This window comes from Klebsiella sp. 141203, assembly GCF_032601985.1.
Lineage (GTDB): Bacteria > Pseudomonadota > Gammaproteobacteria > Enterobacterales > Enterobacteriaceae > Klebsiella > Klebsiella aerogenes.
In genome coordinates this window covers 1,258,623-1,489,308 of the sequence record NZ_JAQIRL010000001.1, presented here as the reverse complement: position 1 = coordinate 1,489,308, position 230,686 = coordinate 1,258,623, and the positions used below count along the sequence as shown (strand labels likewise).

At 56.0% G+C, this 230,686-nt stretch carries 205 protein-coding genes, 8 tRNA genes, 1 other RNA gene and 4 pseudogenes (2 of these 218 only partly in view); 125 read left to right on the top strand and 93 right to left on the bottom strand.

The window, feature by feature from the left end; translation table 11 throughout:
• The 3 genes and pseudogenes from aegA to PGR29_RS07130 all read left to right on the top strand — a co-directional run.
• Positions 1–2 carry a 2-nt sliver of a formate-dependent uric acid utilization protein AegA gene (gene aegA / locus PGR29_RS07140; RefSeq protein ID WP_316424302.1) on the top strand. Its footprint begins 1,969 nt before the window's first position, so only 2 of the gene's 1,971 nt are visible here; its start codon lies beyond the left edge, outside the window; only part of the stop codon is in view: it crosses the left edge, with 2 bases visible at positions 1–2.
• 58 nt (positions 3–60) lie between these two features.
• Positions 61–658, top strand: a pseudogene (nudK, locus tag PGR29_RS07135) (GDP-mannose pyrophosphatase NudK).
• Positions 659–735: 77 nt separating this feature from the next.
• The gene (locus PGR29_RS07130; protein WP_087858432.1) at positions 736–1,782 is read left to right on the top strand and encodes a DUF1176 domain-containing protein; all 1,047 of its coding nucleotides are present in this window, start codon (positions 736–738) and stop codon (positions 1,780–1,782) included.
• Here PGR29_RS07130 and tkt read toward each other — a convergent pair.
• Both tkt and tal read right to left on the bottom strand, forming a co-directional pair.
• Positions 1,772–3,766, bottom strand: coding sequence for a transketolase (gene tkt / locus PGR29_RS07125; RefSeq protein ID WP_113374472.1), 1,995 nt, complete (start codon positions 3,764–3,766; stop codon positions 1,772–1,774). The two genes, PGR29_RS07130 and tkt, sit on opposite strands and share 11 nt — an antisense overlap.
• Positions 3,767–3,772: 6 nt before the next feature.
• The gene (gene tal, locus PGR29_RS07120) at positions 3,773–4,741 is read right to left on the bottom strand and encodes a transaldolase (protein ID WP_047038282.1); all 969 of its coding nucleotides are present in this window, start codon (positions 4,739–4,741) and stop codon (positions 3,773–3,775) included.
• A 293-nt stretch (positions 4,742–5,034) separates the two neighbouring features.
• On the opposite strand from tal, the gene maeB reads away from it, so the two are divergent.
• Positions 5,035–7,314: an NADP-dependent oxaloacetate-decarboxylating malate dehydrogenase gene (gene maeB / locus PGR29_RS07115; RefSeq protein WP_015365481.1), complete on the top strand. Its 2,280-nt coding sequence runs from the start codon at positions 5,035–5,037 to the stop codon at positions 7,312–7,314.
• Between the two features lie 58 nt (positions 7,315–7,372).
• Here maeB and hemF read toward each other — a convergent pair whose 3' ends face one another.
• Together hemF and amiA are read right to left on the bottom strand one after the other, a co-directional pair.
• Positions 7,373–8,272 carry an oxygen-dependent coproporphyrinogen oxidase gene (gene hemF, locus PGR29_RS07110; protein ID WP_316424301.1) on the bottom strand — a complete coding sequence of 300 codons (900 nt, stop codon included), beginning with the start codon at positions 8,270–8,272 and terminating at the stop codon, positions 7,373–7,375.
• Positions 8,272–9,144: an N-acetylmuramoyl-L-alanine amidase AmiA gene (gene amiA, locus PGR29_RS07105; RefSeq protein WP_087858435.1), complete on the bottom strand. Its 873-nt coding sequence runs from the start codon at positions 9,142–9,144 to the stop codon at positions 8,272–8,274. The genes hemF and amiA overlap by 1 nt, the downstream gene beginning before the upstream one ends.
• A gap of 211 nt (positions 9,145–9,355) precedes the next feature.
• Here amiA and PGR29_RS07100 point away from each other — a divergent pair, with 211 nt between their 5' ends.
• From PGR29_RS07100 to cysM, 9 genes are all read left to right on the top strand, one after another.
• A complete protein-coding gene (locus PGR29_RS07100) occupies positions 9,356–9,781 on the top strand; it encodes a GNAT family acetyltransferase (RefSeq protein WP_045392622.1) in 426 nt (141 codons plus the stop codon).
• Positions 9,768–10,217 carry a DUF2919 domain-containing protein gene (locus tag PGR29_RS07095; RefSeq protein ID WP_087858436.1) on the top strand — a complete coding sequence of 150 codons (450 nt, stop codon included), beginning with the start codon at positions 9,768–9,770 and terminating at the stop codon, positions 10,215–10,217. Before PGR29_RS07100 ends, PGR29_RS07095 begins: the two co-directional genes overlap by 14 nt.
• Before the next feature lie 61 nt (positions 10,218–10,278).
• The gene (locus PGR29_RS07090; RefSeq protein WP_047043503.1) at positions 10,279–10,854 is read left to right on the top strand and encodes an RpoE-regulated lipoprotein; all 576 of its coding nucleotides are present in this window, start codon (positions 10,279–10,281) and stop codon (positions 10,852–10,854) included.
• 94 nt (positions 10,855–10,948) lie between these two features.
• The gene (locus PGR29_RS07085; RefSeq protein WP_015365487.1) at positions 10,949–11,848 is read left to right on the top strand and encodes a Dyp-type peroxidase; all 900 of its coding nucleotides are present in this window, start codon (positions 10,949–10,951) and stop codon (positions 11,846–11,848) included.
• A gap of 215 nt (positions 11,849–12,063) precedes the next feature.
• Positions 12,064–13,080: a sulfate ABC transporter substrate-binding protein gene (locus tag PGR29_RS07080; protein WP_316424300.1), complete on the top strand. Its 1,017-nt coding sequence runs from the start codon at positions 12,064–12,066 to the stop codon at positions 13,078–13,080.
• Complete coding sequence (gene cysT / locus PGR29_RS07075) at positions 13,080–13,913, top strand: sulfate/thiosulfate ABC transporter permease CysT (protein ID WP_015365489.1); 834 nt, start codon at positions 13,080–13,082, stop codon at positions 13,911–13,913. The genes PGR29_RS07080 and cysT overlap by 1 nt, the downstream gene beginning before the upstream one ends.
• A complete protein-coding gene (gene cysW / locus PGR29_RS07070; protein WP_015365490.1) occupies positions 13,913–14,788 on the top strand; it encodes a sulfate/thiosulfate ABC transporter permease CysW in 876 nt (291 codons plus the stop codon). Before cysT ends, cysW begins: the two co-directional genes overlap by 1 nt.
• Positions 14,778–15,872, top strand: a complete 1,095-nt coding sequence (gene cysA / locus PGR29_RS07065; protein WP_015365491.1) for a sulfate/thiosulfate ABC transporter ATP-binding protein CysA — start codon at positions 14,778–14,780, stop codon at positions 15,870–15,872. Before cysW ends, cysA begins: the two co-directional genes overlap by 11 nt.
• A gap of 98 nt (positions 15,873–15,970) precedes the next feature.
• Entirely contained in the window at positions 15,971–16,882 is a 912-nt protein-coding gene (gene cysM, locus PGR29_RS07060) for a cysteine synthase CysM (protein WP_015365492.1), read from the top strand.
• Between the two features lie 43 nt (positions 16,883–16,925).
• Here the strand turns inward: cysM and PGR29_RS07055 are convergent, their stop codons facing one another.
• Complete coding sequence (locus PGR29_RS07055) at positions 16,926–17,642, bottom strand: type 1 glutamine amidotransferase (protein WP_087858437.1); 717 nt, start codon at positions 17,640–17,642, stop codon at positions 16,926–16,928.
• A 14-nt stretch (positions 17,643–17,656) separates the two neighbouring features.
• On the bottom strand, positions 17,657–18,952 hold the full coding sequence (gene ptsJ / locus PGR29_RS07050; RefSeq protein WP_316424299.1) for a transcriptional regulator PtsJ: 1,296 nt from the start codon (positions 18,950–18,952) through the stop codon (positions 17,657–17,659).
• 82 nt (positions 18,953–19,034) lie between these two features.
• On the opposite strand from ptsJ, the gene pdxK reads away from it, so the two are divergent.
• Positions 19,035–19,898 carry a pyridoxine/pyridoxal/pyridoxamine kinase gene (gene pdxK, locus PGR29_RS07045; protein ID WP_087858439.1) on the top strand — a complete coding sequence of 288 codons (864 nt, stop codon included), beginning with the start codon at positions 19,035–19,037 and terminating at the stop codon, positions 19,896–19,898.
• Between the two features lie 2 nt (positions 19,899–19,900).
• A complete protein-coding gene (locus PGR29_RS07040) occupies positions 19,901–20,128 on the top strand; it encodes a cytoplasmic protein (protein ID WP_087858440.1) in 228 nt (75 codons plus the stop codon).
• Between the two features lie 42 nt (positions 20,129–20,170).
• Here the strand turns inward: PGR29_RS07040 and crr are convergent, their stop codons facing one another.
• The 5 genes from crr to cysZ all read right to left on the bottom strand — a co-directional run bounded on the left by crr (position 20,171) and on the right by cysZ (position 25,042).
• Positions 20,171–20,680, bottom strand: a complete 510-nt coding sequence (gene crr, locus PGR29_RS07035; RefSeq protein ID WP_015365497.1) for a PTS glucose transporter subunit IIA — start codon at positions 20,678–20,680, stop codon at positions 20,171–20,173.
• A gap of 42 nt (positions 20,681–20,722) precedes the next feature.
• Entirely contained in the window at positions 20,723–22,450 is a 1,728-nt protein-coding gene (gene ptsI / locus PGR29_RS07030) for a phosphoenolpyruvate-protein phosphotransferase PtsI (protein WP_015365498.1), read from the bottom strand.
• A gap of 44 nt (positions 22,451–22,494) precedes the next feature.
• Positions 22,495–22,752 carry a phosphocarrier protein Hpr gene (gene ptsH, locus PGR29_RS07025; protein ID WP_000487600.1) on the bottom strand — a complete coding sequence of 86 codons (258 nt, stop codon included), beginning with the start codon at positions 22,750–22,752 and terminating at the stop codon, positions 22,495–22,497.
• Positions 22,753–23,131: 379 nt separating this feature from the next.
• Positions 23,132–24,103 carry a cysteine synthase A gene (gene cysK, locus PGR29_RS07020; protein WP_045362238.1) on the bottom strand — a complete coding sequence of 324 codons (972 nt, stop codon included), beginning with the start codon at positions 24,101–24,103 and terminating at the stop codon, positions 23,132–23,134.
• Positions 24,104–24,280: 177 nt separating this feature from the next.
• Positions 24,281–25,042 (bottom strand): sulfate transporter CysZ, encoded by a 762-nt coding sequence (gene cysZ / locus PGR29_RS07015; RefSeq protein WP_013878167.1) that lies wholly within the window; start codon positions 25,040–25,042, stop codon positions 24,281–24,283.
• 230 nt (positions 25,043–25,272) lie between these two features.
• Here cysZ and zipA point away from each other — a divergent pair, with 230 nt between their 5' ends.
• The 3 genes from zipA to PGR29_RS07000 all read left to right on the top strand — a co-directional run bounded on the left by zipA (position 25,273) and on the right by PGR29_RS07000 (position 28,667).
• On the top strand, positions 25,273–26,355 hold the full coding sequence (zipA, locus tag PGR29_RS07010; protein ID WP_183269006.1) for a cell division protein ZipA: 1,083 nt from the start codon (positions 25,273–25,275) through the stop codon (positions 26,353–26,355).
• Between the two features lie 76 nt (positions 26,356–26,431).
• A complete protein-coding gene (gene ligA, locus PGR29_RS07005) occupies positions 26,432–28,447 on the top strand; it encodes an NAD-dependent DNA ligase LigA (protein WP_316424298.1) in 2,016 nt (671 codons plus the stop codon).
• A gap of 1 nt (position 28,448) precedes the next feature.
• On the top strand, positions 28,449–28,667 hold the full coding sequence (locus tag PGR29_RS07000; protein ID WP_013878164.1) for a DUF3820 family protein: 219 nt from the start codon (positions 28,449–28,451) through the stop codon (positions 28,665–28,667).
• Here the strand turns inward: PGR29_RS07000 and PGR29_RS06995 are convergent.
• The gene (locus tag PGR29_RS06995) at positions 28,664–29,662 is read right to left on the bottom strand and encodes a bile acid:sodium symporter family protein (RefSeq protein ID WP_013878163.1); all 999 of its coding nucleotides are present in this window, start codon (positions 29,660–29,662) and stop codon (positions 28,664–28,666) included. The two genes, PGR29_RS07000 and PGR29_RS06995, sit on opposite strands and share 4 nt — an antisense overlap.
• 89 nt (positions 29,663–29,751) lie before the next feature.
• Between PGR29_RS06995 and PGR29_RS06990 the strand changes: the two genes are divergently transcribed.
• Positions 29,752–30,678 (top strand): LysR family transcriptional regulator, encoded by a 927-nt coding sequence (locus PGR29_RS06990; RefSeq protein ID WP_047037069.1) that lies wholly within the window; start codon positions 29,752–29,754, stop codon positions 30,676–30,678.
• An 84-nt stretch (positions 30,679–30,762) separates the two neighbouring features.
• Here the strand turns inward: PGR29_RS06990 and PGR29_RS06985 are convergent.
• The 5 genes from PGR29_RS06985 to PGR29_RS06965 all read right to left on the bottom strand — a co-directional run bounded on the left by PGR29_RS06985 (position 30,763) and on the right by PGR29_RS06965 (position 31,320).
• A non-coding RNA gene (locus PGR29_RS06985) (RtT sRNA) lies at positions 30,763–30,898 on the bottom strand.
• A 22-nt stretch (positions 30,899–30,920) separates the two neighbouring features.
• Positions 30,921–30,996 (bottom strand) — tRNA-Lys (locus PGR29_RS06980).
• A gap of 4 nt (positions 30,997–31,000) precedes the next feature.
• A tRNA-Val gene (locus tag PGR29_RS06975) sits at positions 31,001–31,076 on the bottom strand.
• A 46-nt stretch (positions 31,077–31,122) separates the two neighbouring features.
• Positions 31,123–31,198: transfer RNA gene (locus PGR29_RS06970), tRNA-Val, on the bottom strand.
• A 46-nt stretch (positions 31,199–31,244) separates the two neighbouring features.
• Positions 31,245–31,320 (bottom strand) — tRNA-Val (locus PGR29_RS06965).
• A 258-nt stretch (positions 31,321–31,578) separates the two neighbouring features.
• Here PGR29_RS06965 and gltX point away from each other — a divergent pair.
• The gene (gltX, locus tag PGR29_RS06960) at positions 31,579–32,997 is read left to right on the top strand and encodes a glutamate--tRNA ligase (protein WP_020078209.1); all 1,419 of its coding nucleotides are present in this window, start codon (positions 31,579–31,581) and stop codon (positions 32,995–32,997) included.
• A gap of 55 nt (positions 32,998–33,052) precedes the next feature.
• On the opposite strand, the gene PGR29_RS06955 is transcribed toward gltX, so the two are convergent.
• The gene (locus PGR29_RS06955) at positions 33,053–33,448 is read right to left on the bottom strand and encodes a YfeC-like transcriptional regulator (protein WP_087860071.1); all 396 of its coding nucleotides are present in this window, start codon (positions 33,446–33,448) and stop codon (positions 33,053–33,055) included.
• Positions 33,449–33,455: 7 nt separating this feature from the next.
• Positions 33,456–33,809 (bottom strand): YfeC-like transcriptional regulator, encoded by a 354-nt coding sequence (locus PGR29_RS06950; protein ID WP_013878158.1) that lies wholly within the window; start codon positions 33,807–33,809, stop codon positions 33,456–33,458.
• 219 nt (positions 33,810–34,028) lie between these two features.
• Here PGR29_RS06950 and PGR29_RS06945 point away from each other — a divergent pair.
• The 3 genes from PGR29_RS06945 (at position 34,029) to PGR29_RS06935 (ending at position 36,615) form a co-directional block, all read left to right on the top strand.
• Positions 34,029–34,104: transfer RNA gene (locus PGR29_RS06945), tRNA-Ala, on the top strand.
• A 41-nt stretch (positions 34,105–34,145) separates the two neighbouring features.
• Positions 34,146–34,221, top strand: a tRNA-Ala gene (locus tag PGR29_RS06940).
• A gap of 210 nt (positions 34,222–34,431) precedes the next feature.
• Positions 34,432–36,615 carry an EAL domain-containing protein gene (locus PGR29_RS06935; RefSeq protein WP_213794322.1) on the top strand — a complete coding sequence of 728 codons (2,184 nt, stop codon included), beginning with the start codon at positions 34,432–34,434 and terminating at the stop codon, positions 36,613–36,615.
• Positions 36,616–36,670: 55 nt separating this feature from the next.
• Here the strand turns inward: PGR29_RS06935 and nupC are convergent, their stop codons facing one another.
• Positions 36,671–37,873, bottom strand: coding sequence for a nucleoside permease NupC (gene nupC, locus PGR29_RS06930; RefSeq protein ID WP_316424297.1), 1,203 nt, complete (start codon positions 37,871–37,873; stop codon positions 36,671–36,673).
• A 345-nt stretch (positions 37,874–38,218) separates the two neighbouring features.
• Between nupC and PGR29_RS06925 the strand changes: the two genes are divergently transcribed.
• Positions 38,219–39,454, top strand: a complete 1,236-nt coding sequence (locus PGR29_RS06925) for an Nramp family divalent metal transporter (protein WP_087860073.1) — start codon at positions 38,219–38,221, stop codon at positions 39,452–39,454.
• Between the two features lie 40 nt (positions 39,455–39,494).
• Here the strand turns inward: PGR29_RS06925 and PGR29_RS06920 are convergent, their stop codons facing one another.
• Complete coding sequence (locus PGR29_RS06920) at positions 39,495–39,860, bottom strand: DUF2502 domain-containing protein (protein WP_087860074.1); 366 nt, start codon at positions 39,858–39,860, stop codon at positions 39,495–39,497.
• A gap of 127 nt (positions 39,861–39,987) precedes the next feature.
• On the bottom strand, positions 39,988–40,980 hold the full coding sequence (gene mgrA, locus PGR29_RS06915; protein WP_113374460.1) for an L-glyceraldehyde 3-phosphate reductase: 993 nt from the start codon (positions 40,978–40,980) through the stop codon (positions 39,988–39,990).
• 176 nt (positions 40,981–41,156) lie between these two features.
• Here mgrA and PGR29_RS06910 point away from each other — a divergent pair, with 176 nt between their 5' ends.
• On the top strand, positions 41,157–42,818 hold the full coding sequence (locus PGR29_RS06910; RefSeq protein WP_316424295.1) for an alpha-keto acid decarboxylase family protein: 1,662 nt from the start codon (positions 41,157–41,159) through the stop codon (positions 42,816–42,818).
• Here the strand turns inward: PGR29_RS06910 and PGR29_RS06905 are convergent.
• Positions 42,815–44,050, bottom strand: coding sequence for an ion channel protein (locus tag PGR29_RS06905; protein ID WP_213317961.1), 1,236 nt, complete (start codon positions 44,048–44,050; stop codon positions 42,815–42,817). The genes PGR29_RS06910 and PGR29_RS06905 overlap by 4 nt on opposite strands.
• A gap of 264 nt (positions 44,051–44,314) precedes the next feature.
• On the opposite strand from PGR29_RS06905, the gene glk reads away from it, so the two are divergent.
• Positions 44,315–45,280 (top strand): glucokinase, encoded by a 966-nt coding sequence (gene glk / locus PGR29_RS06900; RefSeq protein ID WP_113374457.1) that lies wholly within the window; start codon positions 44,315–44,317, stop codon positions 45,278–45,280.
• Between the two features lie 40 nt (positions 45,281–45,320).
• Here the strand turns inward: glk and PGR29_RS06895 are convergent, their stop codons facing one another.
• Both PGR29_RS06895 and PGR29_RS06890 read right to left on the bottom strand, forming a co-directional pair.
• Positions 45,321–46,064 carry a LytR/AlgR family response regulator transcription factor gene (locus PGR29_RS06895; RefSeq protein WP_013878149.1) on the bottom strand — a complete coding sequence of 248 codons (744 nt, stop codon included), beginning with the start codon at positions 46,062–46,064 and terminating at the stop codon, positions 45,321–45,323.
• 11 nt (positions 46,065–46,075) lie between these two features.
• The gene (locus tag PGR29_RS06890) at positions 46,076–47,773 is read right to left on the bottom strand and encodes a sensor histidine kinase (protein ID WP_045391561.1); all 1,698 of its coding nucleotides are present in this window, start codon (positions 47,771–47,773) and stop codon (positions 46,076–46,078) included.
• 381 nt (positions 47,774–48,154) lie between these two features.
• On the opposite strand from PGR29_RS06890, the gene alaC reads away from it, so the two are divergent.
• Positions 48,155–49,393, top strand: coding sequence for an alanine transaminase (gene alaC / locus PGR29_RS06885; protein WP_087860080.1), 1,239 nt, complete (start codon positions 48,155–48,157; stop codon positions 49,391–49,393).
• 44 nt (positions 49,394–49,437) lie between these two features.
• Here the strand turns inward: alaC and ypdK are convergent, their stop codons facing one another.
• From ypdK to PGR29_RS06845, 8 genes are all read right to left on the bottom strand, one after another.
• A complete protein-coding gene (gene ypdK, locus PGR29_RS06880) occupies positions 49,438–49,509 on the bottom strand; it encodes a membrane protein YpdK (protein ID WP_077777854.1) in 72 nt (23 codons plus the stop codon).
• Between the two features lie 365 nt (positions 49,510–49,874).
• Positions 49,875–51,068, bottom strand: coding sequence for a cyanate transporter (locus PGR29_RS06875; RefSeq protein WP_113374456.1), 1,194 nt, complete (start codon positions 51,066–51,068; stop codon positions 49,875–49,877).
• Entirely contained in the window at positions 51,068–51,523 is a 456-nt protein-coding gene (locus PGR29_RS06870) for a nucleoside deaminase (RefSeq protein WP_113374455.1), read from the bottom strand. The genes PGR29_RS06875 and PGR29_RS06870 overlap by 1 nt, the downstream gene beginning before the upstream one ends.
• Before the next feature lie 157 nt (positions 51,524–51,680).
• A complete protein-coding gene (locus PGR29_RS06865; RefSeq protein WP_228302520.1) occupies positions 51,681–52,484 on the bottom strand; it encodes a MipA/OmpV family protein in 804 nt (267 codons plus the stop codon).
• 206 nt (positions 52,485–52,690) lie between these two features.
• Positions 52,691–53,554, bottom strand: coding sequence for a hypothetical protein (locus PGR29_RS06860; RefSeq protein ID WP_183269103.1), 864 nt, complete (start codon positions 53,552–53,554; stop codon positions 52,691–52,693).
• A gap of 346 nt (positions 53,555–53,900) precedes the next feature.
• On the bottom strand, positions 53,901–54,392 hold the full coding sequence (locus tag PGR29_RS06855; protein WP_213794328.1) for a WbuC family cupin fold metalloprotein: 492 nt from the start codon (positions 54,390–54,392) through the stop codon (positions 53,901–53,903).
• Between the two features lie 499 nt (positions 54,393–54,891).
• A tRNA-Arg gene (locus PGR29_RS06850) sits at positions 54,892–54,963 on the bottom strand.
• 74 nt (positions 54,964–55,037) lie between these two features.
• A complete protein-coding gene (locus PGR29_RS06845) occupies positions 55,038–55,949 on the bottom strand; it encodes a formate/nitrite transporter family protein (RefSeq protein ID WP_087860086.1) in 912 nt (303 codons plus the stop codon).
• A gap of 247 nt (positions 55,950–56,196) precedes the next feature.
• Between PGR29_RS06845 and mlaA the strand changes: the two genes are divergently transcribed.
• Positions 56,197–56,958, top strand: coding sequence for a phospholipid-binding lipoprotein MlaA (gene mlaA / locus PGR29_RS06840; RefSeq protein ID WP_045376992.1), 762 nt, complete (start codon positions 56,197–56,199; stop codon positions 56,956–56,958).
• A 65-nt stretch (positions 56,959–57,023) separates the two neighbouring features.
• On the opposite strand, the gene fadL is transcribed toward mlaA, so the two are convergent.
• Positions 57,024–58,346: a long-chain fatty acid transporter FadL gene (gene fadL / locus PGR29_RS06835; protein ID WP_045376989.1), complete on the bottom strand. Its 1,323-nt coding sequence runs from the start codon at positions 58,344–58,346 to the stop codon at positions 57,024–57,026.
• Between the two features lie 371 nt (positions 58,347–58,717).
• On the opposite strand from fadL, the gene PGR29_RS06830 reads away from it, so the two are divergent.
• From PGR29_RS06830 to sixA, 4 genes are all read left to right on the top strand, one after another.
• On the top strand, positions 58,718–59,002 hold the full coding sequence (locus PGR29_RS06830) for a YfcZ/YiiS family protein (RefSeq protein WP_015706185.1): 285 nt from the start codon (positions 58,718–58,720) through the stop codon (positions 59,000–59,002).
• Positions 59,003–59,161: 159 nt separating this feature from the next.
• The gene (gene fadI / locus PGR29_RS06825) at positions 59,162–60,472 is read left to right on the top strand and encodes an acetyl-CoA C-acyltransferase FadI (protein ID WP_316424293.1); all 1,311 of its coding nucleotides are present in this window, start codon (positions 59,162–59,164) and stop codon (positions 60,470–60,472) included.
• Positions 60,472–62,616 (top strand): fatty acid oxidation complex subunit alpha FadJ, encoded by a 2,145-nt coding sequence (gene fadJ / locus PGR29_RS06820; RefSeq protein WP_308958813.1) that lies wholly within the window; start codon positions 60,472–60,474, stop codon positions 62,614–62,616. Before fadI ends, fadJ begins: the two co-directional genes overlap by 1 nt.
• A gap of 210 nt (positions 62,617–62,826) precedes the next feature.
• Entirely contained in the window at positions 62,827–63,312 is a 486-nt protein-coding gene (gene sixA, locus PGR29_RS06815) for a phosphohistidine phosphatase SixA (protein WP_045391518.1), read from the top strand.
• A gap of 25 nt (positions 63,313–63,337) precedes the next feature.
• Here sixA and smrB read toward each other — a convergent pair whose 3' ends face one another.
• Positions 63,338–63,889, bottom strand: coding sequence for an endonuclease SmrB (smrB, locus tag PGR29_RS06810; RefSeq protein WP_101705203.1), 552 nt, complete (start codon positions 63,887–63,889; stop codon positions 63,338–63,340).
• Positions 63,890–64,055: 166 nt separating this feature from the next.
• On the opposite strand from smrB, the gene prmB reads away from it, so the two are divergent.
• Genes prmB through PGR29_RS06780 form a run of 6 tightly spaced genes read left to right on the top strand, consistent with a single transcriptional unit; the run spans position 64,056 to position 68,613 of the window.
• On the top strand, positions 64,056–64,988 hold the full coding sequence (gene prmB, locus PGR29_RS06805) for a 50S ribosomal protein L3 N(5)-glutamine methyltransferase (protein WP_026612250.1): 933 nt from the start codon (positions 64,056–64,058) through the stop codon (positions 64,986–64,988).
• Between the two features lie 40 nt (positions 64,989–65,028).
• Positions 65,029–66,114 (top strand): chorismate synthase, encoded by a 1,086-nt coding sequence (gene aroC, locus PGR29_RS06800; protein WP_087860091.1) that lies wholly within the window; start codon positions 65,029–65,031, stop codon positions 66,112–66,114.
• A 3-nt stretch (positions 66,115–66,117) separates the two neighbouring features.
• Positions 66,118–66,942: a penicillin-insensitive murein endopeptidase gene (gene mepA / locus PGR29_RS06795; protein ID WP_015706180.1), complete on the top strand. Its 825-nt coding sequence runs from the start codon at positions 66,118–66,120 to the stop codon at positions 66,940–66,942.
• Entirely contained in the window at positions 66,942–67,751 is an 810-nt protein-coding gene (locus tag PGR29_RS06790; RefSeq protein ID WP_087860092.1) for a sulfite exporter TauE/SafE family protein, read from the top strand. Before mepA ends, PGR29_RS06790 begins: the two co-directional genes overlap by 1 nt.
• On the top strand, positions 67,751–68,299 hold the full coding sequence (locus PGR29_RS06785) for an elongation factor P hydroxylase (protein ID WP_063422045.1): 549 nt from the start codon (positions 67,751–67,753) through the stop codon (positions 68,297–68,299). The genes PGR29_RS06790 and PGR29_RS06785 overlap by 1 nt, the downstream gene beginning before the upstream one ends.
• A gap of 32 nt (positions 68,300–68,331) precedes the next feature.
• Positions 68,332–68,613 (top strand): YfcL family protein, encoded by a 282-nt coding sequence (locus PGR29_RS06780; protein WP_045391507.1) that lies wholly within the window; start codon positions 68,332–68,334, stop codon positions 68,611–68,613.
• A gap of 368 nt (positions 68,614–68,981) precedes the next feature.
• On the opposite strand, the gene mnmC is transcribed toward PGR29_RS06780, so the two are convergent.
• On the bottom strand, positions 68,982–70,970 hold the full coding sequence (gene mnmC, locus PGR29_RS06775; RefSeq protein ID WP_316424292.1) for a bifunctional tRNA (5-methylaminomethyl-2-thiouridine)(34)-methyltransferase MnmD/FAD-dependent 5-carboxymethylaminomethyl-2-thiouridine(34) oxidoreductase MnmC: 1,989 nt from the start codon (positions 70,968–70,970) through the stop codon (positions 68,982–68,984).
• Between the two features lie 158 nt (positions 70,971–71,128).
• Here mnmC and fabB point away from each other — a divergent pair, with 158 nt between their 5' ends.
• Entirely contained in the window at positions 71,129–72,349 is a 1,221-nt protein-coding gene (gene fabB, locus PGR29_RS06770) for a beta-ketoacyl-ACP synthase I (protein ID WP_015706178.1), read from the top strand.
• A gap of 138 nt (positions 72,350–72,487) precedes the next feature.
• Positions 72,488–73,663 carry an MFS transporter gene (locus PGR29_RS06765; RefSeq protein ID WP_113374314.1) on the top strand — a complete coding sequence of 392 codons (1,176 nt, stop codon included), beginning with the start codon at positions 72,488–72,490 and terminating at the stop codon, positions 73,661–73,663.
• A 42-nt stretch (positions 73,664–73,705) separates the two neighbouring features.
• Here PGR29_RS06765 and flk read toward each other — a convergent pair whose 3' ends face one another.
• Positions 73,706–74,689 (bottom strand): flagella biosynthesis regulator Flk, encoded by a 984-nt coding sequence (flk, locus tag PGR29_RS06760; RefSeq protein WP_316424291.1) that lies wholly within the window; start codon positions 74,687–74,689, stop codon positions 73,706–73,708.
• A gap of 109 nt (positions 74,690–74,798) precedes the next feature.
• Between flk and pdxB the strand changes: the two genes are divergently transcribed.
• The 10 genes from pdxB (at position 74,799) to PGR29_RS06710 (ending at position 84,626) form a co-directional block, all read left to right on the top strand.
• Positions 74,799–75,935 carry a 4-phosphoerythronate dehydrogenase PdxB gene (gene pdxB / locus PGR29_RS06755; RefSeq protein WP_087860097.1) on the top strand — a complete coding sequence of 379 codons (1,137 nt, stop codon included), beginning with the start codon at positions 74,799–74,801 and terminating at the stop codon, positions 75,933–75,935.
• Positions 75,936–75,997: 62 nt separating this feature from the next.
• Entirely contained in the window at positions 75,998–77,011 is a 1,014-nt protein-coding gene (locus tag PGR29_RS06750) for an aspartate-semialdehyde dehydrogenase (RefSeq protein WP_045364476.1), read from the top strand.
• Entirely contained in the window at positions 77,011–77,823 is an 813-nt protein-coding gene (truA, locus tag PGR29_RS06745; RefSeq protein ID WP_015365552.1) for a tRNA pseudouridine(38-40) synthase TruA, read from the top strand. The genes PGR29_RS06750 and truA overlap by 1 nt, the downstream gene beginning before the upstream one ends.
• Before the next feature lie 51 nt (positions 77,824–77,874).
• On the top strand, positions 77,875–78,534 hold the full coding sequence (locus PGR29_RS06740; RefSeq protein WP_015365553.1) for a DedA family protein: 660 nt from the start codon (positions 77,875–77,877) through the stop codon (positions 78,532–78,534).
• A 199-nt stretch (positions 78,535–78,733) separates the two neighbouring features.
• Positions 78,734–79,648 (top strand): acetyl-CoA carboxylase, carboxyltransferase subunit beta, encoded by a 915-nt coding sequence (gene accD, locus PGR29_RS06735; protein ID WP_015365554.1) that lies wholly within the window; start codon positions 78,734–78,736, stop codon positions 79,646–79,648.
• A 63-nt stretch (positions 79,649–79,711) separates the two neighbouring features.
• Positions 79,712–80,980 (top strand): bifunctional tetrahydrofolate synthase/dihydrofolate synthase, encoded by a 1,269-nt coding sequence (folC, locus tag PGR29_RS06730; protein WP_316424290.1) that lies wholly within the window; start codon positions 79,712–79,714, stop codon positions 80,978–80,980.
• A complete protein-coding gene (gene dedD / locus PGR29_RS06725; RefSeq protein ID WP_045391498.1) occupies positions 80,970–81,668 on the top strand; it encodes a cell division protein DedD in 699 nt (232 codons plus the stop codon). The genes folC and dedD overlap by 11 nt, the downstream gene beginning before the upstream one ends.
• Positions 81,669–81,888: 220 nt before the next feature.
• Entirely contained in the window at positions 81,889–82,377 is a 489-nt protein-coding gene (gene cvpA, locus PGR29_RS06720; protein WP_015706172.1) for a colicin V production protein, read from the top strand.
• A gap of 33 nt (positions 82,378–82,410) precedes the next feature.
• Positions 82,411–83,928: an amidophosphoribosyltransferase gene (purF, locus tag PGR29_RS06715; RefSeq protein WP_047043320.1), complete on the top strand. Its 1,518-nt coding sequence runs from the start codon at positions 82,411–82,413 to the stop codon at positions 83,926–83,928.
• 125 nt (positions 83,929–84,053) lie between these two features.
• On the top strand, positions 84,054–84,626 hold the full coding sequence (locus PGR29_RS06710) for a UbiX family flavin prenyltransferase (protein ID WP_087860198.1): 573 nt from the start codon (positions 84,054–84,056) through the stop codon (positions 84,624–84,626).
• 110 nt (positions 84,627–84,736) lie between these two features.
• Here the strand turns inward: PGR29_RS06710 and PGR29_RS06705 are convergent, their stop codons facing one another.
• Complete coding sequence (locus tag PGR29_RS06705; protein WP_161798742.1) at positions 84,737–84,865, bottom strand: hypothetical protein; 129 nt, start codon at positions 84,863–84,865, stop codon at positions 84,737–84,739.
• Positions 84,866–84,914: 49 nt separating this feature from the next.
• Here PGR29_RS06705 and argT point away from each other — a divergent pair, with 49 nt between their 5' ends.
• The 5 genes from argT to hisP all read left to right on the top strand — a co-directional run bounded on the left by argT (position 84,915) and on the right by hisP (position 88,994).
• Entirely contained in the window at positions 84,915–85,697 is a 783-nt protein-coding gene (argT, locus tag PGR29_RS06700) for a lysine/arginine/ornithine ABC transporter substrate-binding protein ArgT (RefSeq protein WP_015365561.1), read from the top strand.
• 267 nt (positions 85,698–85,964) lie between these two features.
• Positions 85,965–86,747: a histidine ABC transporter substrate-binding protein HisJ gene (gene hisJ, locus PGR29_RS06695; protein WP_015365563.1), complete on the top strand. Its 783-nt coding sequence runs from the start codon at positions 85,965–85,967 to the stop codon at positions 86,745–86,747.
• Between the two features lie 66 nt (positions 86,748–86,813).
• Positions 86,814–87,500: a histidine ABC transporter permease HisQ gene (locus PGR29_RS06690; RefSeq protein ID WP_015365564.1), complete on the top strand. Its 687-nt coding sequence runs from the start codon at positions 86,814–86,816 to the stop codon at positions 87,498–87,500.
• Entirely contained in the window at positions 87,497–88,213 is a 717-nt protein-coding gene (locus tag PGR29_RS06685) for an ABC transporter permease (RefSeq protein ID WP_015365565.1), read from the top strand. The genes PGR29_RS06690 and PGR29_RS06685 overlap by 4 nt, the downstream gene beginning before the upstream one ends.
• 7 nt (positions 88,214–88,220) lie before the next feature.
• Positions 88,221–88,994 carry a histidine ABC transporter ATP-binding protein HisP gene (gene hisP / locus PGR29_RS06680; RefSeq protein WP_015365566.1) on the top strand — a complete coding sequence of 258 codons (774 nt, stop codon included), beginning with the start codon at positions 88,221–88,223 and terminating at the stop codon, positions 88,992–88,994.
• On the opposite strand, the pseudogene PGR29_RS06675 reads toward hisP, so the two are convergent.
• The 6 genes and pseudogenes from PGR29_RS06675 to yfcG all read right to left on the bottom strand — a co-directional run bounded on the left by PGR29_RS06675 (position 88,983) and on the right by yfcG (position 92,602).
• Positions 88,983–89,529 (bottom strand): annotated as a pseudogene (locus PGR29_RS06675) (GNAT family N-acetyltransferase). The gene hisP and the pseudogene PGR29_RS06675 sit on opposite strands and share 12 nt — an antisense overlap.
• A gap of 75 nt (positions 89,530–89,604) precedes the next feature.
• Positions 89,605–90,159, bottom strand: coding sequence for a DNA-binding protein (locus PGR29_RS06670; RefSeq protein WP_316424288.1), 555 nt, complete (start codon positions 90,157–90,159; stop codon positions 89,605–89,607).
• A 3-nt stretch (positions 90,160–90,162) separates the two neighbouring features.
• Positions 90,163–90,417, bottom strand: a complete 255-nt coding sequence (locus PGR29_RS06665; protein ID WP_316424287.1) for a hypothetical protein — start codon at positions 90,415–90,417, stop codon at positions 90,163–90,165.
• 212 nt (positions 90,418–90,629) lie between these two features.
• Positions 90,630–91,523, bottom strand: coding sequence for a TIGR01777 family oxidoreductase (locus tag PGR29_RS06660; RefSeq protein WP_316424286.1), 894 nt, complete (start codon positions 91,521–91,523; stop codon positions 90,630–90,632).
• Between the two features lie 21 nt (positions 91,524–91,544).
• A complete protein-coding gene (folX, locus tag PGR29_RS06655) occupies positions 91,545–91,907 on the bottom strand; it encodes a dihydroneopterin triphosphate 2'-epimerase (protein WP_015365570.1) in 363 nt (120 codons plus the stop codon).
• 65 nt (positions 91,908–91,972) lie between these two features.
• Positions 91,973–92,602, bottom strand: coding sequence for a GSH-dependent disulfide bond oxidoreductase (yfcG, locus tag PGR29_RS06650; RefSeq protein ID WP_316424285.1), 630 nt, complete (start codon positions 92,600–92,602; stop codon positions 91,973–91,975).
• 161 nt (positions 92,603–92,763) lie between these two features.
• On the opposite strand from yfcG, the gene yfcF reads away from it, so the two are divergent.
• The 3 genes from yfcF to yfcD are packed head-to-tail and all read left to right on the top strand — an operon-like array spanning position 92,764 to position 94,631.
• The gene (gene yfcF, locus PGR29_RS06645; RefSeq protein WP_015365572.1) at positions 92,764–93,408 is read left to right on the top strand and encodes a glutathione transferase; all 645 of its coding nucleotides are present in this window, start codon (positions 92,764–92,766) and stop codon (positions 93,406–93,408) included.
• 57 nt (positions 93,409–93,465) lie between these two features.
• Positions 93,466–94,017, top strand: a complete 552-nt coding sequence (gene yfcE / locus PGR29_RS06640; protein ID WP_047043293.1) for a phosphodiesterase — start codon at positions 93,466–93,468, stop codon at positions 94,015–94,017.
• Positions 94,018–94,073: 56 nt separating this feature from the next.
• The gene (gene yfcD, locus PGR29_RS06635; protein ID WP_087860105.1) at positions 94,074–94,631 is read left to right on the top strand and encodes an NUDIX hydrolase YfcD; all 558 of its coding nucleotides are present in this window, start codon (positions 94,074–94,076) and stop codon (positions 94,629–94,631) included.
• A gap of 67 nt (positions 94,632–94,698) precedes the next feature.
• On the opposite strand, the gene pta is transcribed toward yfcD, so the two are convergent.
• A complete protein-coding gene (pta, locus tag PGR29_RS06630; protein ID WP_015706164.1) occupies positions 94,699–96,846 on the bottom strand; it encodes a phosphate acetyltransferase in 2,148 nt (715 codons plus the stop codon).
• A 118-nt stretch (positions 96,847–96,964) separates the two neighbouring features.
• A complete protein-coding gene (gene ackA, locus PGR29_RS06625) occupies positions 96,965–98,167 on the bottom strand; it encodes an acetate kinase (protein WP_015365576.1) in 1,203 nt (400 codons plus the stop codon).
• Positions 98,168–98,505: 338 nt separating this feature from the next.
• Between ackA and yfbV the strand changes: the two genes are divergently transcribed.
• From yfbV to PGR29_RS06605, 4 genes are all read left to right on the top strand, one after another.
• On the top strand, positions 98,506–98,961 hold the full coding sequence (yfbV, locus tag PGR29_RS06620; protein ID WP_316424284.1) for a terminus macrodomain insulation protein YfbV: 456 nt from the start codon (positions 98,506–98,508) through the stop codon (positions 98,959–98,961).
• Positions 98,962–99,046: 85 nt separating this feature from the next.
• Positions 99,047–99,541 (top strand): YfbU family protein, encoded by a 495-nt coding sequence (locus tag PGR29_RS06615; protein ID WP_045391472.1) that lies wholly within the window; start codon positions 99,047–99,049, stop codon positions 99,539–99,541.
• Between the two features lie 11 nt (positions 99,542–99,552).
• Positions 99,553–100,212 (top strand): sugar phosphatase, encoded by a 660-nt coding sequence (locus tag PGR29_RS06610; RefSeq protein ID WP_087860199.1) that lies wholly within the window; start codon positions 99,553–99,555, stop codon positions 100,210–100,212.
• Positions 100,213–100,288: 76 nt separating this feature from the next.
• Positions 100,289–102,121: an SLC13 family permease gene (locus PGR29_RS06605; RefSeq protein ID WP_087860106.1), complete on the top strand. Its 1,833-nt coding sequence runs from the start codon at positions 100,289–100,291 to the stop codon at positions 102,119–102,121.
• Between the two features lie 37 nt (positions 102,122–102,158).
• Here the strand turns inward: PGR29_RS06605 and yfbR are convergent, their stop codons facing one another.
• Together yfbR and alaA are read right to left on the bottom strand one after the other, a co-directional pair.
• Positions 102,159–102,758, bottom strand: coding sequence for a 5'-deoxynucleotidase (gene yfbR, locus PGR29_RS06600; RefSeq protein WP_032712094.1), 600 nt, complete (start codon positions 102,756–102,758; stop codon positions 102,159–102,161).
• An 81-nt stretch (positions 102,759–102,839) separates the two neighbouring features.
• Entirely contained in the window at positions 102,840–104,057 is a 1,218-nt protein-coding gene (alaA, locus tag PGR29_RS06595) for an alanine transaminase AlaA (RefSeq protein ID WP_015365583.1), read from the bottom strand.
• Positions 104,058–104,942: 885 nt separating this feature from the next.
• Between alaA and PGR29_RS06590 the strand changes: the two genes are divergently transcribed.
• From PGR29_RS06590 to nuoN, 14 genes are all read left to right on the top strand, one after another.
• Positions 104,943–105,869: a LysR family transcriptional regulator gene (locus tag PGR29_RS06590; RefSeq protein ID WP_213794342.1), complete on the top strand. Its 927-nt coding sequence runs from the start codon at positions 104,943–104,945 to the stop codon at positions 105,867–105,869.
• Positions 105,870–106,521: 652 nt separating this feature from the next.
• Entirely contained in the window at positions 106,522–106,968 is a 447-nt protein-coding gene (gene nuoA, locus PGR29_RS06585; protein WP_002913181.1) for an NADH-quinone oxidoreductase subunit NuoA, read from the top strand.
• 15 nt (positions 106,969–106,983) lie between these two features.
• Complete coding sequence (gene nuoB, locus PGR29_RS06580) at positions 106,984–107,658, top strand: NADH-quinone oxidoreductase subunit NuoB (RefSeq protein ID WP_002913178.1); 675 nt, start codon at positions 106,984–106,986, stop codon at positions 107,656–107,658.
• A gap of 88 nt (positions 107,659–107,746) precedes the next feature.
• Positions 107,747–109,555 (top strand): NADH-quinone oxidoreductase subunit C/D, encoded by a 1,809-nt coding sequence (gene nuoC / locus PGR29_RS06575; RefSeq protein WP_015365585.1) that lies wholly within the window; start codon positions 107,747–107,749, stop codon positions 109,553–109,555.
• A 2-nt stretch (positions 109,556–109,557) separates the two neighbouring features.
• A complete protein-coding gene (gene nuoE / locus PGR29_RS06570; RefSeq protein ID WP_015365586.1) occupies positions 109,558–110,058 on the top strand; it encodes an NADH-quinone oxidoreductase subunit NuoE in 501 nt (166 codons plus the stop codon).
• On the top strand, positions 110,055–111,392 hold the full coding sequence (nuoF, locus tag PGR29_RS06565; RefSeq protein ID WP_015365587.1) for an NADH-quinone oxidoreductase subunit NuoF: 1,338 nt from the start codon (positions 110,055–110,057) through the stop codon (positions 111,390–111,392). The genes nuoE and nuoF overlap by 4 nt, the downstream gene beginning before the upstream one ends.
• 32 nt (positions 111,393–111,424) lie before the next feature.
• Positions 111,425–114,151 carry an NADH-quinone oxidoreductase subunit NuoG gene (gene nuoG, locus PGR29_RS06560; RefSeq protein WP_213316937.1) on the top strand — a complete coding sequence of 909 codons (2,727 nt, stop codon included), beginning with the start codon at positions 111,425–111,427 and terminating at the stop codon, positions 114,149–114,151.
• Entirely contained in the window at positions 114,148–115,125 is a 978-nt protein-coding gene (nuoH, locus tag PGR29_RS06555) for an NADH-quinone oxidoreductase subunit NuoH (RefSeq protein ID WP_015365589.1), read from the top strand. Before nuoG ends, nuoH begins: the two co-directional genes overlap by 4 nt.
• 14 nt (positions 115,126–115,139) lie before the next feature.
• Positions 115,140–115,682, top strand: a complete 543-nt coding sequence (gene nuoI / locus PGR29_RS06550) for an NADH-quinone oxidoreductase subunit NuoI (protein ID WP_015365590.1) — start codon at positions 115,140–115,142, stop codon at positions 115,680–115,682.
• A gap of 11 nt (positions 115,683–115,693) precedes the next feature.
• Positions 115,694–116,248 (top strand): NADH-quinone oxidoreductase subunit J, encoded by a 555-nt coding sequence (nuoJ, locus tag PGR29_RS06545; RefSeq protein ID WP_015365591.1) that lies wholly within the window; start codon positions 115,694–115,696, stop codon positions 116,246–116,248.
• Positions 116,245–116,547, top strand: a complete 303-nt coding sequence (gene nuoK, locus PGR29_RS06540) for an NADH-quinone oxidoreductase subunit NuoK (RefSeq protein ID WP_004865088.1) — start codon at positions 116,245–116,247, stop codon at positions 116,545–116,547. Before nuoJ ends, nuoK begins: the two co-directional genes overlap by 4 nt.
• Complete coding sequence (gene nuoL, locus PGR29_RS06535; RefSeq protein WP_015706160.1) at positions 116,544–118,385, top strand: NADH-quinone oxidoreductase subunit L; 1,842 nt, start codon at positions 116,544–116,546, stop codon at positions 118,383–118,385. The genes nuoK and nuoL overlap by 4 nt, the downstream gene beginning before the upstream one ends.
• A 169-nt stretch (positions 118,386–118,554) precedes the next feature.
• A complete protein-coding gene (gene nuoM / locus PGR29_RS06530) occupies positions 118,555–120,084 on the top strand; it encodes an NADH-quinone oxidoreductase subunit M (protein WP_015365593.1) in 1,530 nt (509 codons plus the stop codon).
• A 6-nt stretch (positions 120,085–120,090) separates the two neighbouring features.
• Positions 120,091–121,548: an NADH-quinone oxidoreductase subunit NuoN gene (nuoN, locus tag PGR29_RS06525; protein WP_015365594.1), complete on the top strand. Its 1,458-nt coding sequence runs from the start codon at positions 120,091–120,093 to the stop codon at positions 121,546–121,548.
• Between the two features lie 57 nt (positions 121,549–121,605).
• Here nuoN and rnz read toward each other — a convergent pair whose 3' ends face one another.
• Positions 121,606–122,526, bottom strand: a complete 921-nt coding sequence (rnz, locus tag PGR29_RS06520; protein WP_116326507.1) for a ribonuclease Z — start codon at positions 122,524–122,526, stop codon at positions 121,606–121,608.
• A 56-nt stretch (positions 122,527–122,582) separates the two neighbouring features.
• On the opposite strand from rnz, the gene PGR29_RS06515 reads away from it, so the two are divergent.
• The 7 genes from PGR29_RS06515 (at position 122,583) to menE (ending at position 130,210) form a co-directional block, all read left to right on the top strand.
• Positions 122,583–123,044, top strand: coding sequence for a GNAT family N-acetyltransferase (locus PGR29_RS06515; protein WP_015365596.1), 462 nt, complete (start codon positions 122,583–122,585; stop codon positions 123,042–123,044).
• A 173-nt stretch (positions 123,045–123,217) separates the two neighbouring features.
• On the top strand, positions 123,218–124,513 hold the full coding sequence (gene menF / locus PGR29_RS06510) for an isochorismate synthase MenF (protein WP_316424280.1): 1,296 nt from the start codon (positions 123,218–123,220) through the stop codon (positions 124,511–124,513).
• Between the two features lie 76 nt (positions 124,514–124,589).
• The gene (menD, locus tag PGR29_RS06505; RefSeq protein ID WP_316424279.1) at positions 124,590–126,260 is read left to right on the top strand and encodes a 2-succinyl-5-enolpyruvyl-6-hydroxy-3-cyclohexene-1-carboxylic-acid synthase; all 1,671 of its coding nucleotides are present in this window, start codon (positions 124,590–124,592) and stop codon (positions 126,258–126,260) included.
• Positions 126,257–127,015 carry a 2-succinyl-6-hydroxy-2,4-cyclohexadiene-1-carboxylate synthase gene (gene menH, locus PGR29_RS06500; RefSeq protein ID WP_316424278.1) on the top strand — a complete coding sequence of 253 codons (759 nt, stop codon included), beginning with the start codon at positions 126,257–126,259 and terminating at the stop codon, positions 127,013–127,015. The genes menD and menH overlap by 4 nt, the downstream gene beginning before the upstream one ends.
• A gap of 14 nt (positions 127,016–127,029) precedes the next feature.
• Positions 127,030–127,887 (top strand): 1,4-dihydroxy-2-naphthoyl-CoA synthase, encoded by an 858-nt coding sequence (gene menB / locus PGR29_RS06495; protein ID WP_015365600.1) that lies wholly within the window; start codon positions 127,030–127,032, stop codon positions 127,885–127,887.
• Positions 127,887–128,852 (top strand): o-succinylbenzoate synthase, encoded by a 966-nt coding sequence (gene menC / locus PGR29_RS06490; protein WP_316424277.1) that lies wholly within the window; start codon positions 127,887–127,889, stop codon positions 128,850–128,852. The genes menB and menC overlap by 1 nt, the downstream gene beginning before the upstream one ends.
• Positions 128,849–130,210 (top strand): o-succinylbenzoate--CoA ligase, encoded by a 1,362-nt coding sequence (menE, locus tag PGR29_RS06485; protein ID WP_316424276.1) that lies wholly within the window; start codon positions 128,849–128,851, stop codon positions 130,208–130,210. Before menC ends, menE begins: the two co-directional genes overlap by 4 nt.
• Here the strand turns inward: menE and PGR29_RS06480 are convergent.
• From PGR29_RS06480 to PGR29_RS06470, 3 genes are read right to left on the bottom strand one after another with little or no spacing between them, the layout of a single operon-like run.
• Positions 130,207–131,724 (bottom strand): tripartite tricarboxylate transporter permease, encoded by a 1,518-nt coding sequence (locus PGR29_RS06480; RefSeq protein ID WP_015365603.1) that lies wholly within the window; start codon positions 131,722–131,724, stop codon positions 130,207–130,209. The two genes, menE and PGR29_RS06480, sit on opposite strands and share 4 nt — an antisense overlap.
• Before the next feature lie 11 nt (positions 131,725–131,735).
• Positions 131,736–132,167, bottom strand: coding sequence for a tripartite tricarboxylate transporter TctB family protein (locus PGR29_RS06475; protein ID WP_015365604.1), 432 nt, complete (start codon positions 132,165–132,167; stop codon positions 131,736–131,738).
• 15 nt (positions 132,168–132,182) lie between these two features.
• Complete coding sequence (locus PGR29_RS06470) at positions 132,183–133,163, bottom strand: Bug family tripartite tricarboxylate transporter substrate binding protein (RefSeq protein WP_087860116.1); 981 nt, start codon at positions 133,161–133,163, stop codon at positions 132,183–132,185.
• Between the two features lie 133 nt (positions 133,164–133,296).
• Between PGR29_RS06470 and tctD the strand changes: the two genes are divergently transcribed.
• Complete coding sequence (gene tctD, locus PGR29_RS06465) at positions 133,297–133,974, top strand: transcriptional regulator TctD (RefSeq protein ID WP_316424275.1); 678 nt, start codon at positions 133,297–133,299, stop codon at positions 133,972–133,974.
• Positions 133,961–135,370 (top strand): sensor histidine kinase, encoded by a 1,410-nt coding sequence (locus tag PGR29_RS06460; RefSeq protein WP_271031724.1) that lies wholly within the window; start codon positions 133,961–133,963, stop codon positions 135,368–135,370. Before tctD ends, PGR29_RS06460 begins: the two co-directional genes overlap by 14 nt.
• Here PGR29_RS06460 and nudI read toward each other — a convergent pair.
• Positions 135,367–135,792, bottom strand: coding sequence for a nucleoside triphosphatase NudI (gene nudI, locus PGR29_RS06455; protein ID WP_316424274.1), 426 nt, complete (start codon positions 135,790–135,792; stop codon positions 135,367–135,369). The two genes, PGR29_RS06460 and nudI, sit on opposite strands and share 4 nt — an antisense overlap.
• Before the next feature lie 116 nt (positions 135,793–135,908).
• Between nudI and PGR29_RS06450 the strand changes: the two are divergent.
• From PGR29_RS06450 to PGR29_RS06440, 3 genes and pseudogenes are all read left to right on the top strand, one after another.
• Positions 135,909–136,331, top strand: a pseudogene (locus PGR29_RS06450) (ISNCY family transposase); the annotation flags it as partial.
• Between the two features lie 283 nt (positions 136,332–136,614).
• Positions 136,615–137,157: a YfaZ family outer membrane protein gene (locus PGR29_RS06445; protein WP_087860120.1), complete on the top strand. Its 543-nt coding sequence runs from the start codon at positions 136,615–136,617 to the stop codon at positions 137,155–137,157.
• A gap of 94 nt (positions 137,158–137,251) precedes the next feature.
• The gene (locus PGR29_RS06440) at positions 137,252–138,451 is read left to right on the top strand and encodes a nicotinamide mononucleotide deamidase-related protein YfaY (protein ID WP_316424273.1); all 1,200 of its coding nucleotides are present in this window, start codon (positions 137,252–137,254) and stop codon (positions 138,449–138,451) included.
• Between the two features lies 1 nt (position 138,452).
• Here PGR29_RS06440 and glpC read toward each other — a convergent pair whose 3' ends face one another.
• From glpC to glpA, 3 genes are read right to left on the bottom strand one after another with little or no spacing between them, the layout of a single operon-like run.
• Positions 138,453–139,640, bottom strand: a complete 1,188-nt coding sequence (gene glpC / locus PGR29_RS06435) for an anaerobic glycerol-3-phosphate dehydrogenase subunit GlpC (RefSeq protein ID WP_316424272.1) — start codon at positions 139,638–139,640, stop codon at positions 138,453–138,455.
• A complete protein-coding gene (glpB, locus tag PGR29_RS06430; RefSeq protein WP_316424271.1) occupies positions 139,637–140,896 on the bottom strand; it encodes a glycerol-3-phosphate dehydrogenase subunit GlpB in 1,260 nt (419 codons plus the stop codon). Before glpB ends, glpC begins: the two co-directional genes overlap by 4 nt.
• Positions 140,886–142,508 carry an anaerobic glycerol-3-phosphate dehydrogenase subunit A gene (gene glpA / locus PGR29_RS06425; protein WP_308958263.1) on the bottom strand — a complete coding sequence of 541 codons (1,623 nt, stop codon included), beginning with the start codon at positions 142,506–142,508 and terminating at the stop codon, positions 140,886–140,888. Before glpA ends, glpB begins: the two co-directional genes overlap by 11 nt.
• 270 nt (positions 142,509–142,778) lie before the next feature.
• Here glpA and glpT point away from each other — a divergent pair, with 270 nt between their 5' ends.
• Together glpT and glpQ are read left to right on the top strand one after the other, a co-directional pair.
• Entirely contained in the window at positions 142,779–144,125 is a 1,347-nt protein-coding gene (glpT, locus tag PGR29_RS06420; protein ID WP_316424270.1) for a glycerol-3-phosphate transporter, read from the top strand.
• 9 nt (positions 144,126–144,134) lie between these two features.
• On the top strand, positions 144,135–145,205 hold the full coding sequence (gene glpQ, locus PGR29_RS06415) for a glycerophosphodiester phosphodiesterase (protein ID WP_316424268.1): 1,071 nt from the start codon (positions 144,135–144,137) through the stop codon (positions 145,203–145,205).
• 462 nt (positions 145,206–145,667) lie between these two features.
• Here the strand turns inward: glpQ and yfaE are convergent, their stop codons facing one another.
• From yfaE to ubiG, 4 genes are all read right to left on the bottom strand, one after another.
• Positions 145,668–145,922 carry a class I ribonucleotide reductase maintenance protein YfaE gene (gene yfaE, locus PGR29_RS06410; RefSeq protein WP_015365617.1) on the bottom strand — a complete coding sequence of 85 codons (255 nt, stop codon included), beginning with the start codon at positions 145,920–145,922 and terminating at the stop codon, positions 145,668–145,670.
• Positions 145,922–147,052 carry a class Ia ribonucleoside-diphosphate reductase subunit beta gene (gene nrdB / locus PGR29_RS06405; protein ID WP_015365618.1) on the bottom strand — a complete coding sequence of 377 codons (1,131 nt, stop codon included), beginning with the start codon at positions 147,050–147,052 and terminating at the stop codon, positions 145,922–145,924. Before nrdB ends, yfaE begins: the two co-directional genes overlap by 1 nt.
• 100 nt (positions 147,053–147,152) lie before the next feature.
• Positions 147,153–149,438, bottom strand: coding sequence for a class 1a ribonucleoside-diphosphate reductase subunit alpha (nrdA, locus tag PGR29_RS06400; protein ID WP_015365619.1), 2,286 nt, complete (start codon positions 149,436–149,438; stop codon positions 147,153–147,155).
• A 346-nt stretch (positions 149,439–149,784) separates the two neighbouring features.
• Positions 149,785–150,513, bottom strand: a complete 729-nt coding sequence (gene ubiG, locus PGR29_RS06395; RefSeq protein ID WP_045391407.1) for a bifunctional 2-polyprenyl-6-hydroxyphenol methylase/3-demethylubiquinol 3-O-methyltransferase UbiG — start codon at positions 150,511–150,513, stop codon at positions 149,785–149,787.
• Positions 150,514–150,659: 146 nt separating this feature from the next.
• Between ubiG and gyrA the strand changes: the two genes are divergently transcribed.
• Positions 150,660–153,293, top strand: a complete 2,634-nt coding sequence (gene gyrA / locus PGR29_RS06390) for a DNA topoisomerase (ATP-hydrolyzing) subunit A (RefSeq protein WP_045391405.1) — start codon at positions 150,660–150,662, stop codon at positions 153,291–153,293.
• A gap of 131 nt (positions 153,294–153,424) precedes the next feature.
• Positions 153,425–156,277 carry a two-component system sensor histidine kinase RcsC gene (gene rcsC, locus PGR29_RS06385; RefSeq protein WP_213794358.1) on the top strand — a complete coding sequence of 951 codons (2,853 nt, stop codon included), beginning with the start codon at positions 153,425–153,427 and terminating at the stop codon, positions 156,275–156,277.
• Positions 156,278–156,391: 114 nt separating this feature from the next.
• Here rcsC and rcsB read toward each other — a convergent pair whose 3' ends face one another.
• Positions 156,392–157,042 carry a response regulator transcription factor RcsB gene (gene rcsB / locus PGR29_RS06380; protein ID WP_015365624.1) on the bottom strand — a complete coding sequence of 217 codons (651 nt, stop codon included), beginning with the start codon at positions 157,040–157,042 and terminating at the stop codon, positions 156,392–156,394.
• 16 nt (positions 157,043–157,058) lie between these two features.
• A complete protein-coding gene (gene rcsD, locus PGR29_RS06375) occupies positions 157,059–159,719 on the bottom strand; it encodes a phosphotransferase RcsD (RefSeq protein ID WP_087860128.1) in 2,661 nt (886 codons plus the stop codon).
• 771 nt (positions 159,720–160,490) lie between these two features.
• On the opposite strand from rcsD, the pseudogene PGR29_RS06370 reads away from it, so the two are divergent.
• The 6 genes and pseudogenes from PGR29_RS06370 (at position 160,491) to mgtE (ending at position 167,854) form a co-directional block, all read left to right on the top strand.
• Positions 160,491–161,582: pseudogene (locus PGR29_RS06370) on the top strand (porin OmpC).
• Between the two features lie 103 nt (positions 161,583–161,685).
• A complete protein-coding gene (apbE, locus tag PGR29_RS06365; protein WP_316424267.1) occupies positions 161,686–162,738 on the top strand; it encodes an FAD:protein FMN transferase ApbE in 1,053 nt (350 codons plus the stop codon).
• A 72-nt stretch (positions 162,739–162,810) separates the two neighbouring features.
• Positions 162,811–163,881: a bifunctional DNA-binding transcriptional regulator/O6-methylguanine-DNA methyltransferase Ada gene (gene ada / locus PGR29_RS06360; protein WP_316424266.1), complete on the top strand. Its 1,071-nt coding sequence runs from the start codon at positions 162,811–162,813 to the stop codon at positions 163,879–163,881.
• Entirely contained in the window at positions 163,881–164,540 is a 660-nt protein-coding gene (alkB, locus tag PGR29_RS06355; RefSeq protein ID WP_087860133.1) for a DNA oxidative demethylase AlkB, read from the top strand. Before ada ends, alkB begins: the two co-directional genes overlap by 1 nt.
• A gap of 68 nt (positions 164,541–164,608) precedes the next feature.
• Positions 164,609–166,252 (top strand): multidrug ABC transporter permease/ATP-binding protein, encoded by a 1,644-nt coding sequence (locus tag PGR29_RS06350; RefSeq protein WP_087860134.1) that lies wholly within the window; start codon positions 164,609–164,611, stop codon positions 166,250–166,252.
• 165 nt (positions 166,253–166,417) lie between these two features.
• Positions 166,418–167,854, top strand: a complete 1,437-nt coding sequence (gene mgtE / locus PGR29_RS06345) for a magnesium transporter (RefSeq protein WP_015706137.1) — start codon at positions 166,418–166,420, stop codon at positions 167,852–167,854.
• On the opposite strand, the gene PGR29_RS06340 is transcribed toward mgtE, so the two are convergent.
• Positions 167,817–169,025: a SulP family inorganic anion transporter gene (locus tag PGR29_RS06340; RefSeq protein WP_316424264.1), complete on the bottom strand. Its 1,209-nt coding sequence runs from the start codon at positions 169,023–169,025 to the stop codon at positions 167,817–167,819. The two genes, mgtE and PGR29_RS06340, sit on opposite strands and share 38 nt — an antisense overlap.
• A gap of 278 nt (positions 169,026–169,303) precedes the next feature.
• On the opposite strand from PGR29_RS06340, the gene mqo reads away from it, so the two are divergent.
• Positions 169,304–170,938, top strand: a complete 1,635-nt coding sequence (gene mqo, locus PGR29_RS06335) for a malate dehydrogenase (quinone) (protein ID WP_047043232.1) — start codon at positions 169,304–169,306, stop codon at positions 170,936–170,938.
• A gap of 46 nt (positions 170,939–170,984) precedes the next feature.
• On the opposite strand, the gene eco is transcribed toward mqo, so the two are convergent.
• The 5 genes from eco to PGR29_RS06310 all read right to left on the bottom strand — a co-directional run bounded on the left by eco (position 170,985) and on the right by PGR29_RS06310 (position 175,058).
• Entirely contained in the window at positions 170,985–171,476 is a 492-nt protein-coding gene (gene eco / locus PGR29_RS06330; protein ID WP_087860136.1) for a serine protease inhibitor ecotin, read from the bottom strand.
• A gap of 129 nt (positions 171,477–171,605) precedes the next feature.
• Positions 171,606–172,715, bottom strand: a complete 1,110-nt coding sequence (locus PGR29_RS06325) for an AI-2E family transporter (protein ID WP_316424263.1) — start codon at positions 172,713–172,715, stop codon at positions 171,606–171,608.
• A 182-nt stretch (positions 172,716–172,897) separates the two neighbouring features.
• Positions 172,898–172,974, bottom strand: a tRNA-Pro gene (locus tag PGR29_RS06320).
• A 76-nt stretch (positions 172,975–173,050) separates the two neighbouring features.
• Complete coding sequence (gene yejM, locus PGR29_RS06315) at positions 173,051–174,811, bottom strand: LPS biosynthesis-modulating metalloenzyme YejM (RefSeq protein ID WP_316424262.1); 1,761 nt, start codon at positions 174,809–174,811, stop codon at positions 173,051–173,053.
• A 19-nt stretch (positions 174,812–174,830) separates the two neighbouring features.
• The gene (locus PGR29_RS06310; RefSeq protein WP_045377048.1) at positions 174,831–175,058 is read right to left on the bottom strand and encodes a YejL family protein; all 228 of its coding nucleotides are present in this window, start codon (positions 175,056–175,058) and stop codon (positions 174,831–174,833) included.
• A gap of 188 nt (positions 175,059–175,246) precedes the next feature.
• Between PGR29_RS06310 and yejK the strand changes: the two genes are divergently transcribed.
• Entirely contained in the window at positions 175,247–176,254 is a 1,008-nt protein-coding gene (gene yejK / locus PGR29_RS06305; protein WP_015365669.1) for a nucleoid-associated protein YejK, read from the top strand.
• A 39-nt stretch (positions 176,255–176,293) separates the two neighbouring features.
• Here yejK and PGR29_RS06300 read toward each other — a convergent pair whose 3' ends face one another.
• On the bottom strand, positions 176,294–177,055 hold the full coding sequence (locus PGR29_RS06300) for a DeoR/GlpR family DNA-binding transcription regulator (RefSeq protein WP_316424344.1): 762 nt from the start codon (positions 177,053–177,055) through the stop codon (positions 176,294–176,296).
• Positions 177,056–177,137: 82 nt separating this feature from the next.
• On the opposite strand from PGR29_RS06300, the gene PGR29_RS06295 reads away from it, so the two are divergent.
• The gene (locus PGR29_RS06295; protein WP_316424261.1) at positions 177,138–177,734 is read left to right on the top strand and encodes an NUDIX domain-containing protein; all 597 of its coding nucleotides are present in this window, start codon (positions 177,138–177,140) and stop codon (positions 177,732–177,734) included.
• Between the two features lie 20 nt (positions 177,735–177,754).
• Here PGR29_RS06295 and PGR29_RS06290 read toward each other — a convergent pair whose 3' ends face one another.
• Positions 177,755–179,041, bottom strand: coding sequence for a serine hydrolase domain-containing protein (locus tag PGR29_RS06290; protein WP_316424260.1), 1,287 nt, complete (start codon positions 179,039–179,041; stop codon positions 177,755–177,757).
• A gap of 103 nt (positions 179,042–179,144) precedes the next feature.
• On the opposite strand from PGR29_RS06290, the gene PGR29_RS06285 reads away from it, so the two are divergent.
• Positions 179,145–180,032 (top strand): LysR family transcriptional regulator, encoded by an 888-nt coding sequence (locus PGR29_RS06285; protein WP_316424259.1) that lies wholly within the window; start codon positions 179,145–179,147, stop codon positions 180,030–180,032.
• A 58-nt stretch (positions 180,033–180,090) separates the two neighbouring features.
• Here the strand turns inward: PGR29_RS06285 and rplY are convergent, their stop codons facing one another.
• Together rplY and PGR29_RS06275 are read right to left on the bottom strand one after the other, a co-directional pair.
• The gene (rplY, locus tag PGR29_RS06280) at positions 180,091–180,375 is read right to left on the bottom strand and encodes a 50S ribosomal protein L25 (RefSeq protein ID WP_015365674.1); all 285 of its coding nucleotides are present in this window, start codon (positions 180,373–180,375) and stop codon (positions 180,091–180,093) included.
• A gap of 136 nt (positions 180,376–180,511) precedes the next feature.
• A complete protein-coding gene (locus PGR29_RS06275) occupies positions 180,512–182,269 on the bottom strand; it encodes a DEAD/DEAH box helicase (protein ID WP_316424258.1) in 1,758 nt (585 codons plus the stop codon).
• Between the two features lie 148 nt (positions 182,270–182,417).
• On the opposite strand from PGR29_RS06275, the gene rsuA reads away from it, so the two are divergent.
• The 3 genes from rsuA to PGR29_RS06260 all read left to right on the top strand — a co-directional run bounded on the left by rsuA (position 182,418) and on the right by PGR29_RS06260 (position 185,006).
• Complete coding sequence (gene rsuA, locus PGR29_RS06270) at positions 182,418–183,137, top strand: 16S rRNA pseudouridine(516) synthase RsuA (protein ID WP_047043216.1); 720 nt, start codon at positions 182,418–182,420, stop codon at positions 183,135–183,137.
• Complete coding sequence (locus PGR29_RS06265) at positions 183,134–184,330, top strand: Bcr/CflA family multidrug efflux MFS transporter (RefSeq protein ID WP_087860143.1); 1,197 nt, start codon at positions 183,134–183,136, stop codon at positions 184,328–184,330. The genes rsuA and PGR29_RS06265 overlap by 4 nt, the downstream gene beginning before the upstream one ends.
• Positions 184,331–184,661: 331 nt before the next feature.
• A complete protein-coding gene (locus tag PGR29_RS06260; RefSeq protein WP_015365678.1) occupies positions 184,662–185,006 on the top strand; it encodes a YejG family protein in 345 nt (114 codons plus the stop codon).
• 3 nt (positions 185,007–185,009) lie between these two features.
• Here PGR29_RS06260 and yejF read toward each other — a convergent pair whose 3' ends face one another.
• From yejF to PGR29_RS06215, 9 genes are all read right to left on the bottom strand, one after another.
• Entirely contained in the window at positions 185,010–186,599 is a 1,590-nt protein-coding gene (gene yejF / locus PGR29_RS06255) for a microcin C ABC transporter ATP-binding protein YejF (RefSeq protein WP_316424257.1), read from the bottom strand.
• Between the two features lies 1 nt (position 186,600).
• Positions 186,601–187,626: a microcin C ABC transporter permease gene (locus PGR29_RS06250; protein WP_047043209.1), complete on the bottom strand. Its 1,026-nt coding sequence runs from the start codon at positions 187,624–187,626 to the stop codon at positions 186,601–186,603.
• Complete coding sequence (locus PGR29_RS06245) at positions 187,626–188,720, bottom strand: microcin C ABC transporter permease YejB (protein ID WP_316424256.1); 1,095 nt, start codon at positions 188,718–188,720, stop codon at positions 187,626–187,628. The genes PGR29_RS06250 and PGR29_RS06245 overlap by 1 nt, the downstream gene beginning before the upstream one ends.
• A 9-nt stretch (positions 188,721–188,729) precedes the next feature.
• Entirely contained in the window at positions 188,730–190,535 is a 1,806-nt protein-coding gene (locus PGR29_RS06240; protein WP_316424255.1) for an extracellular solute-binding protein, read from the bottom strand.
• Between the two features lie 57 nt (positions 190,536–190,592).
• A complete protein-coding gene (locus tag PGR29_RS06235) occupies positions 190,593–192,155 on the bottom strand; it encodes a cyclic di-GMP phosphodiesterase (RefSeq protein ID WP_316424253.1) in 1,563 nt (520 codons plus the stop codon).
• A gap of 203 nt (positions 192,156–192,358) precedes the next feature.
• A complete protein-coding gene (gene mepS / locus PGR29_RS06230; RefSeq protein ID WP_047043201.1) occupies positions 192,359–192,928 on the bottom strand; it encodes a bifunctional murein DD-endopeptidase/murein LD-carboxypeptidase in 570 nt (189 codons plus the stop codon).
• Between the two features lie 426 nt (positions 192,929–193,354).
• A complete protein-coding gene (locus PGR29_RS06225; protein ID WP_213316962.1) occupies positions 193,355–194,062 on the bottom strand; it encodes a phosphatase PAP2 family protein in 708 nt (235 codons plus the stop codon).
• Between the two features lie 42 nt (positions 194,063–194,104).
• Positions 194,105–195,082, bottom strand: a complete 978-nt coding sequence (locus PGR29_RS06220; RefSeq protein WP_316424252.1) for a CobW family GTP-binding protein — start codon at positions 195,080–195,082, stop codon at positions 194,105–194,107.
• A 121-nt stretch (positions 195,083–195,203) separates the two neighbouring features.
• The gene (locus tag PGR29_RS06215) at positions 195,204–196,670 is read right to left on the bottom strand and encodes a mannitol dehydrogenase family protein (protein WP_316424251.1); all 1,467 of its coding nucleotides are present in this window, start codon (positions 196,668–196,670) and stop codon (positions 195,204–195,206) included.
• Between the two features lie 206 nt (positions 196,671–196,876).
• Here PGR29_RS06215 and uxuA point away from each other — a divergent pair, with 206 nt between their 5' ends.
• Positions 196,877–198,067, top strand: a complete 1,191-nt coding sequence (gene uxuA / locus PGR29_RS06210; protein WP_213794373.1) for a mannonate dehydratase — start codon at positions 196,877–196,879, stop codon at positions 198,065–198,067.
• Positions 198,068–198,319: 252 nt separating this feature from the next.
• Here uxuA and yeiP read toward each other — a convergent pair whose 3' ends face one another.
• Positions 198,320–198,892, bottom strand: coding sequence for an elongation factor P-like protein YeiP (gene yeiP, locus PGR29_RS06205; protein ID WP_015365690.1), 573 nt, complete (start codon positions 198,890–198,892; stop codon positions 198,320–198,322).
• 205 nt (positions 198,893–199,097) lie between these two features.
• Between yeiP and PGR29_RS06200 the strand changes: the two genes are divergently transcribed.
• Positions 199,098–199,352: a YkgJ family cysteine cluster protein gene (locus tag PGR29_RS06200; protein ID WP_015365691.1), complete on the top strand. Its 255-nt coding sequence runs from the start codon at positions 199,098–199,100 to the stop codon at positions 199,350–199,352.
• Here the strand turns inward: PGR29_RS06200 and setB are convergent.
• Positions 199,349–200,530, bottom strand: coding sequence for a sugar efflux transporter SetB (gene setB / locus PGR29_RS06195; RefSeq protein ID WP_087860152.1), 1,182 nt, complete (start codon positions 200,528–200,530; stop codon positions 199,349–199,351). The two genes, PGR29_RS06200 and setB, sit on opposite strands and share 4 nt — an antisense overlap.
• A 330-nt stretch (positions 200,531–200,860) precedes the next feature.
• On the opposite strand from setB, the gene fruB reads away from it, so the two are divergent.
• Genes fruB through fruA form a run of 3 tightly spaced genes read left to right on the top strand, consistent with a single transcriptional unit; the run spans position 200,861 to position 204,641 of the window.
• Positions 200,861–201,991 (top strand): fused PTS fructose transporter subunit IIA/HPr protein, encoded by a 1,131-nt coding sequence (fruB, locus tag PGR29_RS06190; RefSeq protein ID WP_316424250.1) that lies wholly within the window; start codon positions 200,861–200,863, stop codon positions 201,989–201,991.
• Positions 201,992–202,930, top strand: coding sequence for a 1-phosphofructokinase (fruK, locus tag PGR29_RS06185; protein WP_015365695.1), 939 nt, complete (start codon positions 201,992–201,994; stop codon positions 202,928–202,930).
• 16 nt (positions 202,931–202,946) lie between these two features.
• On the top strand, positions 202,947–204,641 hold the full coding sequence (fruA, locus tag PGR29_RS06180; RefSeq protein ID WP_045391316.1) for a PTS fructose transporter subunit IIBC: 1,695 nt from the start codon (positions 202,947–202,949) through the stop codon (positions 204,639–204,641).
• Between the two features lie 53 nt (positions 204,642–204,694).
• Here fruA and nfo read toward each other — a convergent pair whose 3' ends face one another.
• Both nfo and PGR29_RS06170 read right to left on the bottom strand, forming a co-directional pair.
• Positions 204,695–205,549 (bottom strand): deoxyribonuclease IV, encoded by an 855-nt coding sequence (gene nfo, locus PGR29_RS06175; protein ID WP_020078284.1) that lies wholly within the window; start codon positions 205,547–205,549, stop codon positions 204,695–204,697.
• Positions 205,550–205,646: 97 nt separating this feature from the next.
• Positions 205,647–206,696, bottom strand: a complete 1,050-nt coding sequence (locus PGR29_RS06170; protein ID WP_045376791.1) for a YeiH family protein — start codon at positions 206,694–206,696, stop codon at positions 205,647–205,649.
• Between the two features lie 374 nt (positions 206,697–207,070).
• Here PGR29_RS06170 and yieE point away from each other — a divergent pair, with 374 nt between their 5' ends.
• Positions 207,071–207,937: a DNA-binding transcriptional regulator YeiE gene (yieE, locus tag PGR29_RS06165; protein WP_087860155.1), complete on the top strand. Its 867-nt coding sequence runs from the start codon at positions 207,071–207,073 to the stop codon at positions 207,935–207,937.
• Here the strand turns inward: yieE and PGR29_RS06160 are convergent.
• Together PGR29_RS06160 and PGR29_RS06155 are read right to left on the bottom strand one after the other, a co-directional pair.
• Positions 207,915–208,421, bottom strand: a complete 507-nt coding sequence (locus PGR29_RS06160; RefSeq protein WP_113374361.1) for a hypothetical protein — start codon at positions 208,419–208,421, stop codon at positions 207,915–207,917. The genes yieE and PGR29_RS06160 overlap by 23 nt on opposite strands.
• 2 nt (positions 208,422–208,423) lie before the next feature.
• Positions 208,424–208,885 carry a hypothetical protein gene (locus PGR29_RS06155; RefSeq protein WP_316424249.1) on the bottom strand — a complete coding sequence of 154 codons (462 nt, stop codon included), beginning with the start codon at positions 208,883–208,885 and terminating at the stop codon, positions 208,424–208,426.
• A gap of 215 nt (positions 208,886–209,100) precedes the next feature.
• Here PGR29_RS06155 and PGR29_RS06150 point away from each other — a divergent pair, with 215 nt between their 5' ends.
• Entirely contained in the window at positions 209,101–210,570 is a 1,470-nt protein-coding gene (locus PGR29_RS06150) for an amino acid permease (RefSeq protein WP_045376788.1), read from the top strand.
• Positions 210,571–210,873: 303 nt separating this feature from the next.
• A complete protein-coding gene (gene cirA / locus PGR29_RS06145; protein ID WP_045391307.1) occupies positions 210,874–212,847 on the top strand; it encodes a catecholate siderophore receptor CirA in 1,974 nt (657 codons plus the stop codon).
• Positions 212,848–212,897: 50 nt separating this feature from the next.
• Here the strand turns inward: cirA and fghA are convergent, their stop codons facing one another.
• Positions 212,898–213,734, bottom strand: coding sequence for an S-formylglutathione hydrolase (fghA, locus tag PGR29_RS06140; protein ID WP_316424248.1), 837 nt, complete (start codon positions 213,732–213,734; stop codon positions 212,898–212,900).
• A 343-nt stretch (positions 213,735–214,077) separates the two neighbouring features.
• Between fghA and folE the strand changes: the two genes are divergently transcribed.
• From folE to mglC, 6 genes are all read left to right on the top strand, one after another.
• Positions 214,078–214,746, top strand: coding sequence for a GTP cyclohydrolase I FolE (gene folE / locus PGR29_RS06135; protein ID WP_015365708.1), 669 nt, complete (start codon positions 214,078–214,080; stop codon positions 214,744–214,746).
• A gap of 15 nt (positions 214,747–214,761) precedes the next feature.
• Positions 214,762–215,919 (top strand): DUF418 domain-containing protein YeiB, encoded by a 1,158-nt coding sequence (gene yeiB / locus PGR29_RS06130; protein WP_316424247.1) that lies wholly within the window; start codon positions 214,762–214,764, stop codon positions 215,917–215,919.
• Between the two features lie 155 nt (positions 215,920–216,074).
• Complete coding sequence (gene galS, locus PGR29_RS06125) at positions 216,075–217,097, top strand: HTH-type transcriptional regulator GalS (RefSeq protein ID WP_015365710.1); 1,023 nt, start codon at positions 216,075–216,077, stop codon at positions 217,095–217,097.
• A gap of 298 nt (positions 217,098–217,395) precedes the next feature.
• The gene (gene mglB, locus PGR29_RS06120; RefSeq protein WP_045391288.1) at positions 217,396–218,394 is read left to right on the top strand and encodes a galactose/glucose ABC transporter substrate-binding protein MglB; all 999 of its coding nucleotides are present in this window, start codon (positions 217,396–217,398) and stop codon (positions 218,392–218,394) included.
• Between the two features lie 116 nt (positions 218,395–218,510).
• Positions 218,511–220,031, top strand: a complete 1,521-nt coding sequence (gene mglA, locus PGR29_RS06115) for a galactose/methyl galactoside ABC transporter ATP-binding protein MglA (RefSeq protein ID WP_316424246.1) — start codon at positions 218,511–218,513, stop codon at positions 220,029–220,031.
• A gap of 15 nt (positions 220,032–220,046) precedes the next feature.
• Positions 220,047–221,057, top strand: a complete 1,011-nt coding sequence (gene mglC / locus PGR29_RS06110) for a galactose/methyl galactoside ABC transporter permease MglC (protein WP_015365713.1) — start codon at positions 220,047–220,049, stop codon at positions 221,055–221,057.
• A gap of 70 nt (positions 221,058–221,127) precedes the next feature.
• Here mglC and sanA read toward each other — a convergent pair whose 3' ends face one another.
• The 5 genes from sanA to PGR29_RS06085 form a co-directional block, all read right to left on the bottom strand.
• Complete coding sequence (gene sanA / locus PGR29_RS06105; RefSeq protein WP_015365714.1) at positions 221,128–221,844, bottom strand: outer membrane permeability protein SanA; 717 nt, start codon at positions 221,842–221,844, stop codon at positions 221,128–221,130.
• Positions 221,845–222,013: 169 nt separating this feature from the next.
• Positions 222,014–222,898 (bottom strand): cytidine deaminase, encoded by an 885-nt coding sequence (cdd, locus tag PGR29_RS06100; protein ID WP_015365716.1) that lies wholly within the window; start codon positions 222,896–222,898, stop codon positions 222,014–222,016.
• Positions 222,899–223,025: 127 nt separating this feature from the next.
• Entirely contained in the window at positions 223,026–223,721 is a 696-nt protein-coding gene (locus tag PGR29_RS06095) for a CidB/LrgB family autolysis modulator (RefSeq protein WP_015365717.1), read from the bottom strand.
• Positions 223,718–224,116, bottom strand: a complete 399-nt coding sequence (locus PGR29_RS06090; RefSeq protein WP_020078292.1) for a CidA/LrgA family protein — start codon at positions 224,114–224,116, stop codon at positions 223,718–223,720. The genes PGR29_RS06095 and PGR29_RS06090 overlap by 4 nt, the downstream gene beginning before the upstream one ends.
• Before the next feature lie 112 nt (positions 224,117–224,228).
• Positions 224,229–225,134 (bottom strand): LysR family transcriptional regulator, encoded by a 906-nt coding sequence (locus PGR29_RS06085; protein WP_316424245.1) that lies wholly within the window; start codon positions 225,132–225,134, stop codon positions 224,229–224,231.
• Positions 225,135–225,261: 127 nt separating this feature from the next.
• Here PGR29_RS06085 and mhbT point away from each other — a divergent pair, with 127 nt between their 5' ends.
• From mhbT to dusC, 6 genes are all read left to right on the top strand, one after another.
• Complete coding sequence (mhbT, locus tag PGR29_RS06080; RefSeq protein ID WP_316424244.1) at positions 225,262–226,620, top strand: 3-hydroxybenzoate transporter MhbT; 1,359 nt, start codon at positions 225,262–225,264, stop codon at positions 226,618–226,620.
• 11 nt (positions 226,621–226,631) lie between these two features.
• Positions 226,632–227,669 carry a gentisate 1,2-dioxygenase gene (gtdA, locus tag PGR29_RS06075; protein WP_316424242.1) on the top strand — a complete coding sequence of 346 codons (1,038 nt, stop codon included), beginning with the start codon at positions 226,632–226,634 and terminating at the stop codon, positions 227,667–227,669.
• Between the two features lie 17 nt (positions 227,670–227,686).
• Positions 227,687–228,388 (top strand): fumarylacetoacetate hydrolase family protein, encoded by a 702-nt coding sequence (locus PGR29_RS06070; RefSeq protein WP_316424343.1) that lies wholly within the window; start codon positions 227,687–227,689, stop codon positions 228,386–228,388.
• Between the two features lie 8 nt (positions 228,389–228,396).
• Entirely contained in the window at positions 228,397–229,041 is a 645-nt protein-coding gene (gene maiA / locus PGR29_RS06065; protein ID WP_113374367.1) for a maleylacetoacetate isomerase, read from the top strand.
• A gap of 12 nt (positions 229,042–229,053) precedes the next feature.
• Complete coding sequence (locus PGR29_RS06060; RefSeq protein ID WP_047066113.1) at positions 229,054–230,247, top strand: 3-hydroxybenzoate 6-monooxygenase; 1,194 nt, start codon at positions 229,054–229,056, stop codon at positions 230,245–230,247.
• 74 nt (positions 230,248–230,321) lie between these two features.
• Positions 230,322–230,686 carry the start of a tRNA dihydrouridine(16) synthase DusC gene (gene dusC, locus PGR29_RS06055; protein ID WP_316424241.1) on the top strand. It continues 568 nt past the right edge of the window, so 365 of the gene's 933 nt are visible here — the first part of the coding sequence; it begins with the start codon at positions 230,322–230,324; the stop codon falls past the right edge of the window.

Here is a 230,686-nt window from a genome sequence, read left to right as displayed (position 1 = left end):
AACGACAAAGCAGGCTCCGCGGCGTAGTATGACCGGGTTATTTCACGCTGCGGAGTTTGCATGTCACTTAATATCCACGTCATTAAAGATAAAATTCTCTCCGAAAACTATTTTCTGCTGCGCAACATGACCTATGAGTTGACGCGCCGCGACGGCAGCGTCGTGCGTCACAAACGCGAAGTGTACGATCGCGGCAACGGTGCCACGGTTCTGCTTTACAACCCCAGCAAGCAAAGCGTGGTACTGGTGCGCCAGTTCCGCGTCGCCACCTGGGTTAACGGCAACCCGGATGGCATGCTGATTGAAACCTGCGCCGGACTGCTGGATAACGACGCGCCAGAGGTATGTATCCGCAAGGAGGCGATCGAGGAGACCGGCTATCAGGTCGGCGAGGCGCGCAAGGTCTTCGAACTTTATATGTCGCCCGGCGGCGTGACCGAGCTGATTCATTTTTTTATTGCCGAATACAGCGAAGCGCAGCGCGCTAACCGGGGCGGCGGCGTGGATGATGAAGATATTGAGGTACTGGAACTGCCGTTCGTCCGGGCGCTGGAGATGGTCGCCAGCGGTGAAATCCAGGATGGCAAAGCGGTGATCCTGCTGCAATACCTACAAAATTCCGGCCTGATGTCGCGGGATCTCTGATAAATCTGATTGAGCAAAACCCCGCCAGTGCTGATGATAATGATGAATTAGAAATCACTCTGTCAGTCATACTTCGGGATTGTGCCGCTCATGCTTTATCGGGTTTTAATACTGCTTTTTTTCGGTTTTCTGCCGACATCGTTGGCGTGGGCGGCGCCAGCCCAGCAGCTGTTTGGAGACTGGCTTGTCACCTGCAACAATCAAAATTATTGCGTCACGCGTAATGTCGGGCTGCATCATGGATTGGTGATGACGCTAAGCCGCAGCGCGGGAGCGGCCACTGATGCCGCTTTGCGCATTGAACTTGGCGGCGTTGGTAATCCGGTTGCCGCGCTGGCGGCCATCGGCCCGCGGCTGCAGCTAGATGAAAAACCGCTGCATTTTGACGGTAAACATTGGCAGATTGCCGATAAGCTAATTAAAACCAGCGATAGCGTCAGCATCGACGCTTTCCTGCAGCAGGCCCAGGAGGGGAAAGAAATTACCCTGCAAAACGGTCTGCAAAGTATTTCATTAAAGGGCCTCAAGGCCGCGCTGCTATTTATTGATAATCGGCAAAAGCGGGTCGGCAGCGAAACCGCGTGGGTCGGCAAAGGTGAAGAACCACCGCTCAGCGTACCGCCAGCGCCGGCATTGCGAACCGTCGGCCAGGCGGAAGTGGCGCAATCGCCGCTTAGCCGCGACGAACTTAATGAGCTGATCGACTACGGCAATGAGCGGATGAACGCCAGCCCCTGTTCGCTGGATCCTTTCCGCCGGGAAATCCGCGTCACCGCGCTGACCGATGAGAAAGTTCTGCTGATGACCAGTTGCGAAGCGGGCGCCTACAACACCGTCTGGCTGGCGTGGCTGGTGTCGCGCAAAACGCCGCATCTCTCCCGCCAGGTGCGCCTGGCGCTGCCTTTCCAGCCTCCGGGCAATGCGCCGCGGGATATAGAGCTGATTAACGCCAGCTTCGATGAGCAGCGTCATGAACTGGTGACCTTCGATAAAGGCCGCGCGCCGGGCGATTGCGGAATCCAAACCCGCTGGCGTTATGACGGCCAGCGGTTTAATTTGACCCGCTACGCTCAGCAACCGCAGTGCGATAACTGGCAGGGGCCAGATGCCTGGCCCACACTATGGATCACCCGTTAAGCACTTTGCGGCTGACTTCGACAATATGTTCAGCGGTAAAGCCGAAGAACGGGAACAGCTTGTCGGCAGGCGCCGATTCCCCGTAGCGGGTCATACCAACAATTGCGCCTTTCAGGCCGACATATTTATACCAGTAGTCGGCAATACCGGCTTCGATAGCGACGCGGGCGCTAACATCGGAAGGCAGCACCGACTCGCGCCAGGCCTCATCCTGAGCATCGAAAACGTCGGTGGAAGGCAGCGACACCACCCGCACGTTTACGCCGCTGGCCAGCAGCGTCTCCGCCGCCTGAACGGTAATCTCGACTTCCGAACCGGTGGCGATAAGGATGAGATCCGGCTTGCCGCCCGCGTCCTTCAGAACGTAACCGCCGCGCGCAATTTCCTGCACCTGTTCCGGCGTACGGGCCATTTGCGCCAGATTCTGTCGCGAAAGGATTAACGCGGTAGGGCCGTCATTGCGCTCGATGGCCGCCTGCCAGGCGACGGCGGTTTCCACCTGATCGCACGGCCGCCAGGTACTAAAATTGGGCGTCAGGCGCAGGCTTGCCAGTTGCTCCACCGCCTGATGCGTTGGGCCGTCTTCGCCAAGGCCGATTGAATCATGGGTGTAGACCATAATCTGGTGCGCTTTCATCAGCGCCGCCATGCGCGCGGCGTTGCGCGCGTATTCGACGAACATCAGGAAAGTCGAGGTATAGGGAATAAAACCGCCGTGCAGGGCGATGCCGTTAGCTACCGCGGTCATACCGAATTCGCGTACGCCGTAGTGGATATAATTACCCGCCTGATCCTCTTTGATCGACTTAGAGCCGGACCAGATCGTCAGGTTACTGGGCGCCAGGTCGGCGGAACCACCGAGCAGCTCAGGCAAATCCGGGCCGTAGGCATTAAGCGCATTTTGCGAAGCCTTACGGCTGGCGATTTTCGCCGGTTCCGACTGTAGCTTCGCCACATAATCGTGGGCCGTTTTTTGCCAGTCAGCCGGGAGCTCACCTTCCATGCGGCGTTTCAGTTCAGCCGCCAGTTCTGGATACTGCTGCTGGTAAGCGGCGAATTTTTCATTCCACGCATGTTCTGCTTTCTCGCCGCGCGGTCGCGCATCCCAGCCCTGATAAATTTCTTTCGGGATTTCAAACGGCGGATATTTCCAGCCCAGCTGTTCGCGGGCCAGCGCGACCTCTTTTTCCCCCAATGCCGCGCCGTGCGACTCTTCGGAACCGGCTTTATTCGGTGAACCAAAGCCAATTATGGTGCGGCAAATAATCAGCGAGGGTTTGTCTGTTACCGCCTGCGCTTGCTGGATTGCCTGCTTCACCGCCTGCGGATCGTGACCGTCTATATCGCCAATCACGTGCCAGTGGTAGGCGCGAAATCGCTCGGCGGTATCGTCGGTGAACCAGCCTTCAACGTGGCCGTCAATAGAGATACCGTTGTGATCGTAGAACCCGATCAGCTTGCCTAACCCCAGGGTGCCCGCCAGCGAACTGGCCTCATGTGAAATCCCCTCCATCAGACAGCCATCGCCCATAAACACCCAAGTGTAGTGATCGACGATGTCGTGGCCGGGACGGTTAAACTGCGCCGCCAGCGTGCGTTCGGCGATAGCCATCCCGACGGCGTTAGCCAGCCCCTGGCCGAGCGGCCCGGTGGTGGTTTCCACGCCGGGGGTATAGCCATGTTCCGGGTGGCCCGGCGTTTTCGAATGCAGCTGGCGGAAGTTTTTCAGCTCATTCATCGGCAGATCGTAGCCGGTCAAATGCAGCAGGCTATACAGCAGCATCGAAGCATGGCCGTTAGACAAAATGAAACGATCGCGATCGTACCAGTGCGGATTTACCGGGTTGTGTTTGAGAAAATCGTTCCACAGCACTTCGGCGATATCCGCCATCCCCATCGGAGCGCCGGGGTGACCGGAATTGGCTTTCTGGACGGCGTCCATACTCAGGGCGCGAATGGCGTTAGCAAGCTCTCTTCGGGACATAGTCGTTTACTCCGTGACAAAGGATGACAGTTTTGCTGCTAGCAGATCTTCCAGTTTGCGTTGATCGACGGCGAACTGGCGAATACCTTCCGCCAGTTTTTCTACCGCCATCGGATCCTGGTTATGCTCCCAGCGGAATTCCGCTTCGCTCATCGGAACCGGGCGCGGCAGTATCTGATGAGCGGGGATGAGTTTGCGTACTACCGGCGCGTCGCTGGCCTGCAGCTCTTGTAACAAGGCCGGGGATATGGTGAGGCGGTCGCAGCCGACCAGCGCGAGGATTTGTTCGGTACGGCGGAAGCTGGCGCCCATCACGATGGTGTTGTACTTATGGAGTTTGAAATAGTCGTAGATATTGCGCACCGATTTCACCCCCGGGTCTTCATCAACCACGTAAGGATCTAACGGCTGACGCGCCTGATACCAATCGTAAATACGCCCGACGAAGGGCGAAATCAGAAACACGCCGGCTTCAGCGCAGGCGCGAGCCTGGGCGAAAGAGAACAGCAGCGTCAGGTTGCAGTGAATCCCTTCTTTTTCCAACACCTCCGCGGCGCGGATCCCTTCCCAGGTGGAGGCTAGTTTGATCAGGATCCGCGACTTATCGATCCCCATTTCCTGATAGAGAGCGACCAGATGGCGCGCTTTCTCGATACTTTTTTCACGATTGAAGGAGAGACGGGCATCGACTTCGGTGGAGACGCGCCCTGGGATGCTTTTGAGTATTTCCGCACCAAAATTGACCGCCAGTTTATCGCAGGCATTGGCGACCTGCGTCTCGCGGTTGCCGCCCTGTTTTGCAGCCCAGGCGAGGGCATCATCGATAAGCCCGGCGTAGTTTTCCAGTCCGGCAGCCTTTAAGAGCAGCGAAGGATTGGTGGTGGCATCTTCCGGCTGATAGTGGCGGATAGATTCAATGTCGCCGCTGTCGGCGACCACGGTGGTGAACTGTTTGATACTGTCTAGCTGATTCATTAAAAAGTACTCCTGGAACAATAAGTTGCATGAGTTCTTGTCGTTATGCGGTAGAGATGGTGATGAGGTACATAACTAAAAAGCATAGCAGACGGGGCTATCATTGACCGTGAAACTAGGTTACATAAATATTATAAATTGATAACAACCAGACCTTTGTGATGGCAAGAGTATGGCGGCCTTCAAAGTTTAAACCGCCGTCAGGCGCGATACTAAGCATCGCCTTAAGGCGGGCCGACGGCTCGCCATCACGCTTCACCCCCTACGATTCGATACGTGAAAGGAACCATAAAATGGATGAGCAGTTGAAACAAAGCGCCCTCGATTTCCACGAGTTCCCGGTACCCGGGAAAATTCAGGTGTCGCCGACTAAACCTCTGGCGACCCAACGCGATCTGGCGCTGGCATATTCGCCGGGCGTTGCCGCGCCGTGCCTGGAAATTGAGAAGGATCCTTTGGCCGCTTACAAATATACCGCTCGCGGCAACCTCGTGGCGGTGGTCTCTAACGGTACCGCCGTCCTCGGTTTAGGCAATATCGGCGCGCTGGCCGGAAAACCGGTAATGGAAGGAAAGGGCGTTCTGTTTAAGAAATTCGCCGGCATTGATGTGTTTGATATTGAAGTCGATGAGCTGGATCCTGACAAATTCATTAATGTCGTTGCCGCCCTGGAGCCGACATTTGGCGGCATCAACCTCGAAGATATTAAAGCGCCGGAATGTTTCTATATTGAACAGAAACTGCGTGAACGCATGAATATTCCGGTGTTCCACGACGATCAGCACGGTACGGCGATTATCAGTACCGCGGCAATTCTCAACGGTCTGCGGGTGGTGGAGAAGAATCTCTCCGATGTGCGGATGGTGGTCTCCGGCGCGGGAGCGGCGGCTATCGCCTGTATGAACCTGCTGGTGGCGCTGGGAATGCAGAAACACAATATCGTGGTCTGCGACTCGAAAGGCGTTATCTATAAAGACCGCGAAGCCAACATGGCGGAAACCAAAGCGGCCTACGCGGTGGAAGACGACGGGAAACGTACCCTCGACGATGTCATCGATGGCGCGGACATTTTCCTCGGCTGCTCCGGGCCGAAAGTTCTGACTCCGGAGATGGTCAAGAAGATGGCGCGCTCGCCGCTGATCCTCGCGCTGGCGAACCCGGAGCCGGAAATCCTGCCGCCGCTGGCGAAGGAAGTGCGCGACGACGTGATTATTTGTACCGGCCGTTCCGACTATCCAAACCAGGTCAACAACGTGCTGTGCTTCCCGTTCATCTTCCGCGGCGCGCTGGATGTCGGCGCGACGGCGATAAACGAAGAGATGAAGCTGGCGGCGGTTCATGCTATCGCCGAGCTGGCGCATGCCGAACAGAGCGAAGTCGTGGCTTCCGCCTATGGCGACCAGGACCTCAGCTTTGGCCCGGAGTACATTATTCCGAAACCGTTCGATCCGCGTCTGATCGTCAAGATCGCCCCAGCGGTCGCTAAAGCGGCGATGGAATCCGGCGTGGCGACGCGGCCGATTGCCGACTTCGATGCCTACATCGAGAAGCTGAGCGAGTTCGTTTATAAAACCAACCTGTTTATGAAGCCGATCTTCTCCCAGGCGCGCAAAGAGCCGAAGCGCGTGGTGCTGGCGGAAGGTGAGGAGACCCGCGTGCTGCACGCTACGCAGGAGCTGGTATCTCTGGGGCTGGCGAAGCCAATCCTCATCGGTCGTCCGAGCGTGATTGAAATGCGCATCCAGAAACTGGGTCTGCAGATCAAACCGGGCGTGGACTTTGAAATCGTCAATAATGAATCCGATCCGCGCTTTAAAGAGTACTGGAGCGAGTACTATCAGCTGATGAAGCGCCGCGGCATTACCCAGGAGCAGGCGCAGCGGGCGGTCATTAGCAACACTTCGGTCATTGGCGCGATTATGGTTCATCGCGGTGAGGCGGATGCGATGATCTGCGGAACCATCGGCGATTATCATGAGCACTATCGCGTGGTTCAGCCGCTGTTTGGCTTCCGCGACGGCGTCAGCACCGCCGGGGCGATGAATGCGCTGCTGCTGCCAAGCGGCAACACCTTTATCGCCGACACCTACGTCAATCACGATCCATCGCCGGAAGAGCTGGCGGAGATCACCCTGATGGCGGCGGAAAGCGTGCGTCGTTTTGGTATCGAACCGCGCGTGGCGCTGCTGTCGCACTCTAACTTCGGTTCAGCTGATTGCCCGTCCGCCAGCAAAATGCGCAAAACGCTGGAATTGGTGAAAGCGAGCGCGCCGGATCTGATGATTGACGGCGAAATGCACGGCGACGCCGCACTGGTCGAAAGCATCCGTAATGACCGTATGCCGGATAGCCCGCTGAAAGGGGCGGCTAATATTCTGGTGATGCCGAATATGGAAGCCGCGCGTATCAGCTACAACCTGCTGCGCGTCTCCAGTTCGGAAGGGGTCACCGTCGGGCCGGTACTGATGGGTATCGCTAAGCCGGTGCATATTCTGACGCCTATTGCCTCCGTGCGCCGTATCGTCAATATGGTGGCGCTGGCGGTCGTGGAAGCGCAGACCCAGCCGCTATAAGCACAATAAAAAAGTAAGCCCCGGTATGCCGGGGCTTTTTTGTCTCAGAAGACCTAAATTAGATCCACTCTTTGACTTTAATAAACTCGCTCAATGCGGCTTCCGGGCTGCCTTCTTGCGGGTGGTAGTCATACTCCCAGCGCACCAGCGGCGGCATCGACATCAGAATAGACTCCGTACGCCCGCCGGTCTGCAGGCCGAACAGCGTGCCGCGATCCCACACCAGATTGAATTCCACATAACGCCCGCGGCGATAAAGCTGGAAATCGCGTTCGCGTTCGCCATAAGGCGTGGTTTTTCGGCGCTCAACGATCGGCAGGTAAGCGTCGGTAAAGCCGTTGCCCACCGCCTGCATAAAGGCGAAGCAGTGGTCGAAATCCGGCGTATTTAAATCATCAAAGAACAGGCCGCCAATGCCGCGCTGCTCATTGCGGTGCTTAAGGAAGAAGTAATCATCGCACCACTTTTTATAGCGCGGATAGACCTCGTCGCCGAACGGCAGGCACAAATCGCGGGCGGTACGATGCCAGTGGATGGCGTCTTCTTCAAATCCGTAATAAGGCGTTAAATCAAAACCGCCGCCGAACCACCACACCGGATCGGCGCCGGGCTTCTCGGCAATAAAAAAGCGAACGTTAGCGTGGCTGGTCGGCACATAGGGGTTGCGCGGATGCACCACCAGCGAAACCCCCATTGCTTCAAAGCTGCGCCCGGCCAGTTCCGGGCGGTGGGCGGTGGCAGAGGCGGGCATCGCATCGCCGTGGACGTGAGAAAAATTAACTCCGGCCTGCTCAAAGATGCCGCCGTCACGTAAAACCCGGCTGCGTCCGCCGCCGCCGCCTTCACGCTGCCAGCTATCTTCAACAAAATCCTTGCCGTCAACGGCGGAGAGTTTGGCGCAAATGGCATCCTGCAGCTGAAGAAGGAAGGCTTTGACCTGCTGTACATCGGGTTTCATTAACGTCTCTTCGAATGCGCTTTCTGGTTATCGAACCAGTGGAAATAACTAATAATGCCGGAAGCAATAGCGTTAGCAATCTTCTGGCGAAACGCGGTTGTGCCGAGTAGCTTCTCTTCATTTGGGTTGGTAATGAACGACGTTTCGACTAGCACCGAGGGAATAGAAGGGGACTTCAGCACCACAAAGGCCGCCTGCTCTGTATTGCGGCTGTGCAGCTTATGCACCGGCTTAATCTTTTTCAGAATATGCGAGCCAAGCGTCAGGCTGTTCTTAATGGTGTCGGTTTGCACCAAATCGAACAATACCTGCTGCAGCAGATGGTCCTTATCCGTCGCTTTTTTACCGGCGACCTCATCGGCGCGGTTTTCGCGCTCGGAGAGATATTTCGCCATGGCGCTACTGGCGCCGCGGTTGGAGAGCGCAAAGACGGAGGCGCCGGCCGCACTCGGGTTGGTAAAGCCGTCGGCGTGAATCGACATAAACAGATCGGCGCCGTGTTGGTGGGCAATCTCAACGCGATCGTACAGCGGAATAAAGGTATCGCCGCTACGCGTCAGACGGGCATCGATGCCGTTGCTGCGTAAAATGCTGCGCACATTTTTGGCAATGGCCAGCACGACGTGTTTTTCTTTCGAACCGTTGTGGCCAATTGCCCCCGTATCGATGCCGCCATGACCGGGGTCAAGCATCACCAGGCGCTTGCTGCCTGCTTTCTTTGCGACGGGTTTGCTGTGTCCATTGGAAGTTTTTAGCGGCTGTTCTTTGGCTTTGGCTTGGGAAGCAACGCCGGTTAGCGTCATCGCAGCCAGTCCTGCCTTCAGCACCTGACGGCGCGAAGCAAGTATTTTTAATGGTTTAAAAGTGCTCATTCGGCCTGAATTGTAAACAAGTGATGTCCAATGTTATATCGTATCGCGTTTCCCGTTACGACCACTCAAAATAAGAATTGTTTTACTTTTCATTTCAATACATGACAAAGCCATATTATGCCATTTTTTGCCGATGATTTCGCCTGATATTGGCTATCAGTCATATTCGCGCCATAATCACTGTTTTTAACCGTAAATGGTGGGGAATACCATGGAGATTCGCGTTTTTCGCCAGCAGGATTTCGAAGAAGTAATCACCCTTTGGGAGCGCTGCGATCTTCTGCGCCCATGGAACGATCCGGAAATGGATATCGAGCGTAAGCTCAACCACGACGTGAGCTTGTTTCTGGTCGCTGAAGTGAACGGTGAAGTGGTAGGGACGGTAATGGGCGGTTACGACGGACACCGCGGTTCCGCTTACTATCTTGGCGTACATCCGGAATACCGCGGCCGCGGTATCGCTAATGCGCTGCTCAATCGGTTGGAAAAGAAGCTGATCGCCCGCGGCTGCCCGAAAATTTCAATTATGGTGCGTGACGATAACGAAGTGGTGCAGGGGATGTATGAGCGTCTCGGTTACGAGCACTCGGATGTACTCACCCTCGGTAAACGCCTGATTGAAGATGAAGAATACTGAATTTATTCCTGCCGATTATGATACCCAGGGCCGTTTACGGCTGCCGCTGTTGTTTTGGGGCGTGCTGTTGCTGCAGGCGCGCACCTGGGTACTGTTCGTTATGGCCGGCGCCTCCCGCCAGCAGGGAGATGCGCTACTGAGCCTGTTCTATCCCGATCACGATAACTTCTGGCTGGGGTTACTGCCCGGCGTACCGGCGGTAGCGGCATTTTTGTTGAGCGGTCAGCGTCAGCGTTTCCCGCGGCTCTGGCCGCTGATGCGTTGGCTGCTGATTGCCTCGCAGGCGCTATTGCTGGCCTGGCAGCCGTGGCTGTGGCTAACCGGCGAGGCGCCTTCCGCGCTGACCATCGCCCTGCTGGCGGCCGATATTTATGCGCTATGGTGGCTGATAACCAGCCGCAGGTTGCATGCCTGTTTTCGCCTTGAAGCGCTTTAATGGCACTTTTTGCCGATCGCGTACTCCAACATGCGTTGAATTAATCAGAAAGGATTGAGTTATGAAATCGCTACGTCTAATGCTCTGCGCGCTTCCGCTGGCGCTAACCGGCTGCTCAACGATGAGCGCGGTGAACTGGTCGGCTGCCTATCCGTGGAACTGGTTTGGTTCCTCTAACGAGGTCACCGAGCAGGGCGTGGGTAAACTGACGGCGTCGACGCCGTTGAATGAACAGGCGATTAGCGACGCCCTCGGCGGCAGCTACCGTCTGCGCAGCGGAATGAAAACCACGGATGGCAAAATCGTTCACTATTTTGAAGCGCTAAAGGATGACAAGCTGGCGCTGACCATCAACGGCGATGGCGGTACGGTGAGCCGCATTGACGTGCGCGATAGCGCAATTCCCGCCGCCAGCGGCGTGAAAATCGGTACCCCGTTTAGCGAACTGTACAGCAAAGCGTTTGGCAACTGCGAGAAAGGCGCTCCTGATAACGGCGCGGTGGTGGAATGTAAAGCCGCAGGGAGCCAGCACATCAGCTATGCCTTTACCGGCCACTGGAGCGGCCCGGATGAACTGATGCCGTCCGACGATACCCTGAAGAACTGGAAAGTCAGCAAAATTATCTGGCGTCGCTAATTTGATCTGAAGAGACACGTGGGCGGATAAAAACGGTTACAATGGCGCGTTAGCAACGCGATAGCGTTGTGGTTGCATCATTTCAGGAGGAGCGATGTCTCAGGTTCAGAGCGGCATTTTGCCGGAACATTGCCGCGCGGCGATTTGGATTGAAGCCAATGTCAAAGGGGACGTTAATGCCCTGCGCGAAGCGAGCAAAATTTTTGTCGATAACGTGGCCACCTTCCAGGCTAAATTCCCTGACGCCAAACTCGGCGCGGTGGTCGCTTTCGGCAATACCGTCTGGCGTCAGCTGAGCGGCGGTGAAGGCGCGGAAGAGTTAAAAGATTTTCCGGTTTACGGTAAAGGGCTGGCGCCATCCACGCAGTATGACGTATTGATTCATATTTTATCTGCCCGTCATGAAGTGAACTTTTCCGTCGCCCAGGCGGCGGTGGCCGCTTTCGGCGACGCCATTGAAGTGAAAGAAGAAATTCACGGTTTCCGCTGGGTGGAAGAACGCGATCTGAGCGGCTTTGTCGACGGCACCGAAAACCCGGCAGGCGAAGAAACCCGCCGTGAAGTCGCGGTGATTAAAGACGGCGTTGACGCGGGCGGCAGCTACGTATTCGTGCAGCGCTGGGAGCACAATCTTAAGCAACTGAACCGCATGAGCGTGCCGGATCAGGAGATGATGATTGGCCGTACCAAAGACGCCAACGAAGAGATCGACGGCGACGAGCGCCCGATTACTTCGCACCTGAGCCGCGTGGACTTAAAAGAAGATGGCAAAGGCCTGAAAATCGTCCGCCAGAGCCTGCCGTACGGTACCGCCAGCGGCACTAACGGCCTGTACTTCTGCGCCTACTGCGCGCGCCTGTATAACATTGAGCAACAGCTGCTGAGCATGTTCGGCGATACCGACGGTAAGCGTGATGCGATGCTGCGCTTTACAAAACCGGTGACCGGCGGTTATTACTTCGCGCCGTCGCTGGAGCGTATCCAGGCGCTGTAATTTTTCCCCCTAACCCTAACCCTAACCCTAACCCAGAGGGTTAGGGTGTAAGCGAATCCAGCATACGTACAGCCGCTTTCAGCAAAGCTTTGCCAGTTGCTTATTCTCTTTTCTACTTCCAAATCGCCAAACGGTATATAAAACCGTTACTCCTTTCGTACTCGTTATAAATATGATGATCATCAGTAAATGATCATTTTTGATAAGGGTGCGCAATGGCCGTTAAATCACTGAAAAAAGGATATCTGGCGCTGGCGGCTTCCATGCTGCTGGTGGCGCAGGCGCAGGCGACTGAACTGCTGAACAGTTCCTATGATGTTTCCCGCGAGCTGTTCGCCGCCCTTAATCCGCCTTTTGAGCAGCAGTGGGCAAAAGAAAACGGCGGGGACAAGCTGACCATCAAGCAGTCCCATGCGGGCTCTTCCAAGCAGGCGTTGGCGATTCTGCAAGGTCTGAAGGCTGACGTCGTGACCTATAACCAGGTGACGGACGTCCAGATTCTGCATGATAAAGGCAACCTGATCCCGGCAGACTGGCAGAGCCGTCTGCCGAATAACAGCTCACCGTTCTATTCGACCATGGCTTTCCTGGTGCGTAAGGGCAACCCCAAAAATATTCATGACTGGAACGATCTGGTGCGTTCTGACGTGAAGCTGATCTTCCCGAATCCTAAAACTTCAGGCAACGCGCGTTATACCTATCTTGCGGCCTGGGGGGCGGCGGACAAAGCCGATGGCGGCGATAAAGCCAAAACCGAACAGTTCATGACCCAGTTCCTGAAGAACGTCGAGGTATTCGATACCGGCGGTCGCGGCGCGACCACCACCTTCGTCGAGCGCGGGCTAGGCGATGTGCTGATTACTTTTGAATCGGAAGTTAACAACATCCGTAAACAGTATGAAGCGCAGGGGTTTGAAGTCGTTGTGCCGAAGATCAATATCCTCGCCGAATTCCCGGTAGCGTGGGTAGACAAAAACGTTAAGGCCAACGGTACTGAAAAAGCGGCGAAAGCCTACCTGAACTATCTCTATAGTCCGCAGGCGCAGACCATCATCACCGATTACTACTATCGCGTGAACGACCCGAAAGTGATGGCGTCGCTGAAAGATAAATTCCCGCAGACCGAACTGTTCCGCGTGGAAGACCAGTTCGGCAGCTGGCCTGAAGTGATGAAAACCCACTTCGTCAGCGGCGGCGAGCTGGACAAACTGCTGGCAGCGGGGCGTCAGTAATGTTGGCTGTGTCGTCCAAGCGCGTGCTGCCGGGCTTTACCCTGAGCCTTGGCACCAGCCTGCTGTTTGTGTGCCTGATTTTACTGTTGCCGCTCAGCGCGCTGGTGATGCAGCTGGCGCAGATGAGCTGGGCGCAGTATTGGGAGGTGATTACCAACCCGCAGGTGGTCGCCGCCTATAAAGTCACGCTGCTGTCTGCTTTTGTGGCGTCGATTTTTAACGGCGTGTTCGGCCTGCTGATGGCGTGGATCCTTACCCGCTATCGTTTCCCGGGCCGTACGCTGCTCGATGCCCTAATGGACCTGCCGTTCGCGCTGCCAACGGCAGTGGCGGGCCTGACGCTGGCCTCGCTGTTTTCGGTTAATGGCTTGTACGGCGAGTGGCTGGCGAAGTTTGATATCAAAGTGACCTATACCTGGCTTGGCATCGCGGTGGCGATGGCCTTTACCAGTATTCCGTTTGTGGTGCGTACCGTGCAGCCGGTGCTGGAAGAATTAGGGCCGGAATATGAAGAAGCGGCGGAAACCCTCGGCGCGACGCGCTTACAGAGTTTCCGCAAAGTGGTGCTGCCTGAACTGTCGCCAGCTCTGCTGGCGGGGATTGCGCTGTCGTTTACCCGCAGCCTTGGCGAGTTCGGCGCGGTGATCTTTATCGCCGGCAACATCGCATGGAAAACGGAAGTGACTTCGCTGATGATTTTCATTCGTTTGCAGGAGTTTGATTACCCGGCGGCGAGCGCGATTGCCTCGGTGATCCTCGCGGCTTCGCTGCTGCTGCTGTTCTCTATCAACACCCTGCAGAGTCGCTTTGGTCGACGCGTGGTAGGTCACTAATGGCGGAAGTTACTCAATTGAAGCGCTATGACGCGCCCCGGATCAACTGGGGCAAATGGTTTCTGATCGGCGTCGGGATGCTGGTATCCGCCTTCATCCTCGTGGTGCCGATGATTTATATTTTTGTCCAGGCTTTCAGTAAAGGGTTAATGCCGGTGCTGGAAAACCTGGCCAATCCGGACATGCTGCACGCCATCTGGCTGACGGTGATGATCGCGTTGATTACCGTGCCGGTGAATCTGGTGTTCGGTACGCTGCTGGCCTGGCTGGTGACGCGCTTTACCTTCCCTGGCCGCCAGCTGCTGCTGACGATGCTGGATATCCCGTTCGCCGTCTCGCCGGTGGTGGCAGGTCTGGTTTATTTGCTGTTTTACGGCTCCAACGGCCCACTCGGCGGCTGGCTTGATGAGCACAACCTGCAGATCATGTTCGCCTGGCCGGGCATGGTGCTGGCGACTATCTTCGTCACCTGTCCGTTTGTGGTCCGCGAGCTGGTACCGGTGATGATGAGTCAGGGGAGCAACGAAGATGAAGCGGCGATCCTGCTTGGCGCTTCCGGTTGGCAGATGTTCCGCCGGGTGACGCTACCCAATATTCGCTGGGCGCTGCTGTACGGCGTGGTGTTGACCAATGCCCGCGCGATTGGCGAATTTGGCGCGGTGTCGGTCGTTTCCGGCTCGATCCGCGGCGAAACGTTGTCGCTGCCGCTGCAAATTGAATTACTGCAGCAGGACTATAACACCGTCGGTTCGTTTACCGCCGCGGCCCTGCTGACGTTAATGGCTATTTTGACCCTGTTTTTAAAGAGTATGTTGCAATGGCGTCTGGCCAATCAGGAAAAACGCGCGCAACAGGAGGGAAATCATGAGCATTGAGATTGCCAATATTAAGAAATCGTTTGGTCGCACCCAGGTGCTGAATGATATCTCGCTGGATATCCCTTCCGGGCAAATGGTTGCGCTGCTGGGGCCGTCCGGCTCCGGTAAAACCACCTTATTGCGGATTATCGCCGGGCTGGAGCATCAATCCAGCGGCCATATCCGTTTTCACGGTACCGACGTGAGCCGGATGCACGCCCGCGATCGTAAAGTGGGCTTTGTTTTCCAGCACTATGCGCTGTTTCGGCATATGACGGTATTCGATAACATCGCCTTTGGCCTGACCGTGCTGCCGCGCCGTGAGCGTCCCAATGCGGCGGCGATTAAAGCCAAAGTGACCAAACTGCTGGAGATGGTGCAACTGGCCCATCTTGCCGACCGTTATCCGGCGCAGCTTTCCGGCGGCCAGAAGCAACGCGTGGCGTTAGCGCGCGCGCTGGCGGTCGAGCCGCAAATTCTGCTGCTGGATGAACCCTTTGGTGCGCTGGATGCGCAGGTGCGTAAAGAACTGCGCCGCTGGCTGCGCCAGCTACATGAAGAATTAAAATTCACCAGCGTGTTTGTTACCCACGACCAGGAAGAGGCGATGGAAGTCGCCGATCGGGTAGTGGTAATGAGCCAGGGCAACATCGAACAGGCCGATGCGCCTGAACGCGTCTGGCGCGAACCTTCGACCCGTTTTGTGCTTGAGTTTATGGGCGAAGTTAACCGCCTGCAGGGCACCATTCGCGGCGGCCAGTTCCACGTCGGCGCCCACCGCTGGCCTTTAGGCTATACCCCTGCATATCAGGGGCCGGTCGATCTGTTCCTGCGACCGTGGGAAGTAGATATCAGCCGCCGTACCAGCCTGGATTCGCCGTTGCCGGTGCAGGTGCTGGAAGCCAGTCCGAAGGGGCACTACACCCAATTAGTTGTCCAGCCTCTGGGGTGGTATGACGAACCGCTGAGCGTGGTGCTGGCGGGCGATGAGGCCCCGTCCCGCGGCGAACGCCTGTTTGTCGGCTTGCAGAATGCGCGCCTGTATAACGGAACCGAGCGCATCGAACCGCGCGGCGAACTTGCTCTGGCAGAGTCGGCCTGATAGCTTAAATCCACGTGCTTTTGCCGGGCGGCGCAGCGCTGCCCCGGCTGACAGCCCGGAGCGCATGACGCGGCCGGGCTTTTTATTGGACAGCTGAAGTGAACACATTAGAACAAACAATCGGCAACACGCCGCTGGTGAAATTACAACGTCTGGGGCCGGACAACGGCAGCGAAATTTGGCTTAAGCTTGAGGGCAACAACCCGGCGGGCTCGGTAAAAGATCGCGCTGCGCTATCGATGATTGTCGAAGCGGAAAAGCGCGGTGAAATTAAACCCGGCGATGTATTGATCGAGGCGACCAGCGGTAATACCGGTATCGCGCTGGCGATGATTGCGGCGTTAAAAGGCTATCAGATGAAACTGCTGATGCCGGACAACATGAGCCAGGAGCGCCGTGCCGCGATGCGCGCCTACGGCGCTGAACTCATCCTGGTCACCAAAGAGCAGGGGATGGAGGGCGCTCGCGATCTGGCCGCCGCGATGGCCGAGCGTGGCGAGGGTAAGCTATTGGATCAGTTCAATAATCCGGATAACCCTTACGCCCATTACACCACCACCGGCCCGGAGATCTGGCGCCAGACGGACGGGCGTATCACCCACTTTGTTTCCAGCATGGGCACCACCGGTACCATTACCGGCGTATCGCGTTTTCTGCGCGAACAGGCGAAGCCGGTAAGCATCATTGGGCTGCAGCCGGAAGAGGGCAGCAGCATTCCGGGGATCCGTCGTTGGCCGCAGGAATATATGCCGGGCATTTTTAATGCCTCGTTGGTCGATGAGGTACTGGATATCCACCAGCAGGATGCGGAAAACACGATGCGCCAGCTGGCCGTACAGGAAGGGATCTTCTGTGGCGTCAGTTCCGGCGGCGCGGTTGCCGGGGCGTTACGTATTGCTCGCGCCAATCCGGGCGCGGTGGTGGTGGCGATCATCTGCGATCGCGGCGATCGCTATCTCTCAACCGGCGTGTTCGGCGAAGAACACTTCAGCCAGGGGGCGGGTATCTAAACGCGCTATCACGGCCCCCATGTCAGGCATGGGGGCCGGTTAACTAAAGTGCGTGTTTCGCTACCAGCTTATCCAGAAACGCCCATAGTTTTTGATTCATCTCGCGATAATCCCATTGCCTCATTTCATCTTCGCTGCGAATAAAGCGCCTGCCTTTTGCGGCGGCAAGTTCATGTTGCGAGTGGGTAATTAATAACTCGATGACCTCCGCGTCAAACTCCATATGGCACTGAAAACCGTAGACCCGATCGCTATATTTGACGATTTGCCTCGGGCACCCTTCGCTGGAAGCCAGGACTTCCGCCGCAGGCGTCAGGCCCGGCATATCGTTGTGCCAGTGACCGACTACCACCGATGGTCCGAAATGGGCGATGTTGTCATCCTGCAGTCCGGCGGTGGTCATGATGATAGGATAGTGGCCAATCTCTTTTTCCGGGCTTTGCATCACCGGCGCACCCAGCGCTTCGCCGATGAGCTGCGATCCGAGACAAATCCCGACCACGATACGCCCGGCGGCAATCGCCTGGGCAATCAGGTTTTTCTCGGTATGGGCATCAAACCATGGGCACTCGGCAAGCGTGGTGCGTGGTGATTGCGGGCCGCCAAGTACCACCAGCATATCAAAACCCTCGGCACTAGCCGGCAGCGGATCCCCTGCATAAACCCGCGACCAGCTGGCCTGATAGCCGCGCGCGTTAACCCAGCGCAGATAGGCGCCGGGCGCTTCAAAAACTTCATGGACGATAAAGTGGATCCGCATAACAACTCCCGTGTTTAACAAGGTAAGACCAGCGATAAATCGTGTGCAAGTTGTTCAATTTGCGCCTCGGTTAAGGCGCCCAGCGACAGGCGCAGACCGTGCGACGGTGTTTTCACGCCAAAGGCTTCACCTTCACGCACCAGCCAACCGGCCCGCGCCAGACGCAGCGCCAGCGGCTGGCTGGCGGTTGATAGCGGCAGCCAGAAATTAAGACCATCGCCAGGCGGATAATCACCAACGCCGTGGTGGGCCAACGCGGCGGCGAGCCGCTGATTTTGCTGCTGATAATGGCGCTGGCTCGCAGTCAGAGAAGCGGCAAAAGCGCTATCATTCAGGCAGGCGAACGCCAGCTCTTGCAGTAAATGGCTGACCCACTGGCTACCGGCGTTCAGGCGCAGGCGCAGCGCCGCCGAGGTTGTCGGGTCGCTGGCGACTATTGCCAGCCGCAAATCCGGGCCCAGGGTTTTAGACATTGAGCGCACCAGCGCCCAACGCTGAATGCCTTCGGGTAGCGGATTGTGCCAGCGTGTCGCTGAGAGCAGGGCGAAGTGATCGTCAACAATCGCCAGCGTCTGCGGATAGCGGGCGAGCACGGCGCGAATCGCTTGTGCGCGCTCCGGCGTCAAACTGCAGCCAGTCGGGTTGTGAGCGCGTGGAGTCAGTATTACCGCGCGTGCGCCGTTGCGTAGGGCTTCTTCAAGCCGCTCCGGACTCATGCCTTCACCGTCCACGGCGACAGGGCTGGGCTGGAAACCGGCGTAACGCAGCATATTGATGCTGCTCAGAAAGCAGGGGTCTTCTACCGCGACGCTGTCGCCGGGGAGCAGCAGCGCGCAGAGCAGGCGTTCCAGGGCGTCAATCGCGCCGCTGGTCAAGTTGATGTCAAATTCCTGGCCGATATCGCGACTGACCCACTCCCGGGCCCAGCCAGCCAGCCGTGGCTCAACGGCGGCATCGCCATATAAGTGCGGGGTCTGCGCCAGCTGCGGAAGAAAACGGCCAATATCCGGCAGACATCGTGGATCCGGATTGCCGCCGGAAATATCAATCAGCGATGTCGTTGGATCGCCGCCCTCGACCGCATTAAGCGTATTGCGCGCCTTAATGGCCGTGCCGTTGCGCCCCTGACTGACGGCGAGCCCTGAAGTCACCAGCCGCTTGTAGGCCGCCGCCACCGTATTGCGGTTGACTGCCAGTTCGCCTGCCAGTTCGCGCACCGGCGGCAGCGCCTCGCCGGGTTGCAACGCGCCGCTCTGCACCAGATGACGGATGTTATCGAAAATCTCGCTTGCGGTTTTTCCGGTGAACATTATTGACCTATGACAAAATGAATTTTAGCATAGGACGAATGATAATCAGAGTATGACCCGCTGTCCAGCGGGGGGAGAAAGGATGAGTCAGCAAGACGAAATACAGTCCGTGCTCTTTAACGACCACAGCCGGGCGCTGGAGGTTGATATTGTGGCGGTGCAATCGCAGGTGGTATACGGCAGCGTTGGCAACAGTATCGCGGTACCGGCAATCAAGCAGCATGAATTACGGGTGATGGCGGTGCCGACGGTGTTATTCAGCAATACCCCACATTACGATACTTTCTACGGTGGAGTGATCCCGGAAGAGTGGTTTAGCGGCTATCTGAGGGCGCTGGAGGAGCGTGATGCGCTTCGCGAACTGCGGGCGGTAACCACCGGGTATATGGGCAGCGCCGGGCAAATTGCGCTGCTGGCGCAGTGGCTGCAGCGGATCCGCGTGCACCATCCCGACCTCTGTATTCTGGTTGACCCGGTGATTGGCGATGTGGATAGCGGCATCTACGTAAAAGCGGAGATCCCCGAGGCTTATCGCCGCCACCTGTTGCCGCTGGCGCGGGGTATCACGCCAAATCTGTTCGAGCTCGAAACCCTCAGCGGCATGCCGTGCCACAACCAGCAGGAAGCGGTGGTCGCCGCGCGAAGTCTGCTTTCCGATACGCTAAAGTGGGTGGTGATTACCAGCGCGCCTGGACTGGATGCTTCGACTATTAACGTGCTGGTTGTCACCGACGACGCGGTCGAAGTGGTCGTCCATCCTCGCGTCGAAACTGACCTTAAAGGCACCGGCGACCTGTTCTGCGCCGAACTCATCAGCAACCTGGTACGCGACATGCCGTTGGGCGACGCTACGCGCGCCGCCGCTCAGCGCGTGCTGGCGGTAATGACCTGGACCGAGAGTCAGGGCTGCGATGAACTCATTTTACCGCCGTCTGGAGCGCAATAACGATGCATAGCTATCGGTTAGTGGTACGCAGGGAGGGAAGAACCGTCGGCCATTATGAGACGACGGGAATGAACGCGCTGGAAGATGCCTGTAGGGCGAGGTCGTTGTTTGAAAGCGATCCTGGCTACCAGTGCGAGCTATGGGTCGCGGATAGCGAACGGCGTATTCTGGAAAGTAGCCCGCAGGGGATGAAGATCCTGGCGAGTGAAAAGTGCTACCGGCCGGCATAAAAAAATGGCGCCTTCAGGCGCCATTTTCTCGGCAAGCAAGAATTACTTCTTGATGCGGATAACCGGAGTTTCACCAACGGTGACGCTACCGGACAGTTTGATCAGCTCTTTGATCTCGTCCATGTTGGAGATAACAACCGGAGTCAGGGTAGACTTGGCTTTTTCTTCCAGCAGCGGCAGATCGAATTCGATAACCGGGTCGCCGACTTTCACGCGCTGACCTTCTTCAGCGATGCGCTTGAAGCCTTCGCCTTTCAGTTCAACGGTATCGATACCGAAGTGAACAAACAGCTCAATGCCGCTATCGGATTCAATAGAGAAAGCATGGTTGGTTTCAAAAATTTTACCGATGGTACCCTCTACCGGCGCAACCATTTTGTTGCCAGTAGGTTTGATGGCAATGCCATCACCCACAATTTTCTCCGCAAAAACCACATCCGGCACGTCTTCGATGTTGACGATCTCGCCAGAGAGCGGAGCAACAATCTCAATAGTTCCGGTGTCTTTTTTGTCATCAGAAACCAGAGATTTCAGTTTATCGAACAAACCCATGATCTTCTCCTAAGCAGTAATTTGGGCCGCGCATCTCGTGGATTAGCAGATTGTTTTTTCTTCAATGAACTTGTTAACCAGCGTCATTAACTCGTCCGTCGTCGGTTGAGCAAGAGCCTGCTCTGCTAATACTTTCGCATCTTCGAAGTTCGTGTTACGAATAATCTTCTTGATGCGCGGGATGGAAATGGCGCTCATAGAGAATTCGTCCAGCCCCATACCCAGCAACAGAAGTGTAGCACGTTCATCGCCCGCAAGCTCACCACACATACCAGTCCATTTGCCTTCTGCATGAGAAGCATCAATAACTTGCTTGATCAGAGTCAGCACAGACGGTGACATCGGCTGGTAAAGATGCGAGATCATATCATTACCACGGTCAACTGCCAGAGTATATTGCGTTAAATCATTGGTTCCGATACTAAAGAAATCAACTTCTTTGGCTAAATGACGAGCAATGGTCGCGGCCGCCGGGGTTTCCACCATCACGCCGATCTCAATCGATTCGTCAAAAGCTTTACCTTCGTCACGCAGTTCCTGTTTGTAGATCTCAATCTCTTTCTTCAGTGCGCGCACTTCTTCAACAGAGATGATCATCGGGAACATGATGCGCAGTTTACCGAAAGCGGAGGCACGCAGGATAGCGCGAACCTGGTCGCGGAGGATCTCTTTACGATCCATCGCGATACGCACGGCGCGCCAACCGAGGAACGGGTTCTCTTCTTTCGGGAAGTTCATGTACGGCAGCTCTTTATCGCCGCCGATGTCCATGGTGCGAACGATAACGGCCTGTGAGCCGCACGCTTCAGCCACCGCTTTATAGGCTGCGAACTGTTCTTCTTCAGTCGGCAGAGAATCGCGGTCCATGAACAGGAATTCAGTACGGTACAGGCCTACGCCTTCCGCGCCGTTGCGCTCAGCGCCGTCTACGTCGCGAACGGTACCGATGTTAGCGCAAACTTCAACCTGATGACCGTCGAGAGTGATGGCCGGCAGATCTTTCAGTTTCGCCAGTTCTGCTTTTTCTTCAGCAACCTGCGCCTGCAGCGCACGCAGCTCTTCGATTTTTTCGTTGCTTGGGTTAACCAGAACCTGGTTGTTAACCGCATCAAGAATCAGATAGTCGCCGTTTTTCACCTGGGAGGTGACGCTTCCGGTACCGACGATTGCCGGCAGTTCAAGGGAGCGCGCCATGATAGAGGTGTGGGAAGTACGGCCGCCCGCGTCGGTGATGAAACCCAGAACCTTATTCAGGTTCAGCTGTGCGGTTTCCGACGGGGTCAGATCGGCGGCAACGAGGATGACTTCATCCGCGATAGCGCTCAGATCGATGATTGCCAGGCCCAGAATGTTGCGCAGCAGACGTTTACCGATGTCGCGTACGTCAGCGGCACGCTCTTTCAGGTATTCGTCATCCAGCTCTTCCAGTGCAGTTGCCTGTCCTTCGATAACTTCATTGGCTGCCGCATCGGCAGTCATGTGCTTATCTTTAATCAGGGCTATGATTTCCTGCTCAAGCTCCTCATCTTCCAGCAGCATAATATGCCCTTCGAAGATGGCTTCTTTTTCTTCACCGAAAGTTTCACCAGCTTTGGTTTTGATGACCTCCAGCTGGGCGGAGGCCTTGGTGCGGCCGTTCAGGAAACGTTCAACTTCCTGATCAACCTTATCGGCAGAAATTTTCTTCCGGTCGATGACAATTTCATCTTCTTTCAGCAGGAGAGCCTTGCCGAAAGCGATACCCGGGGATGCTAAAATGCCTGAAATCATAACCCTACCTTACTTGTGACTGATATTAAAAAGAACCCGTGAACTTACTCGAGTTCAGCCATCAGTTTAACCAGATGCTCAACTGCTTTTTGCTCATCTTCGCCTTCAGCGGAGATGGTCACAACGGTACCCTGAGTCAGGCCCAGAGTTTGCAGTTTGAACAGGCTTTTTGCGCTGGCGCTTTTGCCGTTGGAGGTTACAGTGATCTCAGAAGTGAAGCCTTTCGCTTCTTTAACAAACTGAGCAGCAGGGCGGGTGTGCAGACCGTTCGGAGCGGTAATGGTAACTTCTTGCTGGAACATTATATTTCCCCAACTTATAGGTTTAGTGTTGTGGACCTAAAGTCTAGCCTAACGACCAAACTTTAGCCTGTATTGTTAGCGCCGGCGTTACGTGTGTGGCTAAGGCGTCAGCAGCGAAACCGCTGAGAGGACCTTAAGTCCGTTGACGTCTAGCACTTCATTAAACATTATGCCGCGAAAGGAAGACTTGAACCAAATCATAAAATCGATTCAGCCTGCGGAAATCCAAATCTGAATAATTTCGCGCTTCAAAATAAATGTGCTGGTTAAATACCAGACCCTACGAGGTGAATCAATGCCAGGAGGGGTAAAACTTTGACGTATGCCACAAAAAAGCACCCGAAAAGGTGCTTTTTTACACGGTTTTTACAAACTGGCACTACTGTTGCAATTCTTTCTCGGTGAAGAGATCTGCGAACAGCGCCGTGCTTAAATAACGCTCACCGGAAGACGGTAGGATAACCACAATATTCTTATTGGTAAAGGCTTCATCTTCCTGCAGCTTTAACGCCGCGGCGACAGCCGCGCCGGAAGAGATACCGGCCAGAATGCCTTCTTCTTCCATCAGGCGACGGGCGGTGGAGATAGCCTCTTCATTGGTAATAGCGACCACTTTATCGACCAGTTTCAGGTCGAGGTTGCCCGGGATAAAGCCGGCGCCGATGCCCTGAATTTTGTGCGGGCCAGGTTTCAGCTCTTCGCCAGCCAGCGCCTGAGTGATAACCGGCGAGTCGGTCGGCTCAACGGCGACGGTAATCAGATCTTTTTTGCCTTTCGTGCCTTTAATATAACGAGAAACACCGGTCAGAGTACCGCCGGTACCGACGCCGGAAATAAAGACGTCAACCTGGCCATCGGTGTCTTCCCAGATTTCCGGGCCGGTGGTTTTTTCGTGAATTTCCGGGTTCGCCGGGTTACTGAACTGCTGCAGCAGCAGATACTTTTCCGGGTCGCTGGCGACAATCTCTTCCGCCTTCTGGATGGCGCCTTTCATGCCTTTCGCGCCTTCGGTCAGCACCAGGTTAGCGCCCAGCGCTTTCAGCAGCTTGCGGCGTTCCACGCTCATGGTTTCCGGCATGGTCAGCGTCAGTTTGTAGCCGCGAGCGGCGGCGACGTAGGCAAGGGCAATACCGGTGTTGCCGCTGGTTGGTTCAACCAGTTCCACACCCGGTTTCAGTACGCCGCGCTTTTCAGCATCCCAAATCATATTGGCGCCGATACGGCATTTAACGCTAAAGCTCGGGTTACGAGATTCTACCTTGGCCAGGATTCGGCCATTACCGATGCGGTTCAGTCGTACCAGCGGCGTATGACCGATAGTCAGGGAGTTGTCTTCAAAAATCTTACTCATGGCCCGTCCTTAACTGTATGAAATTTGGGGGTACGGCTTCAGCATACCCGCTTAAACAATATCCGGAAGTAAGGATTTAGCATATCTATATGCTGAAGGGAAATAATGATGAGCAAGAAGGAATAAGACGGAAATAAGGGGCGGCGTGAACCGCCCCGAAAGAGACAGCTAAGCGCGCTATTTCCACATCGCGTGCTTATCGCGGTAGCAATCCACCCACATCGCCGTCGCGCCGCAGATAGCGACTGGCAAAATCACCAGGTTGAGAACCGGGATCATGGTGAACAGGCTGGTCAGCGCGCCAAACTGCATGTTAATGACCTTCCGCGAGCGCAGCGCCTCGCGCATGGTTTTAAACGGCACTTTATGGTTATCGAACGGATAGTCGCAGTACTGAATGGCCAGCATCCAGGCGCTAAACAGGAACCACAGTACCGGCGCGACGGTTTGACCAATGCCGGGGATAAAGTACAGCAGCAACAGAACGATGGCGCGCGGCAGGTACCAGGCAAACTTTTGCCATTCGCGTTTCATAATGCGCGGGACATCTTTCATAATGCCGAATATGCCAACGTCCGGCGGCGTGGCGCCGGTCAGCCGCGCTTCGAGCTGTTCCGCCAGCAGGCCGCTAAACGGCGCGGCAATCCAGTTGGCGATAGTCGAAAAGAAGTAACCAAATACCAACAAAATAGAGATAACCGCCACCGGCCACAGTAGGTAGTTTAACCACTGAAGCCATTCAGGCACATGGCTCATTAATGAAGGGATCCAGCTATCGAGGCGGGTAAACAGCCACCAGAACGCGCCGCCCATCAGAATCACGTTAACTAATAAAGGCAGGAACACGAAACGTCGAATCCCTGGCAGCCTGATGAGTTTCCAGCCTTGTGAAAAATAGTAGACGCCGCTACGTGGGGTAGTTGCGGATGATGAAACCATAGTCAGGCGATGCTCCTTTTTTAACATTCAGTGTGAATGCCCGCTTATTTTATCGGGTTGCCAGACAATAACCAGTTAGGAAATGTTCGAAAAAACAGCAAAAAGCACGATTTAGTTCATCTTTATGGGGTGAAAGGGGCAGACGCACTTGCACTTGATGTAATCGGCAAATACTCTTAGTGAGTAAATGTTTGCCGTGGTGGCAAGGTGTTAGAACAACAGAGAATATAATGATGCAGGATTTGCGTCTGATATTAATCATTGTTGGCGCGATCGCCATAATCGCTTTACTGGTACATGGTTTCTGGACCAGCCGTAAAGAGCGTTCCTCGATGTTCCGCGATCGCCCACTGAAACGTATGAAGTCTCGCGACGATGAAACATCGGAAGGCGATGACTTTGATGACGATGTTGAAGGCGTAGGTGAAGTTCGCGTTCACCGGGTTAATCACGCCCCGAATGGCGCATATGGGGAGCAAGAAGCACCTCGTCAGGCGCCGCAACACCAGTATCAGCCTCCGTACGAGCGTCAGGTGCAGCAGCCTGTGCGTCAGGACGAGCCGGTGCATCAGGCGCCGCCGCACGCGCCGCGCCCGCAGCAGCCTGTTGCTCCGCAGCCGCAGGCCCAGCCGCCGCATCATGTTGCCCCTGCTCAGCCGGTACATCCAGCGCAGCCGGTCCATCAGCCACAGCCGGTACCGCCGCAATACCAGCAGCCGGTGCAGCCTGCGCCGCAGCAGCCTGTAGCGCAACAGCCGGCGCCAGTCCAACAACCTGTTGCTCAACAACCTGCGCCGGTTCAACAGCCAGCCGCGCCGCAGCCGCAACCGGCCCCTGAAGCGCCAGCCGCTGAACCTCAGCAGCCCGCCGCCGCGCCGCAGCCAAAAGAGCGCAAAGAGACGGTCATCGTGATGAACGTCGCCGCGCATCACGGTTCGCAGCTTAATGGTGAATTGCTGATCAACAGCATCCAGCAGGCCGGCTTTAAGTTTGGCGATATGAATATTTTCCATCGCCATTTAAGCCCGGACGGTAGCGGACAGGTATTGTTCAGCCTGGCGAACATGGTTAAACCTGGCACCTTTAATCCGGATGCGATGGTGGATATGACCACGCCGGGCGTGACTATCTTTATGCAGGTGCCGTCGTTTGGCGACGAGCTGCAAAACTTTAAACTGATGCTGCAGTCGGCGCAGTACATCGCCGATGAAGTTGGCGGCGTGGTGCTTGACGACCAGCGTCGGATGATGACGCCGCAGAAACTGCGTGAGTACCAGGATCGTATTCGCGAAGTAAAAGAGGCTAACGCCTGATTTCTACGCGCTAGCGTGTCGTCTGCTTAATCTGAACCCCCGCCCGTCGGGGGTTTTTTATCATTGATGGTGCGATATGGAACCAATCGAACAAAAACTGACTGAACTGCGAACCACCCTTCGCCATCATGAATATCTGTATCATGTTATGGACACCCCGGAGATTCCCGATGCGGAATATGACCGGCTGATGCGCGAACTGCGCGAACTCGAAGCGCAACATCCTGAACTGATTACCCCTGACTCGCCAACCCAGCGCGTTGGCGCGGCGCCATTGGCCTCTTTTAGCCAGATTCGCCATGAAGTACCAATGCTATCGCTGGATAACGTCTTTGATGAAGAGAGTTTCCTCGCCTTTAACAAACGCGTGCAGGACCGTTTAAGCGATACGGCGGATCTGACTTGGTGCTGCGAGCTCAAGCTCGATGGCCTGGCGGTCAGCATCCTCTATGAAAACGGCGTGCTGATGCAGGCGGCGACCCGTGGCGATGGCACCACCGGCGAGGATATTACCTCCAACGTGCGCACCATTCGCGCTATTCCGTTGAAGCTACGCGGCGACAATATCCCGGCGCGTCTGGAAGTGCGCGGAGAAGTGTTCCTGCCGCAGGCTGGATTTGAAAAAATTAATGAAGAAGCCCGCCGCACCGGCGGTAAAGTGTTTGCTAACCCGCGCAATGCCGCTGCGGGCTCGTTGCGCCAGTTGGACCCGCGTATTACCGCGAAGCGACCGCTTACTTTCTTCTGCTACGGCGTTGGCGTGCTGGAAGGCGGCGAACTGCCGGCCAGCCACTCTGCCCGTTTACAGCAGTTTAAGCAGTGGGGGCTACCGGTGAGCGACCGCGTGATGCTGTGTCATTCTCCAGAGGAAGTGCTCACTTACTATCGCCAGGTTGAAGAAGATCGTCCGAAACTTGGTTTTGATATTGACGGCGTGGTAATTAAAGTCGATTCGCTGGCGCTGCAGGAGCAGCTTGGTTTCGTCGCCCGTGCCCCGCGCTGGGCGGTAGCCTTTAAATTCCCGGCCCAAGAGCAGATGACTTTTGTCAACGATGTGGAATTCCAGGTTGGCCGTACCGGGGCGATTACGCCGGTAGCGCGCCTTGAACCGGTGCACGTGGCCGGGGTACTGGTCAGTAACGCCACGCTGCATAACGCCGACGAAATCGAACGTTTAGGTCTGCGTATTGGCGACAAAGTGGTGATTCGCCGCGCGGGGGACGTGATCCCGCAGGTCGTCAACGTAGTGCTTTCTGAACGCCCGGAACATACGCGTGAAATCATCTTCCCAACCCATTGCCCGGTATGTCATTCCGATGTTGAACGCGTGGAAGGGGAAGCGGTGGCGCGCTGTACCGGCGGGCTTATCTGCGGCGCACAGCGTAAAGAAGCGCTGAAGCACTTTGTCTCCCGACGGGCGCTGGATGTCGACGGTATGGGCGATAAAATCATCGATCAGCTGGTTGAGAAAGAGTACGTCCATACGCCAGCCGATCTGTTCCGTCTCAGCGCGGGCAAACTAACCGGGCTGGATCGCATGGGGCCTAAATCGGCGCAAAACGTGGTCAACGCGCTGGAGAAAGCGAAAGAGACGACTTTCGCCCGCTTCCTGTATGCGTTAGGTATTCGCGAAGTCGGTGAGGCGACCGCCGCGGGACTGGCGGCGCATTTTGGCACAATTGAAGCGCTGGAACAGGCTTCAATTGAGGAGCTGCAGAAGGTGCCTGACGTCGGGATTGTCGTCGCCACGCATACTTTTAACTTCTTCGCCGAAGAGAGCAACCGCGAGGTCATCGCGCAACTGCGCGCTGAAGGCGTCCGCTGGCCGGCGCCGGTGGTGGTGAAGGCGGAAGAAATTGACAGTCCGTTTGCTGGTAAAACCGTGGTATTAACCGGTAGCCTGAGCCAGCTGTCGCGCGATGAAGCCAAAGCGCGGCTGGTCGCGCTGGGGGCGAAAGTCGCCGGCAGCGTGTCGAAGAAAACCGATCTGGTGATTGCCGGCGAAGCGGCGGGCTCTAAGCTTGCGAAGGCGCAGGAGTTAGGCATTGAGGTTATCGACGAAGCCGAAATGATGCGCCTGCTGGGAGAATAACGTGGATAAAGCGCAGCTCATCGAGATTGCTAATACCGAGATGCCATTTGGCAAATATAAGGGGCGCCGTTTGATCGACGTCCCGGAAGAGTATTTGCTGTGGTTTGCCCGTAAGGATCAATTCCCTGCCGGGCATCTCGGCGAGCTGATGGCGTTGACCTTATTAATCAAGACCGAGGGGCTGACGCAACTGGTGCAGCCCCTGAAGCAACCGCGTTAACCTGCCGTAGCGCGGGATTTCTCCTGCGCCTGTTGGGCGTCTGTTTGCGCTTTATAGCGACGAGCCAGCACGGCGCAGACCATCAGTTGGATCTGATGGAAGATCATTAGCGGCAGCACCATTATCCCCAGAATCGATGCCGGGAACAGGATATTCGCCATCGGTATCCCGTTCGCCAGGCTCTTTTTCGAGCCGCAGAAGACGATGGTAATTTCATCCGGCTTGCTAAAGCCGCAGCGGCGGGCGACAAAAACGTTGATCGCGATGACAATGGCCAATAGCACCAGGCTGACAACGACGATAAACAACAGCGACCCTACGCCCACTTTATGCCAGATTCCATTGACGACGGCTTCGCTAAAGGCTGAGTAGACCACCAGCAAGATCGAGGTCTGATCGGTTTTGCCAATCCATTTTTTATGTTTCGCCACCCAGCTACCGATCCACGGGCGCGACAAGTGTCCAAGAACAAACGGCAGCAGCAGTTGCAGCATAATCTTACCGACCTGTTCCAGATCGCCGCCAGCGCCATGCAAATGCATCAACAGTCCTACCAGCAATGGCGAGACAAAAATACCGAGCAGACTTGACGCTGAAGCGGAACAGACCGCCGCGGCGACGTTACCGCCGGCGAGCGAAGTAAAAGCAATAGCTGACTGTACGGTCGCCGGTAAGATACAAAGGTAAATAAAACCGCTATAGAGCATCGGGTCGACCTTAATCGGCGCCCACCACGCAAACAGAACCCCCAGAACCGGAAAAACAATAAAGGTGCTGCACATCACCCATAGGTGTAAACGCCAGTGGCTGCCGCCGGCGATAATGGCTTCACGCGACAGCTTGGCGCCGTGCATAAAGAATAACAGCGCAATGGCGGCGGTAGTGAGATGCTCGACGAAAGGGACGAATTCGCCGCGCGCCGGGAAGAACGAGGCCAGCAGAACCACGGTGATCAATGTCAGTGTAAATGGATCAAGAATGCGGAAAAGTTTCATAAACGCTCCTGAAATTCGATGCCGCTATTGTGCTTTCTTTGTTTTGAGAAATAAAATTGATTTATTGCATCTATTCATGAATAAAACAGATGAATTATTCGTTACGTCAGTTAAAGGTCTTTGTCACCGTCGCCAGGGCGCGCAGTTTTAGCCGTGCCGGGGAAATTATTGGTCTTAGCCAGTCGGCAGTGAGCCATAGCGTTAAGGAACTGGAGCACCAGACCGGCGTACGTTTGCTCGACAGAACGACGCGTGAAGTGGTGCTCACCGAAGCAGGCCATCAGCTGGCGGGCAAGCTTGAGCGTTTGCTTGATGAACTCCATGTGACCCTGCGCGAAGCGGGGCGGGTAGGGCAGCAGCTGACGGGGACCGTGCGCGTCGCCGCCAGCCAGACCATCTCGGCGCATCTGATCCCGCAATGCATCGCTCATAGCAATCGCCGCTATCCGGATATTGATTTCGTACTGCATGACAGGCCGCAGCAGTGGGTGCTGGAAAGTATCCGTCAGGGAGAGGTTGATTTTGGTATCGTTATCGATCCGGGGACGGCGGCAGACTTGCAGTGCGAGTCCGTATTGGCGGAACCTTTTCTGTTGTTATGTCGTGAGGATCACCGCTTTTCCCGGCAGTCATCGGTCAACTGGCAGGAGTTGCAAGGGGAGAGGCTGGTATTGCAGGACTATGCTTCCGGCAGTCGGCCGCTGATTGATGCCGCGCTGGCGCGTTTCGCCATCAAAGCCGATATCGTGCAGGAGATTGGTCATCCGGCGACGCTATTCCCGATGGTGGAATCGGGGATTGGTATTAGCGTACTGCCGGCGCTGGCTTTACCCTTGCCGCAGGGCAGCCGTTTGCAGGTAAAAAGATTAACCCCGGTTGTGGAACGCCAATTGATGCTGGCGCAGCGAAAAAACCGTTCGCTGTCGACCGCGGCGCAGGCGCTGTGGGAAATCGTGCGAGAAGAGGGCGCAAACCTGACATCAGCCAGAATTGAGGACCCGCTGTATCAGCGCTGAAGTTTTTTGCCTGGGCGGCGCTCCGTCGCAGGTGTCTGAGTTCTGCGCATAGCAAAAAGGCGCCTTTAGGGCGCCTTTTTACATTGGTGGGTCGTGCAGGATGACTCGGCTTCGCCTCGCCCTTCGGGCCGTCGCCGCAAGCGGCGCCGTTGTCTCACTGCGTTCGACCCGAACCTGCTGCAGGTTCGAATCTTAAAGTTCTGCGCATAGCAAAAAGGCGCCTTTAGGGCGCCTTTTTACATTGGTGGGTCGTGCAGGATTCGAACCTGCGACCAATTGATTAAAAGTCAACTGCTCTACCAACTGAGCTAACGACCCGAAGTGGTGGGTGATGACGGGATCGAACCGCCGACCCCCTCCTTGTAAGGGAGGTGCTCTCCCAGCTGAGCTAATCACCCACTTCGGTACTTCACATTTTGACAGAAAATCCAGCTGGCGAGAAAGTGGTGGGTGATGACGGGATCGAACCGCCGACCCCCTCCTTGTAAGGGAGGTGCTCTCCCAGCTGAGCTAATCACCCACTTCTCAATTTTCTGTTCTACACGGCGGAGACTACTTTAAGTAGTTGGTGGGTGATGACGGGATCGAACCGCCGACCCCCTCCTTGTAAGGGAGGTGCTCTCCCAGCTGAGCTAATCACCCCCGCTGTGTGGAGTCGCATTATAGGGAGAGTTGAAATTGAGTCAACGCCTTTTCTAAATAATTTGTTTGTTCGTCGTAAAATTAAACAAAGCGATCGCAAAATCAGCTTCGGCGTATGATTTATAAACAAAAATGGTAAAGCGTGATGTTGAGGCGGGATCTACATTGAGGAATCAGCCTGTGGTGTTAGAATATTCCCCTATCAATTCCAAGAACACTGCCGGCTATCGGCATCTTTATTAAACGTAAGGCCATTTCATGAAAATCAAAACTCGCTTCGCGCCAAGCCCAACAGGCTATCTGCACGTTGGCGGTGCGCGTACTGCTCTCTATTCCTGGCTTTTTGCACGTAACCACGGCGGTGAGTTTGTGCTGCGTATTGAAGACACCGATCTCGAACGCTCCACCCCGGAAGCAATTGAAGCCATCATGGATGGGATGAACTGGCTGAATCTGGAATGGGACGAAGGCCCGTATTTCCAGACTAAACGTTTCGATCGCTATAACGCGGTTATTGATGAAATGCTGGAAGCAGGCACAGCATATAAATGCTACTGCTCGAAAGAACGTCTCGACGCGCTGCGTGAAGAACAGATGGCTAACGGTGAAAAGCCGCGCTACGACGGTCGCTGCCGCCATGATCATCAGCATCACGCCGCCGACGAGCCGTGCGTCGTGCGTTTTGCCAACCCGCAGGAAGGTTCGGTTATCTTTGACGACCAGATCCGCGGGCCGATCGAATTCAGCAACCAGGAGCTGGACGATCTGATCATTCGCCGTACCGACGGCTCCCCGACCTACAACTTCTGCGTCGTGGTGGATGACTGGGATATGGCGATCACCCACGTGATCCGCGGCGAAGACCACATCAACAATACCCCGCGCCAGATCAACATTCTTAAAGCGCTGAATGCGCCGGTGCCGGTGTATGCGCACGTATCGATGATCAACGGCGATGACGGTAAAAAACTTTCCAAGCGCCACGGCGCGGTGAGCGTGATGCAGTACCGTGACGACGGCTACCTGCCGGAAGCGCTGCTGAACTATCTGGTGCGCCTGGGCTGGTCTCATGGCGATCAGGAGATCTTCACTCGCGAAGAGATGATCGAGTTCTTCTCGCTGGGCGCGGTGAGCAAGTCTGCCAGTGCGTTCAACACCGATAAACTGCTGTGGTTAAACCATCACTATATCAACACGCTGCCGGCGGAATATGTGGCGACGCATCTGCAGTGGCACATTGAGCAGGAAAATATCGATACCCGTAACGGCCCGCAGTTGTCCGAGCTGGTTAAGCTGCTGGGCGAGCGTTGCAAAACGCTGAAAGAGATTGCCCAGAGCTGCCGCTACTTCTATGAAGAGTTCGCCGAGTTCGACGCCGATGCGGCGAAGAAACACCTGCGCCCGGTGGCGCGTCAGCCGCTGGAAGTGGTTCGCGATAAGCTGGCAGCCATTAGCGACTGGACGGCGGAAAATGTCCACCATGCGATTCAGGCGACCGCCGATGAGCTGGAAGTGGGTATGGGGAAAGTGGGCATGCCGCTGCGTGTGGCCGTGACCGGCGCGGGTCAGTCTCCGGCGCTGGACGTCACCGTTCACGCGATCGGTAAATCCCGTAGCGTTGAACGTATCAACAAAGCGCTGGCGTTTATCGCCGAGCGCGAAAGCCAGCAGTCCTGAGGCCGAGCGTAAGCTAAAGCAAGCGGCAGGTTAATCCTGCCGTTTTTTTTCGCCGCTATTTTGTCGCGGGGCTAATACCTAACCGCGCCAGGAAGCCACTAATGCCATCGCGGGCAAGTAGATCCCGAAGGTGAGTTTGTTCTGCGGCGGTCATTAACTGCAGCGTATCGGCGATTTGCCGCCATACCGCATCCGCTTCATTGATAAAGTAGCCGCCGGGCTGTTCGGCGAGCTGATACTCTTCATTCAGATGACGAAATGCCGGAATATTGGTCAGAAAATCAATCACTGGCCGGTCGATGACAATCAAACGTGCACGCCCGCCTTTGACGCCGGGAATCGCCTCGGTTCGCCACTTTTGTTCTCGCGCCCAACGGTTGACCGTTTGTCTGGCCAGACCCAGAACCTCGGCAAGCTCCGCGGGCGTCATTTTTTCTTTTAGTTTCATCATTCTTATTTTACTGGCCGCGTATTCCAAGACGGTTTAACAACCCGGTAATGCCTTCGCGTAGCAGCAGCGACATTAGCTGCTTCTGTTCGCGATGAGTCATCTCTTTGCAGAGCGTAAGCAATAAGGGTTCGAGATCGGTCTCAGCGACCGAATAGGGCGAGGGCGTTTCCGCTACGCGCTGGGCATTGCGGATAAACTCCCGTACCTGCTCGTTAACGTGTACGAGACGCGCTTTGCCTCCCTGTACGCCAGGCCGCGGAGAAGTTTGCCACCCCTCTTTACGAACCCATTTATTAATCGTCTGTCGGCTAAAGCCAGTTAGATGCGCAATTTCTTCCGGAGTCATTCGTTCCTTGAGCATACTATTTCCTGAGTAAATATGTGGGAATTAGTGCTTCATGTTATAGCATCCTTTTACAGGAAATAGTGACATGTTTAACGCCTGCCTGCGATAAGGCTCGCATTGTCAGCTATTTGCCTGCTTTTTCAGCGATTGAATCAGGAGGGGTAATTTTGCCGTTGACACCTGGCGAAGGAATTCATATTATGCCGCCCGTCAACACGACACGCTTTACGTTACGGGGCTATAGCTCAGCTGGGAGAGCGCTTGCATGGCATGCAAGAGGTCAGCGGTTCGATCCCGCTTAGCTCCACCAAATTCTGCACCCAGCGGATTTGGTTCGTAAAGAGGTCCTGTGGGGCTATAGCTCAGCTGGGAGAGCGCTTGCATGGCATGCAAGAGGTCAGCGGTTCGATCCCGCTTAGCTCCACCAAAATTCGAACCCTCGCTACGGCGGGGGTTTTTGCTTTTGGCGCCGTCAATGTAAATGACGTTAAGCTTACGTCAGCGTGTATCGAGCAAATAAAAACCAACGTAATTTAGGAATTTTTCTCGGTTTATTTTCTTGCCTGCCATTATTAACCAACATACTATTTTCTGATTGCTTATAATTTTTTAGCCGCAGAGGTGTTGATTAACAATAATGACTGACATATTTAACATCAAAGTTAAAAAAACTCTGCTGGCGTTAATTGTTTGTTTGATTTTTATTCCGCTTTCTCGATTAATTTCTCCGCAAACCCTTATCGACGGAAAACAAATTTATCTGGCATGGCTACCATTAAGCGTCATGTACGCAACCATTTGTATTTTCGGTCGTTACGCCGTTGCTCCTTTGATTGTTGCGTTTGCAATTACTAATACATTTATAATAGATCTAACTTATACGCAGGCCGCTATCCTGTTATTCTGTCAGTTATTTTCCGTCTTTTTCACCTTCGCAATCATGCGCTCGTTGTCGGGGAAAAAATGGCGTAGCGGAAGGCCGGCCAAGCGCCATATTGGTCGCCGTATCTTCTGGGGCGGCTTCTTTGCCCCCATCCTGCTTAAGCTGACGATGTATCTGGCGGGGCGCTTCTTCGCTTTCCCGCTTGCCGTTTCCAGCTACTTTAGTACCGCCTCGATTATCTATTCCGTTATTGATATCCAGGCGTTGATATGTGCCGCCTTAATCTTTACGACCGCTTTCTATTATCCGATGAGAATGATAGTTAGCCCACGTTATCGGCGGGTGTTTTGGGCCCGTCATTGTCAACCGTGGCTGGTGAAAGAAAAAAGAACCTTTACCGTGTATTGGTTTATAGCATTAATCGCAATCATGCTGGTGCTTTGCGCGCCTTTTGATTCCGATTTAATTGCCGGATATCTGGTGCCAATTATTTTCATTCTCTACTTCGTTGGTATTGGGCGGCTGGGGCATGAGTTAATTCGCATTACGTGGGCTATTTCGGCATTCTTTTTAGTGGCCTATAACAAAAACTTTCTGCAGGGTGTTCAATCGGGGTACTCCTTGTCATTTGTCCTGTCGGTGCTAATTTCATTCACGATTTGTTTGTTTTACATGACGGATATTTATTCGCGTAGCGACAGAATTAAACAACGCTGGCGCGATCGGGCTGAAGAGGATCCGTTAACCGGGTTACCCAATCTGCGGGCTCTGGAGGGACATTTGCGCCAGTCGCCGCGGGTGGTTATTAGCAGTCTGCGCATCGAAAACCTGGACTTCCTTAGCCGCCATTACGGCATGATGATGCGCGTAGAGTGCAAACGGCAAATAGCCCGCCGCCTGCAGCCGCTCCTGGATCACCGCGATAAAATTTATCAGCTCCCGGGTAGCGAGTTATTGTTGGTGATAGAAGGGCCGGATCCGGCTGCGCGGCTAAATCACATTGTCGCGATGCTTAACCACGCAAAATTTAACTGGCATAACCACGCTCTCGATTTAGAGTTTGGCGCGGCGTGGGGCAGCTACAGCGGCATTGAGACGGAATTACATCCCATGCTCGGCCAGCTTAGTTGGCTATCGGAGCAGGCTGGCGCCGTGCAGCGGGTGCTGGCGTTAGATACCGCGCAGGAAGAGGTTTCCGATCAAACGACCGAACAGGTGCGGATGCTGACGAAAATTAAACAAGCGCTGAACGAGCGTAATCTTCTGTTATATGCGCAGCCGATTCAGAATGCAGAAGGGGAAGGCTATTACGAAATCCTCACCCGTATGCGCTGCGGCGAGACGATTATCACCCCCGATCGTTTTATTCCGCTTATTGCACAGTTCAACCTCAGTCAGCGCTTCGATATGCTGGTGCTGGAAACGCTGTTCAGCCAGCTTGATCAACATCCCGGCCGACGTTTCTCCGTTAATTTGCTGCCGTATACGCTGATGCAAAAAGATAGCGCCGCACAGATTATCGCGCTGTTTAAGCGTTATCGCGTTTCGCCTGCTTATATCACGATTGAGATAACCGAAGAACAGGCGTTCTCGAATGCGGATACCAGCATGCATAATATTCAGCTGCTGAGCGAGTTCGGTTGCGCTATCGCTATTGATGACTTCGGTACCGGTTACGCTAACTATGAGCGTCTGAAAAGCCTGCAGGCGGATATCGTAAAAATTGACGGCTGCTTCGTGCACGAAATCGAGAGCGACCAGCTTGATGCGATTATCGTGAAATCCATTATCGAAATCGCGAGGGCGAAACAGTTAACGGTCGTCGCAGAGTACGTAGAGACCCAGGCGCAGAAGGCGATGTTACTGGCGCTGGGCGTCGATTATTTGCAGGGCTACTTGATTGGCAAACCACAGCCGTTAAGCGAATTGAAGGCGTAAAAAAGCCGGGCGATGCTACAGCCCGGCTTGTTATTTTATTAACGTCTGTTTGAGATTACAGTACCAGCGCAGCGATAGAGGCTGACAACACGCTGACCAGCGTGGAACCGTAAACCAGTTTCAGACCAAAGCGAGAAACCACGTTACCTTGCTCTTCATTCAGGCCTTTAATCGCCCCGGCGATGATGCCGATAGAAGAGAAGTTGGCGAAGGAGACCAGGAAGATGGAGATGATACCTTCCGCACGCGGGGAGAGCGTCGCTGCCACTTTCTGCAGATCCATCATCGCCACGAATTCGTTAGACACCAGTTTGGTCGCCATAATACTGCCGACCTGCAGCGCTTCGCTCGCCGGCACGCCCATTACCCACGCAACCGGGTAGAAGATGTAGCCAAGGATCCCCTGGAAGGAGATGCTGTAACCAAACCAGCCGGTAACGGTGGCGAACAGGGCGTTAAGTGCGGAGATCAGCGCGATAAAGCCGATCAGCATCGCCGCAACGATAATCGCTACTTTAAAGCCTGCCAGAATGTATTCGCCCAACATTTCGAAGAAGCTCTGACCTTCGTGCAGATTGGACATCTGCAGGTTTTCTTCGCTCTGCTCAACGCGATACGGGTTAATCAGCGACAGGACGATAAAGGTGCTGAACATGTTAAGCACCAGCGCGGCAACCACATACTTCGGCTGCAGCATAGTCATATAGGCGCCGACGATGGACATCGAAACGGTAGACATCGCGGTTGCCGCCATGGTGTACATACGGTTGCGAGACATTTTGCCGAGAATATCTTTATAGGCGATGAAGTTTTCCGACTGGCCGAGGATCAGCGAGCTGACGGCGTTGAAGGATTCCAGTTTGCCCATGCCGTTAACTTTCGACAGCACGGTACCGATAGCGCGGATGACAATCGGCAGAATGCGAATATGCTGTAAAATACCAATCAGCGCGGAAATAAAGACGATTGGGCACAAAACCTTCAGGAAGAAGAAGGCCAGACCTTTATCGTTCATGCTACCGAATACGAAGTTGGTGCCTTCGTTGGCGAAACCGAGAAGTTTCTCGAACATCTCAGAAAAGCCTTTCACGAAACCCAGACCGACATCGGAGTTCAGGAAGAACCAGGCCAGCAAAACTTCAATAACAAGTAATTGAATAACATAACGAATGCGGATCTGCTTACGGTTGTGACTGACCAGCAAGGCCAGTATAGCCACCACAACGATCGCGAGGACAAAATGCAAGACGCGGTCCATATTTGCTCCAAATATGAGGCAGGTTAAATTTCCGTGCACATTCTATGCAACAAGCCTAAATAAAACGAGATCGAATCCACACTATTGCAAGGATATGTGACCAATAACAAAAATAGTGATCAATCGTACATTTTTGTTATGTTATGCAAAGGTATTAAAAGTTGCATTAATGTACTAATCTGATGAAAGGCGCGTTGTCCACATCTTCACGCCCGTTTTGTTGTTTGGCCTACTATCGTTCCCTCCTATCAAAGCAATCATTATCACCTTTCTAAATGAACTTGATAATCATTCGCATTTTGATAGCATTAAACATAGCAAAGGCTATATTTCCAGGGGCAGAAAATGACTAGCAGTCGCGTTGAGAATAGCAGCGGTCGCGCAGCGCGCAAGATGAGGCTCGCACTGATGGGGCCCGCATTCATTGCTGCCATCGGCTACATCGATCCGGGTAACTTCGCCACGAATATCCAGGCTGGCGCCAGCTTTGGCTATCAATTGTTATGGGTAGTGGTATGGGCGAACCTGATGGCGATGCTGATTCAGGTGTTATCGGCCAAGCTCGGTATCGCCACCGGTAAAAACCTCGCGGAACAGATCCGCGACCATTACCCACGCCCGGTGGTGTGGTTTTACTGGGTACAGGCGGAAATTATCGCCATGGCGACCGATCTGGCTGAATTCATCGGCGCGGCCATCGGCTTTAAGCTGCTGCTCGGCGTTTCCTTATTACAGGGGGCGGTGCTGACCGGCGTCGCCACCTTCCTGATCCTGATGTTGCAGCGTCGCGGGCAGAAACCGCTGGAAAAAGTCATCGGCGGGCTGCTGCTGTTTGTGGCGGTGGCCTATGTGGTCGAGCTTATCTTCTCGCAGCCGGCGATAGCGCCGCTGGCCAAAGGTATGATTATTCCGAGCCTGCCGAATGGCGAAGCGGTATTCCTTGCCGCCGGGGTTCTCGGGGCGACGATTATGCCGCACGTTATTTATCTGCACTCGTCGCTGACGCAAAACCTGCACGACGGCTCGCGCAAAGAACGCTATAACGCCACGCGTTGGGACGTGGCGATTGCGATGACCATTGCCGGCTTCGTTAACCTGGCGATGATGGCGACCGCTGCCGCTGCGTTTCACTTCAACGGCCACACCGGAGTGGCCGATCTCGACCAGGCTTATTTAACTCTCGAGCCGCTGCTTAGCCATGCCGCCGCGACGATTTTTGGTCTCAGTCTGGTTGCCGCCGGTCTCTCGTCGACTGTAGTCGGAACGCTTGCCGGGCAGGTCGTGATGCAGGGGTTTATCCGCTTCCATATTCCGCTGTGGTTTCGCCGGACAATTACCATGCTGCCATCGTTTATCGTGATTTTGATGGGGCTGGACCCGACGCGTATCCTGGTAATGAGTCAGGTGTTGCTGAGCTTCGGGATTGCGCTGGCGCTGGTGCCGCTGCTGATTTTTACCAGCGATGCGCGGTTAATGGGCGATCTGGTAAACAGTCGGTGGGTAAAACGCATCGGTTGGCTGATTGTGGTGATTGTGGTGGCGCTGAACGGCTGGCTGATTATTGGTTCCGCATTAGATTAAGGCGGACAACAAAAAAGGGAGCTTTCGCTCCCTTTATCAATTAGTGGTGCCCGTGGCCATGTCCTCGACCACCGCCCCAGCCACCGTGACGACCGCCCCAATCGCCACGGCGATCGTTCCAGCCTTCGCGATAACCGCGCTCGTAAGCACGACCGCGATCCCAGCCGCGTTTATCCCAACCGCGATGCCAGCCGTTATCATGGCGATGCCAGCGATGATCGCGCCATTCATAATGACGACGCCAGTAGTCACGGTCGCGCCAGCCGCCACCGTCCCAGTAGTTACCGTAACCGTCACGATCGCCAATTTGTAATTTTACCGATGGCAGCAGGGTGATTTCACCAGCATTGGCGATAACCGGCGCGCACGCCAGCAGTACCGCAGCCAGAATCAGTGACCTGAACATACTCTTCTCCTCACGATCGGGTCTTAAATGACCTGTTAACCAGATATTACGAGCCGGTAAAGAGGCGTAGCATCAGGGAACTCTTAAATCGCAAGAAATAGCATTTTTTGCCAAAGTAAAAATGAGTTTACACCGCAAGGATCGCGTCAATGGCGGCGCACTCTTCAGCGCTGAACTGGCGGTTGCTTAACATGCCCACGGCATCGTCCAGTTGCGCTGTCTTACTGGCGCCGATCAGCACTGACGTCACCTTATCTTCACGCAGTACCCAGGCTAACGCCATCTGTGAGAGCTTCTGTCCGCGGCGCCCGGCAAGGGCGTCAAGCTGGCGGACTTTTTCCAGCCGCTCGGCGGTGAGCTGTTCCGGCTGTAAAAAACGGCTATTGCTGGCTGCGCGCGAGTCTGGCGGAATACCGTTTAGATAGCGGTTGGTCAACTGGCCGCCAGCCAGCGGTGAAAACGCTATACTTCCCACGCCTTCGGCCTGCAACATCGCTAATAATCCTTCTTCCACCCAACGTTCAAACATCGAATATTTGGGTTGGTGAATCAGGCAAGGCGTGCCGAGATCGTTGAGGATAGCGAGAGCCTGACGCGCCAGCTCGAGCGGGTAGTTCGATAAACCAACGTAGAGCGCTTTTCCCTGGCGAACCAGATGATCCAGCGCGCGCATGGTCTCTTCCAGCGGCGTTTCCGGGTCCGGGCGGTGGTGATAAAAGATATCGACGTACTCAAGACCCATCCGCTTCAGGCTCTGGTCGAGACTGGCGACCAGATACTTGCGCGATCCCCAGTCGCCATAAGGACCATCCCACATGGTATAGCCGGCTTTACTGGAGATGATGAGTTCGTCGCGGTAGGGCAGAAAATCTTCTTTCAGGATCCGCCCAAAGTTGCTCTCAGCCGATCCCGGCGGTGGACCGTAATTGTTCGCCAGGTCGAAGTGGGTAATACCAAGGTCGAAGGCGTGACGCAGCAACTGGCGGCTGACCTCTACCTGTGTTTCATCGCCAAAGTTATGCCACAGGCCGAGAGATATCGCCGGTAGCTTCAGGCCGCTGCGCCCGCATCGGCGGTACTCCATGGTCTGATAACGCGTGTCGCTTGCCTGGTAAACCATACTTCCTCCGCATCAAAACAGGGTGTGTATACGTTTACACTAATCAATGTTGTACGCGGAGTATATGGGGAAAACGCGTAAATTTTGCTTTCCACCCTCTTTATTGCTCACAATCTGGACAGGTAAAGCGCATATCTAATACTCAGATTACCTGCACAATAACAAGGATTATGGATATGCAACCGACTTACACCATTGGCGATTATCTGCTGGATCGTCTCGTAGATTGTGGTATCGATCGCCTGTTCGGCGTGCCTGGTGATTACAACTTACAGTTTCTCGATCACGTGATAGCCCATCAAAATTTGGGATGGGTCGGCTGTGCTAACGAACTGAACGCGGCCTACGCCGCTGACGGCTATGCGCGCATAAAAGGCGCCGGCGCGCTGCTAACCACCTACGGCGTAGGGGAGTTAAGCGCGTTGAATGGGGTGGCCGGTAGTTATGCAGAACATATCCCTGTACTGCATATTGTGGGCGCGCCTTCTACCGGCGCGCAGCAGCGCGGCGAACTCCTGCACCATACGCTCGGCGATGGCGATTTCACCCATTTCTCGCGGATGAGCGAACACATTACCTGTACTCAGGCGACGCTAACGGCTGGCAACGCCTGTCACGAAATTGACCGGGTATTAAGCGACATGCTGACCCACCACCGCCCTGGGTATCTGATGCTGCCTGCCGACGTGGCGAAAGCCCGCGCGGTGCCGCCGGCCCGCGCGCTGGTGATTAAGGGCCCGGCGGCCGATGAAAACCAGCTTGCCGGCTTCCGTGAGCACGCGGCCAAACTGTTACGCAGCAGTCGCCGCGTGTCGCTGCTGGCGGATTTTCTCGCCCAGCGTTACGGCCTGCAAAACACACTACAGCAATGGGTTAAGTCCGCGCCGATTACCCACGCCACCATGCTGATGGGAAAAGGGCTGTTTGACGAACAAGGCTCAGGTTTTGCCGGGACCTATAGCGGGATCGCCAGCGCGCCGCAGACTCGCGAGGCGATGGAAAGCGCCGATGCCATCATCTGCGTGGGTACGCGCTTTACCGATACGATTACCGCCGGCTTTACCCATCATTTGCCAACGGAGAAAACCATCGAAATCCAGCCGTTTGCCGCACGGGTTGGCGATCATTGGTTCAGCCGGATCCCGATGGATCAGGCGCTGGCGGCCCTCATTGATGTTTCTGGCAAGCTGTCCGCGGAATGGAGTGCGCCAGATATCATCGCGCCCGACGCTTCCGGCGCGCCGCAGGGCAATCTGACGCAGAAAAGCTTCTGGAGTACGGTCGAGAAACAGCTGCGGCCGGGCGATATTATTCTTGCCGATCAGGGAACCTCGGCATTCGGCATCGCCTCATTAAAACTTCCCTCGCAGGCGACGCTGCTGGTGCAGCCGCTATGGGGCTCTATCGGTTTTACGCTACCTGCCGCTTACGGCGCGCAGACAGCCGCCGCGGACAGAAGGGTGGTATTAATCATTGGCGATGGCGCCGCGCAGCTCACTATCCAGGAGATGAGCTCGATGCTGCGCGATAAGCAAAAACTGTTAATTTTGCTGTTGAATAATGAGGGCTACACCGTCGAGCGCGCGATTCACGGGCCGGAACAGCGCTACAACGATATCGCGTTGTGGGACTGGAGCCGCTTCCCTGATGCTTTTGCGCCGGATACGCCTTCCCGCTGTTGGCGGGTATCGCAAACCGGCGAGCTGGCGGAGGCGATGGCCGATAGCGTTAACTCCGATAAGCTAACGATGGTCGAAGTCATGCTGCCAAAAATGGATATTCCTGATTTCTTACGCGCTGTCACTCAGGCGCTGGAAAATCGCAACAACCGCAGCTAATCGCCGCGGCGCCTGGCAATCATCAACGGCTTCCCGGCCAGCAGTAGCCAGGCCGGAAGCATCACGATACACAGCAGCGGCAGCAAGGTGGTATCCGGTACCACCACTGCCGCCATAAACAGGCTCAGCCAGCCATCGCGGGTGACGACCAGCACCAGACCGAGGATCGCGCAGGAGATGGTAATGGCGGCCGGTACCGCTTCAACGTGCGCATGCAGCATTAGCCCCAGCGAGACGCCGACAAACACCGCCGGGAAAATACGCCCGCCGCGAAAGCCACAGGCGGCCGCCAGCACCAGCGCCGCCAATTTCACCACGGCAATGAGCAGAAAATCACCGGCGCCAAGCGTCTGGCTGGAAGCCAGTTGCTGCATTTCGTCCAGGCCTTTAAACAGCGTAATATGGCCGCCAATAACGCCCAGGATCCCCAGTAAAAAACCCCCGATGCCGAGCATTAACACCGGATTTTTCAAGCGGTGGACGAGCGCGTGCAGACGCGGCAGACACCACACGGCGACCATGCCGACGGCGATGGCGATAAGCGTGACAATCGCGCCGCTGATGATATCGACGATGCGCAGGTGCGGATAGTGCGGGATTGGTAGGGTGAAATTGGGATGGAAAAAAATACCGGTCGTCAATGCGCCTGCCGCCGCCGCCAGCAACGGCGCGAACAGCCGGTCCCATAACGGAACGTCGCTGCTGCTATTGAGCGTTTGCGAAAAAATAAGCGCCGCGGCAACCGGTGTACCGAACAGCGCGCCGATGGTTCCCGACGCGGCAAGAATTGTCCAGTCCAGCGAACTTACCCGCGGAAACAGACGCGAGCCAAGGGCGACGGCAAGCGCGATATTGACGACCATGATCGGATGTTCCGGCCCGAGGCTAACGCCGCCGGCGAGGCCGAGAATCAACGCCGCCAGTAACCCCGGTAGCGCGCTGGTGGCGATGGGCGCGCCGATTAAGGATTCGGTTGCCGGATCTGGCCCACCATGTCCAGGACTGAAACGGACCACCAGCCCCACGGCAATCCCGGTGAGAGTGAGGATGGCTATTATCCATAGCGGACTATCGGCGGCAATGCCGACATGTGCCGGCAGGTCGCTCCACAAGATGCTCTGCAGAATTGCGGCGATCTTCATCGCCACAATCAATACCAGGCTGGAAGCGATGCCAATAATAATGGCCGGTATTGATAACAACAGCATCGTTCTGGCGCGCGGGTGCAGCATGAAGGGTTCCTTTTAAATGTCCTGAAGCGCTACTTTGCCTGTCTCTGTAAAGAGCTTCGGCGCAAATGGTGCTGAAACGATAAACTTAAGGCCAAACCTGACGTTGCGTGTATGAAATAAGATGCCGTGTTACATAGATTACAGTCTAATTGTGACCAATGTCGCTAAACTACCGGCGGCTGTACGTTGGTCGTTGTTGTTATGTCGCCATGAATTTACAGTGTGCGAAAAGAATTATTTTGACTTTAGCGGAGCCGTAACGGAATGACAAAATTTGCTTTAGTAGGAGACGTCGGTGGAACTAACGCCCGTCTGGCGTTATGTGATATCGCAAGCGGGGAGATTTCCCGCGCTAAAACTTATTCCGGGCTCGATTACCCAAGCCTTGAGGCCGTTGTACGCGTCTATCTCGACGAACAAGCCGTGAAGGTTGATGATGGTTGCATCGCCATTGCTTGCCCCATCACCGGCGACTGGGTGGCGATGACCAACCATACCTGGGCTTTTTCTATTGCCGAGATGAAAAAGAACCTCGGATTCGCGCATCTGGAAATCATTAATGATTTTACCGCGGTGTCGATGGCGATCCCGATGCTCAAAGCCGAGCATCTGATCCAGTTCGGCGGCGCGCAACCGGCGGAAGGTAAACCGATCGCAGTCTACGGCGCAGGCACCGGTCTTGGCGTAGCGCACCTGGTACACGTTGATAAACGCTGGGTGAGCCTGCCGGGCGAGGGCGGCCACGTTGATTTCGCGCCGAATAGTGAAGAAGAGGGCATTATTCTCGAAGAGCTACGCAGCGAGTTGGGCCACGTGTCCGCCGAACGCGTTTTGTCCGGCCCTGGGTTGGTTAATCTGTATCGGGCGATTGTTAAATCCGATGGTCGTTTGCCGGAAAACCTACAGCCGAAGGACGTCACTGAACGTGCGCTGGCGGATACCTGCATTGATTGTCGCCGCGCGCTGTCGTTGTTCTGCGTCATTATGGGGCGCTTTGGCGGCAATCTGGCGCTGACACTCGGCACATTCGGCGGCGTGTACATCGCGGGCGGCATTGTCCCGCGTTTCCTTGAATTCTTTAAAGCGTCGGGTTTCCGCGGCGGATTTGAAGATAAAGGGCGCTTTAAAGCCTATGTGCAGGATATACCGGTCTATCTCATCGTTCACGATAACCCAGGCCTGCTGGGCTCCGGCGCGCATCTGCGCCAGACGCTGGGGCACATCCTTTAAGTCGCTTTCAGTCGGGCGGCGTCTGCCGCCGCCCATCTCACTACAGATTCATCAACTGGCGAAACTCTTTCACCTTACTGCGGCTAACCGGTACCTGAAATTCAAGGTCGCGTAGCCGTAGGACGTAGGTGTTGTTGAACCATGGCTCTATTTCGCGAATTTTATTCAGATTGACGCAGTACGAGCGGTGGCAGCGAAAGAAGTGCGCAGCCGGCAGCTTGCTGCAGAATTCAGTGATGTTCATCGGCATGACGAATGATTCACGGCGCGTATAAACGAAGGTCATTTTTTCATGCGCTTCCGCGTAATAAATATCGTGAATGCTGGTGACGATGATCCGCTCGTCTTTAATCAGATTAATGGTGTCGTTTTCGCGGGTTGGGTTGTGCGCGGGCGCGCCGCTCACCGCCACCTGCTGCTGTTGCTGCCAGGCGCTGGACAGCTTCTGCAGCATGTTAATAATCCGCGATTCCTGATAAGGCTTAAGGATGTAGTCAAACGCTTCCAGTTCAAAGGCTTCCACCGCATGTTCTTTCCACGCGGTGATAAAAACGATAAACGGCTTATGCGCGAACTGGCTAATATTTTGCGCCAGCAGTACGCCGTCCAGAGAGGGAATATTGATGTCGAGAAAGATGGCATCGACTTTATTGTGCTGCAGGAATTTCAGCACGTCGAGACCGTCGTCAAAGGTGCCGACGATCTCCATCTGGCTGTGAGTATTAATCAACCAGGTGAGTTCCTGCTGCGCCGGGAACTCATCCTCAACAATAATGACTTTCATGTTTTCTCCGCTCATGGCAACAGCGATACCGGTTCAGTCGCCGGGGCGTGCTGGTTGGGGACGTAGAACGCAATCTCCGTTCCCGGCGTCAAGCGGCGGATATGCAGCCCTTCGCCGTAGAGCAGTTTCACCCGATGATGAACATTCAGCAGGCCAATTTTATTTCCCGGCATCTCGTCGGCTTCGACGCGGGCCACCACCGCCGGGTCAATGCCGTTACCGGTATCCCGTACGCTAATGCGCACCCGGTTTCCGCATTCGTTGATGGCGATGGTCACCACGCCCTTGCCCCGACAGGGTTGAATGCCGTGGACAATGGCGTTTTCTACCAGAGGCTGAATCAGCAGGCTGGGGATGACGCAGCTGACCTCTTCGTCAATATCATAAATCACCGTCAGCTTGTCGCCGAAGCGGGCCTGCTCGATCGCGATATAATCCTTAATTTGGTACAGCTCGCGCTTGATGTCGATCTGCTCGTCATCTTTTAACTCAATGTTATAGCGTAAATAGCGCGATAAATTGAAAATCAACTGTCGCGCGGTATCCGGATTCATGCGGATGGAAGAGGAGATGGCGTTAAGCGCATTAAACAGAAAATGGGGATTAATTTTACTTTGCAGGGCGCGTAGTTCCGCTTTATTGGCCATTTCACGCAGCTGTTCGGCCCGCGAGACCTCAAGCTGGGTGGAGATAATTTGCGACAGGCCGATCGCCATCTCCTGCAGCGAGGAGGTTATACGATGCGCGTGGCAGTAGTAAATTTTCAGCGTGCCGGTCACTACGCCTTTCTCGCGTAGCGGAATCACCAGCATGGAGTGGATCTCCGGTGTTCTGTAGGCTTCATCGTTGTTTTTAATGATGATGGTGTCGCTTTCAATGGCTTTGCGGGTGGTTGGGCTGATATCGTTGTTGCGATCGTTATAGTTATTTTCCCCGTAGCCAACGTAGGCCAGCACCCGGTCAGTGGTTGTAATCGCGACCGCGTCGGCATTGATGTCCCGGCGAATGATATCGCAAACCTGGCGCAGCGATTCGCTGTTGACGTGGCGGAACAGCGGCAGCGTTTTGTTGGCGATATCCAACGCCAGTTTTGCCTGGCGCGCCGCGCTGGCTTCTTTCTCGCCTTCCACGCTTTGGACCAGCAGAACAATAAAACCGATGCAGATGCTGCCAAGGATCATCGGAATACCGATTTTGGAGACAATATCGATCCCCAACGCCAGCGTCGGCGCCCACAGCACTACGAGGATCATGGTTAGCGTTTCGCACAGCATCCCGGCCAGAATCCCCACCTTCCAGCGCTGCGCTTTCGGGATTTTGCGGTTGATAAGCCCGGAAAGTAACCCGGCGACAATACTGGTGATAAAGCAGGGGATGGCAGTCACGCCGTCAATATCAATGAGATAGCGGTGTACGCCGGCAATCACGCCAACAATCGCGCCGACCCACGGCCCAAACAGGATCCCACCGGACATCACCGCGATAATCCGTACGTTAACCAGCGAACCTTCTACCGGAACGCCGGACCAGGTGCTAAATAGCGCAAACATGGAGAAAATGGCGGTGACCGCCAGCAACTCGCGAGGCGTATGTGCCGATTTATGCAGCAGTTCGCGGAACAGGCGTAAGCGGATAAGAAAAAAGAGGCAAATGAGCATTAATGCCGCGCGGTCAAAAACCGCCAGCAGCATATTAAATATATCGTGCATGGATGCGCCCAGGATTCGCGGGAAAGCAATATGATAGAAAACCTCACGCCAGAAGGCTAGCAGCAGAGATAAATGAGGAACAAGCATAAAAATTAAAGGGGATAAGTCGCTCACTCCAGCTATCAGGGCGTTGATGAGTAACGATGATACATTTGAGTATTATAAATGATATCAATATGTTGATTGTTTATTTAAGCGGCGCTCGTATTGGGAAAACGTTCTGCCGCATACCGATGCGGGATGACCCGTTTTATGCGTGGGCGATTATTTTTTATCAACCCTCTCGACAGCGTGTTTTTTTTCAGGTTATTTTCTAAGCGAGCCACATCGGTGGCCGCGTCGCTCGGACGGTCCGGGCGCTAACGTTAATCTGAGGAATCTATGGCTGAATTCAGTCCTGAACGCCGTTTTACGCGTATCGATCGTCTCCCTCCGTATGTTTTTAACATCACTGCCGAACTGAAAATGGCTGCGCGTCGGCGCGGCGAAGATATTATCGATTTCAGTATGGGCAACCCGGATGGCGCCACGCCACCGCATATTGTTGAAAAACTGTGTACCGTCGCCCAGCGTCCGGATACCCACGGTTACTCTACTTCTCGCGGTATTCCTCGTCTGCGCCGCGCGATTTCGCGCTGGTACCAGGAGCGCTATGACGTGGATATCGACCCGGAATCAGAAGCCATCGTGACGATTGGTTCGAAAGAGGGGCTGGCGCATTTGATGCTGGCGACGCTCGATCACGGTGATACGGTGCTGGTGCCAAACCCCAGCTATCCGATTCATATTTACGGCGCGGTTATCGCCGGGGCGCAGGTCCGTTCCGTCCCGCTAGTGGAAGGCGTGGATTTCTTCAATGAACTGGAACGCGCGATCCGCGAGAGTTATCCGAAGCCAAAAATGATGATTCTGGGCTTCCCGTCTAACCCAACCGCGCAGTGCGTCGAGCTCGATTTCTTCGAGAAGGTGGTGGCGCTGGCGAAACGCTATGATGTGCTGGTGGTGCACGATCTGGCCTACGCCGATATCGTCTACGATGGCTGGAAAGCGCCGTCGATTATGCAGGTGCCCGGGGCGCGCGATGTGGCAGTCGAATTCTTCACCCTGTCAAAAAGCTACAACATGGCTGGCTGGCGTATCGGCTTTATGGTGGGGAATAAAACGCTGGTTAACGCGCTGGCCCGCATTAAAAGTTACCATGACTACGGTACCTTTACGCCGTTGCAGGTGGCGGCGATTGCCGCGCTGGAAGGCGATCAGCAGTGCGTGCGTGATATTGCGGAACAATATAAACGTCGCCGTGATGTGCTGGTGAAAGGGCTGCATGAAGCCGGCTGGATGGTTGAATGCCCGAAAGCGTCAATGTACGTGTGGGCCAAAATTCCGCAGCAATATGCGGCGATGGGTTCGTTGGAGTTCGCCAAAAAGCTACTGCAGGAGGCCAAAGTGTGCGTCTCGCCGGGAATCGGCTTTGGCGACTATGGCGATACTCATGTGCGTTTCGCATTGATCGAAAATCGCGATCGTATCCGGCAGGCTATTCGCGGCATCAAATCCATGTTCCGCGCCGATGGACTGCTACCGGCAGCCAGTAAAACGGTAGCTGAACATCACGAATAAAAAATGGGAGCCGTCTGGCTCCCATCTCTTTACTGCATACCAGGTTAAATCATCAGGGCGAAGGTACCGGCCCAAACGATGACCATAAAAGAAATTCCCATCAAAAAGTATTTCACGACATGTCACTCCGCATTTTGGCGAAACGCCTAAATGAATTTAACTTTAACCCTCGCAGGATTGTCGCAGATAAAACCAGACTATTCTGGCGACTGCGGCAGCCCGAAATTCTGTGCGTCAACTGCTCCAGATGGCGCTAATGTACGCTTAAAAAATGGTGGAAACAAGATCCATTTTTTTATTAATTTTTAGTTACTTACGACTGTCGTGAATAGGCGACACATTAATTTCATTCGGTAATAAATTCAATTACGGCGACGAAGATTTTAAGTAATACCCTGACATTCTGTAGTTATTTGATTTTGGGATTTTTTCTATTGGCGAAGAGGGGCAGAAATCACTTTCTGCACCCTAAACGATGAGGTTAGCGGGCGGCCGTCGGCGCGCGCCATTGATGCGGATAACGTGCGGGAACAAAACGCAAGGTAAGCGCCATTAAGAGGAAAACGCAGATGGCATGGAATTCCCAGTCTAGCTGGTAGTTTCCGCTCAGGCTGCGTAGCAGCCCTGAAAGCCACGGCGATAACCCGGCGATAATAAAACCGATGCCCTGCATAAACGCCACCAGTCTACCGGCGACGGCAGGCTGCGGCGAATGGTCCAGCGCCAGCACCAGACATAGCGGGAAGGCGCCGCCCAGTCCTACGCCGCAGCTCACGGCCCACAACAGCGGCAATTGTTGTGGCCACCAGATGAAACCGCAGAACCCGAACAGTTGTAGCGCAAGCGCCAGCATCAGCAGCTTACGGCGATCTTCATGGCGAGCGAGCATCGGTAGTACCAGCGCGCCGGCGGTCTGGCCGACGGTCATCAACGCCAGAAGCGTGCCGCTAAACTGAGCGCTGTGGCCAAGCTGCATATAATAGGGTGGTAACCAGGCAATCAGGCTGGCGTAGCCGCCATTGATCAGCCCGAAATAAAGGCCAAGCGTCCAGGCCCGGTGGTGACGAAAGACCGACGGCGCGGTTTGCGCCGATGCGGCCACCGGCGCGGCGGGCAGCATTTTGCAGAGCGGCAACCAGCCAATGACCGCGGCCAGAGCCGGTAGCGCCCACCACGCCAGCGCGTGGTGCCAGAGCGCGCTATGCTGCGCAAGCCAGGGAGTGATCGCGGCGCCAAGCCCGCCCCCGCCCATCAGCGCCGCCGACCACAATCCCATCACCTGCGGCGTGCGGCGATGAAAAAGACGTTTAATGACGCTGGGTATAATCGCCTGAATCACGCCGATGCCAATCCCGCCGAGCAGCGCGCTGCTAAGCAGCAGGCCGCTTTGCGGCGCCAGCTCGCGCAGGATTGCGCCAATGCCTATCGCCAGCAGACTTAACGCGATACTGCGGTTTTCACTAACGTGGCGATTAATCCATCCACCAGCGAGCGCCAGCACGCCCATCGCGACGACCGGAAGCGCGGTCAACAGTGAAACCAGGGTAAAGCTCATGCCGGTTGCTCGCTGCAGTTGCGGCAGCAATGGACCTATCGAGGTCAGTAGCGGGCGCATATTAATGCCGATCAGCACCAGCACAAATAACGTCAGCATATTGCGTTGCGTCTGGCTCATTACGCTTTACTCGCCCAGCGCTGATACAGGGCCAACCCTTCGGGTTGCGGGCAATGGTGAATGGGGAGTGATTGGCTGTCTAACGGCTGCTGCAATTGCTGATAGATAGCGGCGGTAGAGAGATTGAAGCGCTCGCCATCCTCATTGCTGTTGGCAAAATAGACTTCGCGCACGCCGGTTAAATACATCGCGCTCAGACACATCGGACAGGGTTGTCCGCTGGCGTAAACCACGCATTCGCGCAATACCTGATTGCCCAGACGTAAGGAAACGTCGCGGATGGCATTGAGTTCAGCGTGCGCGGTAGGATCGCCGCTCTGGTGCAAGGTATTCACCGCTTCGGCAATGACTTCACCGTTGCGCACAACGACGGCGCCGAATGGGCGGCCACCGTTTTCAACATTTTTGGCAGCAAGCGTAATGGCGCGCTGAAGATGGTTAGCATGAGTAGACATGAGCGGCTCCTGTAGAGGTCGGGTAGAAGAACTCAATCGGCGGCAGGCTGGAGATTGAATTCTGCTACAGGGTAGCGAGCTGATGCCATAAGCTAAAAGACTTATTTATAATTGAGTTAATCAGATTAACTTATGGGTTGAGAAATACCCGGGTGTTCTACCAGGTATATCCGACGCCGAGGATGCCATACAGCTCGCCGCTGTGCTGGACAATGGGACTATCGGCGATATCGTCATCATAGCGTTCGTAGTTTGCCGCCACCATACCGACCCAATGCGGGCTAAAGCGGTAGCTGGTTATGATGGCGACCATTGGCGATACCGTCGTGCCGGTATCCCACTGCGGGCGCTCGGGCGTTGCCTCGCCCGCAGAGACGCCGCCAAAATAGTAGTTCGCCATGTTATGACTACGCACCATCAGCCCCATACCGGGCATCACCAGCAGATTGTCTTTAACGATCGGGAAATCGGCCCATAACAGCAGCTCCTGGCCGTTGCTGCGGCCGCTGATATCGGAACTGATGCGCGCGCTTATCAGCGCGTATGGCGTGATCCAGGTAGCGCCAATACCGCCCTCCAGCTCGCCTTTACGCTCGTCCATTCCCTTGAATGCCGCATCGTCGCTGGGATCTAAATTACCGAAACGCCAGCGCCCGTAGCCATAAAGCGCGATATTGTCATCAAGGTGAAAATAGTAGCGGGCGCGATCGCCCAGATACATTAACTGGTCGCCAAAATACAATCCTCCGGGAATAAAGTGGGTTTCATTGTCCTGCTTTTGGTAGCGCGCGGTACCGCTAATCGCGGCGCCGCCGAGAACCCAACCTTTGGGTACCGGGCTATTCGGGTTATCGGCGGAAAAAATGTCGATCGAGCCGAGGTCGACCTCAGCGCGGGTGGCACCACAATACAAAGCAAGCGAACCGAGAATGGCTATGGGATATCGGGATAGTTTCAGCATGGGCTCATAGTTGGCACGGGATGATGAAGTCGATGTGAATCGAGCATGATAAACAATAGACGATAGCGAATGCGGTAGGGGGAGATTTTTTGTTTTTTATCGTACTTTTTCTGTTTTGCTTTTGGGGGGAAAGCAGAGTGAGCCAGTATCGACACTATCCATAATGGCGGATTATTCGCGTGAATAATCCGCACAAAAAATGAATGTTATGAATTAAGAATCAGTTCAGAGAGTGAAGCCATCGAATGATTTTCGTTGGTGACGATGCCTTCTTTTTTTAATTTTTCCATAATGGATTTAAAGGCGAGCTGTTTACTACTTTCTGTCGCGTTAAGTAGGTCGCGGTTAAAGGCGGGATTCGATTGAATGATATAATTAATGAATTCGAGCAGCAGTTTATTCTGTGGCGGCGTTGATGGCTCATTAATGGTTTTTTCATTATATGAATTCATCGCAGCTTCAGAATACTCAAGCGGACGACTGCTGATGGTGTGCTCGTAAATTTTTTCAATTTCTTTGCTGGTAATGTACAGCTTGCTGAGCTCAATCGTTGGCTTATCATCATTATCAGGAATGAAATTGCAGTAGATGACGTTTTTAGCCGGGGAGATAATGCTAAGCGTTTCTTCTTGCTGAATGTTATCCGGATTCTCCAACACATCCATTAAATTTCTTGAGTGAGTGTGCCATAAACCAGAAACGGAAACGTTGAGCTTAATTTTGGCAATGGCGCTGTCGTGATCGGCATCAATGACCGACACATTTTCATTCAGGGTGATGATATTGTTTATTTTAGAGTGCTGAGACCAGGGCTTATTGGCTTTGGTAATATCATCAAAACCGCCGTAGCCGTATGACGAGTCGCCAACCCCCTGATTCCGGGTCAGGGCGCTATTGAGCGTGCCGCGATTCTTTTTCAGTTTCAGGCACAGGCTGATAGCGCCGATATCGTGCCAGTGAAGTAAATCTTCCAGTTCGCACTGCAGGAGTTTTTGCGCACGAGCGATAGAGCAATACTCCAGCGGTGGGAGATTGTTCAACTTCCAAATGTTTCTTTCTATCTTATTCATGGCATTAATTTAATATAAATGTTTTTAATGGTCTGCGTTTCTGATTAACATAACGCGAGCGTTGTTATTTGGCTGCGCAATCATTTTCATCAGAAACTATTCATCAGGGAAATGTATGTTCACGGTTTGGAACATTTATACGACGAAGGGTGGTGGTTAAAATACCCTCTGCGGATGATTATAATCACTATTTTATAAATAACAAATAGAGTAATGCTTAATTAACGATAAAGACAATGTAAACCATAATAAATTACTCTAAAACTGAATGCGTTAGATGTTAATGATTGTATCGATAAAAAAAGACGCCGCAGCGCCTTTTTATAATAATCATCGCAGGCTCAAATTAGCGAGCACTCTTCTGAAGAGTAAAACCGCCATCCCCCACCTGGGCCGTGGCATACCACGCCATTAATTCCTCGGTACCCGGCGCGCCTTCGGCTGGCGCCCATGGCGCGGAATCTTGTTCGGCTACCGGCTGATAGCCTCCGTGCTTGACTTCAAAGATGATACCGCCGCAATCGAGCGACAATACCGCATGCCAGGTGCCGGCCGCCATTTCCAGCGCCGTGCACTCTTCGCCTAATACTACACGCTGGGTCACGGTCCCTTGTTCATCGAAGTTCAGCACCACAAAACGGCCGCTTAACGGCAGCAGCAGCTCAAAAGTATGAGGATGACGGTGTGGGCGAATGTAGGTTCCCGGCTCCATGGCAATGGCCAGACGCTGTACCGGATCGCTTAATTCCGGATGAAAATTCCGATGCGCCCGTAGACGGGGAGCCGCGGCTGCTGCTGCGCTCTGCTGCTGCATATCACTGATGGTGATTTGTTTCATGTATACCGCCTGCTAAAACTGATAACAAAGGCTTACGCCCGTTGGCACGACTCAGGTATCGGGAGTTTTGCGCGAAACAGCGCAGATTCCTCTCCCGGTTGCCTGATTATGCACATTCAGCGCCATTAGCATAGGGTGATTCATCAATTTCATATTGATGAATATATTTAAGTGATTTCTTATTTTTGCAGTGGTGTTGCTTAATTTTATCTCATCTCAATCATTATTCTTTTCTTGTTGGCGAAGGTATGTGGCATAAAAAACGGGGAATAAATGATGTATTCCTTCTTCCGTGGTAACGCGGTTTTTTATCTCTAAGATGGTTAAGGGCATAAGTGTCCCTCCTGAAGTTTTAACAGGTAAAGGGTAACAATCAGGGACACTTTTATGTGTGTTTAAGATGCTGTTCCGTAGAAATGCGTATGCGTGGAATTTGGCGTTAAGTCTTATGTGACGTGGGTTTTGAGGGGGGAACTGGCAGAGGGGTAATCGTTAGGATTGTCCCCTGCAGGAATCGAACCTGCAACTAGCCCTTAGGAGGGGCTCGTTATATCCATTTAACTAAGGGGACAAGGCGGCGGGATTATAGCGTTTTTTCCGCCGCCCGTTAAGCGCATTGCGATTAATTGCTTAATTTGCAGCCGTTTAGCCCTTTTTATCTGCTTCGGCCTTCGCTTTGGCTTTCTGTTCCTGAGTCATGTCGTTGCGAATCTGGGCGTGGCTTAGCAGGGCGAAGATAAAGGTGCCGCCGCAAATGTTGCCGGCGAGCGTCGGCAGCGCGAACGGCCAGAAGAACTCCTGCCAGGGCAGGGCGCCGCTGAAAATCAGATAGAAAATTTCCACACTGCCGACGACGATATGCGTGGTATCCGCAAGCGCAATCAGCCAGGTCATCAGGATGATGACGATGACTTTCGCCGAGCCGGCTGCCGGGAACATCCAGACCATTGTCGCCACCAGCCAGCCGGAAATAATCGCGTTGGCAAACATTTCGGTTGGCGTGTTTTCCATTACTTTCTGGCTGATGCTGTGAAACGCCTCACGAGTGGCGTCATCGAAAATCGGCATGATATTAAACGCCCAGGCGGCGATAGCCCCACCCAGTAAATTACCTAATAACACCACGCCCCACAGGCGCAGCAATAGCGCAATATTACCGGCGCTGGGTTTATGCATAATCGGCAGTACGGCGGTGACGGTATTCTCCGTAAACAGCTGCTGGCGGGCGAGAATGACGATAATAAAGCCAAAGGTGTATCCCAAATTCTCCAGCAGATAACCACCGGGCAGGGCGCTGAGGTGAACGTGAAAAATTCCTTTGGCGACCAGCGAGGCGCTTATCGATAAGCCGGCGGCAATCGCTGACCACAGTAGCGCCATAGCATCGCGCTCGAGCTCCTTTTCACCCTCCTGGCGAATCACCTCATGTGTAGCCATTGCCTGTGAAGGCAGACGCTCTTCATCCACTTCTATTTTCTCGCCATGTTGCTTCTCTTCGCTTTCAACTTCTCGTTCATCGCTATCATGTGTGCCGGTGGCGGTATTTTGTCGGGTCATGGCAGCTCTCCCTTTGTATTTGTTACTAAGCGTAGAGAGAAATCAGCGCGGCGGCACAGGATATGCTCCTAAATTCAGCGCAATGGCAAGAATAGCAATACGAATATTGCAAAATATGTATAGAATCGGGAAGCTACATTGATGCCAAAGAAGGCTATGCTGAAAGCAGCTACCCAACGATAAAATGCTAATGGGGGCGCCGTCCCGGATGCCTCCAGCGATAGCCAGAATTAACAGGGAGAAACCTATGAATTATCGCCTGTCGGCGCTTGCGCTTGGCGCCACATTGCTGGTGGGATGCGCCAGTTCCAGCACTGACGATCGGTCGCAGGGGCGTTCAGATCCGCTTGAAGGGTTTAACCGTACCATGTTCAACTTCAACTTTAATGTCGTTGATCCTTATGTACTGCGCCCCGTTGCCGTCGCCTGGCGTGATTATGTGCCGCAACCGGCGCGTAATGGTTTAAGCAACTTCACCAGCAACCTTGAAGAACCGGCGGTAATGGTCAACTCCTTCCTGCAGGGCGATCCCTATAAAGGCATGGTGCATTTCACTCGCTTCTTCCTTAACACCATTCTTGGGATGGGCGGCTTGATCGACGTGGCCGGTATGGCGAACCCGCAGCTGCAGCGCGTTGAACCGCATCGTTTCGGTAGCACGCTGGGCCACTACGGCGTGGGCTACGGCCCGTACGTACAGTTACCGTTCTACGGCAGTTTCACCCTGCGTGATGAGGGCGGCGACATGGCCGATGGTCTGTATCCCGTACTCTCCTGGCTGACCTGGCCGATGTCCATCGGTAAATGGGCGGTAGAAGGGATTGAAACCCGCGCTCAGCTGCTGGATTCCGACGGCCTGCTGCGCCAGTCTTCCGATCCGTACATCCTGATGCGTGAAGCCTATTTCCAGCGGCACGACTTTATCGCCAACGGCGGTAAGCTGACGCCGGCAGATAACCCGAACGCGCAGGCGATTCAGGATGAGCTGAAAGATATCGATTCGCAGTAATCCACGCGGGTCAGAAAAGAAAAAGGGTGAACATGATGTTCACCCTTTTTTATATCGTTTGCTTATCAGAAGCGGTAGTTGAAGTTCGCGCCGTACAGCCAGGCAGTACCTTCAGAACGGAAGGTGTAAGGACCTTCTTTAATTTCTACGTGCTGACCGTGCATGTAAGAGACACCAACATCCACTGAAGCATCTTTATTGAACGCATAGGTGGTACCGGCGCTCAGCCACAGGCGATCCTGATCCGGGATAGAGATGGAGCGGGTGCCAGCCGGGATCGGGCTATCATCGAAGGCGATACCGGTACGGAAGGTCCAGTTATCGTCATAATAATAGGTGGTACCCAGCGCGATGCGGTAAGCATCTTTAAAGCCTTCATCTTTATAGAACAGCGTCTGGCCATTGCTGCCGGTGGCCTTCAGCTCCTGGAACTGGCTCCAGCTGGTGTAGGTCAGGCTATAGTGAACCGCCCACTGCGGCGCGACGCGGTTATAACCCGACAGCTCCCACATCTCCGGCAGATTGAGGGTCAGCGCGCCGTTAGTGGTACGGCCATCGGTACCGGCCGGTAGACCGAAGTTGCCGAGGATCTGGTTATACGCGGACGGCAGATCGCTCTTATAGTTGCCGTCAAAGTCGATTTTAACTTCAGAGCGGTAGGTGAAACCGTAGCGGTTGTTTTTGTCCAGCTCATACAGGATACCGGCGTTCCAGCCGAAGCCCCATTCGTTGCCGTTCAAATGCGCAATCTGAGTGTCGGCAGGGATCTGCGAGACCCGGCCAGCCAGCGCTGGCGGCAGCTTGCCGGAACCGGCAACGATCTGTCCTAAATCACCGGCGTAGCGTTCGATTTTCGCTTTCGCATACACCGCATCAAACCCTAAACCAAAGCTCCAGTTGCTGTTCAGGCGATAGGCGCCGCTTAAATTGAGGTTAACGGTGGTGAGATCGGTTTTACCACCCATACTGCCGGCAGCATAGTCATCAGCGAATTCAGTCGCGAGACCATAGTTAGAGGTAATAGATGCGCCCCAACCAAACTGATCGTTAATTGGCGAAACAAAGTGGAAGTTTGGTACCCATGCCGTTGGGGCAATATTGTCTGCATTCAGACTTTTACCGGTCGGCGAGGTACCAGAAACATTAACGTCCGGGTCGACGAAGACGGCGCCTGCCGACATCATCGGGCGGTCAAACATCATGATTAACGCGGGGTTACGGCTGGCGTTGCCCGCATCGTCAGCGATTGCCCCTTCACCGGAATAGGCACGACCAAGGCCGGATGCAGAGAATTCATTTAACTGGAATCCTGCGGACCAGGCTTGGGTTGAAACAAGTGCTACAGCCACTGCAAGGGCAGATTGGGTAAAGCGGGTTTTCTGGCTCATGCCCATAACCTCATTGAGTTATTTTTATTTAAACTATGTTACATGCCGTAACAGAAGCGCGAAGTGTAGGGTCTGCTTTACGACAGAGAAATCAGACCAGTGGCCTGAGTATAGGTCTGACCAGATGAGTTGTTGCAAGTTTGTTTATAAGATTTTTCAATTGTGATAACAGAAACGCGATCCAGCTGGCAAAATTGCCCCGGTGCGTCATATCCAATTTGGGGCATTTTTGTTTTGGATCATTTTTAAGTGTGATTTCTGTCACTTAAACGTTTTCCTGCCATTAACAACTGGAGGGCGAACGAGGGCGGGCGTAAAATACGCGCATTATTTGTCTGGCACCGAAGGTGCATATACAGAGGAAATCTACGATGAGTAAATGTAGCGCTGATGAAACCCCGGTTTGCTGCTGTATGGATGTTGGCACCATTGTGGACAACACCGACTGCACCGCCTCCTACAGCCGCGTGTTTGCTAACCGCGCTGAAGCGGAAGCGACGCTCGCCGCGCTGAGCGAAAAAGCCCGCAATGTGGAGTCTGAACCGTGCAAAATTAACTCGACGTTCACCGACGTTGACGGCGGCGTGCAGCTGAATATCGATTTTGTTTTTAGCTGCGAAGCGGAATCGCTGATCTTCCAGCTGGGTTTACGTTAATCCTCTCTCGTAACGCCTCTTTCCAGAGGCGTTATCTTTTCTATTCAATGTGTTTTGGCTCCCACTTTTTCTCTTCCCCGATTGGCTTAATGTAAAAAATTAGTTAAGACTAGTTATCAGGTCAGACCACTTGGTTTTATCGGTTAACAGGGGAGAGTTATGAGTCAGGCATTACCGCTTATCACCCGTCAGGGCGATCGCATTGCCATTGTCAGCGGTTTACGTACCCCATTTGCCCGTCAAGCGACGGCGTATCACGGCGTTCCGGCCGTTGATCTGGGAAAAATGGTCGTCGGCGAAATGCTGGCGCGCAGTGAAGTTCCCCCGGAAGTGATTGAACAGCTGGTTTTTGGCCAGGTCGTGCAGATGCCGGAAGCGCCGAATATTGCTCGAGAAATTGTCCTTGGCACCGGAATGAATGTGCATACCGACGCCTATAGCGTCAGCCGCGCTTGCGCCACCAGTTTCCAGGCGGTAGCCAATATTGCCGAAAGCCTGATGGCCGGCACTATCCGCGCGGGCATTGCCGGCGGCGCTGATTCCTCCTCCGTTCTCCCTATTGGCGTGAGTAAAAAACTGGCCCGCACCCTGGTGGATGCCAATAAAGCGCGCACGCTTGGTCAGCGGCTAAAACTCTTTTCCCGCCTGCGTTTGCGCGATCTTTTACCGGTGCCGCCTGCGGTTGCGGAATATTCAACCGGTCTGCGGATGGGCGACACCGCTGAACAGATGGCGAAAACCTGGGGCATCAGCCGTGAAGATCAGGACGCGCTGGCGCTGCGTTCGCATCAGCTTGCCGCCCGCGCCTGGGAAGAGGGAAAACTGGCCGCCGAGGTGATGACGGCCTATGTGCCGCCTTATCGCGAGCCGCTGGAACAGGACAACAATATTCGTAAAAATTCAACCCTGGCGGATTACCAGAAGTTACGTCCGGCGTTCGATCGTAAACACGGCAGCGTGACGGCAGCAAACAGTACGCCGCTTACCGACGGCGCCGCCGCGGTGATCATGATGACCGAATCCCGGGCCAAAGAGCTGGGGTTAACGCCGCTGGGCTATCTGCGTAGCTATGCTTTCACCGCTATTGATGTCTGGCAGGATATGCTGCTGGGCCCTGCGTGGGCGACTCCGCTGGCGTTGGATAGGGCGGGAATTACCCTTGCAGACCTTACGCTAATTGATATGCATGAAGCTTTCGCCGCGCAGACGTTGGCGAATTTACAATGTTTAGCCAGCAATCGTTTCGCCCGGGAAGTTCTGGGGCGCCCACAGGCGACCGGGGAAGTCGATGCCAGCAAGTTCAACGTGCTGGGTGGTTCCATCGCCTACGGACACCCCTTCGCGGCGACCGGTGCGCGCATGATCACCCAGACGCTGCATGAACTCCGGCGCCGCGGCGGCGGATTTGGTCTGGTTACCGCCTGCGCGGCGGGTGGTTTAGGTTCCGCTATGGTTCTGGAGGCCGAATAATGGAAGCGGCAACAGCTTTTACGCTTGAAATTCGCCCGGATAATATCGCCGTTATCACCATCGACGCGCCCGGCGAAAAGATGAATACCCTGAAAGCCGAGTTCGGCGGCGAAGTGCGGACGATTATCCGTCAGCTCCGTGAGAACAAAGCGCTGCGCGGCGCCGTATTTATCTCCGCTAAACCCGACAACTTTATCGCCGGCGCGGATATCAACATGATTGCTCGTTGTACCAGCGCCTCAGAAGCCGAAGCGCTGGCGCGCCAGGGCCAGCAGATCATGGCCGAGATCAACGCGCTTTCTATCCCGGTGATTGCCGCCATTCACGGCGCCTGCCTTGGCGGCGGCCTGGAGCTGGCGCTGGCCTGTCATGGGCGAGTCTGTAGCGATGATGATAAAACGCGCTTGGGATTGCCGGAAGTACAACTGGGGTTGCTACCGGGCTCCGGCGGCACTCAACGCCTGCCGCGGCTGATTGGCGTCAGTACGGCACTCGAAATGATCCTCACCGGTAAACAATTGCGTCCGCGTCAGGCGTTGAAAGCCGGGCTGGTGGACGATGTTGTCCCGCAATCGATATTGCTGCGGACCGCGGTTGAGCTGGCGCTACAGGGCCGGCCGGCGAGCCGAACTGTACCGGTGCGCGAACGGGTACTTGCCGGGCCTCTGGGGCGTCAGCTGCTGTTCCGCATGGTGGCGAAAAAGACCCGGCAAAAAACGCAGGGTAATTACCCGGCGGCAGAACGTATTTTACAGGTGATAGAAAACGGGCTGGCGCACGGCTGCAGCAGCGGTTACGCCGAAGAGGCGCGAGCGTTTGGCGAACTGGCGATGACGCCGCAATCGCAAGCGTTACGTTCTATTTTCTTTGCCAGTACCGATCTGAAAAAGGATCGTGGCGCCGAGGCTGACCCCGCTGCGCTGAATAGCATCGGTGTGCTAGGCGGCGGTTTAATGGGGGGCGGTATTGCTTACGTCACCGCCTGTAAAGGCGGGCTGCCGGTACGCATAAAAGACATTCAGGCGAAAGGCATCAATCATGCGCTTAAGTACAGCTGGGATCTGCTGGATAAGCAGGTGCGTCGCCGCTATCTGCGCGCCAGTGAACGCGATCGTCAGCTGGCGCTGATTTCCGGCGCTACGGATTATCATGGCTTTGCCCATCGCGATGTGGTCATCGAAGCGGTGTTTGAGGATCTGGCGCTCAAGCAGCGGATGGTGGGCGAGATCGAACAATGCTGCGGGCCGCAGACGATCTTTGCCTCCAATACCTCATCGCTACCGATCGGCGAGATCGCGGCTCAGGCCGCCCGGCCAGAGAAGGTAATTGGTCTGCACTTTTTCAGCCCGGTCGAAAAAATGCCGCTAGTTGAGGTTATCCCGCACGCAACGACCGATGAGCAAACCATCGCCACGGTGGTGAAGCTGGCGAAGTTGCAGGGGAAAACGCCGATCGTGGTTGCCGACCGTGCCGGTTTTTATGTTAACCGTATTCTGGCGCCCTATATCAATGAAGCCATGCGCCTGCTGCTGGAAGGTGAGCCGGTCGAACATATTGATAATGCATTGGTAAAATTTGGTTTCCCGGTTGGACCTATTCAGTTGCTGGATGAAGTCGGCATTGATACCGGCACTAAGATTATCCCGGTACTGGAGAGCGCTTTTGGTGAACGTTTTAGCCCGCCTGCAAACATCATTGACGCGATTTTGAAGGACGATCGCAAAGGGAGAAAAAATAATCGCGGTTTCTATCTTTATGAGACAAAAAGGCGTAAAAGCAAAAAACGGGCTGACCCGGCTATTTACCCATTATTGGCAGTAGCAAGTCCGCAGGCGCGTTTGTCTGCTCAGCAGGTCGCTGAACGCTGCGTGATGATGATGCTCAACGAGGCGGCGCGCTGTTTTGATGAACAGATCGTACGTAGCGCGCGTGATGGCGATATTGGCGCCGTCTTTGGTATAGGTTTTCCGCCGTTTCTCGGCGGCCCGTTCCGCTATATGGATAGCCTCGGCGCGGGTGAAGTCGCCGCAATCTTGCAGCGTCTGGCCGCACAGTACGGCCCTCGTTTTTCTCCGTGCGACACCTTATTGCGCATGGCCGAGCAGGGGGCGACCTTTTGGCCCACTGGTGAACGGACGACCTAAGTTATGGTCAAAAGAAGGTAAATCCAACGTTGGCTGGCGCTGTTGATTGGCGGTTTTGTAAACAAATATTGACTATACTTACGCCATTGAGGTAAAAAACAGCGTTTCATTCGTTGGATGGATCAGGCACAATGCCCGGCCACCGGGTCGCCTGCGTATTGTTTACGCAGAGCGAGTTGCGGTGATTCTGGTTAACAAAAGCGGTGCAATATGCAAGTTTTTATCATGCGTCACGGCGACGCTGCCCTCGATGCAGCCAGTGACTCCGTTCGTCCCTTAACCGTTTGCGGTTGTGACGAATCTCGTCAGATGGCAACCTGGCTGAAAGGTCAAAAAGTGGATATTGAGCGGGTGCTTGTCAGCCCTTACCTGCGTGCAGAGCAAACTCTGGACATAGTAGGGGAGTGCATGAACCTGCCGAAAGATGTCGACGTGATGCCGGAACTCACGCCATGCGGCGATGTTGGGATGGTTAGCGCTTACCTTCAGGCGCTGGCGAATGAAGGCGTGAAAACGGCGCTGGTCGTTTCACACCTGCCGCTGGTGGGGTACCTCGTCTCAGAGCTGTGCCCGGGGGAAACGCCCCCGATGTTTACTACTTCAGCGATTGCCTGCGTCACCCTCGACGCCGACGGCAAGGGCGAATTCACCTGGCAGATGAGCCCCTGCAATTTGAGAATGGCGAAAGCCATCTAAGGCTTTCCCCCCTCGGAGCTTCCGCTTACGGAAGCTCCGGCGGCAACCACTCTTCAACTTCAATCAGTACTAATAGCGCGGCATCGCCGCCGTACTCTTTTGGTGCCTGATGGAACGCCATAATATGCGGATGTTGCGCCAGCCACAGCGGCGTTTGCTGCTTGAGGATATGTTTGCCGTGTCCGTGCATCACGCAGGCGCAGAAGATATGTTCGCGGCGGCAGGCGGCAATCAGCGCGCCTAATTCTTGTTTCGCCTGCTGCTGGGTTAAACCGTGCAGATCGAGAAACAGCTCCGGCGAATAGTCGCCGCGGCGCAGCTTTTTCAGCTCAAAATGGCTGACATCCGCGCGCACGTACTTCATCGCGCCTTCCGTATTGAGCAACGGCTGAAATTCGTCGGAAAAATAGTGGCTGTTATCCACCTGTTCCTGCAGCAATCGCTTAGGCGGAACCTCGCTGAGCTTCTTGCGCTGCGGGCGGTGTACGATAGTGTCCTGTTTAATTTGCCGGGTGCCGGTCATTAGCTGGCGGAACAGCGCCTGATCCTCCGCGCTTAGCGGTGTTTTCTTTTTCATTGCCCAATCTCACTATTTCTTTTCGCTAGTTTACCCGACTCGCCCGCGCTTCAGGCAAGGAAAACCTATTTTTCCCCACCCCGGCTGCGCAAGAATGCTGATTTATCGCCGCCGTCGTGGCAAACTAGCCGCCGAATTTATAGCAGAGCGTGCCCTGGAGGATTGCGTGGATAAAATTTTTGTTGATGAAGCGGTCAATGAGTTGCAGACCATTCAGGACATGCTGCGTTGGGCGGTAAGTCGTTTTAGCGCCGCCAACATCTGGTACGGTCATGGTACCGATAACCCGTGGGATGAGGCCGTACAGCTGGTATTACCCTCGCTGTACCTGCCGTTAGATATACCGGAAGATATGCGCACCGCGCGCCTGACTTCCAGCGAAAAACATCGTATCGTCGAGCGCGTGATTCGCCGCGTCAACGAACGTATTCCCGTCGCTTACCTGACCAACAAAGCGTGGTTCTGCGGACATGAATTCTATGTCGATGAGCGCGTGCTGGTACCGCGCTCGCCGATTGGCGAACTGATCAATAACCAGTTCGCCGGGCTGATAAACCATAAACCGCAGCATATTCTCGATATGTGTACCGGGAGCGCCTGCATTGCCATCGCCTGCGCCTATGCCTTCCCGGAAGCCGAAGTCGACGCTGTCGATATCTCCCCGGACGCGCTGGCCGTTGCGGAACATAACGTTGAAGAACATGGCCTGATTAACCAGGTTACGCCGATCCGCTCCGATCTGTTCCGCGATCTGCCAAAGCTGCAGTACGATCTGATCGTGACCAACCCGCCGTACGTTGATGAAGAAGATATGGCCGATCTGCCCGATGAATATGAGCACGAGCCGGTTCTGGGTCTGGCTTCCGGTAGCGATGGCCTGAAGCTGACGCGCCGTATTCTTGGCTGCGCGCCGGATTACCTCAACGATGACGGTATTCTGATTTGTGAAGTCGGTAACAGCATGGTACATCTGATGGAGCAGTACCCGGACGTGCCGTTCACCTGGCTTGAGTTTGATAACGGTGGTGATGGCGTCTTTATGCTGACTAAACAGCAGCTCATTGACGCGCGCGCGCATTTCGGCATTTATAAAGACTAAAAAAACAACACGCAAACATAACGAAAAGAACGGAGCCGTGATGGCAGGAAATACAATTGGACAACTCTTTCGCGTCACCACCTTCGGCGAATCGCACGGCCTGGCGCTGGGCTGCATCGTCGACGGGGTGCCGCCAGGCATTCCGCTGACCGAAGCCGACCTGCAGCACGACCTGGATCGCCGTCGCCCTGGGACATCGCGCTACACCACCCAGCGCCGCGAACCGGACCAGGTGAAAATCCTCTCCGGCGTCTTCGAAGGCGTGACCACCGGCACCAGCATTGGCCTGCTGATTGAGAACACCGATCAGCGTTCCCAGGACTACGGCGCTATCAAAGATGTGTTCCGTCCGGGACATGCGGATTACACCTACGAGCAGAAATATGGCCTGCGCGACTATCGCGGCGGCGGGCGTTCGTCTGCGCGTGAAACCGCGATGCGCGTGGCGGCCGGGGCGATTGCCAAAAAATTCCTCGCGGCCAAATTCGGTATTGTGATCCGCGGCTGCCTGACGCAGATGGGCGATATTCCGCTGGCTATCAAAGACTGGGATCAGGTTGAGCAGAACCCATTCTTCTGCCCGGATCCGGATAAAATCGACGCGCTGGATGAACTGATGCGAGGCCTGAAAAAAGAGGGCGACTCTATCGGCGCGAAGGTGACGGTCGTGGCTGACGGCGTACCGCCGGGTCTCGGCGAGCCGGTATTCGACCGCCTGGATGCCGATATCGCCCACGCGCTGATGAGCATCAACGCGGTGAAAGGGGTAGAAATCGGCGATGGTTTTGAGGTGGTTAAACTGCGCGGCAGCGAAAACCGCGACGAAATCACCAAAGCCGGCTTCCAGAGTAACCACGCCGGCGGCATTCTTGGCGGTATCAGCAGCGGCCAGCAAATTGTTGCTAACATCGCGCTGAAGCCGACCTCCAGTATTACCGTTCCCGGTCATACGATTAACCGCTTCGGCGAAGAAGTCGAAATGATCACCAAAGGGCGTCACGATCCGTGCGTCGGCATTCGCGCGGTTCCTATCGCCGAGGCCATGCTGGCTATCGTGTTAATGGATCACTTTATGCGTCAACGCGCGCAGAATGGCGACGTGACGACATCAATTCCACGCTGGTAACCGATGAAAAATACCGTTATCGCACTGCTGGCGCTTTTGGCCAGCACCGCCAGCCTGGCGGCGACGCCGTGGCAGAAAATATCCCAGCCGATTAGCGGCAGCGCCCAGTCTATTGGCGCGTTTGCCAATGGCTGCATCGTCGGCGCCCAGCCGCTACCGCTGAACTCCCCTGATTACCAGGTGATGCGTACCGATCAGCGTCGCTACTTCGGCCACCCGGATCTCGTGCAGTTTATTCAGCGACTGAGTTTGCAGGCGCACAATAAAGGTATGGGGACGGTGCTGATTGGCGATATGGGCATGCCTGCCGGCGGGCGCTTTAACGGCGGCCACGCCAGCCATCAGTCGGGCCTGGATGTTGATATTTTCCTGCAACTGCCGCAGACCCGCTGGACCTCCGCGCAACTGCTGAAACCACAGGCGCTGGACTTAGTCGCCCGCGATGGCAAGCGGGTGGTACCCTCACTGTGGAGCCCGCAAATCAGCAACCTGATTAAAATGGCTGCGGAAGATAACGATGTGACGCGTATTTTCGTCAATCCGGCTATCAAACAGCAATTGTGCCTTGATGCCGGTAACGATCGCCAATGGCTACGCAAAGTTCGCCCGTGGTTCCAGCATCGCGCCCACATGCACGTGCGCCTGCGCTGCCCGGCGGGCAGCCTCGAGTGCGAAGATCAAGCGCCGCCGCCGGCTGGCGATGGCTGCGGAGCCGAGCTGCAAAGCTGGTTTGAACCGCCTAAACCTGGGTCAACCCCACCTGTGAAGAAGACGCCGCCTCCGCTGCCGCCTTCCTGCCAGGCGCTACTGGATGAGCATCTTCTCTAATGGATAGTTTTGCCGAGCTGTTTATGGTGTCGCCAATGGTGCTGGTGGCGCTCTTTTTTGTCGCGATTCTTGCCGGATTTATTGATTCCTTAGCCGGCGGCGGCGGGTTGTTAACCGTCCCGGCGCTGATGGCGGCGGGTATGCCGCCCGCTCAGGCGTTGGCGACCAACAAGTTACAGGCCTGCGGCGGTTCCATTTCCGCGACGCTCTATTTTATCCGTCGTAAGGTAGTGAATCTCGCCGATCAGAAACTCAATATTCTGATGACTTTTATCGGCTCGACGGCGGGCGCGCTGCTGGTGCAGCACGTGCAGTCCGATATTTTGAAGCAAATCCTGCCGCTGCTGGTGATTGGCATCGGGCTGTACTTTTTGCTGATGCCTAAGCTCGGGGAGTCCGATCGTCAGCGTCGCCTGTATGGCTTGCCGTTCGCGCTGGTCGCTGGCGGCAGCGTGGGTTTCTACGACGGTTTTTTTGGCCCCGGCGCCGGTTCGTTTTATGCGCTGGCCTTTGTGACGCTCGCCGGGTTTAATCTCGCGAAATCAACCGCTCACGCCAAACTGCTAAACGCCACCTCTAATGTTGGCGGCCTGCTGCTGTTTATTATTGGCGGCAAAGTGATTTGGGCCACCGGTTTTGTGATGATGGCCGGACAGTTTATCGGCGCTCGCGCCGGTTCGCGGCTGGTGCTGAGCAAAGGACAGTCGCTGATTCGGCCGATGATCGTCATCGTCTCCGCGGTGATGAGCGCTAAACTTCTTTACGACAGCCACGGGGCTGAGATTTTGCAGTGGTTGGGAATTCACTAATGCAACAGCAACACCATTATCAGCAGTTGGTCGAGATCTTCGACGGCTGCTTCGCCGATGATTTTAATACCCGTCTGATTAAAGGCGACGACGAACCGATCTATCTTCCTGCAGATAGCGAAGTGCCATACAACCGGATCGTGTTTGCTCACGGCTTTTACGCCAGCGCGCTGCACGAAATATCCCACTGGTGTATCGCCGGCAAGGCGCGGCGCGAGCAGGTGGATTTTGGTTACTGGTACTGCCCGGACGGCCGCGATGCGATGACGCAAAGCAAGTTCGAAGACGTCGAGGTCAAGCCACAGGCTTTTGACTGGTTGTTCTGCACGGCGGCGGGATTTCCGTTTAACGTCAGCTGCGACAACCTCGAAGGCGACTTTGAGCCTGACCGCATCGCCTTTCAACGGCGAGTGCATGCTCAGGTGATGACCTATCTGCAAGAGGGGATCCCTGAGCGTCCGGCACGCTTTATTCGCGCGCTGCAACAGTATTATCAAACGCCGCCGCTGACGGCAGAACAATTTCCGTGGCCGGAAGACCTGCACTAAAGCCACGTTCTACAAATGAAAGAGGAAAGACGATGATCGCGGAGTTTGAATCACGCATTCTGGCGTTAATTGACGATATGGTAGACCACGCCAGTGATGACGAACTGTTTGCTGGCGGTTATCTGCGCGGCCACCTGACGCTGGCGGTGGCTGAGCTGGAAGGGGAAGGGGAGCACTCGGCACAGGCGATTAACGACAAAGTCGCCAGCAGCCTGGAAAAGGCCATCAGCGCAGGCGAACTGTCGCCGCCGGATCAGATTCTGGTGCAAGGGATGTGGAATAACCTGTACCAGCAGGCGAAAAATCAGGCCTGATAAATGATGTCATCCGGATGAGGCGTTAGCCGACATCCGGAAACTCTCCCCGGTGGCGCTGCGCTTACCGGGGCTACCTGGCTGTAGATACTGTTATCGGTTTGCAACTTTTATCTTGAGAAAGCATTTATCTCGTTTCGCTCCAGAGTATCTTGCGCTCCCGGTTAATTCTTCTGCAATATGTTTTCCGTGGCGCAGAGAGCGCACAGGGCCTTCCGGGCTACCAAATCGCACAGCGCTGTAGCCCCGGTAAGCGGCAGCGCCACCGGGGGTTTTTAGGCCACCAGCGCCGGCAGTTTTAGCCAGCGTAGTGAATAAATTTACGGCAGACCGCACGGACCGTAGGCCGGATAAAGCGCAAGCCGGCGTTATTTTACCGCTTTTCCCTTCAGCAGTTTTCTCACCCATAGCCGATTCGGATTTAGCGCCGCGAGGGTTTCGCTATCCAGCGGTAGCGGTTCTTCACTCATCTGCGCGGCCAGTAGTTCGGCGCTCAATGGCGCGGTGCACAGCCCACGTGATCCCAATGCCGCGAGCATAAACAGATTGTGGTAGACCGGCGCGCTGTCGACATTTTCCTGCTGTTCGTGAAGCGTGGCGTACTGCGTCAACGTTTTCTCATAATCCGGAACGTTGCCCACCATCGGCAGGTGATCGCGGGTGGCGCAGCGTACGCCGCAGCGAGCGTCGTTGCCGCTAACATCCACCTCTTTTGCCCATGCCGCCTGCGGGAAACAATCAATCAGGCGCTGGCGATTTTGCCACTGATCTTCGGCGCTGAAATCGGTATCCGTCTTGCCGCGATGATAGCTGGCGCCAATACAATGTTGCTGATTCACGGGATTCTGCGGCGTCAGATAGCCGTCATAGCATAACACCTGGCGCAGGGCGGAAAGCCCCGGCGTGGTGGGGATATGGCTAACCTGGCCACCGACCGGATAAGCCGGCAACTGCCCGGTCTGGGCAAAATCAGTCAGGCGATGTCCGTTCGCCAGTACTACCGCCTGATGACGATGCTGCTGATTGAGCAACCAGCCGTCGCCCTCCGCGCTGAGCGTTTCGACGGGATAACCGTAGTGGCTGCGTAGTCCCTGCGTCGCCGCCAGCGACAGCAATTCTGCCGTCAACTGCTGCGGGCACAGCCAGCCGCCGGCCGGATAGGTGATGCCGCCGCAGCCGGTATCAACGCCGGTAAGTTCAGCAACTTGCTCCGCCGTTACCGCGCGGGCGACCTCTTCTGGTAAATCTGACGCCAGCATTTGGGTGATTTTCTGCGTGCTTTTTTCATCCCAGGCGAGTTGGGTTACGCCGCACCATTGATGATCGAATTCCACTGGCAACGCGTCGTAAACGCGGCGCGCGAAAGTGAACGCCGCCGGGAAAAAGCGCGCCAGCGAAGGGTCGTGCTGGCTTAATAGCGGATACAGCGCGCCCTGGCGATTGCCGGATGCGCCGCTGGCGGGCGCATCGTCAGCGCAGTACAACGTCACCTGCCAGCCGCGGCGCAGCAGCGCTAGCGAGAGCAGGGCGCTGGCGACACCTCCGCCGATTACCGCCGCTTCGCGCGATTGACTACCGCTGCGGGCAAACCATGGCGTCCGCGCCAGCGTCGGAACGTCAGCGGTCAATTCGCCGATTAACATTTCGCGCTTGCGGCCAAAGCCTTTGCGCTTTTGCATGCTAAAGCCGGCCTCCTGCAGCCCGCGGCGCACGAAGCCTGCGGAGGTAAAGGTCGCCAGCGTGCCGCCGGGGCGGGCCAGGCGCGCCATGGCGGAAAACAGCCCCGGCGTCCACATATCCGGGTTTTTCGCCGGCGCGAAGCCGTCGAGGAACCAGGCGTCGACCTGGCGGTTGAGCGAATCATCAAGCTGGTCGGTAAGCACGTTGATATCGCCAAACCATAAATCCAGCGTGACGCGGCCATCGTCGAGCAGCAGGCGGTGGCAGCCAGCGATTGGCAGCGGCCACTGCGCCTGTAGCTGTTCAGCCCATGGCGCCAGTTCCGGCCAGTGTTGGTGCGCCAGGCGCAGGTCGTCGGCCTTCAGCGGAAATTTTTCAAAACTGATGAAATGTAATCTTTGCAGCGTAGCCTGCGGATTATCGCGACGAAAAACAGCAAACGCCTGCCACAGCGTCAGGAAATTGAGCCCGGTGCCGAAGCCGCTCTCCGCGACGATAAACAGCGGACGCGGGTGGGTTGGGAAACGGCTATCAAGCTGGTTGCCGTTGAGAAAAACGTAGCGCGTCTCTTCCAGACCGTTGTCATTAGAAAAATAAACGTCGTCAAAATCTCGGGAAACAGGTGTACCCTCAGCGTTGAATTCCAGGTTGGCGGGTTGTATGGCGTTTTGTTTCACGTAAGTTACTCGAATCACAAGGCGTAGCGCGATCTTAACGATGTGTGCCAGAAGGCGCAAATTTATACACAAAATGGCTGATCGGACTTGTTCGGCGTACAAGTGTACGCTATTGTGCGACTCGAAACTTAAAATAGTGCGACTTACAGAGGTATTGAATGAAACGTGCAGTGATTACTGGCTTGGGCATCGTTTCCAGCATCGGTAATAACCAGCAGGAAGTCCTGGCATCTCTGCGTGAAGGACGTTCAGGGATCACTTTCTCTCAGGAGCTGAAGGATTCAGGAATGCGTAGCCACGTATGGGGCAACGTCAAACTGGATACCACGGGCCTCATTGACCGCAAAGTAGTGCGCTTTATGAGCGACGCATCCATTTATGCTTATCTGTCCATGGAGCAGGCGGTAGCCGACGCCGGTCTGGCGCCGGAAGCATACCAGAACAACCCGCGTGTCGGCCTGATTGCAGGTTCCGGCGGCGGTTCCCCGAAATTCCAGGTCTTCGGCGCCGATGCCATGCGTAGTCCGCGTGGTCTGAAAGCCGTGGGCCCATACGTTGTGACTAAAGCGATGGCTTCTGGCGTATCCGCCTGCCTCGCCACGCCGTTTAAAATCCACGGCGTCAACTACTCTATCAGCTCCGCTTGCGCCACTTCCGCACACTGCATCGGTAACGCGGTAGAACAGATTCAGCTGGGCAAACAGGACATCGTCTTTGCCGGCGGCGGCGAAGAGCTGTGCTGGGAAATGGCTTGCGAATTCGACGCCATGGGCGCGCTGTCCACTAAATACAACGATTCTCCGGACAAAGCGTCCCGTACCTATGATGCGAACCGCGACGGTTTCGTTATCGCGGGCGGCGGCGGCATGGTCGTGGTTGAAGAGCTGGAACACGCGCTGGCGCGCGGGGCGCATATTTATGCGGAAATCGTCGGTTACGGCGCGACTTCCGATGGCGCGGACATGGTTGCTCCATCTGGCGAAGGCGCAGTGCGCTGCATGCAGATGGCGATGCACGGCGTTGATACTCCGATCGACTACCTGAACTCCCACGGCACTTCTACTCCGGTAGGCGACGTGAAAGAGCTGGGCGCTATCCGCGAAGTCTTCGGCGACAACAGCCCGGCTATCTCCGCCACCAAAGCGATGACCGGCCACTCTCTGGGCGCCGCAGGCGTACAGGAAGCCATCTACTCTCTGCTGATGCTGGAGCACGGTTTTATCGCGCCAAGCATCAACATCGAAGAGATGGACGAGCAGGCTGCCGGCCTTAACATCGTCACCAAACCGACCGATGCTCAGCTGACCACCGTGATGTCCAACAGCTTCGGCTTCGGCGGCACCAACGCGACCCTGGTTATGCGTAAATACAACGCCTAATCGGTAAGAGTCAGCAAAAGGGGAGCCCGAGGCTCCCCTTTTTTTGACGTCTTGACAGCGCCCGGCAAGAGCAGGCAAATTGCTCGCCATCATTCTCATTCCATCTTCTCGCCTTGCTCTGCAAAACTGGGGTAACGCATGTCCGCAGCGACAAAAACGATAAACAACGCTTCAGAGAATCTTTCGCTATTTCGCATTACCTTTGCGGTTTTTCTGACCTATATGACCGTGGGGTTACCGTTACCGGTTATCCCGCTATTTGTGCACCACGATCTCGGCTTTGGCAACACACTCGTCGGCGTGGCCGTCGGCATCCAGTTTCTCGCCACGGTCTTAACCCGCGGTTATGCCGGGAGACTGGCCGATCAGTACGGCGCGAAACGCTCGGTGCTGCAAGGAATGTTGGCTTGTGCTCTGGCCGGCTGTGCCTGGCTGGCGGCGGCGCTGCTGCCGGTGCCGGTGATGGCCAAATTTGGCCTGCTGGTGCTGGGACGTTTGATTCTCGGTTTTGGTGAAAGCCAACTGCTGACCGGCAACTTAAGCTGGGGACTAGGGCTGGTTGGCCCGCGGCGTTCCGGTAAAGTGATGTCGTGGAACGGCATGGCGATGTACGGGGCGCTGGCGGTGGGCGCGCCGCTGGGGCTGCTGATTTACAGCCGCTTCGGCGTGGCGACGCTGGCCTGCGTTACGATGGCGCTGCCGCTGCTGGCGTGGGCGATTAACGGCACGGTCCGTAAAGTTCCCGCCCACGGCGGCGAACGTCCTTCGCTATGGAGCGTCATCGGTATGATCTGGCGTCCGGGGGTTGGCCTCGGTCTGCAGGGCGTCGGATTTGCGGTGATCGGCACCTTTGTTTCGCTCTATTTCGCCAGCCACGGCTGGGCGATGGCCGGCTTCACGTTGACCGCGTTTGGCGGCGCTTTTGTCCTGATGCGTATTCTGTTCGGCTGGATGCCGGATCGCTTCGGCGGCATTAAGGTGGCGATAGTTTCACTGCTGATTGAAGCTATCGGCCTGACGCTGCTGTGGCAAGCGCCGGGCGCCTGGGTGGCGCTGGCGGGCGCGGCTTTGACCGGTTGCGGTTGCTCGCTTATCTTCCCGGCATTGGGCGTTGAGGTAGTCAAACGGGTTCCGGCTCAGGTTCGTGGCACCGCGCTGGGCGGCTATGCCGCGTTTCAGGATATCTCTTACGGCGTCACCGGCCCGCTGGCTGGCCTGCTCGCGACCTCGCTTGGCTATGCTTCCGTGTTCCTGGCCGGGGCGATTTGCGCGGTATTGGGGATTGTGGTCACTCTGTTGACGTTACGTAAATAAATACATAACGGCGGCTATCAGGCCGCCGTTATTCTTTTAGGCTTACAGCACCAGCCACAGCAGAATAATCACTACCAGCAGCGCAATTGCCACCGTCCACGCTTTTTTGCTATACACCGCATGGGGGGCGGGCAGCGGCTCGACCGGGGTAATTGCCATTGTCGCCTGGGCGCGGGCCACGCGTAGCGCAAAGACTTTATTTAATAGCGTTAGCACCTGTGGGCTGGTTAAGGTCGTCGTTGGCGTTACCTGCCAGCTGCTTTGCGCGAAATCGGTGATTTTCTGCCACTCCTGCGCCTCCAGCGGTTGCTTAAGCGCTGCCTGCAGCGAATTCATCGTCGGCGCGGTTTGCGCGCTCAGCGTTTGTCGCGCCTGCAGCCAGTATGAGAGCGGGGTGAAGTGGGTGGCGGGGATCAGCTCGCCGGATTTCACGCCGCACAGCTCAAGCATTGATTGCCAGATAAGCTTGCTCGATTCGCCGGTTGCGGCGGCCAGTTTGGTCACTAACTGATTCAGGGTGTTATGTTCCGCCGGCAGCAAAGGGCGCAGCGTCGGCGTCCGCTGCTGCGGCTGCGGGATCGCCAACTGGCCGTTTTGCAGCAGATGCAGCACGTTCTCCAGCTGCGCCTGGGTTAGCGCATGCAGCACGGTTTGACCGTGATTCTGGCGGATATAATCGCTCACCGCCTGACGGTTATTTCCCTGAGTCAGCAGTTCGCTGAGCTGGGCGAGAATTTGCCGATGGTGGTGGTTTTGCTGAGCGATACTTAAGCGCTGATTCAGGTTGCTCTCAGCCGCGCTGAAATGGCTCGCCAGCAGCGGCGTGTCGCCTTTCAGACCCAGATCGTGCTTCACGCAGGCCCACACTTCGGCGTTTTGCTGCGATGTCAGCGTCACCAGACGCGTTATCAGCCGCTCCAGAACGGTGCGTTGCTGCATGGTGAGCGCATTTGGGCCCACGGCGGATGCGCCGGATGGGCCAGTCCCCGGAGGGCGATCGGACATACCTGAAACGGGTGGTGTCATGATGAATCCTTACCGTAGTACTGTACTTAAGCCGGGTGATGATGTTCCTGGCGGCCAGATTATGGCACACTTCCCCGGTTTACTCTCGTTCTCAGACAGGTACTGAACCGTGAAAATCCTCGTTGATGAAAATATGCCCTATGCGCGTGAGCTTTTTAGCCGTTTGGGAGACGTACAGGCCGTTCCCGGTCGTCCCATTCCGCAGGAAGCGTTAACCGACGCCGACGCGCTGATGGTGCGTTCCGTCACTAAGGTGAATGAAGCGCTGCTCTCCGGTAAGGCGATTAAGTTTGTCGGCACCGCCACCGCAGGTACCGATCATGTCGATCAAGCGTGGCTGCAGCAGGCGGGGATTGGCTTTTCCGCCGCGCCGGGCTGCAATGCGATCGCGGTGGTGGAGTATGTTTTCTCGGCGCTGCTGATGCTCGCCGAGCGCGACGGATTCGCGCTGGCTGATCGTACCGTCGGTATCGTCGGCGTCGGCAACGTTGGCGGGCGTTTGCAAAAACGTCTGGAAGCGCTGGGAATTAAAACATTACTCTGCGATCCGCCGCGCGCCGATCGTGGCGATGAAGGCGACTTCCGCACCCTGGACGAGCTAGTGCAACAGGCGGATATCCTGACTTTCCACACGCCGTTGTTTAAAGACGGGCAGTATAAAACGCAGCATCTGGCCGATGAAGCGCTGATTAGCCGCCTGCAGCCGGGGACTATCCTGATTAACGCCTGCCGTGGTCCGGTGGTGGATAATGCGGCGCTGCTCAAGCGCTTGCAGGCCGGGCAGCAGCTGAGCGTGGTGCTCGACGTCTGGGAACCCGAACCGGATCTGAATACCGAGTTGCTGGCGCGTGTCGATATCGGTACCTCGCATATCGCCGGTTATACCCTTGAAGGCAAAGCGCGCGGCACCACTCAGGTGTTTGAAGCCTATAGCGCGTTCATTGGTCATCCGCAGCAGGTGGCGCTGGATACGCTACTGCCAGCGCCGGAATTTGGCCGCATCACTCTGCACGGCCCGCTCGATCAGGCGACGCTGAAAAGGCTGGTTCATTTGGTGTATGATGTGCGCCGCGATGATGCGCCGTTGCGTAAAGTGGCAGGCATTGCCGGCGAATTCGACAAGCTGCGCAAAAATTATCAGGAACGCCGCGAATGGTCGTCCCTGTACGTACAGTGCAGCGATGAAAAAGCAGCGACGCTGCTGCGTCAGCTCGGTTTTAATGCCGTACATCATCCTGTTCGTTAATATCTTCTTAATGCCCCTGTTGGATAATCCGGCAGGGTCGCTATTTTCTGGAGTACACCACCATGTCTGAAGGCTGGAATATTGCCGTACTGGGCGCAACCGGCGCCGTAGGCGAAGCCCTGCTTGAAACCCTTGCTGAACGCCAGTTTCCGGTAGGCGAAATTTATGCGCTGGCGCGCAATGAAAGCGCGGGCGAACATCTGCGTTATGGTGGCAAATCGGTCATCGTGCAGGACGCCGCCGAATTTGACTGGACCCAGGCCCAGTTGGCCTTCTTCGCCGCGGGCGTCGAAGCCAGCGCGGCGTATGTCGAAGAAGCCACCAACGCCGGTTGTCTGGTTATCGATCTTAGCGGCCTGTTTGCGCTGGAGCCGGACGTGCCGCTGGTGGTGCCGGACGTCAACCCGTTCGTGCTCGGCGACTACCGCAACCGTAACGTGATTGCGGTACCAAACAGCCTGACCAGCCAGCTGCTGACGGCGCTGAAACCGCTTATCGATGATGGCGGCCTGTCGCGTATTACCGTTACCAACCTGCTGTCTGCCTCGGCGCAGGGGAAAAAAGCGGTCGATGCGCTGGCGGGGCAGAGCGCGAAACTGCTGAACGGTATTCCGATTGATGAAGACGATTTCTTTGGTCGCCAGCTGGCTTTCAACATGCTGCCGATTCTGCCGGATCGCGAAGGTAGCGTGCGCGAAGAACGACGTATCGTCGATGAAGCGCGCAAAATTCTGCAGGATGACGGCCTGATGATTTCCGCAAGCGTCGTGCAATCGCCGGTCTTCTATGGCCATGCGCAGATGGTGAATTTTGAAGCGCTGCGTCCGCTGGCGGCCGAGGAGGCGCGCGACGCCTTTACCCGCGGCGAGGATATTGAGCTTTCCGAAGAGGGCGAATTCCCGACGCAGGTCGGCGATGCTTCCGGAAACGCGCGTCTGTCCATCGGCTGCGTGCATAACGATTACGGCATGCCCGAGCAGATTCAGTTCTGGTCGGTGGCCGATAACGTCCGCTTTGGCGGCGCGCTGATGGCGGTGAAAATCGCCGAGAAACTGGTTCAGGAGTATTTGTACTGATGTCTGAACCACAGCAGCAGCCGGTGTATAAAATCGCGCTGGGCATCGAGTACGACGGCAGCAAATACTACGGCTGGCAGCGGCAAAACGAAGTGCGCAGCGTGCAGGAAAAGCTGGAAAAGGCGCTGTCGCAGGTAGCGGCCGAACCGGTACACGTATTCTGCGCCGGGCGTACCGACGCCGGCGTTCACGGTACCGGCCAGGTAGTGCACTTTGAAACCCGCGCCCAGCGTAAAGACGCCGCCTGGACGCTGGGCGTAAATGCGAATTTACCTGGTGACATCGCCGTGCGTTGGGTGAAGCATGTTGCGGACGATTTTCACGCCCGCTTCAGCGCGACGGCCCGTCGTTACCGCTACGTCATCTATAATCACCGCCTGCGTCCGGCGGTGTTGAGCCAGGGGGTGACGCATTATTACCACCCTCTGGATGCCGGGCGGATGCATCGCGCCGCGCAGTGTTTGATTGGCGAGAATGACTTCACCTCGTTTCGCGCGGTGCAATGTCAGTCGCGCACGCCGTGGCGTAACGTGATGCATATCAACGTGACCCGTCATGGCGCTTATGTGGTGGTAGATATCAAAGCGAACGCTTTTGTTCATCATATGGTAAGGAACATCGTCGGCAGCCTGATGGAAGTAGGCGCCGGAAACCAGCCAGAGAGCTGGATTGCAGAACTGCTGGCGGCGAAGGACCGGACTCTGGCTGCCGCGACGGCGAAAGCGGAAGGATTGTATCTGGTGTCGGTGGATTATCCGGCCCATTTCGACCTGCCGGTGATGCCGATGGGCCCGCTGTTTTTGGCGGACTAATATCAGCGCCCCCGTAACAGGGGGCGGTTGTCACTAAAGGCTAAGACAAATATGGACCTGATTCATTTTTTGATTGATTTCATCCTGCATATTGATGTGCACCTTGCGGAGCTGGTCGCGCAGTATGGCGTCTGGGTTTACGCCATCCTGTTCTTGATTCTGTTCTGCGAAACCGGCCTGGTGGTGACGCCGTTCCTGCCCGGAGATTCTCTGTTGTTCGTCGCCGGCGCGCTCTCCGCGCTGCCAACGAACGATCTCAACGTACACCTGATGGTTGCGCTGATGGTCATTGCCGCCGTTGTTGGCGATGCCCTGAACTACACCATCGGTAGATTGTTCGGCGAAAAGCTGTTCAGCAATCCGAACTCGAAGATTTTCCGTCGCAGCTATCTCGACAAAACCCATACCTTCTATGAACGCCACGGCGGCAAAACCATCATCCTCGCGCGTTTTGTGCCGATCGTCAGAACCTTTGCGCCGTTTGTGGCGGGAATGGGTCACATGTCCTATCGTCATTTTGCGGCGTACAACGTGGTTGGCGCGCTGCTGTGGGTACTGCTGTTCACCTACGCCGGGTATCTGTTTGGTGATTTACCGATCGTACAGGAAAACCTGAAGCTGCTGATCGTGGCGATTATCGTCCTGTCGGTACTGCCTGGCGTTATCGAAGTGATTCGCCACCGCCGGGCGGCGGCAAAGCAGGCTAAATAGGCCCTTAGCGGCATTTTCGCCGGGCGTTGCTATGACGTCCGGCGCGCAAAGTGTGAGCGGTTCGACCACTTTTTTATCCCATGTTACGGGATGTTATGATTTAATGTGCAACATTCATGGTCTGTGAGGGGCAAAAGTGGCATTATGCGCCCCTTGCGACAAAACTGGCATCGACCAGGTTCAGGTAGAAAGGTTATCAATGAGCTGGATTGAACGAATTAAAAGCAATATAACCCCCACCCGTAAGGCAAGTATTCCTGAAGGTGTATGGACCAAGTGCGACAGCTGCGGTCAGGTACTGTACCGCGCAGAGCTGGAGCGCAACCTGGAGGTTTGCCCTAAGTGCGATCACCACATGCGTATGTCGGCGCGCAACCGCCTGCATAGCCTGCTGGACGAAGGTTCTCTCGTGGAGCTGGGTAGCGAGCTCGAGCCAAAGGATGTGCTGAAGTTCCGCGATTCGAAAAAGTATAAAGACCGTCTGGCCTCTGCACAGAAAGAGACCGGCGAGAAAGACGCGCTGGTGGTGATGAAAGGCACCCTGCACGGCATGCCTGTCGTGGCGGCGGCGTTTGAATTCGCCTTTATGGGCGGGTCGATGGGTTCCGTTGTCGGCGCGCGTTTCGTCCGCGCGGTTGAGCAGGCGCTGGAAGACAACTGCCCGCTGATCTGCTTCTCCGCCTCCGGCGGCGCCCGTATGCAGGAAGCGCTAATGTCTCTGATGCAGATGGCGAAGACCTCCGCGGCGCTGGCGAAAATGCAGGAGCGCGGTTTACCGTACATCTCCGTACTGACCGACCCGACCATGGGCGGCGTCTCCGCGAGTTTCGCGATGCTGGGCGATCTTAATATCGCCGAGCCGAAAGCGCTGATCGGCTTCGCCGGTCCTCGCGTTATCGAGCAGACCGTGCGTGAGAAGCTGCCGCCGGGGTTCCAGCGCAGTGAGTTCCTGATTGAAAAAGGGGCGATCGACATGATTATCCGTCGTCCTGAAATGCGTCTGAAATTAGCCAGCATCCTGGCGAAACTGATGAATCTTCCTTCGCCGCAGGCCGATGCGCCTCACGAAGGCGAGGTGGTACCACCGGTACCGGATCAGGAACCAGAGGCCTGATAATGCAGAGGGCAGGGCCGACAGGCGCTGCCCTTTTTTTTACCGTTAACTTTCGCGGACATCATGGAAAAAGATCCTATTCCTCAGGCCACGTCGCCCCTGGCTACGTGGCTTTCTTATCTGGAGCATCTGCACAGTAAAGCCATCGACCTGGGGCTTTCGCGGGTGAGCGAAGTCGCCGGACGGATGGCGATACTAAAACCGGCGCCGTTTGTCTTTACCGTGGCGGGTACCAACGGCAAAGGCACCACCTGCCGGACGCTGGAATCCGTGCTGATGGCGGCGGGCTATAAAGTTGGCGTGTATAGTTCGCCGCATCTGGTGCGCTATACCGAACGCGTGCGTATCCAGGGCGCCGAGCTGCCGGAAGCGGCGCATACCGCCTCATTTGCCGAAATCGAAGCGGCGCGCGGCGATATCTCGCTGAGCTATTTTGAATTTGGCACGCTGTCCGCGCTATGGCTGTTTAAGCAGGCGCAGCTGGATGTAGTTATCCTGGAGGTGGGCCTCGGTGGACGCCTGGACGCCACGAATATCGTCGATGCCGACGTGGCGGTGGTCACCAGCATCGCGCTGGATCATACCGACTGGCTGGGGCCGGATCGTGAAAGCATTGGCCGTGAAAAAGCGGGTATCTTCCGCGCCGGTAAACCGGCGGTGGTGGGCGAACCCGATATGCCGCAGACGATCGCCGACGTGGCGAATGAAAAGGGCGCGACGCTGCTGCGCCGCGACCATGACTGGCGCTATAGCGTGACGGACCAGTCATGGAACTTTTCCGATGGTCAGGGCGAGTTGGCAGGGCTACCGTTGCCGCAGGTTCCATTGCCCAACGCCGCGACGGCGCTGGCGGCGCTGCGCGCCAGCGGGCTTAACGTCGCTGAACAGGCGCTGCGCGACGGCATTCATCACGCCATGCTCCCGGGCCGCTTTCAGATTATCAGCGACGCGCCGCGGGTGATCCTCGATGTCGCGCATAACCCGCATGCGGCGGCTTATCTCGCCGGGCGTCTCAAAACCTTAGCGAAAACGGGGCGCGTACTGGCGGTTATTGGTATGCTGCATGATAAAGATATCGCCGGAACCCTGGCGAATCTGGCGCCTGAAGTAGATGCGTGGTACTGCGCGCCGCTGGAAGGGCCGCGCGGCGCCACGGCGGACCAGCTGATTACGCATCTGCGCGCAGGGCAAAGTTATGACAGCGTAGCGCAGGCGTGGCATGCCGCTATGGCGGATGCCAAAGCCGAAGATACGGTGCTGGTGTGTGGTTCCTTCCACACGGTAGCGCATGTAATGGAAGAGATAGACGCGGGGAGAATCGGTGGCGAGTAAGTTTCAGAACCGTTTAGTCGGGACGATTGTACTGGTAGCGCTGGGGGTAATTATTCTCCCGGGGCTGCTCGACGGTCAGAAAAAACATTATCAGGATGAGTTTGCGGCGATCCCGTTGGTGCCGAAGCCGGGCGATCGCGATGAGCCGGATATGCTGCCGGCGGCTACCCAGGCGCTGCCTTCGCAGCCGCCGGAAGGCGCCGCGGAAGAGGTGAGAGCGGGAGACGCCGCGGCGCCATCGCTGGATCCGTCGCGCATCCCGGTGAACAACAATAGCTTCGATGAAGTCCAGGAGCCGGTGGTGGCCGCCAAGCCGCAGCCGAAACCACAGCCGAAGCCGGTTGAGAAGCCGCAGCCGCAGCAGGTCGCGCAGACGCCGCCGCCGGCGAAACCGCAGCCGCAACCACAGCCGCAACAGCAGCAGGCCGCTATTCCGGCGCCGACCGGAAAAGCCTATGTGGTGCAGTTAGGGGCGTTGAAGAATGCCGATAAGGTTAACGAAATCGTAGGTAAGCTGCGTTCCTCGGGCTTTAAAGCCTGGACATCGCCATCCACGCCGGTTCAGGGTAAAATTACCCGTATTCTGGTGGGGCCGGATGCGTCGAAAGACAAGCTGAAGGGGCAACTCGGCGAGCTGCAGCAGATTTCTGGCCTGAGCGGCGTGGTCATGGGGTATAGCCCGAATTAAAAAATGACATCCGCTCTGATTGGGCGAGCTGGCAGGCGGGTTAACCTGCTGAAACCCTTGCCGGATACGCCCTGAAGAGGCGTCAGGCAGTATGGCGTTGAATGTTTTTTCAGCGCCATTTTTATTTCTGTAGGGCACGGAAATCCCTACGCAAACGTTTTCTTTTTCTGTTAGAATGCGCCCCGAACTGGACGACAGGGCGTAAAATCGTGGGATGTATATGGTCTGGATTGATTACGCCATTATTGCGGTAATTGGTTTTTCCTGTTTGGTTAGCCTTATCCGCGGCTTTGTTCGTGAAGCGTTATCGCTGGTGACATGGGGATGTGCCTTCTTTGTCGCCAGTCATTACTACACTTACCTGGCTGTCTGGTTCACGGGCTTTGAAGACGAACTGGTCCGAAATGGGATTGCTATCGCGATATTGTTTATCGCAACGCTTATCGTCGGCGCTATCGTTAACTATGTGATAGGCGCTCTGGTAGAGAAAACCGGTCTGTCAGGAACAGACAGGGTGTTGGGGATCTGTTTTGGCGCCCTGCGCGGCGTGCTTATCGTCTCCGCTATTCTGTTCTTTCTCGATAGCTTCACCGGTATGGCAAAAAGTGAAGACTGGCAAAAGTCTGAGCTTATCCCGCAGTTCAGTTTCGTTATCAGATGGTTCTTTGACTATCTGCAGAGCTCGTCAAGTTTCTTGCCCAAAGCATAAGCGTTGGGATGTAGCTTAACGAGGAAAAGACGTATGTGCGGTATTGTCGGTATCGCCGGTGTTATGCCGGTAAACCAGTCGATTTATGACGCGTTAACGGTGCTTCAGCATCGTGGGCAGGATGCCGCGGGCATCATCACCATTGATGCAAATAACTGCTTCCGTTTGCGTAAAGCTAACGGACTGGTGAGCGATGTGTTCGAAGCGCGCCACATGCAGCGTATGCAGGGAAATATGGGGATTGGCCACGTCCGTTACCCAACGGCAGGCAGTTCCAGCGCTTCTGAAGCGCAGCCTTTTTACGTTAACTCGCCCTACGGCATTACGTTGGCCCATAATGGCAACCTGACCAATGCCCACGAGCTGCGTCAAAAGCTGTTTGAAGAAAAACGCCGCCACATCAACACCACCTCCGATTCCGAAATTCTGCTCAATATCTTCGCCAGCGAGCTGGATAATTTCCGTCATTACCCGCTGGAAGCCGATAACATTTTCGCCGCGATTGCCGCGACGAACCGCCAGATTCGCGGCGCGTACGCCTGCGTGGCGATGATTATCGGCCACGGTATGGTCGCCTTCCGCGACCCGAACGGTATCCGTCCGCTGGTGCTCGGCAAGCGCGATATCGGCGATGGCCGCACCGAGTACATGGTCGCCTCCGAAAGCGTGGCGCTGGATACACTGGGCTTTGAATTTCTGCGTGACGTCGCGCCGGGAGAAGCGGTCTACATCACCGAGAAAGGCCAGCTGTTTACCCGCCAGTGCGCGGAAAACCCGGTCAGCAACCCATGCCTGTTCGAATACGTCTATTTCGCGCGTCCGGACTCCTTTATCGACAAGATTTCCGTCTATAGCGCCCGTGTGAACATGGGCACGAAGCTTGGCGAGAAAATTGCCCGTGAGTGGGAAGATCTGGATATCGATGTCGTTATTCCGATCCCGGAAACCTCCTGCGATATCGCCCTGGAGATTGCTCGTATCCTCGATAAACCCTATCGTCAGGGCTTCGTCAAAAACCGCTATGTTGGCCGTACCTTTATCATGCCGGGCCAGCAGCTGCGCCGTAAATCCGTGCGCCGTAAGCTGAACGCCAACCGCGCCGAATTCCGTGATAAGAACGTGCTGCTGGTGGATGACTCTATCGTTCGCGGCACCACTTCTGAACAGATTATCGAAATGGCGCGCGAAGCCGGCGCGAAGAAAGTGTATCTGGCCTCCGCTGCGCCGGAAATTCGCTTCCCGAACGTTTACGGTATCGATATGCCGACCGCCAACGAGCTTATCGCCCACGGTCGCGAAGTTGACGAGATCCGTCAGATCATCGGCGCTGATGGCCTGATTTTCCAGGATCTGGACGATCTGATCGAAGCGGTACGCGCTGAGAACCCGGACATTCAACAGTTCGAGTGTTCGGTCTTTAACGGCGTGTACGTCACCAAAGACGTTGACCAACAGTATCTCGATTATCTTGATTCTCTGCGTAACGATGATGCCAAAGCGGTCCAACTGCAAACCGAAGTTGAAAACTTAGAGATGCATAACGAAGGCTAATTGGTCCCTTGTCGCTGGCCCGCCGTCTTTCGAAGACCGCGGGCCTTTTTATTTTTACCCGCCAGGTTGCGTCGGGGACTATAATCCGGCAAAGTCTGCGGCATTACGCGCAAGAGGAATACATCGTGAAACGACTCATTATCGGCATTTCCGGCGCCAGCGGCGCGATTTACGGCGTACGCTTGCTACAGGTTCTGCGTGATGTCGCCGGGGTCGAGACCCATCTGATAATGAGCCAGGCAGCACGTCAGACGCTGTCGCTGGAAACCGACTACTCGCTGCGGGAAGTGCAGGCGCTGGCCGATGTGGTACACGACGCGCGCGATATCGCCGCCAGCATCTCCTCCGGCTCGTTTAAAACCAGTGGGATGGTTATTCTACCGTGCTCGATGAAAACGCTCTCTGGCATCGTCAATAGCTATACCGACGGTCTGCTGACCCGCGCGGCGGACGTGGTGTTAAAAGAGCGCCGCCCGCTGGTGCTTTGCGTACGCGAGACGCCGTTCCACCTGGGGCATCTGCGTTTAATGGTGCAGGCGGCGGAAATGGGCGCGGTGATTATGCCGCCGGTGCCGGCCTTCTATCATCGTCCGCAGACGCTGGACGATGTGATTAATCAGACGGTTAATCGGGTTGTCGATCAGTTCGATATTGAGCTGCCGCAGGACCTGTTTACCCGCTGGCAGGGCGGAGCATGATGCACCTGTTTGGTGCATTTTATTTACCTTTGCCTTCCGCTGGTGCATTTTTGTTGTCCTGATCAAATCCTCGACATTTAATTTGTTTTTTTGCGTTTTGCCGCTGCGGTTTATCCGCCAATGCTGGTATCTTCCCTCTTAAGACAATCTTGCAACTTTATATTAACAAATTTAACGCTGTTACCGGCACGCACCGGGAAAATGGCATAAAACCTGCAAGAACCGTCGGCAACATACATAACCAGACAGCGCACAACATAACAACATCACGACACTTAAGGGCTTTCTATGAAGAAGACGATCCTGGCTCTCTCGTTAATCATGGGAATCAGCAGCGCCGCCAGCGTATCTGCGGCGCTGCCGCAAAGTATCCGCATCGGCACCGATACCACCTATGCGCCTTTCTCGTCGAAGGATTCGAAGGGCAACTTTATTGGCTTTGACATCGATCTGGGCAATGAACTGTGCTCGCGCATCAAGGTGAAGTGCACCTGGGTGGGCAGCGATTTTGACGCGCTGATCCCCTCGCTGAAAGCGAAGAAAATCGACGCGATTATCTCGTCGCTGTCGATTACCGAAAAACGCCAGCAGGAGATTGCTTTCTCTGACAAACTGTACGCGGCAGATTCTCGTCTGATCGCGGCAAAAGGCTCGCCGATTCAGCCTACGCTGGAGTCGCTGAAAGGCAAGCATGTTGGCGTACTGCAGGGCTCTACTCAGGAGGCCTATGCCAACGAACGCTGGCGCAGCCAGGGCGTGGATGTTGTCGCCTATGCTAACCAGGATCTGATCTATTCCGACCTCGCCGCAGGGCGCCTCGATGCGGCGCTGCAGGATGAAGTCGCGGCCAGCGAAGGTTTCCTCAAACAACCTGCCGGTAAAGATTACGCCTTTGCCGGTCCTTCCGTTAAAGACAAAAAATACTTCGGCGATGGTACCGGCATCGGCCTGCGCAAAGAAGATGGCGAGCTGAAAGCCGCGTTCGACAAAGCGCTGGGTGAAATGCGTAAAGACGGCACCTACGACAAAATGGCGAAGAAATACTTCAACTTTAACGTCTACGGCGATTAAGACTGTAGCGGTCTGGTTATGCCAGGCCGCTCCATTGCGACGCGGTTATTGTTGCCCTTGATAGGTGCAAGCGGTTGACGGCTTGCACCAGAATGGGGCGATAGCAGTTTTTCTTTGTTCAGAAAATGCATAGTTAAGCGTTTCTGATGCAAAAAAATCTGCTTTCCTGCGCATTTTGCTTTGCCTTGGCAGGGCGAATAATGGCACGATAACTGGCGTAAGTGCTTCTAATAAACCCGTTAGAATGACAGTCTGTTGAGGATAATTATGAAAAAACTGGCGTTGTCTCTTTCTTTGGCGCTGGCCCTTTCCAGCGTTTCCACGGTATTCGCAGCCATTCCACAGAAAATCCGTATTGGTACCGATCCTACTTATGCGCCGTTCGAATCGAAGAATGCGCAGGGGCAATTGATCGGTTTTGACATCGATCTGGCGAAAGAGCTGTGTAAGCGTATTAATACCCAATGTACCTTCGTTGAAAACCCGCTGGATGCGCTGATCCCCTCGTTAAAAGCGAAGAAAATCGATGCGATTATGTCCTCGCTGTCGATTACCGAAAAGCGCCAGCAGGAAATTGCCTTCACCGACAAACTTTATGCCGCTGACTCCCGTCTGGTGGTGAAAAAGGGCAGCGATATTACGCCAGACCTGAGCAAGCTGAAAGGCAAGCGCATTGGCGTGCTGCAGGGCACCACTCAGGAAACCTACGGCAACGAGCACTGGGCGCCGAAAGGCATTGAAATTGTCTCCTATCAGGGCCAGGACAATATCTATTCCGACCTGACCGCGGGCCGTATTGACGCTGCGTTCCAGGATGAGGTCGCCGCCAGCGAAGGTTTCCTCAAACAGCCGATTGGCAAAGATTATCAGTTTGGCGGCCCGTCCATTAAGGATGAGAAGTTGTTTGGCGTCGGTACCGGCATGGGCCTGCGTAAAGACGACACCGAGCTGCGTGAAGCGCTAAATAAAGCTTTCGCCGAGATGCGTAAAGACGGCACTTACGACAAGCTGGCGAAGAAATATTTCGACTTTAACGTGTACGGCGACTAATCATCGTTAGTACCTCGCCGCACGCGTTTTCACGTGCGGCGATCGATGACAGACAGGGCAGACAGCATGCTGTACGGGTTCTCACAGGTTATTTTTCAGGGCGCGCTGGTCACCCTCGAGCTGGCGCTTAGCTCGGTGGTGCTGGCGGTCCTTATCGGGCTGGTGGGCGCGGGGGCGAAACTATCCGCCAACCGGCCTATGGCGCTGGTGTTTGAAGGCTATACCACGTTGATCCGCGGGGTGCCGGATCTGGTGCTGATGCTGCTGATTTTCTATGGGCTACAGATCGCCCTTAACAGCATCACCGATGCATTAGGCATGGCGCAATTTGATATTGATCCGATGATTGCCGGTATTATCACCCTCGGCTTTATCTATGGTGCGTACTTCACTGAAACCTTCCGCGGCGCGTTTCTGGCGGTGCCGAAAGGCCATATTGAAGCGGCGACGGCATTTGGCTTTAGCGGCTGGCAGACGTTCCGCCGTATCCTGTTTCCGGCGATGATGCGCTATGCGCTGCCCGGTATCGGCAACAACTGGCAGGTCATTCTCAAAGCCACTGCGCTGGTGTCGCTGCTCGGTCTGGAAGACGTGGTGAAGGCAACGCAGCTGGCGGGCAAAAGTACCTGGCAGCCGTTCTATTTCGCTATCGTCTGCGGGGCGATCTATCTGGTGTTTACCACGATTTCCAATGGTGTGCTGCTGCTGCTTGAACGCCGCTACTCCGTGGGTGTGAAGAGGGCTGACCTGTGATTGAAATTATTCAGGAGTACTGGAAATCCCTGCTGTGGACCGACGGTTACCGTTTTACCGGCGTGGCGATCACCCTGTGGCTGTTGATTGCTTCAGTGGTGATGGGCGGCATCCTCGCGGTGTTTCTCGCCATCGGGCGCGTATCGAGCAATAAATACATTCAGTTTCCGATCTGGCTGTTTACCTATATTTTCCGCGGTACGCCGCTGTACGTGCAGCTGCTGGTGTTTTACTCCGGGATGTATACGCTGGAAATCGTCAAAGGCAGCGATCTATTGAATGCGTTTTTCCGCAGCGGCCTGAACTGTACGGTGTTGGCATTGACCTTAAATACCTGCGCCTACACCACCGAGATTTTTGCCGGGGCGATTCGTTCGGTGGCGCCGGGCGAGATTGAAGCTGCGCGGGCTTACGGCTTTTCGTCTGTTAAGCTGTATCGCTGCATTATTTTGCCCTCTGCGCTACGTATTGCGTTACCCGCGTACAGCAACGAAGTCATTCTGATGCTGCACTCGACGGCGCTGGCGTTTACCGCCACGGTGCCGGATTTGCTGAAAATCGCGCGCGATATTAACTCGGCGACCTATCAGCCGTTTACCGCTTTCGGTATCGCCGCGGTACTGTACTTAATTATTTCGTATGTGCTGATTAGCTTGTTCCGCAAGGCGGAAAAGCGCTGGCTGCAGCATATCAAACCTTCTTCGACGCACTGAGAAAGCCATGACCGACAATAAATTAAGCGTTATCGATCTGCATAAACGTTACGGCGAGCACGAGGTGCTGAAAGGCGTCTCGCTGAAAGCGAAGGCCGGAGACGTGATTAGTATTATCGGCTCATCGGGTTCTGGTAAAAGTACCTTCCTGCGCTGCATTAACTTTCTTGAGAAGCCAAGCGAAGGAACGATTATCGTCAACGGGCAGAATATTGGCCTGGTGCGCGATAAAGACGGCCAGTTGAAGGTAGCGGATAAAAACCAGCTGCGTCTGCTGCGCACGCGACTGACGATGGTGTTCCAGCACTTCAACCTGTGGAGCCACATGACGGTACTGGAAAACGTCATGGAGGCGCCGATTCAGGTGCTCGGCCTTAACAAACAGGAAGCGCGCGAGCGGGCGGTGAAGTATCTGGCGAAAGTCGGCATCGATGAACGCCAGCAGATCAAATATCCGGTACATCTTTCCGGCGGTCAGCAGCAGCGCGTGTCCATCGCGCGGGCGCTGGCGATGGAGCCGGACGTACTGCTGTTTGATGAACCGACATCGGCACTGGATCCGGAGCTGGTGGGCGAAGTGTTGCGTATTATGCAAAAACTGGCGGAAGAGGGGAAAACCATGGTGGTCGTCACCCACGAAATGGGCTTTGCCCGCCACGTCTCTTCACACGTGATTTTCCTCCATCAGGGAAGAATCGAAGAAGAGGGGCATCCCGACGAGCTATTCGGCAACCCGAAAAGCCAGCGCCTGCAGCAGTTCCTTAAAGGTTCACTGAAGTAATCGCTCATTCCCGGCGGCTTTGCTCGCCGGGAATGACTTAACGTTCCAGCCGGTAGATCCAATCATCGTAATCCACACCGTTGAGGTGCCAGGCGTTTTCCAGCACCTGAATGCGTACAAAACCGTGCGTTTCCAGCAGCCGCGACGACCCCAGGTTATCTCCCAGCACCCAGGCATTAATGGCGTTGATGCCAAGGATGGTAAAGCCGTAATCACAAATCGCGCGCAGCGCTTCGCTGGCGTAGCCCTGACCCTGCGCTTGCGGCAGTAGCGCGTAGCCGACGTCTGCCTCGTGGGGGTTTTTCGTACTGATGCGCAGACCAATATCTCCCAGCGGTGTGCCGGCAGAATCGCGCAATACAAAGACGCCGGCATCTTCGCAGCGGCATTCAAACACGCTGCGTAGCGCCGTTTCGCTTAACACCTCACCCATGTAACGCATGACGTCAGGATCCTGACGCAGACGCAGAAAAAAGGGCCAATCGGCCGGAGTGAAGCGGGAAAGCAACAGGCGGGGCGTGGTTATCGTAGTCATAAAGCGGTTAATCAGCTAAAACGAAAGCCTACTTTACCACCATACTGCGCCGGGTAACATGCTCGCCCTCGCGAATCAGCCTGCGGGTGGCGTGGCGCTCAGACTTTGCAGGTAGCGCTGCACGCGGTGATTTTCCGGTGAACGGCGAAGCTGGAGCGCCAGGTTGAGGCTATCCAGCAGTTGGGCGTTAGCCACCATCGGCGAATCGGCGGCGATGCGCTTTTCCGCGACTAACCATTCAACGACCGATTTCCAGCGCCAGAGAGGGGAATTGCCTTTCACACGTTGTACGGGGCCGGGAAAGCGCCCGCTGCCGCGAGCGCCCTCTTTTAATAGAGCGATCGCCTGGCGGGAGACGCCGATAAGTTCGGCGATATCGCTCAGCCCGACCAATGTCGAATCGATGGACTCCACGCGGATATCTGGCAGCGCGGCAGTTTCTACATCGCGGATGGCGGACAGCGCCGCCTGCTCCAGCGATTGGCCCTCGCGATCGAACTCCAGGTAAACCGCAGTACCGTAAAAGCAGACCAGCGCGTCGCAACAGCCTGCGGCAAAGAGCGCATCTTCCAGTCCTGGCGTTTGACTGGTGACGCCGGACAGCGTCAGCGTAAAATTAAATATCGGCATCGTTTAGCGTTCCTTATGCGTGATGCGCCCGGTAGCCGGGATGGGACACCGTTCGACCATTCTGATTATTTGCCGGGCGTGGTTTTCAGGGACGGCGGGCGTCGACCAAATGCTCATCATATATTCACGGTGTTCAGCCACGCCGCAGACGAGGCGGCCAAAGCAATGAGCGCTTTTACCTGCAGGCAGCAATATCCACCCCCGCGCCAGCGCCGTGGCGATCGCCATCCTGATATGTTTGTCCGGATGTTCCTTCATCGTTAAATCCTGCTCACAATAAAAAGAGTGTTGACGGTTGTCAACGTGTTTTGAGGATATATTCCTCGTCAGGACGTTATGGCAGGAGAAGAATTTTGCGGTTGGAATGCGCTTCACAAGAAGCGTAGCAAGGAGGACGAGGAACAACGATTTGCGAGGCGGCTTCCGCCCAAGGGAAGAGAACGGGGAGCCATTGCTCCCCGTTTATCGACTTAGCTCAACACATCCTTCAGAGCCTCTTCCAGATCGTACCAGCGAAAGCTAAAGCCGGCGGCTTCCAGGCGTTTAGGCAGCGCGCGCTGGCCGCCGAGCACCAGTACCGAGGATTCCCCCATCAGCAGGCGAATGGCGGCGGCGGGAACGCGAAAAATCGCCGGGCGATTGAGCGCGTGGCCGAGAGCGTGGGCAAACTGTTCGTTACGCACGGGATAGGGCGAGACCATATTGAACGGGCCGCGCAGATCGTTATCCAGCAGCCACAGAATACCGTTCACCATATCATCGATATGGATCCACGCCAGATACTGGCGACCGTCGCCGATAGGGCCGCCCAGGCCAAGCTTAAACGCGGGCGTCATTTTGGCCAGGATCCCGCCGCGCGGCGCTAAGACGACGCCGGTGCGCAACAGGCACACGCGCGTGCGATCGCTTTGTGCCTCACAGGCGATTTGCTCCCAGCGGGCGCAAAGTTTATGGGTAAATTCGTTGTGCGGTGGCTCTTCCTCGGTCACCACGACTTCACCGAGGTCGCCGTAATAGCCGGTAGCGGAACCGCTAATCAGCGCTGACGGTGGGGTTTCGCTGGCTTTAAATAACGCGACCAGCTGGCGGGTGATGTCCCAGCGGCTGTGACACAGGCGCTCTTTTTGCTCTGCCGTCCAGCGCTTATCGGCGATCGGTTCACCGGCGAGATTGATAACGGCGTCAAAGCCATCGAGGTTGTTTTGCCCATCGAAACCGCGCCACAGCGTGACGCGGGGATCGAGACGGGCTTTCGCGCGTTCAGGAGTGCGGGTGGAAACCGTGAGCTGGTGCCCAAGTTCCAGCAGCCTGGGAATAAGATGCCGACCAATGAGCCCGGTACCGCCAGTGAGCAGGATTTTCATACCGCCTCCCTAACAAACGTTTTAGCGCCGCCAGCTCATGGTCATCGATACTGAGTCGGCATAGCGCAGCGCGTGAAGTTTATCGATCTCTACTTCAGCATAAGTGACCCAGTGATGTTCGCATGCGATATTGAGCACATCCTGGGTTAATTTTTCCAGCAGCGAGAAGCGGTTATTCTCGATATGGCTGATGATGCGCTTAGTAATGGTGCGATAGTTCAGAGCATCGTTGATGTCTTCGCTGTCGCGAGCCTTATCGGCCGGATAGTGAATCACCACATTCACCAATACATCCTGTCGGTTGGCGATCTCTTCCTCTTTGATTCCAATAAAAGTACGCAGGCGCAGGTTCTTAATACGAATAATGGCGTCTGGCTGAGACATTGCAGGCTTCCTCCGTGTAGTAATTTCCGCAATCATACATGAAAGCACGCCCTGCGAGCAGGGGATTAATACTGTTGCGTTTTGAGTAGCGCTTGTTGCGTTGCCGGGCGCTGGCGGATGCGTTCAAACCAGTTATGCACCGCTGGGAACTGGCTAAGATCGATGCGTTGGCGCGAGTGGGCATTAATCCATGGCCAGCAGGCGATATCGGCGATACTGTAGTGCTCGCCGCCCAGCCATGGACTGGTTTCAAGACGCCGGTTCATTACGCCATAGAGGCGCTGGCTTTCGACCTGATAGCGTTCAATGGCGTAAGGGACAGCCTGAGGCGCGTGATGGTTAAAGTGGTGGTTTTGCCCAAGCATTGGCCCCAGACCGCCGACCTGCCAGAATAGCCATTGCAGGGTAGTATGCCGCTCGCGCAGCTCGCCGCTTAGTAATTTTCCCGATTTCTCCGCCAGATAGAGCAGGATCTCTCCGGACTCAAACAGGCTTAACGGCGCGCCGCCGTCGACCGGAACGTGGTCAACGATCGCCGGGATCTTATTATTTGGCGAGATAGCCAGAAACTGCGGGCGAAACTGTTCACCTTTGCCGATATCGACGCGTATCAGGCGATAGGCCAGCTGCGCCTCTTCCAGAAAAAGGATGATTTTGTGGCCGTTGGGGGTGGGTGCATAGTAAAGATCGATCATGAGGTCTCCCGCCATCGAAGGTCGCAAACGTTTCGAGTATAGGCGACCTGCGCCATCGCGGGGCAAAGATTATATTGCGAAATCCTCATGCGGCTGCCAGTGACATCTTATAGCAGACCAGCTATGTTGATTTATCTCCCCCTGGCTTCATTGAGGATGTCATGAATCAGCCTGTTATTACCCTGTGGTCCGATGCCGATTTTTTCTCCCCCTATGTGATGTCCGTGTATGTGGCGCTGCAGGAAAAAAGCCTGCCGTTCACCCTTAAAACCGTCAATCTCGACAGCGGCGAGCATCTGCAGCCGGGCTGGAAGGGCTACTCCGCGACACGGCGCGTGCCGCTGCTGGAAGTGGATAATTTTTCGCTAAGCGAATCCTCGGCCATTACCGAATACCTTGACGAACGCTTTGCGCCGCCGGAGTGGGAGCGCTTGTATCCGCACGACCTGCAAAAACGCGCGCGGGCGCGGCAGGTGCAGGCCTGGCTGCGAAGCGATCTGATGCCCATACGCGAAGAACGTTCTACCGACGTGGTGTTTGGCGGCGCGAAGAAGCCCGCGCTTAGCGCCGCGGGGCAAACCAGCGCGGCTAAACTCTTTGCGACCGCCGGCGCGCTTTTGGCGCATGGCGGGCAGAATCTATTTGGCGAATGGTGTATTGCCGATGCCGATCTTGCGCTGATGCTAAACCGTCTGGTGCTGAACGGCGACGAGGTGCCGGAAGCGCTGGCGGACTACGCGACCTTCCAGTGGCAGCGGGCGTCTGTTCAGCGTTATGCCGCACTGTCGGCTAAACGTAGCGGCTGATAAGCGCAGGCAGTTCCGTTATCATAGACAGACCGTATTGTCTGGTAAGGGGTTGATATGAAACTGATGTTCGCATCCGATATTCACGGTTCGCTGCCTGCGACCGAACGCGTTCTGGAACGCTTCGCGCAGAGCGGGGCGCAGTGGCTGGTTATCCTCGGCGATGTGCTCAATCACGGGCCGCGCAACGCGCTGCCGGAAGGGTATGCGCCGGCGCAGGTCGCCGAGCGGCTGAACAGCGTCGCGCAGCGGATTATCGCCGTCCGCGGTAACTGTGATAGCGAAGTCGATCAAATGCTGCTGCATTTCCCCATTACCGCCCCCTGGCAGCAGGTGCTTAGCGAACGCTACCGCCTGTTTCTGACCCACGGTCATCTCTATAGTCCGGATAATTTGCCGCCGCTCGCCGCTGGCGATGTACTGGCTTATGGTCATACTCATATTCCGGTTGCCGAGAAACGCGGCGATATTTTCCTCTTCAATCCTGGTTCTGTGAGCATCCCGAAAGGCGGCTTTGCCGCCAGCTACGGCATGCTGGAAGATGATCGGCTGCAGGTTTTCGCACTCAAAGATAATCAGGTTATTGCAGAGGCCGCGATTTACCCGTAATTTACCCCTCAATCGTAAAGACGCGCCGCGAGAGCGCTTAAAAGTAAGGTTTCCTGATGGCGGAACAGAAGCATTTGGCAAGCACAGAATGGGTCGATATTGTTAATGAAAACAATGAGGTGATAGCACAGTCCAGCCGCGAGCAAATGCGCGCGCAGTGTCTGCGTCACCGCGCGACCTATATTGTGGTTCATGATGGGATGGGCAAAATTCTGGTGCAGCGCCGTACCGAGAGCAAAGATTTCATGCCGGGTATGCTGGATGCGACCGCCGGCGGCGTGGTGCAGGCGGATGAACAGCTGCTGGACTCGGCGCGCCGCGAAGCGGAAGAAGAGCTGGGGATTGCGGGCGTGCCTTTTGCCGATCATGGCCAATTCTATTACGAAGATAAACACTGCCGTGTCTGGGGCAGCCTGTTTAGCTGTGTTTCTCATGGCCCGTTCGCCCTACAGGAAGAAGAGGTTAGCGAAGTATGCTGGCTGACGCCGGAAGAGATCACCGCGCGCTGCGATGAGTTCACCGCCGATTCGCTGAAAGCGCTGGCGCTGTGGATGACCCGTAATGCGGGCAATACCGGCCACGAACGCGACGAGCCGGAAGAAGACGAAGCGTAATTTCCTTTACGGGTTAGCGTCAAAAAAAAGGCAGCCATTTGGCTGCCTTTCTTGTCTCAGCGGAAGATTAGTTCTGCTGCTGAGAAGACTGAATCGCCGTCAGTGCGATGGTGTAGACGATATCGTCTACCAGCGCGCCGCGGGACAGGTCGTTTACCGGCTTACGCATACCCTGCAGCATCGGCCCGATGGAAATCAGGTCAGCGGAACGCTGTACGGCTTTGTAAGTGGTGTTACCGGTGTTCAGATCCGGGAAGATGAACACGGTCGCGCGGCCAGCTACCGGAGAGTTCGGCGCTTTGGACTTCGCTACGTCAGCCATCACTGCGGCATCATACTGCAGCGGACCGTCGATCATCAGGTCAGGACGTTTTTCCTGCGCCAGACGAGTTGCTTCGCGTACTTTTTCTACATCGCTACCTGCGCCGGAGGTGCCGGTGGAGTAGGAGAGCATCGCCACGCGCGGTTCGATACCGAAGGCAATCGCGGAATCAGCGGACTGAATCGCGATTTCCGCCAGCTGTTCTGCAGTCGGATCCGGGTTGATCGCGCAGTCGCCGTAAACGTAAACCTGTTCCGGCAGCAGCATGAAGAATACGGAAGAGACCAGCGAGCTGCCCGGCGCCGTTTTGATAAGCTGCAGCGGCGGACGGATGGTATTGGCGGTGGTGTGAACCGCGCCGGATACCAGGCCGTCAACTTCGTCTTGTTCCAGCATCAGGGTGCCGAGAACGACGTTATCTTCCAGCTGCTCGCGCGCAACCGCTTCGGTCATGCCTTTGTTCTTACGCAGTTCGACCAGACGCGCCACGTAGCTTTCGCGAACCACTTCCGGATCGACGATTTCAATACCAGCGCCCAGCTCTACGCCCTGAGAGGCCGCAACGCGGTTGATCTCATCCGGGTTACCCAGCAGCACGCAGGTAGCAATACCGCGCTCGGCGCAGATGGCCGCCGCTTTAACGGTACGCGGTTCGTCGCCTTCCGGCAGAACGACGCGTTTGCCCGCTTTACGCGCCAGCTCGGTCAGCTGGTAGCGGAAGGCCGGCGGAGACAGACGACGGCTGCGCTCGGAGGTCGCGGTCAGCGATTCGATCCAGTCGGCGTTGATATAGTTGGCAACGTATTCCTGAACTTTCTCGATGCGCTCGTGATCGTCAACCGGTACTTCCAGGTTGAAGCTCTGCAGGCTCAGAGAGGTCTGCCAGGTGTTGGTGTTAACCATGAATACCGGCAGGCCGGTGGCGAAAGCGCGTTCGCACAGTTTGCTGATGCGCGCGTCCATTTCATAGCCGCCGGTCAGCAGGATGGCGCCGATTTCTACGCCATTCATCGCCGCCAGGCAGGCCGCGACCAGTACGTCTGGACGGTCTGCGGAAGTCACCAGCAGAGAACCCGGACGGAAGTGCTCCAACATGTGCGGAATGCTGCGCGCGCAGAAGGTTACGGACTTCACGCGGCGAGTATTGATGTCGCCTTCGTTGATCACGGTCGCATTCAGGTGATGCGCCATGTCGATAGCGCGCGTGGCGATCAGATCGAAGCTCCATGGCACCGCGCCCAGCACCGGCAGCGGGCTGCCGTTCTGCAGCTGCGCCGGGTCGATCTTCACGACTTTCGCTTTAGACGAGTCGTCGAAGATTTCGGACAGGTCAGGGCGGGTACGGCCTTGTTCATCAACCGGAGCATTCAGTTTGTTAACGATAACGCCAGTGATGCTGGTGTTTTTCGCGCCGCCGAAGCTGTTGCGAGTCAGTTCAATACGCTCGTTCAGCTGTTCTGGGGTATCGGTGCCCTGAGACATCACGAAGACGATTTCCGCGTTAAGCGTTTTTGCGATTTCGTAGTTCAGAGACTGAGCGAACTGGTGTTTACGGGTCGGGACCAGGCCTTCAACCAGCACCACTTCAGCATCCTGAGTGTTGGCATGGTAGTTGGCGATGATCTCTTCCATCAGCACGTCTTTCTGGTTGCTGGACAGCAGCGACTCAACGTGGCTCATGTTCATCGGCTCAGCGGCAGTCGTCGTTGAAGAGCTGGCGCGAACGATGGTGGTAGTCTGGTCTGGAGTATCGCCACCGGAACGCGGCTGGGCGATAGGTTTAAAGACGCTCAGGCGAACGCCTTTGCGTTCCATAGCGCGGATAACACCGAGGCTGACGCTGGTCAGGCCTACGCTGGTTCCGGTAGGGATCAGCATGATAGTACGGGACACGATATATCCTCTTTCGTTACCGCCAGTTTTAGGCGGGATACAAAACAGCACCGCCAGCTTACCGTCATGCTTCAAGTGGCAACTCGAAGACGTCAGGGTTATCGCTGGCGGTGTGGAATTAAGCGGTCAGACGGTGTGCGTCTTGAGCGATCACCAGCTCTTCGTTGGTCGGGATAACCACGGCAGGGCGGGTGCCTTCTTTGTTGATGAAGCCAGACTTGCCGAAACGGGCAGCCAGGTTACGTTCGTGATCAACTTCGAAGCCCAGAACGCCGAGTTTACCCAGGGACAGTTCACGAACCATCGCGGCGTTTTCACCGATACCACCGGTGAAGACAACGGCGTCCAGACGACCGTCCATCAGCGCAGTGTAAGAACCGATGTACTTCGCCAGGCGGTGACAGTAAACGTCCATTGCGCGCTTAGCGTCAGCTTTATCCGCGTAGTTGTCTTCAACGTAGCGGCAGTCGCTGGTGACTTCGGTCAGACCCAGCAGGCCGGACTCTTTGGTCAGCATTTTGTTGATAGCATCTACGCTCATTCCCAGCGCGTCGTGCAGGTGGAAAATGATTGCCGGGTCGATATCGCCAGAGCGAGTACCCATCACCAGACCTTCCAGCGGGGTCAGACCCATGGAGGTATCAACGCATTTACCGTTACGGATAGCGGAAACGGAACCGCCGTTGCCGAGGTGGCAGGTGATGATGTTCAGTTCTTCAACCGGCTTGTTCAGAACCTTAGCGGCTTCCTGAGTCACATAGTAGTGGCTGGTGCCGTGCGCGCCGTAACGACGTACGCCGTGCTCTTTGTACAGGCTGTACGGCAGGGCGTACAGGTAGGACTCTTCCGGCATGGTCTGATGGAACGCGGTGTCGAACACGGCAACGTTCTTGTCTTTCAGATGCGGGAAGGATTTCAGCGCTTCAGCGATACCGATCAGATGCGCCGGGTTGTGCAGCGGTGCGAAGGAAGCGGAGTCTTTGATGCCCTGAATAACGGAATCGTCGATGACAACGGAACTGGTGTATTTTTCACCGCCGTGAACGATACGATGGCCAATTGCGGTCAGCTGTGCTGACAGTTCTGGTTTTTGTGCCAGAATAGTGTTAACGATAAAGTTCAGCGCTTCACTGTGAGCGGCGCCAGCGCCTAACTCAGCTTCGTGTTTGCCGCCGTCCATTTTCCATTTGATACGGGCTTCAGGAAGATGGAAACATTCGGCTAAACCGGAGAGATATTCGTCACCGTTAACGGCATCCAGGATAGCAAATTTCAGGGAAGAGCTACCGCAGTTCAGAACCAGTACTAACTTACTCGACATGGAAGTACCTTTTATGATACGTGGCTAAAAAAACATCAGTGTGTCACAAAGCGTAGCGCAGGATGACATCGACATTTATGATTAACATCATGCCTTGTTCTGTTTTCTGGCACGATGAGGGAAGTACATATGATTTTATGTCATTTTGCATAATTTTCCGCCAGCAGCAGAATATGCGATAATTTGACTAACCTGGTAAAAGGGTCTAACCGCCCTCTCAGGTGGGCACAGGATACCTGATTGCCGCACCCATTGCCAAAATCTTTTGAACGTTGTCATGCACAGTTGGTGTTTTGCACGAAAATTTTAAGTTTTATATGTAAAGTTGAGGTATAGCCATGTCGACCCCTGAGAATCGCCCCGTTAGCTTTTTTAGCTTGTTTCGTCGCGGGCAGCACTATGCGAAGACCTGGCCCCTCGATAAACGGCTGGCGCCGGTGTTTATCGAAAACCGCATTATTCGCGCCACTCACTACGCGATTCGCATCATGCCGCCGGTTGCGGTCTTCACCTTATGCTGGCAGATAGCGCTCGGCGGGCAGCTCGGCCCGGCCGTCGCCACCGCGCTATTTGCCTTAAGCCTGCCGATGCAGGGGCTGTGGTGGTTGGGCAAGCGTTCCGTGACGCCATTACCGCCATCAATATTGAACTGGTTTTATGAAGTGCGCGGCAAATTACAAGAGGCCGGGCAGGCGTTAGCGCCGGTTGACGGCAAGCCGGATTACCAGGCGCTGGCTGACACGCTTAAGCGCGCCTTCAAACAACTGGATAAAACTTTCCTTGATGATTTGTAATTCCATACGGAAAACGCATATAAAAGAAGGCGCATGATTTATGCGCCTTCTTTATTTCACGCCGTAAGTGCTACAGGAGTCAAAAATGGAAATGACCAATGCGCAGCGTCTGATTTTGTCCAATCAGTACAAGATGATGACTATGCTCGACCCGGACAACGCCGAACGTTACCGCCGTCTACAGACCATCATCGAGCGTGGATATGGGCTGCAAATGCGCGAGCTGGACCGCGAATTTGGCCAACTGACGGAAGAAACCTGCCGGACTATTATCGATATCATGGAGATGTACCACGCGCTGCACGTCTCGTGGACCAACCTGAAGGATGCCTCCGCTATTGATGAACGCCGGGTCACCTTCCTTGGTTTTGATGTCGCCACAGAAGCCCGCTATCTCGGCTACGTGCGCTTTATGGTCAATGTAGAAGGGCGCTATAGCCACTTCGACGCAGGAACTCACGGCTTTAACTCGCAGACGCCGATGTGGGAAAAATACCAGCGTATGCTGGCCGCCTGGCACTCCTGCCCGCGCCAGTATCACTTGAGTAGCAACGAAATTAACCAAATTATTAATGCCTGATGGAGGTGCCCGTGCAGTGTAAAGGTTTCCTGTTCGATCTCGACGGGACGCTGGTGGATTCTTTGCCGGTAGTCGAGCGTTCATGGTGTAAATGGGGCGATCGTTTCGGCATTCCACACGATGAGATTCTCGGTTTCATTCACGGTAAACAGGCCATCACTTCGATTCGTCATTTTATGCCGGGGCGCAGCGAAGAGGATATTCAGGCCGAGTTCCGCTTTCTTGAGCAGATTGAAGCCACTGATATCGAAGGCATTGTCGCACTGCCGGGCGCGTTAAGCTTGCTGAATACGCTTAATGAAGCGGGGATCCCATGGGCTATCGTGACTTCGGGTTCCATTCCGGTCGCTCACGCCCGCCACCGCGCGGCAGGTCTGCCGATGCCGAAAGTGTTTGTCACCGCCGAGCAGGTGAAGAAGGGGAAACCGGCGCCGGATGCCTATCTGCTCGGCGCTGAACTGCTGGGGATACCGGCGCAACAGTGCGCGGTGGTTGAAGATGCGCCGGCGGGGCTGCTTTCCGGGCTGGCTGCCGGATGCCGCACCATCGCCGTCAACGTTCCGGCGGATGCGCCGCGTCTTGATGAAGCCGATCTGGTGCTGACAACCCTCGAGAGCTTGCGCATTGAGCGGCAGGCGGACGGCAATGTTCAGGTGAATCTTAAAGCATAATCTCATGATTTAGCCCCGCGTCGCCGGGGCTTTTTTATGCCACAATTCCGGCTCCCTCTTCAGACAAGGATAAGTTGTGAACGGTGAATTGATTTGGGTGTTATCGCTACTGGCCATCGCGGTTGTCTTGTTTGCAACCGGCAAGGTGCGCATGGATGCCATCGCGCTGATGATCATTGTTGCGTTTGTGCTTAGCGGTACGTTAACCCTCAGCGAGGCCTTCTCCGGCTTTAGCGATCCGAACGTTATTCTCATTGCTGCGCTATTTATCATTGGCGATGGCCTGGTGCGCACCGGCGTGGCGACTAAAATGGGCTCCTGGCTGGTCAAGGTTGCCGGCAATAGCGAAACCAAAATGCTGGTCTATCTGATGCTCACCGTTGCCGGGCTGGGCGCGTTTATGAGCTCAACCGGCGTCGTGGCGATATTTATTCCGGTGGTGCTCAGCGTCTCGTTGCGCATGAATACCTCGCCATCGCGGCTGATGATGCCGCTAAGCTTCGCCGGGCTGATTAGCGGCATGATGACCCTGGTGGCGACGCCGCCGAACCTGGTGGTCAACAGTGAACTGCTGCGCGAGGGGTTGCATGGATTCAGTTTCTTCAGCGTGACTCCGATTGGTCTGGTGGTGCTGGTGTTAGGTATCGTCTATATGCTGGTGATGCGTTTTATGCTGAAGGGCGAAGATGACAGCGCCGCTCGCGATGGCCGCAAGAAAAGCACCTTTCGCGATTTAATCAAAGAGTACCACCTCACCGGTAGGGCGCGCCGGCTGGCGATTCGTCCGGGCTCGCCGATGATCGGTCAGCGGCTTGATGATTTAAAGCTGCGTGAACGCTACTGCGCCAACGTTATCGGCGTTGAGCGCTGGCGGCGTTTTCGCCGGGTGATTGTCAACGTTAACGGGGTATCGGAGTTTCGCGCCCGCGACGTGTTGCTTATCGATATGTCGGCTTCCGATGTCGATCTGCGGCAGTTTTGCGGCGAACAGATGCTTGAGCCGATGGTGCTGCGTGGCGAATACTTTTCCGACCAGGCGCTGGACGTCGGCATGGCGGAAGTCTCATTAATCCCTGATTCAGAGCTTATTGGTAAAACGGTGCGCGAGATGGCCTTCCGTACCCGTTTCGGTCTGAATATCGTCGGCCTGAAGCGCGATGGCACAGCGCTCGACGGCGCGGTCGTCGATGAACCGCTGCAATTAGGCGACATTATGCTGGTGGTCGGCAACTGGCGGCAGATAGCCATGCTGGCAAAACGCGGCCGTGATTTTGTGGTGCTGAATATGCCGGTTGAGGTCAACGATGCGTCGCCCGCTCACAGCCAGGCGCCGCACGCCATATTCTGCCTGGTGTTGATGGTAGCGCTGATGCTTACCGATGAAATTCCCAACCCCATTGCCGCAATCATCGCCTGCCTGTTGATGGGCAAGTTTCGCTGCATCAATGCGGAGAGCGCCTACAAGGCGATTCACTGGCCGAGTATCATTTTGATCGTGGGGATGATGCCGTTTGCCCTGGCATTGCAGAAAACCGGCGGCGTGGATTTGGTGGTGCAGGGGTTAATGGACGTCGCCGGGAGCAAAGGCCCCTACTTGATGCTGGGTTGTCTGTTTGTGATGTGTGCGGCGATTGGTCTGTTTATCTCTAACACCGCGACGGCGGTGCTGATGGCGCCGATTGCTCTGGCGGCGGCGAAATCGATGGGGGTATCGCCGTATCCCTTCGCCATGGTGGTGGCGATGGCGGCTTCGGCGGCCTTCATGACCCCGGTCTCTTCACCGGTTAACACGCTGGTGCTCGGACCCGGTAAATATTCGTTCAGTGATTTTGTCAAAATCGGTGTGCCCTTCACCGTACTGGTGATGGTGGTCTGCGTGCTGCTGATCCCGGTACTCTTTCCGTTTTAATTCATTCAGGCCGGGCAGGGGATGCCCGGCCCGTATATTAAAGCGGTGAATCCTGGCTGATTTCATCAAGCGACAGCTGGAAGCTCGGGACAAACACCTGCATAAAGTAATCCATCTCCGGGCTGCGGCGCGACTCCAGCGTTTTTTCCAGCCGACCTTTAGCCAGCAGGAATTCGTTATTGCCGGCGGAAAGCTCTTCAAGACATTTCAGATAGGCGCACAGGGCGTCGGCCTGCTTCACAATCGACTGCTCTTCTTCACTGTAATGGTGCTCATCAATCAGGGGCTCAAAGATATCGCGCAGCTCATCGGGAACCATATCGACCAGTTTTTGCTGAGCGATTTTCTCAATCGCCTTATATTCCTGGGCAATCTGCGAATTGAAGTATTTCACCGGCGTGGGCAGATCGCCGGTGAGTACCTCGGAGGCATCGTGATACATCGCCAGCAGGGCAATACGTTCGGCGTTGACCTGGCCGCCAAACTTGCGGTTCTTAATCGCCGCCAGCGCGTGGGCGACCATCGCCACCTGCAAACTGTGCTCGGAGACGTTCTCGGTACGCACGTTGCGCATCAATGGCCAGCGGTTAATTAGTTTCAGGCGGGAGAGGTGGGCAAAGAAATGACTCTGACTCATAGGAACCCTTAAGCGGTGACAACATCAGGTTCCATTGTGCGCAGGGATCGCCGCCGGATGCAAATACCGGCGGCGGCGCGATTAAAGCTGATGATAGCCGGAGAGGAAACGGCCAAAGCGGGAAATCGCCATTTCCAGGTCATCTTCACGCGGCAGGGTGACGATACGCACGTGATCCGGCCACGGCCAGTTAAAGGCGGTACCCTGAACCAGCAGCACTTTCTCCTGTAGCAGGAAATCGAGCACCATTTTCTGGTCATCGTGGATATTAAAGCGTTTAGCATCGATTTTCGGGAACATATACAGCGCGCCTTTCGGCTTGACGCAGGAGACGCCCGGGATCTCGTTGATTAACTCCCAGGCGCGGTTGCGCTGCTCATACAAACGCCCGCCCGGAATGATAAATTCGCTAATGCTCTGGTAGCCGCCCAGCGCGGTTTGGATAGCGTGTTGCGCCGGGACATTCGCGCACAGACGCATTGAGGCCAGCATTTCCAGCCCTTCGATATAGCCTTTGGCGTGCTTTTTCGGCCCGTTCAGCACCATCCAGCCCTGGCGGAAACCGGCGACGCGATAGGTCTTCGACAGTCCGTTGAAGGTGACGGTCAGCATATCCGGCGCCAGCGCGGCGATAGAGTGGTGTTCGGCGTCGTCATACAGGATCTTGTCGTAGATTTCGTCGGCGAAAATAATCAGGTTGTGCTGACGGGCGATCTCGACTATCTCCTGCAGCAGCTCTTTGGAATAAACGGCGCCCGTTGGGTTATTCGGATTAATGATGACGATCCCGCGGGTGCGTGGCGTAATTTTGGCGCGGATATCGTCGAGGTCCGGGAACCAGTCTGAAGATTCGTCGCACAGATAGTGCACCGCTTTGCCGCTGGAAAGCGAGACAGCCGCGGTCCACAGCGGGTAGTCCGGGGCCGGAACGAGCATTTCGTCGCCGCTGTTGAGCAGCGCCTGCATGGCCTGGACGATTAGCTCTGAAACGCCGTTACCGATATAGATATCTTCCACGGTAACATCGCGCATTCCGCGCGCCTGGTAGTGCTGCATAATTGCTTTACGGGCGGAATAGAGACCTTTTGAGTCGCTGTAGCCCTGGGCGGTCGGCAGATTGCGGATAACGTCGACGAGGATTTCGTCAGGCGCATCAAAGCCGAACGGCGCCGGGTTGCCGATATTCAGCTTGAGTACCTTGTTGCCTTCTTCTTCAAGGCGTTTTGCTTCTTTTAGAACCGGACCGCGGATGTCGTAACAGACATTCTCTAACTTGCTGGATTTTTCGATAGGGGACATGAACCTTTGACCTTTTAGCTGTTATCGCCACTCCCTGCCGTGGAAGTCAGCACGGAACAATGTACTCCGCATCCCCGCTGTTTTGAAGGGTTAACAGGAGAAGATTTTGCGAATAGTATTTTTTTAGAGTAATGAATTTATCTGTGTAATGGCGTTATTCTTTATATAATGTGCCTGATATGGGTTTTTGAATGGTTTTATGTTGCGCATATTGCGCAATTGTATGGATGTTTATCTGGTTTGTTGCTGAAGGAAAAAGCGGCTTGCCTGAATTTTAACCGCTAAAAGACACTATGCTAATAAGAAAGAGGGCGACGACAACTGTAGCAACTATGTTAATTTTTTTTAATAAAACATGCCAATTAATGAATCAGGTATATTTGATTGCATGGATTATTTCGGCTTTTGTTAATTTAATTATAGTGCTGCAAAAATGTTTAAAATTACCTTAGATAATACTGATTAGCGCTTATAAATATTGTGGTTTTCGGTTAGGATATGACGGTTAATATCGACGTATAAACCTCTGTTTAACGGCGTGATTTTATTAATATATTGTTATTGCAGACTTTTTTGTTTGTGTTCCAGCAAGCGTTGTTATCTGTGTCGGGCTTCCGGTCGTAACGACATTTGTTATTGCAGACTTTGTTTGAGATTCATCACATAACGTAAGTCTCAGTAATTAAAAATGCGTAGAGCTACGAACAAAATATTACTCAAATTTTTCGCACATTTGTCGCGAACGAGTGCTTTCACATGCAATGACGTTCTTCCAGTTGTCACCCGCGGCAATTGTCCGCTCGGCACGAGGCTCATGGAATAGCCGGAAACCTGGATACAGCATCAACAAGGCAGGCCAGCATTAGCGCCTGTAAGTGAAGAAATATGATAAATGCAAATCGTCCGATACTAAATCTCGATCTCGATCTGCTGCGGACCTTCGTCGCCGTCGCCGATCTGAGTACCTTTGCGGCGGCCGCTGCCGCGGTATGTCGTACCCAGTCCGCCGTCAGCCAGCAGATGCAGCGACTGGAGCAACTGGTTGGCAAAGAGCTTTTCGCTCGTCATGGGCGTAATAAATTACTGACTGAGCAGGGGATCCAACTGCTCAGCTACGCGCGCAAAATACTGCGTTTTAATGATGAAGCCTGCATGTCGCTGATGTTTGGCAGTTTGCAGGGGACGTTGACTATCGGCGCCTCCGATGAAACGGCGGATACCATCCTGCCTTATCTGCTCAATCGAATCGGCAGCTTCTATCCCAAACTGACGCTGGAAATTAAGGTCCTGAATTACGCCGATATCGTTGCGAAGTTGGGCAGCGGCGAGATTGACCTGGCGTTAACCACTCATCAAACCGGCGAATTTGATGTCCTGACGCTGCGTACCTCGCCGACGCTGTGGTATTGCGCCGCGGATTACGTACTGGCGCACGGTGAATCTGTTCCGCTGGTGCTGCTCGAAGAGTCCGGGCCGTTTCGCGAAGATATCATCTCGGCGCTGAATGCCGCGCAGGTCCCCTGGCATCTGGCGCATGCCGCCAGTTCTCTGGCCGGGGTGAAGGCGGCGGTGAAAGCGGGGCTTGGCGTCACCGCGCGTCCGGTAGAAATGATGAGTCCGGAACTGCGCGTGCCGGGTAAAAGCGATGGTTTGCCAGGCTTACCGGATACCCACTATGTGCTGAGCTGCAATCCACAGCGGGAAAACGAGCTGGCGCAGGCGATTTTTCAGTCCCTGAGCCAGGACCATAATCCGTGGAACACGGAAACGCTGTATACCCCGGAAGGGGGAGACGGATCTCTGGTTTCATAAAGCGAAATTATCATATATCGATCACAATAATCCGGTAACAAAATGTAAGTGTAAAAAAGAGCCGCCGATCGACAAAATGAGGTCAGTGGCTCTTTTTTTTTATATTTTACAAGGATTTTAAGCAGTTTAATAATTTATTGATATATGAATCAATGAGTTGGATTGAAAGCGACCATTGTTTCCCTATTTTTAGCTGCAGTTTCAATACTTCCTGCTAATGTTAAAAAACCGGACGGATTGTTGCCGTTTTCCAGATGTAATTAACAAAAGCGTGTCACAGATCAAGAAAATACCCCTACTTGGGGGGAGGAATCGCGGCCAAATCCTGTCAAAATAGATTGGCGAAACTGATTTACGTCTAAAACGGACACGATTCAACAACACTAAATCCGAATGATATGCAAGGTTATTACGCAACAAAGGGCATTTAATGTTAATGAAAAGATTCCAATGTAAATTAATGTAGTTAAAACTTTTGTTAAAGTTGACAAAAGGTTAAAGAAAGGGGTAAAAAGCCACGGCATTTGGGCTTCCTCATCAACCAGGGACGCTTTTTTGCAAGGTCATTTTTTTATTCCTCCCGTGAAACGCTGTGGCGTTCATCTGCCATCAAGAGCAGAGGGTTTTGGCGCTACACTTTTTTGGTTAAGCAATGCGTATGTCAACATCCACTGAAGTCATCGCTCATCATTGGGCATTCGCTATATTTCTCATCATCGCTATCGGTCTGTGCTGCCTGATGCTCGTCGGCGGCTGGTACCTTGGCGGTCGCGCGCGCGCGCGTAGCAAAAACACGCCGTTTGAATCGGGGATCGACTCCGTTGGTTCGGCCCGCTTACGTCTTTCTGCGAAGTTTTATCTGGTCGCCATGTTCTTCGTTATCTTCGACGTGGAAGCCCTGTATCTCTACGCATGGTCAACATCCATTCGCGAAAGCGGCTGGGTTGGCTTTGTGGAAGCCGCAATTTTCATTTTAGTGCTACTGGCTGGTCTGGTTTACCTCGTTCGCATCGGCGCACTGGACTGGACGCCTGCGCGTTCCCGTCGCACGCTGGTTAACCCGGAAACAGACAGTCCCACTAACCGTCATATGCAGTAAAAGCGAGGCAATAAGATGGATTATACGCTCACCCGCATAGATCCTAACGGTGAGAACGACCGTTACCCCCTGCAAAAACAGGAGATCGTAACTGACCCCCTGGAGCAAGAAGTCAATAAAAGCGTGTATATGGGGAAACTCGAACACGCGCTGCATGACATGGTGAACTGGGGCCGTAAGAACTCGATTTGGCCGTACAACTTCGGCCTGTCTTGCTGCTATGTAGAAATGGTGACGTCATTCACTGCGGTGCATGACGTTGCGCGTTTTGGCGCGGAAGTACTGCGTGCCTCTCCGCGTCAGGCCGACCTGATGGTGGTCGCCGGTACCTGCTTCACCAAAATGGCCCCGGTTATTCAGCGCCTGTACGATCAGATGCTGGAGCCGAAGTGGGTTATCTCTATGGGCGCATGCGCTAACTCCGGCGGGATGTACGATATCTACTCCGTCGTCCAGGGCGTGGACAAGTTTATTCCGGTTGATGTTTACATCCCGGGCTGTCCGCCGCGTCCGGAAGCTTATATGCAGGCGCTGATGCTGCTGCAGGAATCCATTGGTAAAGAGCGCCGTCCTCTCTCTTGGGTGGTTGGCGATCAGGGCGTCTATCGCGCCAACATGCAATCCGAGCGCGAGCGTAAACGCGGCGAACGAATTGCGGTGACCAATCTGCGGACTCCGGACGAGATTTAACTTGCGCCTGCGGGCGGGAACCAGACTTCGCAAATCAATCTACAAAAGCAGCGAAGCCTCGCCCGGCAGTCACCACGGACCTTTTGCAATGGTGAACAATATGACTGATTTAACCGCGCATGACGCCGCACCAGCCTGGCAAACCCGCGATCACCTTGATGACCCGGTGATCGGCGAACTGCGCAACCGTTTTGGGCCGGATGCCTTTACCGTTCAGCCTACCCGTACCGGCGTTCCGGTGGTATGGGTGAAGCGCGAACAGCTGCTCGAGGTGGGTGATTTCCTGAAGAGATTGCCTAAACCTTACGTGATGCTGTTTGACCTGCACGGCATGGACGAACGTTTACGTACACACCGCGATGGCTTGCCAGCCGCGGATTTTTCCGTTTTCTACCACCTGATCTCAGTAGACCGCAACCGCGATATCATGCTCAAGGTGGCGTTGTCTGAAAACGATCTGCATCTACCGACCTTCACCAAACTGTTCCCTAACGCCAACTGGTATGAGCGTGAAACCTGGGAAATGTTTGGCGTGACCTTCGACGGTCACCCGAATCTGCGCCGCATCATGATGCCGCCGACCTGGGAAGGCCACCCGCTGCGTAAAGACTATCCGGCGCGCGCCACCGAATTCGATCCGTTTGAGCTGACCAAGGCCAAGCAGGATCTGGAAATGGAAGCGTTAACCTTCAAGCCGGAAGAGTGGGGTATGAAGCGCGGTACCGAAAACGAGGACTTTATGTTCCTTAACCTCGGCCCGAACCACCCGTCCGCTCACGGCGCATTCCGTATTATTCTGCAGTTGGATGGCGAAGAGATTGTCGACTGCGTGCCGGACATCGGCTACCACCACCGCGGCGCGGAGAAGATGGGTGAACGCCAGTCCTGGCACAGCTACATCCCGTACACCGACCGTATCGAATACCTCGGCGGCTGCGTCAACGAGATGCCGTACGTGCTGGCGGTGGAAAAACTGGCCGGGATCACCGTGCCGGATCGCGTGAACGTGATCCGCGTGATGCTGTCCGAACTGTTCCGCATTAACAGCCACCTGCTGTATATCTCGACCTTTATTCAGGACGTCGGCGCGATGACCCCGGTCTTCTTCGCCTTTACCGACCGTCAGAAAATCTACGATCTGGTCGAAGCGATCACCGGTTTCCGTATGCACCCGGCATGGTTCCGCATCGGCGGCGTCGCCCACGACCTGCCGCGCGGCTGGGATCGCCTGCTGCGTGAATTCCTTGAGTGGATGCCTAAGCGCCTGGATTCCTATGAGAAAGCCGCGCTGCGCAACACTATTCTGATTGGCCGCTCCAAAGGCGTTGCCGCCTACACCGCGAAAGAAGCGCTGGAGTGGGGTACCACCGGCGCAGGCCTGCGCGCGACCGGTATCGGCTTCGACGTGCGTAAATGGCGTCCTTATTCTGGCTACGAAAACTTCGACTTTGAAATCCCGACCGGCGGCGGCGTTTCCGACTGCTACACCCGCGTGATGCTAAAAGTGGAAGAGCTGCGCCAGAGCCTGCGCATTCTCCAGCAGTGCCTCGATAATATGCCGGAAGGCCCGTTCAAAGCGGATCACCCGCTGACTACGCCGCCGCCGAAAGAGCGCACGCTGCAGCACATTGAGACCCTGATTACGCACTTCCTGCAGGTTTCCTGGGGCCCGGTGATGCCGGCCAACGAATCCTTCCAGATGGTTGAAGCGACGAAGGGGATTAACAGTTACTACCTGACCAGCGACGGCAGCACCATGAGCTACCGTACCCGTATTCGTACCCCGAGCTATGCGCACCTGCAGCAGATCCCGGCGGCGATCCGCGGCAGCCTGGTATCCGACCTTATCGTCTATCTGGGTAGTATCGATTTTGTTATGTCAGACGTGGACCGCTAATTATGCACGAGAATCAACAACCACAAACCGAGGCTTTTGAGCTGAGTGCGGCAGAGCGTGAGGCTATTGAGCACGAAAAGCACCACTACGAAGACCCGCGTGCGGCGTCCATCGAAGCGCTGAAAATTGTTCAAAAACAGCGCGGCTGGGTGCCGGATGGCGCGATCTACGCGATCGCCGATGTGCTGGGGATCCCGGCAAGCGACGTCGAAGGCGTGGCGACATTCTACAGCCAGATCTTCCGCCAGCCGGTTGGCCGTCACGTGATCCGCTACTGCGACAGCGTGGTGTGCCATATCACCGGCTTCCAGGGGATCCAGTCCGCTATCGAGAAAAAGCTGGACATCAAACCGGGTCAAACCACCTTTGATGGCCGCTTCACGCTGCTGCCAACCTGTTGCCTTGGCAACTGCGACAAGGGGCCGACCATGATGATTGATGACGACACGCACAGTTATCTGACGCCGGAAGCGATTCCTGACCTCCTGGAGCGGTATAAATGAAAACCATTATTCGTACTGCCGAAACGCATCCATTAACCTGGCGTCTGCGCGATGACAAGCAGCCGGTGTGGCTGGACGAGTATCGCAGTAAAAACGGTTATGAAGGGGCGCGCAAGGCCTTAAGCGGTATGGCGCCGGATGAAATCGTCAATGCGGTAAAAGACGCCGGCCTGAAAGGGCGCGGCGGCGCGGGCTTTTCCACCGGTCTGAAGTGGAGCCTGATGCCGAAAGACGAGTCCATGAACATCCGTTACCTGCTGTGTAACGCCGATGAAATGGAACCGGGTACCTATAAAGACCGTCTGCTGATGGAACAGCTGCCGCACCTGCTGGTGGAAGGCATGCTGATCTCCGCCTTTGCGCTGAAGGCCTATCGCGGTTACATCTTCCTGCGCGGCGAATATATCGAAGCGGCGCAGCATCTGCGTCGTGCGATCGCCGAAGCCACTGAAGCAGGCCTGTTGGGGAAAAATATCCTCGGTACCGGTTTTGACTTCGAGCTGTTCGTGCATACCGGGGCAGGGCGCTATATTTGCGGTGAAGAGACGGCGCTTATCAACTCCCTGGAAGGCCGCCGCGCGAACCCGCGCTCCAAGCCGCCGTTCCCGGCGAGCTCGGGCGTATGGGGCAAACCGACCTGCGTCAACAACGTTGAAACCCTGTGCAACGTGCCTGCCATTCTCGCCAACGGCGTGGAGTGGTATCAGAATATTTCAACCAGCAAAGATGCCGGCACCAAGCTGATGGGCTTCTCCGGGCGCGTGAAGAATCCGGGCGTCTGGGAACTGCCTTTCGGCACCACCGCGCGCGAGATCCTCGAAGATTACGCCGGCGGCATGCGCGATGGCCTGAAGTTTAAAGCCTGGCAGCCGGGCGGCGCCGGTACCGACTTCCTGACCGAAGCGCACCTCGATTTGCCGATGGAGTTTGAAAGCATTGGTAAAGCCGGTAGTCGTCTGGGCACCGCGCTGGCGATGGCCGTCGACCACGAGATCGGCATGGTTCCGCTGGTGCGCAACCTCGAAGAATTTTTTGCCCGCGAATCCTGCGGCTGGTGTACGCCTTGTCGCGACGGCCTGCCGTGGAGCGTGAAGATCCTGCGCGCCCTGGAGCGCGGCGAAGGCCAGCCTGGCGATATCGAAACTCTTGAGCAACTGTGTCGATTCCTCGGGCCGGGTAAAACCTTCTGCGCGCACGCGCCGGGCGCGGTTGAACCGCTGCAGAGCGCTATCAAATATTTCCGCGAAGAATTCGAGGCTGGCATTAAGCAGCAGTTCAGCAATACCCATGCAATTAACGGTATTCAGCCGAACCTGCTTAAGACGCGCTGGTAATCTAAAGGTTTTTTATTTTTGGAAGCACGCAAATGGCTACGATTCATGTAGACGGCAAAGAATACGAGGTCAACGGAGCGGACAACCTGCTAGAGGCTTGTCTCTCTCTTGGTCTTGATATTCCATACTTTTGCTGGCACCCGGCGCTAGGGAGCGTCGGTGCTTGCCGCCAGTGCGCGGTGAAGCAATATCAGAACGCGGAAGACACGCGTGGTCGCCTGGTGATGTCCTGTATGACTCCGGCATCTGACGGCACCTTTATTTCTATTGACGACGGCGAAGCGAAACAGTTCCGCGAAAGCGTGGTGGAGTGGCTGATGACCAACCACCCGCACGACTGCCCGGTCTGCGAAGAGGGCGGCAACTGCCACCTGCAGGATATGACGGTCATGACCGGTCATAGCTTCCGCCGCTATCGTTTCACCAAGCGTACCCACCGCAACCAGGATCTGGGGCCATTTATTTCTCACGAAATGAACCGCTGCATCGCCTGCTACCGCTGCGTTCGCTACTATAAAGATTATGCCGATGGCACCGATCTGGGCGTTTATGGCGCTCATGACAACGTCTACTTCGGCCGCCCGGAAGATGGCACGCTGGAAAGCGAGTTCTCCGGTAACCTGGTTGAAGTTTGCCCGACCGGCGTCTTCACCGATAAAACGCACTCTGAGCGTTACAACCGTAAGTGGGACATGCAGTTTGCGCCGAGCATCTGCCAGCAGTGTTCCATTGGCTGTAACATCAGCCCTGGCGAACGCTATGGCGAGCTGCGTCGTATCGAAAACCGTTATAACGGCACCGTTAACCGCTACTTCCTCTGCGACCGCGGTCGTTTCGGCTATGGCTACGTAAACCTCAAAGATCGTCCGCGTCAGCCGGTTCAGCGCCGCGGCGACGATCTGATCGCGCTCAACGCCGAACAGGCGATGCAGGGGGCGGCGGATATCCTGCGCCAGTCGAAGAAAGTCATTGGTATCGGTTCTCCGCGCGCCAGCATTGAAAGCAACTTCGCGCTGCGTGAGCTGGTCGGTAGCGAAAACTTCTATACCGGCATCGCTAAAGGCGAACAAGCGCGCCTGCAGATGATGCTCAAAGTGCTGCGCGAAGGCGGGATCCATACCCCGACGCTGCGCGATATCGAATCCTACGATGCGGTACTGGTGCTGGGCGAAGATATTACTCAGACCGGCGCGCGCGTTGCCCTGGCGGTACGCCAGGCGGTGAAAGGGAAAGCTCGCGAAATGGCGGCGGCGCAGAAAGTGGCCGACTGGCAGATTGCGGCAATTCTCAACATCGGACAGCGCGCCAAGCATCCGTTATTCGTCACTAATATCGACGACACTCGCCTGGATGACATCGCGGCGTGGACCTACCGCGCGCCGGTGGAAGATCAGGCGCGTCTGGGCTTCGCTATCGCCCATGCGCTGGATGACAGCGCGCCGGCGGTTGATGGCCTGAGCCATGACCTGCAGGGTAAAGTCGATGTTATCGTTCAGGCGCTGGCCGGGGCGAAAAAACCGCTGATTATCTCCGGTACTAACGCCGGTAGCATGGAAATCATTCAGGCTGCCGCCAACGTGGCGAAAGCGTTGAAAGGCCGCGGCGCCGATGTTGGCGTGACCATGGTCGCCCGCGCGGTGAATAGCGTCGGTCTGGGCATGATCGGCGGCGGCTCGCTTGAAGAGGCGCTGGACGAACTGGAAAGCGGCGCCGCAGACGCGGTTATCGTGCTGGAAAACGACCTGCACCGTCATGCTTCCGCCGCGCGCGTCGACGCTGCGCTGGCGAAAGCGCCGTTGGTGATGGTGGTTGATCATCAGCGCACTGCGATTATGGACAAAGCTCACCTGGTGCTCTCCGCGGCAAGCTTTGCGGAAAGCGACGGTACCGTTGTTAACAACGAAGGCCGCGCCCAGCGTTTCTTCCAGGTTTACGACCCGGCTTACTACGACGCGAAAACCGTGATGCTGGAAAGCTGGCGCTGGCTGCATTCGCTGCACAGCACCGTCAACAACCGTCAGGTTGACTGGACGCAGCTGGACCACGTCATCGATGCGGCGATTGCGGCGCTGCCGCAGCTGGCGGGCATTAAAGATGCCGCGCCGGATGCGACCTTCCGCATTCGCGGCCAGAAGCTGGCGCGTGAACCGCACCGCTACAGCGGCCGCACGGCGATGCGCGCCAATATCAGCGTGCACGAACCGCGCCAACCGCAGGATAAAGACACCATGTTCGCCTTCTCAATGGAAGGGAACAACCAGCCGTCCGCGCCGCGTTCGCAGATCCCGTTCGCCTGGGCGCCGGGCTGGAACTCCCCGCAGGCATGGAACAAATTCCAGGATGAAGTGGGCGGTAAACTGCGCCACGGCGATCCGGGCGTACGTCTGATTGAAGCTTCCGCCAGCGGGCTGGAGTATTTCACGGCGGTTCCGGCCAGCTTCCACGCGGAAGAGGGCAAATGGCGTATCGCGCCGTACTATCACCTGTTTGGCAGCGATGAGCTGTCTCAGCGTTCTCCGGTGTTCCAGAGCCGGATGCCTGAGCCATACATCAAGCTGAACCCGGCGGATGCCGCAAAGCTTGGCGTTAACGCCGGGGCGATGGTTTCCTTCAGCGTAGAAGGCCAGACGCTGAGTCTGCCGCTGGTTATTTCTGAAGGGTTGACCGCGGGACAGGTTGGCTTACCGATGGGCATGCCGGGCATCGCGCCGGTACTGGCCGGGGCGCGTATTGATTCACTGCAGGAGGCGCAAGCATGAGTTGGTTAACGCCGGATCTTATCGACATTCTGTTAAGCATCCTGAAGGCCGTGGTCATTCTGCTGGTGGTCGTCACCTGCGGCGCGTTCATGAGCTTCGGCGAGCGTCGTCTGCTCGGCCTGTTCCAGAACCGCTACGGACCTAACCGCGTGGGCTGGGGCGGTTCGCTGCAGCTGGTCGCCGACATGATCAAGATGTTCTTCAAAGAGGACTGGATCCCGCGCTTCTCCGATCGCGTGATCTTTACTCTGGCGCCGGTTATCGCCTTTACTTCGCTGCTGCTGGCCTTTGCTATCGTGCCGGTTAGCCCGTCGTGGGTGGTCGCCGACCTCAACATCGGTATTCTGTTCTTCCTGATGATGGCAGGCCTGGCGGTGTACGCGGTCCTGTTCGCCGGTTGGTCGAGCAACAACAAATACTCGCTGCTGGGGGCGATGCGTGCTTCCGCGCAAACGCTGAGCTACGAAGTGTTCCTCGGTCTCTCCCTGATGGGCGTGGTGGCGCAGGCGGGGTCATTCAACATGACCGATATCGTCAACAACCAGGCGCATCTGTGGAACGTCATCCCGCAGTTCTTCGGCTTCGTGACTTTCGCCATCGCCGGCGTGGCGGTGTGCCACCGTCACCCGTTTGACCAGCCGGAAGCGGAGCAGGAACTGGCCGATGGTTACCACATTGAATATTCCGGTATGAAATTCGGTCTGTTCTTCGTCGGTGAATACATCGGGATTGTCACCGTTTCAGCGCTGATCGTGACGCTGTTCTTCGGCGGCTGGAATGGCCCGTGGTTACCGCCTTTCATCTGGTTCGCGCTGAAAACCGCGTTCTTCATGATGATGTTCATTTTGATCCGCGCATCATTACCGCGTCCGCGTTATGACCAGGTAATGTCCTTTGGCTGGAAGGTATGCCTGCCGTTAACGCTGGTCAACTTGTTGGTAACGGCGGCTGTCATTCTCTGGCAGGCGCAATAAGGGGTGAATTGAACATGACCTTAAAAGAATTATTGGTAGGGTTCGGCACCCAGGTCCGCAGTATTTGCATGATCGGGATGCACGCCTTCGCCAAACGTGAAACTCAGATGTACCCGGAAGAGCCGGTATATCTGCCGCCGCGCTATCGTGGCCGTATCGTGCTGACGCGCGATCCGGACGGTGAAGAGCGCTGCGTTGCCTGTAACCTGTGTGCGGTAGCCTGCCCGGTTGGCTGTATCTCTCTGCAGAAAGCAGAGACCAAAGACGGCCGCTGGTACCCGGAGTTCTTCCGCATCAACTTCTCACGCTGCATTTTCTGCGGCCTGTGCGAAGAAGCGTGCCCGACCACGGCGATTCAGTTGACCCCGGACTTCGAACTGGGCGAATACAAACGTCAGGATCTGGTGTACGAAAAAGAGGATCTGCTGATTTCCGGTCCGGGCAAATACCCGGAATATAACTTCTACCGGATGGCGGGTATGGCAATCGACGGCAAAGATAAGGGCGAAGCGGAAAACGAAGCTAAGCCAATCGACGTCAAGAGCCTGTTACCGTAAGGAGAGGGGCAATGGAATTCGCTTTTTATATCTGTGGCCTGATAGCCATCCTCGCAACCTTGCGGGTCGTCACCCACACCAATCCGGTGCACGCGCTGCTGTACCTGATCATTTCGCTGTTAGCGATTGCCGGGGTGTTTTTCTCGCTCGGCGCTTACTTCGCCGGTGCGCTGGAAATCATCGTTTACGCCGGGGCCATTATGGTGCTGTTCGTGTTCGTGGTGATGATGCTCAACCTGGGCGGCACCGAGATCGAACAGGAACGCAAATGGCTGCAGCCGGGGATCTGGATTGGCCCGGCCATCCTTTCCGCGGTGCTGCTGGTGGTAATCGTTTACGCCATCCTGGGCATTAATGACCAGGGTATCGACGGTGCGGCGATCAACGCCAAAGAAGTGGGTATTGCGCTGTTTGGGCCGTACGTCCTGGCGGTGGAGCTGGCCTCCATGCTGCTGCTGGCGGGCCTGGTTGTTGCCTTCCACATTGGCCGCGAAGAGCGCGCCGGTGAGGTGCTGAGCAACCGCGTGAACGACAGCGACAAAAGAAAAACGGAGGAACACGCATGATCCCCTTAACACATGGACTGATCCTCGCCGCCATCCTGTTTGTGCTCGGCCTGACTGGTCTTGTGATCCGCCGCAATCTGCTGTTTATGCTGATTAGCCTGGAAATCATGATTAACGCCGCCGCGCTGGCATTCGTGGTCGCGGGAAGCTACTGGGGCCAGACTGATGGTCAGATTATGTATATCCTCGCCATCAGCCTCGCGGCTGCGGAAGCGAGTATCGGTCTGGCGCTGCTGCTGCAGCTCCATCGTCGCCGCCAGAACCTGAACATCGATTCAGTAAGTGAGTTGCGTGGATGAACATGCTTGCCTTAACCATTCTTCTGCCATTGATTGGCTTTGTGCTGCTGGCCTTCTCCCGCGGACGCTGGTCGGAAAATCTTTCCGCTACCGTGGGGATGGGCTCGGTAGGCCTGGCGGCGCTGGTGACGGCGTACGTCGGCGTCGACTTTTTCGCTAACGGCAAACAGGCGGTCAGCGTACCGCTGTGGAACTGGATGTCGGTCGGTGATTTCAACATCGGCTTCAACCTGGTGCTGGATGGCCTGTCTCTGACCATGCTCTCCGTGGTTACCGGCGTCGGCTTCCTGATCCACATGTTCGCCTCCTGGTACATGCGCGGCGAAGAGGGCTACTCTCGCTTCTTCGCTTACACCAACCTGTTTATCGCCAGCATGGTCGTTTTGGTGCTGGCCGATAACCTGCTGTTGATGTACCTGGGTTGGGAAGGCGTGGGTCTCTGTTCTTACCTGCTGATCGGCTTCTACTACACCGATCCGAAGAACAATGCCGCGGCGATGAAAGCGTTCGTGGTCACCCGCGTCGGCGACGTGTTCCTCGCCTTCGCGCTGTTCATTCTTTATAACGAACTGGGCACCCTGAACTTCCGCGAAATGGTTGAGCTGGCGCCGCAGCACTTCGCTAACGGCAGCACCACGCTGCAGTGGGCGACGCTGATGCTGCTCGGCGGCGCGGTCGGTAAATCCGCTCAGCTGCCGCTGCAAACGTGGCTTGCCGATGCGATGGCGGGCCCGACGCCGGTCTCTGCGCTGATCCACGCCGCTACCATGGTGACCGCGGGCGTGTACCTGATTGCCCGTACCCACGGCCTGTTCCTGATGACGCCGGAAGTGCTGCATCTGGTCGGTATCGTTGGCGCAATCACGCTGGTGTTGGCGGGCTTCGCCGCGCTGGTGCAGACCGACATCAAACGCGTGCTGGCTTACTCCACTATGAGCCAGATTGGCTACATGTTCCTCGCGCTGGGCGTCCAGGCCTGGGACGCGGCGATCTTCCACCTGATGACGCATGCGTTCTTTAAAGCGCTGCTGTTCCTGTCGTCAGGTTCGGTGATCCTCGCCTGCCATCACGAACAGAACATCTTCAAGATGGGCGGCCTGCGCAAATCCATTCCGCTGGTTTATGTCTGCTTCCTGGTGGGGGGCGCGGCGCTGTCCGCTCTGCCGCTTATCACCGCAGGCTTCTTCAGTAAGGATGAGATTCTGGCTGGCGCGATGGCCAACGGCCATATCAATCTGATGGTAGCGGGCCTGGTCGGCGCCTTTATGACCTCGCTGTATACCTTCCGTATGATTTTCATCGTGTTCCACGGTAAAGAGCAAATTCACGCGCACGCAGGGAAGGGGATTACCCACCATCTGCCGCTGATTGTGCTGCTGATTCTGTCCACCTTCGTTGGCGCGCTGATTGTGCCGCCGCTGGAAGGCGTACTGCCGCAGACCACTGAGCTCGCTCACGGTAGCGTGATGACGCTGGAAATGACCTCCGGAATTATCGCTATCGCCGGCATCCTGATCGCCGCATGGCTGTGGCTGGGCAAACGTACGCTGGTGACTTCCATCGCCAACAGCGCGCCTGGCCGCTTCTTCGGTACCTGGTGGTTCCATGCCTGGGGCTTCGACTGGTTATACGACAAAGTGTTCGTGAAACCATTCCTCGGTATCGCCTGGCTGCTGAAGAGCGATCCGCTGAACTCGTTGATGAATATCCCGGCGATTCTGTCCCGCTTCGCAGGTAAAGGCCTGCTGGTGAGCGAGAACGGCTATCTGCGGTGGTATGTGGCTTCAATGAGCATTGGCGCGGTGGTAGTGCTGGCTCTGCTGATGGTACTGCGTTGATTTGAGCGCGCGGTTTTGCCCGGTGGCGTTTCGCTTACCGGGCCTACGAAACCGTAGGTCGGGTAAGCGAAACGCCACCCGACACAACAAACCGCACTCAAACGTGAATGTAGTCGAATTCGTTGAAAATCGGTCCTGAACGGGACTTTAACAAGGAATAAAAATCGCCATGTTATTACCCTGGCTAATATTAATCCCCTTTATTGGCGGCTTCCTGTGCTGGCAGACTGAACGCTTTGGCGTGAAACTGCCGCGCTGGATTGCGCTGATTACCATGGGACTGACGCTGGTGCTTGGCCTGCAGCTGTGGATGCAGGGCGGCTATTCTCTGACGCAATCCGCGGGTATTCCGCAGTGGCAGTCGGAATTCGTGCTGCCGTGGATCCCACGTTTCGGCATTAGCATCCATCTGGCAATTGACGGTCTGTCGCTGCTCATGGTGGTGCTGACTGGCCTGCTCGGCGTGTTGGCGGTGCTCTGTTCCTGGCGCGAAATCGAAAAGTACCAGGGCTTCTTCCACCTCAACCTGATGTGGATCCTGGGCGGCGTCATCGGCGTATTCCTCGCCATCGACATGTTCCTGTTCTTCTTCTTCTGGGAAATGATGTTGGTGCCGATGTACTTCCTGATCGCGCTGTGGGGTCACAAAGCCTCTGACGGTAAAACGCGTATCACGGCGGCCACCAAGTTCTTCATCTATACCCAGGCGAGCGGCCTGGTGATGCTGATCGCCATTCTGGCGCTGGCATTCGTTCACTTCAACGCCACCGGCGTGTGGACCTTCAACTATGAAGAGCTGCTGAAAACCCCGATGTCGCACGGCGTGGAATACATGCTGATGCTCGGCTTCTTCATCGCCTTCGCGGTGAAAATGCCGGTAGTGCCGCTGCACGGCTGGCTACCGGACGCCCACTCCCAGGCGCCGACTGCCGGTTCCGTCGACCTCGCGGGCATCTTGCTGAAAACCGCGGCCTACGGTCTGCTGCGCTTTGCGCTGCCGCTGTTCCCGAACGCCTCCGCCGAGTTTGCGCCAATCGCCATGTGGCTGGGCGTGATCGGTATCTTCTACGGCGCGTGGATGGCCTTCGCCCAGACCGATATCAAACGTCTGATTGCTTACACCTCCGTTTCCCACATGGGCTTCGTGCTGATTGCTATCTACACCGGTAGCCAGCTGGCTTATCAAGGGGCGGTGATTCAGATGATTGCCCACGGTCTGTCCGCGGCGGGTCTGTTCATTCTGTGCGGCCAGCTGTATGAACGTCTGCACACCCGCGATATGCGCCAGATGGGCGGCTTGTGGAGCAAAATTAAATGGCTGCCGGCGATGTCGATGTTCTTCGCTGTCGCCACCCTGGGGATGCCGGGCACCGGTAACTTTGTCGGCGAATTTATGATTCTGTTCGGCAGCTATAAAGTGGTGCCGGTGATTACCGTTATCTCGACCTTTGGTCTGGTATTCGCTTCCGTTTACTCGCTGTCGATGCTGCATCGCGCTTACTTCGGTAAAGCGAAAAGCGAAATCGCGACGAAAGAGCTGCCGGGGATGTCCCTGCGTGAACTGTCTATCATCCTGCTGCTGGTGGTGCTGCTGGTGCTGTTGGGCTTCTTCCCGCAGCCAATTCTCGACACCTCGCATGCTGCGATGAGCAACATTCAGCAGTGGTTTGTTAATTCTGTTTCTACTACAAGGCCGTAATTCGCCATGACAATAACTCCACAACAACTGATCGCACTGCTACCGCTGCTGATCGTCGGCTTGACGGTGGTGGTTGTGATGCTCTCCATTGCGTGGCGACGCAATCATTTTCTCAATGCCACGTTGTCGGTTCTCGGACTTAACGCCGCGCTGGTCTCGCTCTGGTTTGTTGGTCAGAACGGGGCGATGGACGTCACCCCGCTGATCCGCGTTGACGGTTACTCGATGCTCTATACCGGGCTGGTGCTGTTAGCGAGCCTCGCGACCTGTACTTTCGCCTACCCATGGCTTGAGGGTTACAAGGACAATAAAGAAGAGTTCTACCTGCTGGTGCTGATCGCCGCGCTGGGTGGCATTCTGCTGGCCGGCGCTAATCACCTGGCCTCGCTGTTCCTCGGTATCGAATTGATTTCGCTGCCGTTGTTCGGCCTGGTCGGTTACGCCTTCCGCCAGAAACGTTCGCTGGAAGCGAGCATCAAATACACCATCCTCTCCGCGGCAGCCTCGTCTTTCCTGCTGTTCGGTATGGCGCTGGTGTATGCGAATTCCGGTAACCTGTCCTTCCTCGCGCTGGGCAAGAGCCTGGCTGACAACGCGCTGCATGAGCCGCTGCTGCTGGCGGGCCTCGGTCTGATGATCGTCGGTCTTGGCTTTAAACTGTCGCTGGTGCCGTTCCACCTGTGGACGCCTGATGTATACCAGGGCGCGCCTGCGCCGGTATCCACCTTCCTGGCGACCGCCAGCAAGATTGCCATCTTCGGCGTGGTGATGCGTCTGTTCCTGTACATGCCGGTGGGCGACAGCGAAGCGGTACGCGTGGTGCTGGGCCTGATCGCCTTCGCCTCTATCATCTTCGGTAACCTGATGGCGCTGAGCCAGACCAACATTAAGCGTCTGCTCGGTTACTCTTCCATCTCACACCTCGGCTATCTGCTGGTGGCGTTAATCGCCCTGCAGAGCGGCGAAATGTCGATGGAAGCCGTTGGCGTCTACCTGGCCGGTTATCTGTTCAGCAGCCTCGGCGCGTTCGGCGTAGTCAGCCTGATGTCCAGCCCGTATCGCGGCCCGGATGCTGACTCGCTGTTCTCCTACCGCGGTCTGTTCTGGCACCGTCCGATCCTGTCGGCGGTAATGACGGTGATGATGCTGTCGCTGGCCGGTATTCCGATGACCCTCGGCTTTATCGGTAAGTTCTACGTGCTGGCCGTCGGTGTGCATGCGCACCTGTGGTGGCTGGTTGCCGCGGTAGTGATTGGCTCGGCGATTGGTCTCTACTACTACCTGCGCGTTGCCGTCAGCCTGTACCTGAGCGCCCCGGAGCAGCTGAACCGCGATGCGCCGTCAAACTGGCAGTACAGCGCCGGCGGTATCGTGGTGCTGATCTCCGCGCTGCTGGTGCTGGTGCTCGGCGTGTGGCCGCAGCCGCTGATTAGTATCGTGCAACTGGCGACGCCGCTGATGTAATCTGCGCTATAAATAAAAAGAACCGCCGACTTGTCGGCGGTTCTTTTTGCCTGCGATTTATGCCAGTCGATAAACCATAAAATCCTCCGCCAGTAGCGTATTGGCGAAAATCTCCCGGCATTCCGCCAGCATACGCAGGCAGCCTTCGGCATCGTAGCGCGAGCTAAAGTGGGTGGCGATTAGCGTGCCGACCCCTGCTTCTTTGGCAAGCGCCGCGGTCTGCTGACTGGAAGAGTGGCCACGGCTATTGGCTTTCTCCGCCATCGCCTGCTCAAGGGTGGTTTCGTGGACCATCACATCCGCGCTGCGCGCCATCTCCAACGCCTGCGGGCAGGGGGCGGTATCGCCAAAGATGGCCAGCGTTTTACCCGGCGTCGATGGCCCCAGATAGCGGCTACCGTCAATGACCCGGCCATCTTCCAGCTCAACGCGCTGGCCGAGCTTGAGCTGATGAAACAGCGGCCCCGGACGCACGCCATCGGCAATCAGTTGGGCGGCATCGAGCGTTCCGGGCTTGTCATGCTGTTCGATGCGGTAGCCGTAGCACTCCACCGGATGGCTGAGCGGGTACGCGCTGACCCGATAGCCGTCTTCGTCGAAGACCAGACCTGGGCCGACTTCGATGATAGTGAGCGGATAATCGGTCCATGACCCGCTCAGGCGCAGCGCGGTTTCGATGAATTCTTTAATCCCTTTTGGCCCGTAGACCGTCAGCGGCAGCGAATTCCCCTGCATCGAGCGGCTGCACAACAGGCCGGGCAGGCCGAACAGATGATCGCCGTGCAGGTGAGTGATGAAAATTTTATTCAGTTTGCCTGGGTGGTAAGGGGTATGGAGAAACTGATGCTGGGTGCCTTCGCCGCAGTCAAACAACCACATTTCAGCGCTGGTGGGTTGTTGCAAATTCAGTATTATCGACGTCATATTACGCGTACGGGTCGGCACGCCGGCGGATGTCCCCAAAAATGTTAATTCCATCGTCCAGTGTCCTCAGGCGAGTGGTAAAGCATCAGTATATCAATAAGGAGTCACAAATGATGACCTGGCAGGATTTACATCACAGCGAGCTCACCGTTGCTCAACTATACGCCTTGCTGAAGCTGCGCAGCGCGGTGTTTGTCGTCGAACAACGCTGCGTCTATCAGGATATCGACGGCGATGATTTAGTCGGTGAGAACCGTCATCTGCTCGGCTGGCGCGACGGAGAGCTGGTGGCCTACGCGCGGATCCTCAAAAGCGAAGAGGAGTTCGAACCGGTGGTGATTGGCCGGGTTATCGTTAGCCCGTCCGTGCGCGGCGAGAAGCTGGGCTACCAGTTGATGGAGCAGGCGCTGGCCAGCTGCCGGCAGAACTGGCCGCAGAAGGCGATTTATCTGGGGGCGCAGGCGCATCTGCAGAAATTTTATGCCAGCTTTGGTTTTGTGCCGGTGACAGAGGTATACGATGAAGATGGTATTGCCCATATCGGTATGGCGCGTGACATCACAACTCATTAAGAAGCTAAATAGTAATAGCGTATCGCTATCAATTATCTATACTTTTCCTCCTGTAGCGAATCCAGTGTCTGGCGTTCGCCGGGCCTGTTAAGGTTCGCTCCCTCATGATGGGTACTGCTATTTATCGCAGCTACCCTTTATAATGTGGGGTTTTTAATTTCGTGGAGGTTCGCGTGCTGTCTGTTTCCACCGCGCTGGAAAGCCTGTTGGGTTGTCTGGCTGAAGATTTCCCTCCGTCGCCCGGCACGCGAATTTTTGATATCCCATTCCCGTTAAACGACGCCTTCGACCCGTTATTGTGGTGCGCGCATCAGCCGTGCTGGCCGCAATTCTATTGGCAGCAGCGTAACGGCGATGAAGAACTGGCGGCGCTGGGGGCGGTAACCACCTTTGCCTCTTTGTCCGCGGCGCATGATTTTTTATGCGCGCAGGGGCGGGAAGATCTGCGCATCAGCGGGCTGAACGCGTTCGACCCGCAGCAGGGCAATCTGTTTCTGCCGCGGCTGGAGTGGCGCCGCCTGGGCGGCAAAGCGACTTTGCGGCTGGTGGTACACAGTGCGACCTCGCTGCTTGACGACGCGGCCGCCGCGCGGGCGTTTCTCCAATCATTAAATAGCGAGCAGGCGACGGCGGCATCGATGCCGCCGCTGCAAAGCGAGCAGCATGCGCCGGAATACCCGCAGTGGAGCGAGCTGATTACGCAGGCGACGCAGGCAATCGGCGCCGGCGAAATGGATAAGGTTGTGCTGGCGCGGGTCACGGATTTACGCTTTAGCGCGCCGCTGCAGGCGTTTGCCATTATGGCGGCCAGTCGGCGCAGCAATCTTAACTGTTTTCACTTCCTGATGGCCTTTTGCCCGCAGCAGGCGTTTCTCGGCTCCACGCCGGAACGGCTGTGGCGGCGACGCGGCGCGCTGCTGCGCACCGAAGCGCTGGCGGGTACCGTCGCTAATCATCCTGATGACGTTCGGGCGCAGCAGTTGGCCGATTGGCTAATGAAAGACGATAAAAACCAGCGGGAAAATATGCTGGTGGTCGAGGATATCTGCCAGCGTTTGCAGAGCGAGTCGCCGACGCTTGACGTTCTGCCGCCGCAGGTCGTACGCCTGCGCAAGGTGCAGCATCTGCGGCGCTGTATCTGGTGCGAACTGGCTGAGCCCGACGACAGCCGCTGCTTGCTGCAGTTGCAGCCTACCGCCGCGGTGGCGGGGCTGCCGCGCCAGGCGGCGCTGGCCTTCATCCGCCGCCATGAACCTTTCACCCGCGAATGGTATGCCGGCTCCGCAGGCTATCTTTCACTGGCGCAAAGCGAGTTTTGCGTGGCGCTGCGCTCGGCAAAAGTCGAAAACGACACCCTGCGGCTGTATGCCGGGGCCGGTATTGTCAGCGGATCTGACCCGCAGCAGGAGTGGCAAGAAATAGAAAATAAAGCGGCGGGATTACGAACGTTATTACTTTCAGAAACGTAGAGAGACGACGTATATCAAAACGGCGCAACTCTGCCTTATCTATACTTAGCATCAATATTTGATACCGGACAATTTCATGTCAGTAAGCGCATTTAACCGACGCTGGGCGGCGGTGATCCTTGAAGCTTTAACCCGCCACGGCGTGCAGCACATTTGCATTGCCCCAGGCTCGCGCTCGACGCCCTTAACCCTGGCGGCGGCGGAAAACCGCGCTTTTATTCATCATACTCATTTTGACGAACGTGGCCTTGGTCACCTGGCGTTGGGACTGGCGAAGGCTAGCCGCCAGCCGGTGGCGGTGATTGTGACCTCCGGAACCGCGACCGCGAATCTCTATCCGGCGCTGATTGAAGCGGGCCTGACGGGTGAAAAACTGATCCTGCTGACCGCCGACCGCCCGCCGGAGCTTATTGACTGCGGCGCCAATCAGGCCATCCGCCAACCGGGAATGTTTGCTTCTCATCCTGCGCAGACCGTTTCTTTACCGCGACCTTCGCAGGATATTTCCGCCCGCTGGCTAGTCTCGACTATCGATCAGGCGCTGGGCGAGTTGCATGCCGGTGGGGTGCATATCAACTGCCCGTTCGCTGAGCCGCTATATGGCGATATGGACGATACCGGGCTGGAGTGGCAACAGCAGCTCGGCAACTGGTGGCAGAGCGATAAACCCTGGCTACGTCAGGCGCTGCAGATGGAGAGTGAGAAACAGCGCGACTGGTTCTTCTGGCGGCAAAAACGCGGCGTAGTAGTCGCGGGCAGGATGAGCGCCGCGGAAGGTAAAAAAGTGGCTGAATGGGCGCAGACCCTCGGCTGGCCGCTGATTGGCGATGTCCTGTCGCAGACCGGGCAGCCGTTACCGTGCGCCGACCTGTGGCTTGGCAACGGTAAAGCGGTCAGCGAACTGGCGCAGGCGCAAATCGTCGTGCAACTCGGTAGCAGCCTGACCGGCAAACGCGTGCTTCAGTGGCAGGCGACCTGCGAGCCGGATGAATACTGGCTGGTGGATAATCTGCGCGGTCGTCTCGACCCGGCGCAGCACCGCGGTCGCCGTCTGCTCTCAAGCGTTGAGCGCTGGCTCGAACTGCATCCGGCGGAGAAACGCCAGCCGTGGGCGACGGTGATCCCGCAGCTTGCCGGGCAGGCGTGGCAGGCCGCGGTCGCCAGCAACGAGCCTTTTGGCGAAGCGCAGCTGGCGCAGCGCATTCGGCGCTATTTGCCGGATCAGGGACAGCTGTTTGTTGGCAACAGTTTAGTGGTACGCCTGATAGACGCGCTGGGGCAACTGCCGGCGGGTTATCCGGTCTATAGTAATCGCGGCGCCAGCGGCATCGATGGCCTGTTGGCGACAGCCGCCGGCGTGCAGCGCGCGAGCGCCCGGCCTACGCTTGCGATCGTCGGCGATCTTTCGGCGTTATACGATCTCAACTCGCTGGCCCTGCTGCGCCAGGCGTCGGCGCCGCTGGTGCTGGTCGTGGTCAATAATAACGGCGGGCAGATTTTCTCTATGCTGCCGACGCCGCAGGACGAGCGCCGCCAGTTCTATTTAATGCCGCAGGACGTTGATTTCAGCCACGCGGCGGCGATGTTTGGCCTGGCTTATCACCGCCCTGATGACTGGCAGTCGCTGGATGAGGCGCTGGCAGGCGCGTGGCGCCGCGCCGGGGCGACGGTAATTGAGCTGGCGGTTAACGAGACCGACGGTACGCAGACTCTCCAGCAACTGCTGGCGCAGGTAAGCCGCCTGTGACGCTCAACGCGACGGTTGAAAGCGGCCAGCCGGGTTATCCCTGGCTGGTATTCCTGCACGGCTTTTCCGGAGACCGCGACGAGTGGCGTACGGTTGGCGAAGCGTTTCCGGCCTGGCCGCGTCTGTATCTCGATCTGCCGGGGCACGGTGGCTCGGCGGATATCGCGGTCGATGGCTTTGCCGAGGTCAGCGAATTACTGCAGGCTACGCTAAATAGTTACAACATCCTGTACTACTGGCTAATTGGCTACTCCCTGGGCGGCCGGGTGGCGATGAACTTCGCCTGCCAGCCGCGCGCGGGCCTGCGCGGCCTGATCGTCGAGGGCGGACATCCGGGCTTGCAGGACGAAGCGTCGCGGCAGGCGCGGCGCGGCAATGATAGCGCCTGGGCGGAACGTTTCCGCCGCGAGCCGTTAGCGCAGGTCTTCGCCGACTGGTATCAGCAGCCGGTCTTCGCTTCGCTGGATGCGGCGCAGCGTGAGTCATTGGTCGCCCTACGTCGCCGCAATAACGGCGCTACGCTGGCGGCGATGCTGGAGGCGACCTCCCTTGCGGAACAGGCCGATTTGCGCGCGTCTCTGCAGGCTCGCGATTTTCCTTTTCACTACCTGTGCGGCGAACGCGACGCCAAGTTTCGCGCTATCGCGCAAGCGCTCGCCGCCGATACCCATATCATTCACCATGCCGGACACAACGCGCACCGGGACAACCCCGCTGCGGTGATTGCCTGTCTGGCGCAGATTCTGGCAAGTTAACTGAAGGACATTCTATGATCTCTCTTGATGAAGCAATGCTCTACGCCCCCGTTGAATGGCACGATTGCTCAGAAGGCTATACCGATATTCGTTATCAAAAATCGACTGACGGGATTGCTAAAATCACCATCAATCGTCCGCAGGTGCGCAACGCCTTCCGTCCGCTGACCGTCAAAGAGATGATTCAGGCGCTGGCGGATGCCCGCTATGACGACAATATCGGCGTCATCGTGCTGACCGGTGAAGGCGATAAAGCTTTCTGCGCCGGCGGCGACCAGAAAGTCCGCGGCGACTACGGCGGCTATCAGGACGACTCCGGGGTTCACCATCTCAACGTGCTCGACTTCCAGCGCCAGATCCGCACCTGCCCGAAACCAGTAGTGGCGATGGTCGCCGGTTACTCTATCGGTGGCGGCCACGTACTGCACATGATGTGCGACCTGACCATCGCGGCGGATAATGCCATCTTCGGCCAGACCGGGCCAAAAGTCGGCTCCTTTGATGGCGGCTGGGGCGCTTCCTATATGGCGCGTATCGTCGGGCAGAAAAAAGCGCGCGAAATCTGGTTCCTGTGCCGTCAGTACGACGCCCAGCAGGCGCTGGATATGGGGCTGGTGAATACCGTGGTCCCGTTGGCGGATCTGGAAAAAGAGACCGTGCGCTGGTGTCGTGAAATGCTGCAAAACAGCCCGATGGCGCTGCGTTGCCTGAAAGCGGCGCTGAACGCCGACTGCGACGGCCAGGCCGGGCTGCAGGAGCTGGCGGGTAACGCCACCATGCTGTTCTACATGACGGAAGAAGGGCAGGAAGGACGTAACGCCTTCAACCAGAAACGTCAGCCGGACTTCAGCAAATTTAAACGGAATCCATAATGCGCTTTTCGCAGGTTTACCGCTGGCAGATACCGATGGACGCGGGCGTGGTTCTGCGCGAACGGCGGTTAAAAACCCGCGATGGGCTGTTCATCCGCCTGCAGGAGGATGAACGCGAAGGCTGGGGGGAAATTTCTCCCCTGCCGGGATTCAGTGACGAAACGCTGGAAGAGGCGCAAATGGCGCTGCTGGCGTGGGCGCGGGCCTGGCGCGACGGCGCTGAGCCGCTGCTTCCCATGCAGCCCTCCGTCGCTTTTGGTATTAGCTGCGCGCAGGCAGAGCTTGGCGGCGAGCTACCGCAGGCGGCGGATTATCGCGCGGCGCCGCTCTGTTCCGGCGACCCGGATGAACTGTTCGCCAAACTGGCGGCGATGCCCGGCGAGAAAGTCGCTAAGGTGAAAGTGGGGTTGTGGGAGGCGGTACGCGACGGCATGGTGGTGAATCTGCTGCTGGAAGCGATCCCCGATCTGCAGCTGCGGCTGGATGCCAACCGGGCGTGGACGCCGATCAAAGCGCAGCAGTTCGCCAAATATGTTAATCCGGCCTATCGCCAGCGCATTGCCTTTCTCGAAGAACCGTGCAAAAGCCGCGACGATTCGCGTGAATTCAGCCAGCAGACCGGTATTGCTATCGCCTGGGATGAAAGCCTGCGCGAGGCGGATTTCCGTTTTGTCGCCGAGCCCGGCGTGCGCGCGGTGGTGATCAAACCGACGCTGACCGGCAGTTTACAAAAGGTTCAGCAACAGGTCGCCGCGGCGCATGCGCTGGGGCTGAGCGCGGTGATTAGCTCGTCGATCGAGTCCAGCCTGGGGTTAACGCAGCTGGCGCGGATCGCCGCCTGGCTGACCCCGCAGACTATCCCCGGACTCGATACGCTGGCGCTGATGGGCGCGCAGCTGGTGCGGGCGTGGCCGGAAAGTACGCTGCCAATTTTCAATGCTGATGAGCTGGAGCAACTGCTGTGATGTTTTCCGATTGGCCGTGGCGCCACTGGTGTCAGTTACGCGGCGCGTCGCAGGCGCTACGCCTGAATGACCAGGCGTTGACCTGGCGTGAGCTATGCGCGCGGATTGACGCGCTGGCGTCTGGTTTTGCCGCGCAGGGCGTAATGGAGGGTCAGGGCGTGGCGCTTAGGGCCTACAACCAGCCGGAGACGCTACTCGCCTGGCTGGCGCTGCTGCAGTGTGGGGCGCGGGTGCTGCCGCTTAATCCGCAACTGCCTACGGTATTGCTGCAGGAACTGCTGCCTGCGTTAACCGTACAGCATCAACTGGTGCTTAACGGTGATACGCTGCCGGGGAATTTACCGGCGTTAACTCTGCAGGCGGCAGAAGGCGCCTGGGCCGTTTGCTGGCATGGCGAACGGTTGGTGTCGATGACGTTAACCTCCGGCTCAACCGGCCTGCCGAAGGCGGCAGTCCATAGCGCCAGCGCCCATTTGGCTAGCGCCGCTGGCGTGCTGGCGCTGATGCCGTTTGCCGGGGAGGACGACTGGCTACTGTCGCTGCCGTTGTTCCATGTCTCCGGGCAGGGGATCATCTGGCGCTGGCTGCTGGCGGGCGCGCGGCTGACGGTGCGTGACAAACAACCGCTGGAGCAAGCGTTACAGGGCTGTACCCATGCTTCACTGGTACCGACTCAGCTATGGCGTCTGCTGAATGGCGATGCCGATGTTTCACTCAAGGCGGTGTTGCTTGGCGGTGCGGCGATTCCGGTCGAGCTGACCGAAAGGGCGCGAGCGCAGGGGATACGCAGTTTCTGCGGCTATGGCCTCACTGAATTCGCCTCCACGGTCTGCGCCAAAGAGGCCGACGGCGAGGCGGATGTGGGCGAAGCGCTGCCGGGAAGGGAGGTAAAAATTGTCGCCGGCGAGATCTGGCTGCGGGCGGCGAGCATGGCCGCGGGCTACTGGCGGGATGGTCAACTGTTGTCATTAACCAATGATGAAGGCTGGTTTGCGACGCGCGATCGCGGGGAGTTACGCAACGCCAGGCTGTCGATTATAGGACGACTGGATAATCTCTTTTTTAGCGGCGGCGAAGGCATTCAGCCGGAGGAGGTTGAGCGCGTGATACTCGCCCATCCGCAGGTTCAGCAGGTGTTTATTGTGCCGCAGGATGATGTCGAATACGGCCAACGCCCGGTGGCGGTGGTTGAATGCGAGGACGGCTGCGAAATGGCCACGCTGGCGGCATGGAGTGCAGAACGGTTAGCGCGTTTCCAGCAGCCGGTACAGTGGCTACGGCTGCCGGAAACGTTAAAGAACGGCGGGATTAAGATTTCGCGCCGGGCGCTGCGCGAATGGGTCAATTCGCCGGTTTAGCCGATATTCGCCTCGGCGCGGCGCTGGCGCTGTTTACGTCTCAGACGCAGCAGCGGCGGCACCACCAGGACGGCGACAGCCAGCATTAGCAATGTTTTGGTTACGCCGCTTTCCCAGAGGATAGCCAGATTACCGTTGCTGATTGACAGCGCGCGGCGCAGGTTCTGCTCCAGCATCTCGCCCAGCACAAAACCGAGGATCAGCGGCGACATCGGGAAATGCATTTTACGCATGATGTAGCCGAGCACGCCGAGACCAACCATCAGCAGCAGGTCAAAGGTGGTGCTGTGCACCGCATAGACGCCAACGGCGGAAACGGCGGCGATGGCTGGTACCAGGAACCACAGCGGTATCGTCAGCATGCGGGTGAACAGGCCAATCAGCGGAATGTTCATAATAAGCAGCATCACGTTGGCGATAAGCAGCGCGGCGATAAGTCCCCAGACAATATCCGGCTGTTCGGTGAACATCGCCGGGCCGGGCGTAATGTTATATAGCGTCAATGCGCCCATCATGACCGCGGTGGTACCGGAGCCAGGCACGCCGAGCGTCAGCATCGGAATAAACGAACCGCAGGCGGAGGCGTTATTAGCGGCTTCCGGCGCCGCCACGCCGCGAATATCCCCCTTGCCGAAGTTATCGCTGTTGCCGCTGATTTTTTTCTCCGTCATATAGGTAATGGCGCTGGCGATGGTCGCCCCGGCGCCGGGCAGAATACCGACGAAGAAACCCACGACGGAAGAGCGTAGGGTCGCGCCGACGCACTGCGCGGCCTCTTTGGTGTTAAACAGCATGCGCCCGGTTTTACGCACCAGCGTTTGCCCGCCGCTGGTGCTCTCCAGCATCAACAGGATCTCGGAAACGGAGAACAGGCCGATAACCACCACTATAAACTGAACGCCATCGGAGAGATGGACGCTGTCGAAGGTAAAGCGGTAAACCCCGGTGTTGGCATCCACGCCCACCGTCGCCAGGCCCAAACCGATTAACGCCGCGAGGAACGACTTCAGCGGGTTTTGCGCCATCATGCTGCCGAGGCAGGCGATGGCAAACACCATCAGCGCGAAATATTCCGCCGGGCCGAACGCCAGTGACCACTGGGCGAGAAGCGGCGCGAACAGAATAATGCCGCCGATCGCGATAAGCGAACCGAAGAAAGAGCTAACGGCGGAAATAGATAGTGCGACGCCGCCGCGCCCTTGCTGCGCCATGGGATAGCCATCAAGCGCCGTCATGATGGCGGCGGCATCGCCGGGCACGTTCAGCAGGATAGACGAAATACGCCCGCCATATTCGCAACCGATATAGACCGTCGCCAACAGGATCAGCGCCGATTCCGCAGGCAGGTGCAGGGCAAAGGCCAGCGGCAGCAGAATGGCGACGCCGTTAATCGGCCCGAGGCCGGGCAGCAGCCCGACGATGGTTCCGACAAAGCAGCCGATGAGGGCAATAAGCAGATTTTCCGGCGTCATGGCGACGGCGAAACCCTGCGACAGATAGATCCAGGTATCCATAAGCTTCTCCGTTAATTTAACCAGACGCCAAGCGGCAGGGTCACATCAAGTAAGGTATCGAAGGCGTACCATAACGAGACGCCCATCACCACGCCGGCAATGCCTGCCGCCGGTAGCGTGGCGCCGAATAGCAGGCCGATCACCGCCGTCAGCAGCGCAGTGGCTAGCGGAAATCCCAGCCATTCAAATCCCCAGGCATAGACCACCAGCACCACGACCATGGTTAACAGCCGTTGCAGGACATGTCGTCCCGGCCACTCGATGGCGTCCGGGCGACGCAGCAGCATCAGCGCCGAACACAGCAGCATCAGGCCGATAATGCCCAATGGGAAAGGGCGCGGGCCGACGGGTTCATACGAGTATTCGCTGTGGATCTGCCAGGCGATAAACAGGCCGCCGATGCATAGCAACAGCCAGACTCCGGCAAAGATACGATCGCTCATTAGCGCCTCCGCGGATTATTTAGCCAGACCAAAGGCTTTCGCCTGTTCGCGATAATCGCTGACCTGCTGTTTTACATAGGTATCGAGCTCCTTGCCGTTCATGTTGAATTCAAACAGGCCGCGCAGTTCACGTTGCTTTTTGAACTCATCGGTTTGCTGCAGTTTAGTGAATTCATCAACCCACCACTGATAGTCGGCATCGCTTACCTTCGGGCCCATAAAGAAGCCGCGAATAATCGGCCACACCAGGTCATAGCCCTGCTCTTTAGCGGTAGGGACATCGGCCAGCGCGCCCGGCAGACGTTCGTTGGAGAAGACCGCCAGGACGCGGATCTTATTTCCCTGCAGGTACGGCACCATTTCACTGAGATCGCCGGAGACCGCCTGCACATGGTTGCCGAGCAGCGCGGTTACCGGCTCGCCGCCGCCCTCGAAGGCGACATAGCGCATCTTGTGCGGATCAACGTTGGCTTTTTGCGCCAGCAGCGCCGCTTTCATCCAGTCCTGGCTGCCGATGGAGGCACCGGCGCCAATGACGATAGTGGCGGGATTTTTCTCCATCGCAGTCATGAATGACTTCAGGTCTTTCCATGGCGAATCGGCGCGCACGGCAATCATGCCGTAGTCGGTACCGACGCTCGCCAGCCATCGCACGTCATCAACGCCGTAGCGACCGAATTTCCCCTGCGACAAATTCAGCAGCGAGCCGCCGGAAAAGGCAACCACGGTTCCGGCTTCCGCCGGACGCTGGGCGACGATGGCGTTGTAGGCCACCGCGCCGACGCCGCCGGGCATATAGGTGACGCGCATCGGTTTCTCGATCGCGCCGGTTTCCATCATGCTTACCTGAATCAGCTTACAGGTAAGGTCAAAGCCGCCGCCGGGTTTGGCGGGCGCGATACATTCGGTGCGGGACGGGGCTTGCGCCGCGAAAGCGGTGGTTGTACAGAGGCACAGCGCGATGGCGCTAAGATGGCGGAAAAATGGCGTTTTCATAGGCTTCCTCAGTAGGGACAGGGAATGTTTTTCTGATTATGTGAACCGACATGTGGCGATTCGGTTGCGTGATTGTTAAAACAGTTACCTTTCATTTCCCTTTCAATGCGGCAGCAACTTTACAGGATGTGATATGCGTCTCTTATTAGCCGAGGATAACCGTGAGCTGGCTCACTGGCTGGAAAAGGCTCTGGTGCAGGGCGGTTTTGCCGTGGATTGCGTTTTTGATGGCCGGGCGGCGGATCATCTGCTGCAAAGTGAAAAATATGCGCTGGCGGTGCTGGATATCGGTATGCCGGGCCTGGATGGCCTCGAGGTGGTACAGCGGTTGCGTAAGCGCGGGCAAACGCTGCCGGTGCTGCTGTTGACCGCGCGCAGCGCGGTAGCGGACCGGGTGAAAGGGCTGAACGTCGGCGCCGATGATTACCTGCCTAAACCTTTTGAGCTGGAGGAGCTCGACGCCCGTCTGCGGGCGTTGCTGCGACGCAGCGAAGGGCAGGTGCATGAGGTACAGCAGCTTGGGGAGCTGGAATATCGTGATGAAGGCTATTTTCTGCTGCGTGGTGAGATGTTGTCCCTGACGCCGCGCGAGCTGGCGCTGTTGAAAGTGCTGATGTTTCGCCGTACCCGTCCGGTTTCCCGCCAGCAGCTATTTGAACAGGTGTTTAGCCTCAGCGACGACGTCAGCCCGGAAAGCATCGAACTTTATATTCACCGCCTGCGCAAGAAACTCCAGCAGGGTAACGTGCGTATCACTACGCTACGCGGGCTGGGTTATCTGCTGGAGCGTGAGCCGCATGAGCTGGGGTAAACCGCAGTCGCTGTATGCCCAACTGCTGCTGTTCCTCGGCCTGCCGCTGGCGCTGTTGTGGGGGCTATCGGCATTCAATAGCTACGTGAGCGCGCTGCAGGCGGCGACGCAGGCCTACGATCGTACGCTGCTCTCCTCGGCGCGCACCGTGGCGGAGCGGCTGGTAGTGCGCGGCGGCCATCTGGAGGTCAATGTGCCCTGGGTGGTGCTGGACAGCTTTGAACTCAACATGAACGACCGGCTGTATTACAAGGTGGTCGATCCGCAGGGGAAAGTGATTTCCGGTTTTGACGATCTGCCGGCGATGCCGCCGGCCACTTCACGAACTCAACTCTATCCGGCGCTGGCATGGTTTTATCATACCGAATACCGCGGTCAGGCAATCCGCGTGGCGCGCCTGCTGCAGCCGGTCAACGAAGGCGGCATCGTCGGAATGGCGGAGATTTATATTGCCGAAACGCTGCAGTCGAGGCGCTGGCTGGCCGGGCAACTGCTGTTTTCATCCTGGGTGTCACAAGGCTTATTAGTGCTGTTGACGTTGGTACTGGCGGGGTGGTTACTGCGCCGCGTTCTGCGGCCAATGCGTCAACTCTCGGCGCTGATGGTGCGCCGCGAACCCGGCCTGCTGACGCCGTTACCGGAATTGCTGCCGTGGTCGGAAACGCGGCTGCTGATCGTGGCTTTTAACCGCTATATCGACCGCCTGCGGGTGATGATCTCCCGGCAGGAACGCTTTAGCGCCGACGCTTCGCATCAGTTGAAAACGCCGCTGGCGGTCCTGAAAACTCAGGCTTCGGTGGCGCTGGCCAGCGACGATCCGCGTCTGTGGCGCGAGAGTTTGCAGGCCATGCGCGCGACGCTGGATGATACGATTTTACTCACCGAACGTTTGTTGCAACTGGCGACGGTAAAACGCCGGGAGCAGGGCGAGCAGGCGTTTGCCGCGGTCGATCTGCAGGAGGTCGTGCACCATAGCTGTTTTTCGCGCATTGCCCAGGCGCGCAGTAAAAACATCGATCTGGGTTATGAGGGCGAGCAGTCGCCGGTGAACGTTTTGGGTGATGGCGTTTTGTTGGGGGAACTGTGCGCCAACCTGCTCGACAATGCGATTCGCTACACTCCGGCACGTGGGACGGTGACGCTGAGTCTGCATCGCGATGGCGAAGCCGTCACGCTGAGCGTGGAGGATAGCGGCCCGGGTATCGATGAAAACCTGATTAACCAGGCGCTGACGCCGTTTCGACGGCTGGAGAATGGTGGCGGCATACCCGGCGCCGGGCTGGGCCTGGCGCTGGTAAACGATATCGCACGTCTGCATCGTAGCCGCCCGCAGCTGTCGCGCAGCGAAAGCCTGGGAGGATTAAAGGTGACGCTGCGTCTGCTGACCGTGGCTTAAAGCAGCCCTTTCTGGCTGAGGGTGAGGCGGGTCGCGGCATTAAGATCGTAGTGTCGCAGGTCTTCGCCCTTCACCCACGCGTAATCGTCGAATTCCTCGTTGATCGTGACCTCGCGGTTGGCGCTTATGCAATCGAAAATCAAATAGATCATGTAGATCTCTTCCTGGCGACCATCGGCATAGGTTTTCACACGGGTATCATCGCGGAAGCTCCATGGCGTGATACGGGTCAACTGCAGTTTTTCGCCAAGCTCCTCGCGGACTTCACGTCGCAGCGCCTCTTCAATAGTTTCCCCCGGCTCCACGCCGCCGCCGGACAGCGCCCACTGTCCGGGAAAAACCCCGCGGTCGGCAGCCATCTTGCACAACAGGTAATGGCCATCATTTTGGATTAGCGGGCAAACAATCGTCCTTTGACGCATGATTTTTCTCCTTCGCAGTGAGTCGGGCCGGGTATCGAGGAAACAGTTTGCGAGGGGCCTCGGCAAACCGCAAGGGAAATACGGCGCTGGCTCTACAGAGTGCTAAGTTAAGCGAAATGCTTGAGTTGCTGCAAAAGCATATCCGGCAACGCGATATGATGGAACTGCAGGAGCAACTAGCCAGCCTGTTGGCGCTGGGATACACTAGCCGCAGGCAGCTCAGGACGCGGCTTCACTATTTATTGCAGGCAGGAAATGCCGCCGATCCGGTCGCCTTTTTACGTAATCTTGCGCAAAATGTCCCCAGACGGCCGCATAAGGAGACGCTAATGAACATTGCCCAGTTTCTGGAACAACGCGGCCATCAGCAAGGCCATCAGCAAGGCCTTGAGCAGGGCCTGCAACAAGGTCTTGAACAGGGAGAACAATTGGCTGCGCAACGTATTGCCCAAGCGATGCTGGAAAACGGGCTTGACCTGGCGCTGGTGGCGAAGCTGACGGGGCTTGCGCCGGAGCGTCTGGCCCTGCTCGCCCATTAATTTTTCTGCTTCCTTCAAACGGCCTGCGCGACGGCGATCGCGCAGGTTAATATAGATTTATTTAATCAATACAACTCAATTCAATATAATTCTGATGAATTTAAATTCGGCAGAATTTGCATTCTTTCGCAACTGCGCGTCGGTATTGATGTAAAAAGACGCAACTGGTTACACTCTTGTGAAAAATCATTTCGCCAGGTCATTGATTCCTGACGGGTGCGCAGTAGAATTTTCTGGTTTTTTCGGGACTTCTTTGATTCTTCTTTTCTGGATAGAGTAAATAATGAAAAAGAGCATTTTTATGGCCCTGGCCGGGGTAATGATGGTTTCCTCGGCGGCCCATGCTATTAGCGTTACTGGCGAAGCCGGCGAGCACTATACCAACCTCGGCGTTGGCTTCGGTACCGAATCCACCGGCCTTGCTATTTCCGGCAACTGGTTGCATAGCGATAACGACGGCGACGCCGCGGGTTTAGGTCTGGGTCTGAATATTCCGCTGGGACCATTCCTGGCGACCGTGGGCGGCAAAGGCATCTACACCAATCCGAAGCAGGGCGATGAAGGTTACGCGGCCGCGGTCGGCGGCGGCCTGCAGTGGAAAATTGGCGATAGCTTCCGTCTGTACGGCGACTATTACTACTCGCCTGATTCCCTCTCCAGCGGCATCGAGAGCTATGAAGAAGCGAACGTCGGCGCCAGCTGGACCATCATGCGTCCGCTTAGCATCCAGGCAGGTTATCGCTACCTGAACCTGGCGGGCAAAGACGGCAACCGTGATAACACCATCGCCGACGGTCCGTACATCGGCGCCAGCGCCAGCTTCTAATCCTCCGGCGCGGCCATCCGCCGCGCCAAATTTCTTCGTCGCCAGCCCGCGCCTTTGCGCTATAGTAATTCGACTTATCAGGCTGGAGTTCATAATGCTACAAGTGGAAATGCTGTCCACCGGCGATGAAGTGCTGCATGGGCAGATTGTCGATACCAATGCCGCCTGGCTGGCGGATTACTTTTTTAATCAGGGTTTACCGTTAACGCGCCGCAATACCGTCGGCGATGACCTCGACGCGCTGGTGGCTATTCTGCGCGAACGCAGCGAACAGGCGGATGTGCTGATCGTGAATGGCGGTCTGGGGCCGACCAGCGACGATCTTAGCGCGCTGGCGGCCGCGACGGCGAAAGGCGAAGGGTTGGTCCTCAACGCTGAATGGCTGGAGACGATGACGCGATTCTTTGCCGAACGCGGTCGGCCAATGGCGGAAAGCAATCGCAAGCAGGCGGAAATCCCCGCCAGCGCCGAAATGATCAATAATCCGGTGGGCACCGCCTGCGGGTTTGCCGTACAGCTCAACCGCTGCCTGATGTTTTTCACCCCCGGCGTACCGTCTGAATTCAAAGTTATGGTCGAGCAGGAGATCGTACCGCGCTTACGTGCGCGCTTCACGCTTCCGTCGCCGCCTGTCTGTCTGCGTTTAACCACCTTCGGACGTTCGGAAAGCGAGTTGGCGCAAAGCCTCAATCACCTGCAGCTCCCCCCTGGTGTGGTGATGGGCTACCGCTCGTCAATGCCGATTATCGAGCTAAAACTAACCGGTCCTGCCGAGCAGCGCGATGCCATGCTGGCGCTGTGGCCAGAAGTGCGTAAGGTAGCCGGAGAGAGCCTTATCTTCGAGGGCACGGAAGGGTTACCGGCACAGATCGCGCGCTGCCTGCAGGAGCGTCAGCTTAGCCTGACCTTGAGCGAACAGTTCACCAGCGGCCTGCTGGCGCTGCAGCTGAGGCGGGCGAACGCGCCGCTTCTCGCCAGCGAAGTGGTGCCGGCGCAGGAGGAGACGTTAGCGCAATCGGCGCGCTGGGCCGCCGAGCGGCGCGTAAACCATTTTGCCGGACTGGCGTTGTCGGTCAGCGGTCAGGAGGCCGATTACCTGAACTTTGTGCTGGCGACGCCGGAAGGTACGCACGCGCTGCGGGTTAAGTTCAGCGTGAATCGTCATGGGCTGGCGGTGCGACAAGAAGTGTGCGCCATGATGGCGCTGAATATGCTGCGCCGCTGGCTCAACGGTAAGCCGGTCAGCGGCGAGCATGGCTGGATTAACGTCGTCGAGACGCTGTTTATCGACTGACTCAGGCAGGCGCCCCCAGCGCCTGCGCCAGCAGAGTAATGGGATGTTCGCAGCGCTTGCTGGTGGACATCTCTATCTGCCATTTGCAGGTTTCGCAATCGGTAATCACTACGTCCGCGCCGCTCTCTTCAATCTGGCGAAATAATGGCGCGCCAATGGCCTGCGCCGACAAATAGTTTTCCGACTTAAAGCCGAAGGTGCCGGCGATACCGCAGCACTGCGAATCCAGTACTTCCAGCTGTAGGCCCGGGATTTGGCGCAAAAGCTCAAGGGTGTATAGCGACCAGCCCATTTTTTCCATATGACATGGGGTGTGATAGACCACCTTCAGCGGCAGCGGGCGCAATGGAAGGGTTTTGCCGGCATTGAGCTGTTTCCAAATCCAGCGGGTCGCTAACTCCACCCGATCCCGCAGATCGCTGTTATCGATATCCAGGAGATGGGGATATTCATCGCGCAGGGTAAAAGTACAGGTTGAAGAGGTGGCGATGATCGGCAACGCGTTTTCGCGCATGGCGGCGACGTTGCTGTGCGCTTGCTTGCGCGCTTTGTCAAAAAAGCCGTTGGCGATAAGCGGGACGCCGCAGCATTTTTCTTTCGATAAGAGCTGCACGCCGGTACCCAGCGCGTTGACGACGCGAATCAGATCCTTACCCAATTGCGGGTGGTTATAGTTGACGTAGCAGCCATGGAAGAAAGCCACCTGCTCGCTGTACTGCGCCTGTTTGGCGGCGAGCTGGCGATAAGCGCGGCGGAAGGTGCCGAAGCCATATTTCGGCAGCGTGCGGCGATGGTCGATTTTCAGCGCGGTGTCGAGCAGGCGGCGCACCGGTTTTAACCCCGTAGTGGCGTTGACCAGCGGCGCGAAAGGCGTGGAAAGGGTGCCCATCAGATCGGTATGGCTGAGGATGGCATCGCGCAGAGTCGGTTTTTGTTGGCTGTACTGCGCACGCGCGCGTTGAATAATATCGCCGATTTTCACATCAGACGGACAGGCCACCTCGCAGCGTTTGCAATTAATACAATATTTCAGCGCATCGTCGTACAGCGCGCCATCTTTCAGACGCAGACGTTCGCCGTCCGGCCCCGCCTGTTTCGGGCCGGGATAGCGCGGATTTACCCGGCTCACCGGGCAGGCGGTGGTACAGACCGTGCATTTTATGCAGCTTTCAAAGCGGGTATCGTTCATGACCGGCCTCCTGCAAGGGTGTGGATCTGTCTGGCGGCATGCAGCGCGGTGACGGCGCAAACGCCGCCGCCGCAGCCGAGTTGAATGGCATCGAAACCGCCGAGCAGCGAGCCGATAGCGAAAAGATTACTCAGCGGCTGGCCGAGCAGGTGTGGGCGTAGCATGGGGTCCGTCTTCAAACCAAAGCGCTGCCACGGTTGTGACGCGAAGAAATCACGCTGATACCAGCTATCGCGCGCCAGCGTTTGCTGCAGATCGAGGCCGAGGATCGGTTCGCGCACGCTATCACGCGTGGCGACGAGTCCGTTACTGAAAAAGCTTCCGCTCGCCAGCACGGTAAAGCGCGGGCGCAGCGCGATATCGCCGTGATTTCGCGTCCAGACGGCCTCGACGGCGCCCTGCTGATGGCTGATTTTCACCACTTCGTCACCGGCAAGCCAGGTACCACCGGTGCGGATGAACTGACGCTGAAGCTGGCTATGCAGGCGCATCCCCGGCACCGAAGGCGGCAGCGTCGGCAGCAGGCGCAGCGAGCAGGGCAGATGTTCCTGTAGCCAATGCCAGAGGCGATTATCCGCGAGCCCAAAACAGGCGGGCATTATCAGCAGTTCGTACTCTTGCGCTAGCGGCAGCAGCGCGGACTGCAGGGCAGGCCACAGGTTTTCATCATCAAGCACGCGGGCGATGTTGGCGGCACGGAACTCCGTAGGGTTATCGCGCAGCACATCAAGCAGCGGTAAATCAATCTCCGCGGCGGAGGCGTCCACTCCGCTCTGTCCGAGGGCGGCGGCGGCCAGGTGCGGTTGAAAATCGGCAAAACCGCTAATCCCCACCATGCATACGCGCTGCTGCGCGATGGGCGCCAGCGGAACCTCTTCGGGCGACAGCCACGCCGGGCGCAACGTTCCCAGCGGCGTCACCCGCAGATGCGGTCGGCGCGCTTCGCCTTGCATGTTCGCGCCGCAGGCGGCCAGCAGCGCTTCGGCCTGCCTGGCGTATTCGAACACCGCGTCGGCACCGAGACGGGAGTAGGGGTGTTCAGGAAGCTGAACGGCCAGTTGCTGAAGACCTTGTGCGATATCAGTGACGGTATCGCCGTTCGGCAGCGCCGAGAGCAGGTCTAATGAAGCAGAGGAAAAGTGCAGCGCGCTTTGCCCGCGGCTGATTATCACGCAGCGTAGGCCGTACTGATTCAGCGCCAGTCCGCACAGTAGCCCGGCCAGCCCGCCGCCGACGATTGCGCAATCAAATTTCATCCTGATGTTCCTTTTGCAGTCCGCATAAGCCGAGGTAGACCCAGCGGGTAAATTCACTTTCGCGCAGCGCGTCACCCCAGGCGATGGGCTGAACGCCTTTCCAGCGTTCATTGAGAAATTCCGACAGCTGAGTTAACGACTGCGCCGGTGTGGCGACGTTGAAGCGCTGTAGCAGCCCGGCGGCGCGGCAGGCGCACAGTTCCCCCTGGCAGGTGCCCATACCGACTCGGGTACGACGGCGCAGGTCGAGCAGATTCTTCACCGCCAGATTCTCTACCGCGTACTGCACTTCCCCGGCGGTGACCGCTTCACATTCACAGACCAGGCTGCGGTGCTGGCGGCTGTCGCCGAGCCATGCCGGGGTGCGGTCGCCGTGGCGATAGACCGCCGACCCGCGCAGCGGCGTCGGTAGCGAGATAATCTTTTTCAGCGTGGTTTCTGTGGCTTCCTGCGAGCCCGGCAGCGGACGCTCCGCGGTGCGGCACGGCTCAGTATTGCCGAGTTTGCGGCAGACGGCGTCGCTGGCCCATTCCGCCATCAGACGGTAGGTCATCAACTTACCGCCGGTGATGGTGATAAAGCCTTCCATACCGTCGCGCGCGGCGTGGTCGAGCAGCACAATACCGCGGCTGACGCTGCGCCCACTGGGGTCGTCATCGCTGGCGACCAGCGGACGGACGCCGGAGTAAGCGCGTAGCACCCGGGTGCGCCCCATGATCGGCGCCAGTTTTTCCCCTTCGCGCAGCAGCGTATCGACCTCTTCCGTCGTCACCCGGTTATCGTCAATTTCGTCATAAGGAATATGCGTCGAGGTGGTGCCAATCAGCGAGATGGTATCGCCGGGCACCAGAATATCGGCATCCGCCGGCTTGCGGCAGCGGTTAATCACCTGATTATTAATACGATGGTCGAGGATCAGCAGCGAGCCTTTTGCCGGGAACATGGAGATGCGCAGATCGGCGTATTCCGCGATGCGTTGGCCCCAAATTCCGGCGGCGTTGACCACCACCTGTGCGCGCATGCTACGCGCTTCGCGACGTTGATGATCGTAGATCTGTACGCCGTACACACGATCGCCCTGACGTAGCAGGCCGGTAACCTCGCAGCCGGTGAGGATCTGCGCGCCGTGTTCGCGGGCGTCGAGCATATTAGCGGCCGTCAGGCGGAACGGATCGACGGTGCCGTCCGGTACCTGTACGGCGCCAAGCAGCGTCGGGTTGACCGCGGGTTCCAGACGCAAAGCTTCAGCGGGGGTAAGCGGTTTGGCATCGATACCGGCCTGCTGACAGGCGTTGATGAAGGTTTGCTGCCAGGCCATGTCATCTTCAGGCAGGGTGATAAACAGCCCGTTGGTGGGTTCAATGCAGTGGCGGGCGATGCGACGTAAAATGCGATTCTCGCTGATACATTCGCGTGCGGATTCGCTATCGGTAACGGCATAGCGCGCGCCGCTGTGCAACAGACCATGGTTGCGGCCGGTGGCGCCGGTGGCGATATCGTGCCGCTCAATCAACGCCACACGTAACCCGCGCAGGGCGCAGTCGCGGGCGATTCCCGCGCCGGTGGCGCCGCCGCCAATAATCAGCGCATCAAATTCTTGCGTCTCGGCCATCTTCCGGTCCTCTACTTTCGTTTTACACCATTTAGCCATACCAATAGTGTGGAATGTTTGATTTCGAGCATATTTGCGCGCAATTCGAGCGTTTGCTGTGATTTTGTGCTCACATTGGAAAATTTTGTCATATATCTGTAACAAAATGTGCGATATTTCACAGTATTAGTTCTACGCTTTGCCTACCATCGCGACCTAATTAGAAGTGCGTGAATAAATTAGATTTTTTGCGTCGATGTCAGTGAAACAGCAATGGCCACGGAGGCTGATATGTTAAGTATTTTTAAACCCGCAGCGCATAAAGCGCGTTTGCCGGCGGCGGAAATCGACCCGTTGTATCGTCGATTACGCTGGCAGATCTTTATTGGCATCTTCTTCGGTTATGCCGCTTACTATCTGGTTCGTAAGAACTTTGCGCTGGCGATGCCTTATCTGATTGAGCAGGGGTTCTCTCGTGGCGACCTCGGTTTCGCGCTTTCGGGTATCTCCATCGCCTACGGATTTTCGAAATTCATCATGGGATCGGTCTCCGACCGCTCGAATCCGCGCATTTTCCTGCCCGCAGGGTTAATTCTGGCGGCGCTGGTGATGCTGGTGATGGGCTTCGTGCCGTGGGCGACTTCCAGCATCATGATCATGTTCGTATTGCTGTTCCTTTGCGGATGGTTCCAGGGGATGGGGTGGCCGCCGTGTGGTCGTACCATGGTGCACTGGTGGTCGCAGAAAGAGCGCGGCGGGATTGTCTCAGTGTGGAACTGCGCGCATAACGTCGGCGGCGGCATTCCGCCGCTGCTGTTCCTGCTGGGGATGGCGTGGTTTAACGACTGGCACGCGGCGCTGTATATGCCGGCTTTCGGCGCGATCCTGCTGGCGATTTTTGCCTTCGCGATGATGCGCGATACCCCGCAGTCCTGCGGTCTGCCGCCGATTGAAGAGTATAAAAACGACTATCCGGATGACTATAGCGAAAAGCACGAAGAAGAGCTGACGGCGAAGCAGATCTTTATGCAGTACATTCTGCCGAACAAACTGCTGTGGTACATCGCTATCGCTAACGTCTTCGTTTATCTGCTGCGCTACGGCATTCTGGACTGGTCGCCGACCTACCTGAAAGAGGTCAAACACTTCGCGCTGGATAAATCCTCCTGGGCCTACTTCCTGTATGAGTACGCGGGCATTCCGGGCACCCTGTTGTGCGGCTGGATGTCGGACAAAGTATTTAAAGGCAACCGCGGCGCAACCGGCGTGTTCTTTATGATCCTGGTGACGATTGCCACCGTCGTTTACTGGCTGAACCCTCCGGGTAATCCGGGCGTCGATATGGCCTGTATGATCGTCATTGGCTTCCTGATTTACGGCCCGGTAATGCTGATCGGTCTGCATGCGCTGGAACTGGCGCCGAAAAAAGCTGCCGGCACCGCTGCGGGCTTCACCGGTCTGTTCGGTTATCTCGGCGGTTCTGTAGCCGCGAGCGCCATTGTTGGCTATACCGTCGATTTCTTCGGCTGGGATGGCGGCTTCATGGTGATGATTGGCGGTAGCGTACTGGCGGTTCTGCTGCTCATTATCGTCATGCTTGGCGAGCGTCGTCATCATCAACAACTGAAACAAGCCTAAGGAGCGGCGATGAAAATGAAACTTACCGCGCTAATGAGCGGAATGATTTTGGCCAGTTCAGCGCTGTGCTTCAGCGCGACAGCCGCTGATAAAATTGTCATCGCCCACCGCGGCGCCAGCGGGTATCTGCCGGAACATACCCTGCCGGCGAAAGCGATGGCTTACGCTCAGGGGGCGGATTACCTTGAGCAAGACCTGGTCATGACCAAAGACGATCGGCTGGTGGTGTTGCATGACCACTATCTCGATCGGGTGACTGATGTTGCGCAGCGTTTCCCGCAGCGGGCGCGTAAAGATGGCCGTTTTTACGCTATCGACTTTACCCTGGCCGAGATTAAGTCGCTGAAGTTCACCGAAGGTTTTGAGCCGAAAGATGGTAAGAACGTGCAGACCTATCCCGGGCGTTTCCCGATGGGTAAATCCGATTTCCGCATTCATACCTTTGAAGAAGAGATTGAGTTTGTGCAGGGGCTGAATCATTCGACGGGGAAAAATATCGGTATCTACCCGGAAATCAAAGCGCCGTGGTTCCACCATCAGGAAGGCAAAGATATTGCCGCCAGCACGCTGAAGGTGCTGAAGGAATATGGCTACACCAGCAAGCAGGATAAGGTTTATCTGCAGTGTTTTGACGCCAACGAGCTCAAACGCATTAAGAATGAGCTGGAGCCGAAGATGGGTATGGATCTCAATCTGGTGCAGCTCATCGCCTATACCGACTGGAATGAAACGCAGCAGAAACAGGCCGATGGTAAATGGGTGAACTACAGCTATGACTGGATGTTCAAGCCGGGGGCGATGACGCAGATTGCGCAGTACGCCGACGGTATCGGCCCGGATTACCATATGCTGGTAGCGGAAGGCTCGAAGCCGGGCACGGTGAAGCTGACGGCGATGGTAAAAGAGGCGCACGCCAGCCATCTGCAGGTGCATCCGTATACCGTGCGCGCGGATCAGTTGCCGGAGTACGCCACTAACGTTAATCAGCTCTATGACGTGCTGTATAACCAGGCGGGCGTCGACGGCTTGTTTACCGATTTCCCGGATAAAGCGGTGCAGTTCCTGGACGCGAAACACTAAAAAGCCGGGTGGCGGCTACTCCTTACCCGGCCTACGGTCTGTGCGGCCTGCCTTTAATTTATCCACCATGCTGGCTGAAACTGCCGGTGTTGGTGGCCTCAAAATCGCTGAGACGTTCCCGGCAGGCCGGGGCAGCCCGCATGGATGCGGGCTGAGGGCCGTGTTTTGCACGGACGCAGCCTCGGCCCGACCCGAAGCCTACAGGGATAAGTCGAAGGAACCACGAAGTGGCGATTTTGGCGGCCAGAGCCCGGGAGTACAGAGGGCGGCGGCGACTGGCCGCCCTTTGTGCGCTCCCTGCGCCACGGAAAACATATTGCAGAAAAATTAAACGGGAGCGCAATATCCTCTGCAGCGACATGCGGTAAACGTTTTTCTCAAGCGAAAAAGTTGCAAACCGATAACAGTATCTACGAACTGCGGTTTTGTAGGTCAGGTAAGCGTAGCGCCACCTGACAACACTTACATCTCGATCTCAATATCGCCTTTCGCCCGGCAGCAGCAGGGCAAAATTTCTCCCGGCTGGATAAACGCCAGCGGTTCTGTCAACCAGTCAACCTGGCCTGACACCAGACGCGTGCGGCAGGAACCGCAATAGCCTTCGCGGCACTGATACTCCACGTCGATGTTATGCGATTCAAGAGCGGCCAACAGGGAAGGATGTTCATCCTGACACTCAAGGCGAGTGTCAGAAATCCTCAAGAAAATCCGCTTCATTACAGCTGGAAGTTGCTCAGATCGTCGGCATCGACTTCAGAATCGATCTGGCCGACGAGATAAGAGCTGACTTCCACTTCCTGCGGCGCGACCTGAACGTTGTCGGAAACCAGCCAGGTGTTGATCCATGGGATCGGGTTGGAGCGGGTCTGGAACGGTAGATCGAGGCCCACCGCCTGCATGCGGATATTGGTGATGTACTCGACGTACTGGCAGAGAATATCTTTGTTCAGGCCGATCATCGAGCCGTCGCGGAACAGATAGTCCGCCCACTCTTTTTCCTGCTGCGCCGCCAGCACGAACAGGTCATAGCACTCCTGTTTGCACTCTTCGGCGATTTCCGCCATTTCCGGATCGTCGCTGCCGGAGCGCAGCAGGTTCAGCATATGCTGAGTGCCGGTCAGGTGCAGCGCTTCATCTCGGGCGATCAGGCGAATAATTTTGGCGTTACCTTCCATCAGCTTGCGTTCGGCAAAGGCGAAGGAGCAGGCGAAACTGACGTAGAAGCGGATCGCTTCCAGCGCGTTGACGCTCATCAGGCATAGATACAGTTTCTTTTTCAGCTCGCGCAGATTCACGGTCACGGTTTTGCCGTTGACGGTGTGAGTGCCTTCGCCCAGCAGATGCCAGTAGCTGGTCATTTCGATCAAAGAATCGTAATAGTGAGAGATGCCTTCCGCGCGTTTCTGGATCTGCTCATTGGTCACGATATCGTCGAACACCGTCGCCGGGTCGTTGACGATGTTGCGGATAATGTGGGTGTAGGAACGCGAGTGGATCGTCTCTGAAAAGGCCCAGGTTTCCACCCAGGTTTCCAGTTCCGGGATGGAAATCAGCGGCAGCAGCGCGACGTTCGGGCTACGGCCCTGGATGGAATCGAGCAGCGTCTGATATTTCAGGTTGCTGATAAAAATATGCTTTTCATGTTCCGGCAGCGCCTGATAGTCGATGCGATCGCGCGAAACGTCGACTTCTTCCGGGCGCCAGAAGAAGGAGAGCTGCTTTTCAATCAGTTTTTCAAAGATGTCATATTTTTGCTGATCGTAGCGGGCCACGTTAACCGGCTGGCCAAAAAACATCGGCTCAAGCAGTTGATTGTTTTTCGTCTGTGAAAAAGTGGTGTATGCCATGAGTGGGTCCTGTTGAGATTGTATCGCCCGGCAACACTGCGTTTGCCGGGCCTACAAAACCGTAGGCCGGGTAAGCATCGCGCCACCCGGCAAAAATACCTTAGATCTTACATGCGCCGCTTTCGCAGCCGTCGTCCTGAATTGACGGCGCCAGGTCATCCTGGGCGTCTTCCGCGCCATCACGGGTGTTGTGATAGTACAGCGTTTTCACGCCGAATTTATAGGCGTTAAGCAGGTCTTTCAGCAACTGTTGCATCGGCACTTTTCCGGACGGGAAACGCGTCGGGTCGTAGTTGGTGTTGGCGGAAATCGACTGATCGATGAACTTCTGCATGATGCCGACCAGCTGCAGATAACCGTCGTTATTCGGCATTTCCCACAGCAGTTCGTAGGCGTTCTGCAGATTTTCGTAATCCGGAACGACCTGGCGCAGGATCCCGTCTTTCGACGCTTTGATGCTCACGTGGCCGCGCGGTGGTTCGATGCCGTTGGTGGCGTTGGAGATCTGCGAAGAGGTCTCAGACGGCATCAACGCGGAGAGTGTGGAGTTACGCAGGCCGTGGGTTTTGATGGATTCACGCAGCTGCTCCCAGTCGAAATGCAGAGATTCGCTCACGATCGCATCCAGGTCTTTCTTGTAGGTATCGATCGGCAGAATACCCTGTGCGTAGGTAGTTTCATTGAACCACGGGCAGGCGCCTTGTTCGATAGCCAGTTCGTTGGAGGCCTTCAGCAGATAGTACTGAATGGCTTCGAACGTTTTGTGCGTCAGATTGTTGGCGCTGCCGTCGGAGTAGCGCTTGCCATGTTTCGCCAGATAGTAAGCGAAGTTGATAACGCCGATGCCCAGCGTACGACGACCCATCGCGCCGCGTTTGGCCGCCGGGATTGGGTAATCCTGATAATCCAGCAGGGCATCCAGCGCGCGCACCGCCAGTACCGCCAGGTCTTCCAGCTCGTCGAGGCTATCGATGGCGCCAAGGTTGAACGCCGACAGCGTGCACAGCGCGATTTCGCCATTTTCGTCGTTCACATCGTCCAGCGGTTTGGTCGGCAGGGCGATTTCCAGGCACAGGTTAGACTGGCGCACCGGCGCGACAACCGGGTCGAACGGGCTGTGGGTGTTGCAGTGGTCAACGTTCTGGATATAGATACGGCCGGTAGAGGCGCGTTCCTGCATCATCAGTGAGAACAGCTCAACGGCTTTAATACGCTGTTTGCGGATGCTGTCGTCTTTTTCGTATTTCGTGTACAGACGTTCGAACTCATCCTGATCGGCGAAGAACGCATCGTACAGGCCAGGAACGTCGGACGGGCTGAACAGGGTGATGTCCTCGCCTTTCAGCAGGCGGGTGTACATCAGCTTGTTGATCTGCACGCCGTAGTCCATGTGGCGAACGCGGTTGGCGTCGGTGCCGCGGTTGTTTTTCAACACCAGCAGGCTTTCGACTTCCAGATGCCACATCGGATAGAAGAGGGTGGCCGCGCCGCCGCGAACGCCGCCTTGCGAGCAGGATTTCACCGCGGTCTGGAAGTGCTTATAGAACGGGATGCAGCCGGTGTGGAAGGCTTCGCCGCCGCGGATCGGGCTACCCAGCGCACGAATGCGGCCGGCGTTGATACCGATACCGGCGCGCTGGGAAACGTATTTCACAATCGCGCTGGAGGTGGCGTTGATCGAATCCAGGCTATCGCCGCACTCAATCAGCACGCAGGAGCTGAACTGACGAGTTGGGGTACGCACGCCGGACATGATCGGCGTCGGCAGCGAAATTTTAAAGGTGGACACCGCGTCATAGAAACGCTTGATGTAGTCCAGACGGGTCTCACGCGGATAGTTAGAGAACAGGCAAGCCGCGACCAGAATATAGAGGAACTGGGCGCTTTCATAGATTTCGCCGCTGACGCGGTTCTGCACCAGGTATTTACCTTCCAGCTGCTTAACGGCGGCATAGGAGAAGTTCATATCGCGCCAGTGGTCGATAAAACCGTCCATCTGCTGGAACTCTTCTTCCGTGTAGTCTTCCAGCAGATGATGATCGTATTTACCTTTTTCGACCATGTTTACCACATGGGTGTACAGCGCTGGTGGTTCAAACTGGCCAAACGCTTTCTTGCGCAGGTGGAAAATCGCCAGTCGCGCGGCGAGGTACTGGTAGTCCGGCGCATCGCGGGAGATCAGGTCCGCTGCGGCCTTAATAATAGTCTCGTGGATGTCGGCGGTTTTGATGCCGTCATAGAACTGAATATGTGAACGCAGTTCTACCTGAGAAATCGAAACGTTATTCAGTCCTTCTGCCGCCCAATCTAGTACGCGATGGATTTTGTCGAGATTGATACGCTCGGTGCTACCGTCGCGCTTTGTCACCAGCAGACTCTGATTCATGTGGTTTTTACCTGTCCGTGAGAAAAAATATCCCCCCATTTATCCACAGCCAGTCGTTGTGACTAACTCTGTGGATAAATACTATATGTAGGGGGTTGTCGATAAAAAGAACGCTATATGGTGAGTTATTTTAGTAAGGATTCTTTTGAGTACAAGGGTTGATTTTGACGCTAATTTGAGGTTGCGCAGGCGTAATAATCGCTAAGTCCACGCCGTATAAGGCCTGGAGAAGAAGTCAATAAAACAGAAAAAAAAATCAAAATTTGATCGAGTGCTGATTTCTTCGTCGGAAGGGAAAATTGCGCAGCTTGATGCCGCGCAATCATCATCATAAAAACGTATGACGTTATGCTTTTTTCGCCGTTGTATGCAACATATAGTTAACATCAACGCCCGGCGCCAGCTTGAAGGTATTGGTGAGCGGATTGTAATGCAGGCCGGTGATGTGCTGCTCTTTCAGAGAAGTCTGATCGATCCAGCCGATGAGCTCCGCCGGCTTGATAAACTTCTTCACGTCATGCGTACCTTTTGGCACCATTTTCATCACGTATTCCGCGCCGACCACGGCCATCAGCCAGGCTTTGCCGTTGCGGTTAATGGTCGAGAAGAAGACCTGGCCGCCGGGCTTCACCAGTCGCGCGCAGGCATGCACGACCGACTGTGGATCAGGGACGTGCTCGAGCATCTCCATACAGGTGACGACGTCGTACTGTTGGGCGTGCTTCGCCGCGTGCTCTTCGACGGTCTCCTGCACATACTCCACCTGAACGCCGCTCTCCAGGGCGTGCAGTTTTGCGACCTGCAGCGGCTCGAAGCCCATATCCAGACCGGTGACCGTGGCACCTTCGCGCGCCATGCTTTCGGCGAGGATGCCGCCGCCGCAGCCGACATCAAGCACTTTTTTGCCGAACAGGCCGCCGGAGCGTTCGGCAATATAGCCAAGGCGCAACGGGTTGATGCGATGCAGCGGTTTGAACTCGCCTTCTAAATCCCACCAGCGCGAGGCGACGGCTTCAAATTTGGCGATTTCATTGTGATCAACGTTGGGGGCCACCGACGGTTTTTCGGCATTCATGGGCGCTTTTACTCCTTTTCTGTTCTGACCTGCGAGTATATCAGCAGACTGCCACGAATAAACCGTATTGCTTTACCTCTATTACGACGGCTGTGTTATAATTTGCGACCTTTGAATCCGGGACACAGTAGAGGGATAGCGGTTAGATGAGCGACCTTGCGAGAGAAATTACACCGGTCAACATTGAGGAAGAGCTGAAAAGCTCGTATCTGGATTATGCGATGTCGGTCATTGTTGGCCGTGCGCTGCCGGATGTCCGAGATGGCCTGAAGCCGGTACACCGTCGCGTACTATACGCCATGAACGTATTGGGCAATGACTGGAACAAAGCCTATAAAAAATCAGCCCGTGTCGTTGGCGACGTAATCGGTAAATACCACCCGCATGGTGATACCGCCGTTTATGACACCATCGTACGTATGGCGCAGCCGTTCTCCTTGCGTTATATGCTGGTCGATGGCCAGGGTAACTTTGGTTCTGTCGATGGCGACTCCGCCGCAGCGATGCGTTATACGGAAATCCGTATGTCGAAGATCGCTCATGAGCTGATGGCCGATCTCGAAAAAGAGACGGTTGATTTCGTCGACAACTATGACGGCACGGAGAAAATCCCTGACGTCATGCCGACAAAAATCCCTAACCTGTTGGTGAACGGTTCTTCCGGTATCGCCGTAGGTATGGCGACCAACATTCCGCCGCATAACCTGACGGAAGTGATCAACGGCTGCCTGGCGTACGTTGATAACGAAGACATCAGCATTGAAGGGCTGATGGAACACATTCCGGGCCCGGACTTCCCGACCGCCGCTATCATTAACGGCCGTCGCGGTATTGAAGAGGCCTATCGTACCGGTCGCGGTAAAGTTTACATTCGCGCGCGCGCGGAAGTCGAAGCTGACGCGAAAACCGGTCGTGAAACCATTATCGTGCATGAAATTCCGTATCAGGTGAACAAAGCGCGCCTGATTGAGAAAATCGCCGAGCTGGTGAAAGAAAAACGCGTTGAAGGCATCAGCGCGCTGCGCGACGAATCTGACAAAGACGGTATGCGTATCGTTATCGAAGTGAAACGCGACGCGGTGGGTGAAGTGGTTCTTAACAACCTCTACTCCCAGACCCAACTGCAGGTTTCTTTCGGTATCAACATGGTTGCGCTGCACCACGGTCAGCCGAAGATCATGAACCTGAAAGACATCATTGCGGCGTTTGTTCGTCACCGCCGCGAGGTTGTCACTCGTCGTACTATTTTCGAACTGCGTAAAGCGCGCGACCGTGCGCATATCCTTGAAGCGCTGGCGATTGCGCTGGCTAACATCGATCCGATCATTGAACTGATTCGCCGCGCGCCGACGCCGGCGGAAGCAAAAGCGGGTTTAATCGCGCGTTCATGGGATCTGGGCAATGTCTCCGCGATGCTGGAGCGCGCCGGCGATAACGCCGCACGTCCGGAATGGCTGGAGCCGGAGTTCGGCGTGCGTGACGGCCAGTACTATCTGACCGAACAGCAGGCCCAGGCGATTCTGGATCTGCGTCTGCAGAAACTGACCGGTCTGGAGCATGAAAAACTGCTCGACGAGTACAAAGAGCTGCTGGATCAGATCGCCGAGCTGCTGCACATCCTGGGCAGCGCCGATCGTCTGATGGAAGTTATTCGCGAAGAGCTGGAGCTGGTTAAAGAACAGTTTGGCGATGCGCGTCGTACCGAAATCACCGCCAACAGCGCTGATATCAATATCGAAGACCTGATTAACCAGGAAGATGTTGTCGTGACCCTGTCGCACCAGGGCTATGTGAAATATCAGCCGTTAACCGACTACGAAGCGCAGCGTCGTGGCGGTAAAGGCAAATCGGCAGCGCGTATTAAAGAAGAAGACTTTATCGACCGTCTGCTGGTGGCCAACACCCATGACACGATCCTCTGCTTCTCCAGCCGTGGTCGTCTGTACTGGATGAAAGTGTATCAGTTGCCGGAAGCAAGCCGCGGCGCGCGTGGTCGGCCGATCGTCAACCTGCTGCCGCTGGAAGCTGACGAGCGTATCACCGCAATCCTGCCGGTTCGCGAGTACGAAGAGGGCGTTAACGTCTTTATGGCGACCGCCAGCGGTACCGTGAAGAAAACGGCATTGACCGAGTTCAGCCGTCCGCGTTCTGCCGGTATCATCGCCGTCAATCTGAACGAAGGGGACGAACTGATCGGCGTCGATCTGACTTCTGGTCAGGACGAAGTGATGCTGTTCTCCGCCGCCGGTAAAGTGGTGCGCTTTAAAGAAGACGCCGTTCGCGCGATGGGTCGTACCGCAACCGGCGTACGCGGCATCAAGCTGGCGGGCGAAGATAGCGTGGTGTCGCTGATTATTCCTCGCGGCGAAGGCGCTATCCTGACCGTGACGCAAAACGGTTACGGCAAGCGTACTGCGGCAGCAGAGTATCCGACCAAGTCACGTGCGACGCAGGGCGTTATCTCTATTAAGGTCACCGAACGTAACGGTTCAGTGGTCGGCGCCGTGCAGGTCGATGATTGCGACCAGATCATGATGATCACCGATGCGGGCACCCTGGTGCGTACTCGCGTTTCTGAAGTGAGCATCGTGGGTCGTAATACTCAGGGCGTGATTCTGATCCGTACCGCGGAAGATGAAAACGTTGTTGGCCTGCAGCGCGTGGCTGAACCGGTTGACGACGAAGAACTGGATGCCATCGACGGCAGCGTAGCGGAGGGCGATGATGATATCGCGCCGGAAAACGATGCTGACGACGACATCGCCGAAGACGAAGAGTAATCGTCGCAGGTAAATGTTCTGAAAGGGCCGGGTATTATCCCGGCCCTTTTTGCATTAACATTGCGGCAAAGCCCATTTACCGCTACTTTAACCCCATTCTGTTGAGCCCCTGACGACCGAGCATTACCCCATTGAAATATCTTGCCTCGTTTCATACGACCTTAAAGGTTTCTCGTTATCTGTTCAGAGCGCTGGCGGTTCTGCTATGGATGCTGATTGCTTTTGTCTCCGTGTTTTATATCGTTAACGCGCTGCATGAACGGGAATCGGAAATTCGTCAGGAGCTGAATCTTAACGCCGACCAGGCGCAGCGCTATATCCAGCGGACTGCGGATGTCATTAAAGAGCTGAAGTACGTCGCAGGCAACCGCGCGGCGACCGGGAGCGAGGGCAGCGCGGCGCTTGCCAACAGCGGTAATATCACTATCCCAAATTTTGAACCGCTGTATCCGGATTCCGACTGCAGCGCAATGAGCGGCGCCTGGCGTAATTCGCTGCAATCGCTGGCGTGGTTCATGCGCTACTGGCGCGATAATTTCTCCGCCGCCTACGACCTGAACCGTATTTTTTTAATTGGCAGCGACAACCTCTGCATGGCTAATTTTGGCCTGCGCGATATGCCGCTGGAGCGCGATCAGGCGCTGAAGGTGCTGCATCAGCGTATCGAACAATATCGCGATGCGCCGCAAAACGAGCGCGGCAATAACCTGTTCTGGATTAGCCAGGGCGTGCGTCCGGGCGTCGGCTATTTCTATGCGCTGACGCCTATTTATATGGCCAACCGCCTGCAGGCGATGCTCGGCGTTGAGCAGACTATCCGCATGGAGAGCTTCTTTACGCCAGGCAGCCTGCCGATGAGCGTGACGATTCTCGATGATAACGGCCAGCAGCTCATTTCTCTTGCCGGGCCGGATAACAGCATTAAACCGGAAACCCGCTGGATGCAGGAGCGGATGTGGTTTGGCTATAGCTCTGGTTTCCGCGAACTGGTGCTGAAAAAGAGCCTGCTGCCGTCATCGCTGAGTATTGTCTATTCGGTTTCCGTCGATCAGGTGCTGGAGCGTATCAGGATGCTGATCCTCAACGCTATCGTATTGAATATCCTGACCGGCGCGATCCTGTTCGCGCTGGCGCGCATGTATGAACGGCGGATATTTATTCCGGCGGAAAACGACGCCCAGCGTCTGGAAGAGCATGAGCAGTTCAACCGTAAAATCGTCGCCTCCGCGCCGGTTGGGATCTGTATTCTGCGTACTCAGGACGGCACTAACATACTGAGTAACGAACTGGCGCATAACTATCTGAATATGCTGACTCACGAAGACCGCCAGCGGCTCACGCAGATTATCTGCGGCCAGCAGGTCAATTTCGTCGACGTGTTAACCAGCAACAACACCAACCTGCAGATTAGCTTTGTGCACTCGCGCTATCGTAATGAAAACGTAGCGATATGTGTGCTGGTGGATGTTTCCGCCCGAGTGAAAATGGAAGAGTCGCTGCAGGAGATGGCCCAGGCGGCGGAGCAGGCCAGCCAGTCGAAATCGATGTTCCTCGCCACCGTCAGCCACGAGCTGCGTACGCCGCTGTACGGTATTATTGGCAACCTCGATCTGCTGCAGACAAAAGCGTTGCCGAAAGGGGTCGATCGGCTGGTGACGGCGATGAATAACTCCTCCAGCCTGCTATTGAAGATTATCAGCGATATTCTCGACTTCTCGAAGATTGAGTCTGAGCAGCTCAAAATCGAGCCACGAGAGTTTTCGCCGCGCGAGGTTATGAATCATATTTCGGCGAACTATCTACCGCTGGTGGTGCGCAAGCAGCTTGGGCTGTACTGCTTCATCGAGCCGGATGTTCCGCAAACGATGATAGGCGACCCGATGCGCCTGCAGCAGGTCATCTCCAACCTGCTGAGTAACGCCATTAAATTTACCGATACCGGCTGTATCGTGTTGCACGTCCAGCGCGCCGGCGACTATCTGCAAATTAGCGTACGTGACACCGGAGAGGGGATTCCGGCGAAAGAAGTTGTGCGCCTGTTCGACCCGTTCTTCCAGGTCGGTACCGGGGTGCAGCGTAATTTCCAGGGCACCGGCTTGGGGCTGGCTATCTGTGAAAAACTCATCAGCATGATGGATGGCGACATTGCCGTGGAAACTGAACCCGGCATGGGCAGCCGTTTCACCATCCGCATTCCGCTATATGGCATGCAGCAGATGCCGGCGCTGTTGGCCGATCGGCACAGCAACAGCACCTGCTGGCTGGCGATTCATAACACGTCACTGGCGCTGTTTATCGAATCGCTGCTGCAATATCATGGCCTGACGGTACGGCAATTTGCTGGCCAGACACCGGCCGCTGACGATATTTTATTAACCGATGATGAACTCAGCGAGCGTTGGTCGGGAAGCGCAGCGGTGATCTTCTGCCGTCGCCATATCGGCATCCCCGTTGAGCGCGCGCCTGGGGAGTGGTTGCATAGCGTAACCACGCCGCATGAGCTCCTGCCGTTGCTGGGACGCCTGCTGCATCTGGCGCTGGCGGCGGAAGAGAATGGTCCGGCGCTATCGGCCCACGACGCGCCAACGGTCAGCAATGACGACATGATGATTCTGGTGGTCGACGATCACCCGATTAACCGCCGCCTGTTGGCTGACCAGCTTGGCTCACTGGGTTATCAATGCGTGACGGCCAATGATGGCGTCGATGCGCTTAACGTCCTCAGTAAACAACATATTGATATTGTTCTCAGCGACGTGAACATGCCAAATATGGATGGCTACCGTCTGACGCAGCGGATCCGGCAACTGGAGATGACTCTGCCGGTGATTGGCGTGACGGCTAACGCACTGGCGGAAGAAAAGCAGCGCTGCCTGGAGTCGGGAATGGATAGTTGTCTGTCAAAACCGGTGACGCTGGATATCCTCAAGCACACGCTGGCCACCTATGCCGCACAGGTACGTAAGGCCAGAACAACAAGCTGAAGTCGCACTCCATGGCGTTGAGATCTCCCCGGAGCGCGATGCTTTCCGGGGTGGGGACATAAAGCTTCAGAATGGCCCGGAAACGGCGGCTTGCCGCCATCCGGGAAAAGTGAATTACTCTTTATCCGTTGAGGTGAGAGAGACGGAAGAGAGATAGTTCAGCAGCGCAATATCATTTTCGACGCCCAGCTTCATCATTGCCGATTTCTTCTGGCTACTGATGGTCTTGATGCTGCGGTTCAGTTTTTTGGCGATCTCGGTGACCAGGAAGCCTTCAGCGAACAAACGCAAAACTTCACTCTCTTTTGGCGACAGGCGTTTGTCGCCATAACCGCCGGCGCTGATTTTTTCCAGCAGGCGGGAGACGCTTTCCGGAGTAAACTTTTTGCCTTTCTGCAGCGCGGCCAGCGCTTTCGGCAGGTCGGTCGGGGCCCCCTGTTTCAGCACGATCCCTTCAATGTCGAGATCCAGCACTGCGCTGAGAATAGCCGGGTTGTTGTTCATGGTCAGAACGATAATTGACAGCTCAGGGAAATGGCGTTTGATGTATTTGATCAGAGTGATCCCATCGCCATATTTGTCGCCAGGCATCGACAAGTCGGTAATCAGGACGTGCGCGTCAAGCTTAGGAAGATTGTTAATCAGAGCTGTGGAATCTTCAAATTCGCCAACAACATTCACCCACTCGATCTGCTCAAGTGACTTGCGAATGCCGAACAGTACGATCGGATGGTCATCGGCAATAATTACGTTCATATTGTTCATGTATTAGGCTACCTTGCTACAGCAAGCTCTTGACGTAACCGTCAATGTCGCTGATGTATTTTTCTATACCTTGGGCATCTCTTTCATGAATCAGATGCTCAAGCGCTTCACATAACTGCTTGCCGGGTATCAGATTAAGCATCGCAAACGCCCCTTTGAGGCGGTGAGCGGTCTGCGCCAGCGCAGCGAAATCGCTGATGGTGAATTCAGTATACAATCTCTGAACATCATCCGGAACAGTGTCGGCAAACAGCGCGTAATAACCGCTGGCATGGAGTTCAGCATTTCCTTCATTTCCAGTTGAGGAGGGCTGAATCTCTTCTTGCGCCAGCTGTTGCTCAATCAGCTGCAGGATAGCTTCCTGCATGGCAGTGCTGATATTAAAATTGACGCTCAACTGACCTGGGCCAATTTTGCGTATCCCAACCTCATCATCGCTTAAAAGCAAGCCTGAAGCAGTAAGATTAGACGGATTATCAGTTAAAAAGAGATCGTACTCTTGACTTGCGAGTCTTTCGTCCGGGGTGATGCAACTTGCGCCCCAGCTCTCTAACTGGCGCGTCACGATGCGGCGTACTTCATTGGCGGTAATGTCAATCATCACGACCACATCGTCCAGCAGGTGTTCGCCGGAGTCGCTCTCTTCCTCGCTTGCCGCCATTTTAAGGTGTAGCGAGTAGCGGGTGCCGAGCGATTCCCGCGCCTTAATATTAAGCTGCCCGCCAAGCTTGCGGGTTAAACGGTCGCATAACCAGAAGGTGAGGGCATTAGCCTTGCCGTACTGGTCGGCTTGCGTCTCGTTAAGGAACGGGAAGTGCATATTATCGATTTCATTAGCGCTCACGCCGTTGCCGGTATCAAGGATACGGAAGGTCAGACGATCGTCGGCCGATTCATCTTTGCTCACCTCAAGCGTAACTTTTCCTATTTGCGTCGTGGTAATAGCGTATTGGATCAGCAGTAACAGCGTACGACGCAGCGCATCGCGGTCGCCATAGCGCTGTTCGTTAGCAGGCAGCGCGTTATTGATTAACAGCTGAAGTCCTTTGCGTTTGATCATCGGCAGAACTTCAGGAACCACTTCATCTATTAAGCCCTGGATAGAGAACAAACCGGGAGTGGTTTTCCAGGCGTCGCTTTCCAGTAAGTTCGCCAACTGAATCTCATCGATAAGATGAACCAGTTCATCGGCATGCTGCGCCAGTTTTCGGCTTTCATGAATGCCAATTGCCGCCGCTTCCTGCGCCAGAGTCTGCGCGGGGTCTTTGAGTGCGGCGCCAATATTTTGCATAAAAGCGATGCGCCCCTGCTGATTTTTTTCATACAGTCGCTGGGCTTGCTTAAGCTTTTTATTCACCAGTACTTCTCTATCCTGATCGCGAATAATCAGGATCTGCGTACGAGGAGCTACCTGGCTTCGGTACTGGCGGATTTCATAAAGTTCATTATTGATCGTCGCCTGAATGACCCCTTGATGCTGATCGGCCATGTTGGTGATGTTCTGCAGGTTCAGATGAGGCAACAGATGATCGGCGATCGGGTTGCTGATAATAGTGCGATTGGCTTCCTGATCGTGCACCAACAGGCCCAGCGGCAGCAAAGAGACAATCTCTTCATTAATTGCGCGCTGAGCGCGAAGTTCGCTGTTGGCGGCGGTGGGTGCCGCGCTAACGCTGCCGGGGCTACGGCGACCGCTATAGTTGCGGAAAGTAGTAAAGCCAAACAGGGTTAATGCCAGCAGACCAATGGTGAGCAGCAGCGGCAGTAAAATATTCTGCAGCGATTCCATCAGCAAAGTGCTGAACGGCACGACCCACACCAGCCGCATGCCGGTGGTATTAATGGCGGTGGTTATCTCAATTCGTAGGCCATTGAAGCTGACGCTAACGTTATCAACGGCTTCTTTATCAGGGCTGTTGGCGGCATTCTGCGCCGGATCTGCCTCCAGACGGAAGCTGTCCAGCGACATGCTTGGCGGGATGAGGTCGTTAATCGGTAAATCGAAAGCCACCACCGTTGCCAGGTGGCCCGGTTGGTTAAAGGTGGTACGCAGAGTGAAGTAGTGGCCATTTTGCCAGGTCAAATGGCGCAGCGAAGAAAAGGTTTCACGCTCATCCAGCGTATTTGCCTGCAGCAGCATTTCGGCGCGGCGGGATTCCACGACGCTGCTTATCGTCGATTCTTTAAAACTCGAAGACAGATCTTTCAGCGGCAGGGTAGAGACCAGAATCAGGCTGTTATCCAGCCCGTTGAGGTAGTACATCGACCAGGGGATGGTTTCTGCGCCCCATAGAATATCGAGATAGTTAGAAATCTTCTGCGTCATCTCAAGCGTCGAACTGTCATGAGATCCGAAAATCAGCGCTTCGGTTTTGCGTCGAGGCTTTTCCAGATAGTAGACGTCCTGCTTCAGTCGGGTTTCCTGTAGCCCATCGCTTGAGGTACTGGAGCTGGTGGCGGCGATATTGTCGTAAATCTGCCAGGTGGCGTAACGCCAGGTATCGATGCGTTTATGCAATGCGTGGCTGATATCAACCACCTGGTAACTTCTGTCTTTTAGCCACGTATTGACCGAGCTTTGGATCATCACGCCCATCGTCGCGAGCAAGACGATAACCATCAAAATGAAGAAGCGGGTGATGTTGCCTGGGATCAGGGAGAATTTTTTTTGGGTCATCGCGTAGCAGAGCTGCTCAGTAGTGTTTGTAAACAAGATGTTGCGCCATAGTGACGGGCAGCACAACGAATACTGGCTGGAAGTATAAAGGCTAAAACGGGAAATCCATACAACAGATTGACGCTGAGGGATCTTTTAATGCTGAGATTTGTCTCAAAACCATAGCGACGACGAATATGTACAGTGGAATTGATCTTGTACAATTAACCGGCATTTGTTGCAGATAAATAGCACGAAAAAACAAGAAATTGGCGAAATAGGCTGACTTTCATTCGGAATTGATTGATTAATAGTCGTTATTTTTTTCTGCGTTAGCACAGCCTAATTAAAGATACGTAAAGAAGGGTAAAAAAAACCGGATGCGAGGCATCCGGTTGAAATAGGGGTAAACAGACATTCAGAACTGAATGACGGTAATAAATAAAGTTAATGATGATAGCGAGGATTATTTTAGTCCTCGGAGAAGATTTTGTTTTACCATTCAGTGCTATACATTTACCAGCTTTCAATGATTTGATTTTAAAGATAAATATTATTTTTTTGATTTTTGATGCTTATTTTGACGACCATTATCGTGCCTGAAAAGTTCCTTTGAATTTACAAATTGAAACATCTTGTGCGCATTTTGAAACACCTTAGAAGTTTTCGTATCATATTCTTGTTGGATTATTCTGCATTTTGCAGCACAATGAATACAGCCGACTGATTAGAAGGGTAATCAGTAAGCAGTGGCAATAATAAAAGGCATATAACAAACAGAGGGTTAATAACATGAAAGTTAAAGTACTGTCCCTCCTGGTACCAGCACTGCTGGTAGCGGGCGCAGCAAATGCGGCTGAAATTTATAACAAAGACGGCAACAAATTAGACCTGTACGGTAAAATTGATGGTCTGCACTACTTCTCTGACGACAAGAGCGTAGACGGCGACCAGACCTACATGCGTATCGGCGTGAAAGGCGAAACCCAGATCAACGACCAGCTGACCGGTTACGGCCAGTGGGAATACAACGTTCAGGCGAACAACACCGAAGGTTCTGACAAGCAGTCCTAGACTCGTCTGGCATTCGCTGGTCTGAAATTCGGCGACGCGGGTTCTTTCGACTACGGTCGTAACTACGGCGTTGTTTACGACGTAACTTCCTGGACTGACGTTCTGCCGGAATTCGGCGGCGACACCTACGGTTCCGACAACTTCCTGCAGTCCCGTGCTAACGGCGTTGCTACCTACCGTAACTCTGACTTCTTCGGTCTGGTTGACGGCCTGAACTTTGCTCTGCAGTACCAGGGTAAAAACGGCAGCGTGAGCGGCGAAGACATGACCAACAACGGTCGTGGCGCTCAGAAACAGAACGGCGATGGCTTCGGCACCTCCGTGACTTATGATATCTGGGACGGCATCAGCGCTGGTTTCGCGTACTCCCACTCTAAACGTACTGATGATCAGAACACTCTGGCACTGGGTCGCGGCGACAACGCTGAAACCTACACCGGTGGTCTGAAATACGACGCTAACAACATCTACCTGGCGACTCAGTACACCCAGACCTACAACGCAACTCGCACTGGCGACATCGGTTTTGCTAACAAAGCGCAGAACTTCGAAGTGGTTGCTCAGTACCAGTTCGACTTCGGTCTGCGTCCGTCCGTGGCTTACCTGCAGTCTAAAGGTAAAGACATGGGCCGTTACGGCGACCAGGACATCCTGAAATACGTTGACCTGGGTGCGACCTACTACTTCAACAAAAACATGTCCACCTACGTTGATTACAAAATCAACCTGCTGGACGACAACCAGTTCACTAAAGATGCAAGCATCTCTACTGACAACGTTGTGGCTCTGGGCCTGGTTTACCAGTTCTAAGCAAGCTGAAGTGTTGAAAAAGGCGCCTGCGGGCGCCTTTTTTTATGCCCGGTTTAACCTCGCTGGTATACTCTGGCTGCCTTTGTAACAGGAGCCCGTTTTCATGGATACCACCTTTTTCCGCGCCGCCTTTTTCGGCCTTTGCGTTCTGCTTACCGGCTGTGATTCCGCGACATCCCCGGCCACGCCAAAATCCGCCGCCACCGTGCTCGATGGCAAAACGATGGGGACCTATTGGCGCGTTAGCGTCGTCGGGCTGGATCCGGCGAAAGCCGAAGATTTACGCCATAAAGTTCAGGTGCAGCTCGATGGCGACGATCTGCTGCTTTCGACCTGGAAAAACGACTCCGCGCTGATGCGCTTCAATCATGCCGCCACGACCAAACCGTGGCCGGTGAACGAAGCGATGGCGGATATCGTCACTCTGTCGCTGCGTATTGGCGCAAAAACCGCCGGAGCGATGGATGTTACCGTCGGGCCGCTGGTCAATCTATGGGGATTTGGCCCGGATAAGCAGCCGGTAAAAACGCCGACGGAGCAGCAAATCGCGGCGGCAAAAGCGCGTACCGGGCTGCAGCATCTGACGGTGATTAACCGCGCCGACCAACAGTATCTGCAAAAAGATATTGCCGATTTATTTGTCGATCTTTCCACCGTCGGCGAGGGCTACGCGGCCGATCATCTGGCGCGGCTGATGGAGCAGGAAGGAATTGCCCGTTATCTGGTGTCGGTTGGCGGCGCATTGGTCAGCCGTGGGATGAACGGCGACGATAAACCCTGGCGAGTGGCGATTCAAAAACCGACCGACCGTGAAAACGCCGTCCAGGCGATAGTCGATATCAACGGCCACGGCATCAGCACCTCCGGCAGCTATCGCAACTACTACGAGCTGGACGGCAAACGTATTTCTCACGTTATCGATCCGCAAACCGGGCACCCCATCAACCATAAGCTGGTTTCGGTGACGGTAATTGCGCCGACCGCGCTGGAAGCCGACGGCTGGGATACCGGGCTGATGGTATTAGGGCCGGAAAAAGCGCAACAGGTGGCACACGAGCATGGGCTGGCGGTCTATATGATTGTCAAAGAGGGCGACGGCTTTAAGACCTGGATGTCGCCGCAGTTCCGCACCTTCCTGGTCGGCGAGCAGAATTAAAAAGCAAGAAGCGCAGTTTTTTAGAGCGGAGCAAGGCGCAAAGTAGGGATACACTTACAGCAGGAGCCCGCTATGAAACCGATGATTGCCGATATGACTAACGATGACCGCCGCTGGCAGGCGGTCTGCGAACGTGACGCCAGCGCCGACGGGCAGTTTGTCTTCGCCGTGTTGACCACCGGCGTCTGCTGCCGTCCCTCGTGCCGTTCACGGCGCGCGCTACGGGAGAATGTCCGCTTTTATGCTGATGTCGAAGCCGCAAAGGCCGCCGGATATCGCCCCTGTAAACGGTGTCGGCCAGATAATCTCGACCCCGACCAACAGCGGGTCGAGAAGGTGGCCGCCGCCTGTCGTCTGCTGGAACAAGAGACGCCAATCACCCTTGAGGCGCTGGCGCAGCAGCTGGCGGTCAGCCCGTTTCACTTCCATCGTATTTTTAAATCCGTCACCGGGCTCACGCCCAAGGCCTGGCAGCAGGCCTGGCGCGCGCGGCGCCTACGCGAAGCATTAAGCCACGGCGAGAATGTCACCAGCGCGGCATTAGCCGCCGGCTTCCCTGATTCCGCTAGCTATTATCGCCATGCAAACGAGACGCTGGGCATGACCGCCCGCCAGTTTAAACGCGGCGGCGAAGATGTGGCGATTAGCTGGGTTTGCAGCGATAGCGCCTCTGGCCGGTGCCTGGTGGCGTTCAGCGAACGTGGCGTATGCGCCGTGTTGCTGGGCGATGACGATAAGGCGTTATATGCGCAGCTGGCGAGCTTGTTTCCCGGCGCCCAATTACAGGTGGGTGATGATACGTTTACCGAACGCGTGGCGCAGGTGGTTGCCCATCTGGATAATCCGCAGCAGGCGGTGAATTTGCCGCTGGATATTCGCGGTACCGCTTTCCAGCAACGGGTGTGGCAAGCCTTGCGCCAGATCCCGGCAGGCGAAACCCGCAGCTACCGCGAGGTGGCTCACAGCATTGGTCAACCGCGCGCGGTCAGAGCGGTTGCCGGGGCCTGCGCTGCCAATAAGCTGGCGATAGTTATTCCTTGCCATCGGGTGGTGCGTGAGGGCGGGGCGCTTTCCGGCTATCGTTGGGGAAGCGAACGCAAAGCGCTGCTGCTGGCGCGCGAAGCAAAAATACGGGAGAAATAATGCTCGATCTGTTTGCCGATACACCGCCCTGGCAGGAGCCGCTGGCCCCCGGGGCGATGATATTACGCCGTTTCGCCGTGCAGCGCGCGCCGGCGCTGCTGCAGGCCATCGCCGGAGTGGCCAGCGCTTCTCCGTTCCGCCAGATGGTGACCCCCGGTGGTTATACCATGTCGGTGGCTATGACCAACTGTGGCCAACTCGGCTGGACGACCGATATGCACGGCTATCTCTATGCGCCGGGCGATCCGTTGACCGGCGAGCATTGGCCGCCGATGCCATTGGTTTTTCAGCAACTGGCGGCGGAGGCGGCGCAGGAGGCGGGTTATGCGCATTTTTCCCCGGATGCCTGTCTGATTAACCGCTACCAACCGGGCGCGAAGCTGTCGCTGCATCAGGATAAAGATGAGCATGATTTGCGCGCGCCTATCGTTTCAGTGTCGCTGGGTCTGCCGGCGGTGTTTCAATTTGGCGGGCTTAAACGTAACGATCCGCTGCGCCGGCTGCTGCTGGAGCATGGCGATGTGGTGGTGTGGGGCGGCGAATCACGGCTCTTCTATCACGGCATCCAGCCGCTTAAACCGGGGGAGCATCCGCTGACCGGCGCCTGTCGTTACAACCTCACGTTTCGTCTCGCGGGTCACCGGCAAAAACAAAAATAAGAATTATTCTTGCTGTCGTCGGTAAGCCGTTTAAACTGCTGGCTGTTTGCTTGTCCGGATCGTAGCTTATGGAATTACTTGTTCTTGTTTGGCGCCAGTACCGCTGGCCGTTCATTGCCGTCATGGCGCTGAGTTTGCTCAGCGCGGCGCTGGGTATCGGGCTTATCGCCTTTATTAACCTACGTCTGATTTCCCTTGTTGATACCTCGCTCACCGTGCTGCCGGAGTTTCTCGGCCTGCTGCTGCTGTTGATGGCGGTCACGCTCGGCTCGCAGCTGGCGTTAACCACGCTTGGCCACCACTTCGTCTATCGCCTGCGCGGCGAATTTATTAAACGCATTCTCGACACCCAAATCGAAAAGATCGAAAAAATCGGCAGCGCTTCGCTGTTGGCGGGCTTAACCAGTGACGTGCGTAACATCACCATCGCCTTTGTGCGCCTGCCTGAGCTGGTGCAGGGGATTATCCTGACCTTCGGGTCCGCCGCCTACCTGGCGTTTCTGTCAGGAAAAATGATGCTGGTGACCGCGGTCTGGATGGCGGTCACTATCTGGGGCGGCTTTGTGCTGGTGGCGCGCGTCTATAAGCATATGGCGACCCTGCGCGAGACCGAAGATAAGCTGTATCATGATTACCAGACGGTGCTGGAAGGGCGCAAAGAGCTGACGCTGAACCGCGAACGCGCCGAATATGTTTTTAATCAGCTGTATCTGCCGGATGCCCGCGACTATCGCCACCACATCATTCGCGCCGATACCTTCCACCTGAGCGCGGTGAACTGGTCGAATATCATGATGCTTGGCGCCATCGGTCTGGTGTTCTGGATGGCTAATGGCCTCGGGTGGGCCAATACCGCGGTGGCGGCGACCTATTCTCTGACGCTGCTATTTCTGCGTACGCCGCTGCTGTCGGCGGTGGGGGCGCTGCCAACCTTGCTCAGCGCCCAGGTGGCATTCAATAAACTGCATCAGTTCGCGCTGGCGCCTTATCGCGCCGGTTTCCCCGAGCCGCAGGCGCATCCGCACTGGCAGACCCTGGAGCTGCGCGATGTGTCGTTCCATTATCCTGATAACAGTTTTGCCGTCGGGCCGATTAATCTGACTCTCAAACGCGGCGAACTGGTGTTTCTGATTGGCGGCAATGGCAGCGGCAAGTCGACGCTGGCGATGTTGCTGACCGGGCTGTATCAACCGTTCTCCGGGCAGATCCTGCTCGATGGTCAACCGCTGGCGGCGGAAAAACCAGAAGATTACCGCAAGCTATTCTCGGCGGTATTTACCGATGTCTGGCTATTTGATCGTCTTTTGGGGCCAAAAGGCGAACGCGCCGATCCGGCGCTGGTCGCGAAGTGGCTGGCGTATCTGAAGATGGACCACAAGCTGCAGCTGGAAGAGGGGAAAATCCTCGATCTGAAGCTGTCTAAAGGGCAGAAAAAGCGCGTGGCGCTGCTGCTGGCGCTGGCCGAAGAGCGCGATATCATTTTGCTCGATGAATGGGCAGCGGATCAGGATCCGCATTTCCGCCGCGAGTTTTATCAGGTGTTACTGCCGCTGATGCAGCAAATGGGAAAAACCGTGTTTGCCATCAGCCACGATGACCACTATTTCCAGCATGCCGATCGCCTGCTGGAGATGCGCAGCGGCAAGCTTAGCGAGCTCACCGGCGTTGAGCGCGAACTGGCGACCCGCGACGCGGTCGCGCGTACCGCCTAACGCTTTTGCTGATTACCCGATCCGGGCTTTCTCGCCCGATCGGGCCATATTGCTGGTTTTTGCGGCAGATAAATTGCTGGCGGTTATTATTTCTCCCTCCTCGCGCTATGCTTATGGCTGCGGCCATGCAGGTCGACTTCTATTCTCACAAGGATTGCCTGAGCGATGTCCGTTTTGCATAAAAAAAGCGCCCGATTACGCGATGAAGAACGCGCCCGCCTGATTTGGCTATTAAGTACTGATAAAGCCGTCACCTCCGCGCTGCTGGGGAAACTCACCCTCGCGGAGCGCTATGATGAAGGGACGCTGGCCGATGACCTGGCGGAAGTGGAAGTACTGGTGTCGCATCTACCGCCGCCGGACCTCGCCGATGCCCTGGAAGCGCTGCCTTATGACGCGCGTACCGCGCTGTGGGGGCTGGTTGCCGATGACAAGCGCGGCGAGGTGCTGCTGGAGGCGTCAGAGAGCGTATGGGGCGATCTCATCGACAAGATGAGCGATCACGACCTGATATTTGCCCTGCAATCGCTGGATATTGATGAACAGGTTTACCTGTTGCAGCACCTGCCGCGCGACTTAACCGGCCGCCTGCTGGCGACGCTGCCGCCGGATAAACGCGCGCGCATTCGTCAGATGATGCGCTACGCCGATAACACCGTCGGCGCGATCATGGAGTTTGAGGTGATTACCGTTCGCCCGGAAGCCACTCTGGCGGCGGTACAGCGCTATCTGCGCCGTCTGGGCAAAATGCCGGAAAACACCGACAAACTGTTCGTCACCACCCGTAATAAACTGCTGCTCGGCGAGCTGGAGCTGCAGACAATTCTGCTCAATGATGCGCAAAAGCGCGTTGGCGAAGTGATGGAAGGCGATCCGGTGACTTTCCAGCCGCAGGAAGAGGCGGAAAAAGTGGCGCGTACCTTCGAACGTGATGACTTACTGAGTGCTGCGGTGATTGATGCCGACGGCAAGCTGATGGGGCGTTTGACCATCGATGAAATCGTCGATGTGGTGTACGAAGAGACCGATAATGACCTGCGCCGGATGGGCGGTCTGAGCGAAGATGATGATGTTTTTGCGCCGGTGAGCAAAGCGGTGAAAACCCGCTGGGCGTGGCTGGCGGTGAACCTCTGTACGGCGTTTATCGCTTCTCGGGTGATCGATGGCTTTGAACATACGATTTCGCAGCTGGTGGCTCTGGCCTCGCTAATGCCGATCGTCGCCGGGATAGGCGGGAATACCGGCAATCAGACGATCACCATGATCGTCCGCGCGATGGCGCTGCAGCAGATCCAGCCGGGAAGTTTTACCTTCCTCATCCTGCGCGAGATGGGCGTCGCGCTGATTAATGGCCTGGTATGGGGCGGGATAATGGGCGCTATCACCTGGTGGCTGTATGATGACCCGCAGCTTGGCGGGGTGATGACGTTGGCGATGATGCTCAACCTGCTGATGGCGGCGATGATGGGGGTTATCATCCCGATGGTGATGGTCAAGCTGGGGCGCGATCCGGCGGTCGGCTCCAGCGTGATGATCACCGCGATTACCGATACCGGCGGCTTCTTTATTTTCCTTGGTCTGGCGACGCTGTTTCTGATGTAAGCTGCGCTTTTACGCGCAGGCGGCGAGGGATGAGCGCCATCGCGATAAGCCCCGCCAGTACGCCGATCGCCAGATTACTGGTAGTGACCGTCACGATGACGGTTACCGCCATGACCACCGTTTCCGGCCACGGATTGCCCGCCAGCGCGGTTGGGCGAATGCTCTGCCAGCTGAAGGTTTTCACCGCCACGATCACCATGACCCCGGCCAGCACCGCCATTGGAATTTTGGCCATCACCTGGCTTAGCACCGTCACCAGAAGCAGCAGTACCAGACCGGCCACTATTGTCGATAGGCGGCTACGCGCCTTGCCCATTTCCACGTTAACGATAGTCTGGCCGATCATCGCGCACCCGGCGATGCCGCCATAGCAGCCCGCGAGGATATTGGCGATCCCCAGTCCTGCGCTCTCACGCGACTTATTTGACGGCGTATGGGTGAGATCGTCAACCAGCTTTGCCGTCAGCAGCGATTCCATCAGGCCGACAAAGGCGATACTCAGGGCGCAGGGCCAGATAATTTTCAAGGTGCTTAAATCCAGCGGCACCGCCAGCGCGTTGAAGCCCGGCAGACCGCCGCCCATAGCGCCTTCATCACCCACGGTTGGCAGGAGCTGTCCGCTGGTGACGGTATAAGCGGTAAGGAGGACGATAGCGATAAGCGGCGCCGGCACGGCTTTGATAAAACGCGGCGCCCACAGCACGATGAGTAGCGTCAGAACGAACAGGCCGACGATGAGCGGCTGCCTGCTCCAGAAATGAGGTACCTGGGCGAAAAAAATAAGAATGCCGAGCGCATTAACAAAACCGGTCATCACCGCTGGCGGGATAAAGCGCATCAACCGCGCCATACCGCAGATCCCAAACAAAATTTGAATAATACCAGCCAGAATGACAGCAGGCAGAATATACCCTACGCCATGCTGATGTACCATCGGGCCAATCACCAGGGCGACAGAACCTGCCGCTGCCGTCACCATCGCGGGGCGCCCGCCAAGAACCGACATCGCCAGACAGAGCACCACCGAAGCAATCAGGCTGACCTGAGGGTCAACGCCGGCAATGACCGAAAATGAAATGACTTCAGGAATTAACGCCAGGGCAGTCAGCACGCCAGCAAGGGTCTCACGGGTTATCAACGCCGGAGAGAGTGTGCGGGAAGTTGAGGGCATAAAAGTTCGCGGATGATAAAAAATTTGAATTGAGACAAGCCGCAGTTGACGTGCGCTCCATCACAGAACGGGAGATGATAGCGCGGAAAGGGCCATCATACCAGTACAAAAAGTGATTTTGTGTACACATTTATTAAACATTTTTATAACAGATCTCAAAACTCAACTTAAAATTTAAACAATATTTAAATTTTTGAGTACAGGTGGTACCTTTGATCCCGAGAATCGTTTCACCTGCGCTAAATAAAAAAAGCGAGTAAAAGTAAGGCTCAAATCCGATGAAGAAAAAGATGGCCGTACCCAGCTCACAGGCGGTTGGTTCCAATACAAATCGGACCAACACCCGCCATGAGCAAGAGACGGATGTATTGTTGATTGGCGGCGGTATCATGAGCGCCACGTTGGGAACCTGGCTGCAGGAACTGGAGCCGGATTGGTCTATTACCATGGTCGAGCAGATGACCAGCGTTGCCGAGGAAAGCTCGAACGGCTGGAACAATGCGGGTACCGGCCATGCGGCGCTGATGGAGCTCAACTACACGCCGCAAACCGCCAATGGGATCAATATCGACAAAGCGGTCGATATCAATGAGTCCTTCCATATTTCTCGTCAGTTTTGGGCCCATCAGGTGACCCGCGGTATCCTGACTAAGCCGAAATCCTTTATTAACAGCGTGCCGCACATGAGCTTTGTGTGGGGTGAAGACAACGTTAACTTCCTGCGCGCGCGCTACGCGGCGCTGCAGCAGAGCGAGCTGTTCCGCGGCATTCGTTATTCTGAAGATCATCAGCAGATCAAGGAGTGGGCGCCGCTGGTGATGGAAGGTCGCGATCCGCAGCAAAAAGTGGCGGCAACGCGTACCGAAATGGGCACCGACGTTAACTACGGCGAGATCACTCGCCAGCTGATCGCCGGGCTACAGACGCATGATAATTTCTCTCTCCAGTTAGGTACCGTCGTTCGCCGCTTTAAGCGCAATGCGGACAACAGCTGGACGGTGACGCTGGCGGATGCCAACAATCGTCACCAGAAGCGGACGATCAAAACCAAATTCATCTTTATTGGCGCGGGCGGCGCTGCCCTGACGCTGCTGCAGGAAACCGGTATTCCGCAGGCGAAAGAGTACGCGGGCTTCCCGGTTGGCGGACAGTTCCTGGTATGTGAGAACCCGGAAGTAGTTAATCATCACCTGGCGAAAGTCTACGGCCAGGCGGAAGTTGGCGCACCGCCGATGTCGGTGCCGCATATCGACACCCGTATTATCGACGGTAAACGCGTGGTGCTGTTCGGGCCGTTCGCGACTTTCTCGACCCGCTTCCTGAAAAACGGTTCGCTTTGGGATCTGCTGGCCTCGACGAATACCTCGAATATTCTGCCAATGCTTAACGTCGGGATGGATAACTTCGACCTGGTGAAATATCTGATTAGCCAGGTATTGCAGAAAGATAAAGATCGTCATGCCGCGCTGTGCGAGTACTACCCGGAAGCGCGTAAAGAAGACTGGCGCCTGTGGCAGGCCGGCCAGCGTGTACAGATTATCAAGCGTGATAAGAAAATGGGCGGCGTGTTGCGTCTTGGCACCGAAGTAGTGTGCGATGACGAAGGCACCGTAGCCGCGCTACTGGGCGCTTCTCCTGGCGCGTCGACGGCGGCGCCGATCATGGTGCAGCTGTTGGAGAAAGTCTTCAAAGATAAAGTACAGACGCCGGCCTGGCAGGCGAAGATGAAAGAGATCGTGCCGAGCTACGGCATGCGTCTGGATGGTAATCCGGCCGCTATTGAGCAGGCGCTGGCGTGGACCAGTGAAGTGCTGGGGCTACACTACGAGCCGACGACCGCGGCAGACGACGTGCCGCAGGCCGAACTCAAGCCGCTAACCGGCGGAAAACCGATGGCGGATATCGCGCTATAACAAAAACGGCAGCCCTCGGGCTGCCGTTTTGTATTACCGCTGGCGATTAACGCTCCACGGCATTACCGATAGTTTCTTCAGCTTTCCAGATGCGGTATTTCACTTCAACGTTGGCTGGAGTATAAACCACGATCGGCAGCTTGCTGTTGTAACGCAGCAGGCCTTCATCGCCGAGACCCGCGGTAATAAATTTCTTCTCTTTCTTACCGTCCGGGCAGGCCATCATGGTGGAAACCGGGGACGTCAGCTTATCAAAGACATAGTAGTCATAGCCCCAGCCTTCCAGCGTTTTACTTTCCAGTTGACCGCCCAGGCGATGATGGTTGCAGTCGACTTCCAGCGTCTGGCCAATCATCAGTTCAACTTTTAACGCGGATTCATCCTGCTGCTGCGGCAGCTGAATCACCTGACGCTTCATCCCTTTTTCCGCTTTCGGATAGGGGGCGATTTTCTCCAGCGGCTGTTCAGCGGCTAACGCGCTGGTGGAAACACAGGCAACGGCCAGCAGAGAAACAGCAAGCGTAGCGATTTTTTTCACGGTTGATCATCCTTTATTATCGTTACTAACCAATACAGACTAACATCATTGCCCTGAATGGTAAGAGTTATTTACCATTATTTTCAATATGAATAGTGAAATGCACTAGTAAAGTGAAACGTGCGTCAGCTATTCATCGCGGCTGTTTTTGGCTTCTTCAATAAACTCTTCGTCCAGTAAGTCGGCGTTCCCGGCGTGTTCACGGCCCGATAACAGGTTCCAGCAGGCAATAAACAAGGCGGCAATCAGCGGGCCGATGACAAAGCCGTTGATGCCATAGATTTCCATGCCGCCAAGGGTGGCAATCAGGATCAGATAATCCGGCATTTTGGTATCTTTCCCCACCAGTAGCGGACGCAGAATGTTATCCACCAGGCCGATGACAATGACGAAGAAACCGACAATAAACGCCCCTTGCCACAATTGCCCGGTGGCGAACAGGTAAATCGCCGCCGGCACCCAGATAATGGCGGAGCCCACCGCCGGGATGAGTGACAGAAAGGCCATTAAAGCGCCCCACAGAATGCTGCCATCAAGACCGACGATCCAGAATGCAAAGCCGCCGAGCGCCCCCTGTGCCAGCGCGACGGCGACGGTACCTTTAACCGTCGCCCGCGCGACGGCGGCGAATTTGGCAAACAGGTGCTGTTTGACATAATTGGATAGCGGCAAAGATTCGAGGATTAACAGCACCAGATAAGGGCCATCTTTCAGCAAGAAGAACAGCAGATATAACATAATGCCGAAGCTGACGGTAAAGCCAAACGTCCCTTTACCGATCAGGAAGGCGCTACCGGCCAGATATTGTCCGCCTTTCAGGGCGGCATCGGATAGTTGCTGCTGAATTTGTTCCGCGCTATCGAGATTGTGCTCTGAGAGGAAACTTCTGGCCCAGCTCGGGAGATGGGCAAACAGGTTGGCGACCACCGTCGGAAACTGGGTGTCATTATGCTGTAGCTTGGTGTAGACCACGTTTAGCTCGAAGGCTAGCGACGAAATGATAATCGCCAACGGGGTGAAAACAATAAGACAGATAATGACGACGGTCAGTAGCGCCGCGATACCGTTGCGTTCACCGACGCGCGTACGGATGTTGTTTTTTATCGGATTAAATATCACCGCCAGGATAGCGGCCCACAGGATAGCGGAATAGTAAGGGGAGAGTACGTCAAAAAAGGCCAGGGTAACGATCAGTAAAATAAGGATAAAAAATCCTTTGGGAAGTCCTTTAACTCTCATTGGGTCCGCTCCAGATGATAACGAATACAGTCGAATAATAGATGGAATTTAACAATTTGCCATCAGGATAATCGCAGTCTTAGCGGGAAGGGGAGTACAAGCATTAAAAAACCCGCGCTCTCAGAGAGAGTGCGGGTTCTAAAGGGGACCGATGGTTGTAGCAACCTATCGGTTAAATTTTTTGGTCGGCACGAGAGGATTTGAACCTCCGACCCCCGACACCCCATGACGGTGCGCTACCAGGCTGCGCTACGTGCCGACGCGTGGAGGATAATATTACCCGTTCCCCCATCGAATGCAAGCGACCGACAACTGATTGATTTAAAATTAATCAATCAGTTAGCGATAAAGCGTTTTTCATCCGTCAGCACCTGCAGCAGCAGGCTAAGCTGCGGTTTTTGGTCTTTCACCTTCTCGCCATCGCTGTTCCAGGTGTGATAGGTGCCGTTGTGGTCGAGCACTACGGTCATCGTTGGCGTGGTAATCGCCAGTGTATCGCTATTAGCGGCGGTGACCCAGCTGCGGCGGCGCGCCGGGCTAAACAGGTCTTCGCCCTGCGAATATTCATTCGCTGGCGTTGAGACGTGTAGCAGACGCTGCATCAGCGTCGTCATCACGTCTTTGTTGTCCGTGAGCGCTGAGATCTCCTGCGCTGGGGTTCCCGGCCAGTGGATAACCAGCGGTACCTGCAGATTGCCGCGTGACCAGTCGAATTTACCCTGCTTGCTATCCAGCGGCATACCGTGCCCGGCGGTAACAATCACCACCGTATTATCCAGTTTGCCCGCTTTACGCAGCGCGTCGAGCACGCGGCCAATTTGCGTATCGACGTCGCCCGCGGCGCGCCCGTAGGTGCGGGCAAAATTCTGCTGCTGGCTGTTATCAATATTAGTGCCGTTCAGCGATACCCACGAGAACCAGCGGTTCTCATCCTGGGCGTAGCGATCCAGCCAGCCGATCCATTGGTCGGCCGTTTGTTCATCGCTCTGCGTTTTAGCCGCCGGCAGCGAGAAGTCCGACAGCAGCGCCTGGCGATAAAGCGGGCTGCTGAAACCGTCCGATGAGAACAGGCCCAACTGGTAGCCCTGTTGGTTGAGGGCGGTAATCAGCGCCGCCGGGATCCGCGCCGAGAGCACGCCATCCATATAACCCGGCGATATGCCGTAGAACAGGCCGAACATTCCGCTATCGGTGCTATTACCGGAGCTCATATGCTGGCTAAAGTTGACGCTTTCTTTCGCAAAAGCAGTCAGCTGCGGCATGTTCTTTTCGAAGCGTGAATAGTTGAGGTTATCCACCGTAATGAGCAGCACGTTGTAGCCCGTGCCGAGGTCGCGATAGCGCAGATCGCTCAGCGGATACTGCACCGAGACCGCTTCCGGCGCGCCTTGCTCAACCAGACGGCGCTGATAGTCTTGCGCATCGAGCAGGCCGTGCTTCTCAAGGAAGCGGCGAGCGGTCATCGGATAAGAGAGCGGTAAGTTGGCCCGCTGCATGGTGATCGGGCGATAGAAATTGGCATCCGCCCAGATATAAATCAGGTGGCTGCTGATAAACGAAATAAAGAAAAACCAGGCGACGGGGCGCGCGTAGTGGCGGCGGCGCGTCAGGCTGCGCAGCTTTTGCCAGCTCCAGGTGGCGAAGAGCATCTCAAGCAGGAAGATGATCGGTACGCTGATAAACATCAGCTGCCAGTCGCGAGCCATCTCGTTCTGGTCGGGGTTAATCACCAGTTCCCAGACGACAGGGTTTAAGTGCAGGTGGAAGCGAGTGAAGACTTCGCTATCGATCAGCAGCAGCGTCATCCCGGCGGTGGCGAAGATGACCGACAGGAAGCGCATAAGTCGCTGCGAGCCGACGATAAAGGTCAGCGGGAAGAGAATCAGTACATAGCTGGTGAAAACCAGAAAACTGAAATGACCAACGAGGCTGACATACGAGAATACCCGCCCGGCAAGCGTCGTTGGCCAGTCGGCGACAAAAAGATAGCGGCTGCCGAGCGCCATTGCCAACAACATGTTGAACAGGGCGAACCAGTGTCCCCAGCTGACCATCTGGGAGACTTTTTCTCGGTAGGGCTGACGAAGAGTCACCATATACTGTTGTTCGTTATCCTTAGTGCGCGGGATCGTCGTTAATGGACGATTGCAGCGCCTGGGCGAAAGAACGGGCGATTGCCTGACGCTGCGCCGGCGCGACGCTACTGTTGATCAGGTTGGTCACCATATTGCCCAGCACCATCAGTGATAGGTCAACCGGCGCTTTGTGTGTTTCCAGGACGTTCGTTAGCTCGCTGAGCAGCTGCTCGACCTGTTCATCGCTATAGCGGGATATTTGTGGCATAAACTCAAAATCTGTTTGTTCGTGAAAGGGCAACATATTACCGTAGCAGCAGCTTTTTTTCCGCATTTTTTCGCCACGGCGCAAAAGCGCCCAGCAACGCGAGACTCAAGCGTAAAAGAGGCATCTGCCGGTTGCGTCGTCGTCCCGGTGGTGGTTGAATACCGCCCGGTCTAAAAGGAGAGTTTAACATGAGTCTGGATATCGACCAGATTGCCCTGCATCAGTTGATCAAACGTGATGAACAGAATCTGGAACTGGTGCTGCGCGAGTCGCTGCTGGAACCAAATGCCACTGTCGTGGAAATGATGGCTGAACTGCATCGTGTCTACAGCGCAAAAAGCAAAGCCTACGGCCTCTTTAATGAAGAGAGCGAGCTGGCGCAAGCGTTGCGTTTACAGCGTCAGGGTGAAGAAGAGTTTCTTCCTTTCAGCCGTGCGGCAACCGGCCGCCTGCGCGATGAGCTGGCGAAGTATCCGTTTGCCGAAGGCGGCATCGTATTGTTCTGTCAGTATCGTTACCTGGCGGTCGAGTATCTGCTGGTGGCGGTGCTCAATAATCTGAGCAGCATGCGCGTCAACGAAGAGCTGGATATCAGTTCCACGCATTACCTGGATATCAACCATGCCGACATCGTGGCGCGTATCGATCTGACCGAGTGGGAAACTAATCCCGAATCGACCCGTTATCTGACTTTCCTGAAAGGGCGCGTGGGGCGTAAAGTCGCCGATTTTTTCATGGACTTCCTCGGCGCCAGCGAAGGGCTCAATGCCAAAGCGCAGAACCGCGGTCTGCTGCAGGCGGTGGATGATTTCGCCGCTGACGCGCAGCTGGATAAATCCGAGCGCCAGAACGTGCGCCAGCAGGTGTATGCCTACTGTAACGAACAGCTGCAGGCGGGCGAAGAGATCGAGCTGGAGTCGCTTTCTAAAGAGCTCTCCGGCGTCAGCGAAAAGAGTTTCCAGGAGTTTACCGCTGAGCAGGGCTATGAGCTGGAGGAGAGCTTCCCGGCGGACCGCAGTACGCTGCGCCAGCTGACCAAATTTGCCGGTAGCGGCGGCGGCTTGACCATCAATTTTGACGCGATGCTGTTAGGCGAGCGCGTATTCTGGGATCCGGCAACGGATACGTTGACCATTAAAGGCACGCCGCCGAATCTGCGCGATCAGCTGCAGCGTCGTACCTCAGGCGGTAATTAATCCCTGCTGATTATCCCGGCGGAACATGATGCCGCCGGGTTAACCTTCTACCTGAATAATCCCGACGCCGCTTTGCTTAAGCTTCTGACGTAACTTGTCATCCAGTACGCTGTCGATAACCACTGTGCTGGCAAGATTAAGCTCGCCGATGGCAAACGAGGAGGCGGAATTAATTTTTTCGGCAGAGGCCATCACCACGGTTTCTGCGGCTCTGGCCGCCAGCGCGCGCTTAATGCCCGCCTCTTCATAATCACCGGTGGTAAAGCCCGCATGCGGGTGCACGCCGGTCACCCCCATAAAGAACAGATCGGCATTAATCCGCGCCATCGCCGCTAGCGTCTCGGCGCCGACCGTGACTACCGAATGTTTAAACATTGTACCGCCGAGCAGGATCACCTCGATCCGCGGATGCTCGACCAGCGCCACGGCGATCCCTGGACTGTGCGTCACCACGGTACAAGCAAGGTCGGCGGGGAGCGCGGCGATCATCGCCGTGGTGGTGGTGCCGCCATCGACGATAACCACCTGTCCTGGCTGGATAAGCGCCGCCGCCCGGCGGGCTATCGCCTGTTTGGAAGCCATCTGCACGCTTTTTCTGCTTTCTATTGGCGCAATAGCGGCCGATACCGGCAGCGCGCCGCCGTGGACCCGTTGCAGCTTACCTTCCGCCGCCAGTTCGCGCAGATCGCGACGAATGGAGTCTTCTGAGACCTGAAAGCGCTGGCTTAACTCCCCCGACATCACCTGTTTTTCTGCGGCAAGGATCTGCAGGATATGCTGTTTTCTCTGGCTGGCGAGCATGTTGTTCACTTCACGATTGATCTTGTTTGTGCACGATTATGCATGTTATGTTGCCTGCTGTCACCTTAGAAGGGGAAGAAACATGCACGCAGACGCACCGCGCGTTCGCCACGTTCGCGAAACGCTCTTGTCAGATAACTGGTACACGCTGAAAAAATATACCTTCGAGCTGTTGCGGCGGGACGGGCGCTGGCAGGAGCAGAGCCGGGAAGCCTACGACCGCGGCAACGGCGCGGTTATTCTGCTCTATAACCGCCATAAGCAGAGCGTGGTGCTCATCCGCCAGTTTCGTTTTCCGGTGTGGATCAACGGTCACGACGGCTTTCTGATCGAAGCCGCCGCGGGATTACTGGATAACGCCTCGCCGGAAGAGCGCATTATCGCCGAAGCGGAAGAGGAGACCGGATTTCGCGTTACCCGCATCGAGCCGGTATTCACCGCGTTTATGAGCCCGGGGTCGGTTACCGAGAAGCTGTACTTCTTTATTGCCGAATACTCCGCGGACGATCGCCGTGGCGATGGCGGCGGGCTGGCGGCGGAAGGAGAGGATATTGAAGTGCTGGAGTGGCCGCTGGCGCGGGCGTTACGGGCCATTCGCGATGGTGAAATCGTGGATGCGAAAACCATTATGCTGCTGCAGCATCTGGCGTTAAATGCCGATACGCTCCTTGCCGGTTAAGCGGCAAGGAGCCGGCAAGATTAGCGCAATTCGCGGGCAATGGCGCTGTACATCAGCGCCGCTTCCAGCGGCTGTGCGTTAAAGGACGGTTCCGCCTGTGGCCAGGTTGACCACTGCACGATCACCAGATGTTCCGCACGGTTCACCATAATCACCTGGCCGTAGATCCCCAGCGCCCACAGCGAGCCTTTCAGCCCTTCCTGCGGCGTTGGCTGTACGTTTTGCGCATTGGCCGGAATAGCGTTATTCCACCATTGATAGCCGTAGATACCTTCCGGATGCGCTGCTGAAACCGAGTTCAGCGCTTTTGTCCAGCTTGCGGCTTGATCGAACCAGCCTGCGGGCACCAGCTGTTTACCGTTGCTCAGGCGGCCATCGCGGGCGACAAACTCGCCAAAGCGACCCCAGTCTTCGAGGGTGGCGTTAAAGCCGTGGGCGCCGACATCATGTTGACCTTTTTTGTAAGCATGCCATACGCCATCGTGGGCCATGCCCGCAGGCTGCCACAATGATTGTTCAAGCCAGGCGGCCAGCGACATACCGGTCGCGCGCTCCAGCACATCGCCCAGCAGCCAGGCGCCGCCGGAAGAGTAGGACCACTGCTCGCCTGCCGGGTGTTTGCGCGATAGCGTCGACACAATTTTACGCACGCAATCATAGGCGCCGGGCTGCGCTTCACACTGGGTCAGGCGGGCGAAGTGCGACTGTGGATTGGTGTAATCTTCATTCCATTCCACGCCGCTGGTATGTTGAATGAGCTGCTTGAGCGTCACGCCGTCCCAGGCGGTGCCTTTCAGTTCGGGTTCATAAACGGTAATCAGGTCATCGAGGGAGTGGATTTTACCCTGTTGAATGGCGATACCGACCAGCGTCGAGACGACCGATTTGCCCACCGAGCGCGAGGTCCACAGCGTGGTGTCGGTATTACCTTCGGCGAGATATTTCCAGGCGACTTTACCCTCTTTCAGCACCAGCATACCGCTGACGTTTTCGCGCTTCAGGTAATCTTGCAAATTCCAGGTGTGGCCGTTGAGCGTGTAGCGGGCATCGGTCAGCTGTTTTTTTGCGCGCTCCAGCGGGACCGAGTCGCCGTGACGGAAAACATCGCCAGCATAGTTGCGATAGTCATTACGAAAGCCAACGACGCGTGACGCCTGATCCCAGGTGAGCATGTCTTTGGCTGCGGGTAGCGTTTGATCGTAAGGCGTGGGGCAGACATCCAGCGTCAGGCCGCCGCAGTTTTGCGCCATTGCCGCCGCCGGTAGCGCCGCCAAAATTAAAGCCAGAGCCAGTGGTTTTCTTATCATTTTCATTTCCTCGTTTGCCATAGATTCGCATCGCAGTATATAAACCGGCGCGCGGCGGCTAAAATCACTCTATGGGGGATTTTCCCCCGAAAGGGAGAGAAGGATGAAAACCCTGCAGTATTCTTTTGCACAGATTGAAGCCTTCGCGACAATTGCTGAGACCGGCAGCCTGTCGCGGGCGGCGATCCGTTTAGGGAAAGACCGTACGACGCTTCGCGATCTGCTGGATTACCTGGAAGATGCCTTGGGCTACCGGCTATTCAGCCGTGAAGGGCGTAGCCTGACTTTAACCGCCGAGGGCGAGCAGCTTTTTCGCCAGGCGCATTTGTTGTTGCGTCAGGCGCAGGCTTTCGAGTCTTTTGCGCAAACGCTGCCGCAAACGGCCTGGCAGGAGTTACGCCTGGTGTACGATCCCTTCGTGCCGCGTGAATTCCTCCGTTTGCTGGCCGATACGCTTGCCCGGCGGCAGATCCGTTTAAGCTGCTGGAGCGCCTCGCGTCGCGAAGCCGAACAGGCGTTGGGCGATGGCGTCGCGGATATGGCCATTTGCCAGGCGAATAATCGTACGCTGGGTAGCGAAATGGAGTGGCGGGCGCTGGGTACCGTTGATTTACGCTTTTACGCCGCGCAGCGATTGTTCGCTGAGGCCGCAAGGCCGCTGACGTTGCTGAATTTATCGCTCATCCCGCAGTTAGTGATGCACCGGCGTAGCGACGATCAAATCGCCCGCCGGCTGCAGATATCCGGCCATACGCTGTATATGAATGAAATCACCATGTTGCGCCACGCAATGGAGCAGGGGCAGGGCTGGGGGTTTTTACCCGATCATTTACAGCCCGGCGAGTGGCAGGGGGTAGCTGAAATTGCTACCGAGGTCGGTAATCAGGGGCTTAACGTTACCATGGTGATGCTGTGGTTGCCGGGAATGAATAAACACCGCGCGCTGGGAGAGATAGTTGATGACGCGCCAGGGTTATGGCAGCGCAGATAACAAAACGCCCCGGGTCAGAAGACACCAGGGCGTTTGCCATACAACTTGCTATCGGCGATTAAGCGCGAACGAAGTCGATGTGGGTCAGTTTCGGCTTGAACGCGTGACGCTGAACAGCCTGAACTTTAACTTTTTCTTCTTTGCCATCGACAACCAGGGTCAGAACTTCGCCGTAGAACTCAGCTTTGTCCTGCATGTTCCACAGTTTGTCGTGGTCCAGTTCGATAGCAACCGGAGCAGCTTCGCCACCGTAGATGATTGCCGGGAACTTGTTAGCTGCGCGCAGGCGGCGGCTCGCACCCTTACCCTGCTCTTTACGTACTTCTGCGTTGATAGTAAACATTGATGTCTCTCTATATATAAAGCCTGCAACAGGCGACCCAGCAGCAGGCAGATTATCTGCTTTGCGAATGCAAAAGCGGGCGGCATTATAGCCGCCTATCGGCATAGCGGCAATCAAAACCTCAGTTTTTGGCGGATTAACGTAGCTCATTGGCGCGACGGAAACGCCCCTGATAATCGAACACTTTTTCCCGCACCTGCCAGTATTGCCCCTTCATACGGGCGACGACAAAGTCCGGATTTCGCAGTAGCGCCTGCTGGGCAATGATATCCGCCGGGGTTATCCAGCGCAGCGGCACCCCCGGCGTACGGGTATGCGGGCGGATAAACAACTGCTCAAAGGCGGTACGCTGTGCGGGCGTTTGCAAACGGAAGCGCTCACTCACATCGGCGCCGTCCTCATCGTAATAGGTGATTTTTAGCCACGGGCCTTTTTCGTCGCCGCCATGCTGCAGCGCCATGCCGCTGCAGCGCAACACCAGCGCGTCTTTAAGCTTCAGCGCCGCCTTCAGCATGTCGTCCGGGTCGACCAGTACAGTATCGCACTCGCGACAGCGGCGGGCGGCAATGTCATTCTCGGCGTTGCACTGCGGGCAGTTTTTAAAACGAAAGCGGAAGTCGCACTGTTCGCGGTGGCCGTCATCGTCTTCGAACCAGCCCTGGCAGCGGCGGCCAAAATGCTCAATCAACGTGCCGTCGGCGGTGGTTTTCCCCCAAAAAGTATTGGCGAAACCGCAGGCCGGGCAGAAGACCTGCACCGGGACATTATCGCTTTTGCCTTTTGGCGTGCCGACTTCCGGCGCGTACAGGTCGTGAGGATTACCGGCATAGTCGAGGATCAGACAGTCGGTTTTGCCCGGCGCCAGACGTAGGCCGCGGCCAACAATTTGTTGGTAAAGGCTTACCGACTCGGTTGGCCGAAGAATCGCGATAAGATCGACGTGCGGCGCGTCAAAGCCGGTGGTCAGTACCGCGACATTCACCAGATAGCGATACTGCTGCGCTTTAAAAGCTTCGATGATGCGATCGCGCTCCGGCCCCGGCGTTTCGCCGGTAATCAGCGCCGCCTGCGTGGGCGGCAGCAGGCCGGTAATTTCCCGCGCATGCTCGACGGTCGCGGCGAAGATCATCACGCCTTTACGGCTTTCGGCAAACTCAACGATTTGGCTAACGATATGCGGCGTGATGCGCTGCTGTTTTTTCAGCTCGTGGTTAAGGTCAGCTTCGCTGAACAGGCCATTGCTCTGCGCCTGCAGGCGGCTGAAATCGTACTGTACCACCGGCATATCGAGGCGTTCAGGCGGCGTCAGGTAGCCGTGCTTAATCATATAACGCAGCGGCAGCTCGTAGATGCAATCGCGGAACAGCGCTTTCTCGTCGCCGCGTACCATACCGTGATAGTGGAACTGATAGATCCACCCCTTGCCCAGGCGGAAAGGGGTGGCGGTCAGGCCAAGCAGCCTGAGCTGTGGGTTCACCTGTCGTAGGTGGCTGATGATTTGCTGATACTGGCTGTCGTCATCGTCGCTGATACGGTGGCACTCATCGACGATCAGTAAGGAGAATTCGCTTTGAAACTGCTCAAGATTACGCGCCACCGACTGCACGCTGCCGAAGACCACCTTGCCCTGGCTCTCCTTACGCTGCAGACCGGCGGCGAAAATATCCGCTTCCAGCCCAAGCGCACAGTATTTACTGTGATTCTGCGCCACCAGTTCTTTAACGTGGGCCAGAACCAGTACGCGTCCGCGCGCCAGCCGCGCCAGTTCGGCGATCACCAGGCTTTTGCCGGCGCCGGTCGGCAGTACGATGGCGGCGGGCTCATGGTGACGGCGGAACCAGGCGAGCGTGGCGTCAACGGCCTCTTTTTGGTAGGGACGTAGTGTAAAAGTCATCAATTCTCGGGGGTTAATTAACTCGCAAATAGTATGCCATGAATCTTTTCCCTTGAGTGGTGTTAAGAGCCCGTTATACTAACCAATGGAATTCTTCTTTTTCGGGCGAATTGCCCGCTCCAGCATTATTACAGGCTAAAAAAATCTCATGCGACTTGATAAGTTTATCGCTCAGCAGCTTGGCGTCAGCCGTGCTATTGCCGGGCGTGAAATCCGCGGTAGCCGCGTTACCGTGGACGGCGACATTGTGAAAGATGCCTCTTTTAAGCTCCAGCCGGAGCACGAGGTGGAATATGACGGCAATACGCTGACCCAGCAGCACGGCCCCCGTTACTTTATGCTCAACAAGCCGCAGGGTTATGTCTGTTCAACAGACGATCCCGATCATCCAACGGTCCTCTATTTCCTCGATGAGCCGGTTGCCCATAAGCTGCACGCCGCCGGGCGTCTGGATATCGACACCACCGGTCTGGTACTGATGACCGATGATGGGCAGTGGTCACATCGCATTACTTCGCCGCGCCATCACTGCGAAAAAACCTATCTGGTGGAGCTGGAAAACCCGCTGGAAGAGGGCGTCGCCGAGCAGTTTGCCAAAGGCGTGCAGCTGCATAATGAAAAAGATCTCACCAAACCTGCTGTCCTCGAAGTCATCACTCCGACAGAAGTGCGCCTGACCATCAGCGAAGGCCGCTACCACCAGGTAAAACGCATGTTCGCGGCGGTGGGTAACCACGTCGTGGGATTACATCGCGAGCGTATCGGCGACATTACCCTCGATGCGTCGCTGGAGCCCGGTGAATACCGTCCGCTGACGGCGGACGAAATCGCCAGCGTTGGCGCCCCACAAGCACGGAGTAAAACGTGACGACAAAGCAGAATTCTTCATTGGGGATTGTGTTTATTCTTGGTCTGTTGGCCATGTTAATGCCGCTGTCGATTGATATGTATCTGCCGGCGCTGCCGGTCATCTCGTCGCAGTTCAACGTGCCGGACGGCAGTGCGCAAATGACGCTCAGTACCTATATTCTGGGCTTTGCGCTGGGGCAGTTGCTATACGGGCCGATGGCCGACAGCGTTGGTCGTAAACCGGTGATCCTCGGCGGGACGCTGATATTCGCCGCGGCGGCGGTGGCCTGCGCGTTGTCGCAGACCATCGAGATGCTGATTACTATGCGTTTCTTCCACGGCCTGGCGGCCGCGGCGGCCAGCGTGGTGATCAACGCCCTGATGCGCGATATTTACCCGAAAGAAGAGTTCTCGCGCATGATGTCGTTTGTCATGCTGGTCACCACCATTGCGCCGCTGGTGGCGCCGATGGTCGGCGGCGCGGTACTGGTGTGGTTCAGCTGGCACGCGATTTTCTGGATCCTGGCGCTGGCTGCGCTGCTGGCATCGGCGATGATCGCTTTCTTTATTAGCGAGACGCTGCCGGTAGAAAGGCGGCAGAAATTTCATATTCGCACCACGCTTGGCAACTTCGCCACCTTGTTTCGCCACAAGCGGGTGCTCAGCTATATGCTGGCCAGCGGCTTTAGTTTCGCCGGCATGTTTTCATTCCTCAGCGCGGGTCCATTCGTCTACATCAACATTAATCACGTGTCGCCGCAGCACTTTGGCTACTATTTTGCGCTGAATATCGTGTTCCTGTTCATCATGACCATCATTAACAGCCGCTTTGTTCGCCGGGTCGGCGCATTGAACATGTTCCGCGCCGGGCTGTGGATCCAGCTGGCGATGGCGGTGTGGATGGTGGTGTGCGCGCTACTTGATGTTGGTTTCTGGTCGCTGGTGGTGGGCGTGGCGGCGTTCGTCGGCTGCGTATCAATGGTCTCCTCTAACGCCATGGCGGTGATCCTCGACGAGTTTCCGCATATGGCGGGAACCGCATCGTCGTTGGCCGGAACATTTCGTTTTGGGATTGGCGCGATTATCGGCGCGTTGCTGTCGATGGCCACTTTTACCACCGCCTGGCCGATGCTGATTTCTATCGCTTTTTGCGCCGCGAGCTCCATTCTCTTCTATCTGTACGCCAGCCGGCGACGAAAAGTCGCACATTAAGTCACATTTTCAGGGGCGATTTCCGCCCCTTTTTTGATACATATCAACCGAAATCGGCTTCCCTGTTTAGCTATTTGTTTCTTTTATGTAAAATCAATTAGTGTAAAAAGTCGCAATGTTGCGATAAAAAAGTTGTTTTGGATCACAGAAACGGGTACATATAGCCGCGAACTGTTTCCGCAAGGCAACTATAAAGTTCTGGATAATAAGCTGTTAGCCCTGGCCCGATGCGGGTGTAAGCGTTTTCTAAGCTGTTGCAGGACTATTTGTCAACAATGTGTTAATATTGATGTAAATTTATTGTGAAGCCTTTTGCTTCCGGGGAAACCAAGTGAATACACAGCAACTCTCTATCGTACACCGACTGCCGCAGAGCTATCGCTGGCTGGCCGGTTTTGCGGGTTCAAGAGTTGAACCGATTCCGCAAAACGGCGCTGAGGGCGAAAATAGCCTGGTGGCATTAAAATTGCTCAGCCCGGACGGCGAGAAAGCGTGGCCGGTGATGCGCACGCTGAGCCAGGCGCTGAGCGACATCGAAGTGGATTGTTCCATTCTCGAGTGTGAAGGCGAGCCGTGCCTGTTCGTTAATATGCAGGATGAGTTTGCCGCTACCTGTCGTTTGAAAAATTTCGGCGTGGCCATTGCCGAGCCTTTTTCTGGCAACAACCCCTTCTGACCGTCAGCTTAACGCCAGCAGCTGGCGGGTGTACTCCTGACGCGGTGCCGTAAATACGCGCTCGCATTCACCCTGCTCGACGACTTCTCCCTGCCGCAGCACTATCACCTGATGACAGAGCGTCCGCACAACACGTAAATCATGGCTGATAAACAGATAGGCCAGCTGATGCTTTTGCTGTAGCGTCTTCAGCAGCGCCAGGATCTGCGCCTGCACGGTTTTATCCAGCGATGAAGTCGGTTCATCTAACACAATCAGCTGCGGTTTGACGATCAGCGCCCGGGCAATGGCAATACGCTGGCGCTGGCCGCCAGAGAATTCCGCCGGATAGCGCTGTCGCGTCGCGGGGTCGAGTCCCACTTCCTGCATTACCTGAATTACCGCGTGTTCACGTTCCGCGGGCGTCAGCGTCGGCTGGTGAACGCGTAATCCTTCCTCGATAATCTGCAGGGCGCTCAGGCGCGGGTTGAGCGAGGAATTCGGATCCTGAAAGACGACCTGAATGCGTCGGCGCAGCGGCAGCATTTGGCGGCGATTTCGCCCCTGGATCGACTCGCCGGCAAACTGCATTTCTCCGCTGGAGTTAATCAGCCGCAGCAGCGCCAGGCCGGTGGTGCTTTTTCCGGAACCCGACTCTCCCACCAGCCCCAGCGTTTCTCCGGCCCGCAAGGTAAAAGTCAGATGGTTGACCACCCGATTGTGATCGACCACCCGGCGCAGGATCCCTTTGCGGATAGGGAAGGCGACATTGAGATCGCGGGCCTGTAGTAGGATGGGCGCGTCGGCGGGCAGCGGCACCGGTTTGCCGGTCGGTTCGCTATCCAGCAGGCGGCGGGTATACGGATGCGCGGGCGCCTGAAACAGCTCCCGGCAGCCGTTTTGTTCGACGCAGCGTCCGTTTTGCATCACCGCCACCTGGTCGGCAAGCTGGCGGACAATACTCAGATTGTGGGTGATGAACAACATCCCCATGTTGAGCTCATGCTTCAGTTCGCGCAGCAGTTGCAGAATCTGCGCCTGTACCGAGACGTCCAGCGCGGTGGTCGGTTCATCGGCAATGAGCAGCTCCGGGCGCGTCAGCAGCGCCATGGCGATCATTACCCGTTGGCGTTCGCCGCCGGAAAGCTGGTGCGGATAGTCGGCAAGCCGCCGTGAAGCATTACGGATCCCAACCCGCTCCAGACAGTCGAGGATTTCGCCGCGCGCCGCCTCTTTGCGCATGCCGCGGTGCAGCGAAAGCACCTCGTACAGCTGTTTCTCCAGATTATGCAGCGGATTGAGCGACACCATCGGCTCCTGGAAAATCATCGCGATGCGGTTGCCGCGGATCCCGCGCAGGGTTCGTTCATCGGCGTGCAGCAATGATTGACCGTGAAAGCGAATATCGCCGCTGGGATAGCTGACCGGCGGCGAGGGCAGGAGGCGCAGTACCGACAGCGCGGAGACGCTCTTGCCGGAGCCGGATTCACCGACCAACGCCAGCGTTTCACCCGCGGCAATCCGCAGCGTCAGGTTGCTGACGACCGTCTGGCTTGCTCCCTGCTGGCGGAAGGCGATAGAGAGGTCGTCAATGTCTAATAACGGCTGGCTCATGTTATACCGCCTTACTCGGATCGAAGGCGTCGCGGACCGCTTCGCCGATAAAAATCAGCAACGTCAGCAGCACCGCCACCGACAAAAATGCCGCCATCCCCAGCCACGGCGCCTGCAGGTTATTTTTCCCCTGCAGTAGCAGTTCGCCCAGCGACGGCGAGCCTAGCGGCAGGCCAAAGCCGAGAAAATCGAGCGAGGTCAGAGTGGTTATCGAACTGCACAAAATAAACGGCAGGAAGGTGAGGGTGGCGACCATCGCATTCGGCAGCATATGGCGCAGGATAATATGGCGATCGCTGACCCCCAGCGCCTGTGCGGCGCGAATATAATCGTAGTTACGAGTGCGCAGGAATTCGGCGCGAACCACCCCGACCAGCGTCATCCAGCCAAATAAAACGGTGATCGCCAGCAGCCACCAGAAATCAGGTTGCACCACGCTTGAGAGCAGAATAATTAAAAATAGCGTCGGCATTCCGGACCATACTTCGATAAAACGCTGCCCCCACAGGTCGAGCTTCCCGCCGTAATAGCCCTGTAGCGCCCCGGCAAGTACGCCAAGCACGCTGGAAAAGAGCGTCAGCAGCAGGCCGAATAATAATGAGATCCGCGCGCCATAGAGGATCCGCGCGAATACATCGCCGCCGTTAGCGTCGGTACCCAGCCAGTTGTGCCGGGACGGCGGCGAAGGGAAGGGGCTGTCGGTGGCGAAATTGATGCTGGTGGCGCCGAAACGTACCGGAGCCCACAGCACCCAGCCGTTTTCCGCTAGCCGTTTTTGCAGCCAGGGATCCTGATAGTCGGCGGCGGTGGCAAAATCACCGCCGAAGGTTGTTTCGCTATAGGTTTTCAGCGCCGGTACGTACAAACTGCCGCGATACTGCACCAGCAGTGGCTTATCGTTGGCGATAAGCTCGGCGCACAGGCTACAAATAAACAGCGCCAGGAAGATCCATAGCGACCAGTAGCCGCGGCGATTGTGGCGAAAACGCGCCCAGCGAGCCTGATTAACGGGGGAGAGAAATGACATTAGCGGCCCTCGAAATCGATACGCGGATCGACCAGCGTATAGCTGATGTCGCTGACAATGTTTAATAACAGGCCGATTAACGTGAAGATATACAGAGTGCCGAACATCACCGGGTAATCACGCGACACGGTGGCTTCGTAGCCGAGCAGCCCAAGACCATTGAGCGAGAACATCACCTCAATCAGCAGCGAACCGGTAAAGAACATGCTGATAAAAGTGGCGGGAAAACCGGCAATCACCAGCAGCATGGCGTTGCGGAAAACGTGTTTCCACAGGATCTGTTTTTCCCCGACGCCTTTAGCGCGGGCCGTCACCACATACTGCTTGCGGATTTCATCAAGGAAACTGTTTTTAGTCAGCATCGTCAGGGCGGCGAAACCGCCAATCACCGTCGCCAGCACTGGTAAGGTGATATGCCAGAGATAGTCGGCGATCTTCTGATACCACGGCAGGCTATCAAAATTAGCGGAGACCAGGCCGCGCAGCGGAAAAAGATCGAAATAGCTGCCGCCGGCGAAGATCACGATCAGTAATATCGCGAACAGAAATGCCGGGATGGCGTAACCGATGATGATAAATGTGCTGCTCCAGACGTCGAAATGGCTGCCGTTACTGACGGCTTTACGGATCCCCAGCGGTATCGACACCAGGTAGATAATCAGCGTGCTCCACAGGCCGAGGGTAATAGACACCGGCAGGCTGTCTTTAATTAACTGCAGCACCGAGGCGCTGCGAAACAGGCTATCGCCAAAATCAAAACGCAGATAGTCGCCGAGCATCTTAAAGTAGCGTTCGTGAATCGGTTTATCGAAGCCGTAGCGGTGGGTGATTTCGGCAATCACTTCCGGATCGAGCCCACGTCCGCCGCGATAATGGCCTTCACTGATATTGCCGACGCCGGTACGCGCATGGCTGGCGCTCATACCGCTATCTCCTGCGCCGGGCAACCCGCTGCGGTCGCCGAACTCCACGGCGGCGATCGCCTGATCGACCGGACCGCCTGGCGCAATCTGCACGATAAAAAAATTGATGGTGATGATGGCCCAGAGTGTCGGGATCACCAGTAATAGTCGGCGGAGCAGGTAGGCGCCCATCTTAAATCCTTAACGTCGGTCCGCGGGAAGCCTGGCGGCTTTGTTAACATCGTACCACCAGCCATCAAAACCGGAGGAGTAGGTTGGGCGAGTTTGCGGGAAGGAGAACTTATTCCAGTAGGCCGTCCTGTCCTGCGCCATATACCACATCGGCAGCATGTAATAGTTCCAGGTCAGCACCCGGTCGAGCGCGCGGCCCAGCGGCAGAAGCTTCTGTTTGTTGCCCTGCCAGCGCACGATCTGCGCAATCAACGCGTCGACCGCCGGGTTCTGCACTCCCGGCGCGTTATAGCTGGAGTTAATATAGTCCGAGGCCCACGAAACCTGTAAACCCGTATCTGGCCAGGCGGTGGCGCGCCACAGTGAGGGCATCATGTCGTAATCGCGGCTCCGCAGTCGGCTGTTGGCCTGGGAGTTATCCACCTGACGGATATCCATCGTCACGCCTAAACGCTGCAAATTATGCTGGAACGGTAGTACCCAACTGACGTTGCCGCCGGAGGCGAGCAGCAGCTCAAAACGCAGCGGTTTGCCGGTTTTGGCATTAACGCGCTGACGATTTTTTAGCACCCATCCCGCCTGGTTCAACAGGGCATCTGCTTTAAGTAAATTGGCGCGATCGAAACCATTGCCGTTGGAAACGGGCGGCTGATAAATCCGGGTAAAGACCTCTGGCGGCAAATCTTTTTTCAACGGCGCCAGCAAAGTGAGTTCATCGGCCTTCGGGTAATCACGAGCGGCATATTCTGTATTCTGAAAGTAACTGTTTGGCCGACTGTAGGCGCCGTAAAACAGCGCCTTATTCATCCATTCGAAATCAAATGCAAGGGTGATGGCTTCACGCACCTGGCGGTCGGCAAAGACCGGGCACTGAGTATTAAAAGCCAGCCAGCGGGTATCCTTTGCCGAGGTAGTCGTGCGATCGTCTTTCACTATATAACCGTTGCTAAAGTTGCGCCCGATATAGCGCGTCGCCCAGTTTTTTGTCGAACTCTCCTCGCGCATATCTACCGCTCCGGCTTTGAAGGCTTCGAAAGCGACGTTATCGTCGAGATAGTAGTCATAGCGAATCGTGTCGAAGTTCCAGCGTCCGCGGTTCACCGGCAGGTCGGCGGCCCAGTAGTTCTCGACTCGCGAATAGACAATATATTGCCCCATCCGCCAACTGCTGATGCGATAGGGGCCACTGGCGAGCGGCGGTGTTGAAAGGGGATCGCTCAGTTTATGATGGCGCCAGAATGACGCGGGCATTACCGGCAAGGACAGCAGGCTGAGCATATTTTCTTTGCCCGGCTTGGCCAGTTCAATGCGCACCGTCAGCGGGGCGATGGCTTTGACGGTCGTTCCTTTATAGATAAGACGAAACTGCGGCACCCCTTCGGTCATAAATTTGTGGAAGGTGAAAGCAACGTCGCTGGCGGTAATCGGGCTACCGTCATGAAAGCGGGCTCGCGGGTTGAGGGTAATTTCCATCCACGAGAAATCATCAGTAAAGCGCGCGCGATCGGCAATCAGCGGGTAGTAGCTGCCCGGTTCATCGTCCGAGGTGGTAAACAGAGTGTCATACAGCGCATCGGTACGTACGCCGGGATTACCGCGCAGGGCGTAGCGGTTGAAATTGTCAAAGGTGCCAATGGCGGCAAGCGTAATACTGCCGCCTTTCGGCGCGTCCGGGTTGACGTAATCGAAGTGATGAAAGTCAACGGCATACTTTGGCTCGCCGATAATAGCGAACGCCTCGCTCTCTTTAATGGTTTGCGCCTGGCTACTAAGGCTAAATAAAGCCAGCAGCAGCAGGCCGATGCGCGCAAACATAGTTGAAATATCATCCTCTGACCATTAACCCCGGTAGTTTCGCATCATAAGCGACCCTCAGCGGCTTGTGAAATAATTTGCCGGCTCATCATGGGCGGCAACCAGTTTCTCCAGCGGCAGCGGGCGGCTGAAGCAGTAACCTTGTAGATATTTCACGCCGTGAGCGCGCAGCCATTCCGCCTGCTCCGGCGTTTCTACGCCTTCAGCCACGGTTTTCAGCTGCAGACGGCGGCTTAGCGTTAAGACCGCATCCAGGACGGGAGAGGTGACGGTTTCGGTACCGATCGCCTGTACAAAACCACGATCGATCTTCAGATAATCAAAGTTATAGCGCTCCAGATAAATCAGCGCGCTGTGGCCGGTACCAAAATCATCAATAGCAATTTCGAAGCCCTGCTGATGCAGCCACTCAAAAATGGCCATCGACTGGTTTTTATCGATCATCGAGCGTTCGGTTATTTCCAGCACGACGTCGAAGTAGTTTGCGGGTAACGCGGCGGCAAAACGTTGCATATCTTGCTGAAAATCGGCGGCATGCAGGTGGGTGGGCGAGATATTCAGGCCAAGCTTGGTACCGCGCGGCAAAATACGCTGCAGAGTCGGCGCGTCGCGGGCGATCAACATTAACAGGTGATGGGTAAGCGGCACGATCATTTGCTGCGTTTCCGCCAGATTAATAAAGACGTCTGGCGGGATCTCGCCAACCACCGGATGCCGCCAGCGCATCAGCACTTCAACGCCGCTAATCTGCAGGGTGTCGGCTCTTACAACCGGCTGGTAGACCACGTAGAACTGGTTGTTTTTGATCCCCAGCTGGATTGATTTCCGCGGATCGGATTTGATCGTCAAAATGTAGTAGCTGAGTAAGCCTGCGAGCATACCGCATACCACGCCAAGCAGCAGGGCGAACTGGGTATTCTCGCCAAGCCAGCTGTTGGAAAAGAGATACACTTTTAGCGGTAGCCCCGGAACCTGAATCTGGCGTATCGGCTCATTGGGCAATGATAGCGGGTCGATAATTTTGCTGCTGAAGGTAGAAATTGCAGTATGGCCGATGGCCAGCGCAATACCGTTGAAGTCATTCTGCCGTGCGGTATAGAGGATATAAGGCGTCAGATTAGCATTGATGGATACAAAAATGCCGCTGTCTCGATCGCCGGGACGTTGCACCCACATTGCCAACGCGGCGGTGTCCGGCATCATCGGTGTGCCCTGGAGGATGGCCATATCCAGGGCTTTATTTGTATCAAGCTGCGGTATCAATTGTTTAAACGGTGTGTTCATTGCGCCGGTGGCGGATGAACAGAACGCTTTACCGTTTTTCACCAGCAGGAAGGCGCGTACGTTCGGACTAAAGGCGGCGCTGGCGGCCAGTCCGGAGTCAACATGCTCGCAGGGCTGATCGAGCAGAGGCTGCAGGCCATCGATGGTTTCGCTTAAATCGGCGAAATAACTATTAAGGTAGTGACTGACGTTATTGATTATCTGATCGAAACGTTCAGAGCGGTTGTGGTAGATAACCATAAACTGGATGCTGCCGGCCAGTAGCGCGACGGCAATGCCAATGCAAATACTGGTAAGCCAGATTTTACGTCGGGGTGAAAAGTAGCGGGTTAGCATAGGCCAGAATCTGTCCGTATTATTGAATCATGCCAATGGGGTGCCAGAAGAGTATGGTTCCATTTCCTTTAAAAGGCATAGCTTGTAAAGACATAGCTTATTTTGCGGAGTTCATCGGCGGAAAAGCAAAAAAAACACTGCCGGGGCAGTGTTTTTTCATTTCTCACCGTCAGCCAAGGGATAACCGACGGTAAGAAGAAGGATCAGGAACGACTCAGAACGCGACGCGCTTCGTTATAGCGCTTTTTCCAGTATGGCTCATCCAGGCTTGAGATGGTGACGCCGCTGCTGGTAGAGGCATGTACAAACTGGTTGTTGCCGATGTAGATACCAACATGACGGCCCGTAGAGCCAGCACGGAACAGCACTAAATCACCGGTACGCAGTTGAGTGCGCGAAATCGATTTGCCGGAATCCTGCTGCTCGGAAGTTGAGCGTGGCAGTTCCAGACCAAATTGTTCACGGAAAGTACGCTGCACGAACGCCGAGCAATCGATCCCTTTCCGGGTGCTGCCGCCAAGGCGGTAACGCACGCCTTTCCAGCTAGCATACTGGTCCATCAAGCGGGACTTCACGTCCAGGTTGCTGACCATTTTTTCAAATTCATCCTGAGAGGCTTGCAGTGATGATAAATCTCCACTACCCACAGCATGCGTCTCAGAATGCATATTCTTGGCGGTACTTGTTGAACTACACGCGGAAAGCAGAACCGCAACTGCAATCGCGGGGACGACCCGCAAGATATATCTCAAAATCGGCTGAGATTTGACCATTATGTTTATTTTCCCTTGTTGTCCTTAACGACAATGTCGTTATAAAAAATGCCAAACGTGGTAGAGCCTAGATTCCAGAAAGCAATGAGACAATTCCTTAAGCCTAAAAATGTGGAGTACCGCACATTTTTATTCAGATGATGAATTGTGTTGCTTGGGAAGGCAAAACGAGAAAGAGATTACCCTATCAAACGTGGGATGGCGAGCGGTTTTGCGCGATTTCTTATAAGTATTTTTGCGACAAAAAGTGAATCATCGGCAAAGGGGAAAATAGCGCCTTTTTTGGCTGAAAAATATGCAATATCTTCATTTCAATGATGATTAATGTGACAGGAAGATGATGTCGCGAATAAATCATCAGCAAATATAAAAAAAGGGGTCAGAACGACCCCTTATGGATAATATTAATAAAATGTAAAAATGATCTTATTTTTTTGCTATTCCACCCGGAAGCGAACGGTCAAACCAGGCGATCAACTTATCGGAAAGCGAGGTCATTAATACCCACGGCGCGCCTATCAGCACCGCGCTGAGCGAACCTACGGCAATATCGGTGAACCAATGGGCGCCGATCATCACTCGCGGGAAAGCAAAAACCACAAAAATAACCAGTGCAATGATAAATGCCCGGCGGCCGAAATATCGCCACATAAACGAGGCGAAAATGAGCAACATCATGCCGTGGTCGCCCGGAAAGCTATCTTTTGAAGCGTCTTTGGTTGGCAGTGAGACCATGTCGCTGACTTTCGTAATATCGGTAAAGAACAACGAAGGGCTGGCGCGCTGTACCGGCATCAAATGCTGGGCAAGTTGATTGATAATCACCGCCGCGAGCAACATCACCAGCCCCATAAGGATAATGCGGCGGCGTTCAGCGCTCTGCGCTTTGATCCAAAAATTGAGCATCAGACAGCCCATCGCCAGCAGCGAGCAGGCGTCGAAAGCGCGATTGTTGATGATGGCTAACAGCCAGGCATACGCGTGGTTGGTGCTCACGCCCTGGTTAAAGAAGTGAAAAATAGCCGAGTCAAGCGGGAACCAGAAACCGTGGTTTGCCGGTAGATACCAGGAACAAAATAAGGCCACGCCCGCGGCGTTCAGCAGCAAGATTAGGGGTATACGGTTTTTAGTCATAACGAATGCGATTTTTTTAAACAGCGGCCAAAAATAGCCGCATTAACTTAAACGAAGCTTCAACAGCGAGGACTGCAGGGCATTCCAGTCAACTTCTGACTCGGAAATCAGTTCGATGCGGCTATCCGGCGGCGGCGCGTTTTGGGTTTCGATGTGCAGATCGAGTCCCTGGCGGTTGATTCGCACCAATCCTTCAGCGATACGCATCACGCCTTTCACCCGGCCAACCGGCGCCAGGCGCGCCCATTCCAGCAACCCAACGGTGTCAAATTGGGTATCAGCATCAAAAATCCAGCCGCAGGCATGGTATCCCTGGCCGCTGTTAACACTGCGACGCCAGCGTTGATGCGCCGGTAGATTTAACGCCGCCAAACCCTGCTTTTGTACGTGACTGTGCACGTGGTCCGGGCTTGCCGGCAGCGGCGCGGTGTTACGGCGCGGCAGATCCAGCAGCGCGCGATCGATATTGCCCTGGGTGGCGGTCACCTGCAGGCGCTCGCCGGCGTACTGTTGCCACCAGTTGGCAAAAGCGGCATCGCTTTCCGGCGTCGCACGGTCGCTTTTATTAGCCACGATCACGTCGGCGGCGGCCAGTTGGTCGCGGAAATTCTCATTAGCGACGATCTTCTCTTCCAACAGCTGGCGCGGATCCAGGATGCACAGCGTCGCGCGCAGATCGATCCAGGGTTCATAGACGGCAGCGGTGAGGATATCGAGAATTTGCTTCGGATGGCCCAGTCCGGTTGGCTCAATCAGCAGACGATCCGGCTTTCCCTGACGCAGCAGCGTATTGAGCCCAACCTGCATCGGCAGACCGTTGACACAGCACATGCAGCCGCCGGGGATCTCTTTTAGCAACGCGCCGCTTTCCGCCAGCAGGGCGCCGTCGATGCCGATTTCGCCGAACTCGTTGACCAGCACGGCCCATTTTTCATTTGCAGGCTTGTGGGCCAGTAAATGAAGAATCGAGGTCGTTTTGCCGCTGCCGAGAAAGCCCGTGATCAGGTTAGTTTTGGTCACAATTTCTCCAGCATAGAAATGTAATGTTGTAACAGTTGCGACTATCCTGACGAAAAAAAGGGGAAAAGAGAAGGGTTACTGCGGACAGAAAAGCATTCTGTCCGCTAAACAGCAGAAATTGTTAATTACGCAGCGCGGTAGCCACGGCTTCGCAGGCACCCGATTTAGCCAGTTGATGCCAGGCTGAAGTGATTTCCTCGACAAACAGTGGGTTGCCCGGCAGGTCCTGACCAAATATTTCCTGCAGGTTAAGCAGGGCGCTGACGCGCTCGTCCGGCTGGCTGGTAGCGACCAACTGTTTGATTTTGTCGACCAGCGGGTCGCGCACGTCAATGGCCTGCCCGGCGTCGTCGACGCCGCTTACATAACGCATCCAGCCAGCCACGCCCAGCGCCAGCAGCGGCCAGCGGCTGCCGTTTGCCAGATGAACGCGAATACTATCGAGCATCCTCTGCGGCAGCTTTTGGCTGCCGTCCATGGCGATTTGCCAGGTACGATGCTTTAACGCCGGATTGGCGAAGCGCGTTATCAGGCTGTCGGCATAGGCGACTAAGTCCACGCCGGTAATCGATAGCGTTGGCGCTTGTTCATCCAGCATCAGGCGGCGGGCGGCATGGCGGAAAACATCATCCTGCATGCAGTCGCTAACGTGCGCGTGCCCCGCCAGGTAGCCCAGCCAGGCGAGGAAGGAGTGGCTACCGTTGAGCATCCGTAGTTTCATTTGTTCCCACGGCAGGACGTCGCGGGTCATCTGTACCCCCGCCGTTTCCCAGGCCGGGCGTCCGGCGACAAAATTGTCTTCCACCACCCATTGAATAAACGGTTCGCAGCTGATGGCGCAGGGATCTTCAACGCCCAGCACGGAGGCAATCTCCGCCAAAGATTCTTCGGTGGCGGCCGGGACGATGCGGTCAACCATGGTGCCGGGGAAGCTGACATGTTCAGCAATCCAGCTTGCCAACTCCTGGCTTCGTTTCTCCGCCATACCGAGGACGGCGTTTTTCACGACGTGACCATTGTCGGGAATATTGTCGCAGGAGAGAACGGTAAAAGGGGCGAGTCCGCGTTCGCGGCGGCGATTGAGCGCTTCAACTAAAATACCGGGAGCCGACTGCGGCAGCGTCGGGTTTTCCAGATCGTTAACGATGCGCGGCTGGGTTGGATCCAGTTTACCGGTCGCCGGATCGATGCAATAACCTTTCTCGGTGATCGTCAGCGAAACGATAGCCACCTGCGGTTCGCAAAATTTTTCGATAATCGCTGCCAGAGAATCCAGTCTGGCATTCAGGCATTCATGTACTGCGCCAACCACGATCGGCTGGTTCCCCTCAGCGCCTTTTTCCAGCACCGTAAACAGGTGGTCCTGCGCACGCAGTTGGCTCATCAGCTTATCGCCGCTGAACAGGCTGATTTCACAAATTCCCCAGTCGCCGCCGCTGGCGTTAAGTACCCGGTCGGTCAGCAGCGCCTGATGCGCGCGGTGAAACGCGCCAAAACCCAAATGTACGATACGCGAGCGCAATTGGCGGCGATCGTACTGCGGAAGTTGTACGCTTGCGGGTAGCGCGGCGGTAGCGATAGTTGTCATTTTTATACACCTGATTAACCAATGATTAACATGAGGTAGTGTAAAGTTATATGACAGCAATTTAAATTGGTAAGCCGAATTTATCCGCTTAGTGTGAGCTGGATCAATCAATGATACGGGCGAAATTGACCATTCAGCAGAAGCATGTATGGTAGTCGCCATAAGGTTTCACATTATTGGTATAACAACTTAAAGAGGGCATTGCGATGGAGCAAACCTGGCGTTGGTATGGACCGAACGATCCGGTATCGCTTGATGATGTGCGCCAGGCGGGCGCCACGGGCGTCGTGACCGCGTTGCATCACATTCCTAATGGTCAGGTCTGGCCGGTTGAAGAGATTCAGCAGCGTTTAGCGCTGCTAGCGGAAAAAGGCCTGAGCTGGTCGGTGGTTGAAAGTATCCCGGTTCATGAAGATATCAAAACCCACAGCGGGCAATATGAGACGTGGATTGCCAACTACCAGCAGAGCATCCGCAATCTGGCGGCCTGCGGTATTGATACCGTGTGCTATAACTTCATGCCGATTCTGGACTGGACGCGTACCGATCTGGAATATCAGCTGGCCGATGGCTCCAAAGCGCTGCGTTTTGACCAGATTGCTTTCGCCGCTTTTGAACTGCACATCCTTAAACGTCCGGGCGCCGAAGCTGACTACAGCGCTGAAGAACAGCAGCAGGCTGAAGTTTACTTTAAGGCGATGAGCGAGGCGGATATCGACAAGCTGACCCGCAATATCATCGCTGGCCTGCCGGGAGCGGAAGAGGGCTATACCCTCGATCAGTTCCGCGCTCGTCTGGCGGAGTATGACCACATCGATAAAGCGCAGCTGCGTGAGAACATGGCTTACTTCCTGCGGGCGATTGTGCCGGTGTGCGAAGAAGTCGGCGTGCGTCTGGCGGTTCACCCGGACGATCCGCCGCGTCCGATCCTCGGCCTGCCGCGTATCGTGTCGACGATCGACGATATGCAGTGGTTGAAAGAGACGGTAGACAGCATTTATAACGGCTTTACCATGTGTACCGGATCCTACGGCGTGCGCGCCGATAACGATCTGGTGAAGATGGTGGAAACCTTCGGCGATCGTATCCACTTTACCCATTTGCGTTCTACCTGCCGTGAAGAGAATCCTAAAACCTTCCACGAGGCGGCGCATCTGAATGGCGACGTCAATATGGTGGCGGTGGTCAATGCGATCCTCAGCGAAGAGCTGCGTCGTAAGAAAGCCGGCGATCTGCGCCCGATTCCGTTCCGTCCGGATCACGGCCATCAGATGCTTGACGATCTGCGTAAGAAAACTAATCCCGGTTATTCGGCGATTGGCCGCCTGAAAGGCATGGCGGAAGTGCGAGGCGTTGAGCTGGCGCTGAAGATGACCAAATACCCTGAGCTGCTGTAATCGGGGTGTAGGGTAAAGAAAAAGGACAACCGGTGGTTGTCCTTTTTTGTGCCAGATACTGGCAGCGAGTAGCCTGGATAAGGAGCGCAGCGCCGCCATCCGGGACATTCCCCGGCCTGCGCTACGCTTAGCCGGGCTACCGAACTACCGAACGTCGCGGGTTGTGTAGCCCGGATAAGGCGCGCAGCGTCGCTATCCGGGAAGAGTCCGGCCTGCGCGACGCTGGGCAGGGCAACCGTCAGAGGCGGTAGGTTAGTCCGCGCGGCCCATATAGCGGCACTCTTCGATATGAATGCGGATTTTCTCGCCGCTGGTCAGGTATTCCGGAACCTGAATCACCAGCCCGGTGCTCATGGTGGCCGGTTTGGTGCGCGAGCTGGCGGAGGCGCCTTTAATGCCCGGCGCGGTTTCTACGATTTCCAGGTCAACGGTCTGCGGCAGTTCCAGCGCCAACAGCTGGCCATCCCAGGTCAGAACCTGCATATCCGGCATGCCGCCTTCAGGGATAAACTGCAGCTCTTCTTCGATCTGCTCTTTGGTGAAGGTATACGGGGTATAGTCTTCTTTATCCATGAACACGTATTCGTTGCCATCGACGTAGGAGAAGTCAACGAAACGACGGGTCAGGGTCACGGTATCGACGATGTCGTCGCCCTTAAAACGCTCTTCTACTTTCAGGCCGGTACGCACGTCGGAAAAACGCATTTTGTACAGCGTTGCTGCGCCACGGGCGCTTGGCGACTGAATATCAATATTTTTAACAATCAGCAGTTTGCCGTTGTAATTCAGCACCATACCTTTTTTAATTTCATTCGCTCTTGGCATTGCAGTAATCCTGTCACTTAAAGGGTCAAAAATATCGCGTAAAACTACTCGCGCCGGGCCTTTCAGGCAAGCGGAATTCGCGACTTTTGCTATCTCCCGGCAAATCTTCGAGCGGCGCTGCTGAAAAAGCCGTATCGCCAGCTTCAGCTTTCCTGATAGCCGATATTTTGCTACTGTCCGCCTCCCACTCATTAAGGAGTCAGGTATGGAATGTCGCCCGGACTGCGGAGCCTGTTGCACCGCGCCGTCCATCTCAAGCCCCATTCCCGGAATGCCTGACGGCAAGCCGGCCAACACCCCATGCGTGCAGCTGGATGAACATCTGCGCTGCAAGATTTTTGCCTCGCCGCTGCGCCCTAAAGTCTGTGCAGGTTTACAGCCGGCCGCGGAAATGTGCGGCAGCACGCGTCAGCAGGCGATGGCTTATCTCATTCATCTCGAAGCGCTGACCGCGCCCTAAACGTCTTTAATACGCCACAGGCAGACTTGGGCGATAATTCCCATCATTAGCGCAATCCAGAACACCGCGTGATAGCTCCAGATTTCCGCGACGACGCCCGCCAGCGAGCCGGCGATGATCCAGCCGACGCGCGTGGTATTGGTATACAGCGTGGTCGCCGCGCCCGCCTGACCCGGCATCAGATCCTGAAAATAGAGCATACCGATGCCGGCCAGGATCCCGATGTAAATCGCGTTCAGCGCCTGCATCCCCAGCAGCAGGGCTGGAGTATGGACAGTCAGCATACCGACATAAAACAACAGCCCGGCAAGCGCGGCAATGCGCATCAGCAAGCGCTTACCAAAGCGTTTCGCGTAATAACCGGCAATCAGCATGGTGGGGATTTCCAGCCCGGCGGCGGTCCCCATCATCAGCCCGGCCAGTTTCTCCGGCAGATGCAATTCATTAATAATAAACAGCGGCATATTAATGATATAGAGGCTGTTGGTGCCCCACATTAACGTACAGATGCTGAACAGCAGCAGCGCGTCGCGGCGGTTGGTGCGCGGCGCTTCAAGATGAGCACCGGCGGTTTTGCTCTCTTTACGCATGCTGGGCAGGAAGAACCAGACCATCAGCGCACAGACGATGAACGCCACGGCGGCGCTGAGATACATCACGGTAAAACCAAAACCCATTGCCAGCGCGTAGGCCAGCGGCGGGCCGATCACCCACGCCAGCGATACCTGCGCGCGCAGAATGGAGCTGAACATCACCGCCTCGCGCCCGGTTTTGTCCGCGTGTTCGCGGGCGAGGGCGAACATTTGCGGGTTGGCGGTAGAGCCAAAACTACTGAGAAAGACGCCGACGAACAGCAGAATAAAGTAGTTGCGGTTCCAGGCGAACAGCACGCAGGCCAGCACCCCCAGCAGGCAGCAGGCGACAATCAGCTGCTTGCGATCGCCTTTACGATCCGAACGCCCGGCAAGAAACTGGCTTACCAGAATGCCGATGACCGCGCTGCCGGTAAAAAAGAAGCCGACCATTGCCGGGCGCACGTGCACCTCGTTGGTCAGAAACAGGCTCAGGGTCGGGGTTTGTAAAGCGCCAGCGATCCCGGTCAGGAAGGCGACAATTAAAAAGGCTGAGGATGTCAGGTCAAACCCGCGGCGGGGAAGGGCGGCGCTACTGTTTTGCATGCTGGAATATCGTTGGTTTCAGGAGAGGCGAAGTTTACGCCGACACCCATAAAATAAATAGTGGTATGGCACGAAAAATTAAAAAGGCGTTTCAAATTATGTCGTTCAGCAAAAAGCTGAAGCTCGCGGAGTACTTCACCATTAACTTCAGCAAAAATGTGCGGTATCTCTAAATTCTGTTATCAGTCTTCGGAGTTTACTTGCGCAGTGCGCAAGAAAGGTACAGACTCATTGAAACGTTTCAGCGTCATCAGAGTATTATCCAGTCATCGGGTGGCGTATTTTTTCTCATGTTAGCTGAAACGATTCAATTCAGCGGAGAGGAGAACTATGTTCCAGTTATCTGTACAGGATATCCATCCCGACCAGCAGGCCGCGAATAAAGAAGAGGCAATACGTCAGATTGCTGGCGCGCTGGTTAGCGCGGGTAATGTGGCTGACGGCTACGTTAACGGTATGCTTGCCCGCGAGCAGCAGACCTCCACTTTCCTCGGCAACGGCATCGCCATCCCGCACGGCACCACCGATACCCGCGACCAGGTTCTGAAAACCGGTGTCCAGGTGTATCAGTTCCCGCAGGGCGTGACCTGGGGAGAAGGGCAAACCGCTTATGTGGCGATCGGTATTGCCGCCAGCTCCGACGAGCATCTCGGTCTGCTGCGTCAGTTGACGCACGTCCTGAGCGACGACTCGGTGGCTGAACAGCTGAGAACCGTCACCACCGCAGAAGATCTGCGGGCTCTGCTGATGGGTGAAAAGCAAAGCGAAGCGCTGAAGCTCGACAACGAAACGTTGAGCCTGGACGTGGTCGCCAACGATCTGCTGACGCTGCAGGCGCTGAACGCCGCGCGGCTGAAAGAGGCGGGGGCGGTAAACGCCGACTTCGTCAGCCGTACCATTAACGATGCGCCGCTCAATCTGGGCCAGGGGATCTGGTTGAACGATTGTGCGCAAGGCAACCTGCGCAGCGCCGTTGCCGTGAGTCGCGCTGCCAATGCCTTTACCGCTGATGGGCAGCCGGTAGCGCTGCTGATCACCGTCGCGATGGCCGATGAGCAGCCGACCGCGGTGCTTAATCGCCTGAGCAATCTGCTCATTGATAAAAAAGCGGAGCATCTGCTGAAAGCCGACGCCGCCACGCTGCTGGCGCTGCTGACCAGCGACGACGCCATTGCTGAAGACGTGCTGAATGCTGAATTTGTAGTACGCAACGAGCACGGGCTGCACGCGCGTCCGGGCACGATGCTGGTCAATACGATTAAACAATTCTCCAGCGACATTACCGTCACCAACCTCGACGGTTCCGGCAAGCCGGCCAATGGCCGCAGCCTGATGAAGGTCGTGGCGCTGGGCGTGAAAAAAGGTCACCGTCTGCGTTTTACCGCGCAGGGTGAAGATGCGCAACAAGCGCTGGATGCGATTGGCGAAGCGATCGCCGCAGGCCTTGGGGAGGGCGCATAAATGAGCAGACGTGTAGCAACAATTACTTTAAATCCGGCGTACGACCTGGTGGGCTTCACCCCGGAAATCGAACGTGGCGAAGTGAACCTGGTACGTACCACCGGCCTGCATGCGGCAGGTAAAGGTATCAACGTGGCGAAGGTGCTGAAAGATCTCGGCATCGACGTCACCGTCGGCGGCTTCCTCGGTAAAGATAACCAGGATGGCTTCCAGCAGCTGTTCAGCGAGCTGGGCATCGCCAACCGCTTCCAGGTGGTGCAGGGGCGTACCCGTATCAACGTCAAGCTGACGGAAAAAGACGGCGAAGTGACCGATTTCAACTTCTCCGGTTTTGAAGTGACTCCGGCGGATTGGGAGCGTTTCGTTAATGATTCTCTGAGCTGGCTGGGGCAGTTCGATATGGTTTGCGTCAGCGGCAGCCTGCCGTCCGGCGTGAGTCCGGAAGCCTTTACCGATTGGATGACGCGCCTGCGCAGCCAGTGCCCGTGCATTATTTTCGATAGTAGCCGCGAAGCGCTGGTCGCCGGACTGAAAGCCGCGCCGTGGCTGGTAAAACCAAACCGCCGCGAGCTGGAAATCTGGGCTGGCCGCAAGCTGCCGGAGATGAAAGATGTCATCGACGCCGCCCATGCGCTGCGCGAGCAAGGTATTGCCCACGTGGTGATTTCGCTGGGCGAAGAGGGCGCGCTGTGGGTTAACGCCTCCGGCGAATGGATTGCCAAACCGCCTTCAGTCGAGGTTGTCAGCACCGTAGGCGCCGGTGATTCGATGGTCGGCGGCCTGATTTACGGCCTGCTGATGCGTGAATCCAGCGAGCATACCCTGCGCCTGGCTACCGCCGTCGCCGCCCTGGCCGTTAGCCAGAGCAACGTTGGCATTACCGATCGTACCCAGTTGGCCGCAATGATGGCGCGCGTCGACTTACAACCCTTTAATTGACAGCAGGAGAGGCATAATGAAAACGCTGCTGATTATTGATGCCGGGCTTGGACAGGCTCGCGCCTACATGGCGAAGACCCTGCTCAGCGCCGCGGCGCAGAAAGCGCACCTTGAGCTGATTGATAACCCGAACGATGCCGAACTGGCCATCGTGCTGGGGACCGCGCTGCCGGCTGATAGCGCGCTGAACGGTAAAAACGTCTATCTGGGCGATATTAACCGTGCAGTCGCCCATCCGGAGCTGTTCCTGGGGGAAGCGAAAGACCACGCTAAGCCGTACGTTGCGCCAGCGGCGGTAGCCGTTCCGGCCGCCGCTCAGGGCCAGAAACGTATTGTCGCCGTCACCGCTTGTCCGACCGGCGTTGCCCATACCTTTATGGCGGCCGAAGCCATTGAAACCGAGGCCAAAAAACGCGGCTGGTGGGTGAAAGTGGAAACCCGTGGCTCAGTGGGGGCCGGTAATGCCATTACTCCGGAAGAGGTGGAGCAGGCGGATCTGGTGATCGTCGCCGCCGATATCGAAGTCGATCTGGCGAAGTTCGCTGGTAAACCGATGTATCGCACCACTACCGGACTGGCGCTGAAGAAAACCGCGCAGGAACTGGATAAAGCCGTTGCGGAAGCAAAACCGTACCAGCCATCCGGCAAACCGCAGGCGTCCGGTGAAGGTAAAAAAGAGTCGGCTGGCGCCTATCGTCACCTGCTGACCGGCGTATCCTACATGCTGCCGATGGTGGTAGCGGGCGGCCTGTGTATCGCGCTGTCGTTCGCGTTCGGTATTAAAGCGTTTGAAGTGAAAGACACCATGGCGGCGGCGTTGATGCAAATCGGCGGCGGTTCAGCCTTTGCGCTGATGGTGCCGGTACTGGCAGGCTTTATCGCTTTCTCCATCGCTGACCGTCCGGGTCTGACGCCTGGTCTTATCGGCGGTATGCTGGCCGTCAGCGGCGGCTCCGGTTTTATCGGCGGTATCATCGCCGGTTTTCTTGCCGGTTATGTGGCGAAGTTAATCAGCACCAAGCTGAAGCTGCCGCAGAGTATGGAAGCGTTGAAGCCGATTCTGATCATTCCGCTGATTTCCAGCCTGATTGTTGGTCTGGCGATGATCTACCTGATCGGCAAACCGGTGGCGGGTATCCTGGCCTGGCTGACCCACTGGCTGCAAACTATGGGGACGGCGAACGCAGTACTGCTCGGCGCGATCCTCGGCGGCATGATGTGTACCGATATGGGCGGGCCGGTGAACAAAGCGGCTTATGCCTTCGGTGTGGGTCTGTTGAGTACTCAAACCTACGCGCCGATGGCGGCGATTATGGCGGCCGGTATGGTGCCACCGCTGGCGCTTGGCCTGGCGACGCTTATTGCCCGCAACAAGTTCGACAAATCACAGCGTGAAGGCGGTAAAGCGGCGCTGGTTCTGGGCCTGTGCTTCATCACCGAAGGGGCGATTCCATTCGCCGCTCGCGATCCGATGCGCGTACTGCCTTGCTGTATCGTTGGCGGCGCGGTGACCGGCGCTATCTCGATGGCAGTAGGCGCGAAACTGATGGCGCCGCATGGCGGTCTGTTCGTTCTGCTGATCCCAGGCGCCATCACTCCGGTGCTGGGTTATCTGCTGGCGATTATTGCCGGTACGCTGGTTGCGGGTCTCTCTTACGCGGTGCTGAAGCGCCCGGAAGCGCCGGCAGCGGAAGTTGAAAAAGCGGCATAATATAAGCGTAATAAAAAAGGGCCGATTCATCGGCCCTTTTTTTGTGTCTGGATTCAGGCCACTTCAGCGGTCTGCTGCGCCCGCAGCCAGGCAATTTCTTCCGCCCAGATATCCGGGTTAATGGTTTCCAGAATCAGCGGGATACCATCGAAACGGTTATCCTGCATGATCCAACGAAAAGCATCATGGCCGATATTGCCTTCACCCAGGCTATGGTGACGGTCGACGCGGCTGCCAAAAGCGCTTTTGGCATCATTCAGATGCATGCCGCGCAGATACTGGAAGCCGACGATTCGTTCGAATTCGGCAAAGGTCTTTTCACACTCCTCCGCGCTGCGTAGGTCATAACCGGCGGCGAAAGCGTGGCAGGTATCGATGCAGACGCCAACGCGGGATTTGTCTTCAACGCCGTCAATGATGGCGGCAAGATGCTCAAATTTAAAACCGAGGTTACTGCCCTGACCGGCGGTATTTTCGATAACCGCGGTCACGCCTTCGGTTTTCGCCAGCGCGATGTTGATGGATTCAGCGATACGCGCCAGGCATTCATCTTCCGGGATCTGCTGCAGGTGGCTGCCCGGATGGAAGTTGAGCAGCGTTAATCCCAACTGCTGGCAGCGGGTTAATTCATCGATAAACGCCTCGCGGGATTTCTCCAGCGCTTCTTCGACCGGGTGACCGAGGTTAATCAGGTAGCTGTCGTGCGGCAGGATCTGCCCCGGGCCGAAGTGATATTTTTCGCAGGCGGCTTTGAATTCGGCAATCGCTTCGTCGGTGAGCGGCGCGGCGCGCCATTGACGCTGATTTTTGGTGAACAGGGCGAAGGCGGTCGCTTCGATTTCGGCGGCGCGGATGGCGGCATTGGCCAGCCCGCCGGAGGCGCTAACGTGCGCTCCAATATATTTCATAAAAAAACTCCAGTTAAGCCGCTGGGGGGAGGGTAATGATAGCGGCTTAACCGGAGAGTTACAGCAATGAATGAATATCGACGAGAAAACTTACTGCTTAGCCAATCAGGTGGTGGATAGCGAAGTTAATCGCGCCGCCGCCAACAATCAGCCAGACGAACAGCATCAGCGCCATCAGCAGCGGCTTCGCACCGGCTTTTTTCAGTGCGCTGACGTGGGTGGTTAAGCCCAGCGCGGCCATCGCCATCGCCAGCAGTACGGTATCGAGGGTGACCAGCATATCGACGACGGCTTTCGGCAGCAGGTGGAAGGAGTTAAATACCGCCACCAGAATAAACAGAATGGCAAACCACGGAATGGTGATTTTGCTCTTTTCGCCGTTACCGGCTGGCGCCAGCTGTTTTACACGAGCGGCGATGAACAGCAGGAACGGAGCCAGCATCATCACGCGCAGCATTTTGGCGATAACCGCGGCATTTTCGGCATCCGGGCTAACCGCGTGACCGGCGGCAACGACCTGGGCGACTTCATGCATGGTGGAGCCCATATAGATGCCGTAAGTTTCCGGAGTGAACCAGTGCGCCAGCAGCGGATACATCGCCGGGTAGAGGAAGATGGCGATAGTACCGAAGATAACCACTGTCGCCACGGCGACCGTCACTTTACTGGCTTCGGCTTTGACGACCGGCTCGGTGGCCAGAACCGCCGCGGCGCCGCAGATGCTGCTACCGGCGCCGATAAGCCAGCTGGTGTGTTTATCGAGCCCGAAAACCTTCTGCCCGAGGAAACAGGCGATAAAGAAGGTGCTGGACAGCGTCAGCACGTCAATCAGGATCCCGCTGACGCCGACGTCAGCAATCTGGGCAAACGTCAGACGAAAACCATAAAGAATGATCCCCAGGCGCAGCAGATACTGCTTGGCGAAAATCACCCCGCCGTCGCAGGACTGCCAAATTTTGGGATAAACGGTGTTACCGACCACCATGCCGAACAAGATAGCCAGCGTTAGCGCGCTGAAGCCCGCGCCGGCGATTGCAGGGAAACTGCCTGCCCACAGGGCGGCGCCGGTCAACGCGGCGGTCAGCGCCAGGCCTGGGACGAAATGCCACAGGGTGCGATGTTTAGTGGGTAAAGTGAGTGCTGTCATAACCTTCTCCTTTGTCTGGGCAAAGAATACGACTGACTGGTTTAAAAATAAAATTGATTATATATTTATAATCTATCGGAATAAGTGATAAACCCTTCATCCTTCGCGCTGCAGATGTGTTGGCTGCGTTTACTCACCCCAGTCACTTACTGATGTAAGCTCCTGGGGACTAATGAGGGACATCCTTGTCCCTCACCGGAGGTCAGCCTTTGGCTGGTCAAATTCGTTCCTGACGAATTTGTCGCTCACTTGCCGCCTTTCTGCAGCACGAATGATTTTGGGTTATACCCTTCATCCTTCAGGCCACAGCCCTGATGATTTATGTCACCATAGCGTTGACGGTTATCCAGATTGGGCTAATAAACAGGTGAGTTATGCATATCACGCTACGGCAACTGGAAGTTTTTGCTGAGGTTTTGAAAAGCGGGTCAACGACTCAGGCATCACAGATGCTGGCGCTGTCGCAGTCGGCGGTGAGCGCGGCGCTGACCGAACTAGAGGGGCAACTTGGCGTCCAGCTGTTTGACCGCGTCGGCAAACGGCTGGTGGTCAACGAGCACGGGCGTTTGCTCTATCCGCGCGCGCTTGCGCTGCTGGAGCGCGCCGGGGAGATAGAACAGCTGTTCCGTGGCGATAATGGCGCTATCCGCGTTTATGCCAGTAGCACCATTGGCAACTATATTCTGCCGGAAATCATCGCCCGCTACCGCCGCGATTTCCCCGAACTGCCGCTGGAACTGAGCGTCGGCAACAGCCAGGACGTGATTAATGCGGTCAGCGATCTGCGCGTCGATATTGGCCTGATTGAAGGCCCGTGCCACGCGGCGGATATTATCGCCGAGCCGTGGATTGAAGATGAACTGGTGGTGTTCGCCGCCCCTGATTCTCCATTCCTCGAAGGCGAATTGACGCTGCAACGGCTGGCGGAAGCACAGTGGATCCTGCGCGAGCATGGCTCCGGCACGCGGGAAATCGTCGACTACGTGCTGTTATCGCATCTGCCCGCGTTCCAGTTAGGCATGGAGCTTGGCAACTCAGAGGCCATTAAACATGCGGTCCGTCATGGGTTAGGCATTAGTTGCTTGTCGCGGCGAGTAATTGCTGAACAGCTGGCAGCCGGAACGCTGGTGGAGCTCAAGCTGCCGCTGCCGCGCCTGACGCGCACGTTGTGGCGTATTCGCCATCGGCAAAAGCACGTTTCCAAGGCGCTGCAGCGTTTTATCCGTTACTGCGAGGTGTAGCGGTATCCCTTATTGGCGCGTAGCCGTGCCGCACGCAGCTCTCTGGGGTTCTGGCATAATGCCAGCTGCCCATGGGAACGGGTTCCCAGCAGCGAATGTAGTGCGGCGAGCTGTATACTGTAAAATGTAAGGTAAAAATGGCGCTGTTGATGACGATCAGCAGCACCAGCGTAAATCCGGCGATAGCCGTCAGCAGGCGATTTTCATAACTTCCATCGACGGTTTTACCATGCAGCACTCTGCCCATCCGCCAGGCGAATGAAAAAAAGAGCAGCGCGGAGCCGGTAAAATTAGCCTTCAGTAAGGAAATGGAGGCGAAGTCTGGCCAACCGCGCAATTTCAGTAACGGCAGATAGTCGGTTGCTAAATAGAGCGCGTAAATCCCTAATGCCGGCAAAATAAATCCTGCGATCAGCTGTTGCCAGATTCGCTGTGCGCGAGTGGTTTGTGGTTTAGCATTGGTGACTTTTGTTGGTTTCTTCACGGCTAGTTCTCCCGATTAGCAATGGGAGAGGGGTGTTGCACCCTTCTGCCGAAATAGTCGCACCAGTCGCTGTTCCATACGTACATATAAATGGTGTGTTTGCTGTATTGCTTGCACACGCCGTATTGCGGGTTATCCCGATAGTGGTCCATCGTGCGCCAGTCCAGCCAGGTGAAAGCCGCAATATAGATAAGAGAAAAGGCGCAGAAGACTTTGCACAGCCGAACCATCAGCCGCTTTTTCACTCCGACGCCCGCCAGTAGCCCCAGCAGTCCAGCAATCGCAAGAGGAAGCGCGCCGACAAGAAAAGTCTCCCTGTTATCGGTCAGGTAATTCGGCAGCCGCAACCAGTGTTCCAGCACCGTGATACTGGTGTACAGGCCAATAACGAATAGATACAGGCAGAAAATCGCCAGCAGCAGAAAGGCATCGGGGGCCAGACTGCGACGAGTGGGGGAAACCATAAGCTGACTCCTTCAGCATTGTAACAATCCTCGCGTTATTTTGCCGTAAGCTACGATTTTTTGTCTGTTTTTTTATGCGCCAATTCAGGATTACTGCTTTACTAATAATTTGTGTCAGATCATGAAGCTCTCTTATAACTTTGCATTTGTACCGGATGGACGGACGATCGTCTGCTACAATCGCGCCTCATTTTTTGGATGGATAGCATTTTCACATGGTTTCGGAAACTAAAACCACAGAAGCGCCCACGCTCCGCCGCGAGCTAAAAGCGCGCCACTTGACCATGATCGCTATTGGCGGTTCCATCGGTACAGGTCTTTTCGTTGCCTCTGGCGCAACAATTTCACAGGCAGGCCCCGGCGGCGCGCTGCTTTCCTACATTCTGATCGGTCTGATGGTATATTTCCTGATGACCAGTCTCGGCGAGCTGGCGGCGTTTATGCCGGTTTCAGGCTCCTTTGCGACCTACGGTCAGAACTACGTAGAAGAAGGCTTTGGTTTCGCGCTGGGCTGGAACTACTGGTACAACTGGGCGGTGACTATCGCCGTTGACCTCGTTGCCTCGCAGCTGGTGATGAGCTACTGGTTCCCGGATACCCCCGGCTGGATCTGGAGCGCGCTGTTCCTTGGTATCATGTTCCTGTTGAACTGGATCTCGGTACGCGGCTTCGGCGAAGCGGAGTACTGGTTCTCGCTGATTAAAGTTGCCACCGTGATTATCTTTATCATCGTCGGCATCATGATGATTTTTGGCATCTTCGAAGGCACGACGCCGGCGGGCTGGAGCAACTGGGGCATTGATGACGCGCCGTTTGCCGGCGGCTTTGCGGCGATGATCGGCGTGGCGATGATTGTCGGTTTCTCCTTCCAGGGCACCGAGCTCATCGGTATTGCCGCAGGCGAATCGGAAAACCCGGAGAAGAACATTCCGCGCGCGGTGCGTCAGGTGTTCTGGCGTATCCTGCTGTTCTATGTCTTCGCGATTTTGATTATCAGCCTGATCATCCCGTATACCGATCCGAGTCTGCTGCGCAACGACGTTAAAGATATTTCCGTTAGCCCGTTCACCCTGGTGTTCGAGCACGCCGGTCTGCTCTCTGCGGCGGCTATCATGAACGCGGTTATCCTGACGGCGGTGCTGTCGGCGGGTAACTCCGGGATGTACGCCTCTACGCGTATGTTGTATACCCTGGCGTGCGACGGCAAAGCGCCGCGCATTTTCTCGAAGCTGTCGAGAGGCGGCGTACCGCGCAATGCGCTGTATGCGACTACCGTGATTGCGGCGCTGTGCTTCCTGACCTCGATGTTCGGCAACCAGACGGTTTATCTGTGGCTGCTGAATACCTCCGGGATGACCGGCTTTATCGCCTGGTTGGGTATTGCGATCAGCCACTACCGTTTCCGTCGTGGCTACGTGTTGCAGGGTAACGATATTAATAACCTGCCGTACCGTTCCGGGTTCTTCCCGCTGGGGCCGATCTTCGCTTTCGTACTGTGCCTTATCATCACGCTGGGCCAGAACTACGAAGCCTTCCTCAAGGACACCATTGATTGGGGCGGCGTGGCGGCGACCTACATCGGCATTCCGCTATTCCTGGTTATCTGGTTTGGTTACAAGCTGGTGAAAGGTACCCGCTTCGTGCGCTACAGCGAGATGAAGTTCCCGGAACGCTTTAAAGGCTAACTTCATACACTGCCGCTTTCGATAAAGCCCCCTTTTAAAGAGGGCTTTTTTTATGCCTGCAAGGATTACAAACGGACACACTTCTTCATAATTGTATTGATAATTGTAATCATTATCCTTATCATTTCGGAAAATTCAGGATGAAGCCAATCTCCCTATCTTGCCGCTCAACAACGAAAGGCAAGAGGTGACCAGCCACATCGACTGTAAAAAATTTGCACGCGGCCGCCAGAGCAGCGTGTCGACAAGATGTGCAAGCTGCACCCTTTGTTTGATTTGTTGTTGACCTCATGGAGATTTGGTATGTTCAGGTTAAACCCTTTTGCCCGGGCGGGACTGTGCGCGTCCGTCGTAGCATTGGCATTTCCGGCGCTGGCCGCAAATGATGACGAAACGCTGGTTGTCACCGCCGCGGCGACTGAACAGAGCGTCAAAGATGCCCCCGCCAGTATCAGCGTTATCACCCAACAGGACTTGCAGCGTAAGCCGGTGCAGAACCTGAAGGACGTGCTGCGCGATGTGCCTGGCGTTCAGCTCACCAACGAAGGGGATAACCGTAAGGGCGTGAGTATTCGCGGCCTGAGTAGCAGCTATACGCTGATTCTCATCGATGGCAAACGGGTGAACTCGCGTAATGCTGTCTTCCGCCATAACGATTTCGATCTTAACTGGATCCCGGTGGACTCCATCGAGCGGATTGAGGTAGTGCGCGGCCCGATGTCTTCCCTGTACGGTTCCGACGCGCTCGGCGGCGTGGTCAACATCATTACCAAAAAAATCGGCCAGAAATGGACCGGTACCCTCAGCAGCGATGCCACCATTCAGGAACACCGCGATCGCGGTGACACTTACAACGGCCAGTTCTTCACCAGCGGTCCGCTGATTGACGGCGTGTTGGGCATGAAAGCCTACGGCAGTCTGGCGAAACGCAGTAAAGACGATCAGCAATCTTCCAGCAACGCCGCGGGCGAAACGCCGCGCATTGAAGGTTTTACCAGCCGCGACGGCAACGTTGAGTTCGCCTGGACGCCAACGGAGAACCAGGACATTACCGCCGGCTACGGTTTCGATCGCCAGGATCGCGATTCAGACTCGCTCGACAAAAACCGCCTTGAACGCCAAAACTACTCTTTGACCCATAACGGGCGCTGGGATGTCGGCAATAGCGAAGTGAAATTCTACGGCGAGAAAGTGGATAACAAAAATCCAGGGCAGGCGGGTACTATTACTTCTGAGAGTAATGCGGTCGATGGTAAATATGTGATGCCGCTGGGTATGATCAACCAGATCGTCACCCTCGGCGGTGAATGGCGCCACGATAAACTCAAAGATCCGGTAAACCTGAGCAGCGGCGGCAAATCGACTTCCGCCAGCCAGTACGCGCTGTTCCTCGAAGATGAGTGGCGGATCTTTGAACCGCTGGCGCTGACCACCGGCATCCGTATGGACGATCACCAAACCTACGGCGATCACTGGAGCCCGCGTGCGTACCTGGTCTATAACGCCACCGATACCGTGACCGTGAAAGGCGGTTGGGCTACGGCCTTTAAAGCGCCGTCGCTGCTGCAATTGAACCCGGACTGGACCACCAACTCCTGTCGCGGTAGCTGCAGCATTATCGGTAACCCGAATCTGAAGCCGGAAACCAGCGAAAGCTTTGAGCTTGGTCTGTATTACAGCGGTGAAGAGGGCTGGCTGGAAGGTGTTGAAGGCAGCGTGACCGCCTTCCAGAACAACGTTGACGATATGATCGACATCCTGCGCACCTCCAGCGCCAGCGAGGCGCCGGGTTACCCGAACTTCGTCGGCTGGAAGACCGTGAACGGTAAGCGCGTGCCGGTATTCCGCTACTTCAACGTCAACAAAGCGCGGATTAAAGGCGTGGAGACCGAAGTGAAGGTTCCGTTCGGCGAAGAGTGGAAACTGACGGTCAACTATACCTATAACGATGGTCGCGATCTGAGCAACGGCGGCAATAAACCGCTACAGACGCTGCCGTTCCATACCGCTAACGGTACACTCGACTGGAAACCGCTGGAGGATTGGTCTTTCTATGTCACGGCCAACTATACCGGCGAGCAGCGAGCGGTAAGCGCGACGGGTAAAACCCCAGGCGGTTATACCATGTTCGATATCGGCGCCGCGTGGCAGGTCAGTAAAAACGTGAAACTGCGCTCCGGCGTGCTTAACGTCGGCGACAAAGATCTGAACCGCGACGATTACAGCTACACCGAAGATGGCCGTCGCTACTTTATGGCCGTCGATTACCGCTTCTGATAGCGATGAACCGGGCGATGTAAATCGCCCGCAGAGACTCGCGGCTGAAACTACTTCAGCAGGAACTGCGCGTGGAAGCGCAGATGATCTTCTATAAAGGTGGCAATGAAATAGTAGCTGTGGTCGTAGCCGGGCTGGATACGCAGGCTCAGCGGCCACTGTTTCTGTCGCGCCACCTCTGCAAGGACCGCGGGCTGCAGCTGGGCGCCAAGAAACTGGTCGGCGTCACCCTGGTCAATTAAGGTCGGAATGGCATCCCCGGCCTGGCTTGCCTGCATCAGCGCGCAGCTGTCCCACTCCTGCCAGGTCGCTTCATCATCGCCCAGATAAGCGCTGAACGCTTTTTGTCCCCACGGAACTTTGCATGGGTTGACGATCGGCGCGAAGGCCGAGACGCTGGTAAAGCGCCCTGGGTTTTTCAGCGCCATGATGAGCGCGCCGTGGCCGCCCATCGAGTGGCCGCTGATGGCGCAACGGTCGGCGACCTGAAACTGGTGGTTAATCAACTGCGGCAGCTCATCGCGCAGGTAGTCATACATGCGAAAATGGGCCGCCCACGGCGCCTGAGTGGCGTTGAGGTAAAAACCTGCGCCTTTACCGAGATCGTAACCGGCATCATCGGAGACGTCATCGCCGCGCGGGCTGGTGTCGGGCATCACCAGCGCGATACCAAGTTCGGCGGCTATCCGCTGAGCGCCGGCCTTAGTGGTGAAGTTTTCGTCATTGCAGGTCAAACCGGATAGCCAGTACAGCACCGGCGGTGGGGCGGTTTCCGTCGTCGGCGGTAAAAAAATGCTAAACGTCATCGCACAGTTCAGGGTACTGGAGTGATGTCGCCAGCGCTGCTGCCGACCCTCGTAACAGCGATGTTCTTCAAGCAGTTCCATCCAGGGCTCCTCGGGTATCTATGTGTAATGCTTAATAATACAGATATTTCATTAACCGGTGAGTAACTTTCACTTTCCCGTCGCGCAAAGCTATTGCATCATTAATACGAGTTATAAAGAACATCTCAGAACATCTACAGTACTTATGATTGCGCGCGGTAGCGGCGGGGCTCGCTGGCGTGTCGCATCGACAACGTCCAACCGCAGCGGTAAAAATGAAAGGTTGCGCCAATTTCAATAATTATCGTGACGGCTACTGGATTATGTGCGCCACCTCACGCACAATGAGTGCAAACTTTGCCCTCAGAAGAGCAAAGAGCGCCACACCTGCAGGAGAACCTAAATGTCATCATTGAGTAAAGAAGCCATACTCGTTCATGAAGCGCTGGTCGCTCGTGGGCTGGAGACGCCGCTGCGTCCGCCAGTACAAGAAATTGATAATGAAACGCGCAAGCGTCTGATCGCCGGGCACATGACTGAGATTATGCAACTGCTGAATCTTGATCTCAGTGACGACAGCCTGATGGAGACTCCGCATCGCATCGCAAAAATGTACGTTGATGAGATTTTCTCCGGTCTGGATTACGCCAGATTCCCGAAAATCACCGTTATTGAAAACAAAATGAAAGTTGACGAGATGGTGACGGTTCGCGATATCACGCTGACCAGTACCTGTGAACATCACTTTGTGACGATTGACGGCAAAGCGACCGTTGCTTATATCCCGAAAGATTCGGTAATCGGCCTGTCGAAAATTAACCGCATCGTGCAGTTCTTTGCCCAGCGTCCACAGGTGCAGGAGCGCCTGACGCAGCAGATCCTTACCGCGCTGCAGACTCTGCTCGGTACCAGTAACGTCGCGGTATCCATTGATGCGGTGCATTACTGCGTGAAAGCGCGCGGCATCCGCGATGCGACCAGCGCCACGACCACCACTTCGCTTGGCGGTCTGTTTAAATCCAGCCAGAATACCCGCCAGGAGTTCCTGCGCGCCGTACGTCACCACAATTAATTCGGAGCAGGGTGCATGGAGAGAAACGTCACGCTGGACTTCGTTCGCGGCGTCGCCATCCTCGGCATTCTGCTACTGAATATCACCGCCTTCGGCTTGCCGAAGGCGGCCTATCTGAATCCGGCCTGGGCCGGGAGTATTTCGCCGAGCGACGCCTGGAGCTGGGCAATCCTCGATCTGTTTGCGCAGGTAAAATTCCTCACCCTGTTTGCTCTGCTGTTCGGCGCCGGATTGCAAATGCTGCTGGTGCGCGGTAAACGCTGGATCCAGTCGCGGCTAACGCTGCTTGCCCTACTTGGTTTTATTCACGGTCTCTTTTTCTGGGACGGAGATATTCTGCTGGCCTATGCGTTGGTGGGGCTAATTGCCTGGCGCATGGTACGCGATGCCCATCACGTTAAATCGCTATTTAATACCGGCGTAGTGCTTTATCTCATCGGTATTGCGGTGCTGGTATTGTTGGGATTAATTTCCGGCAACGGCGCCAGTCGGTCATGGGTGCCCGATGCCGCGAATGTGCAGTATGAGCAGTTCTGGAAGCTCAAAGGCGGTATGGAGGCGGTGAGCAATCGCGCGGATATGCTGTCCGATAACCTGGTGGCGCTTGGCGTGCAGTACGGCTGGCAGCTGGCGGGGATGATGCTAATGGGCGCGGCGCTGATGCGCTGCGGCTGGTTGAAAGGGCAGTTTAGCCTTAGTCACTACCGCCGCGTCGGGGCTGTGCTGATTATTACCGGAATGATGGTAAATGTGCCGGCCATCGCCGCGCAGTGGTACTTGCAATGGGACTACCGCTGGTGTGGTTTTCTGCTGCAGGCGCCGCGTGAACTTGGCGCGCCGTTACAAACCATTGGCTATGCCGCGCTGGCGTGGGGATTCTGGCCGCAATTATGCCGCTTTCGTCTGGTCGGGGCGATTGCCTGCGTTGGGCGGATGGCGCTCAGTAACTATTTAGTGCAAACCCTGATCTGCACCACGCTGTTCTATCATCTCGGCCTGTTTATGAAATTTGACCGTTTTCAGCTGTTGGCCTTTGTGCCGGCGGTGTGGGCCGTTAATCTCCTCTTCTCGCAGTTTTGGCTGCGTCATTTCCGCCAGGGGCCCGTTGAGTGGCTATGGCGACAGTTAACCCTGAGAGCCTCAGGGACATCATCCAGAGATACATCTGTATAACGATCTCGATCACAATCATTAACAAAATGGATGTAACCGTTTCCAGCGGTGTGACCTCACTCACGTAGCGCGGCGCGCGTCGCTGCCAGAATAGCCACCTTGCTGAACACAGGAGGTGGGTGTGACGTATTGCAATGCGATAAAGGCGGGTATGTATGATCACCATTCGTGATGTCGCCCGTCAGGCGGGGGTTTCGGTAGCAACGGTTTCGCGGGTGCTGAATAACAGCGCGCTGGTGAGCCCGGATACCCGGGAGGCAGTGATGAAGGCGGTCGCGCAACTGGGCTATCGGCCGAATGCCAATGCCCAGGCGCTGGCGACCCAGGTTAGCGACACCATTGGCGTGGTGGTGATGGATGTGTCAGACGCCTTTTTCGGCGCGCTGGTGAAAGCGGTGGATACCGTCGCGCAGCAGCATCAGAAATATGTGCTAATCGGCAACAGCTACCATGAAGCTGAAAAAGAGCGTAACGCCATTGAGGTGCTGATTCGCCAGCGCTGTTCGGCGCTTATCGTGCATTCGAAAGCGTTAAGCGATGCCGAACTTGGCGACTTTATGCAGCATATTCCGGGCATGGTGCTGATAAACCGCATTGTACCGGGTTTCGCGCACCGCTGCGTGGGGCTCGATAACGTCAGCGGCGCGCTAATGGCTACGCGAATGCTGCTCAATCACGGCCATCAGCGGATTGGCTATCTCTCTTCCAATCACGGCATTGAGGATGATGAACTGCGCCGTGAAGGGTGGAGTAAAGCGCTGCAGGAGCAGGGCATTATCGCGCCGGATAGCTGGGTGGGCTCGGGTTCGCCGGATATGCAGGGCGGCGAAGCGGCGATGGTTGAACTGCTGGGGCGTAATTTAGGCCTGACGGCGGTGTTTGCCTATAACGACAGTATGGCTGCCGGCGCGCTCACCACCCTCAAGGATAACGGCATTGCCGTGCCGCAGCATCTCTCGCTGATTGGTTTTGATGACATTCCCATTTCCCGTTACACCGATCCGCAGCTGACCACGGTGCGCTATCCCATAATGTCGATGGCTAAACTGGCTACCGAACTGGCGCTACAAGGGGCGGCAGGAAAACTCGATAGTGAGGCCAGCCACTGTTTTATGCCCACGCTGGTGCGGCGCCATTCGGTGACGCAGAAGCAAAGTGTGGGGCCGATCACTAACTGAATCTATCAATCGATGTAACCGCTTTCAATCTGTGAGTAAATTCACAGTATATTAACATTCCGCTGTTTATGATGGCAGCGTTGACCAGTCCGAACCAGGCTGTGCTGATGATGCGTTTAAACATCATCTTAAACAATAGGTTAGGCACTTGATGAAGCCGTTTTTCTGGAGCGTTACCCTACACGGAAGACAGAATTAACGTTGTGAATATCGTTGTGCGGTAACCCTAATGTAACAACTCCCGCCAGCTATCTTCACGCCAAAAAAAACGATGCAAAATAATAAAACCGGAGATTCCATGAATAAGAAGGTCTTAGCTCTGTCCGCCGTCATGGCTGGCATGCTTTTCGGCGCCGCAGCGCATGCCGCGGATACCCGTATCGGCGTTACGATCTACAAGTATGACGACAACTTCATGTCCGTCGTGCGTAAAGCTATCGAAAAAGACGGCAAATCTGCGCCGGATGTGAAACTGCTGATGAATGACTCGCAGAACGATCAGTCCAAACAGAACGATCAGATCGACGTGCTGCTGGCGAAGGGGGTGAAGGCGCTGGCCATCAACCTGGTTGACCCGGCGGCGGCGGGTACGGTTATCGACAAAGCGCGCGGGCAAAATGTGCCGGTGGTGTTCTTTAACAAAGAGCCATCGCGCAAGGCGCTGGATAGCTACGATAAAGCCTACTATGTAGGTACCGACTCCAAAGAATCCGGGATTATCCAGGGCGATCTTATCGCCAAACACTGGAAAGCGAACCCAAACTGGGATCTGAACAAAGATGGTCAGATTCAGTTTGTCCTGTTGAAAGGCGAGCCGGGCCACCCGGACGCCGAAGCGCGTACTTCCTACGTCATCAAAGAGCTGAATGAAAAAGGGCTTAAAACTCAGCAACTGGCGTTAGATACCGCCATGTGGGATACCGCGCAAGCGAAAGATAAAATGGACGCCTGGCTCTCCGGCCCGAACGCTAACAAAATCGAAGTGGTCATCGCTAACAACGATGCGATGGCGATGGGCGCGGTAGAAGCGCTGAAAGCGCATAACAAGAGCAGCATTCCGGTGTTCGGCGTCGATGCCCTGCCTGAAGCGCTGGCGCTGGTGAAATCCGGCGCGATGGCCGGTACCGTGCTGAACGATGCCAATAACCAGGCGAAAGCGACTTTCGATCTGGCGAAGAACCTGGCTGACGGCAAAGAGCCCGCTGCTGGCACCAACTGGAAAATTGAGAATAAGATTGTCCGCGTACCGTACGTAGGCGTCGATAAAGACAACCTCAGCCAGTTTATCGGTAAATAAGTTTTACATGCATTGCGGGCGCGTTCAGCGCGCCCGATTATTCCTGATACCGAAGCCGATTTTGCTGCGATATAACTTATCGTCGCGGATCGTCACGAACGCAGCCAGGTATAACTATGGTCAGCAATAATAGCGTACAGTCGGGCGAATATTTGTTGGAAATGAGCGACATCAACAAATCCTTCCCCGGCGTTAAAGCTCTTGATAATGTCAACCTGAAGGTTCGTCCGCACTCTATCCATGCATTAATGGGGGAGAATGGCGCGGGTAAATCGACATTATTAAAATGCTTATTTGGGATCTATCAAAAAGATTCCGGCAGTATTCTTTTTCAGGGAAAAGAGATCGATTTCCATTCGGCGAAAGAAGCGTTGGAAAACGGTATTTCTATGGTGCACCAGGAATTAAACCTGGTACTTCAACGTTCGGTCATGGACAACATGTGGCTGGGACGCTACCCCACCAAAGGCATGTTTGTCGATCAGGATAAAATGTATCGCGATACCAAAGCGATATTTGATGAGCTCGATATTGATATTGATCCGCGCGCTCGCGTGGGAACTTTATCGGTATCTCAGATGCAGATGATTGAAATAGCGAAGGCATTCTCTTATGACGCCAAAATCGTCATTATGGATGAGCCTACCTCATCGCTGACCGAGAAAGAGGTCAATCACCTGTTTAAAATAATCCGCAAGCTGAAAGAGCGTGGCTGCGGTATTGTTTATATCTCCCATAAAATGGAGGAGATATTTCAGCTCTGCGATGAGATTACTATCCTGCGCGATGGTCAGTGGATTGCCACCCAGCCGCTGGAAGGGCTGGATATGGATAAGATCATTGCGATGATGGTTGGCCGTTCGCTGAACCAGCGTTTTCCGAATAAACAAAACAAACCGGGCGAAGTAATCCTTGAAGTTCGTAACCTGACCTCGCTGCGCCAGCCGTCAATTCGCGATGTCTCATTCGATCTGCATAAAGGTGAAATCCTCGGCATTGCCGGACTGGTGGGCGCTAAACGTACCGATATTGTTGAAACGCTGTTTGGCATCCGCGAAAAGGCCAGCGGCACCATTACCCTGCATGGCAAAAAAATTAATAACCATAGCGCTAACGAGGCGATAAACCACGGCTTTGCGCTGGTGACCGAAGAGCGTCGCTCGACGGGAATTTATGCTTACCTCGATATTGGTTTTAACTCGCTGATATCAAATATCAAGAAGTATAAAAACAAGGTCGGCCTGCTGGATAATTCGCGGATGAAAAGCGATACCCAATGGGTTATCGATTCCATGCGGGTTAAAACCCCGGGCCATCAAACGCAAATCGGTTCGCTTTCCGGTGGTAACCAGCAGAAGGTGATTATCGGCCGTTGGTTATTAACCCAGCCGGAAATATTAATGCTTGATGAACCGACCCGCGGAATTGACGTCGGCGCGAAATTTGAAATTTACCAGCTGATTGCTGAACTGGCCAAAAAAGATAAAGGCATCATTATTATCTCTTCTGAAATGCCGGAGCTGCTGGGAATTACCGACCGTATTCTGGTTATGAGTAACGGGCTGGTTGCTGGAATTGTTGAGACCAAAACCACGACGCAAAATGAAATTCTGCGTCTTGCATCATTGCACCTTTGAGATCAGGGGCTTTCCATGAGTGCGTTAAATAAAAAGAGTTTCCTCACTTACCTGAAAGAGGGTGGGATTTACGTTGTCCTTTTGGTCTTGCTGGCCATTATTATTTTCCAGGACCCGACCTTCTTAAGTTTGCTGAACTTAAGTAACATCCTGACGCAATCCTCGGTACGTATTATCATCGCGCTCGGCGTCGCCGGGCTGATTGTCACCCAGGGGACCGACCTTTCCGCCGGACGTCAGGTGGGTTTGGCGGCGGTGGTAGCGGCTACCATGCTGCAGGCGGTGGATAACGCCAACAAGGTGTTCCCGGAGATGGCGACCATGCCGATTCCGTTGGTGATTCTGCTGGTCTGCGCGATCGGCGCGGTGATTGGCTTGATTAACGGTATCGTCATTGCCTATCTCAACGTGACGCCGTTTATCACTACCCTGGGTACGATGATCATCGTTTACGGTATCAACTCCCTGTACTACGACTTTGTCGGCGCGTCGCCTATTTCCGGTTTCGACAGCCACTTCTCGCAGTTTGCCCAGGGCTTTGTCGCTTTAGGTTCATTCCGCCTGTCGTACATTACTTTCTACGCGCTGATCGCTATCTTCTTCGTGTGGATCCTGTGGAATAAAACCCGTTTCGGTAAAAACATCTTCGCTATCGGCGGCAACCCGGAAGCGGCGCGTGTCTCCGGTGTTAACGTGGCGCTGAACCTGCTCATGATTTATGCCCTGTCCGGGGTGTTTTACGCCTTCGGCGGGCTGCTGGAAGCCGGACGTATCGGTTCGGCGACCAACAACCTCGGCTTTATGTACGAACTGGATGCGATTGCCGCCTGCGTGGTGGGGGGCGTTTCCTTCAGCGGCGGCGTGGGTACGGTTTTCGGCGTGGTGACCGGGGTTATTATCTTTACCGTCATCAACTATGGTCTGACCTACATCGGCGTCAATCCGTACTGGCAGTACATTATTAAAGGGGCGATTATCATCTTCGCCGTGGCGCTGGATTCACTGAAATACGCGCGCAAGAAATAAGATTGAACGCATCAAAAACCCGCGCCTGGCGCGGGTTTTTTTATACCTCAAATCGACGAAACGACGGCGGCTATTTTTCTTTCTGTAGCTCCAGTAACTGCTCGGGCGTGACCGCCGGGTAGGATTGCGCATCCTCCGGAACTTCATGCTGCTGCGCCGGGATGGGGATCAGCGGCCCGAGGAAACGCGGCTCGCGTTTGAAGATATAGAGATCCGCCAGCGCGCCAAACCGGGCGCCAAACTCGCGCAGACGCACGGTCCACATATCCTTCGGCGAAGGCACCGCATAGCACTGCGCCTGAATCCCCATATGCAGGGCGATAAACAATGCACGCTCGCAGTGGAAGCGCTGGGTGATAATAATAAAATCATTGGTATCGAACACTTTGCGGGTGCGCACGATCGAATCGAGGGTGCGGAAACCGGCGTAGTCCAGCACGATATCCGCCGGATCGACGCCGGCTTTGATCAGATCCCGGCGCATGGTCATCGGTTCGTTATAGCTTTGCAGGGCGTTGTCACCGCTTAACAGCAGATAATTAACCTTACCGCTATTATAGGCGTTGAGCGCGCCCTGGATCCGGTAACGATAATACTGATTGATCACGCCGGTGCGATAATATTTGGCAGTACCCAACACCACGCCAACCTGGCGGTAGGGGAGATCCTGCAGCTCATCGTAAATATAGGGCGCGGTTTTCCAGCTCATCCAGCGGTCAAGACCCAGCACGGTCAACAGCAGCAGGCCGAGCAGGACTAACAGGCTGTATAACACACGCTTTAACATGAACTTGACTCAATGGTGGACGAGGGAAGCTTCAGGCTACTTTACCCGCCGGGTAAGCGCAAGAAACCATCGTTTAATTGCGGGGATTTTCAGCAATATGGCAGATTACCGAATCCAGGCCGGAGAAGCCAAAGGCGCATCCGGCAATCTGCTCAGGCTAGCAGGCTGATTAACCTAACAGCACGCGGTCGATATTCTGACAGCCTAACGCTTTCAGGGTTGCGACGGTCGCATCCCACTGGATAAGCGATGCATCGGCTTTCTCGGCCAGCAGCGCGCGCTGGATATCCGGATAGTCGTAACCGTTAAGGCTCAGCAGGTTCAGCGCGCCCTGCAGCGGCGGTAGCGTCGGATTGAACGCCGCGTTTTCCGCGTAGCTGCCGCAGAAAATGGTGCCGTCTTTCAGCTCCAGCGCCACGCCGGAAGGGGAGTTGCTGTACGGCGCGTGGCAGCGGTTCGCCGCCTGAATAGCCGCCTGCGTGAGCGCATCGCCGCTGAGAGGGAAGCCGTGATCCTGCTCATCCATCAACAGAGTTTTGATTTCCAGATCTTTCGGGCCAAAGGCGTCCGGCAGATAGTGCTGCAGGGAGTGCGCTTCGCGACCCGGCAGATGAATGCGCAGCGCCAGACCGCTGTTCAGTTCATTCATAAACTGGCGGCAGTGGCCGCAAGGCGTGTAGTTGACGGTAATGGCGCGCAGGGATTTTTCGCCGCGTAGCCAGGCGTGGCTGATGGCGCTCTGTTCCGCGTGGACGGTCTGTTGCATGGTGGCGCCGAGGAATTCCATGTTGCCGCCGAAGTACCAGCGACCGCTCACGCCGCGGGCGATAGCGCCAACGTTAAAGTGAGAAAGATCGGCGCGGGCGCAGGCGGCGGCAAGCGGCAGTAGCGCAAAGGCCAGCGCGTCTTCATCCAAACCTGTTGCTTGTTGTAGCGTCGCCACCTGATCGGCTTCGAGCAGCGCCGGGAAGTGCGGGTCTGCGAGCATCGGGGCGATGGCCGCCTGCAGGTCTGCCGCCAGATTAGTCAAAGCAGCTTGAAAACGAGAGTGCATAGCGTTGCCTCATAACAATGTAATGGGAAGCTAGTGTACGGGCCCGCACGGGACCCATATGTGACATGGGTCTCATTGTTTATGCAACGATAACTTGTTGCATTTATAAATGTGATATAAATCACATTTATCCGACAACAGCGACGATCACCGGGAACAGAAAAGGCGCGACCAGCGAGGTAATAATTCCGCACAGTACCAGCGCCAGAGAGCTAAACGCCCCTTCCTGGTAGTCCAGTTCGGCGCAACGCGCGGTGCCGAGGGCGTGCGAGGCGGTACCCATCGACAGGCCGCGGGATGCTTTAGTATGAATACGCATGGCGTTAAGCAGCGTATGGCCGAACACCGCGCCGAGGATCCCAACGAAAATGACGCACACGGCGCTAATCGCTGGAATACCGCCAATACTGCCGCTGACCGCCATGGCAATTGGCGTGGTGACGGATTTTGGCATGATGGAAGCGGCGATTTGCGGGGTGGCGCCCATCAGCAGAGCGACGGTAGTACCGGTGATCATCGCCACGCAGCTACCGATAAAGCAGATGGTGATGATGGATTTCCAACGCGCGCGGATCTGGTGCAGTTGCTCATACAGCGGAAAGGCCAGCGCGACCACCGCCGGCTGCAGCAGATCGTTAAGGATTTTGCTGCCGGCAAAATAGCGTTCATAAGAAATACCGGTGACCAGCAGAAAAGGAATAATGACCACCATGGCGACCAGCAGCGGGTTGAGCAGCGGAAATTTAAACCGCGCCGCCAGCTTGCGGGCAAGGAAAAAGACAATCAGCGTTAACGGTAGCGACCACCACATTTCATGGATCATTTTTTACTTCCTTTTTGCCCGATGATTTTGCGTTCACCGTGGACCAGATGCGAGCTCCAGCTCACCACCAAAAAGACTAATAAAGTACTGACGGCGCAGGAGACCGCCACCGGGCCCAGCTGCGCGCGCAGCAAATCCCAGTACTGCATTACGCCAACGCCGATAGGCACGAACAGCAGCGCCATGTAGCGAATCAGAATGTTGCAGCCGGGGTTGACCCACTGCGGCGGCATAATTTGCAGCGCCAGCAGCACGAACAAAATCAGCATGCCGATAATGCTGCCGGGGATGGTGATGGGCAGCAGCCCGGCGATAAAAATGCCTGCATACAAGCAGGCGTAAATCAGGACGAAAGCTCGCACATACTGCCAGATAATATTCAGCGACTTACTCATGGTAATAACCCTTGATGAACTGCCATTCATCATACAATTAAACCCTGAAATGTGCTACCGATCACATCATGAATTCTACGCATCGTCAGCATAGAAAATGGGAACAGCGGCCTTATTCTGCGAGGTAGTGCAGAAAACGAGTGAGCGCCAGCGACGGTACTTCGCTTTTGCGCCAGAACACCCCAACGCTACCTTTTTGTTCAATACGCGGCAAATTCAGAATCGTCAGCTGCCGATGTTCGGCGTAATGCTGCGCCAGCCGCAAAGAAAGAATAGAGATCATATCGCTGCTTTGCAGCAAATTGTTGGTGACATTCATTGAGGCTGACTCGATAGTATTCTCCGGCAGCATGACGCCGTTATCGACCAGCGCGTTATCAATGCTCTGACGAATGGGCGTGCCGGTGGGCCAGACTATCCAGCGCCAGACGGCGAGATCCGCCCAGCTCAAACGCGGCATGCTAGCCAGCGGATGGTCCGGACGGGCGACGAAGCACACCGGTTCGGTATACAGCACACGATAGTTGAGCGGCAGTTCCAGCGCGCGGCCGCCAACACGTCCGACGACCACATCGACCACGCCGGAGAGCAGGTCGTGCAGCAGCGGGGTCATCACTTTTTCTTCGATATTCAGATGCAGGGTCGGCATCTCTTTAAGCAGGGCGAGGATGGCCTGCGCCACGCAGTCTGTCGCCACCGGCGAGCAGCCGATCATCAGGCTGCCGACCAGCCCACCTTGTTTAAAGCGCTCAATCTCATACTGCGAGCGCGACATGTCGTTGATTAGCCGCTGGGCGTGCTGGAGCAGCAGTTTGCCGCCTTCCGAAGGGCGCAGGCCCTTACTGTGGCGCTCAAAGAGCGGCATGCCGACTTCTTCTTCAAATTGCGTCAGCCACTTAGAGAGTGCGGGCTGGGTAATATTCATCATTTTCGCGACCTGCGTGAGATTGCCTTGCTCACCCAGCGCCACCAGCATTTTCAAATGCTGCAGCTTCAACTTTTGCGTCCAGTTCGCCATCAGCCGATAACCTCCAGGTTATGTCTATGCCCGAAAAGCCATTGTACATTTCATCGCCATGGTTACAAAATCGCAACATAAAAGAAATAAATACAACATCTACCCTGACCTGCACTGAGGCATCATTATGGCTCAACGACGTGAACTACAGACGTTACTTAACGCAGCGCCGGTTGGCGCCCTGCAGTGGCGTGTGATTATCTGCTGTTTTCTGGTGGTCATGCTTGATGGTTTCGACACCGCCGCCATTGGTTTTATCGCCCCCGATATCCGCGTTCACTGGCAATTGAGCGCCAGCGACCTCGCGCCGCTGTTTGGCGCCGGGCTATTGGGATTGACCGCCGGGGCGCTGCTCTGCGGCCCGCTTTCCGACCGCTTCGGTCGTAAACGGGTGATTGAGTTCTGCGTCGCGCTGTTTGGCTTATTTAGCCTGCTCTCCGCATTCTCGACGAATCTTGAGATGCTGGTTATCCTGCGTTTCCTCACCGGTCTGGGATTGGGCGGGGCGATGCCCAACACCATCACCATGACCTCGGAATATCTGCCCGCCCGCCGCCGCGGCGCGTTAGTTACCCTGATGTTCTGCGGCTTCACGCTGGGTTCGGCGCTGGGCGGCGTGGTGAGCGCCCAACTGGTGGCGCATATCGGCTGGCACGGCATTCTGGCCTTAGGCGGGATCCTGCCGCTGCTGCTGGCCGTCGCGCTGCTGTGGGCGCTGCCGGAGTCGCCGCGCTGGCAGGTGCGTCGCGGACTGCCGCAGGCGACTATCGCCAGAACCGTCAGCGCTATCACCGGCGAGCGCTATCCCGAGACCCATTTCTGGCTGGATGAACCGGCGGCCGGGCCGAAAGGCAGCATTAGCCAGCTGTTTGCCGGCCGACAACTGGCGATCACCTTGATGCTCTGGGTGGTGTTCTTTATGAGCCTGCTGATTATCTATTTACTCTCCAGCTGGATGCCGACGCTGCTTAACCATCGTGGTATCGATTTGCAGCACGCTTCGTGGGTGACCGCCGCGTTTCAGGTGGGCGGCACGCTTGGCGCACTGTTGCTCGGCATCCTGATGGACCGTTTCAATCCCTTCCTTGTGCTGGCGCTGAGTTACTGCCTGGGGGCGTTGTGCATCGTGATGATCGGTTTAAGCGAAAACGGTTTGTGGCTGATGGCGCTGGCGATTTTCGGCACCGGCATTGGCGTGAGTGGTTCGCAGGTAGGCCTGAATGCGCTGACCGCCACGCTTTACCCTACTCAGAGCCGCGCGACCGGGGTCAGCTGGTCCAATGCCGTAGGCCGCTGCGGCGCCATCGTGGGTTCGCTCTCCGGCGGCATGATGATGGCGATGAATCTCTCTTTCGACACGCTGTTTTACGTTATAGCGGTACCGGCGGCGATCGGCGCGGTGATGCTCATCATGCTGATGCTGGCGGTTCGCCGTCCTGGATCTGTACCCGACGCGCTGCCCTCTGCCGGTATCGCGAATAAATGAGGAGAACAATAATGACGCCATCTACTCCGCAATCGAACCGCGAACGCCAGCAGTTCTACCAGCATATTGCCGGGCAGAATCTGACGCCGCTGTGGGAATCGCTGCACCACCTGGTGCCGCAAACGCCGAATGCCAACTGCGCCCCGGCGTACTGGAACTATCAGGAAATTCGCCCGCTGCTGCTGGAAAGCGGGCAGTTAATCGGCGCTAAAGAGGCGGTGCGTCGGGTACTGGTGCTGGAGAACCCGCAGCTGCGCGGCCAGTCGTCCATTACCGCGTCGCTGTATGCCGGCCTGCAGCTCATCATGCCGGGCGAGGTGGCGCCGAGCCACCGTCACAACCAGTCGGCGCTGCGCTTTATCGTGGAAGGCCACGGCGCGTTTACCGCCGTCGACGGCGAGCGCACGCCAATGCGCCCCGGCGATTTTATTCTGACTCCGCAGTGGCGCTGGCACGATCACGGCAATCCTGGCGATGAACCGGTGGTCTGGCTCGATGGTCTCGATTTACCGCTGGTCAACTATCTTGGCTGCGGCTTTGCTGAAGATTATCCGCAGGAACAACAGCCAGTGACGCGTAAAGAGGGCGATTACCTGCCGCGCTACGCTGCCAACATGCTGCCGCTGCGCCATCAGGTGGGAAATTCCTCGCCGATTTTTAACTACCGCTACGACCGTAGCCGCGAGGCGCTGCATGACCTGACCCATCTTGGCGAGGCCGACGAATGGGACGGCTACAAGATGCGCTACGTCAACCCGGTCACCGGCGGCTATCCGATGCCCTCGATGGGCGCTTTCCTGCAACTGTTGCCGAAAGGGTTCCGGTCGCGGGTGGCGAAAACCACCGACAGCACCATCTACCACGTAGTGGAAGGTAGCGGCCAGGTGACGATTGGCGAACAAACCTTTGCATTCCAGGCGAAAGACATTTTCGTGGCGCCAACCTGGCACGGCGTATCGTTCAACGCCTGCGAAGAGTGCGTGTTATTTAGCTTCTCGGACCGTCCGGTACAGGAGACCTTAGGCCTGTTCCGCGAAGCGCGTTATTAATAAGAAGGAAAACAATGATGACTCAATACGTTTTTGCCCCCCAGGCGCCGATTAGCATCCCGGTTGTTGGCAGCGATGAGCAATTCCCGGTACGCCGCGTTTACTGCGTTGGCCGTAACTATGCCGCCCACGCCCGTGAAATGGGCTTCGACCCGGATCGCGAACCGCCGTTCTTCTTTTGCAAACCGGCGGATGCGGTTGTGCCGGTCGCAGCTGGCGAAACGCTGGATCTGCCGTATCCGGCGCGGACCGACAACTATCACTACGAGATTGAGCTGGTGGTCGCCATCGGCAAAGCGGGACGCGACATCCCGCTTGAGCAGGCGCAGGAATATATCTGGGGCTATGCCACCGGACTCGATATGACCCGCCGCGACCGCCAGATGGAGATGCGCCAAATGGGGCGCCCGTGGGAAATAGGTAAAGCATTCGATCTTTCCGCTCCTGTCGCGCCGCTGCATAAAGCCGCCGAGGCGCGCGAGGTGAATCAGGCCGGGATCTGGCTGCAGGTGAACGGTGAAGATCATCAGCGTAGCGATATACGCCACCTCATCTGGTCAGTAAATGAAACCATCAGCTATCTCTCGGGCTTTTTTGAACTGCAGCCCGGCGATCTGATTTTCACCGGCACGCCGGAGGGCGTCGGCGCGGTGGTGAAGGGCGATGTGATTACCGGCAACGTAGACGGACTGACGCCTATCGCCGTTCGCGTGGTGTGAGGTGAACAATGAAGCTGTACAGTTTTTTTAATAGCTCTGCCTCATACCGGGTGCGCATCGCACTGGCCCTCAAGGGCATCGATTATCAGAGCGTGGGGGTGAATATCCGCATCGGGGCGCAGAATGCGCTGGACTACCGGCGGCTCAATCCGGTGGGGCTGGTGCCGACGCTTATCACCGATGACGGTGAATCGCTGGGCCAGTCGCTGGCGATAGTTGACTGGCTTGACCGCCACTACCCACAAATGCCGCTGCTGCCGCAGGAGGATCCGGCGCGGATGCGGGTGCTGGAGATGGTCTACGCCATCGCCTGCGATATTCATCCGATTAATAACATGCGGGTTTTACGCTACCTTAGCGACGAGTTGAAGGTCAGCGAAGCGGACAAAAAACGCTGGTATGCCCACTGGATCCAGCAGGGGCTCAGCGCGCTGGAGCAACTGCTGCGGCAGGCGAAATCCGGCGCTTACTGCGTCGGCGATAGGCCAACGCTCGCCGACTGTTGCCTGGTGCCGCAGTGGGCTAACGCGCAGCGAATGGGGTGCGATCTGAGCCATTATCCGCGCTGCCAGGCGGTTTACGATGCCTGTACCCGGCTACCGGCGTTTATCGCCGCCGCGCCGGAAAATCAACAAGACAAAATTCCGGCCTAGGGAGGAGGGAAAATGGCGAAAGTGACGCGAGCAATTATTGTCGGCGGCGGCATTGGCGGCGCGGCGACGGCGCTCTCTCTGGCGCGCCAGGGGATCAAAGTGATGCTGCTGGAAAAGGCGCATGAAATCGGCGAAATCGGCGCCGGTATTCAGCTGGGGCCGAATGCGTTTTCAGCGCTGGATAGTCTGGGCGTCGGCGAAGTGGCGCGCCAGCGTGCGGTGTTTACCGACCATATCACGATGATGGATGCGGTGAATGGGGAAGAGGTGGTGCGTATCGAGACCGGGCAGGCCTTCCGTGACCATTTCGGCGGCCCGTATGCGGTGATCCATCGGGTGGACATTCACGCCACCGTCTGGGAAGCCGCGCTGACCCATCCCGGCGTGGAATACCGGACTTCAACTCAGGTGGTGGATATCCGCCAGACCGCCGATGACGTGACGGTCTTTGATGACAAAGGCAATAGCTGGACCGCCGATATTCTGCTGGGCTGTGACGGCGTGAAGTCAGTGGTGCGCCAGAGTCTGCTCGGCGATGCGCCGCGGGTCACCGGCCACGTGGTGTACCGCGCGGTGATCGAGGCGGCCGACATGCCGGAGGACCTGCGGATTAACGCGCCGGTTCTGTGGGCCGGGCCGCATTGTCATCTGGTGCATTATCCGCTGCGCGGCGGCAAACAGTACAACCTGGTGGTCACTTTCCATAGCCGCGAAAGCGAAGAGTGGGGCGTGCGCGACGGTAGCAAAGAAGAGGTGCTTTCTTACTTTAAAGGGATTCATCCCCGCCCGCGGCAGATGCTCGACAAACCAACGTCCTGGCGCCGCTGGTCTACCGCCGACCGCGAGCCGGTTGCAAAGTGGGGTAACGATCGCATTACCCTGGTCGGCGATGCCGCCCACCCGGTGGCGCAGTATATGGCGCAAGGCGCCTGCATGGCGCTGGAGGATGCGGTAACGATAGGTAAAGCGCTGCAGCAGTGCGACGGCGACGCCGCTCGCGCCTTCGCGCTGTACGAGTCGGTGCGTATTCCGCGTACCGCGCGAATTGTCTGGTCAACCCGTGAAATGGGGCGGATTTATCACGCGGCGGGGGTCGAACGGCAGGTACGTAATCTTCTCTGGAAGGGCAAAACGCAGGATGAATTTTACCGCGGTATCGAGTGGCTTTACGGCTGGAAAGAGGATAACTGCCTCGCACCACGCTAAGGTCTGGTATTGAGATCTTTAAACCGACGCACAGAGGCGCTACCATAGCGCCTCTTTTTTTTCCGGGTAACGATATGCGTGTATTACTGGCGCCAATGGAAGGCGTGCTCGATTCGCTGGTGCGCGAGCTGCTGACCGAGGTTAATGATTACGATCTGTGCATCACCGAATTTCTGCGCGTGGTGGACCAACTGCTGCCGGTAAAATCGTTCTACAGACTGTGCCCGGAACTGCACCATCAAAGTCGCACTCCGTCCGGCACCCGCGTGCGCGTGCAATTGTTGGGGCAATACCCGCAATGGCTGGCGGAAAACGCCGCCCGCGCGGTGGAGCTTGGCTCTTGGGGCGTGGATTTAAACTGCGGTTGTCCATCGAAGCTGGTGAACGGCAGCGGCGGTGGCGCAACGTTACTGAAAGATCCCGAACTTATCTATCGCGG

What these genes read in the sequence shown, in the direction of transcription:
- mgrA (WP_113374460.1), bottom strand. Translation starts at nt 40,980, where the DNA reads ATGGTTTACCAGGCAAGCGACACGCGTTATCAGACCATGGAGTACCGC.
- PGR29_RS06250 (WP_047043209.1), bottom strand. Translation starts at nt 187,626, where the DNA reads ATGTCATTTCTCTCCCCCGTTAATCAGGCTCGCTGGGCGCGTTTTCGC.
- crr (WP_015365497.1), bottom strand. Translation starts at nt 20,680, where the DNA reads ATGGGTTTGTTCGATAAACTGAAATCTCTGGTTTCTGATGACAAAAAA.
- cysA (WP_015365491.1), top strand. Translation starts at nt 14,778, where the DNA reads ATGAGCATTGAGATTGCCAATATTAAGAAATCGTTTGGTCGCACCCAG.
- PGR29_RS06865 (WP_228302520.1), bottom strand. Translation starts at nt 52,484, where the DNA reads ATGCTGAAACTATCCCGATATCCCATAGCCATTCTCGGTTCGCTTGCT.
- gyrA (WP_045391405.1), top strand. Translation starts at nt 150,660, where the DNA reads ATGAGCGACCTTGCGAGAGAAATTACACCGGTCAACATTGAGGAAGAG.
- PGR29_RS06855 (WP_213794328.1), bottom strand. Translation starts at nt 54,392, where the DNA reads ATGAAACAAATCACCATCAGTGATATGCAGCAGCAGAGCGCAGCAGCA.
- PGR29_RS06705 (WP_161798742.1), bottom strand. Translation starts at nt 84,865, where the DNA reads ATGTATGTTGCCGACGGTTCTTGCAGGTTTTATGCCATTTTCCCGGTG.
- PGR29_RS06095 (WP_015365717.1), bottom strand. Translation starts at nt 223,721, where the DNA reads ATGATCCATGAAATGTGGTGGTCGCTACCGTTAACGCTGATTGTCTTT.
- PGR29_RS06300 (WP_316424344.1), bottom strand. Translation starts at nt 177,055, where the DNA reads ATGCTCGCCAGCCAGAGAAAACAGCATATCCTGCAGATCCTTGCCGCA.
- PGR29_RS07095 (WP_087858436.1), top strand. Translation starts at nt 9,768, where the DNA reads ATGAAGAATACTGAATTTATTCCTGCCGATTATGATACCCAGGGCCGT.
- gltX (WP_020078209.1), top strand. Translation starts at nt 31,579, where the DNA reads ATGAAAATCAAAACTCGCTTCGCGCCAAGCCCAACAGGCTATCTGCAC.
- nrdB (WP_015365618.1), bottom strand. Translation starts at nt 147,052, where the DNA reads ATGGCATACACCACTTTTTCACAGACGAAAAACAATCAACTGCTTGAG.
- PGR29_RS06690 (WP_015365564.1), top strand. Translation starts at nt 86,814, where the DNA reads ATGCTGTACGGGTTCTCACAGGTTATTTTTCAGGGCGCGCTGGTCACC.
- yfaE (WP_015365617.1), bottom strand. Translation starts at nt 145,922, where the DNA reads ATGAAGCGGATTTTCTTGAGGATTTCTGACACTCGCCTTGAGTGTCAG.
- PGR29_RS06285 (WP_316424259.1), top strand. Translation starts at nt 179,145, where the DNA reads ATGAAAACCCTGCAGTATTCTTTTGCACAGATTGAAGCCTTCGCGACA.
- cysW (WP_015365490.1), top strand. Translation starts at nt 13,913, where the DNA reads ATGGCGGAAGTTACTCAATTGAAGCGCTATGACGCGCCCCGGATCAAC.
- nuoF (WP_015365587.1), top strand. Translation starts at nt 110,055, where the DNA reads ATGAAAACCATTATTCGTACTGCCGAAACGCATCCATTAACCTGGCGT.
- glpQ (WP_316424268.1), top strand. Translation starts at nt 144,135, where the DNA reads ATGAAAATGAAACTTACCGCGCTAATGAGCGGAATGATTTTGGCCAGT.
- yejK (WP_015365669.1), top strand. Translation starts at nt 175,247, where the DNA reads ATGAGTCTGGATATCGACCAGATTGCCCTGCATCAGTTGATCAAACGT.
- PGR29_RS06910 (WP_316424295.1), top strand. Translation starts at nt 41,157, where the DNA reads ATGCAACCGACTTACACCATTGGCGATTATCTGCTGGATCGTCTCGTA.
- folE (WP_015365708.1), top strand. Translation starts at nt 214,078, where the DNA reads ATGTCATCATTGAGTAAAGAAGCCATACTCGTTCATGAAGCGCTGGTC.
- fadJ (WP_308958813.1), top strand. Translation starts at nt 60,472, where the DNA reads ATGGAAGCGGCAACAGCTTTTACGCTTGAAATTCGCCCGGATAATATC.
- sixA (WP_045391518.1), top strand. Translation starts at nt 62,827, where the DNA reads ATGCAAGTTTTTATCATGCGTCACGGCGACGCTGCCCTCGATGCAGCC.
- PGR29_RS07080 (WP_316424300.1), top strand. Translation starts at nt 12,064, where the DNA reads ATGGCCGTTAAATCACTGAAAAAAGGATATCTGGCGCTGGCGGCTTCC.
- ptsJ (WP_316424299.1), bottom strand. Translation starts at nt 18,952, where the DNA reads ATGTTCACCGGAAAAACCGCAAGCGAGATTTTCGATAACATCCGTCAT.
- folC (WP_316424290.1), top strand. Translation starts at nt 79,712, where the DNA reads ATGGAAAAAGATCCTATTCCTCAGGCCACGTCGCCCCTGGCTACGTGG.
- PGR29_RS06150 (WP_045376788.1), top strand. Translation starts at nt 209,101, where the DNA reads ATGGTTTCGGAAACTAAAACCACAGAAGCGCCCACGCTCCGCCGCGAG.
- PGR29_RS06235 (WP_316424253.1), bottom strand. Translation starts at nt 192,155, where the DNA reads ATGCTAACCCGCTACTTTTCACCCCGACGTAAAATCTGGCTTACCAGT.
- folX (WP_015365570.1), bottom strand. Translation starts at nt 91,907, where the DNA reads ATGTCTCAGCCAGACGCCATTATTCGTATTAAGAACCTGCGCCTGCGT.
- PGR29_RS06295 (WP_316424261.1), top strand. Translation starts at nt 177,138, where the DNA reads ATGCACGCAGACGCACCGCGCGTTCGCCACGTTCGCGAAACGCTCTTG.
- yfcE (WP_047043293.1), top strand. Translation starts at nt 93,466, where the DNA reads ATGAAACTGATGTTCGCATCCGATATTCACGGTTCGCTGCCTGCGACC.
- cdd (WP_015365716.1), bottom strand. Translation starts at nt 222,898, where the DNA reads ATGCACTCTCGTTTTCAAGCTGCTTTGACTAATCTGGCGGCAGACCTG.
- fadL (WP_045376989.1), bottom strand. Translation starts at nt 58,346, where the DNA reads ATGAGCCAGAAAACCCGCTTTACCCAATCTGCCCTTGCAGTGGCTGTA.
- PGR29_RS06225 (WP_213316962.1), bottom strand. Translation starts at nt 194,062, where the DNA reads ATGACTAAAAACCGTATACCCCTAATCTTGCTGCTGAACGCCGCGGGC.
- purF (WP_047043320.1), top strand. Translation starts at nt 82,411, where the DNA reads ATGTGCGGTATTGTCGGTATCGCCGGTGTTATGCCGGTAAACCAGTCG.
- PGR29_RS06830 (WP_015706185.1), top strand. Translation starts at nt 58,718, where the DNA reads ATGAGTAAATGTAGCGCTGATGAAACCCCGGTTTGCTGCTGTATGGAT.
- PGR29_RS06990 (WP_047037069.1), top strand. Translation starts at nt 29,752, where the DNA reads ATGAATTATTCGTTACGTCAGTTAAAGGTCTTTGTCACCGTCGCCAGG.
- nrdA (WP_015365619.1), bottom strand. Translation starts at nt 149,438, where the DNA reads ATGAATCAGAGTCTGCTGGTGACAAAGCGCGACGGTAGCACCGAGCGT.
- PGR29_RS06790 (WP_087860092.1), top strand. Translation starts at nt 66,942, where the DNA reads ATGGATAGTTTTGCCGAGCTGTTTATGGTGTCGCCAATGGTGCTGGTG.
- nuoG (WP_213316937.1), top strand. Translation starts at nt 111,425, where the DNA reads ATGGCTACGATTCATGTAGACGGCAAAGAATACGAGGTCAACGGAGCG.
- hisJ (WP_015365563.1), top strand. Translation starts at nt 85,965, where the DNA reads ATGAAAAAACTGGCGTTGTCTCTTTCTTTGGCGCTGGCCCTTTCCAGC.
- ligA (WP_316424298.1), top strand. Translation starts at nt 26,432, where the DNA reads ATGGAACCAATCGAACAAAAACTGACTGAACTGCGAACCACCCTTCGC.
- nudI (WP_316424274.1), bottom strand. Translation starts at nt 135,792, where the DNA reads ATGCGTCAAAGGACGATTGTTTGCCCGCTAATCCAAAATGATGGCCAT.
- yfbR (WP_032712094.1), bottom strand. Translation starts at nt 102,758, where the DNA reads ATGAGTCAGAGTCATTTCTTTGCCCACCTCTCCCGCCTGAAACTAATT.
- yejM (WP_316424262.1), bottom strand. Translation starts at nt 174,811, where the DNA reads ATGGTGACTCTTCGTCAGCCCTACCGAGAAAAAGTCTCCCAGATGGTC.
- tal (WP_047038282.1), bottom strand. Translation starts at nt 4,741, where the DNA reads ATGAATCAGCTAGACAGTATCAAACAGTTCACCACCGTGGTCGCCGAC.
- glpA (WP_308958263.1), bottom strand. Translation starts at nt 142,508, where the DNA reads ATGGCCGAGACGCAAGAATTTGATGCGCTGATTATTGGCGGCGGCGCC.
- fghA (WP_316424248.1), bottom strand. Translation starts at nt 213,734, where the DNA reads ATGGAACTGCTTGAAGAACATCGCTGTTACGAGGGTCGGCAGCAGCGC.
- fadI (WP_316424293.1), top strand. Translation starts at nt 59,162, where the DNA reads ATGAGTCAGGCATTACCGCTTATCACCCGTCAGGGCGATCGCATTGCC.
- amiA (WP_087858435.1), bottom strand. Translation starts at nt 9,144, where the DNA reads ATGAGCACTTTTAAACCATTAAAAATACTTGCTTCGCGCCGTCAGGTG.
- nuoJ (WP_015365591.1), top strand. Translation starts at nt 115,694, where the DNA reads ATGGAATTCGCTTTTTATATCTGTGGCCTGATAGCCATCCTCGCAACC.
- ubiG (WP_045391407.1), bottom strand. Translation starts at nt 150,513, where the DNA reads ATGAATGCCGAAAAACCGTCGGTGGCCCCCAACGTTGATCACAATGAA.
- PGR29_RS06060 (WP_047066113.1), top strand. Translation starts at nt 229,054, where the DNA reads ATGGCGAAAGTGACGCGAGCAATTATTGTCGGCGGCGGCATTGGCGGC.
- nuoI (WP_015365590.1), top strand. Translation starts at nt 115,140, where the DNA reads ATGACCTTAAAAGAATTATTGGTAGGGTTCGGCACCCAGGTCCGCAGT.
- maeB (WP_015365481.1), top strand. Translation starts at nt 5,035, where the DNA reads ATGGATGAGCAGTTGAAACAAAGCGCCCTCGATTTCCACGAGTTCCCG.
- mglC (WP_015365713.1), top strand. Translation starts at nt 220,047, where the DNA reads ATGAGTGCGTTAAATAAAAAGAGTTTCCTCACTTACCTGAAAGAGGGT.
- PGR29_RS06895 (WP_013878149.1), bottom strand. Translation starts at nt 46,064, where the DNA reads ATGAAAGTCATTATTGTTGAGGATGAGTTCCCGGCGCAGCAGGAACTC.
- tctD (WP_316424275.1), top strand. Translation starts at nt 133,297, where the DNA reads ATGCGTCTCTTATTAGCCGAGGATAACCGTGAGCTGGCTCACTGGCTG.
- aroC (WP_087860091.1), top strand. Translation starts at nt 65,029, where the DNA reads ATGGCAGGAAATACAATTGGACAACTCTTTCGCGTCACCACCTTCGGC.
- PGR29_RS06920 (WP_087860074.1), bottom strand. Translation starts at nt 39,860, where the DNA reads ATGTTCAGGTCACTGATTCTGGCTGCGGTACTGCTGGCGTGCGCGCCG.
- PGR29_RS07100 (WP_045392622.1), top strand. Translation starts at nt 9,356, where the DNA reads ATGGAGATTCGCGTTTTTCGCCAGCAGGATTTCGAAGAAGTAATCACC.
- yejF (WP_316424257.1), bottom strand. Translation starts at nt 186,599, where the DNA reads ATGAGCCAGCCGTTATTAGACATTGACGACCTCTCTATCGCCTTCCGC.
- nuoK (WP_004865088.1), top strand. Translation starts at nt 116,245, where the DNA reads ATGATCCCCTTAACACATGGACTGATCCTCGCCGCCATCCTGTTTGTG.
- menC (WP_316424277.1), top strand. Translation starts at nt 127,887, where the DNA reads ATGCGCTTTTCGCAGGTTTACCGCTGGCAGATACCGATGGACGCGGGC.
- PGR29_RS06170 (WP_045376791.1), bottom strand. Translation starts at nt 206,696, where the DNA reads ATGACAGCACTCACTTTACCCACTAAACATCGCACCCTGTGGCATTTC.
- alkB (WP_087860133.1), top strand. Translation starts at nt 163,881, where the DNA reads ATGCTCGATCTGTTTGCCGATACACCGCCCTGGCAGGAGCCGCTGGCC.
- PGR29_RS06765 (WP_113374314.1), top strand. Translation starts at nt 72,488, where the DNA reads ATGTCCGCAGCGACAAAAACGATAAACAACGCTTCAGAGAATCTTTCG.
- PGR29_RS06445 (WP_087860120.1), top strand. Translation starts at nt 136,615, where the DNA reads ATGAAAAAGAGCATTTTTATGGCCCTGGCCGGGGTAATGATGGTTTCC.
- nuoM (WP_015365593.1), top strand. Translation starts at nt 118,555, where the DNA reads ATGTTATTACCCTGGCTAATATTAATCCCCTTTATTGGCGGCTTCCTG.
- PGR29_RS06245 (WP_316424256.1), bottom strand. Translation starts at nt 188,720, where the DNA reads ATGGGCGCCTACCTGCTCCGCCGACTATTACTGGTGATCCCGACACTC.
- PGR29_RS07085 (WP_015365487.1), top strand. Translation starts at nt 10,949, where the DNA reads ATGTCTCAGGTTCAGAGCGGCATTTTGCCGGAACATTGCCGCGCGGCG.
- PGR29_RS07090 (WP_047043503.1), top strand. Translation starts at nt 10,279, where the DNA reads ATGAAATCGCTACGTCTAATGCTCTGCGCGCTTCCGCTGGCGCTAACC.
- cvpA (WP_015706172.1), top strand. Translation starts at nt 81,889, where the DNA reads ATGGTCTGGATTGATTACGCCATTATTGCGGTAATTGGTTTTTCCTGT.
- glpT (WP_316424270.1), top strand. Translation starts at nt 142,779, where the DNA reads ATGTTAAGTATTTTTAAACCCGCAGCGCATAAAGCGCGTTTGCCGGCG.
- PGR29_RS06615 (WP_045391472.1), top strand. Translation starts at nt 99,047, where the DNA reads ATGGAAATGACCAATGCGCAGCGTCTGATTTTGTCCAATCAGTACAAG.
- yeiP (WP_015365690.1), bottom strand. Translation starts at nt 198,892, where the DNA reads ATGCCAAGAGCGAATGAAATTAAAAAAGGTATGGTGCTGAATTACAAC.
- PGR29_RS06515 (WP_015365596.1), top strand. Translation starts at nt 122,583, where the DNA reads ATGATGACCTGGCAGGATTTACATCACAGCGAGCTCACCGTTGCTCAA.
- PGR29_RS06475 (WP_015365604.1), bottom strand. Translation starts at nt 132,167, where the DNA reads ATGAGCGATCGTATCTTTGCCGGAGTCTGGCTGTTGCTATGCATCGGC.
- sanA (WP_015365714.1), bottom strand. Translation starts at nt 221,844, where the DNA reads ATGTTAAAGCGTGTGTTATACAGCCTGTTAGTCCTGCTCGGCCTGCTG.
- PGR29_RS06275 (WP_316424258.1), bottom strand. Translation starts at nt 182,269, where the DNA reads ATGACTTTTACACTACGTCCCTACCAAAAAGAGGCCGTTGACGCCACG.
- cysZ (WP_013878167.1), bottom strand. Translation starts at nt 25,042, where the DNA reads ATGGTTTCATCATCCGCAACTACCCCACGTAGCGGCGTCTACTATTTT.
- PGR29_RS06935 (WP_213794322.1), top strand. Translation starts at nt 34,432, where the DNA reads ATGACTGACATATTTAACATCAAAGTTAAAAAAACTCTGCTGGCGTTA.
- PGR29_RS06950 (WP_013878158.1), bottom strand. Translation starts at nt 33,809, where the DNA reads ATGCTCAAGGAACGAATGACTCCGGAAGAAATTGCGCATCTAACTGGC.
- PGR29_RS06340 (WP_316424264.1), bottom strand. Translation starts at nt 169,025, where the DNA reads ATGCCCTCAACTTCCCGCACACTCTCTCCGGCGTTGATAACCCGTGAG.
- rsuA (WP_047043216.1), top strand. Translation starts at nt 182,418, where the DNA reads ATGCGACTTGATAAGTTTATCGCTCAGCAGCTTGGCGTCAGCCGTGCT.
- truA (WP_015365552.1), top strand. Translation starts at nt 77,011, where the DNA reads ATGTCTGAACCACAGCAGCAGCCGGTGTATAAAATCGCGCTGGGCATC.
- ptsI (WP_015365498.1), bottom strand. Translation starts at nt 22,450, where the DNA reads ATGATTTCAGGCATTTTAGCATCCCCGGGTATCGCTTTCGGCAAGGCT.
- alaC (WP_087860080.1), top strand. Translation starts at nt 48,155, where the DNA reads ATGGCTGAATTCAGTCCTGAACGCCGTTTTACGCGTATCGATCGTCTC.
- maiA (WP_113374367.1), top strand. Translation starts at nt 228,397, where the DNA reads ATGAAGCTGTACAGTTTTTTTAATAGCTCTGCCTCATACCGGGTGCGC.
- PGR29_RS07130 (WP_087858432.1), top strand. Translation starts at nt 736, where the DNA reads ATGCTTTATCGGGTTTTAATACTGCTTTTTTTCGGTTTTCTGCCGACA.
- tkt (WP_113374472.1), bottom strand. Translation starts at nt 3,766, where the DNA reads ATGTCCCGAAGAGAGCTTGCTAACGCCATTCGCGCCCTGAGTATGGAC.
- PGR29_RS06240 (WP_316424255.1), bottom strand. Translation starts at nt 190,535, where the DNA reads ATGTTTGCGCGCATCGGCCTGCTGCTGCTGGCTTTATTTAGCCTTAGT.
- nuoB (WP_002913178.1), top strand. Translation starts at nt 106,984, where the DNA reads ATGGATTATACGCTCACCCGCATAGATCCTAACGGTGAGAACGACCGT.
- PGR29_RS06325 (WP_316424263.1), bottom strand. Translation starts at nt 172,715, where the DNA reads ATGAGAGTTAAAGGACTTCCCAAAGGATTTTTTATCCTTATTTTACTG.
- PGR29_RS06875 (WP_113374456.1), bottom strand. Translation starts at nt 51,068, where the DNA reads ATGAGCCAGACGCAACGCAATATGCTGACGTTATTTGTGCTGGTGCTG.
- accD (WP_015365554.1), top strand. Translation starts at nt 78,734, where the DNA reads ATGAGCTGGATTGAACGAATTAAAAGCAATATAACCCCCACCCGTAAG.
- PGR29_RS06215 (WP_316424251.1), bottom strand. Translation starts at nt 196,670, where the DNA reads ATGACAACTATCGCTACCGCCGCGCTACCCGCAAGCGTACAACTTCCG.
- cirA (WP_045391307.1), top strand. Translation starts at nt 210,874, where the DNA reads ATGTTCAGGTTAAACCCTTTTGCCCGGGCGGGACTGTGCGCGTCCGTC.
- PGR29_RS06090 (WP_020078292.1), bottom strand. Translation starts at nt 224,116, where the DNA reads ATGAGTAAGTCGCTGAATATTATCTGGCAGTATGTGCGAGCTTTCGTC.
- PGR29_RS06905 (WP_213317961.1), bottom strand. Translation starts at nt 44,050, where the DNA reads ATGCTGCACCCGCGCGCCAGAACGATGCTGTTGTTATCAATACCGGCC.
- ada (WP_316424266.1), top strand. Translation starts at nt 162,811, where the DNA reads ATGAAACCGATGATTGCCGATATGACTAACGATGACCGCCGCTGGCAG.
- PGR29_RS06200 (WP_015365691.1), top strand. Translation starts at nt 199,098, where the DNA reads ATGGAATGTCGCCCGGACTGCGGAGCCTGTTGCACCGCGCCGTCCATC.
- nuoE (WP_015365586.1), top strand. Translation starts at nt 109,558, where the DNA reads ATGCACGAGAATCAACAACCACAAACCGAGGCTTTTGAGCTGAGTGCG.
- rcsB (WP_015365624.1), bottom strand. Translation starts at nt 157,042, where the DNA reads ATGAACAATATGAACGTAATTATTGCCGATGACCATCCGATCGTACTG.
- PGR29_RS06070 (WP_316424343.1), top strand. Translation starts at nt 227,687, where the DNA reads ATGACTCAATACGTTTTTGCCCCCCAGGCGCCGATTAGCATCCCGGTT.
- yfbV (WP_316424284.1), top strand. Translation starts at nt 98,506, where the DNA reads ATGTCGACCCCTGAGAATCGCCCCGTTAGCTTTTTTAGCTTGTTTCGT.
- menB (WP_015365600.1), top strand. Translation starts at nt 127,030, where the DNA reads ATGATCTCTCTTGATGAAGCAATGCTCTACGCCCCCGTTGAATGGCAC.
- PGR29_RS06660 (WP_316424286.1), bottom strand. Translation starts at nt 91,523, where the DNA reads ATGAAAATCCTGCTCACTGGCGGTACCGGGCTCATTGGTCGGCATCTT.
- PGR29_RS06665 (WP_316424287.1), bottom strand. Translation starts at nt 90,417, where the DNA reads ATGAAGGAACATCCGGACAAACATATCAGGATGGCGATCGCCACGGCG.
- PGR29_RS06085 (WP_316424245.1), bottom strand. Translation starts at nt 225,134, where the DNA reads ATGGCGAACTGGACGCAAAAGTTGAAGCTGCAGCATTTGAAAATGCTG.
- mgtE (WP_015706137.1), top strand. Translation starts at nt 166,418, where the DNA reads ATGTCCGTTTTGCATAAAAAAAGCGCCCGATTACGCGATGAAGAACGC.
- setB (WP_087860152.1), bottom strand. Translation starts at nt 200,530, where the DNA reads ATGCAAAACAGTAGCGCCGCCCTTCCCCGCCGCGGGTTTGACCTGACA.
- uxuA (WP_213794373.1), top strand. Translation starts at nt 196,877, where the DNA reads ATGGAGCAAACCTGGCGTTGGTATGGACCGAACGATCCGGTATCGCTT.
- rcsD (WP_087860128.1), bottom strand. Translation starts at nt 159,719, where the DNA reads ATGACCCAAAAAAAATTCTCCCTGATCCCAGGCAACATCACCCGCTTC.
- PGR29_RS06670 (WP_316424288.1), bottom strand. Translation starts at nt 90,159, where the DNA reads ATGCCGATATTTAATTTTACGCTGACGCTGTCCGGCGTCACCAGTCAA.
- pdxK (WP_087858439.1), top strand. Translation starts at nt 19,035, where the DNA reads ATGAGTCAGCAAGACGAAATACAGTCCGTGCTCTTTAACGACCACAGC.
- PGR29_RS06480 (WP_015365603.1), bottom strand. Translation starts at nt 131,724, where the DNA reads ATGGATACCTGGATCTATCTGTCGCAGGGTTTCGCCGTCGCCATGACG.
- mepA (WP_015706180.1), top strand. Translation starts at nt 66,118, where the DNA reads ATGAAAAATACCGTTATCGCACTGCTGGCGCTTTTGGCCAGCACCGCC.
- PGR29_RS06995 (WP_013878163.1), bottom strand. Translation starts at nt 29,662, where the DNA reads ATGAAACTTTTCCGCATTCTTGATCCATTTACACTGACATTGATCACC.
- alaA (WP_015365583.1), bottom strand. Translation starts at nt 104,057, where the DNA reads ATGTCCCCTATCGAAAAATCCAGCAAGTTAGAGAATGTCTGTTACGAC.
- PGR29_RS07040 (WP_087858440.1), top strand. Translation starts at nt 19,901, where the DNA reads ATGCATAGCTATCGGTTAGTGGTACGCAGGGAGGGAAGAACCGTCGGC.
- galS (WP_015365710.1), top strand. Translation starts at nt 216,075, where the DNA reads ATGATCACCATTCGTGATGTCGCCCGTCAGGCGGGGGTTTCGGTAGCA.
- nuoN (WP_015365594.1), top strand. Translation starts at nt 120,091, where the DNA reads ATGACAATAACTCCACAACAACTGATCGCACTGCTACCGCTGCTGATC.
- ptsH (WP_000487600.1), bottom strand. Translation starts at nt 22,752, where the DNA reads ATGTTCCAGCAAGAAGTTACCATTACCGCTCCGAACGGTCTGCACACC.
- PGR29_RS06310 (WP_045377048.1), bottom strand. Translation starts at nt 175,058, where the DNA reads ATGCCACAAATATCCCGCTATAGCGATGAACAGGTCGAGCAGCTGCTC.
- gtdA (WP_316424242.1), top strand. Translation starts at nt 226,632, where the DNA reads ATGACGCCATCTACTCCGCAATCGAACCGCGAACGCCAGCAGTTCTAC.
- yfcD (WP_087860105.1), top strand. Translation starts at nt 94,074, where the DNA reads ATGGCGGAACAGAAGCATTTGGCAAGCACAGAATGGGTCGATATTGTT.
- PGR29_RS06890 (WP_045391561.1), bottom strand. Translation starts at nt 47,773, where the DNA reads ATGCACGATATATTTAATATGCTGCTGGCGGTTTTTGACCGCGCGGCA.
- PGR29_RS06955 (WP_087860071.1), bottom strand. Translation starts at nt 33,448, where the DNA reads ATGATGAAACTAAAAGAAAAAATGACGCCCGCGGAGCTTGCCGAGGTT.
- nuoH (WP_015365589.1), top strand. Translation starts at nt 114,148, where the DNA reads ATGAGTTGGTTAACGCCGGATCTTATCGACATTCTGTTAAGCATCCTG.
- PGR29_RS06460 (WP_271031724.1), top strand. Translation starts at nt 133,961, where the DNA reads ATGAGCTGGGGTAAACCGCAGTCGCTGTATGCCCAACTGCTGCTGTTC.
- hisP (WP_015365566.1), top strand. Translation starts at nt 88,221, where the DNA reads ATGACCGACAATAAATTAAGCGTTATCGATCTGCATAAACGTTACGGC.
- smrB (WP_101705203.1), bottom strand. Translation starts at nt 63,889, where the DNA reads ATGAAAAAGAAAACACCGCTAAGCGCGGAGGATCAGGCGCTGTTCCGC.
- mqo (WP_047043232.1), top strand. Translation starts at nt 169,304, where the DNA reads ATGAAGAAAAAGATGGCCGTACCCAGCTCACAGGCGGTTGGTTCCAAT.
- PGR29_RS06780 (WP_045391507.1), top strand. Translation starts at nt 68,332, where the DNA reads ATGATCGCGGAGTTTGAATCACGCATTCTGGCGTTAATTGACGATATG.
- PGR29_RS06470 (WP_087860116.1), bottom strand. Translation starts at nt 133,163, where the DNA reads ATGAAAACGCCATTTTTCCGCCATCTTAGCGCCATCGCGCTGTGCCTC.
- PGR29_RS06350 (WP_087860134.1), top strand. Translation starts at nt 164,609, where the DNA reads ATGGAATTACTTGTTCTTGTTTGGCGCCAGTACCGCTGGCCGTTCATT.
- rplY (WP_015365674.1), bottom strand. Translation starts at nt 180,375, where the DNA reads ATGTTTACTATCAACGCAGAAGTACGTAAAGAGCAGGGTAAGGGTGCG.
- argT (WP_015365561.1), top strand. Translation starts at nt 84,915, where the DNA reads ATGAAGAAGACGATCCTGGCTCTCTCGTTAATCATGGGAATCAGCAGC.
- glk (WP_113374457.1), top strand. Translation starts at nt 44,315, where the DNA reads ATGACAAAATTTGCTTTAGTAGGAGACGTCGGTGGAACTAACGCCCGT.
- yeiB (WP_316424247.1), top strand. Translation starts at nt 214,762, where the DNA reads ATGGAGAGAAACGTCACGCTGGACTTCGTTCGCGGCGTCGCCATCCTC.
- nfo (WP_020078284.1), bottom strand. Translation starts at nt 205,549, where the DNA reads ATGAAATATATTGGAGCGCACGTTAGCGCCTCCGGCGGGCTGGCCAAT.
- mhbT (WP_316424244.1), top strand. Translation starts at nt 225,262, where the DNA reads ATGGCTCAACGACGTGAACTACAGACGTTACTTAACGCAGCGCCGGTT.
- cysT (WP_015365489.1), top strand. Translation starts at nt 13,080, where the DNA reads ATGTTGGCTGTGTCGTCCAAGCGCGTGCTGCCGGGCTTTACCCTGAGC.
- apbE (WP_316424267.1), top strand. Translation starts at nt 161,686, where the DNA reads ATGGATACCACCTTTTTCCGCGCCGCCTTTTTCGGCCTTTGCGTTCTG.
- yieE (WP_087860155.1), top strand. Translation starts at nt 207,071, where the DNA reads ATGCATATCACGCTACGGCAACTGGAAGTTTTTGCTGAGGTTTTGAAA.
- PGR29_RS06925 (WP_087860073.1), top strand. Translation starts at nt 38,219, where the DNA reads ATGACTAGCAGTCGCGTTGAGAATAGCAGCGGTCGCGCAGCGCGCAAG.
- PGR29_RS06590 (WP_213794342.1), top strand. Translation starts at nt 104,943, where the DNA reads ATGATAAATGCAAATCGTCCGATACTAAATCTCGATCTCGATCTGCTG.
- fruA (WP_045391316.1), top strand. Translation starts at nt 202,947, where the DNA reads ATGAAAACGCTGCTGATTATTGATGCCGGGCTTGGACAGGCTCGCGCC.
- PGR29_RS06155 (WP_316424249.1), bottom strand. Translation starts at nt 208,885, where the DNA reads ATGGTTTCCCCCACTCGTCGCAGTCTGGCCCCCGATGCCTTTCTGCTG.
- yfcF (WP_015365572.1), top strand. Translation starts at nt 92,764, where the DNA reads ATGAATCAGCCTGTTATTACCCTGTGGTCCGATGCCGATTTTTTCTCC.
- rnz (WP_116326507.1), bottom strand. Translation starts at nt 122,526, where the DNA reads ATGGAATTAACATTTTTGGGGACATCCGCCGGCGTGCCGACCCGTACG.
- nuoA (WP_002913181.1), top strand. Translation starts at nt 106,522, where the DNA reads ATGCGTATGTCAACATCCACTGAAGTCATCGCTCATCATTGGGCATTC.
- PGR29_RS06860 (WP_183269103.1), bottom strand. Translation starts at nt 53,554, where the DNA reads ATGAATAAGATAGAAAGAAACATTTGGAAGTTGAACAATCTCCCACCG.
- cysK (WP_045362238.1), bottom strand. Translation starts at nt 24,103, where the DNA reads ATGAGTAAGATTTTTGAAGACAACTCCCTGACTATCGGTCATACGCCG.
- nuoL (WP_015706160.1), top strand. Translation starts at nt 116,544, where the DNA reads ATGAACATGCTTGCCTTAACCATTCTTCTGCCATTGATTGGCTTTGTG.
- ackA (WP_015365576.1), bottom strand. Translation starts at nt 98,167, where the DNA reads ATGTCGAGTAAGTTAGTACTGGTTCTGAACTGCGGTAGCTCTTCCCTG.
- mepS (WP_047043201.1), bottom strand. Translation starts at nt 192,928, where the DNA reads ATGGTCAAATCTCAGCCGATTTTGAGATATATCTTGCGGGTCGTCCCC.
- PGR29_RS07055 (WP_087858437.1), bottom strand. Translation starts at nt 17,642, where the DNA reads ATGCGGATCCACTTTATCGTCCATGAAGTTTTTGAAGCGCCCGGCGCC.
- PGR29_RS06785 (WP_063422045.1), top strand. Translation starts at nt 67,751, where the DNA reads ATGCAACAGCAACACCATTATCAGCAGTTGGTCGAGATCTTCGACGGC.
- nuoC (WP_015365585.1), top strand. Translation starts at nt 107,747, where the DNA reads ATGGTGAACAATATGACTGATTTAACCGCGCATGACGCCGCACCAGCC.
- yfcG (WP_316424285.1), bottom strand. Translation starts at nt 92,602, where the DNA reads ATGATCGATCTTTACTATGCACCCACCCCCAACGGCCACAAAATCATC.
- PGR29_RS06440 (WP_316424273.1), top strand. Translation starts at nt 137,252, where the DNA reads ATGCTACAAGTGGAAATGCTGTCCACCGGCGATGAAGTGCTGCATGGG.
- PGR29_RS06290 (WP_316424260.1), bottom strand. Translation starts at nt 179,041, where the DNA reads ATGATAAGAAAACCACTGGCTCTGGCTTTAATTTTGGCGGCGCTACCG.
- flk (WP_316424291.1), bottom strand. Translation starts at nt 74,689, where the DNA reads ATGACACCACCCGTTTCAGGTATGTCCGATCGCCCTCCGGGGACTGGC.
- glpB (WP_316424271.1), bottom strand. Translation starts at nt 140,896, where the DNA reads ATGAAATTTGATTGCGCAATCGTCGGCGGCGGGCTGGCCGGGCTACTG.
- glpC (WP_316424272.1), bottom strand. Translation starts at nt 139,640, where the DNA reads ATGAACGATACCCGCTTTGAAAGCTGCATAAAATGCACGGTCTGTACC.
- mlaA (WP_045376992.1), top strand. Translation starts at nt 56,197, where the DNA reads ATGAATTATCGCCTGTCGGCGCTTGCGCTTGGCGCCACATTGCTGGTG.
- zipA (WP_183269006.1), top strand. Translation starts at nt 25,273, where the DNA reads ATGATGCAGGATTTGCGTCTGATATTAATCATTGTTGGCGCGATCGCC.
- fruB (WP_316424250.1), top strand. Translation starts at nt 200,861, where the DNA reads ATGTTCCAGTTATCTGTACAGGATATCCATCCCGACCAGCAGGCCGCG.
- mglA (WP_316424246.1), top strand. Translation starts at nt 218,511, where the DNA reads ATGGTCAGCAATAATAGCGTACAGTCGGGCGAATATTTGTTGGAAATG.
- mglB (WP_045391288.1), top strand. Translation starts at nt 217,396, where the DNA reads ATGAATAAGAAGGTCTTAGCTCTGTCCGCCGTCATGGCTGGCATGCTT.
- nupC (WP_316424297.1), bottom strand. Translation starts at nt 37,873, where the DNA reads ATGGACCGCGTCTTGCATTTTGTCCTCGCGATCGTTGTGGTGGCTATA.
- PGR29_RS06750 (WP_045364476.1), top strand. Translation starts at nt 75,998, where the DNA reads ATGTCTGAAGGCTGGAATATTGCCGTACTGGGCGCAACCGGCGCCGTA.
- PGR29_RS06845 (WP_087860086.1), bottom strand. Translation starts at nt 55,949, where the DNA reads ATGACCCGACAAAATACCGCCACCGGCACACATGATAGCGATGAACGA.
- hemF (WP_316424301.1), bottom strand. Translation starts at nt 8,272, where the DNA reads ATGAAACCCGATGTACAGCAGGTCAAAGCCTTCCTTCTTCAGCTGCAG.
- fruK (WP_015365695.1), top strand. Translation starts at nt 201,992, where the DNA reads ATGAGCAGACGTGTAGCAACAATTACTTTAAATCCGGCGTACGACCTG.
- fabB (WP_015706178.1), top strand. Translation starts at nt 71,129, where the DNA reads ATGAAACGTGCAGTGATTACTGGCTTGGGCATCGTTTCCAGCATCGGT.
- PGR29_RS06740 (WP_015365553.1), top strand. Translation starts at nt 77,875, where the DNA reads ATGGACCTGATTCATTTTTTGATTGATTTCATCCTGCATATTGATGTG.
- menD (WP_316424279.1), top strand. Translation starts at nt 124,590, where the DNA reads ATGTCAGTAAGCGCATTTAACCGACGCTGGGCGGCGGTGATCCTTGAA.
- PGR29_RS06870 (WP_113374455.1), bottom strand. Translation starts at nt 51,523, where the DNA reads ATGTCTACTCATGCTAACCATCTTCAGCGCGCCATTACGCTTGCTGCC.